Origin of the sequence: Amycolatopsis sulphurea, from assembly GCF_002564045.1 — a bacterium.
Classification (GTDB): domain Bacteria; phylum Actinomycetota; class Actinomycetes; order Mycobacteriales; family Pseudonocardiaceae; genus Amycolatopsis; species Amycolatopsis sulphurea.
On record NZ_PDJK01000002.1, the window covers coordinates 2,236,191 to 2,466,876 of the forward strand.

210 protein-coding genes, 3 tRNA genes and 7 pseudogenes (1 of these 220 running past the window's edge) are annotated in these 230,686 nt (G+C 68.4%); 105 read left to right on the top strand and 115 right to left on the bottom strand.

Features of this window, described 5'->3' with window-relative positions; all coding sequences use genetic code 11:
- Window positions 1-99 precede the first annotated feature (99 nt).
- Entirely contained in the window at window positions 100-627 is a 528-nt protein-coding gene (locus ATK36_RS16565) for a DUF2020 domain-containing protein (protein WP_098512388.1), read from the bottom strand.
- A 335-nt stretch (window positions 628-962) separates the two neighbouring features.
- Here ATK36_RS16565 and ATK36_RS16570 point away from each other — a divergent pair, with 335 nt between their 5' ends.
- Window positions 963-1,601, top strand: a complete 639-nt coding sequence (locus ATK36_RS16570) for a pyridoxine/pyridoxamine 5'-phosphate oxidase (protein WP_098512389.1) — start codon at window positions 963-965, stop codon at window positions 1,599-1,601.
- Window positions 1,602-1,607: 6 nt separating this feature from the next.
- Here ATK36_RS16570 and ATK36_RS16575 read toward each other — a convergent pair whose 3' ends face one another.
- The 3 genes and pseudogenes from ATK36_RS16575 to ATK36_RS16585 form a co-directional block, all read right to left on the bottom strand.
- Window positions 1,608-2,495 carry a hypothetical protein gene (locus ATK36_RS16575; RefSeq protein ID WP_098512390.1) on the bottom strand — a complete coding sequence of 296 codons (888 nt, stop codon included), beginning with the start codon at window positions 2,493-2,495 and terminating at the stop codon, window positions 1,608-1,610.
- Window positions 2,496-2,546: 51 nt separating this feature from the next.
- Entirely contained in the window at window positions 2,547-2,885 is a 339-nt protein-coding gene (locus tag ATK36_RS16580) for an SRPBCC domain-containing protein (RefSeq protein WP_342752020.1), read from the bottom strand.
- Window positions 2,779-3,275: pseudogene (locus ATK36_RS16585) on the bottom strand (transposase); the annotation flags it as partial. The gene ATK36_RS16580 and the pseudogene ATK36_RS16585, both read right to left, overlap by 107 nt.
- 44 nt (window positions 3,276-3,319) lie before the next feature.
- Here ATK36_RS16585 and ATK36_RS16590 point away from each other — a divergent pair.
- The 4 genes from ATK36_RS16590 to ATK36_RS16605 all read left to right on the top strand — a co-directional run bounded on the left by ATK36_RS16590 (window position 3,320) and on the right by ATK36_RS16605 (window position 6,501).
- Window positions 3,320-4,153 (top strand): class I SAM-dependent methyltransferase, encoded by an 834-nt coding sequence (locus ATK36_RS16590; protein ID WP_211291892.1) that lies wholly within the window; start codon window positions 3,320-3,322, stop codon window positions 4,151-4,153.
- A 438-nt stretch (window positions 4,154-4,591) separates the two neighbouring features.
- Complete coding sequence (locus ATK36_RS16595) at window positions 4,592-4,780, top strand: hypothetical protein (protein ID WP_098512391.1); 189 nt, start codon at window positions 4,592-4,594, stop codon at window positions 4,778-4,780.
- Window positions 4,777-5,559 carry a DUF2637 domain-containing protein gene (locus tag ATK36_RS16600; protein ID WP_098512392.1) on the top strand — a complete coding sequence of 261 codons (783 nt, stop codon included), beginning with the start codon at window positions 4,777-4,779 and terminating at the stop codon, window positions 5,557-5,559. The genes ATK36_RS16595 and ATK36_RS16600 overlap by 4 nt, the downstream gene beginning before the upstream one ends.
- A gap of 51 nt (window positions 5,560-5,610) precedes the next feature.
- On the top strand, window positions 5,611-6,501 hold the full coding sequence (locus ATK36_RS16605; RefSeq protein ID WP_098512393.1) for a 1-aminocyclopropane-1-carboxylate deaminase/D-cysteine desulfhydrase: 891 nt from the start codon (window positions 5,611-5,613) through the stop codon (window positions 6,499-6,501).
- A gap of 4 nt (window positions 6,502-6,505) precedes the next feature.
- On the opposite strand, the gene ATK36_RS16610 is transcribed toward ATK36_RS16605, so the two are convergent.
- Window positions 6,506-7,522: a hypothetical protein gene (locus ATK36_RS16610; protein ID WP_170069771.1), complete on the bottom strand. Its 1,017-nt coding sequence runs from the start codon at window positions 7,520-7,522 to the stop codon at window positions 6,506-6,508.
- A 942-nt stretch (window positions 7,523-8,464) separates the two neighbouring features.
- On the opposite strand from ATK36_RS16610, the gene ATK36_RS16615 reads away from it, so the two are divergent.
- From ATK36_RS16615 to ATK36_RS16635, 6 genes are all read left to right on the top strand, one after another.
- On the top strand, window positions 8,465-9,127 hold the full coding sequence (locus ATK36_RS16615) for a hypothetical protein (protein WP_141544465.1): 663 nt from the start codon (window positions 8,465-8,467) through the stop codon (window positions 9,125-9,127).
- Between the two features lie 25 nt (window positions 9,128-9,152).
- Entirely contained in the window at window positions 9,153-9,329 is a 177-nt protein-coding gene (locus ATK36_RS32275; protein WP_170069772.1) for a hypothetical protein, read from the top strand.
- A gap of 135 nt (window positions 9,330-9,464) precedes the next feature.
- Complete coding sequence (locus ATK36_RS16620) at window positions 9,465-10,256, top strand: Scr1 family TA system antitoxin-like transcriptional regulator (protein WP_170069773.1); 792 nt, start codon at window positions 9,465-9,467, stop codon at window positions 10,254-10,256.
- Between the two features lie 769 nt (window positions 10,257-11,025).
- Entirely contained in the window at window positions 11,026-11,334 is a 309-nt protein-coding gene (locus ATK36_RS16625; RefSeq protein ID WP_098512397.1) for a hypothetical protein, read from the top strand.
- Entirely contained in the window at window positions 11,334-13,115 is a 1,782-nt protein-coding gene (locus ATK36_RS16630) for an alpha/beta hydrolase (RefSeq protein WP_098512398.1), read from the top strand. Before ATK36_RS16625 ends, ATK36_RS16630 begins: the two co-directional genes overlap by 1 nt.
- Before the next feature lie 104 nt (window positions 13,116-13,219).
- Window positions 13,220-13,717, top strand: coding sequence for an LppA family lipoprotein (locus tag ATK36_RS16635; protein WP_170069774.1), 498 nt, complete (start codon window positions 13,220-13,222; stop codon window positions 13,715-13,717).
- A 201-nt stretch (window positions 13,718-13,918) separates the two neighbouring features.
- On the opposite strand, the gene ATK36_RS16640 is transcribed toward ATK36_RS16635, so the two are convergent.
- Window positions 13,919-14,200, bottom strand: a complete 282-nt coding sequence (locus tag ATK36_RS16640) for a DUF6221 family protein (protein WP_098512400.1) — start codon at window positions 14,198-14,200, stop codon at window positions 13,919-13,921.
- Window positions 14,201-15,215: 1,015 nt separating this feature from the next.
- On the opposite strand from ATK36_RS16640, the gene ATK36_RS16645 reads away from it, so the two are divergent.
- The 6 genes and pseudogenes from ATK36_RS16645 to ATK36_RS33595 all read left to right on the top strand — a co-directional run.
- A complete protein-coding gene (locus ATK36_RS16645) occupies window positions 15,216-16,493 on the top strand; it encodes a hypothetical protein (RefSeq protein WP_098512401.1) in 1,278 nt (425 codons plus the stop codon).
- Window positions 16,483-16,893 carry an ATP-binding protein gene (locus tag ATK36_RS16650; RefSeq protein WP_141544466.1) on the top strand — a complete coding sequence of 137 codons (411 nt, stop codon included), beginning with the start codon at window positions 16,483-16,485 and terminating at the stop codon, window positions 16,891-16,893. The genes ATK36_RS16645 and ATK36_RS16650 overlap by 11 nt, the downstream gene beginning before the upstream one ends.
- 40 nt (window positions 16,894-16,933) lie before the next feature.
- Entirely contained in the window at window positions 16,934-18,010 is a 1,077-nt protein-coding gene (locus ATK36_RS16655; RefSeq protein WP_141544467.1) for a type IV secretory system conjugative DNA transfer family protein, read from the top strand.
- Between the two features lie 37 nt (window positions 18,011-18,047).
- Window positions 18,048-18,962, top strand: a complete 915-nt coding sequence (locus ATK36_RS16660; protein WP_170069775.1) for a replication-relaxation family protein — start codon at window positions 18,048-18,050, stop codon at window positions 18,960-18,962.
- 420 nt (window positions 18,963-19,382) lie between these two features.
- Complete coding sequence (locus tag ATK36_RS16665; protein WP_098512405.1) at window positions 19,383-19,652, top strand: hypothetical protein; 270 nt, start codon at window positions 19,383-19,385, stop codon at window positions 19,650-19,652.
- Between the two features lie 202 nt (window positions 19,653-19,854).
- Window positions 19,855-20,865 (top strand): annotated as a pseudogene (locus ATK36_RS33595) (recombinase family protein); the annotation flags it as partial.
- A gap of 270 nt (window positions 20,866-21,135) precedes the next feature.
- Here the strand turns inward: ATK36_RS33595 and ATK36_RS33600 are convergent.
- The 12 genes from ATK36_RS33600 to dnaA form a co-directional block, all read right to left on the bottom strand.
- Complete coding sequence (locus ATK36_RS33600) at window positions 21,136-21,276, bottom strand: hypothetical protein (protein WP_245914807.1); 141 nt, start codon at window positions 21,274-21,276, stop codon at window positions 21,136-21,138.
- A 172-nt stretch (window positions 21,277-21,448) separates the two neighbouring features.
- Window positions 21,449-21,521 (bottom strand) — tRNA-Ala (locus ATK36_RS16675).
- A 25-nt stretch (window positions 21,522-21,546) separates the two neighbouring features.
- Complete coding sequence (locus ATK36_RS16680; protein WP_098512406.1) at window positions 21,547-21,720, bottom strand: DLW-39 family protein; 174 nt, start codon at window positions 21,718-21,720, stop codon at window positions 21,547-21,549.
- A gap of 260 nt (window positions 21,721-21,980) precedes the next feature.
- Window positions 21,981-22,054: transfer RNA gene (locus tag ATK36_RS16685), tRNA-Ile, on the bottom strand.
- A 50-nt stretch (window positions 22,055-22,104) separates the two neighbouring features.
- Window positions 22,105-22,731 carry a DUF3566 domain-containing protein gene (locus ATK36_RS16690; protein WP_098512407.1) on the bottom strand — a complete coding sequence of 209 codons (627 nt, stop codon included), beginning with the start codon at window positions 22,729-22,731 and terminating at the stop codon, window positions 22,105-22,107.
- A gap of 35 nt (window positions 22,732-22,766) precedes the next feature.
- Entirely contained in the window at window positions 22,767-25,352 is a 2,586-nt protein-coding gene (gene gyrA, locus ATK36_RS16695) for a DNA gyrase subunit A (RefSeq protein WP_098512408.1), read from the bottom strand.
- Window positions 25,353-25,480: 128 nt separating this feature from the next.
- Window positions 25,481-27,448, bottom strand: a complete 1,968-nt coding sequence (gene gyrB / locus ATK36_RS16700; protein WP_098512409.1) for a DNA topoisomerase (ATP-hydrolyzing) subunit B — start codon at window positions 27,446-27,448, stop codon at window positions 25,481-25,483.
- Window positions 27,449-27,645: 197 nt separating this feature from the next.
- Window positions 27,646-28,143 carry a DciA family protein gene (locus ATK36_RS16705; protein WP_098514940.1) on the bottom strand — a complete coding sequence of 166 codons (498 nt, stop codon included), beginning with the start codon at window positions 28,141-28,143 and terminating at the stop codon, window positions 27,646-27,648.
- A 253-nt stretch (window positions 28,144-28,396) separates the two neighbouring features.
- The gene (recF, locus tag ATK36_RS16710; RefSeq protein WP_098512410.1) at window positions 28,397-29,551 is read right to left on the bottom strand and encodes a DNA replication/repair protein RecF; all 1,155 of its coding nucleotides are present in this window, start codon (window positions 29,549-29,551) and stop codon (window positions 28,397-28,399) included.
- A gap of 21 nt (window positions 29,552-29,572) precedes the next feature.
- A complete protein-coding gene (gene gnd / locus ATK36_RS16715; protein WP_098512411.1) occupies window positions 29,573-30,463 on the bottom strand; it encodes a phosphogluconate dehydrogenase (NAD(+)-dependent, decarboxylating) in 891 nt (296 codons plus the stop codon).
- A 45-nt stretch (window positions 30,464-30,508) separates the two neighbouring features.
- On the bottom strand, window positions 30,509-31,642 hold the full coding sequence (dnaN, locus tag ATK36_RS16720) for a DNA polymerase III subunit beta (RefSeq protein ID WP_098512412.1): 1,134 nt from the start codon (window positions 31,640-31,642) through the stop codon (window positions 30,509-30,511).
- A 1,016-nt stretch (window positions 31,643-32,658) separates the two neighbouring features.
- On the bottom strand, window positions 32,659-34,332 hold the full coding sequence (dnaA, locus tag ATK36_RS16725) for a chromosomal replication initiator protein DnaA (protein WP_098512413.1): 1,674 nt from the start codon (window positions 34,330-34,332) through the stop codon (window positions 32,659-32,661).
- A 596-nt stretch (window positions 34,333-34,928) separates the two neighbouring features.
- On the opposite strand from dnaA, the gene rpmH reads away from it, so the two are divergent.
- From rpmH to ATK36_RS16765, 8 genes are all read left to right on the top strand, one after another.
- On the top strand, window positions 34,929-35,072 hold the full coding sequence (gene rpmH / locus ATK36_RS16730; RefSeq protein WP_098512414.1) for a 50S ribosomal protein L34: 144 nt from the start codon (window positions 34,929-34,931) through the stop codon (window positions 35,070-35,072).
- A 20-nt stretch (window positions 35,073-35,092) separates the two neighbouring features.
- On the top strand, window positions 35,093-35,524 hold the full coding sequence (gene rnpA / locus ATK36_RS16735) for a ribonuclease P protein component (protein ID WP_098512415.1): 432 nt from the start codon (window positions 35,093-35,095) through the stop codon (window positions 35,522-35,524).
- A gap of 6 nt (window positions 35,525-35,530) precedes the next feature.
- Window positions 35,531-35,857, top strand: a complete 327-nt coding sequence (gene yidD, locus ATK36_RS16740; RefSeq protein ID WP_098512416.1) for a membrane protein insertion efficiency factor YidD — start codon at window positions 35,531-35,533, stop codon at window positions 35,855-35,857.
- Window positions 35,858-35,861: 4 nt separating this feature from the next.
- The gene (yidC, locus tag ATK36_RS16745; protein ID WP_098512417.1) at window positions 35,862-37,052 is read left to right on the top strand and encodes a membrane protein insertase YidC; all 1,191 of its coding nucleotides are present in this window, start codon (window positions 35,862-35,864) and stop codon (window positions 37,050-37,052) included.
- Between the two features lie 30 nt (window positions 37,053-37,082).
- Window positions 37,083-37,634, top strand: coding sequence for a Jag family protein (locus ATK36_RS16750; protein WP_098512418.1), 552 nt, complete (start codon window positions 37,083-37,085; stop codon window positions 37,632-37,634).
- Between the two features lie 262 nt (window positions 37,635-37,896).
- Complete coding sequence (gene rsmG / locus ATK36_RS16755) at window positions 37,897-38,577, top strand: 16S rRNA (guanine(527)-N(7))-methyltransferase RsmG (RefSeq protein ID WP_098512419.1); 681 nt, start codon at window positions 37,897-37,899, stop codon at window positions 38,575-38,577.
- Window positions 38,578-38,663: 86 nt separating this feature from the next.
- Entirely contained in the window at window positions 38,664-39,590 is a 927-nt protein-coding gene (locus ATK36_RS16760) for a ParA family protein (protein ID WP_098512420.1), read from the top strand.
- Window positions 39,587-40,597 (top strand): ParB/RepB/Spo0J family partition protein, encoded by a 1,011-nt coding sequence (locus tag ATK36_RS16765; RefSeq protein WP_098512421.1) that lies wholly within the window; start codon window positions 39,587-39,589, stop codon window positions 40,595-40,597. Before ATK36_RS16760 ends, ATK36_RS16765 begins: the two co-directional genes overlap by 4 nt.
- A gap of 139 nt (window positions 40,598-40,736) precedes the next feature.
- Here the strand turns inward: ATK36_RS16765 and ATK36_RS16770 are convergent, their stop codons facing one another.
- Both ATK36_RS16770 and ATK36_RS16775 read right to left on the bottom strand, forming a co-directional pair.
- A complete protein-coding gene (locus ATK36_RS16770; RefSeq protein ID WP_098512422.1) occupies window positions 40,737-41,687 on the bottom strand; it encodes a D-alanine--D-alanine ligase family protein in 951 nt (316 codons plus the stop codon).
- A gap of 32 nt (window positions 41,688-41,719) precedes the next feature.
- A complete protein-coding gene (locus tag ATK36_RS16775) occupies window positions 41,720-43,039 on the bottom strand; it encodes an aminotransferase-like domain-containing protein (protein WP_098512423.1) in 1,320 nt (439 codons plus the stop codon).
- A gap of 191 nt (window positions 43,040-43,230) precedes the next feature.
- Between ATK36_RS16775 and ATK36_RS16780 the strand changes: the two genes are divergently transcribed.
- Window positions 43,231-43,875 (top strand): GNAT family N-acetyltransferase, encoded by a 645-nt coding sequence (locus ATK36_RS16780; protein ID WP_098512424.1) that lies wholly within the window; start codon window positions 43,231-43,233, stop codon window positions 43,873-43,875.
- A 1,079-nt stretch (window positions 43,876-44,954) separates the two neighbouring features.
- Here ATK36_RS16780 and ATK36_RS16785 read toward each other — a convergent pair.
- From ATK36_RS16785 to murJ, 7 genes and pseudogenes are all read right to left on the bottom strand, one after another.
- Complete coding sequence (locus ATK36_RS16785; protein WP_098512425.1) at window positions 44,955-46,103, bottom strand: N-acetylmuramoyl-L-alanine amidase; 1,149 nt, start codon at window positions 46,101-46,103, stop codon at window positions 44,955-44,957.
- 272 nt (window positions 46,104-46,375) lie between these two features.
- Window positions 46,376-46,708, bottom strand: a pseudogene (gene trxA / locus ATK36_RS16790) (thioredoxin); the annotation flags it as partial.
- Between the two features lie 39 nt (window positions 46,709-46,747).
- Window positions 46,748-47,713: a thioredoxin-disulfide reductase gene (trxB, locus tag ATK36_RS16795; RefSeq protein ID WP_098512427.1), complete on the bottom strand. Its 966-nt coding sequence runs from the start codon at window positions 47,711-47,713 to the stop codon at window positions 46,748-46,750.
- Window positions 47,714-47,796: 83 nt separating this feature from the next.
- The gene (locus ATK36_RS16800) at window positions 47,797-48,585 is read right to left on the bottom strand and encodes a hypothetical protein (RefSeq protein WP_098512428.1); all 789 of its coding nucleotides are present in this window, start codon (window positions 48,583-48,585) and stop codon (window positions 47,797-47,799) included.
- On the bottom strand, window positions 48,582-49,244 hold the full coding sequence (gene sigM, locus ATK36_RS16805; protein WP_098512429.1) for an RNA polymerase sigma factor SigM: 663 nt from the start codon (window positions 49,242-49,244) through the stop codon (window positions 48,582-48,584). The genes ATK36_RS16800 and sigM overlap by 4 nt, the downstream gene beginning before the upstream one ends.
- Before the next feature lie 31 nt (window positions 49,245-49,275).
- Complete coding sequence (locus ATK36_RS16810) at window positions 49,276-50,868, bottom strand: protein kinase family protein (RefSeq protein WP_098512430.1); 1,593 nt, start codon at window positions 50,866-50,868, stop codon at window positions 49,276-49,278.
- An 82-nt stretch (window positions 50,869-50,950) separates the two neighbouring features.
- Window positions 50,951-52,735 (bottom strand): murein biosynthesis integral membrane protein MurJ, encoded by a 1,785-nt coding sequence (murJ, locus tag ATK36_RS16815; protein WP_245914809.1) that lies wholly within the window; start codon window positions 52,733-52,735, stop codon window positions 50,951-50,953.
- Between the two features lie 280 nt (window positions 52,736-53,015).
- Between murJ and ATK36_RS32280 the strand changes: the two genes are divergently transcribed.
- Window positions 53,016-53,384 carry a hypothetical protein gene (locus ATK36_RS32280; RefSeq protein WP_170069633.1) on the top strand — a complete coding sequence of 123 codons (369 nt, stop codon included), beginning with the start codon at window positions 53,016-53,018 and terminating at the stop codon, window positions 53,382-53,384.
- A gap of 116 nt (window positions 53,385-53,500) precedes the next feature.
- Here the strand turns inward: ATK36_RS32280 and ATK36_RS16820 are convergent, their stop codons facing one another.
- Together ATK36_RS16820 and ATK36_RS16825 are read right to left on the bottom strand one after the other, a co-directional pair.
- Entirely contained in the window at window positions 53,501-55,672 is a 2,172-nt protein-coding gene (locus tag ATK36_RS16820) for a DUF6049 family protein (protein WP_098512432.1), read from the bottom strand.
- A gap of 14 nt (window positions 55,673-55,686) precedes the next feature.
- On the bottom strand, window positions 55,687-56,193 hold the full coding sequence (locus ATK36_RS16825) for an NUDIX hydrolase (RefSeq protein WP_098512433.1): 507 nt from the start codon (window positions 56,191-56,193) through the stop codon (window positions 55,687-55,689).
- 101 nt (window positions 56,194-56,294) lie between these two features.
- Between ATK36_RS16825 and ATK36_RS16830 the strand changes: the two genes are divergently transcribed.
- The 3 genes from ATK36_RS16830 to ATK36_RS16840 all read left to right on the top strand — a co-directional run bounded on the left by ATK36_RS16830 (window position 56,295) and on the right by ATK36_RS16840 (window position 60,033).
- Window positions 56,295-57,740: a CCA tRNA nucleotidyltransferase gene (locus tag ATK36_RS16830; protein WP_098512434.1), complete on the top strand. Its 1,446-nt coding sequence runs from the start codon at window positions 56,295-56,297 to the stop codon at window positions 57,738-57,740.
- Window positions 57,741-57,868: 128 nt separating this feature from the next.
- Window positions 57,869-59,194 carry a sensor histidine kinase gene (locus ATK36_RS16835; RefSeq protein ID WP_098512435.1) on the top strand — a complete coding sequence of 442 codons (1,326 nt, stop codon included), beginning with the start codon at window positions 57,869-57,871 and terminating at the stop codon, window positions 59,192-59,194.
- Complete coding sequence (locus tag ATK36_RS16840; protein WP_098512436.1) at window positions 59,179-60,033, top strand: methyltransferase domain-containing protein; 855 nt, start codon at window positions 59,179-59,181, stop codon at window positions 60,031-60,033. The genes ATK36_RS16835 and ATK36_RS16840 overlap by 16 nt, the downstream gene beginning before the upstream one ends.
- Here the strand turns inward: ATK36_RS16840 and ATK36_RS16845 are convergent.
- From ATK36_RS16845 to ATK36_RS16860, 4 genes are all read right to left on the bottom strand, one after another.
- Window positions 60,019-61,917 carry a TNT domain-containing protein gene (locus ATK36_RS16845; protein WP_098512437.1) on the bottom strand — a complete coding sequence of 633 codons (1,899 nt, stop codon included), beginning with the start codon at window positions 61,915-61,917 and terminating at the stop codon, window positions 60,019-60,021. The two genes, ATK36_RS16840 and ATK36_RS16845, sit on opposite strands and share 15 nt — an antisense overlap.
- A 108-nt stretch (window positions 61,918-62,025) precedes the next feature.
- Complete coding sequence (locus ATK36_RS16850; protein WP_098512438.1) at window positions 62,026-64,263, bottom strand: ADP-ribosylglycohydrolase family protein; 2,238 nt, start codon at window positions 64,261-64,263, stop codon at window positions 62,026-62,028.
- The gene (locus ATK36_RS16855) at window positions 64,264-65,646 is read right to left on the bottom strand and encodes a TNT domain-containing protein (protein WP_098512439.1); all 1,383 of its coding nucleotides are present in this window, start codon (window positions 65,644-65,646) and stop codon (window positions 64,264-64,266) included.
- A gap of 12 nt (window positions 65,647-65,658) precedes the next feature.
- A complete protein-coding gene (locus ATK36_RS16860; RefSeq protein WP_098512440.1) occupies window positions 65,659-65,967 on the bottom strand; it encodes a YbaB/EbfC family nucleoid-associated protein in 309 nt (102 codons plus the stop codon).
- Window positions 65,968-66,302: 335 nt separating this feature from the next.
- Between ATK36_RS16860 and ATK36_RS16865 the strand changes: the two genes are divergently transcribed.
- Entirely contained in the window at window positions 66,303-66,884 is a 582-nt protein-coding gene (locus tag ATK36_RS16865) for a YqgE/AlgH family protein (RefSeq protein ID WP_170069778.1), read from the top strand.
- A gap of 47 nt (window positions 66,885-66,931) precedes the next feature.
- Here the strand turns inward: ATK36_RS16865 and ATK36_RS16870 are convergent, their stop codons facing one another.
- The gene (locus ATK36_RS16870) at window positions 66,932-67,354 is read right to left on the bottom strand and encodes an SdpI family protein (protein ID WP_098512441.1); all 423 of its coding nucleotides are present in this window, start codon (window positions 67,352-67,354) and stop codon (window positions 66,932-66,934) included.
- A 65-nt stretch (window positions 67,355-67,419) separates the two neighbouring features.
- Here ATK36_RS16870 and ATK36_RS16875 point away from each other — a divergent pair, with 65 nt between their 5' ends.
- The 3 genes from ATK36_RS16875 to ATK36_RS16885 all read left to right on the top strand — a co-directional run bounded on the left by ATK36_RS16875 (window position 67,420) and on the right by ATK36_RS16885 (window position 72,390).
- A complete protein-coding gene (locus ATK36_RS16875) occupies window positions 67,420-68,580 on the top strand; it encodes an esterase-like activity of phytase family protein (RefSeq protein WP_098514942.1) in 1,161 nt (386 codons plus the stop codon).
- A 162-nt stretch (window positions 68,581-68,742) separates the two neighbouring features.
- On the top strand, window positions 68,743-71,625 hold the full coding sequence (gene leuS / locus ATK36_RS16880; RefSeq protein WP_245914811.1) for a leucine--tRNA ligase: 2,883 nt from the start codon (window positions 68,743-68,745) through the stop codon (window positions 71,623-71,625).
- 111 nt (window positions 71,626-71,736) lie between these two features.
- Entirely contained in the window at window positions 71,737-72,390 is a 654-nt protein-coding gene (locus tag ATK36_RS16885; RefSeq protein ID WP_245914813.1) for a hypothetical protein, read from the top strand.
- On the opposite strand, the gene ATK36_RS16890 is transcribed toward ATK36_RS16885, so the two are convergent.
- Together ATK36_RS16890 and ATK36_RS16895 are read right to left on the bottom strand one after the other, a co-directional pair.
- Entirely contained in the window at window positions 72,391-73,173 is a 783-nt protein-coding gene (locus ATK36_RS16890) for a hypothetical protein (RefSeq protein ID WP_098512443.1), read from the bottom strand.
- Window positions 73,170-74,045 carry an ABC transporter ATP-binding protein gene (locus ATK36_RS16895; RefSeq protein WP_098512444.1) on the bottom strand — a complete coding sequence of 292 codons (876 nt, stop codon included), beginning with the start codon at window positions 74,043-74,045 and terminating at the stop codon, window positions 73,170-73,172. Before ATK36_RS16895 ends, ATK36_RS16890 begins: the two co-directional genes overlap by 4 nt.
- 425 nt (window positions 74,046-74,470) lie before the next feature.
- Here ATK36_RS16895 and ATK36_RS16900 point away from each other — a divergent pair, with 425 nt between their 5' ends.
- Together ATK36_RS16900 and ptsP are read left to right on the top strand one after the other, a co-directional pair.
- Window positions 74,471-75,346: a ribokinase gene (locus ATK36_RS16900; protein ID WP_098514944.1), complete on the top strand. Its 876-nt coding sequence runs from the start codon at window positions 74,471-74,473 to the stop codon at window positions 75,344-75,346.
- Window positions 75,347-75,481: 135 nt separating this feature from the next.
- Window positions 75,482-77,188: a phosphoenolpyruvate--protein phosphotransferase gene (gene ptsP, locus ATK36_RS16905; RefSeq protein WP_098512445.1), complete on the top strand. Its 1,707-nt coding sequence runs from the start codon at window positions 75,482-75,484 to the stop codon at window positions 77,186-77,188.
- On the opposite strand, the gene ATK36_RS16910 is transcribed toward ptsP, so the two are convergent.
- The 4 genes from ATK36_RS16910 to ATK36_RS16925 form a co-directional block, all read right to left on the bottom strand.
- Entirely contained in the window at window positions 77,154-77,801 is a 648-nt protein-coding gene (locus ATK36_RS16910; RefSeq protein ID WP_098512446.1) for a DUF1707 SHOCT-like domain-containing protein, read from the bottom strand. The genes ptsP and ATK36_RS16910 overlap by 35 nt on opposite strands.
- Before the next feature lie 71 nt (window positions 77,802-77,872).
- Complete coding sequence (locus ATK36_RS16915; protein ID WP_098512447.1) at window positions 77,873-78,526, bottom strand: response regulator; 654 nt, start codon at window positions 78,524-78,526, stop codon at window positions 77,873-77,875.
- A complete protein-coding gene (macS, locus tag ATK36_RS16920) occupies window positions 78,523-79,656 on the bottom strand; it encodes a MacS family sensor histidine kinase (protein ID WP_098512448.1) in 1,134 nt (377 codons plus the stop codon). The genes ATK36_RS16915 and macS overlap by 4 nt, the downstream gene beginning before the upstream one ends.
- Window positions 79,653-80,873, bottom strand: coding sequence for an AI-2E family transporter (locus ATK36_RS16925; RefSeq protein WP_098512449.1), 1,221 nt, complete (start codon window positions 80,871-80,873; stop codon window positions 79,653-79,655). The genes macS and ATK36_RS16925 overlap by 4 nt, the downstream gene beginning before the upstream one ends.
- A 334-nt stretch (window positions 80,874-81,207) precedes the next feature.
- Here ATK36_RS16925 and ATK36_RS16930 point away from each other — a divergent pair, with 334 nt between their 5' ends.
- Window positions 81,208-82,308 (top strand): hypothetical protein, encoded by a 1,101-nt coding sequence (locus tag ATK36_RS16930; RefSeq protein ID WP_098512450.1) that lies wholly within the window; start codon window positions 81,208-81,210, stop codon window positions 82,306-82,308.
- A 172-nt stretch (window positions 82,309-82,480) separates the two neighbouring features.
- Window positions 82,481-85,564, top strand: coding sequence for a beta strand repeat-containing protein (locus ATK36_RS16935; protein ID WP_245914815.1), 3,084 nt, complete (start codon window positions 82,481-82,483; stop codon window positions 85,562-85,564).
- Window positions 85,565-85,627: 63 nt separating this feature from the next.
- Here the strand turns inward: ATK36_RS16935 and ATK36_RS16940 are convergent, their stop codons facing one another.
- The 16 genes from ATK36_RS16940 to ATK36_RS17005 all read right to left on the bottom strand — a co-directional run bounded on the left by ATK36_RS16940 (window position 85,628) and on the right by ATK36_RS17005 (window position 98,077).
- Window positions 85,628-86,407 carry a dioxygenase family protein gene (locus tag ATK36_RS16940; protein WP_098512451.1) on the bottom strand — a complete coding sequence of 260 codons (780 nt, stop codon included), beginning with the start codon at window positions 86,405-86,407 and terminating at the stop codon, window positions 85,628-85,630.
- A gap of 72 nt (window positions 86,408-86,479) precedes the next feature.
- The gene (locus ATK36_RS16945) at window positions 86,480-87,118 is read right to left on the bottom strand and encodes a hypothetical protein (protein ID WP_098512452.1); all 639 of its coding nucleotides are present in this window, start codon (window positions 87,116-87,118) and stop codon (window positions 86,480-86,482) included.
- 121 nt (window positions 87,119-87,239) lie between these two features.
- Window positions 87,240-87,443 carry a hypothetical protein gene (locus ATK36_RS31505; protein WP_141544468.1) on the bottom strand — a complete coding sequence of 68 codons (204 nt, stop codon included), beginning with the start codon at window positions 87,441-87,443 and terminating at the stop codon, window positions 87,240-87,242.
- A gap of 57 nt (window positions 87,444-87,500) precedes the next feature.
- Window positions 87,501-88,904: a replicative DNA helicase gene (gene dnaB / locus ATK36_RS16950; RefSeq protein ID WP_098514946.1), complete on the bottom strand. Its 1,404-nt coding sequence runs from the start codon at window positions 88,902-88,904 to the stop codon at window positions 87,501-87,503.
- 710 nt (window positions 88,905-89,614) lie between these two features.
- Window positions 89,615-90,412, bottom strand: coding sequence for an ESX secretion-associated protein EspG (locus tag ATK36_RS16955; RefSeq protein ID WP_245914817.1), 798 nt, complete (start codon window positions 90,410-90,412; stop codon window positions 89,615-89,617).
- Window positions 90,413-90,423: 11 nt separating this feature from the next.
- On the bottom strand, window positions 90,424-91,767 hold the full coding sequence (locus ATK36_RS32285; protein ID WP_170069779.1) for a hypothetical protein: 1,344 nt from the start codon (window positions 91,765-91,767) through the stop codon (window positions 90,424-90,426).
- Between the two features lie 43 nt (window positions 91,768-91,810).
- Complete coding sequence (locus tag ATK36_RS16965) at window positions 91,811-92,413, bottom strand: DUF3558 domain-containing protein (protein ID WP_170069780.1); 603 nt, start codon at window positions 92,411-92,413, stop codon at window positions 91,811-91,813.
- Window positions 92,414-92,420: 7 nt separating this feature from the next.
- Window positions 92,421-92,828, bottom strand: a complete 408-nt coding sequence (locus ATK36_RS16970) for a hypothetical protein (RefSeq protein ID WP_245914819.1) — start codon at window positions 92,826-92,828, stop codon at window positions 92,421-92,423.
- A 171-nt stretch (window positions 92,829-92,999) separates the two neighbouring features.
- Window positions 93,000-93,308, bottom strand: coding sequence for a hypothetical protein (locus ATK36_RS31525; RefSeq protein WP_141544471.1), 309 nt, complete (start codon window positions 93,306-93,308; stop codon window positions 93,000-93,002).
- A 114-nt stretch (window positions 93,309-93,422) separates the two neighbouring features.
- A complete protein-coding gene (rplI, locus tag ATK36_RS16975; RefSeq protein WP_098512456.1) occupies window positions 93,423-93,884 on the bottom strand; it encodes a 50S ribosomal protein L9 in 462 nt (153 codons plus the stop codon).
- Between the two features lie 14 nt (window positions 93,885-93,898).
- Window positions 93,899-94,147, bottom strand: a complete 249-nt coding sequence (gene rpsR, locus ATK36_RS16980; RefSeq protein ID WP_003098744.1) for a 30S ribosomal protein S18 — start codon at window positions 94,145-94,147, stop codon at window positions 93,899-93,901.
- Between the two features lie 33 nt (window positions 94,148-94,180).
- The gene (locus ATK36_RS16985) at window positions 94,181-94,705 is read right to left on the bottom strand and encodes a single-stranded DNA-binding protein (RefSeq protein WP_098512457.1); all 525 of its coding nucleotides are present in this window, start codon (window positions 94,703-94,705) and stop codon (window positions 94,181-94,183) included.
- Window positions 94,706-94,723: 18 nt separating this feature from the next.
- On the bottom strand, window positions 94,724-95,047 hold the full coding sequence (gene rpsF / locus ATK36_RS16990; protein WP_199730364.1) for a 30S ribosomal protein S6: 324 nt from the start codon (window positions 95,045-95,047) through the stop codon (window positions 94,724-94,726).
- A gap of 124 nt (window positions 95,048-95,171) precedes the next feature.
- The gene (locus ATK36_RS16995; RefSeq protein WP_342752025.1) at window positions 95,172-96,095 is read right to left on the bottom strand and encodes a calponin homology domain-containing protein; all 924 of its coding nucleotides are present in this window, start codon (window positions 96,093-96,095) and stop codon (window positions 95,172-95,174) included.
- 165 nt (window positions 96,096-96,260) lie between these two features.
- Window positions 96,261-97,112 (bottom strand): hypothetical protein, encoded by an 852-nt coding sequence (locus ATK36_RS17000; protein WP_245914821.1) that lies wholly within the window; start codon window positions 97,110-97,112, stop codon window positions 96,261-96,263.
- Window positions 97,113-97,234: 122 nt separating this feature from the next.
- On the bottom strand, window positions 97,235-98,077 hold the full coding sequence (locus tag ATK36_RS17005) for a hypothetical protein (protein WP_098512460.1): 843 nt from the start codon (window positions 98,075-98,077) through the stop codon (window positions 97,235-97,237).
- A 109-nt stretch (window positions 98,078-98,186) separates the two neighbouring features.
- On the opposite strand from ATK36_RS17005, the gene ATK36_RS17010 reads away from it, so the two are divergent.
- Complete coding sequence (locus ATK36_RS17010; protein WP_098512461.1) at window positions 98,187-98,954, top strand: deoxyribonuclease IV; 768 nt, start codon at window positions 98,187-98,189, stop codon at window positions 98,952-98,954.
- A 100-nt stretch (window positions 98,955-99,054) separates the two neighbouring features.
- Here ATK36_RS17010 and ATK36_RS17015 read toward each other — a convergent pair whose 3' ends face one another.
- From ATK36_RS17015 to ATK36_RS17025, 3 genes are read right to left on the bottom strand one after another with little or no spacing between them, the layout of a single operon-like run.
- Window positions 99,055-99,606 carry a protein kinase domain-containing protein gene (locus ATK36_RS17015; protein WP_245914824.1) on the bottom strand — a complete coding sequence of 184 codons (552 nt, stop codon included), beginning with the start codon at window positions 99,604-99,606 and terminating at the stop codon, window positions 99,055-99,057.
- Window positions 99,607-99,664: 58 nt separating this feature from the next.
- The gene (locus tag ATK36_RS17020; protein WP_098512462.1) at window positions 99,665-101,233 is read right to left on the bottom strand and encodes a glycosyltransferase family 87 protein; all 1,569 of its coding nucleotides are present in this window, start codon (window positions 101,231-101,233) and stop codon (window positions 99,665-99,667) included.
- Window positions 101,234-101,269: 36 nt separating this feature from the next.
- A complete protein-coding gene (locus ATK36_RS17025) occupies window positions 101,270-102,337 on the bottom strand; it encodes an ROK family transcriptional regulator (protein WP_098512463.1) in 1,068 nt (355 codons plus the stop codon).
- Window positions 102,338-102,393: 56 nt separating this feature from the next.
- On the opposite strand from ATK36_RS17025, the gene ATK36_RS17030 reads away from it, so the two are divergent.
- Window positions 102,394-103,449 carry a Gfo/Idh/MocA family oxidoreductase gene (locus ATK36_RS17030; protein ID WP_098512464.1) on the top strand — a complete coding sequence of 352 codons (1,056 nt, stop codon included), beginning with the start codon at window positions 102,394-102,396 and terminating at the stop codon, window positions 103,447-103,449.
- A gap of 171 nt (window positions 103,450-103,620) precedes the next feature.
- Here ATK36_RS17030 and ATK36_RS17035 read toward each other — a convergent pair whose 3' ends face one another.
- The 4 genes from ATK36_RS17035 to ATK36_RS31530 are packed head-to-tail and all read right to left on the bottom strand — an operon-like array spanning window position 103,621 to window position 106,468.
- Complete coding sequence (locus ATK36_RS17035; protein ID WP_098512465.1) at window positions 103,621-104,367, bottom strand: ESX secretion-associated protein EspG; 747 nt, start codon at window positions 104,365-104,367, stop codon at window positions 103,621-103,623.
- 34 nt (window positions 104,368-104,401) lie between these two features.
- A complete protein-coding gene (locus tag ATK36_RS17040; protein ID WP_098512466.1) occupies window positions 104,402-105,652 on the bottom strand; it encodes a hypothetical protein in 1,251 nt (416 codons plus the stop codon).
- The gene (locus ATK36_RS17045; protein WP_098512467.1) at window positions 105,653-106,252 is read right to left on the bottom strand and encodes a DUF3558 domain-containing protein; all 600 of its coding nucleotides are present in this window, start codon (window positions 106,250-106,252) and stop codon (window positions 105,653-105,655) included.
- A 6-nt stretch (window positions 106,253-106,258) separates the two neighbouring features.
- A complete protein-coding gene (locus tag ATK36_RS31530) occupies window positions 106,259-106,468 on the bottom strand; it encodes a PE domain-containing protein (protein WP_141544472.1) in 210 nt (69 codons plus the stop codon).
- A 209-nt stretch (window positions 106,469-106,677) separates the two neighbouring features.
- Here ATK36_RS31530 and ATK36_RS17050 point away from each other — a divergent pair, with 209 nt between their 5' ends.
- Window positions 106,678-107,502 carry an HARBI1 family protein gene (locus ATK36_RS17050; protein ID WP_098512468.1) on the top strand — a complete coding sequence of 275 codons (825 nt, stop codon included), beginning with the start codon at window positions 106,678-106,680 and terminating at the stop codon, window positions 107,500-107,502.
- Between the two features lie 422 nt (window positions 107,503-107,924).
- Here ATK36_RS17050 and ATK36_RS17055 read toward each other — a convergent pair whose 3' ends face one another.
- The 3 genes from ATK36_RS17055 to ATK36_RS17065 form a co-directional block, all read right to left on the bottom strand.
- Complete coding sequence (locus ATK36_RS17055; protein ID WP_098512469.1) at window positions 107,925-110,279, bottom strand: transglycosylase domain-containing protein; 2,355 nt, start codon at window positions 110,277-110,279, stop codon at window positions 107,925-107,927.
- Window positions 110,280-110,734: 455 nt separating this feature from the next.
- Window positions 110,735-113,626, bottom strand: a complete 2,892-nt coding sequence (locus ATK36_RS17060) for a transglycosylase domain-containing protein (RefSeq protein WP_098514948.1) — start codon at window positions 113,624-113,626, stop codon at window positions 110,735-110,737.
- A gap of 19 nt (window positions 113,627-113,645) precedes the next feature.
- Entirely contained in the window at window positions 113,646-114,047 is a 402-nt protein-coding gene (locus tag ATK36_RS17065) for a DUF5318 domain-containing protein (protein ID WP_098512470.1), read from the bottom strand.
- A gap of 260 nt (window positions 114,048-114,307) precedes the next feature.
- Between ATK36_RS17065 and ATK36_RS17070 the strand changes: the two genes are divergently transcribed.
- Together ATK36_RS17070 and ATK36_RS17075 are read left to right on the top strand one after the other, a co-directional pair.
- Complete coding sequence (locus ATK36_RS17070; protein ID WP_098514949.1) at window positions 114,308-114,862, top strand: PadR family transcriptional regulator; 555 nt, start codon at window positions 114,308-114,310, stop codon at window positions 114,860-114,862.
- A gap of 65 nt (window positions 114,863-114,927) precedes the next feature.
- On the top strand, window positions 114,928-116,016 hold the full coding sequence (locus ATK36_RS17075) for an inositol-3-phosphate synthase (protein ID WP_098512471.1): 1,089 nt from the start codon (window positions 114,928-114,930) through the stop codon (window positions 116,014-116,016).
- Window positions 116,017-116,077: 61 nt separating this feature from the next.
- On the opposite strand, the gene ATK36_RS17080 is transcribed toward ATK36_RS17075, so the two are convergent.
- Entirely contained in the window at window positions 116,078-116,935 is an 858-nt protein-coding gene (locus ATK36_RS17080; RefSeq protein ID WP_098512472.1) for an SAM-dependent methyltransferase, read from the bottom strand.
- A gap of 109 nt (window positions 116,936-117,044) precedes the next feature.
- The gene (locus tag ATK36_RS17085) at window positions 117,045-117,689 is read right to left on the bottom strand and encodes an HAD family hydrolase (RefSeq protein WP_098512473.1); all 645 of its coding nucleotides are present in this window, start codon (window positions 117,687-117,689) and stop codon (window positions 117,045-117,047) included.
- A gap of 237 nt (window positions 117,690-117,926) precedes the next feature.
- On the opposite strand from ATK36_RS17085, the gene ATK36_RS17090 reads away from it, so the two are divergent.
- From ATK36_RS17090 to ATK36_RS17105, 4 genes are all read left to right on the top strand, one after another.
- Complete coding sequence (locus tag ATK36_RS17090; protein ID WP_098512474.1) at window positions 117,927-120,002, top strand: PhoX family protein; 2,076 nt, start codon at window positions 117,927-117,929, stop codon at window positions 120,000-120,002.
- Between the two features lie 64 nt (window positions 120,003-120,066).
- A complete protein-coding gene (locus ATK36_RS17095) occupies window positions 120,067-121,476 on the top strand; it encodes a DUF7850 domain-containing protein (protein WP_245914835.1) in 1,410 nt (469 codons plus the stop codon).
- 73 nt (window positions 121,477-121,549) lie between these two features.
- Entirely contained in the window at window positions 121,550-123,229 is a 1,680-nt protein-coding gene (locus ATK36_RS17100) for an arabinofuranosyltransferase AftB family protein (protein ID WP_098512476.1), read from the top strand.
- 17 nt (window positions 123,230-123,246) lie between these two features.
- Window positions 123,247-123,924, top strand: a complete 678-nt coding sequence (locus ATK36_RS17105; protein ID WP_098512477.1) for an SDR family oxidoreductase — start codon at window positions 123,247-123,249, stop codon at window positions 123,922-123,924.
- A 94-nt stretch (window positions 123,925-124,018) separates the two neighbouring features.
- Here ATK36_RS17105 and ATK36_RS17110 read toward each other — a convergent pair whose 3' ends face one another.
- The 3 genes from ATK36_RS17110 to ATK36_RS17120 form a co-directional block, all read right to left on the bottom strand.
- Window positions 124,019-125,326: an amidohydrolase family protein gene (locus tag ATK36_RS17110; protein ID WP_098512478.1), complete on the bottom strand. Its 1,308-nt coding sequence runs from the start codon at window positions 125,324-125,326 to the stop codon at window positions 124,019-124,021.
- Between the two features lie 92 nt (window positions 125,327-125,418).
- On the bottom strand, window positions 125,419-126,069 hold the full coding sequence (locus ATK36_RS17115) for a response regulator (RefSeq protein ID WP_098512479.1): 651 nt from the start codon (window positions 126,067-126,069) through the stop codon (window positions 125,419-125,421).
- Entirely contained in the window at window positions 126,066-127,862 is a 1,797-nt protein-coding gene (locus ATK36_RS17120) for a sensor histidine kinase (protein ID WP_098512480.1), read from the bottom strand. Before ATK36_RS17120 ends, ATK36_RS17115 begins: the two co-directional genes overlap by 4 nt.
- A gap of 178 nt (window positions 127,863-128,040) precedes the next feature.
- On the opposite strand from ATK36_RS17120, the gene ATK36_RS17125 reads away from it, so the two are divergent.
- The gene (locus tag ATK36_RS17125; RefSeq protein ID WP_098512481.1) at window positions 128,041-128,736 is read left to right on the top strand and encodes an ABC transporter ATP-binding protein; all 696 of its coding nucleotides are present in this window, start codon (window positions 128,041-128,043) and stop codon (window positions 128,734-128,736) included.
- Complete coding sequence (locus ATK36_RS17130; protein ID WP_098512482.1) at window positions 128,733-131,000, top strand: FtsX-like permease family protein; 2,268 nt, start codon at window positions 128,733-128,735, stop codon at window positions 130,998-131,000. Before ATK36_RS17125 ends, ATK36_RS17130 begins: the two co-directional genes overlap by 4 nt.
- A gap of 138 nt (window positions 131,001-131,138) precedes the next feature.
- Here ATK36_RS17130 and trmB read toward each other — a convergent pair whose 3' ends face one another.
- The 8 genes from trmB to ATK36_RS17170 form a co-directional block, all read right to left on the bottom strand.
- On the bottom strand, window positions 131,139-131,846 hold the full coding sequence (trmB, locus tag ATK36_RS17135; RefSeq protein WP_098514950.1) for a tRNA (guanosine(46)-N7)-methyltransferase TrmB: 708 nt from the start codon (window positions 131,844-131,846) through the stop codon (window positions 131,139-131,141).
- 20 nt (window positions 131,847-131,866) lie between these two features.
- Window positions 131,867-132,361, bottom strand: a complete 495-nt coding sequence (locus tag ATK36_RS17140) for a hypothetical protein (RefSeq protein ID WP_245915372.1) — start codon at window positions 132,359-132,361, stop codon at window positions 131,867-131,869.
- 241 nt (window positions 132,362-132,602) lie between these two features.
- Complete coding sequence (locus ATK36_RS17145; protein WP_098512484.1) at window positions 132,603-133,346, bottom strand: hypothetical protein; 744 nt, start codon at window positions 133,344-133,346, stop codon at window positions 132,603-132,605.
- Window positions 133,343-134,251 carry an ABC transporter ATP-binding protein gene (locus ATK36_RS17150; protein ID WP_098512485.1) on the bottom strand — a complete coding sequence of 303 codons (909 nt, stop codon included), beginning with the start codon at window positions 134,249-134,251 and terminating at the stop codon, window positions 133,343-133,345. Before ATK36_RS17150 ends, ATK36_RS17145 begins: the two co-directional genes overlap by 4 nt.
- Window positions 134,252-134,404: 153 nt before the next feature.
- Window positions 134,405-135,127, bottom strand: coding sequence for an ABC transporter permease (locus ATK36_RS17155; RefSeq protein WP_098512486.1), 723 nt, complete (start codon window positions 135,125-135,127; stop codon window positions 134,405-134,407).
- 23 nt (window positions 135,128-135,150) lie between these two features.
- Entirely contained in the window at window positions 135,151-136,074 is a 924-nt protein-coding gene (locus ATK36_RS17160; protein WP_098512487.1) for an ABC transporter ATP-binding protein, read from the bottom strand.
- Window positions 136,075-136,301: 227 nt separating this feature from the next.
- The gene (locus tag ATK36_RS17165) at window positions 136,302-136,958 is read right to left on the bottom strand and encodes a response regulator (protein ID WP_098512488.1); all 657 of its coding nucleotides are present in this window, start codon (window positions 136,956-136,958) and stop codon (window positions 136,302-136,304) included.
- Window positions 136,955-138,166: a sensor histidine kinase gene (locus ATK36_RS17170; protein ID WP_423682916.1), complete on the bottom strand. Its 1,212-nt coding sequence runs from the start codon at window positions 138,164-138,166 to the stop codon at window positions 136,955-136,957. The genes ATK36_RS17165 and ATK36_RS17170 overlap by 4 nt, the downstream gene beginning before the upstream one ends.
- A 149-nt stretch (window positions 138,167-138,315) precedes the next feature.
- Between ATK36_RS17170 and ATK36_RS17175 the strand changes: the two genes are divergently transcribed.
- The 8 genes from ATK36_RS17175 (at window position 138,316) to ATK36_RS17215 (ending at window position 147,930) form a co-directional block, all read left to right on the top strand.
- The gene (locus tag ATK36_RS17175) at window positions 138,316-139,860 is read left to right on the top strand and encodes a dynamin family protein (RefSeq protein WP_098512490.1); all 1,545 of its coding nucleotides are present in this window, start codon (window positions 138,316-138,318) and stop codon (window positions 139,858-139,860) included.
- Between the two features lie 31 nt (window positions 139,861-139,891).
- Complete coding sequence (locus ATK36_RS17180; RefSeq protein WP_098512491.1) at window positions 139,892-140,485, top strand: hypothetical protein; 594 nt, start codon at window positions 139,892-139,894, stop codon at window positions 140,483-140,485.
- A gap of 157 nt (window positions 140,486-140,642) precedes the next feature.
- Window positions 140,643-140,993 carry a nucleotide exchange factor GrpE gene (grpE, locus tag ATK36_RS17185; RefSeq protein WP_098514951.1) on the top strand — a complete coding sequence of 117 codons (351 nt, stop codon included), beginning with the start codon at window positions 140,643-140,645 and terminating at the stop codon, window positions 140,991-140,993.
- Window positions 140,990-142,816: a dynamin family protein gene (locus ATK36_RS17190; protein ID WP_098512492.1), complete on the top strand. Its 1,827-nt coding sequence runs from the start codon at window positions 140,990-140,992 to the stop codon at window positions 142,814-142,816. Before grpE (ATK36_RS17185) ends, ATK36_RS17190 begins: the two co-directional genes overlap by 4 nt.
- Window positions 142,817-142,943: 127 nt before the next feature.
- Complete coding sequence (locus tag ATK36_RS17195; protein ID WP_098512493.1) at window positions 142,944-143,627, top strand: hypothetical protein; 684 nt, start codon at window positions 142,944-142,946, stop codon at window positions 143,625-143,627.
- Window positions 143,628-143,975: 348 nt separating this feature from the next.
- Entirely contained in the window at window positions 143,976-145,796 is a 1,821-nt protein-coding gene (locus tag ATK36_RS17200) for a phosphoenolpyruvate carboxykinase (GTP) (protein WP_098512494.1), read from the top strand.
- A gap of 627 nt (window positions 145,797-146,423) precedes the next feature.
- Window positions 146,424-147,194, top strand: a complete 771-nt coding sequence (locus ATK36_RS17210; protein ID WP_245915412.1) for a DUF6297 family protein — start codon at window positions 146,424-146,426, stop codon at window positions 147,192-147,194.
- A 148-nt stretch (window positions 147,195-147,342) separates the two neighbouring features.
- Window positions 147,343-147,930, top strand: a complete 588-nt coding sequence (locus tag ATK36_RS17215; RefSeq protein ID WP_098512495.1) for an EndoU domain-containing protein — start codon at window positions 147,343-147,345, stop codon at window positions 147,928-147,930.
- A 101-nt stretch (window positions 147,931-148,031) separates the two neighbouring features.
- Here the strand turns inward: ATK36_RS17215 and ATK36_RS17220 are convergent, their stop codons facing one another.
- On the bottom strand, window positions 148,032-148,295 hold the full coding sequence (locus ATK36_RS17220) for a helix-turn-helix domain-containing protein (RefSeq protein ID WP_098512496.1): 264 nt from the start codon (window positions 148,293-148,295) through the stop codon (window positions 148,032-148,034).
- 318 nt (window positions 148,296-148,613) lie between these two features.
- Between ATK36_RS17220 and ATK36_RS17225 the strand changes: the two genes are divergently transcribed.
- Complete coding sequence (locus ATK36_RS17225; RefSeq protein WP_098512497.1) at window positions 148,614-148,892, top strand: DUF3311 domain-containing protein; 279 nt, start codon at window positions 148,614-148,616, stop codon at window positions 148,890-148,892.
- Window positions 148,889-150,553: a monocarboxylate uptake permease MctP gene (gene mctP / locus ATK36_RS17230; protein ID WP_098512498.1), complete on the top strand. Its 1,665-nt coding sequence runs from the start codon at window positions 148,889-148,891 to the stop codon at window positions 150,551-150,553. The genes ATK36_RS17225 and mctP overlap by 4 nt, the downstream gene beginning before the upstream one ends.
- 33 nt (window positions 150,554-150,586) lie before the next feature.
- On the opposite strand, the gene ATK36_RS17235 is transcribed toward mctP, so the two are convergent.
- On the bottom strand, window positions 150,587-151,234 hold the full coding sequence (locus tag ATK36_RS17235; RefSeq protein WP_098512499.1) for a hypothetical protein: 648 nt from the start codon (window positions 151,232-151,234) through the stop codon (window positions 150,587-150,589).
- Window positions 151,235-151,280: 46 nt separating this feature from the next.
- Here ATK36_RS17235 and ATK36_RS17240 point away from each other — a divergent pair, with 46 nt between their 5' ends.
- The gene (locus ATK36_RS17240; RefSeq protein ID WP_098512500.1) at window positions 151,281-151,856 is read left to right on the top strand and encodes a peroxidase-related enzyme; all 576 of its coding nucleotides are present in this window, start codon (window positions 151,281-151,283) and stop codon (window positions 151,854-151,856) included.
- On the opposite strand, the gene ATK36_RS17245 is transcribed toward ATK36_RS17240, so the two are convergent.
- From ATK36_RS17245 to ATK36_RS17260, 5 genes are all read right to left on the bottom strand, one after another.
- Entirely contained in the window at window positions 151,844-152,131 is a 288-nt protein-coding gene (locus tag ATK36_RS17245) for a hypothetical protein (RefSeq protein ID WP_098512501.1), read from the bottom strand. The two genes, ATK36_RS17240 and ATK36_RS17245, sit on opposite strands and share 13 nt — an antisense overlap.
- Complete coding sequence (locus ATK36_RS17250) at window positions 152,132-153,061, bottom strand: bifunctional helix-turn-helix transcriptional regulator/GNAT family N-acetyltransferase (protein ID WP_098512502.1); 930 nt, start codon at window positions 153,059-153,061, stop codon at window positions 152,132-152,134.
- A gap of 265 nt (window positions 153,062-153,326) precedes the next feature.
- Window positions 153,327-153,476 carry a hypothetical protein gene (locus ATK36_RS32290; RefSeq protein ID WP_162836041.1) on the bottom strand — a complete coding sequence of 50 codons (150 nt, stop codon included), beginning with the start codon at window positions 153,474-153,476 and terminating at the stop codon, window positions 153,327-153,329.
- Window positions 153,477-153,732: 256 nt separating this feature from the next.
- Entirely contained in the window at window positions 153,733-154,923 is a 1,191-nt protein-coding gene (locus tag ATK36_RS17255) for an ATP-binding protein (RefSeq protein ID WP_098512503.1), read from the bottom strand.
- A 136-nt stretch (window positions 154,924-155,059) separates the two neighbouring features.
- Window positions 155,060-155,788: a MerR family transcriptional regulator gene (locus ATK36_RS17260; protein ID WP_098512504.1), complete on the bottom strand. Its 729-nt coding sequence runs from the start codon at window positions 155,786-155,788 to the stop codon at window positions 155,060-155,062.
- A gap of 196 nt (window positions 155,789-155,984) precedes the next feature.
- Here ATK36_RS17260 and ATK36_RS17265 point away from each other — a divergent pair, with 196 nt between their 5' ends.
- Window positions 155,985-156,491: a DoxX family protein gene (locus ATK36_RS17265; protein WP_098512505.1), complete on the top strand. Its 507-nt coding sequence runs from the start codon at window positions 155,985-155,987 to the stop codon at window positions 156,489-156,491.
- 554 nt (window positions 156,492-157,045) lie between these two features.
- Here the strand turns inward: ATK36_RS17265 and ATK36_RS17270 are convergent.
- Window positions 157,046-158,335, bottom strand: a complete 1,290-nt coding sequence (locus ATK36_RS17270) for an acetyl-CoA C-acetyltransferase (RefSeq protein ID WP_098514952.1) — start codon at window positions 158,333-158,335, stop codon at window positions 157,046-157,048.
- Window positions 158,336-158,430: 95 nt separating this feature from the next.
- Between ATK36_RS17270 and ATK36_RS17275 the strand changes: the two genes are divergently transcribed.
- Together ATK36_RS17275 and ATK36_RS17280 are read left to right on the top strand one after the other, a co-directional pair.
- Window positions 158,431-159,765 carry a 3-oxoacyl-ACP reductase gene (locus tag ATK36_RS17275; RefSeq protein WP_098512506.1) on the top strand — a complete coding sequence of 445 codons (1,335 nt, stop codon included), beginning with the start codon at window positions 158,431-158,433 and terminating at the stop codon, window positions 159,763-159,765.
- Window positions 159,765-160,601 (top strand): MaoC/PaaZ C-terminal domain-containing protein, encoded by an 837-nt coding sequence (locus ATK36_RS17280; RefSeq protein ID WP_098514953.1) that lies wholly within the window; start codon window positions 159,765-159,767, stop codon window positions 160,599-160,601. Before ATK36_RS17275 ends, ATK36_RS17280 begins: the two co-directional genes overlap by 1 nt.
- Here the strand turns inward: ATK36_RS17280 and ATK36_RS17285 are convergent.
- Window positions 160,590-161,249: a TetR/AcrR family transcriptional regulator gene (locus tag ATK36_RS17285; protein WP_098512507.1), complete on the bottom strand. Its 660-nt coding sequence runs from the start codon at window positions 161,247-161,249 to the stop codon at window positions 160,590-160,592. The two genes, ATK36_RS17280 and ATK36_RS17285, sit on opposite strands and share 12 nt — an antisense overlap.
- Window positions 161,250-161,369: 120 nt before the next feature.
- On the opposite strand from ATK36_RS17285, the gene ATK36_RS17290 reads away from it, so the two are divergent.
- The 3 genes and pseudogenes from ATK36_RS17290 (at window position 161,370) to ATK36_RS17300 (ending at window position 163,645) form a co-directional block, all read left to right on the top strand.
- Window positions 161,370-162,005, top strand: a complete 636-nt coding sequence (locus ATK36_RS17290; protein ID WP_098512508.1) for an SCP2 sterol-binding domain-containing protein — start codon at window positions 161,370-161,372, stop codon at window positions 162,003-162,005.
- 53 nt (window positions 162,006-162,058) lie between these two features.
- Window positions 162,059-162,608 (top strand): annotated as a pseudogene (locus tag ATK36_RS17295) (SCP2 sterol-binding domain-containing protein).
- 56 nt (window positions 162,609-162,664) lie between these two features.
- The gene (locus ATK36_RS17300; RefSeq protein ID WP_098512509.1) at window positions 162,665-163,645 is read left to right on the top strand and encodes a NaeI family type II restriction endonuclease; all 981 of its coding nucleotides are present in this window, start codon (window positions 162,665-162,667) and stop codon (window positions 163,643-163,645) included.
- Between the two features lie 36 nt (window positions 163,646-163,681).
- On the opposite strand, the gene ATK36_RS17305 is transcribed toward ATK36_RS17300, so the two are convergent.
- Window positions 163,682-164,962 (bottom strand): DNA cytosine methyltransferase, encoded by a 1,281-nt coding sequence (locus tag ATK36_RS17305; protein ID WP_211291893.1) that lies wholly within the window; start codon window positions 164,960-164,962, stop codon window positions 163,682-163,684.
- An 86-nt stretch (window positions 164,963-165,048) separates the two neighbouring features.
- Between ATK36_RS17305 and ATK36_RS17310 the strand changes: the two genes are divergently transcribed.
- The 4 genes from ATK36_RS17310 to ATK36_RS31540 all read left to right on the top strand — a co-directional run bounded on the left by ATK36_RS17310 (window position 165,049) and on the right by ATK36_RS31540 (window position 167,616).
- On the top strand, window positions 165,049-165,501 hold the full coding sequence (locus ATK36_RS17310) for a very short patch repair endonuclease (protein WP_098512510.1): 453 nt from the start codon (window positions 165,049-165,051) through the stop codon (window positions 165,499-165,501).
- Window positions 165,502-165,736: 235 nt separating this feature from the next.
- Window positions 165,737-166,732: a PIN-like domain-containing protein gene (locus ATK36_RS33610; RefSeq protein WP_245914837.1), complete on the top strand. Its 996-nt coding sequence runs from the start codon at window positions 165,737-165,739 to the stop codon at window positions 166,730-166,732.
- Window positions 166,678-167,334: a transposase gene (locus ATK36_RS17315; protein WP_245914839.1), complete on the top strand. Its 657-nt coding sequence runs from the start codon at window positions 166,678-166,680 to the stop codon at window positions 167,332-167,334. The genes ATK36_RS33610 and ATK36_RS17315 overlap by 55 nt, the downstream gene beginning before the upstream one ends.
- A 60-nt stretch (window positions 167,335-167,394) precedes the next feature.
- Complete coding sequence (locus tag ATK36_RS31540) at window positions 167,395-167,616, top strand: hypothetical protein (protein ID WP_141544474.1); 222 nt, start codon at window positions 167,395-167,397, stop codon at window positions 167,614-167,616.
- Here ATK36_RS31540 and ATK36_RS17320 read toward each other — a convergent pair.
- Window positions 167,578-168,330, bottom strand: coding sequence for a transposase (locus tag ATK36_RS17320; RefSeq protein WP_245914840.1), 753 nt, complete (start codon window positions 168,328-168,330; stop codon window positions 167,578-167,580). The genes ATK36_RS31540 and ATK36_RS17320 overlap by 39 nt on opposite strands.
- Window positions 168,331-169,006: 676 nt before the next feature.
- On the opposite strand from ATK36_RS17320, the gene ATK36_RS31545 reads away from it, so the two are divergent.
- Window positions 169,007-169,603, top strand: a complete 597-nt coding sequence (locus tag ATK36_RS31545; protein ID WP_141544475.1) for a hypothetical protein — start codon at window positions 169,007-169,009, stop codon at window positions 169,601-169,603.
- A gap of 88 nt (window positions 169,604-169,691) precedes the next feature.
- On the opposite strand, the gene ATK36_RS17325 is transcribed toward ATK36_RS31545, so the two are convergent.
- The 6 genes and pseudogenes from ATK36_RS17325 to pdhA all read right to left on the bottom strand — a co-directional run bounded on the left by ATK36_RS17325 (window position 169,692) and on the right by pdhA (window position 178,206).
- Entirely contained in the window at window positions 169,692-170,165 is a 474-nt protein-coding gene (locus ATK36_RS17325) for an FxsA family protein (RefSeq protein WP_098512512.1), read from the bottom strand.
- 325 nt (window positions 170,166-170,490) lie between these two features.
- A pseudogene (locus tag ATK36_RS17330) lies at window positions 170,491-170,577 on the bottom strand (TetR family transcriptional regulator); the annotation flags it as partial.
- An 86-nt stretch (window positions 170,578-170,663) separates the two neighbouring features.
- A complete protein-coding gene (locus ATK36_RS17335) occupies window positions 170,664-174,467 on the bottom strand; it encodes a Pls/PosA family non-ribosomal peptide synthetase (RefSeq protein ID WP_098512513.1) in 3,804 nt (1,267 codons plus the stop codon).
- A 197-nt stretch (window positions 174,468-174,664) separates the two neighbouring features.
- Window positions 174,665-175,999 (bottom strand): dihydrolipoamide acetyltransferase family protein, encoded by a 1,335-nt coding sequence (locus tag ATK36_RS17340; RefSeq protein WP_098512514.1) that lies wholly within the window; start codon window positions 175,997-175,999, stop codon window positions 174,665-174,667.
- 12 nt (window positions 176,000-176,011) lie between these two features.
- Complete coding sequence (locus ATK36_RS17345; RefSeq protein WP_098512515.1) at window positions 176,012-177,004, bottom strand: alpha-ketoacid dehydrogenase subunit beta; 993 nt, start codon at window positions 177,002-177,004, stop codon at window positions 176,012-176,014.
- Window positions 177,001-178,206 carry a pyruvate dehydrogenase (acetyl-transferring) E1 component subunit alpha gene (gene pdhA, locus ATK36_RS17350; protein WP_098512516.1) on the bottom strand — a complete coding sequence of 402 codons (1,206 nt, stop codon included), beginning with the start codon at window positions 178,204-178,206 and terminating at the stop codon, window positions 177,001-177,003. The genes ATK36_RS17345 and pdhA overlap by 4 nt, the downstream gene beginning before the upstream one ends.
- A 352-nt stretch (window positions 178,207-178,558) precedes the next feature.
- On the opposite strand from pdhA, the gene ATK36_RS17355 reads away from it, so the two are divergent.
- Window positions 178,559-179,989, top strand: a complete 1,431-nt coding sequence (locus ATK36_RS17355) for a M20/M25/M40 family metallo-hydrolase (RefSeq protein ID WP_098512517.1) — start codon at window positions 178,559-178,561, stop codon at window positions 179,987-179,989.
- 138 nt (window positions 179,990-180,127) lie between these two features.
- Here ATK36_RS17355 and ATK36_RS34700 read toward each other — a convergent pair whose 3' ends face one another.
- Window positions 180,128-180,559 carry a hypothetical protein gene (locus ATK36_RS34700; RefSeq protein ID WP_387001538.1) on the bottom strand — a complete coding sequence of 144 codons (432 nt, stop codon included), beginning with the start codon at window positions 180,557-180,559 and terminating at the stop codon, window positions 180,128-180,130.
- Window positions 180,560-180,629: 70 nt separating this feature from the next.
- Window positions 180,630-181,004 (bottom strand): annotated as a pseudogene (locus tag ATK36_RS34705) (circularly permuted type 2 ATP-grasp protein); the annotation flags it as partial.
- Window positions 181,005-181,225: 221 nt separating this feature from the next.
- On the opposite strand from ATK36_RS34705, the gene ATK36_RS17365 reads away from it, so the two are divergent.
- The 4 genes from ATK36_RS17365 to ATK36_RS17380 all read left to right on the top strand — a co-directional run bounded on the left by ATK36_RS17365 (window position 181,226) and on the right by ATK36_RS17380 (window position 186,390).
- Window positions 181,226-182,143, top strand: a complete 918-nt coding sequence (locus ATK36_RS17365; protein ID WP_098512518.1) for an ABC transporter substrate-binding protein — start codon at window positions 181,226-181,228, stop codon at window positions 182,141-182,143.
- 22 nt (window positions 182,144-182,165) lie between these two features.
- Window positions 182,166-183,125, top strand: a complete 960-nt coding sequence (locus tag ATK36_RS17370) for an amino acid ABC transporter permease (protein ID WP_098512519.1) — start codon at window positions 182,166-182,168, stop codon at window positions 183,123-183,125.
- The gene (locus ATK36_RS17375) at window positions 183,122-183,895 is read left to right on the top strand and encodes an amino acid ABC transporter ATP-binding protein (protein WP_098512520.1); all 774 of its coding nucleotides are present in this window, start codon (window positions 183,122-183,124) and stop codon (window positions 183,893-183,895) included. Before ATK36_RS17370 ends, ATK36_RS17375 begins: the two co-directional genes overlap by 4 nt.
- Window positions 183,896-184,086: 191 nt before the next feature.
- The gene (locus tag ATK36_RS17380; RefSeq protein ID WP_098512521.1) at window positions 184,087-186,390 is read left to right on the top strand and encodes an oxidoreductase; all 2,304 of its coding nucleotides are present in this window, start codon (window positions 184,087-184,089) and stop codon (window positions 186,388-186,390) included.
- A 133-nt stretch (window positions 186,391-186,523) separates the two neighbouring features.
- Here the strand turns inward: ATK36_RS17380 and ATK36_RS17385 are convergent, their stop codons facing one another.
- The 5 genes from ATK36_RS17385 to ATK36_RS17405 form a co-directional block, all read right to left on the bottom strand.
- Complete coding sequence (locus ATK36_RS17385) at window positions 186,524-187,270, bottom strand: ESX secretion-associated protein EspG (protein ID WP_098512522.1); 747 nt, start codon at window positions 187,268-187,270, stop codon at window positions 186,524-186,526.
- A 2-nt stretch (window positions 187,271-187,272) separates the two neighbouring features.
- Window positions 187,273-188,532 carry a hypothetical protein gene (locus ATK36_RS17390; protein WP_245914842.1) on the bottom strand — a complete coding sequence of 420 codons (1,260 nt, stop codon included), beginning with the start codon at window positions 188,530-188,532 and terminating at the stop codon, window positions 187,273-187,275.
- The gene (locus ATK36_RS17395; protein WP_098512524.1) at window positions 188,532-189,119 is read right to left on the bottom strand and encodes a DUF3558 domain-containing protein; all 588 of its coding nucleotides are present in this window, start codon (window positions 189,117-189,119) and stop codon (window positions 188,532-188,534) included. Before ATK36_RS17395 ends, ATK36_RS17390 begins: the two co-directional genes overlap by 1 nt.
- Before the next feature lie 4 nt (window positions 189,120-189,123).
- Window positions 189,124-189,627 carry a hypothetical protein gene (locus ATK36_RS17400; RefSeq protein ID WP_098512525.1) on the bottom strand — a complete coding sequence of 168 codons (504 nt, stop codon included), beginning with the start codon at window positions 189,625-189,627 and terminating at the stop codon, window positions 189,124-189,126.
- A gap of 630 nt (window positions 189,628-190,257) precedes the next feature.
- Window positions 190,258-190,833, bottom strand: coding sequence for a hypothetical protein (locus tag ATK36_RS17405; protein ID WP_098512526.1), 576 nt, complete (start codon window positions 190,831-190,833; stop codon window positions 190,258-190,260).
- Between the two features lie 179 nt (window positions 190,834-191,012).
- On the opposite strand from ATK36_RS17405, the gene ATK36_RS17410 reads away from it, so the two are divergent.
- The 3 genes from ATK36_RS17410 to ATK36_RS17420 are packed head-to-tail and all read left to right on the top strand — an operon-like array spanning window position 191,013 to window position 195,168.
- Window positions 191,013-192,842 (top strand): NHL domain-containing thioredoxin family protein, encoded by a 1,830-nt coding sequence (locus ATK36_RS17410; RefSeq protein WP_098514955.1) that lies wholly within the window; start codon window positions 191,013-191,015, stop codon window positions 192,840-192,842.
- A gap of 39 nt (window positions 192,843-192,881) precedes the next feature.
- Window positions 192,882-193,175 carry a GroES family chaperonin gene (locus tag ATK36_RS17415; protein ID WP_098512527.1) on the top strand — a complete coding sequence of 98 codons (294 nt, stop codon included), beginning with the start codon at window positions 192,882-192,884 and terminating at the stop codon, window positions 193,173-193,175.
- Window positions 193,176-193,200: 25 nt separating this feature from the next.
- Entirely contained in the window at window positions 193,201-195,168 is a 1,968-nt protein-coding gene (locus ATK36_RS17420) for a VanW family protein (RefSeq protein WP_245914844.1), read from the top strand.
- On the opposite strand, the gene ATK36_RS17425 is transcribed toward ATK36_RS17420, so the two are convergent.
- Window positions 195,158-195,496, bottom strand: a complete 339-nt coding sequence (locus tag ATK36_RS17425) for an MmcQ/YjbR family DNA-binding protein (RefSeq protein ID WP_387001527.1) — start codon at window positions 195,494-195,496, stop codon at window positions 195,158-195,160. The two genes, ATK36_RS17420 and ATK36_RS17425, sit on opposite strands and share 11 nt — an antisense overlap.
- Before the next feature lie 85 nt (window positions 195,497-195,581).
- A complete protein-coding gene (locus ATK36_RS17430) occupies window positions 195,582-197,267 on the bottom strand; it encodes a bifunctional metallophosphatase/5'-nucleotidase (RefSeq protein WP_098512529.1) in 1,686 nt (561 codons plus the stop codon).
- Window positions 197,268-197,539: 272 nt separating this feature from the next.
- Between ATK36_RS17430 and ATK36_RS17435 the strand changes: the two genes are divergently transcribed.
- Complete coding sequence (locus ATK36_RS17435; RefSeq protein ID WP_098512530.1) at window positions 197,540-198,205, top strand: VanZ family protein; 666 nt, start codon at window positions 197,540-197,542, stop codon at window positions 198,203-198,205.
- Here the strand turns inward: ATK36_RS17435 and ATK36_RS32295 are convergent.
- A complete protein-coding gene (locus ATK36_RS32295) occupies window positions 198,146-198,322 on the bottom strand; it encodes a hypothetical protein (protein ID WP_170069784.1) in 177 nt (58 codons plus the stop codon). The genes ATK36_RS17435 and ATK36_RS32295 overlap by 60 nt on opposite strands.
- A gap of 114 nt (window positions 198,323-198,436) precedes the next feature.
- Between ATK36_RS32295 and mug the strand changes: the two genes are divergently transcribed.
- From mug to ATK36_RS17455, 4 genes are all read left to right on the top strand, one after another.
- Window positions 198,437-198,997 carry a G/U mismatch-specific DNA glycosylase gene (gene mug / locus ATK36_RS17440; protein ID WP_098512531.1) on the top strand — a complete coding sequence of 187 codons (561 nt, stop codon included), beginning with the start codon at window positions 198,437-198,439 and terminating at the stop codon, window positions 198,995-198,997.
- Window positions 198,998-199,275: 278 nt separating this feature from the next.
- A complete protein-coding gene (locus ATK36_RS17445; RefSeq protein ID WP_098512532.1) occupies window positions 199,276-200,064 on the top strand; it encodes a response regulator transcription factor in 789 nt (262 codons plus the stop codon).
- A gap of 158 nt (window positions 200,065-200,222) precedes the next feature.
- Complete coding sequence (locus ATK36_RS17450; RefSeq protein WP_098512533.1) at window positions 200,223-202,067, top strand: acyl-CoA dehydrogenase; 1,845 nt, start codon at window positions 200,223-200,225, stop codon at window positions 202,065-202,067.
- A gap of 180 nt (window positions 202,068-202,247) precedes the next feature.
- Window positions 202,248-202,526 (top strand): GlsB/YeaQ/YmgE family stress response membrane protein, encoded by a 279-nt coding sequence (locus tag ATK36_RS17455; RefSeq protein ID WP_098512534.1) that lies wholly within the window; start codon window positions 202,248-202,250, stop codon window positions 202,524-202,526.
- Window positions 202,527-202,563: 37 nt separating this feature from the next.
- Here ATK36_RS17455 and ATK36_RS17460 read toward each other — a convergent pair whose 3' ends face one another.
- Window positions 202,564-202,956 carry a nitroreductase family deazaflavin-dependent oxidoreductase gene (locus ATK36_RS17460; RefSeq protein ID WP_098512535.1) on the bottom strand — a complete coding sequence of 131 codons (393 nt, stop codon included), beginning with the start codon at window positions 202,954-202,956 and terminating at the stop codon, window positions 202,564-202,566.
- Window positions 202,957-203,071: 115 nt separating this feature from the next.
- On the opposite strand from ATK36_RS17460, the gene ATK36_RS17465 reads away from it, so the two are divergent.
- Both ATK36_RS17465 and ATK36_RS17470 read left to right on the top strand, forming a co-directional pair.
- Window positions 203,072-203,722, top strand: a complete 651-nt coding sequence (locus ATK36_RS17465) for a hypothetical protein (RefSeq protein WP_098512536.1) — start codon at window positions 203,072-203,074, stop codon at window positions 203,720-203,722.
- A 108-nt stretch (window positions 203,723-203,830) separates the two neighbouring features.
- The gene (locus tag ATK36_RS17470) at window positions 203,831-204,739 is read left to right on the top strand and encodes a helix-turn-helix domain-containing protein (RefSeq protein WP_098512537.1); all 909 of its coding nucleotides are present in this window, start codon (window positions 203,831-203,833) and stop codon (window positions 204,737-204,739) included.
- A gap of 734 nt (window positions 204,740-205,473) precedes the next feature.
- Here the strand turns inward: ATK36_RS17470 and ATK36_RS17475 are convergent.
- Window positions 205,474-205,779 carry a hypothetical protein gene (locus ATK36_RS17475; RefSeq protein ID WP_098512538.1) on the bottom strand — a complete coding sequence of 102 codons (306 nt, stop codon included), beginning with the start codon at window positions 205,777-205,779 and terminating at the stop codon, window positions 205,474-205,476.
- 397 nt (window positions 205,780-206,176) lie between these two features.
- Between ATK36_RS17475 and ATK36_RS17480 the strand changes: the two genes are divergently transcribed.
- Together ATK36_RS17480 and ATK36_RS17485 are read left to right on the top strand one after the other, a co-directional pair.
- Window positions 206,177-207,211, top strand: coding sequence for a three-Cys-motif partner protein TcmP (locus ATK36_RS17480; RefSeq protein ID WP_098512539.1), 1,035 nt, complete (start codon window positions 206,177-206,179; stop codon window positions 207,209-207,211).
- 79 nt (window positions 207,212-207,290) lie between these two features.
- Window positions 207,291-208,055, top strand: a complete 765-nt coding sequence (locus tag ATK36_RS17485; protein WP_098512511.1) for a transposase family protein — start codon at window positions 207,291-207,293, stop codon at window positions 208,053-208,055.
- Window positions 208,056-208,144: 89 nt separating this feature from the next.
- Here the strand turns inward: ATK36_RS17485 and ATK36_RS17490 are convergent, their stop codons facing one another.
- The 3 genes from ATK36_RS17490 to ATK36_RS17500 all read right to left on the bottom strand — a co-directional run bounded on the left by ATK36_RS17490 (window position 208,145) and on the right by ATK36_RS17500 (window position 210,805).
- The gene (locus ATK36_RS17490) at window positions 208,145-208,909 is read right to left on the bottom strand and encodes a DUF5131 family protein (protein WP_098514957.1); all 765 of its coding nucleotides are present in this window, start codon (window positions 208,907-208,909) and stop codon (window positions 208,145-208,147) included.
- Between the two features lie 202 nt (window positions 208,910-209,111).
- A complete protein-coding gene (locus ATK36_RS17495) occupies window positions 209,112-209,903 on the bottom strand; it encodes an inositol monophosphatase family protein (RefSeq protein ID WP_245914846.1) in 792 nt (263 codons plus the stop codon).
- Window positions 209,900-210,805, bottom strand: coding sequence for a DUF5919 domain-containing protein (locus ATK36_RS17500; protein WP_245914848.1), 906 nt, complete (start codon window positions 210,803-210,805; stop codon window positions 209,900-209,902). The genes ATK36_RS17495 and ATK36_RS17500 overlap by 4 nt, the downstream gene beginning before the upstream one ends.
- 162 nt (window positions 210,806-210,967) lie before the next feature.
- Here ATK36_RS17500 and ATK36_RS17505 point away from each other — a divergent pair.
- The 4 genes and pseudogenes from ATK36_RS17505 (at window position 210,968) to ATK36_RS17525 (ending at window position 212,982) form a co-directional block, all read left to right on the top strand.
- Window positions 210,968-211,428: pseudogene (locus tag ATK36_RS17505) on the top strand (hypothetical protein).
- Between the two features lie 297 nt (window positions 211,429-211,725).
- Window positions 211,726-211,971: a hypothetical protein gene (locus tag ATK36_RS17510; RefSeq protein WP_098512541.1), complete on the top strand. Its 246-nt coding sequence runs from the start codon at window positions 211,726-211,728 to the stop codon at window positions 211,969-211,971.
- Between the two features lie 95 nt (window positions 211,972-212,066).
- On the top strand, window positions 212,067-212,201 hold the full coding sequence (locus tag ATK36_RS34425) for an AMED_5909 family protein (RefSeq protein ID WP_342752031.1): 135 nt from the start codon (window positions 212,067-212,069) through the stop codon (window positions 212,199-212,201).
- Window positions 212,202-212,742: 541 nt separating this feature from the next.
- On the top strand, window positions 212,743-212,982 hold the full coding sequence (locus ATK36_RS17525) for a tyrosine-type recombinase/integrase (RefSeq protein WP_245914849.1): 240 nt from the start codon (window positions 212,743-212,745) through the stop codon (window positions 212,980-212,982).
- Window positions 212,983-213,069: 87 nt separating this feature from the next.
- Here ATK36_RS17525 and ATK36_RS17530 read toward each other — a convergent pair.
- Window positions 213,070-213,140 (bottom strand) — tRNA-Gly (locus ATK36_RS17530).
- A gap of 109 nt (window positions 213,141-213,249) precedes the next feature.
- Between ATK36_RS17530 and ATK36_RS17535 the strand changes: the two genes are divergently transcribed.
- The 3 genes from ATK36_RS17535 to ATK36_RS17545 all read left to right on the top strand — a co-directional run bounded on the left by ATK36_RS17535 (window position 213,250) and on the right by ATK36_RS17545 (window position 217,336).
- Window positions 213,250-214,443: an oxygenase MpaB family protein gene (locus ATK36_RS17535; protein ID WP_098512543.1), complete on the top strand. Its 1,194-nt coding sequence runs from the start codon at window positions 213,250-213,252 to the stop codon at window positions 214,441-214,443.
- Between the two features lie 119 nt (window positions 214,444-214,562).
- Complete coding sequence (gene dcd / locus ATK36_RS17540; protein WP_098514959.1) at window positions 214,563-215,144, top strand: dCTP deaminase; 582 nt, start codon at window positions 214,563-214,565, stop codon at window positions 215,142-215,144.
- Between the two features lie 164 nt (window positions 215,145-215,308).
- Entirely contained in the window at window positions 215,309-217,336 is a 2,028-nt protein-coding gene (locus ATK36_RS17545; protein WP_098512544.1) for a DUF7507 domain-containing protein, read from the top strand.
- A gap of 302 nt (window positions 217,337-217,638) precedes the next feature.
- Here ATK36_RS17545 and ATK36_RS17550 read toward each other — a convergent pair whose 3' ends face one another.
- Both ATK36_RS17550 and ATK36_RS17555 read right to left on the bottom strand, forming a co-directional pair.
- Complete coding sequence (locus ATK36_RS17550; protein WP_098512545.1) at window positions 217,639-218,646, bottom strand: cation diffusion facilitator family transporter; 1,008 nt, start codon at window positions 218,644-218,646, stop codon at window positions 217,639-217,641.
- 93 nt (window positions 218,647-218,739) lie between these two features.
- Window positions 218,740-221,052 (bottom strand): (Fe-S)-binding protein, encoded by a 2,313-nt coding sequence (locus ATK36_RS17555; RefSeq protein ID WP_098512546.1) that lies wholly within the window; start codon window positions 221,050-221,052, stop codon window positions 218,740-218,742.
- A gap of 169 nt (window positions 221,053-221,221) precedes the next feature.
- Here ATK36_RS17555 and ATK36_RS17560 point away from each other — a divergent pair, with 169 nt between their 5' ends.
- Window positions 221,222-221,548, top strand: a complete 327-nt coding sequence (locus ATK36_RS17560) for a DMT family transporter (protein WP_098512547.1) — start codon at window positions 221,222-221,224, stop codon at window positions 221,546-221,548.
- The gene (locus ATK36_RS17565) at window positions 221,545-222,105 is read left to right on the top strand and encodes a TetR/AcrR family transcriptional regulator (protein WP_098512548.1); all 561 of its coding nucleotides are present in this window, start codon (window positions 221,545-221,547) and stop codon (window positions 222,103-222,105) included. Before ATK36_RS17560 ends, ATK36_RS17565 begins: the two co-directional genes overlap by 4 nt.
- Before the next feature lie 77 nt (window positions 222,106-222,182).
- Here the strand turns inward: ATK36_RS17565 and ATK36_RS17570 are convergent, their stop codons facing one another.
- On the bottom strand, window positions 222,183-222,722 hold the full coding sequence (locus tag ATK36_RS17570) for a YbhB/YbcL family Raf kinase inhibitor-like protein (RefSeq protein ID WP_098512549.1): 540 nt from the start codon (window positions 222,720-222,722) through the stop codon (window positions 222,183-222,185).
- Between the two features lie 161 nt (window positions 222,723-222,883).
- Here ATK36_RS17570 and ATK36_RS17575 point away from each other — a divergent pair, with 161 nt between their 5' ends.
- The 8 genes from ATK36_RS17575 to ATK36_RS17610 all read left to right on the top strand — a co-directional run.
- Window positions 222,884-223,663 carry a DUF4097 family beta strand repeat-containing protein gene (locus ATK36_RS17575; RefSeq protein ID WP_098512550.1) on the top strand — a complete coding sequence of 260 codons (780 nt, stop codon included), beginning with the start codon at window positions 222,884-222,886 and terminating at the stop codon, window positions 223,661-223,663.
- 27 nt (window positions 223,664-223,690) lie between these two features.
- Window positions 223,691-223,921: a hypothetical protein gene (locus tag ATK36_RS17580; RefSeq protein WP_098512551.1), complete on the top strand. Its 231-nt coding sequence runs from the start codon at window positions 223,691-223,693 to the stop codon at window positions 223,919-223,921.
- Window positions 223,922-224,031: 110 nt separating this feature from the next.
- Window positions 224,032-225,312 (top strand): alpha/beta hydrolase, encoded by a 1,281-nt coding sequence (locus ATK36_RS17585; RefSeq protein WP_245914851.1) that lies wholly within the window; start codon window positions 224,032-224,034, stop codon window positions 225,310-225,312.
- Window positions 225,313-225,496: 184 nt separating this feature from the next.
- On the top strand, window positions 225,497-227,359 hold the full coding sequence (dnaK, locus tag ATK36_RS17590; protein WP_098512553.1) for a molecular chaperone DnaK: 1,863 nt from the start codon (window positions 225,497-225,499) through the stop codon (window positions 227,357-227,359).
- Window positions 227,356-228,048, top strand: coding sequence for a nucleotide exchange factor GrpE (gene grpE / locus ATK36_RS17595; protein WP_098512554.1), 693 nt, complete (start codon window positions 227,356-227,358; stop codon window positions 228,046-228,048). Before dnaK ends, grpE (ATK36_RS17595) begins: the two co-directional genes overlap by 4 nt.
- Before the next feature lie 33 nt (window positions 228,049-228,081).
- A complete protein-coding gene (gene dnaJ / locus ATK36_RS17600; RefSeq protein WP_098512555.1) occupies window positions 228,082-229,272 on the top strand; it encodes a molecular chaperone DnaJ in 1,191 nt (396 codons plus the stop codon).
- A 5-nt stretch (window positions 229,273-229,277) separates the two neighbouring features.
- Entirely contained in the window at window positions 229,278-229,712 is a 435-nt protein-coding gene (locus ATK36_RS17605; RefSeq protein WP_098512556.1) for a heat shock protein transcriptional repressor HspR, read from the top strand.
- A 139-nt stretch (window positions 229,713-229,851) separates the two neighbouring features.
- Window positions 229,852-230,686 carry the 5' portion of an IS4 family transposase gene (locus ATK36_RS17610; protein WP_141544476.1) on the top strand. Its footprint extends 737 nt past the window's final position, so only the first 835 of its 1,572 coding nucleotides appear in the window; it begins with the start codon at window positions 229,852-229,854; its stop codon lies off the right edge, out of view.

Below are 230,686 nucleotides of genomic sequence, written 5' to 3' on the forward strand. Positions count from 1 at the left end.
TGCCGGATCCGGCACCCGTCGCGCGAGTGCTCGTCGCCCTGCGCGTGCCGCACAGGGTAGTACAAGATCAACTTCACTGGCCCGTGCGGAGGCCGCTACTCAGAGTTTCAGGGCAGCGATAGCCTTTTCCGCCACTGTGCGTGCCTTGATGCTCTGCTTTTGGTTACTGGTCACGATGACCGCCGAACCCGCCTTGGCCACCGCGTAGACCACACCGTCTGCCGAGGGCTGATAGCCGCCCTTCCAGCCGGCCGGCTGGTCCGCCGGATTGGAGGTGTCCACCGGCGCCGCCTTGTCCACCAGGGCTTTCGCGATCGCGCTGGTGCCGGTGTACACCCGTACGCTCAGCTGGACCGAACCGTCCGGCCGGTAGAAGAAGCACGCCGGAGTCGACTGGTCGGCCGAGAGTTTCACCGCGGTGACGTGCTGCCCGTTCGCATCCTGCGCCTCCTGCTTCGACAGGTACGGGCATTGGCCGGCTCGCGTGGGCCGGGGGTCCGGCGGCATCGCGGCAGAGCTGCTCGCCGACGCTGCCGGGGACGACGGCGGCATCGCGGCGACCGGGGCCGTCGGCGCACAGCCGGCGAGGAGGACCAGGGCAGGGGCGAGCTGGAGGATTCGTCGCATGGCGGGCACAGTCAACCACGCTCGATCCAGAATCGGGGGAGGTTCACCGTGCGACGATGGACACCGGGTACCCGCGCCGTGAGGAGGTCCCCGTGTGCACGAACGCGAAACCGGACGGAACTCCGGTGCCGCCGGGTAGCGCCACCCCGCCCCGTCCGGGTCCGGGCGGGTTCCCGGGACGGCCGATCCCGCCGGATCAGCGGCCGCCGACCGGGAAGCCACCCGGCACGGGACCGGCCGGGCCGCCGCATTACCCGTCGCCGAAGCCGCCGAGGCGATGATCCGGCTGTATCCCGCGGGTTGAGACGGATCGGTCACCGGCTTATCTTCGGGCCATGGTTTCCCTGCGTGGCTGGCCGTCGTTTCCCGAGCAGCTGCCCGGCTTCGAGCCGGACTCGGCGCCGGCGCGGCCGGAGGAGCTGTTCCTCGACTGGCTCACCGAGGCCGGTGCGCACGTGCTGGCCCCGCACGCCGTCACTTTGTCCACAGTGGACGAAGAGGGCGCGCCGGACGCGCGGGTGGTGATCCTGAAGGACGTCGGACCGGCCGGCTGGGCGGTCGCGACCAGCTCGGAAAGCCCGAAGGGGCGGCAGCTGGCGGCCAATCCCCGTGCCGCGCTCACCTTCTTCTGGCCGGGACGGGGCCGCCAGGTGCGGGCACGCGGGATCGTGGCGCCCGCGTCCGCGGCGGAGTCCGCCGCGGACTTTCTCGCGCGGCCACCGGCTTCGCGAGTCGAGGCGTATCTCGGGCGGCAGTCGGAGGTCCTGCCGGATCCAGGCAAGCTCGCCGAAGCCGCCGCGGCGGCCGAGCACTGGGTGGCCGAGCATCCGGACACCGCCCCGGAGACCTGGACCCGTTACCTGGTGCGGCCGGAGACGGTCGAGTTCTGGCAGGCCGCGCACGACCGGCGGCACATCCGCCTTCGGTACCAGCGGGACGGTGAAGGCTGGAGGCGCGAGCGCCTCTGGCCGTGAATCCGCTCAGGACAGCCGAGAGTTGGCCCGCAGCAAGGAGATCGCGCCGACCGTCGCGTAGCCACGCCATTCCGGACCGGCGGACGGGGAGTAACTGTCGAAGTCCACCTGCCAGCCGCCGTCGGGCTGCTGGCCGGCTTCCAGCCGGGTGAGGTCGGCCTCGATCACCTCCGGACGGAACAGGGCGCGCGCCGGACCCGGCAGCGGCGCGAAGTCCAGCGGCCGCAGCACCTCCCCCTCGGCGCCGCCGGCCACCGGCACGATCCCGTTGTCCGGCAGGAATCTGCCGAGGCCGGACAGCAGTTCCGCGGCTTCCGGGTAACGCCCGTGGGCGGCGTCGAGCAGCCGGATCACAAAGGACAGCTCGATCGCGTGTGGCTGTTCGGTCAGTTCCCGGATCGCCTGGAGACAGGCCGGTACCGCCCGCGCCAGCCATGGATGCCCGGCAACTGCTGGATCGTGCACGGCCACCCGCAACGCGGTGCCTGCGACGAAAGCCGTGCTCTGCAAGGAAAACCGGTCCGGATCGGCGGAGGTCCAGAAGGGCGCGCAGGCCGCCGGGCCGGCGACGGGGAAGGCGAACGGCAGGCCACCGCCGGGCAGGGCCACCGCGTCCAGCCAGTCGCACAGCTGCACTGCGAGCGGGGTTGTCACCGGTGCCACCTCGGCGAACACCTCGAACGCGTGCAGTGCCCCGCCCGGCTGGCTTTCCGGCGCACGAAGATCCGGCTCCAGTCCCCAGCCGAATCCGCCATCGGGGTTGCGATACCCGGCGACCGCGGCGAGCACGCCGGCGGGCTGCCCGGTCCCCAGCAGCAGCTCGAACCTTCGCCGGTCGAGTACTCGGGCATGTCCGGCGAGGAAGGACGCGGCGGCGGGAAGATGCACAGTCACCGCTTCACCGTGGCACGTCCGTGGCGGGCTGTCTTGCACGGATCGGTCGCGCTACCGGCCTTCCACGAGCCGGGCGAGTTGCGCGACGGTGGTGCCCCAGCCGTCGGCGAAGCCCAGGTCTTCGTGCCGCTTCCGGGCGGCGGGCTCGCCGTGCCGGACCACGACCCGGTAGTCGGTGCCCTCCGGGTGCGCGCGCAGCACGATCTCCGTGGTCATCGCGACCGGCGCCGGGCTCGCCGGGCGCCACTCGCTGTCGAGCGCGTTGGTGAAGACGATCCGCTCGTACTGTCCGCCAACAGGACTTGACCGCTGTGGATCAGGTGATGGTTGTTGTCCAGCAGTGCTGCGAGCACCTCGCGTTCCCCGATCTTGGGGTCGGCCAGGCACCACATGATCGGCATGCCGTCCCCGGTGCACACCAGGTGCAGCTTGAGACCCCAGTACCACCGCGAATGTGACGCGCAGTAGCCGTAGCTGGCGTGTCCGGCCAGGTCGGAACGTTTCACCGTCTCCTTCGACATGCCGCAGGGCACCGGGGTCGCATCGGTGAGCCACAGATCGTCGAACCAGGACGGACAGCACGCGGCCAGCGCGAGGATCGCCTTGCACAGCAGCGGATATGAGGCTCTCAAACGTTTGTTGTAGCCCGGACTGACCCGGCAGCCCGGGGAACCAGGCACGCCACTTCGCTTCGCTGTGGATATGGCGGATCCAGCGGCGCTCACCGTCGAACCGGAGAAGCACTTGAGCCACGGCCAGGCAGATCAGTTCACTGTTAGTGCGGAGGACACGGAAAGTGGCGCACGGTGTGGTACCCGTTGACCATGGCTTTCGACATCGACACCCAGCGGCAGATGGCCTTCAACGAGCGCAACTGGGACGCGCGAACCCAGATTCATGCTCGGAGCGATTTCTACGCTCTCGGCAGGCGTGACCCGCTGGACTGGATCCTGCCGTTCGAGTGGGACGCCCTTAGCGATCTCGCGGGTAAGGATGTCGTCCATCTGCAGTGCCACCTTGGTGTGGAGACGATGGCTCTGGCCAAGGCCGGCGCCCGCACCGTCGGCCTGGACTTCTCGGCACGGTCGGTCGAGCAGGCCGATATCACCGCACGCAACGAGAAGGTCGAGACCTCCTACGTCCGGGCCGACGTCTATGACGCGGTCGACGTGCTCGGCGGCGCCCGCTTCGACATCGTCTACACCGGCAAGGGCTCGCTGTGTTATCTGCCTGACCTCACCCGCTGGGCACAGGTCGTGGCAGGCCTGCTGCGGCCTGGAGGTTTCGTGTACGTCGTCGAATTTCACCCCCTGCTGAACGCGTTCGGGCCGACTGTCCGCCCGGGCGATCCGGTGGACTTGACTGTCCGCCACGATTATCTGGGAGGTCGCGGCGCCGTCGAGCGCGACAGCAGCCGTACCTACACCGATGGCCCCCCGCTTGAGGGCGACACCGTGCACTATGAGTGGCCCCACGGCCTGGGCGAGGTGGTGACCGCGCTCGCACTGGCCGGACTGAAGATCGATCACTTGATCGAGCCGGACGTTCTGCCGTTTCAGCGATGGCCGTGGATGGTCCAGACTGACTACGGGTGGTGGCGAGGAAGCGGGGATGCGCCTCGCGTGCCGACGTTGTACGCGCTCAAGGCAAACGCCTAAGAGCCTGCTGGCGAATGGTGTGGCCGGGATGTGAGCGTGGCGTGAGGGCATGAGGCGGGGCTTCTGGTAGATCGAGAAGTACCACCAACTTGATCACCAGAAGCCCGGGATGTCTGTCTACCGTGTCGAGGCCGCGCAGGCCAGCACGCCGTCCAGAGCGACTGGGAGACCACCAATGTGACCGTGCCGGAGCCACGAACCGACCCCCGGCGCCCGGCCCCGAAACGCCAAAAGGGCCGCCTCCCAAAAGGGAGGCGGCCCCGTGGCTACCAACGGTGTCCAAGTCCTACTACGTGGCGTTGTTTCGGCGCCGTGTTCTAGTAAGACCCCTAACGTGGACCTAACGTGTCAGCATAAGAACCGGGAAGTGCTGGTCGAGGGGCCTGAGATCACGATCCGCCCGGTGGGCACCCGTCGTCTGGTGGCGGGTGGTTCGCAATGAGCCGCGACACGCTGATCACTGGGCTAACGCCGGTCCAGGCCGATGGGCTGGCCTGCGCGACGTGCGGAGCGGACTACATGCGCGTCCCGGTTCCGCATGTGCCGGTGGGCCGGTCGGTGACCGGCTCGCAGGTGTTCGCCTGCGTCGGCCGCCTGGCCGGCGCGGCGGGAGGTGTGCTGCGGTGAGCGCCCCGGCAACCCCGGCTCAACGTGACCTCGCGTTGTGGGTGCAGTGCGTCTGCACGGCCCTGGTCGCGCTCGGCGCGGCGTACGCCTCTTACCGGCACGGTCGCGAGTTCGCGTTGCGGTTCGGTGCCGATGAGGCGACGGCGGCGATCTGGCCGTTGATCGTGGACGGGATCCTGACGACGGCCACGGTCGAGTTATGGAAGACGACCGACTCCGGCCGCCGTGCCGGTGGCCGGTGGGCGGCGTGGGTGTCCTTCGTGTTCGGGATCTGCCTCTCGCTCTGCGCGAACGTAGCGGCGGCCCCGGAGTTGAGCGTGTTCGCGGTGGCGGTGGCGGCGTGCCCGCCGCTGGCGCTGCTGCTTGCGGTCGAGTTGCTCAACCGAGCGCTCAAGCGGCACCGCGCCGAGACCTCGAACGGGACCGGCACCGAGACCGCCGAGACGGGCGAGACCGGCGACGAGACGGCCCCGGTGGTGCGTCTCGCGGTGGTCTCGGACGAGGCTCGCCCGGTCGAGCCGACCGCCGAACAGCGGATGTGGGTCTACTACGTGACCGAGCGGGCCAAGGGGCGCACGCCGACCGGTGCGGAGCTGGACCGGATCGCGGGCACGAACAACTACGGCCGAAAGGTACTGCGACAGTGGCGACAGGCCGGGCACCCGCCGCCCGCCACCGGCGGCTCGTGCAGCCGTGGCGAACGACCGGCGCGGCGGGAATCGGCCTACGCCTCGTCGGCGGTCATCGTTGGCGGTCAGCCCCCGCGTGTGGATGCGTAGGCCTCGGTGCCGTCGTGACACGCGCTCGTAGGCGACAACTACGCTCAGCAGGTGACCATTAGCGAGCCGGACCCGCGCAGGCTCGCCCTCGCCGTGCCCTCACCGCTGGTCGAACTGCGCGACGACCGTTTGACGCCGGACGGGATCAGGCTCTACCTCAAGCGGGACGACCTCATTCACCCCGAGATTCCTGGCAACAAGTGGCGCAAGCTCAAGTACAACTTGGCGGTGGCACGGGCTCAGGGCCACTCTCGGCTCTTGACCTTCGGTGGTGCGTACTCCAACCACATCCGGGCTGTAGCCGCCGCCGGTCATTTCTACGATTTCGAGACGATCGGCGTGGTGCGGGGTGAGGAGCACCAGCCGCTGAACGGCTCGTTGGCGTACGCCGTCAGCCGTGGCATGCGGCTGACCTACCTGGACCGCGCAACTTATCGACGCAAGGCTGAACGGGAGGTGCTGGCGAAGCTCACGGACCAGTTCGGTCCCTGTTACGTCGTCCCCGAGGGTGGCAGCAACGGGCCGGGCGTACGTGGATGTGCCGAGCTACCGGGTGAGATCGAAACGGAGTTCGACGTCATCTGCTGTGCGTGTGGTACCGGCACCACCTTGGCCGGGATCGCGGCTGGCCTGACAGGCCGCAGGCGCGCACTCGGCTTCGCCGTGCTCAAGGGTGGGCGGTTCCTCGATGATGAGGTGCGGCGGCTTCAGCGCGAAGCTTTCGGCCGCGAGACCGACAATTGGGCTATCGACTACGACTGCCATTTCGGCGGGTACGCGAAGCGGACACCGGAGCTGGACGCGTTCATTGCGGGCTTCGAGTCACGACAGGGCATCACGCTCGACTGGGTGTACGAGGCCAAGATGATGTATGGCCTGTTCGACCGCATCGTCTCCGGCGCGTTCGCGCCCGGCACCACCATCGCAGCAGTGCTGAGCTGACAGCTCAGGCCTTGTGGTAGGCCCGCTGAGTCGTTTTCGAGATGCCCGCCTCGCACCAGGTCAGGCACCACTCGCCGCTGTTGATCGTGAAGTCGCGGCCGAAGCCCAGCCACATGCCACTCATGCGGCGGCCGGCTGGGTCGACCACCATCTGCACCGTGCCGTGATAGGTCGCACCCTTGTAGTAGCCGGTAGGCGAGGTCTGTTCCCGCCAGGTACCGGTGGCCACCGACTTGTCCACGACCAACTCCAGCCGCAGCCGCGATCCGAGCCTGTGCGGCAAGCCCTGCCCGATGAGCCGCGTACCCTGCTGGCGGAGCACGACGTAGTGCTCACCGGCAAACGTCTTGCCCCGGCCGGTACTGGGAAAGACGTAACGGCTGTGCCAGATGCCGGAGAAGTCGTCGGAGGGGCGAGCGGCCAGCCTTTCGGCGTCGGTTTCGGCGTCGTCGGCGAGGGCCGGGCTGGCCGAGGCGAGCGACAGCGCCGCGCTGACCTTGAGTAGCAGCGACCGGCGGCTGGTGCCGCCTCCCCGAGCCCACGCTGTCGCCATCTGCGCCAGTTCATGCACGTCGACGTGGTCGAGCTGGGCCACGAAATCACGCATCACGTGGCCGTCCGCCGCTCCCTCCAGCACGGCCAGTTGCTGGTGCTGGCGGTGAGCAGTGTCGGACGGACGGAAGTCGGCACCGTCGCTGACAAGATCCGCCACGCGACACTCGTACAGTTCGGCCAGCTTCCCCAGGACCTCTAGGGACGGAGCGTGGCCGGTGTCGGCGGGCCACAGCTCCCAGTATGAGAAGTTCTTGAATGTCTTGGGATCGGCAGGCCAGCGGGCGTTCCATTGCTCTGCGGCCTCCCGCTGACTCCACCCCCGAGCCAGTCGTAAAGCCGTCCGCATGTTGATGTGGTAACGCTCGGCGAAGACAAAAGCGATCTCAACCCACGTCTTGGCCACGGCCCGCAGTTCGGCCGATAATTGTCGTTGTTCCTGGCGAACGCTCCGCATCGGAGTGGCCATGGCATTCCCTCCCCCGTCGCCAATGAGTCGCGCGGACGATACCCGCTCACCAGTATTCCACAATCCCTCCCCGCTGAACAGGGAACTCTTGTTCCTCAAGATCACGGTCGGGCGGGGTGGTTTGAGACGCTGACCTGCGGTTTCGTAGTCGACAGGCATCCGGCGCCGGGTAGATCTGGTTAACCCACCAACGGCAGGTCGTCCTCCTTGGCACTCCGAAGCTCGCCGCCGTCCCCGGAAGCGGGGGTGCTGCCCGTTACGACCGAATCGCCTACACAGGAAGCGAGCATTTGATGACTACTCGGTTGTACGAACGCAGGCCCGCTCGGCGCCCGGCCGGTCGGCGGCAGGGCGACAACCGACTTGCTGCGTAGCTCGGACCGAGAACACCGGCAGCCCGGCAGCGTTGCAGTTTCTCATCGCGTTCCGGGCGAGGGGAACGGAAGCCGTGATCGTGGCAGAGGGCGTCCATCTCACGTGGGTGCGGTCGGCACAGGCACCGGTGGATCACGCGGTGACCGATGACGCCATGGCGGCCGGTATGGCCGCCCAGGGCGTGTACCTGGGCTTGTGCGGTGTTCGGTTCTTCTCGGCGCCGATGACGGCGGGTCCGGGGTCGGTGTGTGTGGGGTGCCGCCGGTTCGTGGTGGCGCGGGCGTCGTTGCGGTCGGTGGAGCAGCGGATGTGTGGGCCGCGTCATCGTCGGCGTGGCTTGTCGCGCGTGTTTGCTCGCCTGCTGGCGGGCGTGCACGCGTCTGAGTCTCCGGCCGTTCCCGGGCCGCGTTCGGCAGTTGCCTCCGCCGACGCGACGCCCCCCGCCGGGGCGGCCGGACCAAGCTCACGGCGGGACCGGGCTGACGGCGGTGCCCGGTCTCGCCGTGTCCCACCCGAGTCGGCCCCGACCGGGAGTGAGGACCGGTGACGACGACGGGATGTGTCGACGTGACGAACGGAGTGAACAGGTCGGAGCGTGACCGGATGCGCGCGGCGGCGATCGAATACCCAGCCTACGGGTGGGGCGTGCTGCCGGGGTCGGTGTGGAACGGCCGCCGCTACACACTCGGGCACACCCCGACCCGAGTGGACGGGCTGGCGCCGGTGATGTTGTCGGGCCAGACGCTGCGGACCGCGCGGGAGGTGTGGTCGTGGTGGTCGGTCGCCCCGTATGCGGCGCTGGCCCGTGCGGGCGAGGACTTCGACGTGTTGACCGCCCCGGCCGAGTTGGTGACGACCGTGTCAACGGCGCTGGAGCTGCCGGGGTCGGCGGTCCGGGCGTGTCCGGTGATGCTCGCGCCGGACCGGCGCTCGGCGCAGCTGCTGATCCGGGCGGGGTCGCGGTTGCGGTGGGAACTGCGCCGCGCGAGGCGTGACGCTGCTGCCGGTCGGCGCACTGGTCGCGTTGCCGCCACCCGGCCGCCCTTGCCTTTGCTGCCGCACCGTCGTGCTCGCCTGCTCGACGTTGCCGAATGCGTACCGACGACGTCTCCCACCGCGCCGCCGGAAGCTATTCACGCGCTGCCGATTCCTCGCTATCCCGCAGGCTCCGGCCGGTCCGCACTCGATCCCCGGCCGGCGCAACAAGCCGGAACGAGGGCGAGCGGTTGAGCGCAAGCGGCGAGAGGAAGAGGCGATGAACGAGGAGGATGCGAATGCGCGACCGACTGAGGTGGACTTCGCTCAGCTGGCCCGGCCACGCGCGCCCGGCGAACCAATGACCGACAAGGACTTCGTGGCAGCGAAGCGGGTCGTGGACGCGTACTGGCCCAAGTTCCGCACGCCGCGCACACTACCGGAGAAGTGGCAATGACGGTTCTCGACGAGAGGCCAGCGGCCACTGAAGACGTTTTCTCCATGTCCCCGCTCCCCGCGCCGATCCGGGGGCGCCGATGCGGCTCAACGACCTCACAAACAAGACGACGACAAGAATAGAACGGCCCGACCCGTGACCCGACCTTCCGCCCGACCGGCGGTCATCACCATTGCACACGAACTCCGCCGACTCCGTGAGGAGCGCGGCCTGAGCCTCCGCGCCATCGCCAGGAAGACGAACATCAGCCCGGCCCAGCTGTCGGCTCTCGAAACCGGCCTCCGTCGGCAGGACGCCACCTTGGTGGGATATCTACTTGGCGTCCTCGGCGCCCCGGTGGCCACGTTGAAGCAACTCATCACGGTCGCAAGCCGTGTCGACGAACCCGACTACTTCGATCCAACCGGAGATGATGAAAGCTTGCTACGCTCCGGGTTCGAGCGGTCGTCCACGACGGTGTTCGAATGGTCGCCGACGCTGTTCCCCAAGGCGCTGCACTCAGCCGAGTACTCCCGCGCCGTTCAGGAATCGGGCCTGCCCAATCCTGACACCAGCACACGGGAACTCGTGCCGGCATCCGCCCGCGCCTGCGCCGAGAACACGTCCGAGAAGCTGTATGTGTTCCTTCTCGGCGAGGCCGCCACCCGGCCCGACGCCTGCTCCGCAAACGTACTCTGCGACCAGATCGAGGAAGTCGCCACCGTGTCGAAACTGCTGCGCATTTCCGTCGGTCTCGTTCCGGCGTCCTTCTGTCCGCCTGGCCTGGTTGAACCGTTCACCTTGTACGAGGACAAGGCTGGCCCGTTCGCAGTCGCGATACCACACAACCGTGGTGCCGCGTTCCTCACCAATCAAGCGTCCGTGACATACTACGCCACGACCGCCAAATGGCTACGAGGCGGCATCGCCGACGCTCCATGGCCCTGACCGAACCCCCAACCAAGTGACATCAACTCTTACGCGCTTTCTGCAAGAAGGAATCTGATTGCGATGATTGTCAACACTCTTTCTGTCGACCTGTGGGTACTGGCAGGCTTTTACTTCGGCCAAGAAGCGTACGGAAGTCTTCGCGAATCAATGCCGTGGCAGTGGTTTCAGGGCCGCGTCAAGACGCAGGCCGTCATCACTTCAATAATTACAGGTGCATTGTGGCCCGCAGTACTCGTTTTCGACGCTCTCTGTCGCATTCCAGGTTTCTTTAGGTGGACGGAGGTGTTCATTACGTGGCGTCGCCCTCGGCGAGGCTGAAGGGGGTTCGATTTGTCGGGAAACATGAATCTGCCTCGACAACAGAAGGGAACTGGTAGCGATGAGCACGCAGGGGACTTCGGGCGGCCCGCCGGGCAACGAGGATGCACATTCGGACCGTAGTCAACCCTGGTCGGCGCGAGCGGATCTCGGGGCGGAGTTTGCGGCGGACGCGACCGCTGTACGACGGGCTGTCGATGACGGCACACTCCCGCCCGCGTCGGGTGCACGGCTGGCGCAGATGCTCGGCGACATCGCCGCCGAACTCGATCAAGCGTCCCCGGAGCCGGAAACAGATCCGGCACCGGGCGTTGAGTAGAATTACGCGTGCGCGCTGCGCAGATTCACGCAAGTCGGCCACACGCGGCTGTGACGCGTACGCCAGGGCGTTGAACAGGCGCGATCGCCTCCCGTAGTGTGATCTTCCAGCTACGGGGAGGAGTACACAATGGGGTTCCGGACGGTGCCGGACGCACTAAGGGCGGCCGGGCGCACGGGTGGTGACGCGGTCGGTCAGCTGCACGGCGCGGACTGCGGACAGCCCACCAGCGGCGTGGCCACGGCGGTGCCGGGCGGCCGGGCTGCGGGTGCCGCCGCCAGCTTCAGCGATGGCTGGGGGCGTACGTTCAGCCAGTGGTGCGGAGACGCGGAACGCTACAGCGGCGACCTCGGCACCGCCGCCGAGAACTATCAGCGGGGTGACCAGGCCGCCGCCACCAGCGCCGAGGACGCGGGACGGCTGCGAGGCCCACGCTGATGGTCAGTCTGTCCGACGTCAAGCGGTGGAACACCGGCCAGCTCGACGAGATCGCCCACACCATGCAGCAGCGCTTGCAGATCCTCACCCACTCCGGTGACGACTTCGGCAAGGTCATGCCAGTGGAAGGCTGGGCGGGGCCGGCCGCCGACAACGCGGGATCAGCGCACCACAGCCTGATGTCGCGTATCGACAAGCTCGCCGCCGGGGCGAGCATCGTGGCTAAGGCGCTCGGCCAGGCCGCGGATGCGATCACCGGCGTGCAGCACGCCATCACCAACGCCGAAGAACTCGCCCGCAAGTACGGCTACCAGATCGCCGACAACGGCACCGTCACCGACAGCTACCCCGACGACAAGGCGCCCCCGGAGCTGAACCCGGACGACCGGGCCCGCGCCCGCACCGAAGTCGCCGACGCCGTCGCCCAGGCGCTGCGCACCGCCGACGACATCGACAACGATCTCGCCTCCGTCTTCGACCGTGCCAACCACGGCGACTTCGGTACCGGCGACGAAGCCACCGTCACCGCGGCCGCCGCCGACGGCGCCAAAGACCCCGGTCTGACGTTGCCGGAACCGCCTAAAGACGGCACACCGAGCCAGAACGCGGGCTGGTGGAACTCCCTGTCGCCGGCCGGGCAAGCGATTCTGCTGCGCGATCACCCGGACTGGCTCGGCAACCTCGACGGCCTACCGGGCGCGGTCCGCTCCCAGGCCAACATCGCCCGCATTCCCGGCGAGCGCGTCGACCTCCAGCGCCAGCTCGCAGCGGCGCAAGCCTACATCGACCAAGTCAAGGGGATACCCGACCCGACGGCCGGGCTAGTGTCCAATGCCATTGGCGAATATCAAAAGATCGAAGCGAAACTGAAGTCACTGGACGTCATCGATTCGACACTGTCCGAGGGTAACCGCCAACTATTGACGCTCGACACATCAGGTGAGCGCGTCAAGGCAGCCATCGCGGTGGGCAACGTAGACACCGCCGAGCATGTGGCTGTGTTCACGCCCGGTTTTACGTCCACCGTTGATGGAAGCCTCAAAGGCTACGACAACGATATGCAAAACCTCAGTCAGCACAGTCAGAACATCTCCAATCGTTTCGGCGACGGCGGAAGTGTGGCGACCGTTACATGGATCGGCTATGAAGCGCCGCAAACTTCCGATGTCTTGAACCCTGACCTGTCGGTCGGTAGCGACAACCTGGCGAAGATCGGCGCACACAAGCTCGACGGATTCCTCAACGGTCTCGGCGCGTCCCACGATATCCACAATCAGCCACTGCACCTGACCGCACTGGGCCACTCCTACGGCAGCCTGACCACCGGTATTGCCCTCCAGCAGCACACCCCAGTTCATGACGCGGTGGTCTTCGGGTCGCCGGGCCTCGATATGCAGACACCCAGCGACCTCAAGGTGCCGCAAGGACACATGTTCTCAGAGTGGTCAGATCAGGACCCGGTGCCCCGTCTGGACATCGCCCACAACTTCGGCACTTCGCCGTATCAGGGAATCTCTGGTGGGTCGGTCGCCAGCATCGAGCAGTTGTCGACCGGTGACGCAACCGGCCTTGGCGGACAACCGCTGCACGCCACGCACGAACACGGTCAGTACCTCGACAACAACTCCACGAGCCAGTACAACATGGCGAATGTCGTTGCAGGCCGGCCGGATCTCACAGTGCGGCATGTGCAGCCGTGGGAGGTGCCATCGCCACCTCCAGCGCCAGGCCAGCCGATCCCTGCGCCGCCTGGCCGCGACCCGCAACCGCCCCCTCGATGAAAGTCAGACGCAGCCTCATGAAGCACAACCTTGTCCTGGCCGCCGTCGTATGTGTGGCTTTGATGGCCAGTGCGTGTGGACCAGACGTACCCCCGGAGACCACGGTGAGCCAGAAGACCGAGCAGTTCAACGAGCTGATGAAGCGGCCGGATATCGACCGGGCCGCTGCTGGATACGAGGAACTGTATGCCAAGGTGCGCGAGCAAGTAACGGCAGAAGTGCCAGCGCTGAAATGGGAGGTGGCAAACCCGGAGTCTTCCGCCGCTTGCGGCAATGACTTCGCGGCGGTAAACGCCGACCTCCGAAAAAACGATGCCGAAGTGAAGGGCCTCGCCAACTGGGTTGCCAAGGGCAACCTTCCAGATTTCCAATGGAAGCACGTTGCATCAACGGTCGGACAGGTGGCAGGAACATATGGGTTCGGCGGCGGCGAAGTGGTGGTAGACCAACCAGGCAATCATGAAATCGTGTTTCGTGATCAGTACAACGCCGAGCTCAACTTTGGGACTGCCGTCAACACCACGCTTCTCTTGCGCACGGGTTGCCACTTGACCGCCGAAGCGAAGAAGCGTGGAACACCAGCTGCTCCGCCGACGTACTGAATTCCGGCGACTCCGCACATCTGCGCCCAACATGAAAGATGGGCCCGGCCACAAGGCTGGGCTACCTTACCCAGCATTCTGCGCCTACGTAGGGGGGGCGTCCCTGGCCGGCCTGCGCACCGACACCGCCCGCCGCGCCTCGGGCACCTGGACGGACGACGCCGCGCCCGTGCCCGGCATAATCCCGGTCGGGGACAGCGCTCATATGTCTTCGGGCCACCAGTTGCGTTGGTAGTCGGGGTGGGTGTTGTAGACCTCGGCGAGGTGCCGGAGGACCGCCGCGTGGGCGGTGAGTATGGCGATGGTGCCGGGGTCGTCGGGGAAGGATCGTACGAGGTCGCGGGCTTCGTAGGCGCGGTTCATGATGCGAACTTTGGCTTCGATGTCTTTGAACGCTTCGGCGCGGCGGGTGGGGTTGGCGGCTTCCTCGTCCAGTCGTGCGTCCAGGAAGGCGGCGACGGCGTCGAAGCGGGCGAGGTCCACGCGGGAACGCTAGCCGCGAGCGGTTATGCCCGCCAAGCAGGCAGCAATATTCACCCGAATGGACCATTGATCGTGGGAATAACCTCAGGCATTCTGGAGAGTCCTGGGTTGCGATGTTGATCTGCCCGCGAGTGGACCGGAAGGAGGGTAGCGCGGGTGGCGACGATGTCGCAGCGCGGGCGTCACCCGGGTTGACCGGCCGGACGACCCTCCTCGGATTGGGGGCGTCTGGAGTTGAGGTCCCGGTGGCGCGCAGCGTCCCGGCCGTGTCCAGCGCACGCGGCACCCCCGGCGGGGGTGTCTTGGTGGTAGTGAGGGTTCATGTACCGGCTATCTAGAGCCGGACCCCTTGAGCATCCGCGACAGTGCCCGAGACCGAAGGCTTCTGCGCTGCTGACCTTGTCGCCGTCCGGCGTTCCGACGATCCCTCGCGTCTGCGCCCGCTGGGTGCGCGCCTGATCGTCGTACGCCGCACCTGGCCAGCCCTCACCCCATGCGTTGCGTCTCGCCGTTGGTTGCCGTGTCGCACAGGACCTGAAGCCGGATTGCCTCGCGCGGCGGCCGATTGGGCGCCGTTCGGGTGAATTTGGCTGCTTGGTGTCTAAAAACAGCGCTATTTCCGGCCTCTTGAGGTGAAGCCGGGACCTTGTCCGTCCCGGCTCGCCGTGCGAGATGTCCGGGCAGGGAGGGAAATCGGTCTGCAAAAACCCGCCGGTAACCCCGCCTTGAGAACAGTGAAGGGAGGAACGGTCGCTGGTCTGACCGGGGCGTGCGCATCGCGGATGCCCGAGAACACCTGAAGCAGGAGATGTTTGCGGTCTCGCCTGTGTGGCGGACGGGTTTGTGCTGCCCGCCCGTGTCGTCGACGCACGTCTACTCTGGAGGTTTTCCGTTGCTACACAACAATGTTAACACGACAGGGACAATAAGTGCAGCCCCGGCCGGGCCGGGGTCGTGCACGGGGTCGCCGCTGACGCGGCTGATCTGCGACCCAGGGCAAACGGTCACCGGGTTCATGGCGTGGGTGTCGCACACGCTGTGGTCGCTGCTTCAGGCGTGGTGGCCGTTGCTGGTCGTCGCGGCCGCGCTCGCGTTGGTGGCGGGCGCGGTGCTGGTGCGGGTGGTGCGGGCCCGGCGGGCGCGGGAGATGGCCGGGGCGCGGTTTTTTGAGATTACCCCGCCGCACCGGCTGCCCGCCGAGGGTGCGGTGCCGTTGTGGCGGCTGCTCGCGGCGACACTCGCCGAACGGCCCTCGCGGACGCGGGTCGCGCTGGAGCTGTGGGCCGATGACGTCGGCGGCCGTATTCGCGCGGGCCTGTGGGTGCCGGGTGGCGCTCCGGCCCGCGCGATCGCGCGGGCGGTGACGCAAGCGTGGCCCGGGTGCGGGCTGGCCGAGACCGCGCCGCCGGAGTTGCCGCGTGGCGCGGTGGGGGCGACGGAGCTGGTGCCTCGTGAGGGGCCGTGGGCGCCGCTGGTCGATCACCAGCACCGCCCCGAACGCGGCCCCGTGGCAGTGGAGGACGAACCGTTGCGGGCGGTGCTGGAGTCGCTGGCGGACATCGCGGCCAAGAGTTTGTTCGCCTCGGTGCAGGTGGTGGTGTCCCCGGCACGCGGCACCGGTCGGCGCGGCCGTGGCGCGGCGGGCCGGCGTGGCCTGGGCGGGTGGGTCGGCCGGGGGCTGCGCGTTCTGCTGCGCGGCCTGCTCAACTCCGTGGAGGGGGCGCTCTCCTCGTCGTCTCGGTCGTCATCGGCGGGGTCGCGTGGCGCGTCGTCGCGGACAGCGGCCGAGCCGGATCCGGTGGTGGTGGCGCGGCAGCGGGCAGCCGAGGCCAAGCGGAAGGCGGGGCCGCATCTGCGGGCCACGGTGCGGCTGGTGGTCGCCGGAACCCGCAAGGCGGGCCCGGCGCGGCGGGCCACGCGCGAGCTTGCGGGGGTGCTGGCCGCGCTGGCGACCGACGAGCACGTCACGGCCCGCCTGCGGGTCCGGCGCGCTGTGGGGAAGGTCGACTGTTACGAGCACGGGCGGGGGCTCATCGCCAGCACCCGCGAACTGGCGGCGCTGTGGCACCTGCCGCACGAGCCCGGCAGCCATGGCCTGCCGCATCCGGAGGTGCCGCAACGCAAGGCCGACCGTGCGCTGCCCCGTCTCGATGACTACCGCCACCGTGACGACCGGCGCCGTGATGACCGGCGCCGTGATGACCGCCACGGTGCCCGGCCGCCGCGCCGCCCGGGCCGGCATCCGGGACACGAGCGGCGCGACGGGTCCGGGGGTGAGCGGGATGCGGCCTGACAGCCACCGCCACGGCCGGCACGGCACCGGCCAGCACGGCCCGGGCCACGACGGTGCGGGGTTGGTGATCACCCCGTTCACCGATCCGGCTCGGCAGTCTCCGAAGCTGCTTGGCGCGACCACTACTGGTCTCGCGGAGCTGGTCGGGGTGAGCGTGCCCGACGCCCGGCATCACCTGCACGTGCAAGGGGTGACCGGGGTGGGTAAGTCCACCTGGCTCGCCCATCACGTGCTCGGCGAGGCCGACGCGGGGCGCGGGGTGGTGCTGCTCGACCCGCAAGGCGACCTCGCCACCAACGTCATCGACCGGCTACCAGGAGACTGCGGGGATCGGCTGGTGATCCTCGACCCCGACGAACACGCGGGCGCCGGCCGCGTTCAACGTCCTGCACGCCCCTGACCCGGGACTGCGGGCGTTGGTGGCCGATGGGGTGGTGTCGGTGTTCCGCCGCCTCTACGCCGCCTCGTGGGGGCCGCGCATGGACGACCTCATGCGCGCCGCCTGCCTCACCCTGATCCGCCGGGACGGCTCGACACTGGCCGATATCGTCCCCCTGCTGCAACACGCCGGATTTCGGCGTGAGGTGCTGGCCGAGGTCGGCGAGCCCGAAGGGCTGGAAGGGTTCTGGGCCGCGTTCGACGAGGCCACCCCGGCGCAGCGGGGCCAGCTGGTCGCGCCGGTCACCTCCCGCCTGCGGTCGGTCCTGACGCGCCCGTTCGCCCGGACCCTGCTCGGCGCGGCGAGGTCGAGTTTCACCCTCGCCGACGTCCTGGACGGCGGCATCCTCATCGCCCGCCTCCCCAAGGGAGCCATCGGGGAAGACTTCTCGCGGCTGGTGGGGTCGTTGCTGATCGCCCGGTTGTGGCAGGAGATCACCCGCCGCGCCACCCGCCCGCCCGCGCGGCGGCCGGACGCGACGATCGTGGTGGACGAGTGTCACAACTTCCTGCACCTGCCCATCGGCGTCGACGACGCCCTCGCCGAAGCCCGCGGCTACCGGGTCTCGCTCGTGCTGGCGCATCAGCATCAGGCCCAGTTGCCGCCGGATGTGCGGGAAGGCATCGACGCCAACGCCCGGAATAAGGTGTACTTCACGGTGTCGCCGGACGACGCGCGCCGCCTGGTGCGGCACGTCGCCCCGGACATCGACGAACACGGCCTGCGCCGCCGCCCGGCGTTTCAGGTCGTCGCCCGCGCCGTCGCGGGCGGCCGGGACACGCCGGCGTGCACCCTGGACACTCTGCCGCTGCCAGCCGCGCCACCCGGCCGAGGCGCGACGTTGCGAAGCGCGGCGCGGGCACGGACCGGGCTGTCACGACAGGCGCGCGGCGAAGGTGACTCGGCGCGCAGGCTTGACACGACACCCGCCGTCGGTGCGGCCGCGCACGCGTTGCGGCAGCACTGGAACGCCAACCCCGGCACCGTTTTCGGTAACGGCAATTCGGTGGACAACTCGGTGGGCAACTCGTGGGCAGCCTATGAGTTGCCTACCGAGTTGCCGCCCGAGGCCGCCTGAACCCCCTGGATAGGTCCACTGTGGAGGAGCTATGCCCGTGCCCCAACTTCCTAGGAATACCTACCCCCAACCCCCGCGGGTGCAACTACAACCCGCCAGCACCGGCGAGGCGCTGGCCCGCTCACGCGGCCTGACCGAGCGGGACATGTCGTTGCTGTCCTACCTGGACCGGCACCGCGTACTCACCGCAGTTCAGGTCACGCGGCTGCTGTTCGGCTCGCCGCATCACGCCCGCCACCGGCTCACCGCCCTGTATCAGCGTGGGGTGCTGGCGCGGTTCCGGCGCGAGGTCTGGCCCGGCTCCCAACCGTGGCGCTACACCCTCGGCCACGTCGGCGCGACCGTGCACGCCGCCGCCACCGAAACCCCACTACCGAAACCCTCGACCGTCACCGAGAAAGTCTTGCGGCTGGCGCACTCGCCGCACACCGAGCACCTGCTTGGCGTGAACGAGTTCTTCACCCGCCTCGCCGGGGCGGCGCGAGCACGCGAGGGGTACGCGCTCGCGCAGTGGTGGCCGGAAACCATCACCGCCGACGCCTGCGCCGGGATCGTCCGCCCGGACGGCTACGGCGAATACAGCGACCCGCACGGCACCCTCGGGTTCTTCTACGAACACGACACCGGCACCGAGACCCTCGACACCCTCACCGACAAAATCACCAAATACGCCGAACTGGCCCGCGCCGGCATCGGCAAACCCGTCCTCTTCCGGTTGCCCAGCGCCGTGCGGGAACGGAACCTGCACGAGGCCATCACGCGCCGATGGCCTGGCAGGGTGCCCGTCCCGGTCGCCACCACCGCTGCCGATCACCCGGCGCCGAACGAGCCCGCCACGGACGCGATATGGCTGCCCGCCGGGCAGACCCGGCGCCGCGCCCTCACCCAGCTCGCGGCACGGCGCGGCGCACCCGCACACCAATACTCGGTGCCGCGACAGGCAGCGGCGTGAACCAGGCCCGCCCCATCCGCCGCCCCATCCGCGCGGGTGCCGGCTGTCGGCGGCGCGGCCGGCCGCGATGGCCCGTCGCGCTCTGCATCGGTCACCGTGCCGGGCAGCGCGCCGTGTTCGACCTCGCCGCCGGACGATCCGTCCCGTCCCGGGCACACGAGGACCGGCGAGACGGGGCGGGACACCCGGTCTCGCCCGCTGATTCGGAACGAGACTCCGAGTCTCGGCCCGTCCCGCTGGTCTCGGAGCCGGTCCCGCATCTGTCTCGCCCACTGATTCGGAGGTGACCACCGGGGCGAGCTGTAATCCGGGATTACAGGCGAGGCCTTCCCGCTACCTGTGTCGACCGCTGATTCGGAGGTGACCCGCCCCGCCACACCCATGCCCTGCCCGCCGACGCCCGTCAAGGAGACACCCGCCGTGCCAGCCGCCACGCCACGCCCACCCCGCAACACCCACGCCCACACCGAAGCCGCCACCGACACCGACGACGCTGGCAACGATCCCGGCGGCGTGGTGCTGCCGTTCCGCCGACCGTCCACACGAGACCAGGTGTGGACGGTGGAGGCCGTCGACACCGAACCCATGACCGCCCAGCAGTACGACCACGCGGTGACCGCGCTCGCCGCACTCATCGGAGCGTGGAAAGACCGCCGCGATACCAGCGGCAGCACCGAAAAAGCCGCCTAAAACGGGCTGAGAAAACCCGTTGGGGCGCTTCACTTTCCCGTTCGCTTTTGGGACAATGGAAGCAACGGGGATCATGGCCGCCACCAGCGGTTTTAAGTGAATGTTAGTAGCGTGCCGGGGACTTGGCCGGAAACCTTGCACAAGCCCGGTTTCACAGGTAAGTCCCCGGCACGACCGCACCACACAGGGGAGTCGGCACACCATGACGCGATCGGCGACGAAACGGCGCGGTCTCAAGACCATCCGCACCCTCGATGACCTCGACACGGTACGGGTCGGGATCTACGTCCGGCGTTCCACCAACGACGAACACCAGCCCTACTCCATCGAAGCCCAAGACACCCGCCTCGGTGCCTATGTCGAGTCGCAACCGGACTGGCGGCTGTCCCAGCGGTTCCACGATGACGCCTCCGGCGCGAGCACCGACCGTCCCGGGCTGCAACGCGCGCTCGCCGCCGCGCGCGCCGGGTTGATTGACGTGCTGCTGGTCTACCGGGTGGACCGATTCTCCCGGAACCTGTCGGACATGGTGACGCTGCTCGACGAGCTGGACGAGTGCGGGGTGGTGTTCCGGTCGGCTACCGAGCCGTTCGACACCGCGACCGCGATGGGGCGGATGCTGGTGCAGATGCTCGGCATGTTCGCCCAGTTCGAACGCGACACCATTATCGACCGCGTCATCAACGGCATGGAACGCAAGCACGCCAACGGCAAGTGGAAGGGCGGGAAACGGCCCTTCGGCTACCAGGTCGACAAGACCACCGACACCCTGACCCCCGACGAGTCCGAAGCCGTGATCGTCCGCCTGATCTTCGACCTCTACACCCGCGACCGGCTCGGCACCCGCTCGATCGCGAAGGTGCTCAACGACCGGGGCCACCGGACCACCACCGGGGGGCGCTGGTCCGGGCACCAGGTAATCCGCGCCCTGAACAACCGCGTCTATCTCGGCGAACTGTCGTTCCGGGAGGCCACCAAGACCGGCACCCACCCCGCCATCATCACGACCGACGTATGGGACAAGGCGCAAGTCATCCTCGACGCGCGCGGCGAGTCCCACGCCCACCGTGCCGCGTCCGGCTCCGACTACGTACTCACCGGCCGCCTGCGCTGCCCCAAGTGCGGTAAACCCATGATCGGCACCCGGGCGACCGGGCGGAACAAGACCTACCGCTACTACACGTGCTGGAACCTGGCCCGCTACGACGCCAGCAAGTGTGACGCGAAACGCCTCAACGCCGACGCGGTGGACGCCGCGATCCTCGACGCCTTGGCCGAGTTCTACCGCACCCGGTACGACCTCATCACCGACGCGATCACCGCCGAGCAGGCCCACCACCGGGCCGCGCACGCCGACCGGCGCGCCGAACTCGCTACCGTCCGGACCCAGCTCACCACTACCGATCAGGCCATCGACCGCTACCTGACCGCGTTCGAGAACGGCAAGATGAAGGAAGACCTTGTTGCCGACCGTGTCGACGGTCTACGGGCGCGGCTCAAGGAACTCCAGGCCCGCCGCGACGACCTCACCGCCGACCTCGACGACGGCCCCACCGCACCCGACCCCGCTACGCTCGCCGAGGTCGCCGACCACATCGGCGACGTGGCCGCTGAGGGCAGCCACAACCAGACCAAGGCCCTGATCGAAGCCCTCATCGTCAAGGTCACCATCACCGGACCCACCACGCTCAAGCCCGTGTTCCGCATCCCCCAACCCCGCAACGCAAACGAGGCCGCAACCGCTCTACCAGCGGAAACGGCCCCGAAAGGAGTGGTTCGCACAATGACTACATCGGTGGACCTGAGGGGAATCGAACCCCTGACCCCCGCCTTGCAAAGGCGGTGCTCTACCAATTGAGCTACAGGCCCGATGCGGACGAAGTCCGCGAGTAGGTCAGTTGCGCGAGGCGTCCGCAGCCTTGGCCGGAGTACTGCCGTTGGCCGAGATCGGCCCGTTCGGGGCAGTAGCTTCCCGCCACAAGTCAGCCTCAGCCTTGGCAGCCTTGTTGCGCTTGACGACAAACAGCACGCCGCCCACGATGACCGCGAGTGCCAGCAGCTTCTTCACGTGGAGCCCCCTTCGACATCTTTACCCTGAGCCACCCCCGATGCTACTGCACGCCCCCCACCCCTCCTCCCCCACCCGGTTCCACGTGGAACCACCACCCACGCCCACCCCACACCCCCACCCACCAAAAAACCCGGCTCGCACACACGCGAACCGGGCCACACGCCTTACCTGGGGGTCCGGGGGTCACCCCCCGGGAATAATCACCACCCGATCCCCGCGAAGTTGCGCCAGCAACAAGCAAGGATCGGCCAATCGGGTGGGCCCACCAGGACTTGAACCTGGGACCTCTTCGTTATCAGCGAAGCGCTCTAACCGCCTGAGCTATGGGCCCGTTGAACGGAATGAACTCTACCGGACGCCTGTTCGGCGCCCGCAACCGGGTTACTCCCGCTCGGACAAGGTGACTTCCAGGCCACCCGCCAGATCCGCCGACACGTTGTAGATGAACGCACTCACTGTGGCCAGTGCGGAAATCAGCACGATGTTGATCGCGCCGAGGATCGCCGCGATGCCGAACACCCGGCCCGCACTGATCAGCGGGTCCGCCGGGGCACTGGCGCCCTCGCCGCCGACCAGCGAAGAGTACGTGCCGTTCAGCTTGTCCCAGACGCCCATGCCGTCGAGCACCGTGTACAGCACACCGACTGCGACCAGCCATACGAAGAACAGCGCGACACCCAGCACCAGCGCCAGTTTCAGCACCGACCACGGGTCGAACCGCTTGATCTGCAGGCTGGCCCGCCGCGGGCCGCGGCCGGGGCGGCGCAGCGCGCTCGGGGTGGGGCGGGTGCGCCCGGCCGGCGGCACGTCGCCGCCGGCCGGGGGGTCACCGAAAAGCGGAGCCGCCGCATGGCCGGCGGCCGAGTGTTCCGGCTCCTGCTCCGCATAGGTCGCATCCGAGGTGGCGACCCCGGTCGAGACCGTGGCCTCGGAGTCGCCGCCGTCCTTGGCGGTGCGTTGCCAGGGCGGAGTGGCCGACTTGCCGTCGGACTTGTCGGATGGTGCCACGTTGAGTCAGTCCTTACCCGTGCGTGGGGCGCCGCTCACTGCTCCGGCGCCGTCCCGTCTTCTACTGTGGTCGGCTCGTTCTCGGTCGAAGGTTCCCCGGTCGCGACGGCGGCTTCACCGCCGGGTTCCGCGGCACCTTCTTCACCATCAGTGGCGACGTCCGAGCCCTCGTCGGCGTTGCGTGCCACCGCGAGAAGAGTGGTGCCCTCCCCGAGATTCATCAGCCGCACGCCCTTGGTCTGCCGACCGGCCTTGCGCACGTCACGCGCCGGCGTGCGGATGACTCCGCCGCTGGAGGTGATGGCGAACAGCTCGTCGTCCTCGTCGACGATGAGCGCCCCCACCAGCCTGCCACGTTTGCTGTCGTGCTGAATGGTGAGCACACCCTTGCCGCCCCGGCCCTGCACCGGGTAGTCCTCGATCGAGGTGCGCTTGCCGTACGCGCCCTCAGTCGCGACCAGCAGGTACTTGTCCTCCTTGACCACGCCGATCGCGAGCAGCTCGTCACCGTCGTTGAACCGCATGCCCAGCACACCGGAGGTCGGCCTGCCCATAGGGCGCAGCGCCTCGTCGGTGGCGTGGAAGCGGATCGACTGGCCGCCCGCGGACACCAGCAGCAGGTCGTCCTCGGCCGCGGCGAGCACCGCGCCCATCAGCTCGTCGCCCTCGCGCAGGTTGATCGCGATCAGGCCGCCGGCGCGGTTGGAGTCGAAGTCGGTGAGTTTGGTCTTCTTCACCAGCCCGCGCTGCGTGGCGAGCACCAGGTACGGCGCCACCTCGTAGTTCGGGATCTCTATGACCTGGGCGATCTGCTCGTCCGGCTGGAAGGCCAGCAGGTTCGCCACATGCTGGCCACGCGCGTTGCGGTTGGCCTCGGGCAGGTCGTAGGCCTTCGCGCGATATACCCGGCCCTTGTTCGTGAAGAACAGGATCCAGTCGTGAGTGGAGCACACGAAGAAGTGCTGGACGATGTCGTCCTGCCGCAGCGCGGTGCCCTGCACGCCCTTGCCGCCCCGCTTCTGCGAGCGGTACAGATCGGTCTTGGTGCGCTTCGCATACCCCGTGCGGGTGATCGTGACGACGACGTCTTCCTGCGCGATCAGGTCCTCGACCGACACGTCGCCGTCGAACGGGATGATCTGGGTACGCCGGTCGTCGCCGTACTTGTCGACGATCCCCGTCAGCTCGTCGCGGACGATGGTGCGCTGCCGCTCCGGCCTCGCCAGGATGTCCTTGAGGTCGGCGATCTCCAGCTCGATCTCGGCCAGGGTGTCGATGATCTTCTGCCGTTCGAGCGCGGCCAGCCGGCGCAGCTGCATGTCCAGGATCGCGGTGGCCTGGATCTCGTCGACCGCCAGCAGTTCCATCAGGGCGGGCCGGGCCTCGTCGGCCGAGGGCGAACGCCGGATAAGCGCGATGACCTCGTCGAGCATGTCCAGCGCCTTGACCAGGCCACGCAGGATGTGGGCGCGTTCCTCGGCCTTGCGTAGCCGGAACCGGGTCCGCCGCACGATCACGTCGATCTGGTGATTGACGTAATGCCGGATGACCTGGTCCAGCCGCAGCGTGCGCGGCACCTGATCGACCAGGGCCAGCATGTTCACGCCGAAGTTCTGCTGCAGCTGGGTGTGCTTGTAGAGGTTGTTCAGCACCACCTTGGCCACCGCGTCGCGGCGCAGCGTGATCACGATCCGCATACCGGACCGGCTGTTGGACTCGTCCGCGATGTCCGAAATGCCGACGACTTTGCCGTCGCGCACCAGGTGCGCGATGTTCTCCACCAGGTTGTCCGGGTTCACCTGGTACGGCAGCTCGGACACGACGAGCGTGGTGCGCCCCTTCGCGTCCTCCTCGACCTCGACCACCGCGCGCATCCGGATGGAGCCGCGACCGGTGCGGTAGGCGTCTTCGATGCCGGAGGTACCGAGGATCATCGCCTTGGTCGGGAAGTCCGGGCCCTTGATCCGCACGAGCAGCGCGGCCAGCAGCTCGTCGTCGGTGGCTTCGGGATTCTCCAGCGCCCACACCACGCCGTCGGCGACCTCGCGCAGGTTGTGCGGCGGGATGTTGGTCGCCATCCCGACCGCGATCCCGGAACTGCCGTTGACCAGCAGGTTCGGGAACCGCGACGGCAGCACGTCCGGTTCCTGGGTGCGGCCGTCGTAGTTGTCGCGGAAGTCGACGGTGTCCTCTTCGATATCGGCCAGCATCTGCATGGCCAACGGCGCGAGGCGCGACTCGGTGTACCGCATGGCGGCAGCCGGATCGTTGCCCGGCGAGCCGAAGTTGCCCTGCCCGTCGATCAGCGGGTACCGCATCGACCAGCGCTGGGCCAGCCGCACGAGGGCGTCGTAGATCGCCGAGTCGCCGTGCGGGTGGTAGTTGCCCATGACGTCGCCGACGACGCGGGAGCACTTGTTGTACCCGCGGTCCGGGCGGAACCCGGAGTCGAACATGGAGTAGAGCACCCGGCGGTGCACCGGCTTGAGACCGTCGCGCACGTCCGGCAGCGCCCGGGACACGATCACGCTCATCGCGTAGTCGATGTAGGAGCGCTGCATCTCCTGCTGGATGTCGATCGGCTCGATCCGATCGCGCTCCGGCGGCAAGGTTTCGGTCACTACGGGCTCTTCTCTTCACGCGGCGGCCGGGTGGAACCGGTCCCACCGCATCGCGGACAAGTATTTCCTCGAACCCGGCCGGTCCCGAAACACACCGGGCAGTCTTCAAGCCTGGTCACCGAGGTCTCCTACACGTCGAGGAAACGCACGTCCTTGGCGTTGCGCGTGATGAACGAACGCCGAGACTCGACGTCTTCCCCCATCAGGACCGAGAACAGGTCATCGGCCTGCGCGGCATCGTCGAGAGTGACCTTGAGCAGCAGCCGGTTGGCCGGGTCCATCGTGGTTTCCCACAGCTCCTCGGCATTCATCTCGCCGAGCCCCTTGTAGCGCTGGATCGCGTCGTCCTTGGGCAGCTTCCGCCCGGCCTCGGCACCGGCCCGGATCATGCCGTCGCGTTCTTTGTCCGAGTACGCGTACTCCGGCTCCGACCGCGGCCACTTGATCTTGTACAACGGCGGCTGCGCGAGATAAACGTGGCCGTGTTCCACCAGCTGCGGCATGAACCGGAACAGCAGGGTGAGCAGCAGCGTCCGGATGTGCTGGCCGTCCACATCGGCGTCGGCCATCAGCACGATCTTGTGGTAGCGCAGCTTCGAGAGGTCGAAATCGTCGTGGATGCCGGTGCCCAGTGCGGTGATCAGCGACTGGACCTCGGTGTTCTTCAGCACCCGGTCGATCCGGGCCTTCTCCACGTTGATGATCTTGCCGCGGATCGGCAGGATCGCCTGGTACATCGAGTCGCGGCCCTCCTTGGCCGAACCACCGGCCGAGTCGCCCTCCACGATGTACAGCTCGCATTCGCCCGGATCGTTCGAGCGGCAGTCCTTGAGCTTGCCGGGCAGGCCGCCGATCTCCAGCGCGCCCTTGCGGCGGACCAGATCCCGGGCCTTGCGCGCGGCGAGCCGGGCCTGTGCCGAGGAGATCGACTTGTTGATGATCGTCTTGGCCTCGGCCGGGTTGCGCTCGAACCAGTCCGCGAGCCATTCGTTGGACTGCTGCTGCACGAACGTCTTGGCCTCGCTGTTGCCCAGCTTGGTCTTGGTCTGACCCTCGAACTGCGGTTCGGCCAGCTTGATCGAGACGATCGCGGCGAGCCCCTCGCGTACGTCGTCGCCGGTCAGGTTGGCGTCCTTCTCGCGAAGGAGCTTCTTGTCGCGCGCGTACGCGTTGACCACGCGGGTGAGCGCGGCGCGGAAACCCTCTTCGTGGGTGCCGCCCTCGTGCGTGTTGATCGTGTTCGCGAAGGTGTACACCGACGGCGTAAACCCGGTGTTCCACTGCATCGCGACCTCGACCTCAAGACCGGTGCCCTTGGCCTCGAAGGAGATCACGCTCGCGTGGATCGGGTCCTTGCTGCCATTGATGTGCTTGACGAAGTCCTCAAGCCCGCCCGGGTAGCAGTAGACCTTTTCCTTGACCCGGGCCTGCTTGCCCTCGGCGTCGGCCTCGGTCTCCTCATCCGACACCCGCTCGTCGCGCAGCGACAGGGTGAGGCCCTTGTTGAGGAACGCCATTTCCTGCAGCCGCCGGGAGATGGTCTCGAAGTTGTACGTGGTGGTCTCGAAAATATTCGAGTCTGCCCAGAAAGTGATCGTGGTGCCGGTTTCGGTGGCCGGACCGAGGTCCTCCAGCGGGCCGGGCACCTGGTCGGTGTACAGCTGGCGCCAGCTGCGGCCGCCCACCTGGATCTCCGCCAGCAGCTTCGTGGACAGCGCGTTCACCACGGAGACGCCGACGCCGTGCAGGCCACCGGACACCGCGTAGGAGTCGCTGTCGAACTTGCCGCCCGCGTGCAGGATGGTGAGCACCACTTCGAGGGTCGGCTTCTGCTCCTTGGGGTGCAGATCGACCGGGATGCCGCGGCCGTCGTCCACGACGCGTACCCCGCCGTCGGCGAGCAGGGTAACCTCGACCTTGGTGGCGAAGCCCGCCATCGCCTCGTCCACGGAGTTGTCCACCACCTCCTGGACAAGGTGGTGCAGGCCGCGTTCACCGGTGGAACCGATGTACATGCCGGGACGCTTGCGGACCGCTTCGAGGCCTTCGAGCACGGTGATGGACGACGCGTTGTACTCGCTCTTGTTCTCTGTCACCGGCGCTGTTTCTCCTCGTCTCGCCCAGCGGACGTTCGATACTTCACCAGTGTACTTGGCCGCCCTCGCTCACATGCGGCAAGGACACCCCTCAGCGGGTCACAGCGGCGCGAAATCACCCTTGGCCTAGTCCGCTCGTATCCGGAGCGTCGTCACGCGGTTCTCGGGGAACTCATCCGGCCGTGGCGCAACCCCGGTCAGCCGTACGTGTCACGCGGGCCCCGGCCGGGCACGTGACGCGGGCCTTTCCGCCAGCTCGGCGCGGTCGGGCCCTGGATCCGCATCCGCTTGACCACCCCGTGCCCGACCCCCGCGGCGATCTTCGCGAGCAGCTTTCCCTGGAGCAATCGCAGCTGCGTGGCCCACGCGGTGGAACTCGCGCGCACGGTCAGCTCGCCGTCCTTGAGCGTCACCGGCTGGGCGTGCTCGGCGACGTCCTCGCCGACCAGCCGTGCCCACTGCCCGAAGACCCGGGCGTTGGTCATCGTGTCCTGCCAGCCGCTGTCGCTGATCAGCCGGGAGACCAGCCTGCCGAGCGGCTGTGGATCGCGAGCATCGGCGCCCGGCCCGGACCAGCGGCGACGGCGCGGGTGCTGCCCGGTGCCCCCACCACCGATCCGGCCACGACGCAGGTTCGGGGGCGCACCGCGTTCGCGTGCCTTCGCCTTCGCCGCTTCGAGTGCGGCGTGCGCCAGGTCGCGGCCGGTGCGAGGTTGCTCCCCAGGCGCGCTCCCGTTCGGCCCAGCGGGGCCCTCACCATCAGTGACCGGGCCGACGGAGTCACCTGGACTTTTCCCGGCGGCGGCGCTGTCAAGACCACCATCCGGCCGGTTCGTCACGCGCCGCGATAACCCGGGCACCGGTTTATCCACACTGTCCACAGGTTTATCCCCAGATCGATGGACACCTGATGTGACACCAGTCACTCGACGTGGTCGTGCTGCTCGATCAGCCACGCGTCACCTCACCGTCTGCCACCGTGAACCGGGTACCGGCCAGCTCCGCCGGGACGTCCTCGTCGACCGCCGCGGTGATGAGCACCTGTTCAGCGCCCGCGGCGACCTCCGCGAGCCGGGCCCGGCGCTTGCGGTCGAGCTCGGCGAACACATCGTCCAGCAAAAGCACCGGCTCACCCGCTTCGGCACGCAGAAGCTCGTAACTACCGAGCCGCAACGCCAGTGCGAACGACCACGACTCACCGTGGCTCGCGTACCCCTTCGCCGGTGCTTCGCCGAGAATCAGTTCCAGCTCGTCCCGATGCGGCCCGACGAGACTGATCCCACGCTCCAGCTCGTTACGCCGTACGTCGGCCATCGCCGTCAGCAGCAACCCACGCAACGCCTCAGGCTCCGCGCGCTCGCCACCGGGCGTGCCGTAGGACGGCGGCAGCGCTTCGCCCAGCGAAGAGCGGTACGCGATCTTCACCGGCTGCGAGTCCGGCGCGACACCCATGTACGCGTCGGCAGTGTACGGCGCGAGGTCTGCGACGAGGTTCAGCCGCGCCGCAAGAAGTTGCGCGCCTGCGACCGACAGATGGTCGTCCCACACATCGAGCGTCGACAGCGCGTACGGATCTTCACGACCTGTACGGCGCTTGCCCGCGGTCTTGAGCAATGCGTTGCGCTGCTTCAACACCTTCTCGTAGTCGGCGCGCACACCCGCGTACCGAGGCGCGCGAAGCACGAGAAGCTCATCCATGAACCGACGGCGTTCGCTCGGATCTCCACGCACCAACGCGAGATCCTCCGGAGCGAACAGCACTGTGCGCAGAATGCCGAGCACGTCACGTGGTTTGCCCACGGCGCCGCGGTTCACCCGTGCCCGGTTGGCGCGACCGGCGGTGATCTCGAGCTCGACCGTCAGCTCACGACCCTCGTTGACCACCGCGACCCGCACGAGCGCGCGCTCGCACCCATGACGAATCAGCGGAGCGTCCGTCGCGACCCGGTGCGAGCCGAGCGTCGCGACGTAACCGACCGCTTCGAGCAGGTTCGTCTTCCCCCGGCCGTTCTGGCCGACCAGCACGACCGGCCCCGGCTCCAGGGCGAGATCGGCCTGCGGCCAGGACCGGAAGTCGGTGACCTGGAGATGTCGCAGATACACGGAAGGGGACCGCGCGGGAGGCTAGCTCCCGGCCTTCTTCACCGCGTGGCCGCCGAACTGGTTGCGCAGCGCGGCCACCGCACGCATGGCGGAGGAGTCCTTCTGCCGCGAGGAGAACCGGGCGAACAGTGCCGCCGACAGCACCGGCGCCGGCACCGCGTGGTTGACCGCTTCCTCCAGCGTCCACCGGCCCTCGCCGGAGTCCTCGACGTACCCTTCGAGGTCGTCCAGGTCCGGGTCCTCGTCGAGCGCGCGGACCAGCAGATCGAGCAGCCAGGAGCGGACCACGGTGCCGCGCTGCCAGCCTTTGATCACGGCCGGCACGTCTTCGACGACCTTCGACGCTTCGAGCAGCTCGAAACCCTCGGCGTAGGCCTGCATGATGCCGTACTCGATGCCGTTGTGGATCATCTTCGCGTAGTGCCCGGCGCCGACCGAACCGGCGTGCGAGAAGCCCTCTTCCCGCGGGCCTTCCGGACGCAGCGTGTTGAAGATCGGCATCGCACGGGCCACATCGGATGCCGCGCCACCGACCATCAGGCCGTAGCCGTTGTCCTTGCCCCAGACCCCGCCGGACACCCCGCAGTCGAGGTAGCCGACGCCCTTGGCGGCGAGCAGGTCGGCGTTCAGCTTGTCATCGGTGAACTTCGAGTTCCCGCCGTCGATCACCAGGTCGCCCTCGGCCATCAGCTGCCCGAGTTCGATGACGGTCTGCCGGGTCGGCTCGCCGGCGGGCACCATGATCCAGACGATTCGCGGACCGGTCAGCTTGGCCACCAGATCGGCTAGCGAGGCGGCATCGCTCACCTCGGGGTTGCGGTCGTAGCCGACCACCTCGTGCCCGGCGGCGCGCAGCCGCTCGCGCATGTTGAAACCCATCTTGCCCAGGCCGACCAGACCCAGCTGAACCATGAGAGCTCCTTGGTTGGTAAGGAAAATCCGCGGGGCGAGGGCCGGTCAGCCGGGCAGCCGGACCGGCATGAGCAGGTAGAGGTACCCGGGGACGACGTTGCCCTCGGCGTCCGCGGGCTTGATCAGCGCCGGACGGTTCGGGGTCGTGAAGGTCAGCTCGGCCCGATCGCTGTGCAGCGCGCCGAGCCCGTCGACGAGGTAACCAGGGTTGAACGCGATGGTCACCGGTTCGCCCTCGTAGTCGACCTGCAGCTCTTCCTCGGCGCTGCCCTCGTCGTCGCCACCGGCGGACAGCCGCAGCGTGCCCTCGCCGAATTCGAGCCGCACCTGGGTGCCGCGCTCGGCGACCAGCGAGACGCGCTTGATCGACTCGGCGAGCGCACTGACCTCGATGACCGCACGCGATGTGTGGTTCGCCGGCAGCAGCTGGCGGTACGGCGGGAACTCGGCGTCGAGCAGCCGGGTCGTCGTGTAGCGACCGGCACCGGACAGGCCGAGCAGGCCGTCACCACTGGCGAGCGCGAGCTTCACGGTGGTACCGGCGCCGCCGAGCGTTTTCGCGGCCTCGGCGAGGGTGCGCGCCGGGACGAGCACCGCCGCGTCCGACAGGCCCTCGGCCGGCTTCCAGGTGAACTCGCGCATGGCGAGCCGGAACCGGTCGGTGGCGACCAGAGTCAGCGACTCACCGGAGATCTCCAGCCGCATGCCGGTGAGCATGGGCAGGGTGTCGTCCTTGCCCGCGGCGGTGGCGACCTGGGTCACCGCCTGGCCGAAGACGTCGCCGGGCAGCTCACCGGCGTGCGCGGGCTGGGACGGCAGCTGCGGGTAGTCCTCCACCGGCATGGTGGGCAGGCTGAACCGCGCGCTGCCACAGGTGATGGTGGCGCGGGCGCCGTCGACGGAGATCTCCACCGGCTGGGCGGGCAGCGCCTTGGTGATGTCCGCGAGGAGCCTGCCGGAGACGAGCAGCCGTCCGCCGTCGGCGATGGTCGCGGGGACGCCGACGGTGGCGGACACCTCGTAGTCGAAGCCGGAGACGGTGAGCACGTCGGATTCGCCATCCGCACCCGCGTCGAGCAGGACTCCGCCCAGCACCGGCACCGGAGGCCGGGACGGGAGGCTTCTGGCCACCCACGCGACGGCGTCGGCGAGCCCGTCGCGCTCGACGCGGATCTTCATGCGCGCATCCTTTCGGCAACCGAGCCCCGCGGCTCGTGAAGGGTCGGCGGGTCAGCGGCCGGGAGCACCCGCGGAAGGCGTGCTCGACCGGGTCCCCTCCGGTCCGGCCTGCCCCCACGCGTGGGACGGGCCGGCTGCAGGCATCCACGTTAGGCCGTCCCCAGGCCCCGCGTCACCTCGGCCTCCCCTTGACTTTGTCGACAAGACGACAGCCTCGCCGACTTGTCCCCAACTTCGTCCATCGCCTGTTTTTGTTCTGTTCTCTCTTTCACAAGATCTAAGAGCAGTAGCAGTAGTAGGGGCTGTGGATTGTGTGGACAGAGCTCGTTCGCGCAGGTCGCCAGGCGCGTCGGGTTGTGGAGTTCCCTGGTGATGGATCGGTGGATGAATCGGCCGACCGGTGGATGGTTTCGGACCTCCCCCGATTCATCCACAGCCTGGCCGACTTGTCCCCATGGTTGTCCCCAGGTATGTGCCGAGTTGTACCCAGGCTCTGTGGGTGTCCACCGCGGTCCGGATCGCCCTGGTGAGTGACAGGCCACAACTGGGGACAAAATGTGGACAACCTGGGGATTCCCAGTGGATAGAGCTGGGGACAACCTGTGGATTCAGTGTGGGTGCAATGTGGACGGATTTCGATCCGTGCTGGTGGCGGATTCGTTGAAGCTGTGGGCAATCTACCCACACCCTGGGGAAAACCCCTTGTGTATCAATGGGTTTCGGCCGGTTGTTTAGTGCTGCGTACGCGCGCGTACGCAGCTTCGTGTACGTACGCAGCACGAAGCTGTTGTGAGCAAAGGAAAAGTGCCTTCGCGGCGCGTCGAGTTGCAACAGGTTCAGGTGCGCGTGTGGCAGCCGGATATGACACGGCGCTCGCTGGGGATGGTTGAGATCGAACCGGCCACGAGCGTCACCACAGCCACCGCCGGCCGGGTTACGGAGCTACTGACTCATGGACAAAAAAGAGCTGCTGGAGCGGTATACGACGGCTCCAGCAGCGAGTAGTGACCAGCGAGCTACTGCCGAGCCCGCTGCTTGATCCGGGAAGTCAGCTCCTGCACCTGGTCGTAAATCCGCCGACGCTCGGCCATCTCCTTGCGGATCTTCTTGTCCGCGTGCATGACCGTGGTGTGGTCCCGGCCGCCGAAGGTCTGCCCGATCTTCGGCAGGGACATATCGGTCAGCTCGCGGCACAGGTACATCGCGATCTGCCGGGCGGTGGCCAGCGCCTTCGTCTTGCCCGGCCCGCACAGGTCCTCGAGCGTGACGTCGAAGAACTCGGCGGTGACTCCCATGATCGTCGGCGAGGTGATCTCCGGCGCGTGCGAATCGGGGATCAGCTCACGCAGCACGATCTCGGAGAGACCGACGTCCACCGGCTGCTGATTCAGCGAGGCGAACGCGGTGACGCGGATGAGCGCGCCCTCCAGCTCCCGGATGTTCGCCTCGACCCGGGAGGCGATGAACTCCAGCACGTCGCCCGGCACCGCGAGCCGGTCCTGCGCCGCCTTCTTCCGCAGGATCGCGATCCGCGTCTCCAGGTCGGGCGGCTGGATGTCGGTGATCAAGCCCCACTCGAACCGGGTGCGCAGCCGGTCCTCCAGCGTCTCCAGCCGCTTCGGCGGCCGGTCGGAGGAGACCACGATCTGCTTGTTCGCGTTGTGCAGGGTGTTGAACGTGTGGAAGAACTCCTCCTGCGTGCCTTCCTTGCCCTCCAGAAACTGGATGTCGTCGACGAGCAGGATGTCGATGTCCCGGTAGCGCCGCTGGAAGGCGACCTTGCGGTCGTCCCGCAGTGAGTTGATGAAGTCGTTGGTGAACTCCTCGGTGGACACGTACCGCACCCGCATCCCGGGGAACAGCCGCTGCGCGTAGTGCCCGACCGCGTGCAGCAGGTGCGTTTTGCCCAGCCCGGACTCGCCCCAGATGAACAGCGGGTTGTACGCGCGGGCCGGCGCTTCCGCCACAGCCACCGCGGCGGCGTGCGCGAACCGGTTCGATGCTCCGATGACGAACGTGTCGAGGGTGTACTTCTCGTTCAGCTTCGTCTTCGACGTCTGCGGCTGCGCGGGCGCGGTGTAGGGCTGCCCGGCGATCGGTTGCCCGGAGAACGTAGGCCAGATCTCGTGCACCGCGGCGAGGGCTTCGCCCTCTTCGTCCACTTCTTCGTCGGTGTCCTCGGCGTCCTCCGGGGACGGCTTCGGTGGCTCGTGCCGCGACGGCGGCAGGCCGTTCCCGTCAACCGGCGCGCGCGGCGGCACGACCGACGGCGCGGGGCTCTCCGGGCGTACGGCGCCGACGCGCCCGTTGTCCGGACGCACGCTGTCGAGGCGCACCTGATCGGGGCGAGGACCGTCGAAGTGGCCATTGGTCTCGTTTTCCACCCTCGCGGGTGACGGTACATAGCGGGGCGCGGGTGCGACGGTCTCGGTGCTGTCCACCTTCACCGCGAGCGACACGGGGCGCCCGAGCCGCCGCGACAGCGCGTCGGTGATCGACGTGCGCAGCGCGCGCTCGATGGCTTCCTTCGCGAAATCACTGGGCGCGGCGAGCAGCGCGGTGCCGTCGAGCAGGCCGATCGGCCGGGTCACCCGCATCCAGGCCCGCTGTTGCGGGGAGAGGGTGCCGTCGGACAGCTCCCGCACCACCTGCTCCCAGATGACACCTAGATTGTGCTGGTGCTCGGACACCGGTCTGACTCCCCTCCCCTCGTCGGCGTTACGCCCGGTCCGGCCCCAGCACGCCCTCGAGCGTCATCCTGGCCCGGTCCGCACGACGGCACAGCGATATCCACATAGTTGTCCACAGCTGTGCACTAATGTACGGCTGCCCGCAGCCACGCCACTTACGGGCTCGACGTTCACGCCGGGTGCCTCCACACCCATGGCGCCGAGCGTCGGTGACGACCTGGCGTTCACCCCGTCCGGCTGCCTGAAAGAGGCACGCTAACAAGCCCCGGTCGTTGCCACAAGGCGTGGTGCCGCGCAAGCATTTCATGGTGTACGGCGTGTTGCCATTCGGTACCGCGGCGTGCCGGGGCCCTGGCGCGATGCGCTGGTCGCAATGCGTGGCGGAGGGGGTGGCTGTATGACTCTCGAAGGGGGTGCGTACCCTCGTAAGGTCTCCCGTAAGCGACGGGTGCGTTTCGCGTGCCCACGTATGTCGTCGCTCGTCGTGACGAGGCCACACGTTGGTAGGAGACACCAGAGACTGCCGTGCGACCCGCACGACATGCCGGGCGCCGGGGAAATGACCGTCGCCCGACGGCCGAGACACAGGAGACGCAGTGAGCAAGGGCAAGCGCACCTTCCAGCCGAACAACCGTCGTCGCGCGCGGACCCACGGTTTCCGCCTGCGCATGCGCACTCGTGCGGGCCGGGCCATCCTGGCGGCTCGCCGTCGCAAGGGCCGCGCCGCGCTGTCCGCCTGATCCGGCCGCCAAGACGCGCCGTGCTGCCCGCTGCCGCACGTCTGCGGCGGAGTGCGGACTTCCGGGTCGTCCTCCGCCGGGGGTCCCGGGCAGGCAAACGCCGCCTCGTCGTCCATGCGTTGACCACGGACCCGCCCGTGGCCACACCTGCTGTGGCCAGGGCGGGTTTTGTGGTGAGCAAGGCCGTCGGCAACTCGGTGGTCCGCCACCGCGTCACCCGCCGGCTGCGACATCTCGTTTCGGCCCGGCTCGGAACCCTGCCCGAGGGCAGCACGTTGGTCGTACGGGCATTACCTCCGGCGGCGTCCGCTTCGAGTGCGGAACTCGGCGCCGATCTCGATGCGGCGCTGCGCCGGCTCGGCCTCGGGCCGTCCGGCGGCCCGTCCCGGGATGGTGCTCCCCGGCAGCCGCGTCAGCAGGGCGCGGGCCCCGAACACGGATCAGCGGTGTAACCGGCCATGCACGCCACCCCCGAGCACGACGCCACCGGAGGTACCGGGGAGGCCCGCCCTCCCCGACCCGGACCGGTCGCCTGGGTGCTTCTCCTGCCCGTCCGGTTCTATCGCAAGGCGATTTCGCCCTATCTCCCACCGGCTTGCCGGTTCTACCCGAGCTGCAGCGCGTACGCAGTCGAAGCCCTGACCCGCCATGGCGCGGCCCGCGGCTCCTACCTCGCGCTGCGCCGGTTGTTGCGCTGCGGCCCGTGGACCCCGCCCGGCCGCGACCCGGTGCCCGAGGAGTTCTCGTGGCGACACCGCAAGCCTGAAACACCGATCGAGGAGTAGCTCAGTGCTCGATTTCATCTACTACCCTGTGTCCTTCATCTTGTGGTGTTGGCACAAGGTCTTCGGGTTTGCCTTCGGGGAGTCGTCGGCGATCGCCTGGATCCTCGGCATCATCTTCCTCACGTTCACCATCCGCGGCATTATGTTCAAGCCGTTCGTGAACCAGGTCCGGTCGATGAAGAAGATGCAGGACTTCGCGCCGGAGATGAAGAAGATCCAGAAGAAGTACGCGAACGACCGGCAGCGCCAAGCGCAGGAGATGCAGAAGCTCCAGCGCGAACACGGCGTGAACCCGCTCGGCAGCTGTCTTCCGATGGTCCTGCAGATCCCCGCGTTCATCGGCCTGAACCACGTGCTGAAGGCGTTCACCCTGCCCCCGCCCGGTGGCGGGCCGAAGACCGAGAACTACTTCTTCAGCCAGCACGACGTCAACTCGTACGTGAGCGCCAAGCTCTTCGGCGTCAACCTCGGTGAAGCGGTCAACAACGGCGTCGGCGCGATCTCCGGCGGTGTGGTCAACGGCGGCTGGCACTGGAACGTGCTCCCGGTCGCCCTGCCGCTGATGATCATCGCCTCGATCGCCACGCACCTCACCGCCCGGCACTCGGCCGCCCGGCAGAGCGCCGCGGCCACCGGTACCGCGCAGACGGCGATCATGAACAAGCTGACGATGTACGTCTTCCCGCTCGGTGTGCTCGTCTTCGGTGCCTTCTTCCCGCTCGGCCTGCTCTTCTACTGGCTGGCGAACAACGGCTGGACGCTCATGCAGCAGCGCTTGGTCTACACCCGGATCGACAAGGAAGAGGCGACCCGCAAGGCGGAGGCAGCGGAGAAGCGTGCGTCGCTCGGCCCGAAGCCGGGACAGAAGCCGACCGCACCGAAGGTCGGGCAGAAGCCGGTGCAGCAGAAGAAGAACCAGCAGTCGGGTCAGCAGCAGCGCAAGGTGACCAAAGCCGGATCGGCGCACGGTTTCGCGCAGACCGCGCCGTCCGGCGACAAGCCCGGCGGCGGTTCGAACACCAAGCCCGCGGAGAAGGCGACCGGCGACGCTCCCGAGGAGAAGACGTCGGAGCCGAAGGTCAGCGCGAAGCCGGCGGACCAGACCTCGGCGAACCAGACCAACGGAGCCAACGGGAACGGTGCACCCGGGCTCATCAAGAACTCGACGAAGAAGTCGGGCCGGAAGCGTCGCTGACGCCGAACCGGTTCGGAGAGGAGACGAAAGATGTCGGAGACGGTCGACACGATCGACGCCGAACAGGAGGACGGAGCCGAGGCGGCGGAAGCGGCCGAAGCCAAGCCGGGCGGTGATGACGACTCTCTCGTGCGGGAGGGAGACATCGCCGGGGACTATCTGGAGCGCCTGCTGGACCTGCTCGACTACGACGGCGACATCGACCTCGATGTGGAAGCCGGACGTGCGGTGGTGAGCATCGACGGCGGTGAGGATCTGGAGAAGCTCGTCGGCCCGCGCGGCACCGTGCTCGAGTCGCTGCAGGAGTTGACCCGGCTGGCGGTGCAGCAGGAGACCGGTTCGCGCAGCCGGCTCATGTTGGATATCGCGAACTGGCGAGCCGACCGCCGGGAGGAGCTGAAGGAACTCGGCCGGTCCACCGCGGAGTCGGTGAAGGCGAACGGCGAGCGGGTTCGCTTGCAGCCGATGAGCCCGTTCGAGCGGAAGGTCGTGCACGACGCGGTCGCCACGGTCGACGGCGTGACGAGTGAGAGCGAGGGCGAGGACCCGAAGCGCCGGGTGGTGATCTTCCCCGAGGACTGATCGCCAGCACGAAGCGCTGAGCCGAAGCGGCCCACCGGTTGAATCCGGTGGGCCGCTTTGTGTTCGGGGTCGGAGACTGAGGGCTGGTGGCGGCTGGGGCGAATTACACGCATGGTGTTTCACGTGAAACGGGTGTGGACAGCTCTGCTCGCCGAGTGGACTTGTCCACAGATGCGGTCTGTCGGCTCGATTTGCCCCCGGCATCAGGGACAATCAACGGGGCGAGTTTCACGTGAAACGCGCAGAGCGAGGAGTGAACGTAGTGAGCTTGGACGGCGCCACCGGGACGGTCCGGACCGCGGCGGTGGAGGTGTTCGGAGAGCGCGTCGGCCAAGCCGCCCGGTACGTCGATCTACTGGCGACCCACGGAGTGGAGCGTGGTCTGATCGGGCCGCGTGAGGTCGAGCGACTGTGGGATCGGCACGTGCTGAACTCGGCTGTGATCGGTGAGCACATCCCGGATGGCGCCCGGGTGGTCGATGTCGGTTCGGGTGCGGGGCTTCCGGGCGTGCCGCTGGCGATTGCCCGACCGGACCTCGCTATCGTTCTCCTGGAACCCATGGCTCGCCGGGTTGACTGGTTGGCCGAGGTCGCCGAGAAGCTGGAACTCCCGATCACCATCGTCCGTGGACGCGCGGAGGAACGATCCGTGCGCGAGCAGCTGGACGGCGCCGACGTCGTCACCGCTCGCGCGGTCGCTCCCCTGGCTCGGCTTGCGGGCTGGTGTCTACCCCTGGTTCGACCCGAAGGCAGGCTGGTTGCCCTCAAAGGTGCCAGCGCTGCCGAAGAGATCGAACGGGACCGCGACGCAGTACGTAAGGCCGGCGGTGCCGAGCCAGTGCTCGCCGAATGCGGAAAAGCAGTACTTGAGGTGCCCAGCACGGTGGTGCTCATCCGCCGCCTACCGCCGAAGCCGACTCGGCCACGTGGCAGGCGGCGCTAGCGAACGAGGACAGCCGCGAAGTTCCACGTGAAACAACGCGGTTCGAACGCCCACGAATCGTCTATCAGGAGGAGGTGTCGAGAACGGTGAATCCCCCGCCGTCCGACCCCGCGGAGACCGGCCACGAGTTGGGCTGGACCCCGATTGCCGAGGAAGCCGTCCGAGCCGCGAGCGTGCTGCACCCGAAGGAGGGTGCGCTCCCCCGACCCACACGTCGCCGGGTGCTCACGGTCGCCAACCAGAAAGGCGGCGTCGGCAAGACGACGAGCACCGTCAATCTCGCCGCCGCGCTGGCCGTGCACGGGTTGAAGACACTCGTGATCGACCTCGACCCGCAGGGCAATGCCAGCACCGCGCTCGACATCGACCACCGGTCCGGGACGCCGTCGATCTACGAGGTGCTGATCGGTGAGGTGTCGCTCGCGGAGGCGGCCGCGAACAGTGCGCAGTCGCCGAACCTCTTCTGCGTCCCCGCGACGATCGATCTGGCCGGCGCCGAGATCGAGCTGGTCTCCATGGCGAACCGGGAGACCCGGCTGAAGGAGGCGCTGTCCGCGGAGGTGCTCGACCAGATCGGCGTCGACTACGTCCTCATCGACTGCCCGCCGTCCCTTGGCCTGCTCACCGTCAATGCCATGGTGGCCGCGCAAGAGGTGCTGATTCCGATCCAGTGCGAGTACTACGCACTGGAAGGTCTGGGCCAGCTGCTGAGCAACATCGAACTCGTGCAGCAGCACCTCAACCGCGAGCTCAGCGTCTCCACGATCCTGCTCACCATGTACGACGGCCGCACGAAGCTGGCCGACCAGGTGACGAACGAGGTCCGGAACCACTTCGGGGAGACGGTGCTGAAGACCGTCATCCCGCGCAGCGTGAAGGTGTCCGAGGCACCTGGCTACGGCCAGACCGTGCTCTCGTACGACCCGGGCTCGCGGGGGGCGATGAGCTACCTCGATGCGGCGAAGGAACTCGCGGAGCGTGGCGCGAACGAGAAGAGGAGCACCAGCGCATGACTGAGCGCAGAGGAGGGCTCGGGCGTGGCCTCGCGGCCCTGATCCCGACCGGGCCGCCTACCCCGGCCCCCTCCCCCGGTGACAAGGTCGTGGCAGCCGAACCGGCGGCCCGTGAGGACAAGGGCTGGTTCGCGGCGAACGGCGCGGCGAATTCGCACGGCGGCGAGGTCGCCGGTGCGGTCTACCGCGAGATCCCGGTCAGCTCGGTCAAACCGAATCCGAAGCAGCCCCGCCAGGTCTTCGACGAGGAAGCGCTCGCCGAGCTCGAACACTCCATCCGGGAGTTCGGGCTCATGCAGCCGATCGTCGTGCGCGAGCTCAGCGACGGCGAGTACGAGCTTGTCATGGGCGAGCGGCGGCTGCGTGCGTCGCAGCAGGCGGAGCTGGAGGCGATCCCCGCGATCGTCCGGCAGACCGCCGACGAGTCGATGCTGCGCGACGCGTTGCTGGAGAACATCCACCGGGTCCAGCTGAACCCACTCGAAGAGGCGGCGGCGTACCAGCAGCTGCTCGACGAGTTCGCGGTGACGCACGAGGAGCTGGCCGGCCGGATCGGGCGAAGCCGTCCAGTCATCACGAACACCATCCGGTTGCTCAAGCTCCCCTTGCCCGTGCAGCGGCGGGTGGCCGCCGGGGTGCTGTCGGCCGGGCATGCTCGGGCTTTGCTGTCGCTGGATGATCCGGAAAGCCAGGAAGAACTGGCTGCCCGGATCGTCGCGGAAGGCATGTCGGTGCGCGCCACCGAAGAAGCCGTCACGCTGAAGAAGAGCGAGAAGCCGGTCAAACCGAAGGCCGCTCCCCGCAAGCCGATTCAAGCTCCCGGATTGCAGGAACTCGCGAACCGGCTCTCGGATCGCTTCGACACTCGGGTCAAGGTCGACCTCGGCCGGCGGAAGGGCCGGATCGTGCTCGAGTTCGGCTCGGTCGATGATCTCGAACGCATCGTCGGGCTCATCGATGCGAACTCGGGGGAAAAACCGACAAAAAGGGAAGAGAAAACCGACTAGGGATCACCCGTGGTCGTTTCGTCACGGTGATGATTGCGCAGCGACGCAACCGGCGGCACGCTGCGTGGTCACTCCGGTGGCTCCGAAATTCGGCACCGGAGTGGAGGGACGGCGGGCTAGCTCCGTCGTCCCGTGAGGGTCAGTGGCTCCGCGCGACTGCGCGCGCGACGAGGTCCGCGAACACCGAGCCGAGCGATTTGCCCGCCGCCTCGACCGCCATCGGGACCGTGGACGTCTCGGTGAGCCCCGGTGACAGGTTCACCTCAAGAAAGTGCACGGTGCCGTCCGAAGTGATCACGGCGTCCGTGCGGGAGATGTCGCGCAGCCCGAGCCACCGGTGTGCGGCGACGGCGAGTTCACTGACCGCCTTTGCCGTTTCGTCGGAGATCCTGGCCGGTGTGAAGAAATCGGTGAGGCCGGCGGTGTAGCGCGCGGTGTAGTCGTAGATGCCGCTCTCCGGCACGATTTCGACCGCCGGCAGCGCCTCGGCTCCGTCCTCGCCCTCGATGACCGTGACCGCCACCTCGACGCCGTCGACGAACCGCTCGGCAAGCACAGTGTCGCCGTAGGCGAAGCAGCCCACCATCGCGGCCGGCAGCTCCGAGGCCTCCCGCACCACCTGCGTGCCCAGTGCCGAACCACCCTGGTCCGGCTTCAGGATCAGCGGCAACCCGAGCCGGTCCACCATCGCGTCGAGCACCGACTGTGCACCCAGCTCCCGGAAAGTGCTGTGTGGCAAAACAATCCACTCCGGTGTGGCGAACCCGGCCTGCTGGACGAACGCCTTCGCAGTCGGCTTGTCCCAGGCCCGGCGGCAGCCCTGCGAGCTGGTGCCGACGAACGGCACGTCGAGCATCTCGAGCACGGTCTGCACCGAACCGTTCTCGCCTTCCCCGCCGTGCAGCGCGACGACCACGGCGTCCGGCCGCTGGGTGCGCAGCCGCTCCAGCAACCCGGCGTCGGTGTCCCACTCGTCCACCGTGAGCCCTTCGGCACGCAACGCGGCCGACAGCCGCCGTCCGGAACGGAGCGAGACGTCCCGCTCGTGGGAAAGCCCACCGGCGAGCACGGCAACGGTACGGTCGACCACCGTGGGAACTCCTTAGGTTGTTGCAGGGCCGGTCAGACCGTGTCCGGAGACGGGGTCTCGGGGCCCGGGATGGTGCGTGCCCTCACGCTACCGAAAGTGCGGCCAAGGTCCATTTCGGACTCCAGCACCGCGGCCAGGCGCCGCACTCCCTCCCGGATCCGCTCCGGCGTCGGATAGCAATAGGACAGGCGCATCTGACGCGAGCCGAACCCGTCGGCGTAGAAGCCGGTGCCCGACGCATACGCCACGCGGGCGGTGACAGCCCGCGGCAGCATTGCTTTGGTGTCAACACCTTCCGGCACGGTGACCCAAACGTAGAAGCCACCTTCAGGTTGCGTCCAGGAGCAGCCCGCGGGCAGGTATTGCTGCAGCGCGGACAGCATCGCGTCGCGGCGCTCGCGGTAGTTTTCCCGGAACTTCTTGATCTGGCCCTTCCAATCGTGCGACGCGAGGTAGCGAGACACGATCATCTGATTGAAGGTCGGCGGGCACAGCGTGGCCGATTCCGCTGCCAGCACGAGCTTTTCGCGCACCGCGTGCGGAGCGAGTACCCAGCCGACCCGCAGCCCCGAGGCGAACGTCTTGGAGAACGAACCGAGGTACACCACGTTGTCCGGGTCGAGCGAACGCAGCGCGGGGTAGATCTGCCCGTCGAAGCCGAGCAGCCCGTACGGGTTGTCCTCGACGACCAGCACACCGTGCTCGCGGCAGATCTCCACAATCTCCGCCCGCCGCTCGACCGCCAGCGTGACGCCCGCCGGATTGTGGAAATTCGGGATGGTGTAAAGGAATTTGACCCGCTGGCCGGCCTTTTCCGCCTGCCGCAACGCTTCCCTCAACCCCTCGGGCACGAGCCCATGATCGTCCATCGCGACGTGCACGACCTTGGCCTGGTACGCGGAGAACGAACCGAGCGCGCCGACGTACGACGGGCCCTCGGCGATCACTACGTCGCCCGGATCGCAGAACAGCCGGGTCACCATGTCCAGGCCCATCTGGGAACCGACCGTGATCACAACGTCGTCCGGGTGCGCCTTGACGCCCTCGAGCGCCATGATTTCGCAGATCTGGTCACGCAGCGCAGGCACACCGTGCGCGGACCCGTACTGCAGGGCGACGAGCCCCTCCTCCGCGATGATCTCGCCGACCTGCGCAGACAGCGTGTCGAGCGGAAGCGCGGCCAGGTTCGGCATGCCACCAGCGAGCGAGACGACCTCCGGCCGGCTGGCCACTGCGAAGAGCGCGCGGATCTCGGATGCGGTCATACCGGCGGTCCGTGCTGCGTACCGCTCGAGGTGCGGGTCGAGATTGTGACGGCCGGTCTGCGGCTTGGCGGGGCGGTTCTCGGTCATCGGACACCTGAGGGCTCGGCGGTACCTGCTGGTAGATCCATCGAGTGTAACGGTGACCTCTTCCGGATCCCCGGTCTTCCGGCTCTTGTCACATCGGCCTATCCTCGTGGTGGTTCTTCCGGTGCCGCCTGCGCTCTCGCTGGCGTCGAGACCGGAGTCGTGCTGCGAGCAGGGGTCAAGGGAGGTTTCGGGTGTCGCGTCGCGTGGTGGGCGTCACGCTGGACAACCTTGAGCACCTGCCCAAGAGCTGCCGGCAGTGCGTTTACTGGGAAGTCGCGCCGCACCTGAAGGAACAGGCCGAGGAGTACGGCGCCACCGAGGTGGAGAAAGAGGCCTGGGTGTCCAGCGTGCTGCTGGAGTGGGGCTCCTGCGGCCGGATCGTCTACAGTGACACGCTCCCGGTCGGCTTCGTGCTCTACGCGCCGCCGAACGCGGTCCCCCGCGCGCTGGCTTTCCCGACGTCACCCCCCAGCGCCGACGCTGTCCTGCTCACCGCATTCCAGGTCCTCCCCGAATTCCGTGGCGGCGGGCTGGGCCGGATGCTGGTCCAGGCCGTGGCGAAGGACCTGACCAAACGAGGCGTGCGCGCCATCGAGGCCTTCGGCGACGCCCAGCCCGACGACCCGGACCCCCTGGGCGGCCACGCCTGCGTCCTCCCCGCCGGTTTCCTGCAGAGCGTCGGCTTCAAAACCGTGCGCCCGCACCCGCGGTACCCCCGTCTCCGCCTGGAACTCCGCTCGGCGATCACCTGGAAGGAAGACGTCGAAGCCGCCCTCGAACGCCTCCTGGGCCAGGTAACCATCACCACCGCCGAACCCAGCCTCGGCCGCGCCTGACTCCCGTTCCCCCCCCCTCCCGGTCACTCTCCGTGCGCACCATCCCGCTGCCCCTGTGCCCACAAACCCTCCCCGCCTCGCCCTGCTTCCCCTCTCTTCCTCGTGCTGCCCACCCGCATCGCTCGAGGTCAACCCGCCCCCACCCATGCGACACCCAACCTGCCCGCTACCTCACTCGCGCAGGTCCCCCTCCACCCCGAAATACCCACAATCCCGCACCTGTGCACAGCTGTGGATGAACCCCGAAGTTATCCACAGATCGCTGATAGACGCCGTGGAAAACCTGTGGACGACTAGACTGGGTTCGGGGACGCCCCCCGTGGTGGGTGGGGGCTGCCCCCAGGTGTGGTGGGTGTCGGAGTGGTGGGGCGCAAGCGGTTGTGGCTGGGTGGTGAGGGTGGGTAAGTGGTGGAGGGACTCCGGTTGGTTGGGGCCGGGGTGGGGGTGTGGATGCTGGGGTGGAGGTCGGGGTTCTTGGGCGGGTTGTGTGGGGCGCGAGATGGCGGATTGTTGCTCTGGGTAATCAAGGTGCGGGGGTGGCCGGTGTGGGAGGAGGTCGGGTTGTAGGTGCGGAGTGGCCGGAGGTGGGGCCGGGGTGGAGCGGAGGCGGGGTGGCGGCGACCGTCGGAAAGGTCTGGAAACGTCAGCGAAGCTTGAAGGCGCCCGCGAAATTGAACGCAGTCGAGAGCTGGGCGCAGAGCGGAATCAGGAGCGAAGGCACGGCAGAACGGGGGCAGCTCCGGCGGAAAGTGCGAGAGAGGCGGTGGTCAACTCCCTGAGCCCACCCGCCGGCGGTGCAAAGCCATCGGGTGTCGAGCAGAAGTTGTCCACTACTTGCGGCCGGGCTGAGGGGCGCCGAGCCATGCGGGCCGGAGCTAGCCGTACGAGATGTAGCTGCGAAAAGTAGCTCTGAGCCGGGCAGGCCGAAAGCCACTGGGCCGGACCGCAGCCACTCGATCACCCATCCGCAGGGCCACCCCAAGCCCGAACCGCCCTGAGACCAGCAGCTCCCCCGCGAAAGCAGACCCAAGCCGAAACGGGCCTACCGGAAGCCCAGAACAAACGTCCGAGACCGTCGGCTATTCAGCCCGGGCCAGCTCGTGGGCCAGGACGTCGGCGAAGGTGAAGGTGCCGGTCGGCTGGTCGCCTTCGCCGAGGAGGTAGAGGCGTTTGACGGCGATCAGGATGCCTTCGGCCACGACGTCGCGGAAGGCGGGAGAAGCCAGCCTTCCGGAGTCGTCCGGGTTGGTCAGGTAGCCGATCTCCACGCGGACTGCGGGGCAGCGGGTGCGGGTGAAGATCTCCCACGTCTTGTAGTGCGTGCGGCAGTCTCGGAGGCCGGTCCGGGCGACTACCTCGCGCTGGATGAAGCCGGCCAGCAGTTCGCCCACCGTCGACGTGGTGCCGTTGCCGGTGCCGAAGTGGAAACTGGCGATGCCCTGGGCCCGCGGAGAAGGGTTCGCGTCGTTGTGCAGGGACAGAAACAGGTCGGCACCGGCGTCGTTGGCGAAGCGGGCGCGTTCGAAATCGCTCGGGCTGTGGTTCGGGCCGCGGGAGATCAGGGCTTCCATGCCGGTGGCCTGCATCCGGCCTTCCAGGCGGCGGGCCAGGTCCCAGGCGATATCGGCCTCGCGCAGGCCGCCGGCGACCACGCCGAGGTCCTCGCCGCCATGACCGGGGTCGATGACGATGCGCTTGCCGCGCAGGCGCGGGCCGGCGCGGCGCACCTGCTCCTGCTCGCGCAGGAACACCGGGCGGCCGCCGCGGGCGCGCGGAGAGGACAGGCGGTGCAGCTCACGAATGGTCGCCGGACCGCAGATGCCGTCGGGGGTCAGCCGCATATCGCGCTGGAAGGTACGCAGCGCGCGCTCGGTCTGCGGGCCGAAGTAGCCGTCCGGCCGCCCGGCGTCGAAACCCAGCTCGGTGAGCCGCTCCTGCAACGCGAACACGTCGTCCCCGTTGACCGGGGACGAAAGCAGGTACTGCAGCGGACGGCTCCCCAGGTGATAGCTCGCGCCCTTCATCGCCTGGAAGGTCGCCGCGCCCACCACCCCATCGGTGATGAGCCCGCGCCGCTGCTGAAAGGCCCGCACGGCCTGCTCCACGGCACCGTCGAAGGTCGCGTAACGGTCGGTCCCCGCCACCGGCGGCAGCAGGTCCATCCCGGCGAGAATCGACCTGATCTCGGCGACTTCCGAACCGGTGTCACCGCGGCGGAGTACCCGCATGCACTCCTCGCTCTTCCTCGGGCACCGAAACAACTCGATGCGAAAACAAAAAATCTGTGGCTGGGGGTAAGCCCAGGCACCCATTGTGCCTTGCGAACTCTGGGTGAGGACGTAGGCCCGGCCGGTATGCCGCTCTCGTGGGGGAGCCCCCGTGGGGGAGAGACCCTTGGCACGTCTACGTGATCATCACCATGTGGGGGCTGCTCGAACGGATGAGAACCCGGGTCTGCGGGCTGATTCCCGCAGGCCCGGGTTCCCACCGGATGGTCGATTCAGAGGACGTCGGACAGATCCGACAATAGTGCGGCCTTCGCCTTCGCGCCCACGATCTCCTTGACCGGCTTGCCGCCCTGGAAGAGGATCAGCGTGGGGATCGACATCACCTTGTAGTCACGCGCTGTGTTCGGGTTCTCGTCGATGTCGAGCTTCGCGACGGTCAGCTTGTCGCCGTTCTCCGCGGCGATTTCCTCCAGCACCGGCGCGACCATCTTGCACGGCCCGCACCAGGTCGCCCAGAAATCGACCAGGACCGGCTTTTCGCTGGTCAGCACGTCGTCCACGAACGACTTGTCGGTCACCTTGACGGTATTGCCCATGGGTTGTCTCCTTCGCCTGCGGTCGGAAGTCGGAAAACTTGCGAAAGGTCAGTGCTCGCCGCTGCCGACCAGCTCGGGCACCTCTGCGTGCTCGGCCAGCCACCGCTCCGCGTCGATCGCGGCGCTGCAGCCCGAACCCGCGGCCGTGATGGCCTGCCGGTAGGTGCGGTCCACCAGGTCGCCGGCCGCGAACACGCCAGGCAAGTTCGTGTAGGTCGTGCGGCCCTGGGTCCGCACGTACCCGTCCTCGTCCACCTCGACCTGCCCGCGCACCAGCTCGCTGCGCGGATCATGGCCGATGGCCAGGAAGAAACCGGTGACCTCCAGGGTCTTCTTCTCCCCGGTCTTGGTGTCTTCCACCTGCAGGCCACGCACGGTGCCCTCGCCCTCGACGCCGGTCACCTGCGTGTTCAGCTGCCACTTGATCTTCTCGTTCGCCCGCGCGCGCTCAAGCATGATCTTCGACGCCCGGAACTCGTCCCGCCGGTGCACGATCGTCACCGACTTGGCGAACTTTGTGAGGAAGGTCGCCTCCTCCATCGCCGAGTCGCCGCCGCCGGCGACCGCGATGTCGTGGTCACGGAAGAAGAAGCCGTCACAGGTCGCGCACGCGGACACGCCGTGGCCGAGCAGATCCTGCTCGCCCGGCACGTTCAGGTACCGCGCGGCCGCGCCCATCGCCAGGATCACCGCCCGCGCCGCGTAGCGCTTGCCGTTCGCTACGACGTACTTCACGTCGCCGGTCAGCTCCAGCGCCTCGACGTCCTCCGCACGCAGCTCGGCGCCGAAGCGCTCGGCCTGCTTGCGCATCTCCTCCATCAGATCCGGGCCCTGGATGCCGTCGCGGAAGCCAGGGAAGTTCTCGACCTCTGTGGTGGTCATCAGCGCACCACCGAACTGGGTGCCCTCGAACACCAATGGAGCCAGCTCGGCCCGCGCCGCATACACCGCGGCGGTATATCCGGCCGGACCCGAACCCACGATGATCAGGTCCCTGATTTCCTCGCCCGCCACCCGTCAACCTCCGCTCGTAGCGACCAGTGCTTCTGGCTCAACACGATGGTAGGGGCCGGTGTTCCCGGCGGTGACGCCCGCTACTACCGGCCGCCGACGATCCGGTCGAACAGCTTGTCCGGACGCGCCGGCCCGCAATCCGCGCCGAACGCGACCAGCCGGAACTGGGCGAGCTTGCCGGTGGTGTAGATGACCAGCACCCCCGCCTTGCCTGCCACGTTCACCGGGCGGACGCCCTCGGGCCGTACCTTCGGGTCCAGCCCGGCTGCCGCGACACACGTGTCGAGCCGCTGCTCGTCGCGCAACGGGCCGAAATCGCGGACCCCGACGCCACCGCCGAGCAAAGCCTCGGCCCCACCGCCGTCGCCGGACACGGACGGGCCGCTCGCCGCCGGTGCGGCCACGTTCGGCGTGCCGCTCTCGGAGCCCGGCACGGCGACCACCACCGCGACCACTGCGGCGGCGGCCGCGGTCAGGACCCCGCCCGCCCAGCCGAGCCGCCGGTTGCGCCGCCGGGCCGCCGACAGGTCCACCACCGGGGCAACCGCCGCCGGCTCCGGAAACGTGGCTCCCGCCGGGATTTCGCCACTCGAGTGCCGGTGCGCGGCGGATTCCGCGGCCAGCGCGGCGTCCAGACGGGCCACGTACTCCGCAGGCATCGGCGGCACGGGCTCGGTGGCCAGTGCGGACAGGTCCGCGGTGGTCGCTTCGAGTGCCTCGATGATCGCGCGCGCCTCGGGGTCGGCATCGACGCGCGGCCACAGCAGGGCCGCCTCGTCCTCGGTCAGGACCCCGGCGTGGAGGTCGGCGAGCAGGTCCACGGACCAGGGCGGCCCGACGATCCCCCCTGCTCCCCGGCTCTCGTCGGTCATCGTCCCTCCCCGTTCCCCGGCGAGCCCTTGACCCGCCCGGCACTCCGGGACCCCTCCGAAGTGGCGTGGTTGCGTTTGCTTTCGTTAGTTGAGACGCCTGCTGCGGCATCCGGGTTCCGCAAGTGCCCGAGAACCTTCGCGAGTTTGCCCCTTCCGCGCGCGCACCGGCTCTTCACCGTGCCCTCGGCGATCCCGAGCAGTTTCGCCGTCTCGGCCACCGAATAGCCCTCGACGTCGACCAGCACGATCGGGGCGCGCTGATCCTCGGGGAGCTGGTCGAGCGCCTGCCGTACGAGCAGGCTGGTCTCCCGTTGCGCCATCGAATCGCCGGGCGCGGCCGGTTCGTTGAAGCCGGCTTCGGGCAGCGGCACGGTCGGCCGGGCCTGCCGGCGCCGGATCCGGTCGAGACAGGCGTTCACCACGATCCGGTGCAGCCAGGTGGTGACCTGCGATTCGGCGCGGAACTTGCCGGCCGCGCGGAAGGCCGAGATGAACGCCTCCTGCAGGGCGTCCGCGGCCTCCTCCGGATCACGCAGGGTGCGTAGCGCGACCGCCCACATACGGTCCCGGTGCCGTCGGACCAGTTCACTGAACGCCTGCGGATCACCGGCGGCATGCGCCGCTATCAGGTCCGCATCCGTGGGAGCTGCAGCCGTCACCCGCGAGAGCCTACTGAGTCCGGTCGCAGGCTCACTGTGCAGGCAGGAAGCTCACATTCCCGAGTTCGCTGACGAAGCCCTTGCCGTCGTTCTGCCCCAGCTGGGTGATCCAGACGACGAAGAACTTGCCCTCCGCGGGCTGCTGCAGGTCGATCGTCGTTTCGGTGCCCTTCAGCTCGCCGCTGCCGACCACCTTCGTGTCGGCGAGTTTCGCGGTCTTGCTGTCCGCGCTGCGGATCTCCACCTTCGTGCCCGGACTGTCCGCGGTGATCTTCACCTGCGCGAGCTTCACCGAGTCGCCGAACGACGCCACGATGCCCACGCCGGGCTTCAGCGTCGGGAACTGCTTCTGGTACACGTCGGTGCGCCAGACCGTGCCCGGGTCGCCGTCGATGGCGTTCTTCGCCCGGGCCGGGCTGTCCCCCTGGCCCTCCGGGTTGTAGACGCTCGCCGAATCCGGCTTCACCGGATCGCCCACCTTCGGCGCGGCGGGCGAGGAGGGCGGCGGCGCCGGCTGGTTCGGCGCCGGGGCGCTGGTGGTGGGCGTGGCCGCGACGTTCAGGGTAGGCCCGGCGGACTTGTTGTCCCCCTGGAACAGGTTGATCAGCATCAACCCGCCCCAGGCCAGGATCACCACGGTCGCCACGACCAGCACGGTGACGCCGAAGGCGAGCTTCCGCCGCCGCGCGACGTCCTTCACCGGCTTCTTCGTGGTCCAGATCGTGCCGTCCGACTCGGCCTCGGGCTGGCCGACGGCCTGGATCAGCTGGGTGCGTTCCTCGTTCTCGGCGACCTGGTCGAGCACCCGCAGGATGGCCGAGCTGGTACGGATACCGCCGCTGCCGCCGTCCTCGATCGTGCGCACCGCCAGCGACGAGAGCTCCGCCGGCACCGCGGGCACCAGCGACCGCGGCGGGACCACGTGGCCCTGCGGGGTCAGCGGTGCGGCTGGGATGGCGGGCGGCCCGCCCGGCAGCGCCCACCGGCCGGTGAGCAGCAGATACAACACCGCGCCGAGGGCCTTGACGTCGTCGCGCAGGGTGGCTTCGGGCAACGGTCCGGGAAACGCCAGCTTCAGCGCGCCACCCGGGGTGAGCCGCAGCCGCTGCGGATGGTCCAGCCCGAGCACGAGACCGTTCTGGTGGGCATGGTCGACCGCCTCGGCGAGCGCCTGCACCATGCGTGCGGCCGCACCCGGTGCGACCGGCCGCTGCGCGACCAGATCGACCAGATCACTGCCCTTGGTCCACTCGGCGACCACGACGCCGAGCAGCCCCTCGCCGGAGGTGACCCCGCTGCCGAGGCTGAGCACGTCCAGCACCCGGGCGACCCCGCCGTGGCCGAACTTCGACGCGTGCGCGGCCCGCTCCAGCGTGCGCCGGGCCTGCCGGGCCGCCTCCGGATCCGCCGGATCGCCGACCAGCAGGGTCAGCGCCACATCCCGTTTCAGCTGCCCGTCGCGGGCCCGCCACAGATGCGCGGCGGCCCGTTCGTCCACCCCGAATTGGGCGAGCAGGCGATACCGGCCGTCTCCCACGACCCGCCCAGGGGCCAGCGACCCGCCCCGGGCACGGATGCCCGCGCGGTCCGCCTCCCCCGCCTGAACGTTTCGTCTCGTGTCCACGCTTCTCTCCTGCGTCGCGATCCCGGAACCGAGGGTACCCGGATCAGGCCCGCGGGAAGGGTCGTGAGTCGTGCATCAATCGTTACCCGCGTTTGATCAACCGCTGCAACCGCGAGGTGGCGGGCTTGAGCTCCTCGACCTTCAGCGCGATCAGTACCCCGAACGAGACCACGATCCCCACGATGCTCTGCAGGATCAGCTTCACCCAGGCGCTCAGGGTCGGGCCGAGCGAGTCGGGCACGACCTGCCCGGCCAGCCACGCCGCGCCGATGCCGAGCAGACTGGCCACGACGGTGAACAGGATCACCCCGATCACCCGCTTGCTGCGCAGGTTGCCGAGGGTGAACCAAAGCCAGACCTGGCCGAGCATCGCGCCGATCACATAGGTCAGCGCGTTGACCATCATCACGCCGAGCACCACGCTGTCCCCATTGAGCACCACCGGGCACAGGAACAGCAGCGGCACCTTGACCACGGTCATCACGATCATGATCAACGTCGGTGTGCGGGCGTCCTTCATCGCGTAGAAGACCCGCATCTGGAGCATCACCAGCGCGTACGGCAGCAGCGCGAAGGCCGAGATGGCAAGCGCCTGCCCGAGCCGCTCGGCGTTCTCCAGCGAGCCCTTGCCGAGGGTGAACATCGCGACCCCGATCGAGGAGCCGACGATGGTCATCACCGCGGAAATCGGCATGAGCGTCACAGTGGAGATGCGGGAGGCGTAGGACAGGTCGCCGATCAGCTTCTTCGTGTCCCCGTCCGCGGCCGCCCGGCTCAGCCGCGGCATGATCGCGGTCAGCAGGGAGACCCCGAGCACGCCGTAGGGCAGCTGGAACAGCAGCCAGGCGTAGTTGTAGGCGGTGACACCGCCCGCGGTGCCCTTGGTGAGCACCCGGGTGGTGATGGTGAGGCCGACCTGGCTCACCGCGACGTACCCGACGACCCACAGCGCGAGGCCGCCGAACTCCTTCATCCGCTTGTCCAGGCCCCAGCGCCAGCGCGGGCGGAAGCCGGAGCGCAACAGCGGCGGGACCAGGATGAGCGCCTGCGCGGCGATCCCGGCGGTCACGCCGATACCCAGCGTGAGCACCTTCGGATCGGTGATCGACGGGTGCGCCTCGTCGATCGAACCCGGCATCACCCACAGCACCAGGATGGTGAAGATGACCACCATGTTGTTGATCACCGGCGCCCAGGCGGTCGGGCCGAACACGTGCTTGGCGTTCAGCATCGCCGAGACCAGGGCGAACACGCCGTAGAAGAAGATCTCCGGCAGCAGCAGGTAGGCCAGCGCGGTGGTCAGGCCGGGACTGGCCTGACCGGACGAGTCGATGTACAGCGAGGTGAACGCGGGCGCCGCCACCACCGCGATGATCGTGCCGCCCAGCAGCACGGTCACCCCGACGGTCAGCAGCCGCTGCGCATAGGCCTGCCCCTGGTCCGGATCGTCCTGCGAGCGCACCAGCAGCGGTACCACCACACTGGTCAGCACGCCGCCGAGCAGCAGTTCGAAGATGATGTTCGGCATCGTGTTGGCGACGTTGAACGAGTCGTTCACCACGCCGGTGCCGATCACTACCGCGAGCAGCACCTTCCAGAAGAAGCCGGTGATGCGGCTGATCAGCGACGCGATCGCCATCCGGCCACTGGCCTTGGCCACCGACGGCGCCTTCGCCGGAGCCGGCTGCTCGGCCTCGCCCGGTTCGGCCGGACGGGCCGGTGGCAGGTCCTTGATCCGCGGCATGACCTGGGTGGCCAGCGCGTCGTATGGACGCATCACGTCGGGGTCGGCGGTCGGCCAGCGCGAGGCGGGCATCGGCACCCCGGCGGTGCGCGGGATGAACCGCGTGGCCTCCGGGTCCCGCATCGCTTCTTCCTGCCACGGCCGGATCGGCGCGCCAGGGCGCGGTCCGCGGCCACGGTGCACCGGCGGGATCTGCTGCGGGCCGGAGGCCGGGGCGGACGCCGGTGGCGGCGTGCCCGGCTGCGGCAACGGTGAACGGCCCGACGGCGGCGGAGCGTGCTGCCCACCGGGTACGCCCGGTGGCGGAGTGTGCGGGCCCCCGGGCGGCGGTGTGTGTGGTCCACCTGGCGGAGGCATGCGCTGCCCACCTGGTGGCGGGGTATGCGGTCCGCCGGGTGGTGGCGTGTGTGGCCCGGTCGGTGGGGCACCCGGCGACGGCATCGGCTGCTGCGTCGTCGGCGAAGGCCTGCGGCGTGCGGGCGCCGCGGCCGGCGGCACCCCGTTGCGGGTGGACTGCGGCCGTCCGTTCGGCGGCGGCTGGCGGCGCTGCGGACGGTCGGCGGGCATCGGCCGTTCGCCGGAGGGCTGGCCGGGCACCGGCATCCGCCGTGTGCCGTTGGCCGGGGGCTGGCGGAGTTCACCGGAGGCCGGACCGTCCGGCGGGGGCTGGCGCCGCGCATCGCGGACCGCGCGGCGTGGCTGGCCGCCGCGCTCCTCGCGCCGGGGCGGCGCACCGTCACGCCGAGGACGGCCCGCACGCTCGGGTGGTTGACCCGGCTCTTTGTCCAACGCGCGCCCAATCCTCGACTATCCCTGGTCCGCTGTCATTGTGGCAGCGTCAGCTCAGGGTAGGCGGGAACGGCCGGATGCACCCGGCCCGGCCGGTACTCAGCCCGAACGGCCGCGTGCCGCCCGGCTCTCCTTGACCCGCCGGTAAATGCGCCGGGAGGACAGCAGCAGCAGTGCGCAACCAGCCACGACGGTGCCGATGATGGTGATCGAGCCGTACTCGGTGGAGGTCATCTCGAAACGCGCGGTCGAGCCGAGCACGGCACCCGCCGGGGTGGTCAAGGACACATCGACGCTGAGTTTGCCCGCTCGCAGTGCCTCGATCTGCAGATATTCGTTTTTCCCGCCCTTTGCCGGAAAGGACCGATTCTGCAGTTGAGCGGGATCGGCGCGGACCCCGATGCTGTCGGTCAGCGAGATCCGCGCGGTGATGCCGACCGGCAGTTCATTGCTCACGTACACCGGCAGCGGCGCGGCACCGGAGGCGAGCGCAATCGTTTGCCTCGGCTGTTCCACGGTGACCTGATCGCTGATCGCGGCGAGTTCGGAGGTGGCGTTCGCCGCGGCGGAGGCCGGCGGCGAACCGTCGAACACCGTCGAGCTGCCGCGGACCAGAGCGTCGCGGACCGGTGCGATGATCGACTTCGGTTCGACGCGGTGGGTGGTGTCCATCCGCATCGCCGACATCATCCGGGTGGCTTTCGTGCTCAGGCCGGACAGCTGCTCGGCGATCGCGGCCCCGCCGTCCCCGGGCGCGTGCCGTTCGGCGGCGAAGGACGCGGACCCGGTCGGCGTGACGTGCAGCAGCTGGTTCAGTGGCGAGCTGCTGGTGACCTGGTGGCCGTTCAGCTCGCCGAGCCCGGTGAGGAAGGTGTTCAGCTCTTCGGCCGGCACATCCCACCGGCGGGGCGGGGCGACCAGGAGGCTGACGCCGTTCGCCGCTTCGGTACGGCCGAGCCCGGCCTCGAAAGCGATCGCGGCGAGCCCGTTCTGCGTGGCGACGGCACGCTGCGTCGCACCGCTGACCGTGGTCGGCGCTTGCGGGCCGGGGGTGAACCCGGCGAGCGCGTTCGCGATGATCCCGTCCGTCGGCTGCGCCCGGACGTTGCCGGGCAGCGTCACCGCGCCGCCGATGGTCCCCGCGTCGCGGCTCGCCTTCAGCAGGGACCCGTCGGTGAGCACCGTGCGATAGCCCGCCGCGGATGCTGCCGACAGCGCCTGATCGTCCAGCGATCCGCCCGGCCACAGCACGTCGGCCTGGGGTTCGACGCCGAGCAGGTTCTTGATCGCCGACGCGCCGCCGAGCGCGGTGGTCATCAGCCCGGCATCGGGATTGCCGCCCGCGTCGCGGACCTTGCCGAGCGTGGTCAGGTCGGCGTCGCCGAACGGCATCGGCACTACGCAGCGGTCCTTGACCAGCGCACGCAGCGAGCTGAGCCAGTCACGGGCGACGGTCGCGCCGGTGCCTTGCGAACCAGCGGCGAGGTAGCCACTGCTCATCCTGTCGACGGTGCGCAGCAGGTCCGGGTCGATGGCGAAGCACAGCGAGCCGCCGACCTGGCTCGACTGCGCCGCGCGTGCCGCGGAGACCAGCGCGTCCAGCCGTCCGTTCGGAGCGAGCTCCTTGGCCAGGGAATCGTTGGTGAGGTTCAGCTGCCTGCCGTACGCGGCCGAGGCGACGTGCACCGTGCTGTCGGCGATCGGCCACAGCACGGTGACCTTCGCGTTCCTCGGGGTCGCGCTGCCGCCGCGGCCGGGGCCGGACAGCACCGGCATCAGCAGGCTGACCGCGGCGAGCCGGGCGGCGCCACCGAACTCCGGGGTGCCGTTCACGTTCACCAGCAGCGGGTAGACGCCGGGCCGGGAGAACACCCCGGCTCGCTGCCCGGTGAGCGGGACTTGCAGGTCGAGCCGGGTGCTCTGGCCGGGTTCCAGCGCCGGCGCGAGGAGGGTGAAGTCGGTCAGCGGAATGTCCTGGACCGGCTCCCCGTTCAGCACCCCGGACATCGCCCGGGTGCCGTTGACCCGGTCGCCGACCTGCAGACGGACCTGCGGGCGGTCGATCCGGCGGTCACCGATGTTGGTCACGGTGCCCGACACCTGCAGTTGCGTGCTGCTGCCGGTGAGCACGCGCGGGGCGAGGTGGTCCAGGTCGACCCGCAGCCGCGGCGGTTCCGGGGACGGCTCCTGCTGCGCCTGCGCCGGTGCGCCGAACAGCGCGGCGGCGGCGAGGACCAGCAAGGACAGCAAGAACGCGGCGGGCCGCTTCACTCGGGTGCTCCGTCTCAGGCGAGCTTCTCGGGGGCGATCAGGTCAGCCGCCTTGCGGACCAGCTTGCGCTCGTCCGCGTAGGCGAGGGTGGTCTCCAGCTCGGCCACCGGGACCCAGGCCACCTCGGTGACCTCGACGTCCTCGTCGGAAAGTTCGCCACCGGTGGCCTCGAGCAGGAAATGGTGCACGGTCTTGTGCACCCTTCGCTGCTGGGCCACGAACCAGTAGTCGATGGTGCCCAGCGGGCGCAGCACCCGTGCCGAGATACCGGTCTCCTCCTTCACCTCGCGCACCGCGGTCTGCTCCACTGTCTCACCGTCCTCGATGTGCCCCTTCGGCAAGGACCACAGCAGTCTGCCGTGCCGGTCGAGCCGGCCGATCAGCACCGCGTGTTCCCGCTCGTGGTCGAGCACCAGCCCACCGGCCGAGGTCTCGTCGACCGTGGTCAGCCGCCTGCCGCGCGGGCGCCGGCGCCGCTTGCGCGGATTCGGCGCTCCGGCCCGGCCGGCGGATCCAGACATGCTGCGATGCTAGAGCAAACGGTTGCCCGGGTACTCTGGCTCTCCGTGTCCGTGTCCGGTGGTGCCCGTAGTAGTGGTACCCGTTTCGTGGTGGGATTCAAGTGAGCAACCTGGTCGCCCAGCAGAACGCGGTGACGGAACTGATGCGAGTGTCCCCTCTTGCCGATGAGCTGGCGGAACGTTTCGCGCGCGCCGGCCACAGCCTGTACCTGGTCGGTGGCAGCGTGCGCGACGCGCTGCTCGGCAGGCTGTCGGCCGATCTCGACTTCACCACCGACGCCCGGCCGGACCGGGTGCTGGCGATCGTCAACGACTGGGGCGACGCGGTGTGGGACGTGGGCATCGCGTTCGGCACGGTCGGCGTCACCAAGAAGGGCATGACGCTCGAGATCACCACTTTCCGCGCGGACAGCTACGACCGCGTCGGCCGCAACCCCGAGGTCACCTTCGGCGACACCATCGAGGGCGATCTGCTGCGCCGCGACTTCACCGTCAACGCGATGGCCATCGACCTGGTCACCAAAACCTTCATCGATCCGCACGACGGGATGGACGCGCTGCGGCTCCAGGTGCTCGACACCCCGGCGACCCCGCAGGAGTCCTTCGCCGACGATCCGCTGCGGATGCTGCGGGCCGCCCGCTTCGCCGCACAGCTCGGTTTCACCGCGGCCCCGCGGGTGGTCGACGCGATGACCTCGATGGCCGCGCAGATCGAGCGGATCACCGCCGAGCGGGTGCAGGCCGAGCTGTCCAAGCTGCTGCTCGCCGCCGATCCGCGGCCGGGGCTGGAGCTGCTGGTGGACACCGGGCTGGCCGAGCACGTGCTGCCCGAGCTGCCCGGGATGCGGCTGGCCATCGACGAGCACCACCAGCACAAGGACGTCTACCAGCATTCGCTCACCGTGCTGGCCCAGGCGATCGACCTGGAACAGCGGCACGAGCCTGCTTCCGGGCCGGATCTGGTGCTGCGGCTGGCCGCGCTGCTGCACGACGTGGGCAAGCCGGCCACCCGTGAGTTCCAGCCCGGTGGCGGGGTCAGCTTCCACCACCACGAGGTGGTCGGTGCGCGGATGGCCCGCAAACGTTTGCGGGCGCTGAAATACCCGAAGGAAACGATCGAGGCCGTCGCCCAGCTCGTGTTCCTGCACCTGCGGTTTCACGGTTACGGCGGGGGTGAGTGGACCGATTCGGCGGTGCGGCGCTACGTGACGGACGCGGGCGAGCTGCTGCCCCGGCTGCACAAGCTCGTGCGTGCCGACTGCACCACGCGCAACCGGCGTAAGGCGGCCGCCCTGCAGGCCACCTACGACGAGCTTGAGGCGCGGATCGCCCGGCTCAAGGAGCAGGAGGACCTCAACCGGGTCCGTCCGGATCTCGACGGCAACGAGATCATGCGGCTGCTCGGGCTCTCCCCCGGTCCGCAGGTCGGGCAGGCCTGGAAGTTCCTCAAGGAGCTGCGGCTGGACCGCGGTCCGCTGGAGCACGACGAGGCGGTGGCCGAGCTGAAGAAGTGGGCGCGGGACCAGGGCATCACCCCGCCCGGCTGACTCCCGGCCGTGGATGAACGGCCGGTCGCCGAGGGCGCACGATCCCCGTTCGGCCCTGGCCGCTGCCTCGCGCACCGGCGATACTTGCTCGTCCGGCGGGCCGGGGTGCCCGGCGATCGGGGGAATCGATGACGGTGCAGGAGCGCGAGCGGCCCGACGGCGGCCCGAGTTTCCTGGTCACCCTGCTGCGCCGGGGCACGCCCGCGCTGGCCGCGGCGACCACCGGGCTGTCCGACGAGGTCGCCGATCCGACCCCGGTGCGGGCGCTGCGGCGGATCTCCCGGATGGCCGGTCCGGTCGATCCGGGTTTCCAGGACAACCTGCTGCTGCGCGCGGCCCGTTACGTGGCGCTGGTCCCGCCGGCCTACCGGCTGATCGCGGTACCCGGGCAGTTCTTCGGTTACCTCGCCGCGCACGGCTCGGCCGGGCTGGCGCCGGTCGCGCTGGTTGCCGCCGGCTCGGTCGCGCTGAGCCTGTCCGGCGTCTTCTGGATGCTGCGCGGAGCGCCGTTCCGCAGCGACCGTACCGCCTGGCTGCTGGCCGGGGATTTGGTCGCCACGCTGGTGTTCGAGCTGGTCATCGGCGCGACCGTGCCGAACGGGGCGTTCCACGACGCGCTCGCCGTCGCGGACAAGCACTTGCTCGGCAACATCGCGTTGCTGACGCTCGCCGTCGGGATTCCGGCCGGGCTGGGGCCGGCTGCGCTGAGCTTCCCGGTGCGGCTGCTGGCGGGCGTGATCAACAGTGGGCAGGCCGATCTCGAGCAGGCCGGATCGCTGTACCCGCCGATGTTCGGGGTGCTGTTCACCGCGGTCGGCGCGCTGATCATGCTCGGTCTCGGTACCCGGCTCGCGCTGGCCTACGGCATCCGCAACGGGCGGCTCGCCGAACGCGCGCGGCAGCATCGGATGCTGCACGACACCGTGCTGCAGACCTTGGAGGCGATCTCGCTCGGTCCGGCCGACGCGCCGGGCCGGTTGGCAGAGGTGCAGCGGCTGGCTCGCGCGCAGGCCATGCAACTGCGGCAGACCATCGAGGCGGCCGCCGCGCACGAGACCGAGGAGCGTTCGCGGCCGCTGGGCGCGAAGCTCACCGCGCTGGCCGCGGAGATGGCGCGCGACGGGTTGCGGGCGCAGCTGGTGGTCTCGGAACTGGACGAGGACACCTTGTCCGAGGTCCGGCAGATCGCGATCCGCGACGCGGTCCGGGAGGCCATGCGCAACACGATGAAGCACTCCGGCACCGACCAGGTGGTGGTCCGGGTCGAGGAACGCGACGGCGGGATCGCGGTGATCATCCGGGACCACGGCACCGGGTTCAGCGCGCAGGACCGCCCCGCCGGCTTCGGCATCAGCGAGTCGATCACCGCCCGGCTGGCCGAGGTGGGCGGCACCGCGTGGGTGGAATCGAGTCCGGGCAGCGGAACGAGGGTGACGTTATGGGTGCCGAACTGAACGGGGTGGCCGGTGCGCTGGCCGCCTATCGCGACGGGGATCCGACGGCGGCCGCGCGGCTCGCCGGCCGGTCCGGCACCCGGCTCGGGGCCGAGCTGGCGCACTACCTCGGCCGCGCCGGCGCCGGTTCGGTCTACGACCAGCCCGCGGCGTTCACCGCGTTCATCCGCGGCGGCGGCAATGTGCGGTTGTACGAGCGGCTGAGCGAGGAACTGGCCACGACGTACGACGAGCTGCGGCCGGCCGCGATGCTGGATCTCGGCTGCGGGGACGGGCTCGCGGTCGCGCCCGCGTTGTCCCGCGCGCGGTTCCGGCCGACGCGGATCGACCTCGTCGAGCCCTCGGCGACGCTGCTGTCCGCGGTCGAAGTGCCTGGTGCGCAACGGTTCGCGCGGACCGCGCAGGAGTTCCTCGCCGCGAAAGGTTCCACGTGGAACCTTGCGCAATCGACCTTCGCCCTGCAGTCGATCCCGCCGGCCGACCGGGCGGAAGTGCTGCGGACCCTGTGCCCGCGAACCGGCCGGCTGCTGCTCGCCGAGTTCGACGTCCCGGCGGAACCGGCGGACCAGACGGGGCACCTGCGTTCCCTGGCCGAGCGGTACGAACGGGGTCTCGCCGAGTACGCCGAGCAGGCTTCCCTTGTCGCGCAAGGGTTTCTGCTGCCCGTACTGCTCGGCGTGGTGACCGGGGAGAGCCGCACGAACTGGGAGCACCCGGCCACGGACTGGGCCGGACAGCTGACTGCCGCCGGGTTCACCGAGGTGACCATCACCCCGCTCGCGGACTACTGGTGGTCGCCCGCGGTGCTGCTCACCGCCCGCGGTTCACAGCCGGGATAGCGCCCCGGCCTCCACGTGCTGTGCGATCGGCCGCGGCAGCAGGTACGCGATGGCGCCACCGGGCTGCGGTCCCCACGGCGCCGTGACTCCGGTGAGTACCCGGACGGTGCGCTGCACGCGGTATTCGTGCCGTTCGCGCTCCCGGTCCGCGGTCAGCGAGGTCTCCACGAACCGCGTGCCCGCCGCGTGCACCAGGTTGCCGTGGTCATTGCCGAACCGGACGACCTTCGTACCCGCGGGCAGCGCGACCAGCCGTTTGGCTCGGTAGAACGAAAGTGGCGGCTCCCCACGCAGCGGCAGAATCGGCCAGTCGGCGGGCTGGTCGGATTCGTCGGTGCCCGGCACCGGGAGCAGCAGCAGCGTGCCGAGCAGGTACCGTGCCGCGTCCGCGAGCGTGCCGAACGGCACCGGCTCCACCGACGGCGGACGGGAAACCTCCCAGCGGTTGTCCGCTCGCCGCAGGGTCCACACCCCTTCGGCAGGCACCTCGCTCGCGCCGATCCGGTACGCCGACGCGGGCACCCCGTACTCGGCGAGCCGCTGTTCCAGCAGAACCAGGGTTTCGGCCGCACGCAGTGGCCGCGCCGGGTCGCCTTCCCGCAGGGCCTTGGCGAGCCGGCTGTCGTCCGGCAGGTCGGCCGTCGAACGCGGTGGCCGCGGCCTGCCGAGCACATCCGCCTCGGCGGTGGCCCGCACCAGTTCCCGCACCAGCGGCGGGCGGAACCCGGCGGCGCGGATGTGCTCGACCAGCTCCGGCTCCGGCGGCACGCCGTATTTGCGCAGGTAGTGCGGCACCGCGGCGGGCCAGATCCAGGTGCCGTCGGTGTGGAATGCCTGCGGTACGTCCGGCGGGGCGCCGGGCGGGGCGAACAGGTCCGCCTGCGGGGCCGGCCGGTGCAGCACGACCGGCGCGCGGAACAGATAGTCGAGCACTCCGCGCAGCTGATCCGGCGGCACCGGCGGCCGGTTGATCACCGGCCGCTCCCCCTCGTTGTGCCCGTCCACCACGCGGGCCTGGCGGAAGGTGTGCTCCAGCGGGAGCCCGGCCTTGGTGGCCAGCCAGTCCGGCAGATGATTGGGCGTGCGGGGGAACCGGGTCAGCTCGGCCTGATAGGCCTGCAGCGCGGGCCGGTCACCGTCGATCGGCGGCAGCCGCCAGTCGGGTTCGCGGTCGGCGTCGAAGTCGAAATCGAACTGCGATTCGGCGTCGAGGGTGAAGGTGCCCTGGAACCAGGTTCCGCTCTCCGGCTGGTACATCGCCGCGCGCAACTGCGCGAACAGCGAGCTGAGCCGCGGTGACGCGGACAGCGCCACCGACACCGGGCCGTTCTCGTCGCCTACCGCGCGCACCTCCAGCTCGGCGTACGGGCCGATCTGCCGGAACTGCGCGGCCACCTTGGTCCATCCGCCCGGCACCCCGCGCAGCGTGCGGCCGATCGCGCGCAGCAGTTTCGTGTGGTCGCCGCCCCCGGTCGCCGGGTGCGGCTCCGCGTAGTCGTGCCGGGTCTGCCACAGGCCGGTCAGCCGCTTCGCGGGCACGGTCACCGAGAACTCGGTGAGCCCGAGCTGCGCGGCGCGCGCCGAATCGTGCCGCGTCCACCGCAGAGTCAGCTCGGTCTGGTCGCCCGGCGCGATCTCGAACAGCTCGTCCTCGTACTCGCCGTGGCTGCGCAGATCGAAGGTCGCGGGCACCTCGTTCGCGAGCACCAGCCGGGCCGGACGTCCCTCGTGGTCGCGGTCGAAGTCCTCGGGTACTTCCTCGTCCGGCAGCACGGTCAGCAGCAGCGTCCCGTCGGTGGTCGACCGCTGGGCCGCAAAAGTGCGATCTTCCAGCTGGACGTACAGACCGTCAGGGCGTTCGCTCGCCTCTACCCGGTAGCGCACTCTGCTTCCTCCCCGAAACCCCAGTGTGAGCGGCATCGAACTTAGCCGAGTCCGCCACCGCACGCCGACGAGGTGGTCGAATCGGGCGGTTGTCGCCGGTGCGCGGGGTCAGTGCCTCGGGTAGCGCTGCGACCAGGTGGTGCCGAGCTGCTGCAAGGCCGATCGGCGGTCGAAATGCCACAGCGCGTCCGTGGCCAGCTGCTCGATCAGGTGATGCAGCTCCAGCTGCTCGATCCACTTGGCGGGCAGGCCGGGGATGCCGACCCGGGCGCCCAGCAGCGCCCCGGTGAGTGCCCCGGTCAGCGCACTGCGCCCGGAGTGGTTCACCCCGCGCAGCAACGCCTGTTCGGGGTAGTTCTCGAAGCCCGACAGCGCGGCGAACGCGCGCCCGAGCACCGGCAGCGTGCCCAGCCCGTCGCCGATCAGCTCCGGCATCCGCAGGTCCGGCAGGCCGTGTTCGCCGAAGAACGGCACCGATTCGGCCACCATCGCCTGCACGGCCGCCCAGCCGGGACCGGACTGCGGGTGATCCGTGAGCACCTCCCGGGCCAGGTTCCACACCGGGTAGCTGAACGAGTCTTTGGTCAGCGCCAGCTCGAACAGCCAGGCCAGGAAGGTGGCCGCGGCCACGTCCTCCTCCTGCCGGTGGGTCACCGTCACCAGGTCGTACACGACCTGCGCGACACCGCCGCTGAAGCCGGTGCCGGGTCCGGCTGCGGTGAGCACCGCGGGCAGCGCGCCGATCAGCGCCGCGGGACCGATCATCGGAGCTGCCTGCGGTGCTTGGGTGACCAGTGCGTGGTACGCGTTGAGCTCGGCGTCGTCGGCGCCGCGGCGGACGTGCAGATCGGGCACCTTCACGAGCCAGCCGTCGGTGTGCTCCAGCGGCGCGCCCTGGGTGTGGAGCCAGCGCAGCAGCGAACCGCGCACGACGCAGGGGAAGAGCTGCTCGATGTTGCGCGATTCCGGCTGTTCCCGGTGTGGGCTGCGGATCACCGCCTCGGTGTAGAACAGCAGCCGCTGGGTCAGCGAGCCGATCCGGCCGGGCTGGTCGAACGCGATCGGCAGGTCCGTGACGCCGTCCGGACCGAAGCGGGCGACCAGCTCGTCGAGCCGCATCCGGTCCACCGCGGTGCCCAGCGCCTCGCCGAGCGCGAACCCGGCATACGCGCCGACGACGCGCTGCCAGCCGTAGCGGAAGTTCTCCAGCTCCGGCAGCGGGTACTTGCCGAAGGTGTCCAGCCGAGGCACGACTCGGCCCTCGTTGTCCCAGGACGGGGCGAGTCCGTCTGCGCCGAGTTCGTTCGGCATGCCGGGCACCGGCTCGGGTTGTTCGAGCCGCCGCAGCCAAGACTGGCCGAGGACCGTCCGGCGGCATTCCTCGGTGGTCAGCTCGAAACCGTGCCGGCGGGCACGTTCCGCGGCGGTGGTGGGCGGCTCGACCGGCGTGGCCAGCCCCATCTGCTCCGCGGTGTCCGCGGCCAGCTGGGCCAGGTCCTCCTCCGCTTCCGGGCAGCGGCCGTGCCGGTCCACCCGCGGTTCGCCGCGTGGGAAACGCCGGGCCGCGTCCGCTAGCTCCGGCCCGGTGACGTCCTCGAAAGTGGCCGGGCCGCCGTTGATCACCAGGTTCGGCGGGTGCTCGAACTCGGCGAGGGTGGCAAGATCAACGTGCCACCAGGCGTGTTCCCGGGAGGGCAGGTGCCGGGTCGAGCTGAACACGCGCAGCTCGTTGCGTTCCTCGGAGAAGTAGAACCGGTCTGTGGACCCGGTTTCGACGTCCAGCGGGACGTACACGGTGCAGCGCAACAGGCCGATCAGCAGCTGCTCACGGGAGAGCCAGCCGACGCCGGCGAAGGCCAGCAGGGTCTCCAGGTTGTTCTCCGGCTTGGGGTAACCGCGGCGGATCGGCCCGGCGCGGTAGGCCGGGTTCTCCCGTTCCTGCCCGGTCTGCTGGCCGTCGTTGTCCACCTTCACCCAGCCGGCCACCGCGGGCAGCGGCACGCCCAGCTCACCGAACCCGGCCTTCACGTATTCCGGGTCGACCACCTCACGCCAGCTCTCCTGGCCGGGATATGCCACCGGGGTGCTGAGCCCGCCCGGCGACGGATGCGCCTGGCGCAGCTCGCCGTCCGGCTCGCGCACGACCACCGACGGCGCTGGGAAGAGCTCCTTGTCCGGACGGCCGTCGTCGAGAAAGGCGACCGTGTTGTAGGGGATGGACCAGCCTTCCGGGACCCGCAGCACGCGGTCGTGGTCGACGCGCAGGCCACCGGGACCGGCGACCGTGGGGCCGTGCACGGCACGCAGCCAGTCGCCGACCTTCTCCATCGCTTCCGCCGCTTCCACCTACTCGATCCTTTCCAGGCTCCCGTCGGACTCGTGCTCCGCGATCGGCTTCGGCAGGACATACGCCACCGCGCCACCCGGCAGGTTCGCCCAGGGCACCGTGACTCCGATAATCACGTAAAGTGATCGTCGGAGCCGAAAAGTGGTGGTCACTCGCTCTCGTTCGAGTGGCAGTGACGTTGTGGCGAACCGTACCTCCTGCTGATGGACCAGGTTGCCGGGCTCTTCCCCGAATCGCAGGACGACGGTACCTGTCCCCAATCGGGTGAGTCTCTTGTTTCTCAGCAGCGTGAGGGGAGGGTCACCCGGGGTGGGCTGGATGGGCCAGTCGCAGACTTCTTTCGCCGTCTCCAGCGGGGTCTCGCGCCCCCCGGTCGCACGGGCCGGATACAGCAGCAGCGCGCCGAGCAGCTGCTGCGCGGCCGAGGCGAGGTCCGGAAACTGGTGCGCGGCACCGTCCGGCGCGGTCACCAGCCAGCCGGAGCCGCCCCGGTACAGACTCCAGGCGCCGGGCTCGGGCGCCCTGATCCGGTAGGCCTGCGGCCACACGCCGAGCGCGTCGAGCCGGTTTTCGAGCTGGGCCAGCAGCTGTTCGTCGGTCAGCTCGGGCTCGGGGTCCGTTTCCAGCTCGGCGGCCAGATCGGCGGCGGTCGGCGCCACCTCGGCCGGCTCCGGCCGGGGCCGCGGACGGCCGGTGAGATCCGCTTTCGCGGTGCGGCGCAGCAAAGGCGCCACATGCGGGGGCTGGAAGCCCTGCTCCCGCATGTGTGTCAGGAACGCCGGTTCCGGCGGGATGCCGTGCCGGCGAAGCTGGCCGGCCACTTCGGCCGGCCAGATCCAGGTGCCGTCGGTCCGGTGTCCCGCGCCGACCTCGGCCTCGCGTTCCAGGTACTGCAGCACGAGCGGGCGTTCCTCGGGCGCGAGCGCCGGGCGCTGCGTAGCGCCCGAGGCGGGACGGGCGTGCCGGAATTCGAAGGCGAGTGGCAAGCCCACCCGCAGCCGCCACCAGTCCGGGATGTACGCGTCCTCGCGCGGAAACGTGGCCAGCTCGTCGCGGTAGACCGACGCCGGGGGCGGGGTGATCCACGACGGGTCGACGTCGGAATAGAAGTCGAAACCGAACGAGCCGTCCGGGGACAGCACGTACCGGGCCTGCAGCCAGGTACCGCGGCCGTGCCGGTACATCCCGGCCCGCAGAATGGCGAATCGCTCGATGATCCCGGTGCTCGCCTCGGTGTTGCCCGGCCGCACCTCCAGGTAGTCGCCGAGCTGGGCGAACCCGATGCCGGCCGGGGTGGACGGCGCGGACTGCCGGGCGCGTACGAGCCGCCCGATCTCGGCGAGCAAGGTGTGCTGCTCGCTCTCGGTGAGTGTCGATTCCACGTGAATCAGGGTTCAGGAACCGCGCCGGCGATTCTGCGGCACGGCCCCCCGCGGGCGTACCCGGCGGGGCGTCGGCCGTGGCGCGGGCATCGGGTGCCCACCGCTCTCCGGCCGGTCCGGGATTCCGGTCAGCTGCTGCACCAGCGTCTGCACGGTGGCCGCGAGCTGCGCCGGCGTGGTGCGTTCGAAGGCGTCCGGCGCGAACTCGAGCCTGCCGAGCGTGCCCACCCCGCTCACGGTCGCCCGGACCAACCCGTCCGGTGAGGTCAGCACGTGCGATGTGACCTCAAGGCGCCCATGGTCGTCGCCCGCAGTCGTCACGGCGTCCCCTCGGGTTTGGTCAACTGGGCCGATTGTCACTCTTTCGAGTAACGCGGTCAGCGTAAGGCCTGGCACCGGGTCATGACCCGGGCTCCGGTCCAACGGTTTGCGGCAGCGAATCCTGTCCACCGCCGCCGCCCGGAGAAGGCGAACCGACGCACTCGATCGCCTCTCGGCGGCTTTGCACAGTGTGGCTCCAGCCGGACGGTATTCCACAAAGGCGGTTCTTCAGTGAGCCCGGGGGACACGAAGTGCGCCGGTCCACTGTGCCCAACGAGGCCGATGTGGCTGGTGTTCCCGTGCCGGGAGGATTTCCCGGCACCGGGAGTGGGATCATGGCAGGCGTGCCAGCGGACGCCGAAGTCGAACCGGGAACGCTCCTGGTCGCCGCCCCCACGATGTTCGACCCGAACTTCAAGCGGACCGTGGTGTTCGTGATCGATCATCGTGCCGAGGGCACGCTCGGGGTGGTGCTGAACCGCCCGAGTGACGTCCCGGTGCACGACGTGCTGCCCGGCTGGGGTGGGCACGTCGCCCAGCCGCAGTCGGTGTTCGTCGGCGGGCCGGTGGAGAAGAAGACCGCGCTGTGCCTGGCCGCGCTGCGGACCGGCGAGACCGCGGCGAGCGTGCCCGGGGTGATCGCGGTCCGCGGCCCGGTGGCGCTGGTGGACTTGGACACCGACCCGGACGTGCTGGTGCCGAAGGTGCGTGGCGTGCGGGTGTTCGCCGGCTACGCGGGCTGGGACTCGGGCCAGCTGGCGAGCGAGATCGAACGGGAGGACTGGGTGATCGTGCCCGCCCTGCCCAGCGACATCCTCGCCTCGCCGGACCACGATCTGTGGGGACAGGTGCTGCGCCGGCAGGGCGTCCCGCTGGCGCTGCTGGCCACCCACCCCGGCGACCTCCAGCGCAACTGACCTCGTCACAAGGCTGTGAAGGGCCCCTTCACGGAACTTCGAGGAACTCAGGATCCGTCGGTTTTCGACAGGACGCCGCAGCCGCCGGCACCGCAGGCGCAGCCGCTGCATCCGGCCGGAGCGGCCGGCGCGGGGGCGGGCACGCTCAGGGCGGCGCGGGCGCCGAGCCGGGCACCGGCGACGACCATCGCCAGCAGGCCGAGCAGGCCGACGACGGCGGCCGCGATGAGCCCGGCGGTGGTGGGCATGGCCAGCCCGGCCAGCCCGGCGACGATCGCGACCGCGCCGCCGGCCAGCGTCGGGATGCCGGCCACGCGGTTCGCCAGCTTGAACGCGGCCTCGCTGCGCAGCGAAGCCGCCGTGCGGACCCCGGTCCCGCCGGCGCGGGTCAGCCGTTCGCGGACGCCGAGGAAGCCACCCCAGCCGACGACGGCACCGAGCACGATCGGGACGAGCGCGATTGCGAACACCCGCAAAGGATAAGCGTGACCTCCTGGCAACGTGGTGGATACCCTCGTCGGCTGTGCTGCAGACCATGTCCTCCTCCACGCGTCGCCGGGCGCTGGTCACCGCCGGGTTGCTGGCCGGTGCCCTGCTGACGGCTCCGGCGGCGAGCGCCGCCGAACGTCCGATCCGGTTGCTCGGTGAGCAGACCGTGCCGCACAACCTCCAGTTCCAGGGCACCACCGTCGGTGGGCTGTCCTCGATCGACTACGACCCGCGGACCGGCGAGTACGCGTTCATCTGCGACGACCGTTCCGCGATCAACCCCGCCCGCTTCTACACCGCGAAGTTCTCCGTCGACCGCCACGGCCTCGGCCCGGTGACCTTCACCGGCACCAAGCCGCTGCTGCGCCCGGACGGCACGCCCTACCCGCCGTTGGCGCAGAACGATCCGTCCGCGCCGCAGAACGAGCAGACGATCGACCCCGAAGAGCTGCGCGTGGACCCGTGGACCGGGCACTACGTGTGGTCGCAGGAGGGCGACCGGCTGACCGATCCCCCGAACCTGATCCAGCCGTCCATCCGGGAAGCCACCCGCGACGGCCGTTACCTGCGGGATCTGCCGCTGCCCGCGAACGAGCGGATGACCCCGGACGCCGGCCCGCGCCGAAACTACGTGCTCGAAGGGCTCGCCTACACCGGCTTCGGCACGTTGCTGGCCAGCGAGATCGAGGCCCCGCTGCTGCAGGACGGCCCGCCGCCCACGCCGACGTCGGGTGCGCTTTCGCGGATGACGCTGCAGACCCGCGGCGGCCAGGTGCTCGCGCAATACGCCTATCCGCAGGAAAAGCTGTTCGCCACTCCGGTGCCCGCCAACGGGTTCGCTGACACGGGGGTGTCCTCGATGCTCGCGGTGGACCAGGCCGACCCGACGAAGTTCCTGATGATGGAGCGTTCCTTCGTGACCGGTGTCGGCAACAAGGTGCGGGTCTTCGAAGTGGACACGAAGGGCGCCACGAACGTGGTGCACACGCCTTCGCTGGCCACGGCGAAGATCAAGCCGGTCAAGAAGAAGCTGCTGCTCGACTTGTCCGACTTGCCGGTGTCGAAGGTGGACAACGTGGAGGGGCTGACCTGGGGGCCGCGGCTGCCCGGCGGCGAACGCAGCCTGATCTTCGTGAGCGACAACAACTTCTCCGCGTCGCAGGTGACTCAGCTCATCGCCGTGGCGGTCCCGTCCGAACGGCTTTGACCTGGCCGTTAGACTGCACCCATGAACATGGCTCGGCTGCTCCTTGGCCGGCCGCGCTGAGCTGGTCGAAATGACCCGGCCGGTGCGGCGGACCCCTCATGCCCTCGAGGCCTGGGGGGTCGAGTTGTTTCTGGGAGTGGCTCGACACGGAGGAAGACGGCGATGACAGGGTCCAGTGAGACCGGCACGGCCCAGAGCCGGGCGGGCGAGGAGCACACCCCGCCGTTCCGCTACACCGCGGAACTGGCCGGGCAGATCGAGCAGCGCTGGCAGGACCACTGGTCCGACCACGGCACCTATCACGCGCCGAACCCGGTCGGGCCGCTCGCCGAGGACGGCGAACCGGCGGGCTCGGACAAGCTGTTCGTGCAGGACATGTTCCCCTACCCGTCCGGTTCCGGCCTGCACGTCGGGCATCCGCTCGGCTACATCGGCACCGACGTGTACGCGCGCTACCACCGGATGATCGGCCGGAACGTGCTGCACACGCTGGGCTACGACGCGTTCGGCCTGCCCGCCGAGCAGTACGCGGTGCAGACCGGCACGCATCCGCGCGTCACCACCGAGCAGAACATCGCCACCATGCGCCGTCAGCTGCGGCGGCTGGGGCTCGGCCACGACGAGCGTCGCTCGATCGAGACCATCGACCCGGACTACTACCGCTGGACGCAGTGGATCTTCCTGCAGATCTTCAACTCCTACTACGACGAGGACGCGCGCAAGGCCCGCCCGATCGGGGAGCTGGAGAAGGCCTACGCGAACGGCGCGCGGGCGACTCCGGACGGCCGGGCGTGGGGCGAGCTGAGCCAGGTCGAGCAGCGCAAGATCATCGACGGCCATCGGCTGGTCTACATCTCCGAGGCGCCGGTGAACTGGGCGCCCGGGCTGGGCACCGTGGTGGCCAACGAGGAGGTGACCTCCGACGGCCGCAGTGATCGCGGGAACTTCCCGGTGTTCCGCAAGAACCTGCGCCAGTGGATGATGCGGATCACCGCCTACGCCGACCGCCTGGTCGACGACCTGGACCTGCTGGACTGGCCGGAGAAGGTCAAGTCCATGCAGCGCAACTGGGTCGGCCGCTCGCAGGGCGCGCGGGTGTCCTTCCCCGCCGGGGGCGAGAAGATCGAGGTCTTCACGACCCGGCCGGACACCCTGTTCGGCGCCACCTACATGGTGATCGCGCCGGAGCACCCGCTGGTGGCGAAGCTGACCGCGGCGCAGTGGCCGGGCGAGCACCCGCAGAGCTGGACCGGCGGCGCGGCGACTCCCGCCGAGGCGATCGCCGCCTACCGCTCCGCCGCGGCCCGCAAGTCCGATCTGGACCGCCAGGAGAACAAGGAGAAGACCGGCGTCTTCACCGGCACCTACGCGGTGAACCCCGTCAACGGCACCGAGATCCCGGTCTTCGTCGGCGACTACGTGCTGATGGGCTACGGCACCGGCGCGATCATGGCGGTGCCCGCGCAGGACCAGCGGGACTACGACTTCGCCAAGAAGTTCGAGCTGGACATCATCCGCACCGTCGACCCCGGCCCGGACTTCGACGGCGAGGCGTTCACCGGCGAGGGCCTGGCGATCAACTCGGCCAACGATTCGGTGAGCCTCGACGGCATGGGCGTCGCCGACGCGAAGAAGACGATCATCGCCTGGCTGGAGGACCGCGGCGCGGGCGAGGGCACCGTGCAGTACAAGCTGCGCGACTGGCTGTTCGCCCGGCAGCGTTACTGGGGCGAGCCGTTCCCGATCGTCTACGACGAGAACGGGCTGCCGATCGCGCTGCCCGAGGACCAGCTGCCGGTGGTGCTGCCCGAGGTCGAGGACTACTCGCCGAAGACCTTCGACCCCGACGACGCCGATTCCGAGCCCTCCCCACCGCTGTCGCGGGCCACCGACTGGGTCGAGGTCACCCTGGACCTCGGCGACGGGCCGAAGAAGTACCGCCGCGACACCAACGTGATGCCGCAGTGGGCCGGCTCGTGCTGGTACCAGCTGCGCTATGTCGACCCGACGAATCCCGACGTGTTCTGCGCGCCGGAGAACGAGGCCTACTGGATGGGCCCGCGTCCGGCCGAGCACGGGGTGGACGACCCGGGTGGTGTCGACCTGTACGTCGGCGGCGTCGAGCATGCCGTGCTGCACCTGCTGTACTCCCGGTTCTGGCACAAGGTGCTGTACGACCTGGGGCACGTGTCGTCGAGGGAGCCGTACCGGCGGCTGTACAACCAGGGTTACATCGAGGCGTTCGCCTACACCGATGAGCGCGGCGTGTACGTGGCGGCGGACGAGGTTGTCGAGCGCGACGGCAAGTTCTTCCTGGGTGACCAGCCGGTCCGCCAGGAATACGGGAAAATGGGCAAGAGCCTGAAGAACGTCGTCACGCCGGACGAGATGTCGCAGGCGTACGGCGCGGACACCTTCCGGCTGTACGAGATGTCCATGGGCCCGTTGGACATGTCCCGTCCGTGGGCGACCAAGGACGTGGTCGGTGCGCACCGGTTCCTGCAGCGGTTGTGGCGGCTGCTCGTCGACGAGCAGTCCGGTGAGCTGCGGGTCAGCGCCGACGAGGCGACCGAGGCGGACCGGAAGCTGTTGCACCGCACCATCGCCGGGGTTCGTGAGGACTACGCGGAGATGCGGTTCAACACCGCGGGCGCGAAGCTGATCGAGCTGAACAACCACCTGACCAAGGCCTACGGCGCGGCCGCGGCGACCCCGCGGGAGCTGGCCGAACCGCTGGTCCTGCTGCTGGCTCCGCTGGCCCCGCACGTCGCCGAGGAGCTGTGGCACCGGCTGGGGCACGTGGACTCGCTGGTGCACGGCCCGTTCCCGGTGGTCGACGAGAAGTACCTGGCCGACGACGCGGTCGAGTACCCGGTCCAGGTCAACGGCAAGGTCCGTGCCCGCATCACGGTGCCCGCGGACGCGGCGGGCGAGGCGGTACAGGCCGCCGCGCTGGCCGAGGAGAAGATCGCGGCGCTGGTCGGGGACAAGACTCCGCGCAAGGTGATCGTGGTGCCGGGCCGGCTGGTCAACATCGTGCTGTAGCAGCGGCGGACCGGGATCCCACGCGGGTCCCGGTCCGTCCATTGTGGACAGTCGCGGTGAGCTGGTGCATTCCGCCCCCGGCCACCGTCGCGGGTCGGTAATGTGCCGTCCGTGCGTAACCGATGGACCACCACGGCCGCCCTCGCCGCGGCGGCCCTGGCCTTGCTTTCCGGCTGTGCGGTGGCGCCGGCCCCGGCACCGGGGAAACCGGCACCGCGGCTGCCCGCCGATTCGGTGGCGTACGACGAGCTTCCGGTCATCACCACGCGGCCGAAGCTCTTTCCCGGCGACTGTTCCCAGTTCGACCGGGACCCGCAGCTGACCCAGCGGCTGCAGGGCCGGTCACCGCGCTTCAACTCGTTCGTCAAGGCCTGCGTGCTGCTCCGCTCGGCAGGCACCCAGGTCGAGATCGGCAGCACCGATCCGGACCGGCGCCTGCCGCAACCGTGGATCGGCTACTGGAAGGCCTATTCCTACGGCCTCTACCATTTCCGGCGCATCCTCGTGCTGGACCGCTACTACGCGGTCTCCCAGCTCGATCAGAACGGCTGCCTGGTCGCGGTGAACATCGGCGCCGCGCAGGTCGTCACGGTCCGGGTCGGTGCGCAGCCACCGGTCACCGGGGGCTACGAGAACATGCCCCGGCCCGGCGACAGCGTCGAGCAGGACCGCCGGATGGCGAACGCCTTCTGCCCGGACGCGGTGCGGGCCGCCGAGACCTACCTGAACGAGGTCGATCCCGGCGGCGGCTCGCTGGCGAGCTGATCAGGCGGCTTCCCGCGTGCCCGCTCGCCAGATGCCCGCCCCGGCCAGTCCCAGCCACAGCAGCAGCGAGGTGACCAGCGCGAGCGGGCCGTGCTTGGCGATGCCGCTCAGCTGCCGGGCCGGTTCGATCGGGTCGACCCAGCCCGCGTAGTCCTTGCCGGTCTGCAGGAATCCGAACAGCAGCGACACCAGCACATAGGCGGTGATCGCCCCGGCGGTGTTCGGGATCAGCCAGCCGATGGTGACCGCGAGCAGAGTCATCGCGAACGTGCCGATGGCGACGGCGGCGAGGATCGCGCCGGTCCGGTAGCCGAGCAGGAACTCGATGTCGTGTGCTTCGAGCTGGTTGCGGTAGTAAGCGAAGACCAGCAGCACCTGCAGGCCGAAGATCACCAGCCAGCTGCCCATCGCGATGGTGGCCTGCGCGAGGACGTAGCGCAGCCGCGAAGGCTGGGCCAGCAGCGTTGGCTGCGCGCTGCGGTAGTGCCATTCCGCGGCGATCAGCTTGACCAGCACGACGTTCATCAGCACCGCGGCCATCCGGATGGTGACGAACACCGGGGTGAGCTGGTGCTCGGTGGTGAGGGAGCGCCCCGAACCGCTGAGGAACAGCAGCGCGGCCGGCGCCAGTACGAGCGGGCCCGCGATCACCAGGATCTTGTCCGCGACGGTGGCGGTCATCTTGCGCAGCTCGACCGCCAGCAGCGTGCCGAACGACGCGCGCCGCTGCGCGGCCAGCTGCCAGGACGGCTGCTGCGCGACGGGTGCCTGCACCGGGATCATCGGCCACCTCCGGTGAGCCGGAAGAAGAGTTCTTCCAGATTCTGTTGTTCCTCGCGCAGTTCCAGTACCTGCACGCGGGCGCCGAACGCGAGGTCGGAGACCTGCCGCAGTGGTGCGGCCACGGACATTCCGTCCGGGCCGTCCGGGCGTGCCTCCAGCCGGGCCTGGTGCAGCGCGCTGCCCAGCCGGGCGGGGTCGGTGGTGCGGATCAGCGTGCGGGCCGGGCCGGCGAAGCTCTCCAGCGGGCCGTCCGCGACCACCCGGCCGTGCCCGATCATCACCACCCGGTCCGCGGTTTGGTCCACTTCGGACAGCACGTGGCTGGACAGCAGCACGGTCCCGCCGCGGGCCGCGTAACCGCGCAGCAGCTGCCGGGTGGCGCGGATCCCGTCCGGGTCGAGCCCGTTGATCGGCTCGTCGAGGATGAGCATCGGCGGGGCGGTCAGCAGTGCCTGCGCGATGCCGAGCCGCTGCCGCATGCCGAGGCTGTACTTGCCGATCCGCCGGTTCGCCGCGTCGGTGAGGCCGACCTCCGCGAGCACCTGGTCGACCCTGGCCACGGGCAGCCGCATCAGCTTCGCGGCGTTGCGCAGGTGGTGCCTTCCGGTGCGGCCGGGATGTACCGCCGACGCGTCGAGCAGGACTCCGGCCACGTGCGCCGGATTGGACCACTGCCCGTACCGGCGCCCGGCGATCGTGGCGCTGCCCGAGGTCGGGGCGGTGAGCCCGCAGATCATCCGCAGCGTGGTGGACTTGCCGGCGCCGTTCGGGCCGAGGAACGCGGTGACCGTGCCCGGCTGCAACGCGAACGACACGGTGTCGACCACGCGACGGCCGCCGTAGACCTTCACCAGCTCCTGGACGTGCAGCACTCAGGTTCCCTCCCCGATCCCGTCCGGATCTTGGCACATCCGGGTCTCGGGGCCGGGGCGAACCGGTGGATTACCGGCCCGGCTGGAGAAAGTTCGCGGCCGGTGGCGCGTTGACCGGGGCGCCGCCGGCGCCGATCACTCGGGGGGCTACGTGATCGGCGCCGGCGACCCGGTGCCCTTCCCGGTGCGCTTCCGGTCCAGGCAACGTCACCGTCTTGAGATCAGTGACGCTTGTCGAGAGTGACGCCCGTTGTCGAAGTGACGCCTGGGGGATCAGGATCCCCCGATCGAGTGACGGGCGGGCACTGCTCGCCTGATTGTCGCATCGGACGGCGAGAAAGTTACAAAACTCTTCACTTTTAGACAGCAAAGAGTGGCGGACCGGACACTCTGGGCTCGTATCGGCTCATGGCAGAGTGGCGGTCATGAGCGCTGTGCTGGTGGTCGGTTCCGCGAACGCCGATCTGGTGGTACCGGTCGACCGCCGGCCCGCGGGCGGCGAGACGGTGCTGGGCGGCGACACCGTGGTGTCCCCTGGTGGCAAGGGTGCGAACACCGCCGTCGCGGCCGCGCGGCTCGGCGCGGACGTCGCCCTCCTCGGTGCGGTCGGGGATGACGACCACGGCCGGTTGCTGCGTGCGTCGCTGGCCGATGCCGGGGTCAGCGCACGGTATTTACGGACCGTTGACCGGCCGACCGGTGTCGCCTACATCACAGTCACTCCGGACGGCGAGAACTCGATTCTCGTCTCCCCCGGCGCCAATTCGGCGCTGGCGCCCGGTGACCTGACCGAGGACGTGTTCGACGGTGCCCTCGTCGTGGTCCTGTCGCTGGAAGTGCCGCTGCCCACAGTCGAAAGTGCGGTCGCCCGTGCCGCTGAGAAGGGCGTGCAGGTCCTGGTGAATCTCTCGCCGGCCGCGCGGCTATCCGCCGAAACGCTGGCCGCGCTGGACGTGCTGCTGGTCAACGAGCACGAAGCCGGTTACCTGCTCGGCGCGGACGACGCCGATCCGCGCAAGCTCCTCGAACTCGGCACGCGTGCCGCTGTGGTCACGCGTGGTGCCGCCGGAGCCGTCGTGATCGATAGCGATATGTCGACAGTGGTGGAGTCTCCTCGGGTGACTGCGGTGGACACGACCGGCGCCGGCGATGCGTTCGCCGGCGCGCTGGCCGCCGCGCTCGCCGAGGGGGTCGATCTGGTCGAAGCCGCCCGGCGTGCGGTGCGCGTGGCCGCGATCAGCGTGACCCGGCACGGTGCGCAGCCCTCCTATCCGACGGCCGCCGAGCTGGGCGTGGGATAGCTTCCCGGCGAGACGAGACCGGTTCCGGCAGACTTCGGCCGTGGAGGTGGGCCCCGATGGCAGCAGAACAGGCCGGGCGAAGGATTCCGGCGGCATCCGGTGAGATCGGCGCCAAGGTGAGCTATGGTCTAGACCATGTCTGAGACTGCTGCCGAGCCGACGCCACCGAGTTCGCCGCTGACCGGGGTCGCGGTCAGCCCGGGCCGGGCGAGCGGGCCGGTGGTGCGGGTCGCCGAAGGACTCGGGGAGCCCGCGAGCACCCCCGAACCCGCCGATCCCGAGGCCGAGGCGGCCCGGATCGAACCCGCCGCGCAGGCCGTGGCCGCGCGGCTGGAGGCGCAGGCGGAGGCCGCCACCGGTGAGGCCGCGACGATCCTCGTCACGACCGCCGCGATGGCCGCCGACCCGGCACTGGTCACGCAGGCTCACCAGCTGGTGACGGCACGGAAAATTCCCGCGGCCCGCGCCGTCTACCAGGCTGCCGAAGGATTCGCCGAAGCACTGGCGGCCGCCGGCGGGTACCTGGCCGAGCGCGTTCGCGACGTCCGGGACGTGCGTGACCGGATCGTCGCCGAGTTGCTCGGCGTCGCCCCGCCAGGGGTGCCCGAGCTGACTTCGCCGAGCGTGCTCGTCGCGCGCGATCTGGCCCCCGCGGACACGGCCGGGCTCGACCCCGCCAAGGTGCTCGCCCTGGTCACCGAGGAGGGCGGCCCGACCAGTCACACCGCGATTCTCGCCCGTGCGCTGGGAATTCCGGCGGTGGTCGCGGTCCGCGGTCTCCTCGCGCTGGATGCCGCGGCGCTCGCGGTGGACGGTGATGGCGGGGTGGTCGAGGTCGCAGACCCGGCCGCGCCGGTCGTCACCGCCGTTGCCGCCGGCCCGGCCGAGTGGAACGGCGTCGGCGCGACTTCCGACGGGCATCCGGTGAAGGTCTACGGCAACGTCGGCTCCGCCGCCGACGCGCAGGCCGCCGCGGACGCGGGTGCGGAGGGCGTCGGCCTGTTCCGCACCGAGTTCTGTTACTTGGACGCGGCAGCCGAGCCGTCCGTCGAGGAACAGCAAAAGGCTTACACCGCAGTGCTTTCGCCGTTCCGCGGCAAGCCGGTGATCGTGCGCACGCTCGATGCCGGTGCGGACAAGCCGCTCGCCTTCCTGTCGCCGGAGGCCGAACCCAACCCGGCGCTCGGGGTGCGCGGCCTGCGGGTGGCCTTCGACCGGCCGGAGGTGCTCGACCGGCAGCTCGCGGCGATCGCCGGGGCCGCGGAGGAATCCGGCGCGCAGGTCTCGGTGATGGCGCCGATGGTGGCCACGGCCGAGGAGGCCGCCTGGTTCGCCGAACGCGTCCGCGCGGCGGGGATCGCCCGCGCCGGAGTGATGATCGAGATCCCGGCCGCGGCGTTGTCCGCGCGGGAGATCCTGTCGGTGGTCGATTTCGTCTCCGTCGGCACGAACGACCTCGCCCAGTACACCTTCGCCGCGGACCGTCAGCTCGGCGCGGTGGCGAAGCTGAACGACCCGTGGCAGCCCGGGTTGCTGCGGCTGCTGAAGCCGATCGGCGACGCGGCGGCCGCGACCGGCAAGCCGGCCGGCGTGTGCGGCGAAGCCGCCGCCGACCCGCGGCTCGCGCTGGTGCTGGCCGGGCTCGGGCTCACCAGCCTGTCGATGAACGCGCCCGCCGTCCGCGCCGTCGGTGCCGCTTTGGCGACCGTGTCGCTGGCCGAGGCCCGCGACCTCGCCACCGCCGCCCTCGCTGCTCCCGACCCCGCCGCCGCCCGCCAAGCCGTCGCCAACGCGCTGGCCTCGGGAATCAGCCGAAGAGCCCCCGCCGCGGGTGCCGGATGACCAGCGAGCCACCGATGATCCGGCCGGTGACGACGTACCGCGGGGTGCCGGGGCCGCCGTTGGTGCCGGTCTTGTCGTCGAGCGAGCCGAACTTGATCTCGGTGATCGCGTTGTAGTCGATCGCCGCCTCCCGCGGGATGATCAGCTCGACCGAACCCCACTTCGAGTCGAGTTCGATCTGCACCGCCGGGGTGGACACCCTGGCCTGCGTGAAATCGAGCTTGGTGCTGCCGTACTTGTTGTGCACCACGAGCAAGGGCGGCACCACCCACGGACCGCTGCGCTCCAGCGAGGAGTACTTCGCGTTCAGCTCCAGCCGCTGACCGGGCGCGTAGTCGGGCAGCGCGCCGTAGGACTGCTGGGGCACCGGCGCCGCGGCCGGGTGCACCAGGCCGGGCAGATCGGCGAGCACGGTGTTCAGCTCGCCGCGGGTGCGCGAGGCCAGCGCCACGTCGGTGCGCTCGGTGAACTCGTCGAGGGTGAGCATGCCCTGCCCGATCGCCTTCTGCAGGACCCCGACCACGTGCTCGCGCTCGTCATCGGACACCCGGATGTCGCGTGCGGTCACCGTCCTGGTCTCGGGTGCCGCGGCGGTCGTCTCTTCCTCGCTCATGTCCACCGATGGTAGGACCCGGATCCCGCTGCCAGATCGGGGAAAAACCCTGAACGCTCCCCTGCCGGCCGCTACTGGTCGAGACCGTGCTCGATCGCGTACCGGGCGAGTTCCACGCGGTTGTGCAGCTGGAGCTTCCGCAGCGTGGACTGCACGTGGTTCTCCACCGTGCGGTGCGAGAGCACCAGCCGCTCGGCGATCTGCCGGGCGGTCAGCCCCTTCGCGACCAGGCGCAGCACGTCGGTCTCGCGTTCGGTGAGCCGGGGCGGTTCCGGCACACCCGCCGGGGCCTCGGCCATCCGCCGGTACTCGCCGAGCACGAGCCCGGCCAGCCCGGCGGTGAACACCGGAACTCCTTCGGCGGTCCGGCGCACCGCGTCCACCAGCTCCGCGGCGGACGCCGATTTCACCAGGTAGCCCGACGCGCCCGCCTTCACCGCCTCCAGCACGTCGCTTTGCGCGCCGCTGGCCGAGAGCACCAGCACCCGGGTCTCCGGCACCGCGGAGGTGATCTCCCCGGTCGCCACCACCCCGGACGTCTCGCCGAGATTGAGGTCCATCAGCACCACATCCGGGCGCACGGTACGGGCGATGCGCACGGCCGACGGCGCGTCCGGGGCGGTGGCCCGCACCTCGAATCCGTGCTCGGCCAGGTCGCGGGCCACGCCGTCGCGCCAGATCGGATGGTCGTCCACGACCATCACCGAGATCGTCCGCTCCGTCATCGCCCGCCGTCCTTGCGCACCCGTACTTCCCACTCGGTCCCCCGGCCGGGCGCGCTGTCCAGCAGCGCGGTCCCGCCGAGGTCGGCCATCCGGCGGCGAATCGACTTCGCCACCCCGAGCCTGCCCTCGGCCGCGGCCCGCGCCAGCCGGTCGGGCTCGATTCCCGATCCGTCGTCCCGGATGCTCACCACCACCTCGTCGCCGAGGTCCTCCAGCAGGACCCAGGCCCGTGCCGCCGGACCGGCATGTTTCTCCACATTGGACAGTGCTTCCCTGGTGACCGCGACGAGTTCCGCGCTCAGGTGCGCCGGCAGGTCGACCGCGCCGGCCGGCGCGGACACCTGCACCGACGTGGTGGCGAGCAATTGCAACGCCGAGCGAAGATCGGCCGTGCCACCGTCTCCGGCACGGCCCGGCTCGCTGCTCACCAACGCACGTAGCGCAATTTCCTGCTCCCCTGCCAGCTTCGCGAGTTCCGCCGCTTCGCCGCCTGCTTCAAGCCCACGGCGGCGTACGTGGGCGAGAACCTGCAGCACGCTGTCATGGATGGAACGCGCGAGCCGTTCTCGCTCCGCAGTGGCCGCTTCGGTGCGTAGAGCGCGAGCGAGCGCTTCCGCGGAGCTTCGGGCGAGCGTGGCCGCCATGCCGACGAGCAAACTACTCGCGCACAACAGCAGGCCGTCGCGGAAGACATCGAGGTCGAAGTTCTCTCGTGCCAAGCCGGTGCCGACTGCGACCACCAGGCCGGCCACGACGCCGCCTCGCGCACCGAAGCGGGTGGCTGCGGCGAGCGGGCCGACTGCCGCCCACACAGTGGTGATCAACGGCGCTGTATGGGCGTACTGCGCTTCGGAAAGAACCCACGGCGAAGTGAGCATCAAGACCGTGGTGAGCGCGACGTCGAGTACGACCAGCCGCCGGCTTCGGCCGTTCTCCCGCACGTACGCGAGGCTCGACAGGACAGTCCAGGCACCCATCGCGCTGATGACCGTCCAAGCCAGCCACAGCCGGTTGAAGTCCGCGCGGTGCACGATCACCACACCGGCTGCGAACGCCCAGGTCATCACCCGGAGAACGACCACCCCGCGCCACAACGGCGTGGCCGGGTCTCGGACGAGAGGCGCGCTCACTTCCCCTCTTCGGCGGGCTTCGCATCCTCCTCGGGCTTTTCGGGCTTCTCCGGTTCCTCCGGGGAGTCCTTGGGGGCGTCCGGAACCCTGCCGCGCAGGGCGTCGACGTCCGCCGGATCGACCCCGGATTCGTGCAGCAGCGAGCGGATACCGGCGTTCAGCACGGCCAGCAGTGGCACCGAGAGCAGTGCGCCGGCGATCCCGGCCGCGACCAGCCCGGTGGCGATCGCCAGCACCACGGCGAGCGGGTGCAGCTTGACCGCGCGGCCGAGCAGCAGCGGCTGCAGGATGTGGCTTTCCAGCTGCATCACGGCGATCACGATGGCCAGCACGATCACCGCGCCGATCACGCCGTTGGTGACCAGTGCGATCAGCACCGCCACGCCACCCGCGATCACCGCGCCGATGATCGGGATGAACGCACCGAGGAACACCAGCGTGGCGAGTGGGATCACCAGCGGCACGCCGACCGCCCACAGCCCGATGCCGATGCCCACCGCGTCGACCACGGCCACCGCGGTCGTCGCGCGGATGTAGCTGACCAGCGAGGCGAACCCACGTCGTCCGGCCACGTTCACCCGCGAGCGCACCTGCCGCGGCGCGCCGCGGACCAGGAAGTTCCAGATGCCGTCGCCGCCGGCCAGGAAGAAGATCGTGACGAACAGGGTGAGCACGAACCCGGTCAGGATCTCGCCGACCGTGCTGGCCGTGGTGAGCGCGGTGCTGGTGATCCACGACTGGTTCAGCTGCAGGAACCCGATGGCCTGGTCGAGGAAGTGCTGGATCTGCTCCTGGCGGACGTGGAAGGTGTTGATCACCCAGTCCCGGATCTGGTTCAGGCTGGAGGTCAGCTGCACCTGCAGCTGCGGCAGCCCGCTGGAGAACTGGGTGATGACGAAGGTGAGCAGCCCGCCGAGCACCACGATCGCGAGAATCAGCATGATCGCGGTGGCCAGCCCGCGCGGTACCCGCCACTTCACCAGCCGGGCCACCCCGGGGGCCAGCAGCGCGGACAGCAGCAGCGCGATGGAGACCGGCACCACCACCGAGGCCAGATAGCCGAGCAGCCACAGGATCCCCCAGAGTGCCGCGACCACCACGACGACCCGCCAGGACAGCGCGGCGGACACCCGGAGACCCTTGGGGACCACGCTGGTGACGTCGGTCGATTCGGAGAGGAACGGGGGCTCGCGCCGTTCACGCCCAGTCTGGCTCACCAGGTCACCGTATCGGGTCCGCGCCGGTCTGGATCGGGCCAGTCGTGGCAAACCGGACGTAACAAGGAGTGTTCTGACGACTATTGGCGTGGCTCGAGTCCGTTCGGTGATCCGTTAACCGACTCCGCGGTATCCGCCGCCTTTCCTCCGGGAATGACGCAGGGTAAGGCATGGGCACACCCTGTGTCGTTCACACGATGGTGGCATCAAGCCGTGTCAAGGATGCGCGCTGGGCGGTCGGCCTGGTTTTCTCGGCGTCGAGACAACGGGCGGAATCGGCTTTTGCCGTTCCTCGAAAGATTTCACATCTCTTTCTGCCAAGGAGAAATATCCAGTGACGAACGCTGCTGCGCACGAGAGGCGAGGCGCCACCCGCGCCGGTCGTCTCGCGTCGCGCGCGCTGTTCGTCCTCGGTGGTGCGGTCGCCGCGACCGCCGCCGCCTGGGCTGTCTCCTCGGCCTCGGCCTCCGCCTCCGCCACCCCGGCCGTGGACGTCCCGGCCGCGGACGGCGCCTCGGACACCTCCGTGCCGTCGGACGGGCCCGCCGGGAACACGCTGAACACCAGCATCACCCCGATCACCGACGCGACCGTGGCCGATCTCGGCGACATGACCCGCGAGACCTCCCGGCTCTCCGGTGCGGTCGCCGGTGCCGCCATCGGCGCCGCCAACCAGCTCGCCTCCTGCGCGCAGAGCGCCACCAGCTGGTCCGCGCCGGGCGCCACCCGGCCGGACTGCGAGCCGGAGCAGGGTTCGCGCGATGCCGAGCGCAGCGTCACGAGCCGCGAGGTGGCCGACCGGGTCAGCGCGGCGGTGGCCGAGTTCGGCGACCGTGCGGTGCTCCGGCCGGTGCAGCGTGGCCTCGGCTCGCTTGAGCACATCGTGCGCAAGCCCGAGGACACCAAGCAGGTGCTCACCGAGGCGACCAAGCCCTCGCCGGAGGCGCAGGAGTTCGGCCGTACCCTCATCGCCCTGCTGGACCCCGGGCACGCGAGCAAGCTCGTCGAGCTGCCCGCGCTCCCGGTGCTTCCGTCGGCCCATCCGGTCGAGACGCTTCCCGCCGCGGCCCCCGCCGCCGCGGACGAGACCCCCGGTGCCGCTGCAATGTCCATTTCGGACGTCTTGCAGCCGGCCTTCGCTTCGGCCGACGCACCACGCAAGGACATTCGCACCGGTGTGCGGTCCTCGAACCAGCACCACAGCGATCTGCCCAGTGTCCCATTCGGCCCGGTGCAGCTGCCGATCGCGCCGCTCTCGGTGCCGACCATGCCGGGCGGCAGCACCGCGCCCGGTGGTCACCTCGACGGACTCAACCTGGGCGTGCCCCAGTGGGTCACCGCTGCCGCCGACAGCGCCGTGGCGGGGATGTCCCGCGTCGGCGTGCGGCACGTGTCGATCACTCCGGGCGAGCAGCCCGGCGTCACTCCTGACTGATTCACTTCACCCGCGGGGTCGTTGACCCGCCGCGAGCACTTCTGCTCGTACCGGCGGCACAACCATTCCGCGGGTTTTTCGCGCGATGCGCATTTCTGCGCTCGCACCCCCCAGTGCGCACGGCGCACTCCGAAAACCCGCAAGGGAACCCCGAATAAAGGAGAAAAATCCCATGCAGACCTGGGCAAAGCGCGGACTCCAGACCGCGTTGGTCACGGGTGGGTTGCTGATGCTGGGCACCGGCATCGCTTCGGCAGACGAGAACGTCAACCCGGACACCCCGGCCTCCCCGCTCGACCTGAACGTCACCGTGCCGATCGACACCGGCAACAACGCCATCGGCACCCCGCTGGGTCAGATCAACGTCCCCGGATACAAGGGCGAGATCAGCACGAAGCCGGTCACCTCCGCGGTCAAGAAGGCGCTGTCCTCGGCGAAGGCGCCCGCCGGTGCGGCCGGCGCGCTGACCGGCGAGCTGCCCAAGACCGAGCAGACGCAAGCCTTCACGCCGTCCCACGACGTGCTCAAGGGCAACAAGATCGCCGGTGACCTGGTCGTCCCGGTGCAGATCGTGGACAACGCGGTCGGCGTGCTCGGCGACGCGCACGTCGAGGGCACCTCGCACGAGCAGAACTACAGCCACAACCAGGACATCGCCACCTCCGGCAAGAACTCCGCGCTGGCCGGCAACGTGGTCGCGCTGGACTGGGCGCTGCCGGTGCAGATCGCGGGCAACGGCGTCGGCCTGGCCGGCGGCAGCGGTGCGGTGCACGGCGGCTCGGCCAGCCAGAGCACCGCCGAGACCGGCAACATCGACACCACCGGCAAGGGCTCCGGCCTCTCCGGCAACGTGATCGCCGGCCAGTTCGCCACCCCGGTCCAGGTGACCGGCAACGCCGCGTCCTGGATCCTCGGCAACGCCTACAGCGAGTACACCGCCGACACCTCGGCCACCTCCGGCGGCTCCGCCAAGACCAACGGCAAGGGCTCCTCGGTCAGCGGCAACGTGGTCGGCGCCCCGATCGCGCTGCCGATCAAGTTCAACGGCAACGCCGGCGGCGTGTGGGGCTCGGATGCCGACGCCAACTCCAGCTCGACGGCCGACGCCAAGGCCGGTGACAAGCGTCCGGGCAGCCTGCACGGCACGCCGACCTACCTGGAGACCGAGGGTGACGGCTCGTTCCTCGGCGGCAACGCGGTCGCCCCGCAGCTGAGCCCGGTCGCCAACGTGGCCTCGGTCGCCGGCTCGTGGATCGGCAACGCCACCACCGGCCAGGCACTCGACCGGCAGGGCTCCAGCCACTCCAGCACCGTGGACTCCGGCGGCTTCATCAAGACCAGCGGCCAGGACGCGGCCGGCGCGGGCAACGTCGTCGACCCGGCTGTCGCGCTGCCCGTCGAGGCCTGCGGCGTCGGTGGCACTTACATCGGCAACGCGCACGCCGCGTGCGACAACACCACCCTCGTGAACGCCGGCAACGGCAGCTACACCCGCGGCAACGGCTCGGTGCTTTCGGGCAACATCGCCAACAGCCAGGTGGCGGGTGCCCCCGAGTTGCACGGCATCGCGGGCAGCCACATCGGGAACGCCTCCGCGACCTCCACCGAGGACAAGGTCGCCACCGCCGGCGGTTACGACGGCAGCCAGGGCAACGACTCGTCCGGCTCGGGCAACATCGTGCAGGTGCCGGTCGCCCTCCCGGCCGAGATCTTCGGTGTGGGCGGCTCGTTCATCGGGCAGGCCGAGGCCGAGGCCGCCGAGACCAAGGTCGTGCAGGCCGGCGGCGGTGGCAACACCGCGGACGACAACGGCTTCCTGAGCTCGAACCTCGGCACCGTCCCGGTGTCCACCCCGGTGCAGCTGTTCGGCATCGGCGGCGCGCTCATCGGCCAGGGCCACGGCGAGGCCACCAACGACACCACCTCCACCGCGGGCTGGGACATCCACGGCAGCGGTCCCTCCGGTGCGGGCGCGGGCAACCTCATCGAGGTCCCGGTCTCGCTGCCGGTGCAGGGCCACGGCGTCGGTGGCGCGCTCGGCGGCATCGGCACCGGCTGGGCCGACAACCTGACCGACTCCACCGCCGGTGGCAACGCCTCCACCGACGGCACCGCGGGCGCGATCGCCGGCAACATCGTGAAGGCGCCGGTCGCCGGTGCGGCCACGCTCTTCGCGGACGGGATCGCGGGCGCCGCGCTCGGCCACGGCGGCGGCACCAACGACGTCACCTCGACCTCGGGCGGCGACGCCGTGACCAACGGTGACGCGGGTGCGATCGCGGGCAACATCATCGGCGTGGACCCGCTCGCGGTCGCGCAGGTGTTCGGCGACGCGGTGTCGGTCGTGGGCGTCTCCTCCGGCGACGGCGCGAACAACACCGTCGTGACCAACGCCGGGGACGACACCACCTCGGGTGTGGAGGGTGCGCTCTCCGGCGACATCCTGGACCTCCCGGTCACCGCGGTGGCGCAGGTGTTCGGCGACGCGGTCGCCGTGGCCGGTGTCGCGGACGCGGTGGGCGACAACGAGCTGACCGCGTCCAACGGTGGCACTCCCACCACCGACGGTCCCGGCGACGCCCTGTCCGGCTACAACTTCTACCACCCGCTCGGCGCGGTGGTACAGGTCTTCGGCCTGCCGCTGGAGCTGGTCGGGCGGGCCACCGCGGCGGCGACCAACGCCACCGAGATCGTGGACGAGCCGCAGATCAACGTGCCGATCGGGGGCGAGATGGCGGCCGACGAGCTGCCCGCGCTGCCGACCGCGGCCGCGCTGTCGAGCCTGACCGCGCTGCCTGCCGACGGTGGCCTGCGGTCGCTGCCCATCGGCGGCGACCTGCCGGAGCTGCCCGCACTGCCGACCACGGCCGGACTGCCGGGCCTGCCCGCGCTGCCCGGTGCTGAGCAGCGTGCCGACCTGCCGTTGCAGGGGCTGTCCGCGCTCGGCCAGCTGGACCAGCTCAAGCGAGTGGCCCAGGTGAACAGCATCTCGCTGCCGACGGTCTCCGGCCTGAAGGACGGCGTCACGCTGCCTTCGGTCCCGGGCCTGCCGAAGCTGAAGGCCGGCGACGAGCGTGCCGACGTGCCGTCGCTGCCGGTCCAGCTGCCGCTGCAGACGGACCTGCCGACCCTGGCGCAGCTGCCGTCCGTGACCGCGGTGCCGACCACGCTGCCCACCACCATGCCGGCCAAGGCCGGTCCGCTGGGTGCGGTGCAGAGCGTCGTCGCGAAGGTGACCTCGTTCTTCAAGAAGTGAGTCGGGACTGACCCGGACGGGCCCGGAAGCCACTCGGCTTCCGGGCCCGTTTTTCTTGTCCGGTCAGGCGAATTCGAGGGAGCGCTTGGCCAGGCCGTACCAGAATCCGTCGATCACCGTGCGGCCCTTGCCTTCGGCCGAACTCGCGCCGAGCGACACGAACAGCGGCGCGAAGTGCTCGATCTTCGGATGCGCGAGGGCCGCGGCCGGGGCTTTGTGCCGGAAGTCCAGCAGCGCGTCGAGGTCGCCGGAACCGAGTGCCTCGGCGCCCCAGTGGTCGAATTCCGCGGACCACTGCGGTGGCACGCCGTCGCTCCCGTCGACCTGGCGGAGCGCGCTGAGGTTGTGGGTGAAGAAACCGCTGCCGACGATCAACACTCCCTCGTCCCGCAACGGCGCCAGCTTCCGGCCGAGGTCGTAGAGCACCTGCGGATCGAGCGAGGGCAGCGAAATCTGCAGCACGGGTACGTCCGCACCGGGGTACATCTCCACGAGCGGTACGTACGCGCCGTGGTCGAGCCCGCGCTCCGGCGCGTCCTGCACCGGTGTGGCGGTCGAGTGCAGCAGCTTGCGTACCCGAGCAGCCAGCTCCGGTGCCCCGGGTGCGGCGTACTGCGCGCGGTAGTAGTGATCCGGAAAGCCCCAGAAGTCGTAGACCAGCGGCACCGTCGTGGTCGCGCCGAGCGTGAGCGGCGCCTCTTCCCAATGCGCCGACACGACGAGAATCGCCTGGGGCCGGGGCAATTCGGCGGACCAGGAGGCGAGCTGCCTGGTCCAGGTGACGTCGTCCGCGAGCGGTGGCGCCCCGTGGCTGAGGTAGAGGACCGGGGTCCGGGTCGCCATGACGGCCTCCAGTTGTTTGAAACTTCAACTACTAGCGTAGCCGACGTTCGCGGCTGGGGCGACATTCCCGGCTTACCCGCTGGTGGAACCGGACTCCCGCAGCTCACTCTCGATCATCGCCGCGAGCCGGACCCGGGACCCGTCGAGTCCGCCCCGCAAGGTGCCGTTGGCACCGGCCGCCGCGATGGCCGCGCGGATTTCCTCCTGCTGCGCGGCCGAGGTGCCGCGCCGGACGAGTTCGAGGCAGACCCGCAGAGCGTGCCACTGCTCGAAACTCGACCGCGACCGGCGGATCACCTCGGTCAGCAGGGGGAGCTTCGCGAGCTCGGGTTTCGCCCGCATGAGCCCGATCGCGGTGATCCGGTTGCCGTCCTGACCGGAACGGAAGAGCTGCTCGATCGCGTCCGCGCTGACGAAGTCGAACTCGGCCATCTTCCGGGCCTGCGCGACCAGCTCCTCCATGGCCTGGGTCCGAGCCTGGCCGTATGGGTTGTGCTCGCGTACCGCTTCGTACTCGCTGGCAATCGACTCCGTCGCGGCGAACAGCAACTGTGCTTCCCGGCGCAGCCGCTCGGCCCCGGCCTGGTCACCGGATGCCTCGGCCTCCTCGGCTTCCCGCAGCTTCGCGGTCACCGCGCCGAGCTGGAGCTTGAACCCACCGCCCTCGACGCTTTCCAGCTGGTTGGCGAACAACGCGAGCGCGAGCAGCACGGTGCCGGCCGCCAGGGTGTCGGCAGAGTCGGTGTGGAGGGCCCTGCGCAGCTGCGGAGGGCTGTGAAGGGCCCCTTCACGGACCCGAAACCGGTCGGGCAGCCACGGCTCTGTCTGCTGATCACGGGCCCTCGACCAACTTTGCCGGGGCCCTGGTGCCCGCCGCGACCAGCGTGGCCGCCCCGGCGGAATTGCTCGTCACGAACACCGCGACCGCACCCGCCACCAGCAAGGCGGCCCCGGCCAGAGCCACCACGACGCGAGCCCACCCCGGCGCCGCACCGGCCGTTACCAACCGCCCCAGCGGCCGGGAAGACCTGGCCATTTTTTCCCCCGATCGACGCGCATCTCCCGCGGAGAGCGCCCTGCGCCTGGACCCGGTTTATTCGTGGGCCAGATCGGCGAACCGACTGTAGTGCAGCTGGTGGGCGACCACGATGGTGCTGGTCGGCCCGGCACGGTGCTTGGCCAGGATGAGGTCGGCCTCGCCGGCGCGGGGGTCGTCGCGTTCCCAGGCGTCCGGGCGGTTGATCAGGATGACGATGTCCGCGTCCTGCTCCAGCGAGCCGGACTCACGCAGGTCCGACAGCATCGGCTTCTTGTCGGTGCGCTGTTCCGGCCCACGGTTGAGCTGGGAGATCGCGATCACCGGTACCTCGATCTCCTTGGCCAGCAGCTTGAGCTGCCGGGAGAACTCCGACACCTCCTGCTGCCGGGATTCGACGCGCTTACCGGAGGTCATCAGCTGCAGGTAGTCCACGACCACCAGCTTGAGATCGTGCCGCTGCTTGAGCCGGCGGGCCTTGGCGCGGATCTCCATCATCGTCATGTTCGGCGAATCGTCGACGAACAGCGGCGCCTCGGAGACCTCGCTCATCCGGCGGGCCAGCCGGGTCCAGTCCTCGTCGGACATCTTGCCGCCGCGCATGTCGGCGAGGCGGATCTTGGCCTCGGCCGAGAGCATCCGCATGACGATCTCGGTGCGGCTCATTTCCAGCGAGAACATCACCCCGGTCAGCCCGTGCTGGATGCACGCGGACCGGAGGAAGTCCAGCCCCAGCGTCGACTTGCCGACACCGGGGCGGGCCGCGACGATGATCATCTGCCCGGGGTGCAGGCCGTTGGTCAGCTCGTCGAAATCGGCGAACCCGGTCGGGATGCCCTGCGACTGCCCGCCGCGCGAGGCGATCGCGTCGATCTCGTCCATGGTCGGCTGGAGCAGGTCCTCCAGCGCCACGTAGTCCTCACTGGTGCGCCGCTCGGTCACGTCGTAGATCGCGGCCTGCGCGCGGTCCACGACTTCGTCGATGTTGGCGCCGTCGGCCGCGGCCGCGCCGTAGCCGTACTGCACGATCCGGGTGCCCGCCTCGACGAGCCGGCGCAGCACCGCCTTCTCGGCCACGATCTCGGCGTAGTACCCCGCGTTGGCCGCGGTGGGCACGGTCGCGATCAGGGTGTGCAGGTAGGGGGCGCCGCCGACCCGGCCCAGCTCGCCGCGGCGCTCCAGCTCGGCGGACACGGTGATCGGGTCGGCGGGCTCGCCGCGCCCGTAGAGATCGAGCACGCAGTCGTACACCGCCTGGTGCGCGGGCCGGTAGAAATCGCCCGGACCGAGTGCCTCGATGACATCCGCGATCGCGTCCTTGGACAGCAGCATGCCGCCCAGCACGGACTGCTCCGCCGCGAGATCCTGCGGCGGCTGCCGGTCGAATCCACCGGGCCCGTCCTCACCCGGTCCCGGATCGGACTCCGCGTACACCGGACCGCGGTCGTCGGTCACCGCCACCGCCCCGGACACCTCCTCGCCCGGCCGGAGAACCGGCCGGCCCTGTTCGTCGTGTGCTCGTCCTCGGCTTCGAACCGCGTCCGGTGCCGGTCCGCGCAGCGGAGCCGACGAGGCGAACACCTGTTCGAGTATGCCGGAATTCCACCGGCTTTCCCAGTCCTGCGCACGGCCCCTCCCCGATGATGGACCGGCCCCTGTGGTGCGCCGGACTGCCACGCCGGAGGCCACCGTGCGTACTGGCCGAGCCAGCACGCTAGATCCCCCGGAAGGACGAGCGCAATTCCGGCTGTTGATCGTGCTGTGGATAGCCTGTGGATGACTGGGGGCAATCAATCACAGGTGTCGGCCAGCCTGTGGACAGAGTGGGGACAGTCTTCGGACGCCTCAGAAGAACCGCAGGTCAAACCCTGTGTAGAGACTGTGGAGAACTTCCTGGAAACTCGTCCGGCGTGTCGCGCGGGACGGGTCCTTCGGCGTGTCGCGTCCGGGTGGTGACGGGGGCCTGTGGATAGGTGCTACGGAGGGTAGAGCGGATCCACGATGGGCTGAACGAAGGATGCGGCGGCCATTCGGCGCCGGTTTCGCTGCGTTCCGTGATCGGCGGGGAAAAGCGCAGGTAGCCGTCCCGGAATGAAAAATCCTGGTGGAGTTCACCGGACGGCCACCGGCGCGCGGCCGCGGGAGGAACTCCACCCGGAGTGTTCGTGTGGTCAGCCCAACGCGCTCTGCGCCGATCGCAGCCGCGCCGAGATCGCCTGCCGCGACCCGGGGGTGTAGACGAGCAGCGACTCCCGGCCCGGCCGTTCTTCCATCAGCCACCGGCCGTCGTCGGTGTCGATGAAGTTGACCGGTTTGGGGATCCGGCGCCGGGTGCCGTTGGGCGAGCGGACCGCGACGTAGAGCGCCCCGGACCCGGTGCGCGGCGCCTGCATGATCCGCTGGATCTCCTTCAGCGGCGACACCGGCTGGTCCCGGCGGTGGCCGGACTGCATGATCGAGCCGCGCGGCTCGTCGGCCGTGGCCGGCTTGCCGCTTTCGAACTCGGCCCGGCTGGTGACCAGCGTCTGCCCCGGCGGGGTCCGCGCGTCCGGGACGATGTCGAGGAAGGTCTCGAGCAGCCGGTCCGGCCGCTGCCGGGTGACCGCGATGGTCGGCATGCCGCTGACCCGGACGAGCCCGAAGCCGCCGCCGTTGCCGCTGCCCACCAACGCGGAGAAGGTGGCCGGGCTGCCGTCGGAGAACTCGCCGTCGAACCAGCCGTAGTACTCGATGTGCGGATGGGACAGGGAATCGATCAGCGCGAGCAGGTCGCGGTCCATGCCGCGAGGGCCCATCAGCCCGGCCTGCCGAAGCCCCGCGTTGACCTGCTCGTCGAGCTTGCGCTCGTCCTCCGGTACGTAGAACGCCGCGGTCTCACCGATGACCTGGTGCGGTTCCGCGCCTCGCCGCCGGATCAGGTTGCACAGGGTGTACGCCGTGAAGGTCACCGGCCCGTCGAGAGTGATCACGTTGCCGGGCCTCATTCACCGATCACCGGCGGGACGGTGAGCTCGTCGGAGCCGAAGAGTTCGTTGTTGTCCTCTTCCAGCAGGTACTTCGTCTGGTGTTCCTGGTCGTCCTCGCCCTTCTTGCCGCCGCCGTGGGCACCCATGCCGCCCATTCCCGACGCGCCGGAACGACCGGCCGCTCCGCCGGCACCCATGCCGGCACCACGCGCGCCGCTGCCCGCACCGCCGCCGGCCGCGCCTTCGGCCGCCGCGCCCGACCCCATCCCGCCGGCGCCGAACGCGCCGGGCCCGAAGGCCGCCGAGCCGACTCCCCCGGCCCCGGAACCGGAGCCCGAACCGCCACCACTGCCGCCCGGCCCGAACCCGGCGCCGCCGAAGCCGCCGGAACCGAAACCGCCACTGCCGCCAGGACCGAACGAACTCGAATCCGGATTCGGCGGCACGTAGCTCGACGCCGAGGTGGTGTCGTTGGACGGATCGAACCTCGGGATGTCGGTCTTGGGCGGGGTGAACGCCGGCGGACGCGTCTTCGACGGATCGAAGCTGGGGGTGTCGAGTTTCGGCGTGTTCGTCTTGGGTGGGGTGAAACTTCCGCCGCCACCGAACTTGCCGCCACTGCCGACGCCACCGGTCCCGACTCCGCCGACGCTGCCGGTACCACCGGTGCCGATGTGCGGAGTGGTTCCGCCGTCGGAGATGTTGTTGCCCTGCCAGACGTTGTACTGCGGCATCCCACCGGCGTTCTGGTTACTGGAGCCGTAATACGCGGTGTAGGCCTGGACGTTGGTCTGGCTGTCCTGGTTGTACTTGTTGATCTCGTCGTCTTTGTCGCTCCAGGGAGCGTGGTCCATGAGGCTCATCTCGGGCGGGTCATCCGGCAGCTTCTGGACCTTGCCCTTGACGTTGTGGAACGCATCCAGCTGGTTGGTGATGAAGGTCCCGCTCGTGCCCAGATTTCTGGCCGAGTCCTCATGCCATATCTTGAGCGCGCCGGCACCGCCCTGCGCCGCGGCCGCACTGTCGCCTTTCCAGGCACCAGTCAATTTGTTGTTCAGCGCCTCGATGGCGCCGGCTCGATCGGTCTGCTTGCCCTTGAGCTGATCAGCCCCAGTTTTGCCGTTCTCGAGCGATGCGGTGTTGCCCTTGCTGATCTGCTGGTAGATGTCGTACGCAGAGATCGATCCGCCGCCCACGTTGGCCTGCAGATTCTCGGCGGACGGCCCGCCGCTGAACATGCTGACCAGCCCGCCGACCGCACCACCGACAACGGCACCGACCGGTCCGCCCACAGCGCCGCCGACCACCGCCCCCGTCGCCACGTTTTTCAACGTGCTGCCGTTGTCCCCATTCCCCATGATGAGTTTCTTCCTTCCGGGCCCGGCTGCCGCCAGGTGGTAATCACTGCGCTGACTTGAGATGGTTGACCATTGCCGTGCTGACCTTGTTTAGTGCGCCGCATGGATCGCTATGGTTTTTCCCTGCCGTGACCACTGTGACGACTGAAACGCTGAGTTGGTCGGTGACGCCGACAGTGAGGCTGCAGACGCCATTCGAGCGGTCGTCGGCCAGCGGTGAGCCGAATACCCCGGGATAGCCTGCGATTGTGGTCGGCTCGAAGTATTTGTAGGTGGCCTTGTTCGAGTAAAGGTCGCCAAGGCCATTCTTGTTCGGGGTGAGCGGCGATATCGTGATGCCGTTCCCGGGAAACCTGGTGGAGTGCCAGTTGCAGCCGGCTAGTGATTGTCCGTTGGGTTTTCCGGGTGTTTTCAAGCCGAGGCTTGCGGCGTCGCTGTCTCCGAGGGCGGTGCAGGGGTCGGCGATCAGCTTCTGGGTCGGGAGCGGGGACGGTACCTTCGGGGCGCCGGAGTTCGTGGCCGATGAGCTGCTGGAACTGGCGGAAGCAGGCGGCTCGGCGGTTCCGCCGGTCTTGCTACTGCATGCGGTGAGCAGACCGAGAACAGCGACGGTTCCGGCGGCGAATCGGGTGATGTGTTGAGACATATCTTGTTCAGTACCCGCCATTGTTCTGCTGATCCAACTGGTCGCGGTGTTCTTGTTCGGCGACGGTGATCTTGTTCTTGGCTGCGGTGAGTGCGGTGATGAAGTTCTGGGTGTACTTGACCATCTTGTAGTGCTCGTCGAGCAGGCTCTGCCCGGATGTGTTGGCGCCGTTGTTGATGAAGGTGTGGCTGGCGACCTCATCGGCCGGTGCTTGCACGTTGGCCACGGCTTCGGCGTATTGACGGTCGTCAGAGAGGTCAGCGAGCAGGTCCTGCCACTGTTTGATGACGCCGTCGACCTCGTCCGCACTGAACTCGTAGCCGCCGGCCTTGCCGTAGCCGCCGACCATGATCGGCGGGACGTCGGGGACCACGGTGTCCTTCAGTGGGTCCGGTGCGGGTTTCGGATCGGCCATCTCAGTGGACCCCCTTGTAACCACGGCTCGCGCCTCAACGTCGAAATCGGCAGCTTGGATGGTAACGCACGCCCGTTGGTTCCCGCTCCGTGTTCGGAACTTTGCCAACAGACTTCGGTGACGACCGGCGGCGCCGTCGTTCTGGGAGGTTACCGCAGGTCAAGCGGGTGATTATAAGGTTGGCTGAGGGGTGGGAGTCCGAGTCTGGGCCGAAGCGGTGCCGGGCCGGTTGACCAGTCCGGCTGATGCGACGTCGTCCGGCTGGGCCGATCGACCTGTCGTGCCGAAATGCTGAGCTGGGCCGGTGACGCCGACCGTAAGGTTGCACAAGCCTTCGGAGCGGCTGTCGCCCAGCGGTGAGCCGAATACCCCGGGATAGCCTTCACTTGTGGCCGGCTCGAAGTACTTGTAGCCGGCCTTGTTCGAGTAAAGGTCCTCCAGGCCGTTCTTGTTCGGGGTGGGCGGAGAAATCGTGACCAATTTTTTCTTCGTAGCAGGTCGAGTGCCAGCGATATGACGCAGGTGACGAACGAAAAGCCGGCACCTGCCCCGCGAACGGGGGCAGGTGCCGGCTTGGTGATGGAGTGCGGGGGCTCAGGCCGAGACGGCCTTGACCTCCAGGCGCACGTCCACCTTCACGTCTGGGTGCAGACGGGCGTGCACCGTGTGCTTGCCGGTCGTCTTGATGTGGTCGCGCAGGTCGAGGACGCGCTTGTCCAGCAGCGGGCCGCCCTGCGCCTTGATCGCGTCGACGATCTCGGCGGCGGTGACGGAGCCGAACAGCTTCTTCGAACCCGCGGCGGCCTTGCCGGTCAGCTGGATCGCGCCGAGGCCCTCGAGGGTCGCCTTGATCTCGCGGGCGTGGTCGAGGTCGCGGATGCGGCGGGACTCCTGCGCACGCTGGATGGTGCGCACGTTCTTTTCCGCGCCCTTGCTGGACGGGATCGCGTAACCGCGCGGCAGCAGGTAGTTGCGCGCGTAGCCGTCCTTGACCTCGACGATGTCGCCGGGGCCGCCGAGGTTCGCCACGTCGGTGGTGAGAATGATCTTCGCCATGACTCGGGCCTCCCTCAGCGCGCGGTGGACGTGTAGGGCAGCAGCGCCATCTCGCGCGAGTTCTTCACCGCGATGGCGATGTCGCGCTGGTGCTGGCTGCAGTTGCCGGTGACGCGACGGGCCCGGATCTTGCCGCGGTCGGAGATGTACTTCCGCAGCAGGTTGGTGTCCTTGTAGTCGATCAGTTCCGGACGGCCCTTCTTCTCGGCCTTGCAGAACACGCAGACCTTCTTCTTGGGCTTACGAATGGGTGGCTTGGCCACAGCAATACTCCTGGAATGCTAGAAAAACTGAGATCAGAACGGGGGCTCGTCGGAGAAACCGCCGCCGCCACCGCCCGCGGGCGGGGCCGAGCCCCACGGGTCGTCGGCCGGGGCGCCGCCACCGCTGCCGCGGTTGCCGCCGCCACCACCGAAACCGCCGCCTCCGCCGCCGAAGTCACCGCCGCCGCCACCGCGGCTGACCTTGTTGACCTTGGCCGTCGCGTAGCGCAGTGAGGGGCCGATCTCGTCGACCTCGAGCTCGACGACGGTGCGCTTCTCGCCTTCCTTGGTCTCGAACGACCGCTGCTTCAGCCGGCCCTGCACCACCACGCGGGCACCCCGCGTGAGCGATTCGGCGACGTTCTCGGCCGCCTGCCGCCAGATGTTGCAGCGCAGGAACAGTGCCTCGCCGTCCTTCCACTCGCCGCTCTGGCGGTCGAGGGTGCGCGGGGTGGACGCGACGGTGAAGTTCGCGACCGCCGCACCGGAGGGGGTGAAGCGCAGTTCCGGGTCGGACGTCAGGTTCCCGACCACGGTGATGACGGTGTCTCCAGCCACGGATGGCGTCCTTTCGGATCAGGCCTTGGCGGGCGCGGGCTTGGCCGCGGCCTTGACCTCACGGCGCATGACCTTGGTGCGCAGGACGGTTTCCTGCAGCGAGAGCTGCCGGTCGAGCTCCTTGACGGCATCGGCCGTGGAGTTCAGGTCCAGCAGCGCGTAAATGCCCTCGGCGTGCTTCTTGATCTCGTACGAGAGGCGACGACGGCCCCAGACGTCGACCTTCTCCACGCTGCCGCCGGAAGTGCGGATCACGTTGAGGAAGGTGTCCAGGGTGGGGGCGACCGTACGCTCGTCGAGCGTGGGGTCCAGGATGACCATTACCTCGTAATGGCGTGACACAACCACTCACCTCCTGTGGGCTCTGCGGCCACGGCGGATCCGTGGCAGGAGGGTTTGTCCTGGGTAGCGTACCCGGCCGCCCCGGCACCGCGGTCCGGCGGGGTCCGGGTAGGACGGGGCCGGGTCAGGACGCCCGGCGCAGCACCCAGGTCCGGACCAGCGCCGCGGTCACCCCGGCGAGCAGGATCACCGCGAGCAGCATCGGCAGCTGCACCTGGGTGCTGCCGCCGCGGGTGGCCAGCGCCTCCGCGTTGCCCGCGTTGCGGACGTCCGGGCTCTGCTGCCCCTGCGGGGTCTGCCCGGCCGCGGGCTGCGTCACCGTGCCCGCGCCGGGCAGCGCGCCGCCGGTCGGGTAGCGGGCGCCCGGGGCGAGTGGGACACCGGGCAGGCCGGGGGCACCCGGGCTGCCGGGAGCGATGGACGGGATGTTCCCGTAGTCCCGCGGCGGTGCGGTGCCGGTGGCGCCGGGCTGGTGGCCGGCCAGCGGCCTGCCGTCCGGCGCCGTGGTGCTGTCGCTGCGGGCCGGGGAGCTGCTGGAGGCGGGCGAACTCGACGAGGGTGCCTGGTAGTTCGTGGCCACGGTGGTCAGCCCGCAGGCCGAGGCGACCTTGCTGCGGATCGCGCTGAGCACCTGGTTCTGGGTGGCCGCCGTCGCGCCGAGACCGGTCGCGCCGCGGAGGTTGTTCGCGACCGTCGCGCCGATCGCGTCGCCGCCGATACTCCCGCCCGCGGAGCTGGGGATCTGGCCGACCGCCAGGTTGCCCTTGCCGGCGATCGCGGTGGCCAGCCCGTCCGGCCAGACGGTGAGGAAGTTGAGCAGGGTCACCTGCTCACGGGTCGCCTGCCGGACGATCTCCTGCATCGAGGAACCGGGCAGCGCCACGGTGTCGCCCATGCTGCCGCTGACCGAACCCCGGCAATCGCCGGCCAGCGTGGTGGCCGCGGAGGCGGTGCCCGAACCGAGGAAGGTGCCTCCGGTGACGAGGGCGGCCAGCGCGGTGGCAGTGAGCGCTCGGCGAGTTCTCTGCCAGGTGGGGATCTTCCGCACGGGCACTATCCTCCGCTGGTTTCGGACACGGGGCATGGCAAGGGGGACAACGAGCCGGTACCGCCGAAGATACTGCTGAGTTGGCCTAACCCGCAGCGGCCATCCGGCGGAGTACCCAGGTGCGGACCAGCCCGGCACTGACTCCGGAGAGTGCCAGAACGGCGATCAGAATGGGCCAGTCCAACCCGTTCGTGTGGTTGTTCCCGGAGTTCGGTTCGGTAACGCCTGCGCCTGCCCGGCGTTCTGCACGGTCCGGTCGCCACCCGATGGGGTTCCGAATTCGGGGAGGCCGTACTGCGGGGAGTAGCCCGGGATCTGGCTGCCGTAGCGGAGTGCGGGCGACGGCGTGAACAGCCCGGCCATCGCCATCGGGATGGCGCTGTAGTCCCGCATCGGCGCGTATCCCGTCGAAGCGCCGAACGGGAGGCTGCCGAAGCTCGGCATCAGCGACGACAGTGGTCCGCTGCCATCGCCTGCGGGCAGCAACGGGCTGTTGGCGCCGGGAAACGGGGTCTGCCCGGCGGGCGCGCCACCTTGCGGGGCACCGCCCTGGGGAGCGCCGGCGGACGGCGGCTGCCGCGGGTTGGGGCCCGGGTTCTGTGCCGCAGGCGCACCGCCGAGCGCTGTGCCTGCGGCGGAAAGCCCTTGCTGCGCGGCATTCGTGGTGCCGGAGACCACGCCGTCGACCGCGCTCGCGGCCGGCGCACCGACCACCGGGACGGGCGCGACGACGGCGTCGACCACCTGCACCGTGACCTTGCAGACGGTGCCGAGTACCGCGTTGATGGTCCCAGTCAGTACACCGGAGACCTGGCCGACGACGCCGAGGTCCAGCGGCAGGCCGAGCAGCGGCGCGGTGGCTTTGACGTGGTCCCCCGGTTTGGCCGTGATGGTGGCACCGCACGGCGCGGTCAGGGTGTCCGCGGACGCGGTGGCGGGGGTCGCGAGGGCGACCGAACCGGCGAGGGCGAAGGCGGCGGCACCCAGCGTGATCGCTCTCCTTGACCGATCGTGCATGGGTCGACCCCTTCGCCGCGTTCGACTCCCTGCCGGGGACAACGAGGGTAACGAACCCGGGTGACGCCTACTCGGCTTGGCGGTTCAGTCAATCGGGTGAATTCAATTGATACGCAGAGTGATCAGGTGCGGCTGCCACGCAGCCAGGCCCGCACCAGCGCGGCGGCCACGACGGCCAGCGCGAGCACGGCGAGCAGCAGCGGCAGCCGTTCTGGCAGGTTCGCGGCGGGTAGCGCCTGCGCGGAGCCGGACTTCTTCTCATCGACGGTCGGCGGCACCGAGCCGGACGGGAGCTGACCGGGCACGATCCGGGTGACCATCGGTGCCTGCGCCAGGTTCGCGGGCAGCATCGCGGCGCCGGTGAAGACGCCGGAAATCGAAGCGAGATCGTCCGGACCGCCGATCGGCACGGGGTTCAGCCTGCCGCCCGGGGCGGGCACGGCAGCACCGGGCTGACCGGGCTGACCGGGCTGACCGGGATTCGTGCCCGGGCCGGGCGGATCCGGCTGCGGCCGGGGTTGCGGCTGCGGCTGCGGCTGCCCGCCCGGCGGGGTGCGCTTCGCGGCGCCGAGCAGCGACTGGGTGGTGTTGCCGAGGTCGTTCGCCGCGGCCTGCGCCGCCGGGCAGGCATTCGCGACGAGTCGGTCGGCCACCGGGACATCGTCGACGCCGAGCCCGCGGGCGAGATCGCCGACCGGCACGGTGAGCAGCGGGCGTTTTCCGTCCGCCTGCTTGGCTTTCGAGTCGAGCCCGACGGTCAACCGGTTGGGGGCGTTGAGCGGGGCGCCCGCGTCGAGGGAGAGTCCGTTGCCGCCCTTGCCGTTCTGGAGCGTGGCGTCGCAGGTGCCGTTGAGCGTGGCGCTCGGGCCGGCCTGCGCCGTGCCGGGGAAGGCGAGCACGGCCGACAGCACCGGAATCGCGAGTGCGATCCCCAGCGACGTCGCCCGCCCAGCGTGCTTCCCCATACGCCCCTCCGACAGCCCGATCCTGATCACGGAACGCGCTCACGGTACTGCACGAGCGTCACCGGCTGGGGCCGAAGGCGGCGAATCGCCCGGGGGTAGCGTTCGGACCATGCAGATTGGCGCCCATGTCCGTGACGACGATCCGCTCGCCGCCGTCGCCGAGCGAGAAGCCGACGTCGTCCAGTTCTTCCTTTCCGACCCGCAGGGCTGGAAGGCCCCGAAGCCGCATCCGCACGGCGAGGCGATCAAGGAATCGCCCGTGGAGGTGTTCATCCACGCGCCGTACCTGATCAACGTCGCGTCGCTGAACAACCGGATCCGCATCCCGTCCCGCAAGAACGTGACCCAGCACGCCGACGGCGCGGCGGCGATCGGGGCGAAAGGCCTGATCGTGCACGGCGGGCACGTCGGCGCCGGTGCCGAGATCGAGAAGGGCCTCGAGAACTGGCGGAAGCTCTTCGAACGCGAGGCGGACAAGGGCGGCTTCGCGGTGCCGATCCTGATCGAGAACACCGCGGGCGGCGATCATGCGATGACCCGCGAACTCGACGTGATCGCCCGGTTGTGGGAGCAGGTCGGCGAGTTCGGCGCGGGCTTCTGCCTGGACACCTGCCACGCCTACGCCGCGGGCTGGGATCTCGCCACCGCCGTGGATCGGGTCAAGGCGATCACCGGCCGGATCGATCTGGTGCACTGCAACAACTCCCGCGACGAGTTCGGCTCCAACCGCGACCGGCACGCGAACGTGGTCGAGGGCACCATCGACCCGGAGCTGCTCGCCGAGGTGGTCCGCCAGGCGGGCGCCCCGGTGGTGGTGGAGACCCCGGGCGACGGTCAGGCCGCGGACATCGCCTACCTGCGCGAACAGCTCGGCTGAGCGCTCACCTCAGGGACGGCGGTGGCGGGCCGTTCGAGCCACTCCAGGTCCATCGGCACCAGTGTCGTCGACAGCACCAGCTCCCGCAGCAGGTTGACGGTCAGCGTGGCTCGCCCACTTCCTCGGGGCGCAGGCCGTCTACCCCGGCGTCGGAAAGTCGTTGCCGGACACGGAAACGAGGTGTTCGACGCGTTTGGCGGTCCAGGTCTCGTGCGGTCGCCGTTCGGCGGCCGCGCGGCGGATCTGCGCGAACGGACCGTCCTCTTCGGAGCCCCACGGCGAGTGGCCTTCGATCGCGGCGTACAGGTGGCGCCGAGGGAGAAGACGTCCGAAGCGGGACCGGCTTCGCCGCCGTCGGCGACTTCCGGTGCGACGTACCCGAGCGTGCCGGTGAGCTGGGCGCCGCCGCGCGGGTGACCTCGGTCCAGCGCGCGATGCCGAGATCGGTCAGCTTGGCGACGTCGTCCGAGGCCACCAGCACGTTGCCCGGCTTGACGTCGCGGTGCACGATGCCGCGGGCGTGCCTGTCCGCCAACGACGCACCGGTCCGCCGCACGCGCGCCTCGGTCAGCGGGCCGTCCTCGCCGAGCGAGCGCTTGAGCGTGACCGGCCTGCCGAGTTCGAGATCGAGGGCCCGCCAGACGACCCCCATGCCACCGCGTCCAGCCGGTACCGGCCGGCCACTACGCGCCCCTGGTCACCGGCAGAGTCTACGAAACCGGACGGGTCCTGCCTAGGTCGTGGCGCCGGAATCCTCGCATTCGCAGCTGGTCACGGGCCCCGGCCAGCACGCCGCCCGCCGGATCGTCGTCGCCGGAGAGCCGGATCAGATCGGTGCGCGGGCGGTAGATCTCGCGCACCACCAGCACGCACAGGCCGGCCACGGCCAGATCGCGCAGCACCACCGTGCCCAGGAACCAGCCCTCCGGTAGTCCTTTGTGGTCGATGCCGAGGTAGTAGAACATCCGCGGGACCCAGACCAGCGCGTCGAGCGCCATCCAGCCGAGCAGCAGGCGCCAGCGCGGGATCGCCAGCACCGCCAGCGGGATCAGCCACAGCGAGTACTGCGGGCTCCACACCTTGTTCGTGAGCAGGAATGCGGCCACCGCGAGGAAGGCCAGCTGCCCGAGGCGTGGACGGCGGGGCGCGGTCAGCGCGACGTACCCGATGCCCGCGACGCAGACCAGGAACAGCACGGCCACCACGGTGTTCAGCACCGCCGGGTTCTGTCCTTTTTGGAGCACTCCGTCGAAGCCAGCCCAGCCGGTGACGTAGGAGATCGCGTTGTACAGCGAATCCGGGTCCATGGGGCGCAGCGTGTTGAGGCGGAAGAATTCCCACCAGCCGCGGGTCGCGATGAAGATGAACGGCAGGTTCACCACCAGCCAGGTGAGCACCGTGAACAACGCGGTCCGGCGCCACGCTCGCAGCTTCCCGGCCCGTAGGCACAGCACGAACAACACGCCCACCATCAGCAACGGGTACAGCTTCGCGGCCACCCCGATCCCGAACAGCACCCCGGCGATCTTCGGGCGTCTGCGCGACCAGGCGAGGATCCCGGCCGCGGTGCACGCGGTGGCGATCGCGTCGAAGTTGGTGAACGCGTGCACCAGCACCAGCGGCGAGATCGCCACCAGTACCGCGTCCCACGGCCGGCGTTTCATCGTGCGCCCGGTCGCCCACACCGTGACCAGCCACGCCAGCGCGAGCCAGAACGCGGTGATGTTGAAGTACACCGCGACCGGCAGGGCACCGGGCAGCCAGCCGGAACCGGCCACCGACAGCCAGCCCGCGGCCAGTTTCGCGTTCACCCATTGGAACAACCCGGTCACTACCGGGTACTCCATGTACCGGGTGCCGTCCGGCGAGGTCTGCGAGTCCTCCTGCCACGACGAGACGTACGGGAAGGTGTGCGGATCGTCCAGCTTCTCCGCGCTGTAGAGCGGCACGACGTCCGAATAGCACATTGCCACGAACGGCCGCCCCGACCGCCAGTCGAGCTGGCCGGCCCCGCTGGAGTCGGTGTACTGCTGGATGCACGAGGCCTTCCCGAACCAGCACACCACCAGCGCGAGCAGGGCGAGCCCGAGGCCCACGCGCTGCGGGGACCAGAACCAGTGCCTGCCCACCGCGGCGTGCTCCCCCAGCGGCCCGCCGACCGGTCTCGTCGCCGCGGCCACCAGCGGATCGTGTCTGCTGGGCGCGATCCGCTCCGCGGGCGTCAGCGTGCGCGGTGCCGCGTCCGGATCGGCGGCGGCGGGGTTGGGCTCGTCGGGCACGCCGCGGATGCTATCTGCCCGCGCGTGCGATGGCCGTCATTGAGGATCGGCGTAGAACCCGGCAAGCACCTCGAATGCGGCGCCGAGGGCCACCGCCTCCTCGTCCAGATCGCTCACCGTCACGTCGATCCGCTGCCAGTACGGCACCGGCAGCAGCTCCCGCAACTGTGCGGCGACCGTTTCGCGGTAGACCTCCGGCGTCGCCCGGATGGTCCGTCCGAACAGGACGATTCGCTCCAGATCGAGCACCTGCACCAGGTCGGCGAGGCCGATCCCGAGCAGGCGGGCCGCGTCCCGCGGGGTGGCCGCGGTCTGGTGCAGCACTTCGACGCAGCCGCGCCTGCCGCACACGCAGCGCGGACCGGCGTAGGCGATCGTGGTGTGCCCGAACTCGCCGGCGTTCGTGCGCGGTCCACGGTAGACCCGCCCGTCGATCAGCAGGCCGACACCGATACCGGTGCCCACGAGCACCACGGCGGTGGCCGCGGGCGATTCCTGTGGCCACGAGTGCGCGAAGGCCGCCGCGTTCGTGTTCTTGTCCACGGTGACCGGCAGGCCGGTGCGCTCGGCGAGCAGATCGCGCAGCGGCACGTCGTGCCAGCCGGGCATGTTGGTGGCGTCGCGGACCCGGCCGGCGTGGTGGTCGAGCGGCCCGACCGCACCGACGCCGAGGCCGAGCACCCGGGCCGGGTCGACGTCGGCGAGCAGGGCGCGCACCGCGCGGGCGATCGCGCTTACTGCCTGTTCCGGGGCGAACCCGACCGGTAACGCGCCTTCGGTGAGGTCTTCCACCTCTCCGGTGAGCCCGGTGCGCAGCACCAGGAACCCGTCCCGATCGAGCTGAGCGCCGAGCGCGCACCGGGCTTCCGGGCGCAGCCGCAGCAGTGACCGGGGTTTGCCGACGCCCGCCGCGGCCTGCCGTTCGACGTCCAGCAGGCGCTGCGGGAGCAGATCCGCCACGATCTTCGACACGGCCTGCTGCGTCAGCGCGGTCCGCTCGGCCAGCTCGACCCGGCTGAGCCCGCCTTCGCGCAGGATGTGCCCGAGCAGCAGCGCGCGGTTGTGGCGCCGCAGCCCGCGCAGGTTGACACCGGTCTCCGCCATCCGATGATTTTCCCGGCACCTGGCCAGTTACGCAACAGTGTTGTTTAATGGTGCCCATGGTTGATGAGGCACGCGTCGGCATCCTCGGGTACGGGATCGGTGGCCGGGTTTTCCACGCGCCGCTGGTGGCCGCGACCCCGGGACTGGTCCCAGCGGTGCTGGCGACCGGAAACCCGGAGCGGGCGGCCCAGGCCCGTGCGGAGTACCCCGGCGCGGAAGTGGTCCCGGACGCCGACGCGCTGTTCGCCCGTGCGGGAGAACTCGACCTGATCGTGGTGAGCACACCGAACCGCACGCACGTGCCGCTCGCGCTGCGGGCGATCGAGCTGGGCCTGCCGGTGGTCGTGGACAAGCCGTTCGCGCCGACCGCGGCCGAGGGTGAGCGGGTGGTCGCGGCCGCGAAGGAAGCGGGCGTGGGGCTCACTGTGTTCCAGAACCGGCGCTGGGACTCGGATTTCCTGACTGTGCGCAAGGTGCTCGAATCCGGCCGGCTCGGCGAGGTGTTCCGCTTCGAATCCCGGTTCGATCGCTGGGTACCCAAGATCAAGGACAGCTGGCGCGAACTCGGCGATCCGGCCGAGGCGGGCGGGCTGCTCTACGACCTCGGGGCGCACATCGTGGACCAGGCCCTGCAGTTGTTCGGTCCGGTCACCCAGGTCTACGCCGAGGTCGACCGCCGCCGCGCCGGGGTCGCGGTGGACGACGACGTGTTCATCGCGCTGCGCCACGCGAACGGCGTTCGCTCGCAGCTGTGGGCTTCGGCGCTCGCGGGTATCCGAAACCCGCGCTTCCGTGTGCTCGGCGATCGGGCCACGTTCACCAAATACGGTCTCGATGTGCAGGAGCCGCAGATCAAAGAGGGCCTTCGCCCCGGCGACCCCGGCTGGGGCGTGGAACCGGCCGCGAACGCCGGACTGCTTGGTGTGCAAGGCGAAACCGGGATCGTGCCGACCGAGGCCGGCCGCTACGAGACCTTCTACGCCCGGGTCGCCGACGCACTGCGGGAGGACACGCGGTTTCCGGTCGACCCGGCGGGCGCGGTCGCCGCGCTGCGCGTGATCGAGGCCGCGCACCGCTCGGGCGCCGAGGGCCGGGTCGTCCCGCTCGGCTGACGCCCCTCCGGACCGGTCGTGGTCGCGGCGCTTCTCCCCAGTGCCGCGGCAACGCGAAGCAGGTGACCGACGGTTCCGGCGAGAATCACACTGCTCGCTCGACCGAAACCGTCGGCGCCTCGCCAGCGATCCACAACGCGTTGAAACGCTGCTCAGCTGACAATGAACCCGTCACCGTCCGTCGTGTAGCTCTTGCGTCAACTTCTGCACCTTGTTCGCGATGTCCTGTGGTCCTACTCCGGACAAGCTGACCCGGCCTGACTCGTCTACTCCGAACAGAATGCGCCCCTGATCGGTGTCCGCCCAGCCCGGCGGGTTTTCGTTGCGACGGCGCATCCCCCGGCCGTCTCGGATCGCGACATACAGCCGACCGGAGTAGGTGTGCGGCGCGTTGAGCCAGCGCAGCACCTGCTTGGCATCGCGGATACTCGGGCTGGTCGCACCCGGGATCCGGCCACGCTTGATCATGTCCAAGTCAGTGTTCGAGCAGTTCAACGAAGCCAATCGAGCCGCAGGCGCATTCGGGAGCAGCGTTGCGAATTCCCGTGCCAGCGCGTCCGCCGAACATGGGGTGAGGTACAGCATGTCACCCGCTGCTACGACCGTGAACCCGGCCTTGCCGAATGCCGCCGCCCGAACGGTGCGTTCACCCTGGCCCGATTTCACCCAGGAGTAATAGTCCACCCCCGGACGCTGCAGGACGTGCAGCGCTTCGAGAAAGTCGTCGTCGAGGCGCCCGCCTCGCAGGAGCCCACGATCGGCCAATTCACGATCTGTGCCGGCCGCCAGGTTCCGGCGCTCATCCTCCGAATACCACATCGCACCGCGCATGAGCGTCGGGTGAATATCGCCGAGATTGAGCCGTTCCCACAGCACCTCGAACGTCTGAGTGCTCAGCTCCACGGGTCTGTGCAGCACCGTTTCTTCCCTCCCCCTTTCATGGCGTCCGGTCCTACGCGCCGATCACCGGCGGTGTGGGGCGGTCACCGTCGTAACCGCCGAACAGCGAGTCTGGATCCTGTTCCGGCAGCAGGATCTTGCGCTGATGCTCCTCGTCCTCGCTGCCTTTGCCCTTCCCGGCGCCGCCTGCCCCCATGCCACCCATTCCGGCCTGCCCTTTGGCGCCGGTGGCCCCTGCCGTGCCCATACCCGGCCGTCCCGCACCCTCACCCAGCGCGCCGGAACCCGTCCCGGCTCCCGCACCGAGACCGCGACCGGTGGTCGCACCCGAGCCTCCAGAACCGAAACCCCCACCGGCACCGCGGCCACCAGCACTGCCGCCGGATGCGCCGCCGAACCCGCCGGACAGCCCGACGCTTCCGACTCCTGCTCCGCCTCCCAGGCCGGAACCGCTCCCGCCACCCAGGCCGCTGGAACTGCCAGGCCCGCTCTGCCATGAGGGCGCGCCGCCCGGATTCTGGCCGCTGGCGGGGCCGCTCCACGAGGAGCTTGTCTGAGTACCGTCGTTCGGAGCGTGCGCAGGCGGTGGAACCGCGCCGTGGGAGCTACTGGGCGGGGGTGGCGCCGGAATGTGCTCCGCCCCCGGCGGTACGGCATGTGTGCTGGGTCCACCGCCGGAATAGCTGTGCGACCCACCGGACGAGTGCGACGACGAGTGGCCACCCGACCCGGACACATGCGGACCACTCGGCAAGCCCGGCCCCGGCACCTGCGGATCAGGGGTGAACCCACCCGCAGACACCGACGGATCATGCGCCGCCGGATAGTCCATCGGCATCGTCTGCGTACGCGGCGCGCTGTTCTGATCGTAATCCTGATAGACCGCAACGTTCTTCTTCGTTTTGTCGTCGAACTCGGCAGCCGCCTTCTCGTCATCACTCGCGCCGATGGAAATGTAGTCCGTCAGCTTCTGGTCATCCGGACGCGAAGCAGCAACCTCTACCACATTGTTTTTCGCATAATTAAACGCTACCGACTGCTGGCTTAGATGCTGTTGCATCATCGCCATGTTCTGGGCCGCGGTACGCGAAGTCGTGACCATCGGCCCCAGGCCCGCACTGCCGGCGTCAGCAGCCTGGCCCTTCCAGAACGAATTCAGAGCGGCCTGACCATCGGTCAGTTTATCGGCTACGTTATTGTGAATGGTACTGAGCTTGCCGCAGCTGTCGCCTGCATGATCAATACTACTCGAATCTCCCGGCGATCGGAGCAAGCGGTAGATATCAAACCCTGAATAAGCCACCTATTTGCCCTTCATGTGCTCAATAGCGGTTGTGGCAATTTTTTCGGCTATTCCGCACGGGTTGGATTCCGCAGGGCCGCTGCGCAGAAGAATTATTACAACATAAGCAAGGTCATCACGAATGCCGACCGCTAAGTTGCAGTTACCCGTTGCTTCGCCCCCTCGGGCGTAAAAAACTACCGGATATCCGTCAATCGGTGCATGCGGCTGAAAGCTCGTCAAGTAACCTTTCTGGTGGTCCAAGTACAGTCCGTTGATTCCGGAATTTTGCGTCGGTGGAATACCGGCGCTCGCGCTGCCGTGCAGGTCCGTGAAGGTCCACACGCAGAGCTTTCCGTTTTCCGTATCGTTGACGCCGGTTTTCTTTAGTGGTCCACCGAGTTTTTCGACATCACTCGCGGATACTGCTGAGCACGGATCGCTCTCATACGACTTTGTATCTATTATGGGACTGGCTACCCGCGGAGCGAGAAACGGGTCACCGGCGGGCGAGCTTGACGGCGCGGGGGTCGCTTGACCGCTGCTTCCAGAGCTGCATCCGGAGATCGAAACCCCAACGATAGTGGAACAAATAATCGCCGTCAGGTATCGTGCGCGCATGGTCTATCAGTCAGCCTTTCCTTTGCCGCGGAGGGCATCGATTGCGGCATCATCCTGCTTTGTGTATGCAGTTTTAACCTGCTTCAGCACCTCGACATAGGACATGAGGAAATCGACTGCACCTTGCAGGAATCCATTGTAATGGTTTGCAGACTGAATTGCGGCGTTGGCGAAGTCTTTGCTGATATTTTCGCCACCTGGAGGCTTGATCTGCATGAGAAACTGCGCTTCTTGCTATGCGGCAGTCAGGTCGTCGTCCAGTGAGGCTTTCCGGGTAAGCATCTGTGACGCTGGGTGACGGCCTGGGTGTGGTCGTTGCTGGCGGTGGTGACACGCCGAAGTTGTTGTGGTGCAACGTAAAGACGCGGAACATCGGTATGAATTTGGTCCTACCACAGATCAACTTCATAGAGGTTCCGCGCCTGATGAGTGTGTCATACACCGCGACCTTGCCGGTACGCGACCAGACCGTGCTGTACCTGTCGAGCCTGTTGCACGCCGAACGGGTGCGGCGCGGTACCCGCAAAGATCGCCGGGTTCTGACGACGTTCAAGCAGGCGGTCTTGGTGCTGCGCTGGTTTCTCGACGGCACTCGCGTCAAGCAGCTCGCCGTCGACAACGCGATCGGCAAGTCCACCGTGTACACCTATCTCGAGGAGGGGTTCACGGTGCTCGCCGCCCAGGCACCCGCGCTCGAGTCAGCGTTACTGGCGGCGAAAATGGCCGGGCACAGCCACATTTCCATCGACGGCACCCTGATCGAGACCGACCGGGTCCGCACCCCCGGACCCACCGACGGGGTGGACCTGTGGTGGTCGGGCAAACACTCCAATCATGGCGGCAACATCCAGGTCATCACCGCCCCCGACGGCTGGCCCCTGTGGACCTCCGACGTGCGGCCGGGCCGCGAGCACGACACCACCGCACTGCGCGAACACCCCGAGATCCTGCCCGCCCTGGCCACCTGGATCGCCGAGAACACGCCCGCCCTGGGCGACCTGGGCTACGAAGGTGAAGCCGACACCATCACCGTCGCGTTCAAAAAACCGAAAGGCGGCGAACTCACCAAGGAACAGAAGACCCACAACAAAGCCCACAACGGGAAACGAGCGATCGGCGAACGCGGAAACTCCTTGCTGAAGACCACGTTCAAGGCGCTGCGCAACATCAGCCTCTGTCCATGGAAGATCGGCACCATCGTCGCAGCCGCCCTCGTCATCCTCCACATCGAGCACGACCGCACAACATGATCACCCACAGCGACCAACCGTTACCCGGAAAAGCTCAGTAACCCTTCTAGCTTTTGAATTACCTTGTCCATGGCGTCGGGATCGAATTCCCATCCGCCGCTGTTGGCCGCCGCTGCGAAGTCGGATTTGGCCTGGCGGTGCCGAGTGCTTTGTAGTCCGGTGGCTGCCCGGTTGTGGTGACCGGGCCACCGCTCGACAGCGGCAGCGGTGGTGAACCCGGTGGTGGTGGCGGCGCGACGTTCTGCTGATAGACACCGCTAAGGCCGCCTGCCTGCCTGCCCGCCCGACATGATCTCCCCCTCTTCGCAGCCACCCGTTCCGTCCAGGCGGCTTACCTCTGCTCATGCTTGGTTCAGTGCGTGACGATAACAGGGGCCCGACCGGGACGAACCCGGTTCCGTGAAGGGAAACCCCCCGTTCTGCTAGGGGGTGTTCGGTTGCTCGGGCGGGGCGGGATCGCCGGTTGGCGTGTTCTTCGGCGGTTTCGGTGTGTGTGAGGGCTGCGTCGGCTCGGGCTGCCCGTCGACCGGTCGGCCCGGATCCTGCTGGTGGCCGCCACCGGGCTGGTTCCCGGGCCCGTTGCCGGTGCCCGGACCGGTGTCGGTGCCGGTCCCGGGGTTCTGGCCGGTCTGATCGGTACCCGGGGTGTTCGCGTCGGCAGGGTTGCCCTGGTCCGGGTTGTCGCCCTGGTTCGTGTCGGATGCGATGGAGCCGCCGCCGATCAGCGACACCTGGTCGAACCGCTCCCCCGGCTTGCCGCTGAGGTACTGCTTCATGAACTTCTCCCACAGCGGACCCGCGATGGTGGACCCGAAGATCGGCGAGTTTCCCTTGCCGTGCAAGGCCTGGTCGCCGTCGGCGCCGACCCACGCGGCGACCGAGACGGATGGGGTGTAGCCGACCATCCAGGTCTGCGCGTTCGCGTTCGCCGCGGAGGCCGGCTCACCCGGCCGCTTGGTGTGCTGCTGGGTACCGGTCTTGCCCGCGCATTCGTGGCCGGACGGGCAGTTCAGCTTCGAGAAGCTGATCACCGGCTTCAGCGCGGCGGTCACGTTGCCCGCGATCTGCTTGCTCTGGTCGGCGTTGGCATCGGAGAACGCCGGCTTGCCCGCGGCGTCCGGTGCCTGGTAGGCGACCTCGTGCTGGGCGTTGGTCACCTTGGCCACGAAGTGCCGGTCGCGCTGCACCCCGTCCCCGGCGAACGTGGCGTACGCCGCTGCCATGTCCGCCGGGGTGATCCGGGTGTCCCCGCCGCCCAGGGAGATGTTGTTGTCCTTTGTGGAGATCTCCGACTGGCCGCCGTTCTCCTTGGTGCGCACGCCGGCGTCCTGTGCGGCCTGCTTGACCGGGCCCTGCTTGGTGACGTTGAGGACCATGTCGTAGAACACGGTGTTCGCGGAGATCTGCATCGCGTGGGCCACCGTGCACGGGCCCGTGCAGCTGGAGCTGTCCCCGGCGTTGCGCACCACCCGGCCGTCGAACGTCCGGTTGTTACTGCCGTCGAACGTCGAGTTGATGCCCTTGCCCATCTTGAGGAACGCGGTGAGATCGAACGGTTTCATCGAGGAACCCGGGTTCTGCGGGGTGTTCGCCCAGTCCCGTCCGGCCTGCTTCTGGCCGTTCACGTCGAGAATCGCCTGCCCGCCGTAGTAGGCAAGCACCCCGCCGGTCTTCGGGTCCACCGCGACCAGCGCGTCGAGCAGCCGGTCGTCCGTCTGGCCCTTCAGCGCGTCGGTGGCCGCCTGGGTGGCCACCTCCTGCGCCTTCTTGTCGATGGTGGTCTGGATGGTGAGCCCGCTGGAGTAGTACTTGTCCTCACCGAGCCCGTGCTGCTCCAGCTCCGCCTTCACCTGGTTGGCGATGAACCGGTACGGCTCGGTCGAATCGTCCTTGGACTCCGACAGCGGGATCGGCGTCGGGAACTGCGCCGAGTGCCGCTGCTCCGGTGTGATGAAGTGGTTCTCCAGCATCCGGTCCAGCGCGGTATTCCAGCGGCCCTGCGCCACCTTCTGGTTCTCCGACCGGCCCGGCTGCTGGATCAGCCCGGCCAGCAACGCGGCCTCGGAGTAGTTCAGCTGCCCGACGTCCTTGTGGAAGAACGCCTGCGAAGCCGCGCCGATGCCGTAGGCACCGCGGCCGAAATAGATGATGTTCAGGTACGCGGTGATGATCTGCGCTTTGGAGTAGGTCTGGTTCATCTTGAACGACTTGGCCAGCTCGGTCCACTTGCGGGTGAGCGTGGGCGCGTCGTTGTCGGTGGCTTTTTTGATGTACTGCTGGGAAATCGTGGACCCGCCGCCGCTGCCGCCGGTCAGCTGGCTGAACGCGGCGCGCACCAGGCCGGTGATATCGAACCCGGAGTTGGTCTCGAAGGTCGCGTCCTCGGTGGCGATCACCGCGCGCTTGACCACTTCGGGGATCTGGTTCTCGGTGAGGATCTGCCGGTTGCCGCCGGGCGGGACGTCCTTGCCCATCGGGCTGCCGTCGGCGTACAGGTAGGTGACCGCCTGGTTCTGCGACTGCGCCACGCTCTGCGGGGAGGGCACGTCCACCAGGAAATAGGTGATCACGAAGGCGATCGCCGGGAGCACGATGAAGAGGCCGACGAACGCGTAGGCGCAGCGCCGGATGATCTTCCATTTCCGCTTCTTGCGCTCTTCCGGGGTGCGGCCCTTCTTGTCCAGGTCTTCTCTGCCAGGCGGCGCCTGGGTGGGTTCGAGCCCGCCTGCCTCGGCGAACTCCTGGTCGGCCCGGCCGTCGTGGATGCGGTGCGTCATCAGCTCGGGTTCCGGCTGCGGCCCGGGCGGCGGAAACGGACGCCGTGGCCGGGGACGGCCCGGTCCGGGGGGCGGCGGCCGGTACCCCGGTGCCGGTCCGGCACCTGGCGGGGGCTGCGGGGAGCCGGGCGGCGGCGAGCCCGGTCCGGGAGGCGGGGATCCGGGGCGCTGCGGTCCGCGGGCCCACGGCGATGGTCCGGGAGGACCCGGAGGTGGTTGACGCCGCGGATCGGGATCCCGGTCTGGCCAGGAGCGGTTGCGGTCGTCGTTCACGTGCGGATCCTCTTCTCGGACTCGGGCGTGCTGCAGGCGCAGAACCCTCTCCGGGAGAGGACGCCCGAGCACGGGCCGAGGTTCACTCCACCGGGCGTATTCGTCCGAGAATCAGCGAAGGCCCTCCCCGGAACGGGAAGGGCCTTCGCCTGCTCAGCCTGTTTTTCCGGGTGGCTCTCCGGTCACCCGCCGCCACCACCGCCGGGGGGACCGAACCCGTTACCGGGCGGCTCACCACCGAGGACCGGCGGCTTGTTCGAGGTGGTCAGCGTCTTGCTGGAGCTGGGTGGGGTGCTCGGCGTGCTGGGTGCCTCGGTGCTGGGCGGCGGGGCCGTGGTCGTGGTCTCCGTGGTCTGGTTCTGGGTCTTGGGGGGCCGCGAGGCGGTCGTGGTCGGAGTGTCGACCGCCTGCTTGCCGATCGGGGCCACCTGGTCGAACTTCTCCGCCGGCTTGTCCTTCAGATAGGCGTCCATGAAGTCCTGCCAGGTCGGTCCGGCGATGGTGGACCCGAAGATCGGCTTGTTGTTCTTGTCGTGCAGCGGCTTGTTGCCGTCGCCGCCGATCCACGCGGCGACCGAGACGGACGGGGTGTAGCCCACCATCCAGGTCTGCGCGTTGCGGTCGTCGTAGGTGCTCGGATCGCCGTCCTGCGGGGAGTACTGCTGGGTACCGGTCTTGCCCGCGCACTGATGGCCGGTGGGGCACTTCAGTTTCGAGTGCGCGATCACCGGGATCAGCGCCTCGGTCACGTTGCCCGCGATCTGCTTGCTCTTGTCGTTGTTCGGATCGAACGCCGGTTTGCCCTGGTTGGTGGTCAGGTCGAAGATCGTCTCGTCCTGGGCGTTCGTCAGCTTCGCGACGAAGTGCTGGTCACGCCGCACCCCGCCGGAGGCGAACGACGAGTAGCCCGCCGCCATGTCCTCCGGCGTGACGGTCGTGGCACCACCACCGAGCGAGATGTTCGCGTCCGCGGTGCCCAGCTTGCCCTTGCCCTGCGGGCCGGGCCGCACACCCGCTTCCTTGGCCGCGTCGGCGACTCGCGCTGGCTTCACGTCGTTGAGGACCATGTCGTAGAACACGGTGTTCACCGAAAGCTCCATGGCGGTCTTGACGGTGCACTGCTTGCTGCAGCTGGAACTGTCCCCCGCGTTGCGGACCTTTCGTCCGCCCAGCATGCGGTTGTTGCTGCCGTCGAAGGTTTCGCCGAGTCCCTTGCCCATCTTGAGGAAGGCGGTCAGGTCGTAGGCCTTCATGGACGAACCCGGGTTCTGCGGGGTGTTCGCCCAGTCCGTGGCGAGCTGGTCCTTGCCCTTGTCGTTCTTCACCGTGTTGGGGCCCCCGTAGTAGGCGAGGACCCCGCCCGTTCTCGGGTCGACCGCGACCAGCGCTCCCTTGATGTTCTGGTCGGTCTGGTCCTTCAGGTTGTCCTGGACGGCCCGCGCCGCTTCCTGCTGTGCCTTCGGATCGATCGTGGTGTGGATCTTCGCGCCGATGTTGTACAGCTTGTCCTGGTCGTAGCCCTTGGCTTCCAGCTCGTCGATGATGCGCTGCTGGATGAAGTAGTCGACGTTCCCGTTGTCCTTCTTCTGGGAACCCTTCGGGATCAGCGTGGGGAACACCGCGGCCTTGCGGTCGGCGGCGGAAAGCCAGTGGTTGGCCACCATCTGGTCCATCACGTAGGTCCAGCGCTTCATCGTGTACGTCTGGTCCTCGGAACGGCTGGGGCCCTGGATCAGCCCGGCCAGCAGCGCCGCCTCCGAGGGCGTGACCTGTGAAATGTCCTTGCCGTAGTACGCCTTCGCGGCCGCCGCCACGCCGTTCGCGCCGCGTCCGAAGTAGACGATGTTGACGTAACTGGTGAAGATGTCCGCCTTGGGCGTCTCGTTGTTCAGCTTGAACGACTTCACCAGCTCGGTCCACTTACGGGTCAGCGTGGGTGCGTCGTTCTTGGTGGCCTGCTTGATGTATTGCTGCGAAATCGTCGAACCACCGCCGGTACCGCCGGTGACCTGGTTGAACACCGAACGCGCGATGGCCATCACGTCGAAGCCGGAGTTGGTCTCGAAGGTGGCGTCCTCGGCCGCGTAGATCGCGTGCTTGATCACGTCGGGCACCTGGTTCGGCTGCAGCAGTTCGCGATCGCCGTCCGCGGGTACCGAGCGGCCCATCTGCTGATTGTTGCCGAAGTAGAAGGTGATCGGCTGGCTCTGCGTCGCCCGGATGTCCTGCGGTGTGGGCACCGAGACGGTGAAATAGGTGATCACGAACGCGATCGCGGGCACCACCACGAACAGCCCGACGCACGCGTAGAGCACCCGCCGGATGATTTTCCAGCGGCGCTTCTTGCGCTGCTTGGGCGTCAGGTCGGCTTTGCTCTTTTTCTTCTTGCCCTGCCCGTCTTCTTCGCCGTCCTCCGGTTCCGGTTCGGCCTCGGCGGCGAACTGCGCGTACTGGGTCTCGTCGTCGTGATCGTCGTACCGGTCGTCGTACGGGTCGTAGCCGAACGTGGTGCCGTTGTGCTCGGCGTGCGTGATCAGGTCCGGCTCGCGGTCCGGATACTCCGGGGGCGGTATCGGCACGGGTACCGGTCGGCCATGCGGCGGGCGCCGGACGGGTCCGGACCGGCTGCCTGGCGGCGGGGGCTGGCGGAAGCCTTGCGGCGGACCGCCGTTCGGCCCCGGACGTCCGGCACCGGGTGGCGGCGGCTGACGGCGCGGCGGCGGGCCGTCCAGGATCCGGGACGGCTGGTTCTGCCGCGGGCGCTGCGGGCGGCGGGGCGGCTCGTCCCCGGACGGCCACTGCGGTCCGGGATCGTCTCCGCCGGGCCACGCGGGGCCGCCCGCCTGCGGGGCACGCGGCGGACGGGGGCCGCCCGCGGGGGGACGGCGGGGCGGGGCCGGGCGCCGGGGGGCCTCGCCGGCGGGCCAGCCGGGACCGGGGTCCTGCTCCGGCCAGTGGGCACGGCGAGGTGCATCAGGCTCCTGACCGGGCCAGGGGCGGTGGCGATCGTCGTTCACTGATGGGCCTCCCAGGCCGGCGCCGGGGTTCGGGACGGGCGCGGCGCCCGGTCCCATGCGGCGGTCGTGGTACTCGTCACTGGTCGGCGGTCCTCCGCGGCCGCCTGGGTTGCGGCTCACCCGTGCCGAGCACGTAGGAGAGGACCAGGTGGTTCCAGTGGCACGTCCGGCACACCTCTACGTCGTAGACGGTGAACTCGGCGAAAAGCGCGGCCATCCGGGTCAGTTCCGCGGGCGTGCGGGCCGATCCCGAGACGTGCTTGAGTTCGTCGCCGTAGACCCAGGAGACCAGGGTCAACGGCGCGCGGCGGCACATCGGGCAGGCGCGGTCCCCGGCTCTGCCGTGAAACTTCGCCGCCCGGAGCAGGTACGGGCTCGCGTCGCAGACCTCATGGTCGCCAACGCGTCCGGAGCGGACGGCGGCCAGCAGCGCACGGCGCTGCAAGGCGTAGTCCACGACCTGCCGCTGGTTTCGCACGGAAGACAGACTACGGGCTCTTCCTGTGCTTGCAGCGCCCCCGGTCGACCGGTACCACGAGCAGCCATCCGGACACGCCGGAGATTCGATAACTCTCTGATGACGTTCCCTGCCTGCGCGGGGAACCCAGGGTTACGTCCGCCACTTCGATGTATCGGAGCGATATAGTGGCCGAGTAGGTTGAGTGAGCCGGTTCCGCAGGGCCGTTCCAGATGGTCAACGGCACCGGCCGCGGTCTGTTCCCGAATGTGGGGTGCGGTGTGCTCGAACTCGCGATCCTCGGATTGCTGCACGAGGCGCCCATGCACGGGTACGTCCTGCGCAAACGTTTGCACGAGACGCTCGGCATGTTCCGGACGTTCTCGTACGGCTCGCTGTACCCGACGCTGCGCCGGTTGCTGCGGGCCGGTTACCTCGTCGAGGAGCTGGACGAGGCGGACGACCGGGCCTGGTCCCGGCGCGGCCGCCGGGTCTATCAGCTCACCGCCGAGGGCAAGGAGCGCTTCGCCGAGCTGCTCGGCGAAGCGGGCCCGGAGACCTGGGACGACGAGGGCTTCGGCGTCCACCTCGCGTTCTTCTCGCGGACACCGGCCGACGTCAGGATGCGAATCCTGGAAGGACGGCGCCGCCGCGTGGAGGAACGGCGGGAGGGCTTGCGCGTAGCGCTGGCTCGGGCCGAGGAGAAGATCGACCGCTATACCCGCGAACTGCACCGGCTCGGGCTGGAGTCGAGTGAGCGGGAGGTGCGCTGGCTCAACGAGCTGATCGCGCACGAACAGGCCGAGCAGCGCGGCCCGGAGCATCCGGGGCGCTGAGCGGCGCCGCAGCGTGGCGGCAGCACAAGCAGATGGACAGAGAACGGATTGAAGGAGAAACCGGCATGGGCGAGAACCGCCGCGTTCGGGTGGCCATCGTGGGCGTCGGCAACTGCGCCTCGTCGCTGGTCCAGGGTGTGCAGTACTACCGTGACGCGGATCCGGCCACCCGCGTGCCCGGCCTGATGCACGTCCAGTTCGGCGAGTACCACGTCCGGGACGTCGAGTTCGCCGCGGCGTTCGACGTGGATGCGAAGAAGGTCGGCCGGGATCTCTCGGAAGCGATCTCCGCCAGCGAGAACAACACCATCAAGATCGCCGACGTGCCGCCGCTCGGGGTGACCGTGCAGCGCGGGCACACCTACGACGGGCTCGGCCGCTTCTACCGCGAGACCATCGACGAGTCCGACGAGACCCCGGTGGACGTGGTCGCCGCGCTCAAGGCCGCCGACGTCGACGTGCTCGTCTCCTACCTGCCGGTGGGTTCGGAGGAGGCGGACAAGTTCTACGCGCAGGCCGCGATCGACGCCGGCGTGGCGTTCGTGAACGCGCTGCCGGTGTTCATCGCCTCCGACCCGGTGTGGGCGAAGAAGTTCACCGACGCCGGCGTGCCGATCGTGGGCGACGACATCAAGTCGCAGGTCGGCGCCACCATCACGCACCGGGTGCTGGCCAAGCTGTTCGAGGACCGCGGGGTGCAGCTCGACCGCACCATGCAGCTCAACGTGGGCGGGAACATGGATTTCCTGAACATGAAGGAGCTGGAGCGGCTCGAATCGAAGAAAATCTCCAAGACCCAGTCGGTCACCTCGCAGGTGGACCGCGACCTGGGCAAGGGCAACGTGCACATCGGGCCGTCGGACTACGTGCAGTGGCTCGACGACCGCAAGTGGGCCTACGTGCGGCTGGAGGGCCGCGCGTTCGGCGACGTGCCGCTGAACCTGGAGTACAAGCTCGAAGTGTGGGACTCGCCGAACTCGGCGGGCATCATCATCGACGCGGTGCGGGCCGCGAAGATCGCACTGGACCGCGGGATCGGCGGCCCGATCCTGTCCGCGTCGTCCTACTTCATGAAGTCGCCGCCGGAGCAGTACGACGACACGACCGCGCGCGACGCGGTGGACAAGTTCATCCAGGGCGAGCTGGAGCGCTGAGCTCCCACTGCCGAGGTCCCGCTGCGGGGAGTCTGCCGACGGCGGGCTCCCCGCAGGCGGGTCACGGCAGGTCGGCGCAGATGAACTGGCTGTTCCCGGTGGTCTTCAGGACCATTTCGGACAGTTCCCGGCCGTGCCGGGCGGCGTACTCCGGCGGGGTGGAGACGGTGACCTGCCAGCCTTGTCCGGTCAGCCAGTCCACCGGATTCCGGCGTGCCTCCTGGGAGAACAGCTCGGTCAGCTGGACGCCGAGCCGCTCCGAGGTGCCCATATGCTGCATGTGGTCGCTCGCGCCGGCGAGGTTCTCGCCGGCGAGCCGTTCCACGCCGATCCGGCTGCCCGGGGCGGAGCAGGCGGCGATCAGGTCGAACAGCTGCTCCTCGACCGGCCCGGGCAGGTACATCAGCAGGCCTTCCGCGAGCCACACGGTGGGCCGGGTCCGGTCGAAACCGGTCTGTTCCAGTGCGGCGGGCCAGTTCTTGCGCAAGTCCGCGGCGACCGCGTGCCGCGTGCAGCGGGGTTTCGCGGCCAGGTCGTCGAACACGTCCTGCTTGAATTCGAGCACGCGGGGCTGGTCCACCTCGTAGAGGTCGCGACCGGTCAGGTCCAGCCGGTAGGCGCGCGCGTCGAGCCCGGCCGCCAGGATCACCACCTGCGGGGCGGGCGAACCGGTGATCAGCTCGTCGAAGTACCGCGATCGCAACCCCATGTAGGGACTCATCGAGGCCCAGACCGGGTCGTCGGTCGCCCGGGTCGGCAGCGGCCGCGGCGGCCGCGCGGCCCGGATGAACTCCGCGGCGAAGGGATCCTCGATCAGCCGGTCCGGCCGGGCGGTCTCGACCGCGCGGCAGGCCGCGATCCCCAGGGCGGTCAGCCCGATGCTGCTGACGATGTCCCATTCCCGATCCGGCGTGCCCACGTCCTGCCCTTCGCTGCCGAGCTTGCGATGCCGGGCAAGGATGGCATTCCGCGTCCGCCCGGCAGCGTGGCGAACCCGGGATGCCGCCGGTTGTCGTAGGTGAGCTGTGTCACCGACCGGCTTTCAACGCCGCGGGCAGTGCGGTCAGGTTCGTCAGCACCGTGGCTCCCGCGAGCGCTTCGGGCTCCGGCGGGAAGTGTGTGTTCGGCGCGGCGTACACGGTCATGCCCGCGGCCTGTGCGGCGCGGAGGCCGTTGGTGGAGTCCTCCACCGCGGCGCATCGCTCGGGCGGGATTTCCAGCAGCATCGCGGCACGCAGGTATACGTCGGGGGCCGGTTTGCCGGCGGCGACCTCCTCACTCGACACCGCGACCGGCACCAGCGAGGTGAGGTCGCACGCGGTGAGAAAGGCGTGGATCAGCACCGGCGGCGACGAGCTGGCGATCGCGACCGGCCACCGGCGGGCGATCTCGCGCACCACCTCCGGGGCGCCGTCGATCACCGGCGGGCCCGCGGTGTAGCGGCTGGCCATCTCGTCGATCACGGTGTTCGCGATCTCGTCCGGCGTCAGCTGGGCGCCGAGGGTGTCCACCAGGTACCGGGCCCACTCCGGCGTGCTCATCCCCTGTTGCGCGCGGGTCGCCTCCGGCCGCCAGGTGCCTCCGTGTGCGGCGACCACGGCGCGGCGCACCGCGTCCCAGGTCAACTCGGAATCCACCAATACCCCATCGAGGTCGAAAATCACCGCGTCCATGGCCTACAGCCTATCGGGTTCGCGAAGTTATTTAGGTTAGCTAAGTGATCTTCGGAAGGGTGATGCGGGATTTCGGGCACCCTCGGCGAGCACTTCTGGACTGTCCGTTTGACTGCGTTCGCCCATTCAGTCCTGATTGCGACGAATACACTCGCTGTTCACCTCTTGGTCCGATCGGGTCGGGTTTCGGCACATACGGTCGCTTCGTTCCCCTACTGAAGTGACCCTGGAGGACCTGTGTCCCTGGAGCCCGGGCGACTGCTGCCCCTGATCTCCGCCCATCCCGGCGGCCGTTCCCCGATCACCTGTGAATACCGGTGCGGTAACGCGTGTGCTCACGAGGCGCCGAACCCGTCGGGCAACGAGTACTTCGGCGACATCGCCAAGGGAGTCTCGCGCCGCGGGGCGTTCAAGGCGGGCGCCGTGATGGCCGCCGCGGCCGGTGGGTTCGCCGCGTTGTCCGGTACCGCCGCGGCCGCCGTGGCCGAGATCCCGCCGGGCCACGGCGCGAAGCCGGTACCCGGCACCGACTTCGACCCCGTGCCGCCGAACCGCCTGGACAAGGTGAGCATCCCCGAGGGTTACGACCAGCAGGTGGTGATCCGCTGGGGCGACGCGGTGGTGCCCGGCGCGCCGAAGTTCGACTTCCGGCGGCAGACCGCGGCGGCGCAGGCGAAGCAGTTCGGCTACAACAACGACTTCGTCGGCCTGATCCCGCAGGACCCGCTCGGCGTGCGGAACCTGCTGGTGGTCAACCACGAGTACACCACCGAGGTACACCTGTTCCCGGCCGATCAGTACGACCCGGCGAACCCGACCGAGGAACAGGTCCGGATCGCCTGGGCCGCGCACGGGCTGTCGGTGCTGCAGACCTTCCGCGATCCGATCGGCGGTGCCCTGCGCACCGTGCCCAGCCCGCTGAACCGGCGGATCACCCTGGACACCGAGTTCGAGGTGCGGGGCCCGGCGGCGGGCTCGAAGTACCTGCGCACCTCGGCCGACCCGACCGGCAAGCGGGTGCGGGGCACGCAGAACAACTGCTCCGGTGGGGTCACGCCGTGGGGCACCGTGCTCTCCGGCGAGGAGAATTTCCACCAGTACTTCGCCAACGCGGACAAGGTCACCGATCCGGAGCAGGCCGCGCGGCTCAAGCGCTACCTGGTCGGCACCGGGGAGAGCACCCGCAAGTGGGAGCGTTTCGACCGGCGCTGGGACGTCGCGCAGGAGCCCAACGAGCCCAACCGGTTCGGCTGGGTGGTGGAGATCGACCCGCACGACCCGCACTCCACGCCGGTCAAGCACACCGCGCTCGGCCGATTCAAGCACGAGGCGGCGACGGTGAAGATCACCGCGGACGGTCGGGTCGCGGTCTACTCCGGGGACGACGAGCGGTTCGAGTACATCTACAAGTTCGTCTCGAAGGGCAAGTACAAGAAGGGCACCTCCGCGCACGCCCGGCGGCACAACTCCGCGCTGCTGGACGAGGGCACGCTCTACGTCGCGAAGTTCACCGGCGACAGCCCGGGCGAGATCGACGGTTCCGGCAAGCTGCCCGCGGACGGCGAGTTCGACGGCACCGGCGAGTGGATTCCGCTCGCCGCCGGTGACAAGTCCTTTGTGGGCGGTTTCACCGCGGAGGAGGTGTACGTGTTCACCCGCCAGGCCGCGGACAAGGCCGGGGCGACCAAAATGGACCGTCCGGAGGACATCGAGCCGAACCCGGTCAACGGCCGGATCTACGCGGCGCTGACCAACAACACCGACCGCGGCGCGGCGGGCAAGGCGGGCGTGGACGAGGTGAATCCCCGCAACCGCAACAAGAACGGGCACGTGCTGGAGTGGGAGGAGGACCGCGGCGACGCCGCGGCCACCCGGCTGCGCTGGCGGCTGCTGCTGGTCTGTGGCGATCCGGCCGCCGCGGACACCTACTTCGGCGGGTTCCCGAAGGACCGGGTCAGCCCGATCTCCTGCCCGGACAACGTCGCCTTCGACGCGCACGGCAACCTGTGGATCTCCACCGACGGCAACACCCTCGGCGCCAACGACGGGTTGTTCTCGGTCCCGGTCAGTGGTCCCGAGCGTGGGCACGTCAAGCAGTTCCTCTCCGTGCCGGTGGGGGCCGAGACCTGCGGTCCGGTGGTCACCGACCAGCTGGTGCTGGTCGCCGTGCAGCATCCGGGCGAGGACGCGAAGAACTCGGCGGAGCCGACTTCGCACTGGCCCGACGGGGGCAGCTCGCAGCCGCGCCCGGCCATCGTGTCGGTGTGGCGGAAGGGCCGCTTCGGGCTGGTCGGCCGGATCGGGCAGCGGTAACTCTTTGGGGTGGCTCCTCCTGCGTACTCCCGCCGGAGGGTAATAGCTTCACCGGGTGAGGCGGGTGAAGAGGGTCGCGATCGGACGGTCGACGGGCGTGCTGGCCGGCACAGTGGTGCTGGCCAGCGCGCTCGTCGTCGTTCTTCCGGGTTCGGCACCCGCGGCAGGCGGTCCGGCCTGCGGCGGGATCGCTGCGAACGCCGGCGTGGAGGACACCGCGTCCGGCGGAATGCCGAGCGGTTACGTGTTCACCCCGGCCGCGCCGGTGCCGCGCAGCACCCCGCCGGACCGGATGCCCAAGCTCGTCACCAGCACCGCGTACCCGGTCGAGGGCAAGGTGAACGCGCAGATCCAGACGCCGGACGGCCGGGTCAGCTGGGCGAGCCAGGAGCTGCGTGCGGTGCCCGGCGGCCGCTACGCACTGTCGGTCTGGACCGGTACGAACGCGTCGAACCTGGGTTCCCGGGCGGTCACCAAGGTGGGCTTGCGCTTCGCCGACACCGCGGGCCGGACGCTGCTGGACCACGCCGTCGACGTGGGGCACGACGTTGCCACGGACGGCAAGCTCGCGAAGCAGGACCTGCCCGCGGTGGCCGCGCCGGACCGGACCTCGGCGGCCCTGTTCTACGCCACCACCAACCACAACTGGGTCAGGTGGGACTGCGTGCACGCGGATCTGGCGGCCTACACGGTCAAGCAGGAAGTGCGGAACCCGGCGAACGGCGAATGGTCCGCGTCTGCCGCGATCCCGGCCGGTGAGACCGCGCACTACCGGATCACCGTGGCCAACACCGGGTCCGAACCGCTCACCGGCCTGCTGGTGAAGGACCCGTGGTGCACCGGGCTGCCTGGCGCGTTCGACCTCGCCCCGGGCGCGAACCGGGCGCTGACCTGCGATCATCCGAACCTGACCGAGGACGACGACGGGCACGTCAGCACCGCGACCGTCAGCGGCGCGAACTCACCCGCCGGACCTCTCGCGGACCAGAAGGCGACCGCGACGATCGCCGTCACTCCGCAGCCGGCGGTCGGCAAGATCGGCGACCGGGTGTGGAAGGACCTGAATCGCAACGGCCTGCAGGACGACGGTGAGCCCGGGTACCCCGAGCTGCCCGTGACGTTGAAGGACGGCGCCGGTGGCACCGTCGCGTCCACGCGTACCGCGGCGGATGGCAGCTACCTGTTCGACAAGCGGCCGGACGGTACGTATCAGGTCTGCTTCGACGTGCACGCGCTGCCGGGCGGCCTCGCGGTGACCCGCCGCGGCGCCGGGGACCCGGCCCGCGATTCCGACGCCGACCCGGACAGCGGCTGTACCGCGCCGTTCACCCTCGGGGGGAAGGCCCGCGAACGGACCGATCTGGACCTCGGTCTCGCCCCGCAGCTGCCGCCCACTCCGGCGCCGCCGACCTCGTCCGCGGGACCACCACCCCCACCGGTCACTCGCCCGAGCGGCGCACCAGCAGTTTCCTGACCACTCTGCGTAACCCGCGCCGAGATGTGAGACTGTCCCCGCAGCTCATTTCTCGGGGAGGTCGGGAACACTCATGACCGCGGCAGTGACCGTCGGCGAGCCGATCGTGCAGCCACCCCCGTGGTACCGCCGTCCGGTGGCCTGGACCTGGATCGCCACCGCGGCCACGCTCGTGCTCTACGCGGTATTGGCCTGGCAGCGGCGCTGGATGAGCGACGACGGGCTGATCGTGCTCCGCACCGTCCGGCAGATCCTCGCCGGGAACGGGCCGGTGTTCAACATCGGGGAGCGGGTCGAGGCGAACACCAGCCCGCTGTGGACCTGGCTGCTCGCCGGGCTCGGCACCTTCCCCGTTCCCTCGCTGGAATGGGTGGCCGTGCTCACCGGGCTGCTCTGCGCCGTCGGCGGGCTCTTCTTCGGCCTCGACGGTGCCCGGCGGCTCTACGGCGGCGCGGTCGTGCCGGCCGGCGCTCTGGTCGTGGTCGTGCTGCCGCCGTTCCGGGACTTCGCGACGTCCGGCCTGGAAACCGGGCTGGCCATGCTGTGGCTCGGATTGTGCTGGTGGCTGCTGGTCCGGGGAAAGGGTGCCCTCGGCACGGCGGTGGTGCTGGGTCTCGGTCCGCTGGTGCGGCCCGATCTGGCGTTGTTCACCCTCGTCGGATTCGTCGCGCTCGTGCTCTTGCACCGGCCGAAGGTGCGCGCCGGGCTCGGCTGGCTGGCCGCCGGGGTGGCGCTGCCGGTCGGCTACCAGGTTTTCCGGATGGGCTACTACGGCCTGCTCGTGCCGAACACCGCGCTGGCGAAGGAAGCCGGGGACGAGGACTGGTCGCGCGGGTTCGATTACCTGCTCGACCTGGTCGACCCGTACCTGCTGTGGTTGCCGCTGATCCTGCTGGCGGCGGTCGTCGTACTCGCCCGCCGTTCGCGGATCCTGATGCTCGCGCCGATCGTCGCCGGGGTGCTGATGGCGGCGTACGTGGTGCGGGTCGGCGGGGATTTCATGCACGGCCGGATGCTGCTGCCCGCGTTGTTCGCGCTGTTGCTGCCGGTGCTGGCGATCCCGCTGACCCGGCGGACGGCCGCGTTCGCCACGCTCGTCGCGGTCTGGTCGGTGGTGGCCGGCGGCTGGCTGCGCGTGCCGTACGAGAAGACCGAGCTGGCGAACGGGATCGCCGACGAGCGGTCGTTCTGGGTCGTGGTCACCGGCACGCCGAACCCGGTGGCGGCCGAAGACTTCCTCCACCATGGGGAGTTCCGTCGCGCAGTCGAAGCGGTGGACGCCACCGGCCGGCCCGCGGTGCTCGCCTACAGCTACGGCGATGTCAAGCAATGGTTCCGCTTCCCCACCAGCCGTCCGTACGTGACGATGGCCGCGGACAGCATTGGTGCGATCGGCAACCTGGTCTCCCTCGATGTCCGCGTGCATGATGGCTACGGGCTCTCCAGCGACCTCGCAGCACACTCCTCGCCAATTCCCGACGGCCGGGCCGGGCATGCGAAGTGGCTGATCCCGGCGTGGGAGATCGCCGAGGCGGGCAATTCCGATGTCGCCGACGACGGCCAGATCCGGATCTTCCAGCCCGGCACGATCGACGCCGCCCGCGCGGCCCTGCGCTGTCCCGGCGAACAGGAGGTGCTCGCTTCGACCCGGGGCGAGATGTCGTGGAATCGCTTCCTCGACAATTTCACCGGTTCTTGGCAGCGCACGGCCATCCGTTACCCGCGAGACCCCGTCGAAGCCGCCCGCTGCTGAGGCCTACCGTGGCCGGTATGACCGATCTTCCGCTCGCCCTGGTCACCGGCGCCTCCCGCGGCATCGGCGCGGCCATCGCCCACCAGCTCGCCCCGACCCACCGGCTGCTGCTGGGCGGCCGCGACGCGGACGCGCTCGCGAAGGTCGCTGCGGAGCTGCCGGGCGCGCAGCCGTGGCCGGTGGATCTCACCGATCCCGCCGCGGTCGAAGCCGCCGCGAGTGGGATCGGGCGGCTCGAAGTCCTCGTGCACTCCGCCGGGATCGGGCGGATCGGCGCGATCGCCGAGGCCCCGGCGTCGGCCTGGCGGGCCAACTTCGAGATCAACGTGCTCGCGGTGGCCGAGCTGACCCGGCATCTCCTGCCCGCGCTGCGGGCCGCCCGCGGTCACGTGGTGGTGCTCAACTCCGGAGCCGGACAGACCGCCCGGCCCGGCTGGGCTCCTTACGCAGCAAGCAAATTCGCCGCCCGCGCGTTCGCCGACGCACTCCGCGCCGAGGAGCCGGAGCTACGCGTGACCTCGGTCTACCCCGGCCGCACCGACACCGACTTGCAGCGCAACGTGATCGCCCAGGAAGGCGGCACCTACGACGCGACGAAGTACCTTCGTCCGGACTCCGTGGCCACCGCAGTGCTCACCGCCGTCACCGCGACTCCGGACGCGCACCTCACCGAGATCACCGTCCGCCCCCGCTGACCGGACCCAAGGCTGTGAAGGGACCCTTCACGGACGCACGGGCTGTGAAGGGTCCCTTCACAGCCCGCGAAAGCGAGCGCGCAGCCCGCGAAAGTTAGGCGCGCAGCCGGGCTGCGGTGTCGGTGACCGACGCCTGCACCTCGGCCCGGTCCACGCGGGTCGATTCGCCCGCGGCGATCACCGGCTCGCCGCCCACCCACACGTCGCGGACACGGCGCGAACCCGCCGCCCACACGAGGTTCGACAGCAGCTGCTCGTCCGGAACGTCCAGGCCCGCGGCGAACGCCGGATCGTCGAGATCCACGTGCACCAGGTCGGCCCAGCGGCCCGGCTCCAGCGCGCCGAGATCGGGGCGGCCGAGCGCTTCCGCGCCACCGCGGGTGGCCAGCAGGAAGGCGTCCGCCGCGGTCAGCGCCGTGGAGTCGTTCGTGGCCAGCCGGGCCAGCATCGCGCTGAGCTGCACCTCTTCCCACAGGTCGAGGTCGTCGTTGGAGGCCGGGCCGTCGGTGCCGAGGCCGACCGCGACGCCGGCCGCCCGCAGTTCCTTGACCCGCGCGATCCCGGAGGCGAGCTTCGCGTTCGAGCCGGGGCAGTGCGCCATGCCGACACCCCGCGCGGCGAACAGCGCGATGTCCTCGTCCGACAGGTGAATGGCGTGCGCGGCGAGGGTACGCCCGGCGAGAATGCCCACCTCGTCGAGCAGCTTCGGCACCGAACCGTGCTGCTCCCGCTGCACCAGATCCTCGTTCGCGGCCTCGGCGACGTGGATCTGTACGAGCGCACCACGCGCGGCAGCGGATTCCGCGACGGCACGCAGACCGTCCGGGTTCAGCATGTACGCCGAGTGCGGGCCGTAGCCCAGCTCGATCCGTTCCGCCGGGCCGAAACGCAGGCCGTCGGCGTCGATCCAGCGCTCGATGGCCTCCAGCGAGGTGCGCCAGTTCATCCCCGGCAGCTCCATCACCGGCGGAGCCACCAGCGTGCGGCCACCGGTGGTCAGCACCGCGTCCACCAGCTGCTCGCCCTCGAAGTACATCTCCGCGCTGGTGGTCACGCCGTGCCGGAGCATCTCGACCGAACCCAGCAGCATGCCGGTGCGCACGTCCGCGGGCTTGAGCTTGGCCTCGGCCGGCCAGATGATCTCGTGCAGCCAGCGCAGCAGCGGCAGGTCGCCGCCCATCCCGCGCAGCAACGTCATCGGGCTGTGCGCGTGCGTGTTGACCAGCCCTGGCAACAGGATCCCGCCGAGCCGGGTCACCTCGCCGGCGAACTCCGGGGCGTCCGCTTCCGGCCCGGCGAAACCGATCCGCCCGTCGTCGGTCACGTCCACCACCGCGGAGCGCAGCACGGAACAGGCGGGATCGGCGGGCAGGACGACGGGGGCGTGGAAGCGACGAGACATCCCGTGATCGTACGACCGGAATGTCAACAGCAGCTGAGGGGCAGCCCACCCAGCGTTTTACTCCCGATTACCGGTGTCCGGCCCGCCGGCGGTCAGTCGACCACGCCGCTGCGCCAGGCCCAGGCCGCGATCTCCACGCGGTTGCGGGCACCGATCTTGGACTGCACGGCCGCCAGGTGCGTCTTCACGGTGGACAGCGAAAGGTACAGCTCGGCGCCGATCTCGGTGTTCGTCAGCCCCCGCGCGGCCGCTTTCACCACGTCCAGCTCGCGCGCGGTGAGCGGTTCGGCGGGCTTCGGGGACTGGGGTTTCGAGGCGTTTCCGTTGAAGTGCTTCAGCAGCCGCACGGTGATCTGCGGGGACACCAACGCGTCGCCGCGGTCCGCCGCGCGCACGGCCTCGATCAGCAGGGCGGGCCCGGCGTCCTTGAGCAGGAAGCCGCTCGCCCCGTTGCGCAGCGCGGTGTGCACGTACTCGTCGAGATCGAACGTGGTGACCACGACGACCTTCAGCGGATCGGTCGTGTCCGGCCCGGCGAGCTGCCGGGTCACCTCGAGCCCGTCCAGCCCCGGCATGCGGATGTCCAGCAGGCACACGTCCGGGCGCAGCTCACGGGCCTTGGCCACGGCCGACACCCCGTCCGGCACGTCCGCGACCACTTCGATGTCGTCCTGCGCGTCCAGGATCATGCGGAAGCCCATCCGCACCATCTCCTGGTCGTCCGCGATCAGTACCCGGATCACCCGTTTGTCTCCCCGTTCGGTTCGAGCGGCAGCCACGCCTCGACCCGCCAGCCGCCGTCCGGCCCGCGACCGGCCGAGAGGCGGCCGTGCAGCAGCGCGACGCGTTCGCGCATGCCGACCAGACCGTAGCCGCCCGACCCACCGGCCGGACGGCGAGCCGGTTCCCGGCCGTCGTCCATCACCCGCAGGTGCAGTTCGTCCGCCGCCACCTCGGCGTGCACCAGCGCTTCGGTCGCGTCCGCGGCGTGCTTGCCGATGTTGGTCAGCGACTCCTGCACCAGCCGCAGCGCGGAACGGCCCACCTCCTGGGGCAGATGCGGTGGCAGATCCAGATGCAGGCTGGTGGGCAACCTGTGGTTGCCCGATTCGACCAGCCTGCGCAGGTCCGCGGCGAGGTCGGTGGTGGCCTGCTCGTTGAACTCGCCCGAACCGGCCGGCGCGTCCCCGCGCATGCTGCGCACCAGCCGGCGCATCGCGGCCAGCGCCTCCACCCCGGCGTCCTCGATCCGGGCCATCGCCTCGTAGGCCAGCTGCGGGTTCTTCTCCCCCGTCATCCGCGCGGCCTGCGCCTGTACCACGATGCCGGTCACGTGGTGGGCGACCACGTCGTGCAGTTCGCGGGCCAGCGCCATCCGCTCGGCGGTCTGCGCGTCGCTGACCGCGGCCTTGACCACCTGCTGGTGTTCGGAATCCCGGGAACGCAGGAAGAGCCCGATCGCGATGGCGATACCCAGCAGCAGGGAGCCGAGTACCGCGCCCAGCCCGATCGTCTGCGGATCGGTGAGCAGCCGGAAGCCGGGGCGCTCGAAGTTCAGCAAGGTGGACACCGCGACCGCCACCGACAGCGCCGCGATCCGCGGCCAGGCCTTCGGCAGCACGGTCACGCGGACCAGGTTCACCACCACGCCGAAACCGGCCACCACCTGCGCCGGCGGAATTCCGGTGCCAGGTTCGTACCCGTAACCGAGGCGCAGGAACGGCATCACCACCCCCGCCAGCAGGATCAGCCCGGCCACCACGAGGCTCGCCCTCGCGGGCTCGCGGCGGGAGTAGATCGCCGCCACCGCGGCCAGCATCGAGCAGAAGAGGATGGGGAACGACCGCAGTCCCACGTTGTAGGCCTGGGCGAACTCGAGAAACAGGCCGAGGCCGAGCGCGACCAGCAGCGGCCACTGGCCCATCGCCAGATCGTTGATCCGGTGCAGCCTCCGCACGCGCTCTTCGCGTTGCGGATCGGTGGCGTGCTGTGGCCTGCCGATCAGCCCGGTCAGCACCGCCGCGACAAGCAGCAGGAAGCCGAAGACCAGCGACTGGGTGATCCCGGCGCTGGAGTAGATGTAGCGGGGGAACCGGCCGAACACCGCCGCCATCGTGGCCACCACCAGCGTGGCGATCACGCAGAACGCCACGCGGGGGCGCACCCGGCGGGCCGTGAAGTAGACCATCTCCACCCCGGCCACCACCTCGGTGATGGACAGGTTCGCCAGCACACTCGAATAGGCGGGCACGCGGTAGTAGTGGATGACCATGGTGAACGCCACCAGCGCCAGTGCGCCGGTCATGCTCGCGACGGCCGCCCGCTTACGGGCCCACAGCGCGCATCCGGCCATCGCGAAGATGCCGGGGAACACGCCGAAATCCAAGAAGCGGCCGCCGACGTCATCGAGTGCCGCGCTCGTCACGTAGACCAGGTCGAAGGCCAGCGCCGCGAACAGCAGCACCACGGACGCGCCGACTCGGTTCACGAAATCGGTCGCGCGCGCGGAGAACGAGGTCGGTGATGGCTCGGACACACCGAAACGGTAGATGATCCCGCGTCGCGCGCACGTTGGCCAGGTGGTCGCACCCTCATCGGCCGATCGGCCGATGAGACCACCGATGGATCAGCCGTCTGCCCGAAGTGGACAACCCGGGTGGTTCCGCAATACTTCTGCCGAAGCAGTCGGAGATCGAAACAGGAGAGACCCTCGGATGAGCAATCCACAATGGAGCGCCGAACCGGTGCTCACCGGGCGTGGGCTGGTGAAGCGCTACGGCGAGCAGTACGCGCTGGCGGGTGTCGACATCGACGTCCGGGCGGGTGAGGTGATTGCCATCGTGGGTCCCTCCGGCTCCGGCAAGACCTCGCTGCTGCACCTGCTGGCCGGCATTCTGCGCGCCGACGGCGGGGAGATCCGCTTGCAGGGAGAGCGGATCGACCAGCTCGGGGAGACGAAGCGCAGCGAACTGCGGCGTACCGAGTTCGGTTTCGTGTTCCAGTCCGGGAGGCTCGTGCAGGAGCTGACTGTGGAGGAGAACGTCGCGCTGCCCTCGCTGCTCGCCGGGCGCGCCAGGCAGGAATCCATTGCCGCGGGCCGGGAATGGCTCGGCCGGCTCGGGCTGGCCGGAATGGAAAGCCGCCGTCCGGGCGAGCTTTCCGGCGGCCAGGCGCAGCGCGTCGCGATCGCTCGCGCGCTCACCCACCGGCCGAAGGTGATCTTCGCCGACGAGCCGACCGGTGCGCTGGACACCCGCACCGGCCACGAGACGATGAACGCGTTGCTCACCGCAGCGCGGGACTCGGGGGCCGCGGTCCTGATCGTCACCCACGACCGGGAGCTGGCCGGAGCGCTGCCCCGCGTGGTCGCCATTCGCGACGGCCGGATCGCCACGAGGCAGCCGGCATGAACCCGTTCCAGCTCGCCCTGCGCGTGCTCCGCGTCGACCGGCGTACCCGCACTTCGGCGATCCTCACCGCGGTCGGGGTCGCGGTCGCGACCGGGCTGGTGTTGCTGCTGGCCACCCTGCCGTTCGCCACTCAGGCCCGCGAGCAGCGGGCCCAGTGGCAGGAGCCGTACCGGTACGCCAAGGACGGCAAGCCGGCCCTGCTGGTCAACTCGTCCAAGGACTACTTCGACGGCAAGGAGATCATGCGGGTCGACCTCGCCGTCACCGACTCCGGCGCCGTCCACCTGCCCCCGGGCATCGACAAGCTGCCCGTACCCGGCCAGGCGATAGTCTCGCCGGAGCTGGGCAAACTGCTCAACCGCACGCCGGCGAACCAGCTCGGTGACCGCTTCGGCAAGCCGGTCGCCGCGCTCGGCGAGCAGGCGCTGCGCTATCCGGAACAGCTCGTGGTGCTGGTCGGGCACAGCCCGCAGGAGCTGCAGGGGGCCGGCGGGGAAGCGCAGCCCGGCGTCGGCGGCCGGCCGGTGGCCGATTTCCCCCATACCGAAGCTGAGCCGGACGGGATGCTCACGCTGCTCACCGGGGTCGGCGTCGTCGTGCTGCTGGTGCCCAGCCTGGTACTGGTCGCCTCCTCGGCGCGGTTGACCGCGGCCCGGCGGGAGCAGCGGATGGCCGCGCTCCGGCTGGCCGGTGCGACACCCGGGCAGGTGACTTCGATAGTGGCCGCGGAGACCGGGCTGTCCGCCGGGGTCGGTGCGCTGGCCGGGCTGCTGCTCAGCCCGGCGCTGTATGGGTTGGCCACGTTCGTCCCGTGGGCAGGCGGGACCTGGCTCTCCTCCGACTTCAGCCTGCCGGTAGGCCTGATCGTGGCGATCGTGGTGGCCATCCCGGCACTGGTGGTGCTGGCCGGGGTGCTCGGCCTGCGCCGGGTGATGAACACACCGCTGTTCGCCGACGGCGGGCATCAGGTGAAACCGTTGCACTGGTGGCGATTGCTGTCGTTGCCCGTGGCGGGGTTGTTTTTCCTCTACGCGATCTTGACCGGCCGGGATTCGAGCGGTGGCCAGGAACTCGTTCTCGTCGGGCTGTTCCTGGTGGTGGGTTCGGCGATGCTGGTCGGCCCCTGGGTCACGTCGGCGGTCGGGGGCACCTTCGTACGGATCTGGCGCCGCCCGTCGACCCTGCTGGCCGGACGGCGGCTGCGGGAAGATCCGCGGGGCGCCTACCGCGCGTCGGCCGGAATCGTGCTCGCGGTGTTCGCCGGGTCGATGGGGCTCACCCTGCTGCCGTCCTTCGAATCGCTCGCGGGCGACAGCAGCAAGTTCGTCGACTCCGCGTTGTACGTGGATGTCAGCCCGGAGAAAGCCGATGCGATGGTCGAACAGGCCAACAGCAAGCTTGCCGAGAGCGGCGTGCAGGACCGCGCGGTCGCGGTGCCCAACGTGGTCGTTTCAGAGGCGGCGGACAAAAGGGATGAGTCGTCCCATCTGGCGTACGTGATGGCGTGTGCGGATGCGGCGAAGCTGACCAAGGTCGGCATCACCGAGAAGGACTGCAAGCCCGACGCCGGCCTGTACGCGCCTTACGAGTTCGACACCAGCAAGTACATGGTGACGAGCAGTTCCGAGCCCGATGTGCCCACCAAGCCGCTCGGCTCGATCCAGGTGGGCCGTTACTCGACGAGTGAAGGGACGAACTCCGCTTACTTCATCGAGCCGGCGGCGATGCCCGCCGGGCTGCGGCCGAATGAAACGACCCTCGTGGTGCGGACCACCGATGCCGACCGGGAGCAGGTCCGCACGGCGCTGGCTTCGGTGGCGGGCAGCTCCGGAATCAAGAGCCCCCGCCAGCACGTCTACGACCAGCGGCAGGAGCTTGACGACGTGCGCCGGGTGACCGTGATCGGACTGACCGCGGCCGCGATCCTGGCCGGCTGCAGTGCGGCGATCGCCACGGCCGGCGGGGTGATGGACCGGCGCCGCACCTTCGGTGCGCTGATCGCGGCGGGTACGCCGGTTCGGGTGCTCTCCCGGGCACTGCGGATGGAGGCCGCGCTGCCGTCGCTGGTGGCCACGATCGGGGCCGGGGTGACCGGGATTCTCGTCGGGCTCGGATTGTTCAGTCTGGCCAGCAAGAACCCGATCACGCTGACTCCGTGGCTGATCGCGCCGGTGGTACTCGGCGTCGGGGTGGCTCTGCTCGGAGCCTCGGTCTGCACTCCCGCGCTCAAGCGGGTGGCGGCCGAACCACTCAACGACGAATAGACGCGCACCGGGGGTGCGGTAAGGGGGAAGGGCCGTTGCCGGGAATGGGAACCCGGCAACGGCCCTTCGTCGTGTCCGTGAAGGGGCCCTTCACGGACTCTGAGTCTGTGAAGGGGCCCTTCACAGACTGCTGTCCCGTCAGATCCGTTCGAAGATCAGGTCGTGCGAGACGCGGCCTTCGACGTCGGCGCGCTGCTCGAACTTCGTGACCGGCCGCCACGGCGGGCGTGGTGCCCAGCCGCCCGGCTCGCCGGCGTAACGGTTGCGCAGGGCCGGTTCCGCGGAGCACACCGCGAGCATCTGCTCCGCGTAGTGCTCCCAGTCGGTGGCGAGGTGGAAGGTCCCGCCGGGGGCCAGCCGCGAAGCCACCAGCGCGACGAACTCCGGTTGCACGATCCGTCGCTTGTGGTGCTTCTTCTTCGGCCACGGATCGGGGAAGAACAGCCGCACGCCGGCGAGCGCGCCGGGTGCGACGTGCTCGGTCAGCAGGACCACCGCGTCCCCGTGCATCAGCCGCAGGTTCGTGACGCCGAGCTTCTCCGCCCGCAGCATCAGCTGGCCGAGACCGGGGTCGTAGACCTCGGCGGCCAGGTAGTTCAGCTCCGGCGCGGCGGCGGCCAGCTGCGAGGTGGTCTCCCCCATCCCGGAGCCGATCTCCAGCAGCACCGGTGCTTCGCGGCCGAACCACGCGGGGAAGTCGACCGGTCCGGCGGGCAGGTCGGCGACCGTGCGGCCCAGCCGTGGCCAGTGCTCCTCCCATGCCCGCTGCTGCCCGACGGTCATCCGCCCGCCGCGTTTGACGTAACTGACCACGCTGCGCAGCCGTGGCTGGTGCTCGTTCTCCACCCGGACAAGATACGGGCGGGTCACCGCACCGCTTCGAACTCCCCGAGCCGGGCCCGCAGACCGGCCACCCCGGCCACCGCGATCGGCGGCGGGGTACCCGCGGAATGCGCGGGCAGCACGTCGATCCAGCCGTCGTGCCGATCGGTGTTGAGTACCGTGGTCGGGATCGAATGGCCGGACCGGCCGCGTTCGGAGGGCATGAACTCCCAGTAGCCCGATTCGCCGTCCGCGGCCCACGGCACGAACTCCCAGCCCGGCCTGCGGCTGAGCAACTGGGCGACGCGATCTTCGATGCGGAAGCCGAGCGCGCGGGATTCCAGCCGCCCGCTCGCCACCGCGCGCAGCCACCACGGGGCGGGCAGCTGCTCGTCGGACCGGGCGGCCCGGTGGTACAGCGTGAGCACGGCGTCTTCGGCGGCGCGGTGCACCCACGCCTGGCGCAGGTCACCCGGGCGCGTGGCCGGCAACGCGAACCGGGGCAATTCGATTGCCTGGGACCATTCGAGGTCCAGCATCGGTTCGAGCCGGGGCCGGGGCGCCGCCGCACCGCGGGCCGCCGGAATGGCGCTGACGAGATCTTGACCAGCGTCCACCGTCAAGGTTCACCTCCGGTGAGCTGTGTACATCGAGTGCGCTCTGCCTTCGAATAAACAGGCCACCTGAGCAGTATGTCCGCTCGCTGTGAGGGAAGCCACACCCGCTTAACGTGGTCTTAATCCGTTTGCCTGATGTACAAGCGCGTCCGCACGTGCAGATTCACGCGTCGCGCCGGTTCGCGGTGTACACCCCGGCCGAGAACAGCGCCGCGCAGATCGCCGCGAAATACGCGAGATAGGCCCACGGTCCGAGAGGGGCCGACAGTTTCAGGGTGGTTCTGGTGAAATCCCCACCGGCGAACTGCGCTGCCGCGTAGAACGGCATCCACTGGTAGACATCCTCGCCGATCCGGGGAATCAGCAGCACCAGTCCTTCCACCAGCTGGGTCCACACCAGCACCAGTGCCAGGGAGAACGCGGTGCTGCGCAACAACAATCCCACGCCGACGCCGAATATTCCGGTAAGTGCGAAGGTGATCGCCTGCCCGAACACCAGCCGCCAGTCGGCCGCGGTGTGCAGGGCGAGATCGGCGTCCGGCCGGACCAGCTGCGCCAGCCCCCACGACCCGGTGCCGGCGGCGAGCCCGAGCACGGCGCACAGCGAACCCACCACGGTGCCCTTCGCCAGCAGCGCGGGCACTCGCGCCGGCACTGCGAGGAAGGTGAGTTTCAGCGTGCCCCAGTTCGCATCGGAGGTCGCGGCGAGCACCGCGAGTACCAGTGCGACAGTCCGGCCGGCGCTCGCGGCAAGCTGGGTGTTCGCGACGTTGGCGGTCACCTCGGCACCGGAGAGCCCGAAGAACAGCGCGGTGAACCCGATCGGCGCGAGCACCGAAAGCGCCGCACACCACCACGGCGCGCGGGTACTGAAGAGCTTGATCCGTTCCGCCCGCAGGACGTTCACCGGGCACCTCCGCTCGGATACTCGGTGGCCTGCCCGGTCAGTTCCAGGTACGCCTGTTCCAGCGAACCGGTCACCGGGGCCAGCTCGTGCAGGGTGACCCCCGCGGTGAACGCCAGCTCGCCGACCGCTGAACTGTCCATTTCGGACACATGAAACCCGCCGGGCTCCTCGGTGAACACCGCACCCCGCTCGGTCAGCGCGGTGCGCAGGGCCGCCTCGTCCGGCGTGCGCACGCGGACCCCGCGCGGTCCGGCCTTGGCCAGGAACTCGGCCATCGTGCCTTCGTGGATCAACCGGCCGCGGCCGATCACCACCAGATCCTGCGCGGTCTGTTCCATCTCCGGCAGCAGATGGCTGGACACGAACACGGTCCGGCCTTGCTCGGCCAGCGTCCGCAGCAGCCCGCGTACCCAGTGCACGCCCTCCGGGTCGAGCCCGTTCACCGGCTCGTCGAACAGCAGCACGCGCGGGTCGCCCAGCAGCGCCGTGGCGATGCCCAGCCGCTGCAGCATGCCGAGGGAGAACTGCCCGGCGCGCTTGCCCGCCACCGAAGACAGCCCGACCAGCGCCAGTACCTCCTCGGCCCGGCGGCCGGGCAGCCCGTTGGCCGCGGCCAGCCAGCGCAGGTGTGCCCGCGCGGTCCGGCCCGGATGCCGCCAGGCCGGGTCCAGCAGCGCACCGACCGTCCGGAGTGGATCATCCAGCTGCCGGTACGGCCTGCCCTCGATGAGCGCGGTGCCGGTGTCCGGGGTGTCCAGGCCGAGCAGCAGCCGCATGGTGGTGGACTTGCCCGCGCCGTTCGGGCCGAGGAATCCGGTGACCCGCCCGGGACACGCGGTGAACGTCAGATCGCGCACCGCGACGGTGCCGCCGTAGGACTTGCCGAGTCCGGTCGCTTCGAGCACGTTCGCCCCCTCTCGCCGGGCGAACTCTACCGGGACGAAAAATCCGGGCCGCCCCCGAAAGGCGACCCGGATTGTTCTTTCTTCCCCTTTTTCCCCATTGGTCTCGCCGAGTCCGGTCCCACTCGGCCCCGGCGAAACCTTCCCTGTGGGTCGTTACGCGTCGCGTTTGTTCACGACGACGATCGAGATCATCAGCATCAGTACCGCGAACCCGGCGAAGTAGGCCAGCGATCCGCCCTGCGAGAGGGAGACTCCGCTGTCCGGGCGGGGCGTCAGGAAGTTTTCCATGACGTGGAACGGCAGCCAGCGGTAGATTCCGTCGCTGACCAAGCTGATCAGACGCTCGCCCATCAGCGCCCAGAGCAGCACCAGCGAAAGCGCGCCGGCACTGTGCCGGATCAACGCGCCGACGCTGAGCGCGATCACCGCGGCCAGTCCGAAGAACACTCCGCCACCGGTGACGTTGATCCAGTCCGCCGAGGTGGTCAGCGCCATCTTGCCGGTGGGCTCCAGGAGGTAACTGACCCCCCAGGCGGCGAAGCCGCTGATCTCGCCGAGCACCAGCCCCAGCAGCCCGACCACGCCGGCCTTGGCCAGCAGCACCGAGGTCCGGTTGGGCACGGCCTGGAAGGCGGTGCGGATGGTGCCGAAGCGGTATTCCGTGGTGATCGACAGCGCGGCCACCACCATGGCCACCGCGGCGCCGAACTCGTACCCGCGCGTGCTGCTGGTGACGGAGAGGTAATCAGTGTGGCCCGCGTTGCTGGCGACGTACATGATGCCGAAGCCGCTGGTGACCAGGATGGTGAGGAGGCCGCCCCACAACGGCGCGCGGGTGGTGAAGAGCTTGATGCGTTCGACCGCAAGCAGATTCATGATTCTCTTCCGATCCGTGGTGGTCAGTGCGCGGGGGCGGGCTCGGCCGGCCCGGTGTGGTACTCGACGGAGTCGCCGGTGATCTGCATGAAGGCCTGCTCCAGCGATCCGGTCTGTGGGCTCAGCTCGTGCAGCACGAGCCCCGCGGCGCCGGCGAGCTCGCCGATCCTGGCACTGTCCAATCCGGACACGATGAGCGCGTCGCCCGCGTCGGTGACCTGCGCGCCGGCCTGGGCCAGGTGCTGCGCCAGGGTGGGCAGCTGCGGCGAGCGCACCTTCACCGTGTTGTCCGAGGCGCGCGCCACGAATTCCTCTGTGGACGATTGGGAGATGAGCTCTCCCTTGCCGATCACCACAAGCTGGGTGGCGGTGAGCGCCATCTCGGAGAGCAGGTGGCTGGAGACGAACACGGTGCGTCCCTCGCCGGCCAGCCGGTGCATGAACTGCCGGATCCAGAGGATGCCCTCCGGGTCGAGGCCGTTCACCGGCTCGTCGAACAGCAGCACTTCCGGGTCGCCGAGCAGGGCCGCGGCGATGCCCAGCCGCTGGGACATGCCGAGCGAGAACCCGCCCGCGCGCTTGTCCGCGACCGAGGTGAGCCCGACCAGATCGAGTGCCTCGTCCACCCGGCGCCTGGGGATCCCGTTGGACTGGGCCATCCACCGCAGGTGCCCGCGGGCGGAGCGGTTGGGGTGCACCCACTTCGCGTCGAGCAGTGCGCCGATGGTGCGCAGCGGGTGCTTGAGCTCGTGGTAGAGCTTGCCGCCGATGCGGACTTCACCCGCGGTGGGGCTGTCCAGCCCCAGCATCATCCGCATGGTGGTGGACTTGCCCGCCCCGTTCGGCCCGAGGAAGCCGGTGACCTCTCCGGATGGCACGGTGAACGAAAGGCTGTTCACCGCCAGGGCGTTCCCATAACGCTTGGTGAGACCCGTTGCCTCGATCATCCTTGCTCCCTTGGTGCGGTCACTGACCTGTCACATGGTGACGGAGCAAACCGGCGCGCGCGTCATCCTGCGGTTCGAATCCGCGGCACGACCTGAGTAGTACACAAACGGGTTACTCGGCGGGGGTCACCTCAGGGAAAACCCTGAGGTGACCCCGAGTTCACCGCGAGTGATCGCGACAGTCCGAAGTGGAACGACGAGAGTACGAAGTGGACTCTTCGGCCGGGTCAGTCCAGGCCGGGGCGGGCGAGCCCGGTCTCGTAGGCGAGCACCACCGCCTGTACCCGGTCCCGCAGATCCAGCTTCGCCAGGATCCGGCCGACGTGGGTCTTCACCGTGGCCTCGGACAGGAACAACGACTCCGCGATCTCCAGATTCGACATGCCCTTCGCGATCAGCACGAGCACTTCGCGCTCACGCTCGGTCAGCACGTCGAGTTCGCCCGCGTCGCGGGCCGGGGCGCCACCGGAGCCGACGAAGCGGTCCAGCAGCCGCCGGGTGACCGACGGGGACACCACGGCGTCCCCCGCAGCGACCGAACGCAGCGCGGACACCAGATGGTCGGGCTGGGTGTCCTTGAGCAGAAAGCCGGACGCACCGCCTTGCAGCGCCGCGTACACGTATTCGTCCAGATCGAAGGTGGTCATCACCAGCACGCGTGCGGTGCCCGCGGCGGTGATCTGCTTGGTCGCCTCGACCCCGTCGAGCACCGGCATGCGTACGTCCATCAGCACCACGTCCGGCCGCAGGTCGGCGGCCATCCGCACGGCCTGCGCGCCGTCGCCTGCTTCGCCGACCACGTCGAGATCGGCCTGCGCGCCGAGCACCATCCGGAACCCGACCCGCATCAATTCCTGATCGTCGACGATCACTACCCGGATCATGAGTCCAACCTAGCCGGAAACACTGCGTGAACCTGCCAGCCGCCCCCCGGGGCCGGCCCGGCTTCCAGAGTTCCGCCGTACACGTTCGCCCTCTCCCTCATCCCGATCAGCCCGTTGCCGCCGGGTACCTGCAACCTCGGCGCGCCACTCTTCGCCGCGGTGGTCGCGGTGGTGACCTCCACCAGCTGGCGAGCCTGGCCCGCGCCGTCGTCCCGGACCAGCACCTCGACGCGGTCGCGGTCGCGGTGCACCCGCACGGTGGCCCGCGCGCCGACCCCGGCGTGCTTGAGCGTGTTGGTGAGCGATTCCTGCACGATCCGGTAAATCCCCAGTGACACCCCGGCGGGCAGGGCGCCGAGGTCCTCGTCGAGTTCGAGGCTGGTCGGCACGCCGGCCGTGCGGATCCGCGCGACCAGTTCGGACACCGCGTTCGCGTCCGGCTGCGGCACCCGGGGCTCGCCCTCGCCCTGATCACCGCGCAGCACGTCGAGCAGCCGCCGCAGTTCGCCGAGCGCGCCGCGGCCGGTCTCGGAGATCGTCTGCAGCGCCCGCCCGGCCAGCTCCGGATTGCCCGCCAGCGAGAGCTTCGCGCCGTCCGCCTGCACCACCATCACGCTCACCGAATGCGCGACCACGTCGTGCAGTTCCCGGGCGATCCGGCCGCGTTCCTCGGCCACCGCGATCCGGGCGGCCTGGTCGCGTTCGGTCTCCAGCAGATGCAACCGGACCTCGACCTCCCGGTGATAGGCGCGGCGGGCGCCCATGAACTCGCCGAGGGTCCAGAACAGCGCGAGGCCGAAGAAGATGAACATGATGTTCGGCAGAGCCCGCTCCGCGGGGTCGGCCAGTGCGGTCACCGCGTTCATCAGTACGAGCGCGCCCACGTAGAGCAACCCCTGCTTGCGCCCGACGTAGACCAGGATCGAGTAGAGGCTCAGCCCGAGCGCCACGACGCCGGAGATACCGAGTCCCAGCGTGCTGTGCGCCACGGAAACGGCGTAGACGAGGTAGGCCGCGAGAATCGGACGCTTGCGGCGGAAGGCCAGCGGCGCGACGACCGCGATGTCGATCGGCACTGTGACGTACCAGGGCGGCATCGGCGTGGTGTCGACGTCCGGGAAAGCGGCGTTGCCGAGGAAGAGCACCAGGTCGACGAAGCCGAGGAGCACCGCGATCAGCGTGTCCCCGGCCATCGGGTGGGCACGCATCCACAGACTCAGCCGTCGCACCTTTCAACAGTAGGTCGTGTACGGCCGGGTTGCGTCGCTCCCGGGTAGCACCTTCGATGCGACCGGAGGATGACCGGCATGGCACGATTCGTCCGCGGGCAGGAACACGAGCCGGAAGGACACGGACGGTGACGGCAGCGGCGGGGCAGGGTCGGCTCGCGGGACCGCTGTCGGATTCGGTGGCCGCGCTGTGCCGCCGGTTGCAGTCGCAGGTCTCACCCCGGACCGCGGCCGGCTTCGGCGAGGTGCTGCGCAGGCTCGGCGCGCCCTTGCAGGTGGCCGTCGCCGGGCGGATCAAATCGGGTAAATCAACGCTGGTCAACGCGCTGATCGGGCGCCGGGTCGCGCCCACCGACGTCGGGGAGTGCACGCGGCTGGTCACCCGGTTCCAGTACGGCACCGTCGACCGGGTCGAGGTGGTGTTCGCCGACGGCCGCAAGCAGGTGCTCCCGTTTGCCGCGGACGGTTCGATCCCGGCCGAACTCGGCGTGGACATCGCCGAGGTCTCGCACCTGGAGGCGTACCTGACCAACGCGGTGCTCCAGGACATGACGGTGATCGACACCCCGGGCCTCGGCTCGCTCGACGCGGCCTCGGTCTCGCGCACCGAGCAGCTGCTCGGCGCCGCGGACCTCGACGATGGTTCCGACGATCTCGACGACACCTCGCGCAACGCGGTGGCCGGCGCCGAGGCCGTGCTGTACGTGGTGACCCAGGGCGTGCGCGCGGACGACCAGCAGGCGCTCGCCGCCTTCACCGCCGCGACGGCAAGCCGGGAGGCAGGCCCGGTGAACGCGATCGCGGTGCTGAACAAGGCGGACACGATCGTCGCGGAGACCGTCGCCGGGGCCGGTGGGGACGTGTGGAAGGCCGCGCAGCTGCTCGCGCAGAAGCAGGCGAGCACGCTCAAGCCGCGGGTCGCGGACGTGCTGCCGGTGATCGGCCTGATCGCCGAGTCCGTCGAGTCCGGCGGGTTCACCTCGGTCGACGCGGAGGCGTTGCGGCAGCTGGCCGGGCTCGACGAGGACGTGCTGGAGACCATGCTGGTGGCCGCGGACCTGTTCACCGGCTGGGAATGCGAGGTACCCGCCGGGGTCCGGCTCCGGTTGCTGGAGAAGCTGGACCTGTTCGGTATCCGCAGTGCGGTGGCCCAGATCCGGGCCGATCCGGAGCTGACCGCGGGCGCCTTGCGGCGCCGGCTGCTCGACTTCTCCGGCCTCGACGCGGTGCGCCACCGGCTGGCGGTGGTGTTCGCCGCGCGTGCCGACGGCATCAAGGCCGCGGCCGCGCTCGCCTCGGTGACCGCCCTCGCGCACGCCTCCGGCGACCCGGCCGAACGCCAGCGCGTGCACGACGCGATCGAAGTGCTGCTGGCTCGTCCCGAGGCACACCAGCTGCGCCTGCTGGAGGCGTTGACGCTGGTCGCCTCCGGTGCCGTGGAGATGCCCGAGGACCTGGCCGAAGAGGTGCTCCGGGTCGGCAGCAACGCCGAACTCGGCGACCAGCTCGGCCTGCCCGGGGCGAGCCGCCCGGAGCTGGCCGCGCACGCACTGGAGCGCGCGGGCTGGTGGCGGTCGTTCGCCTCGTTCGGGGCCACCCCCGCGCAGAGCCGGGTGGCACACGTCGTGCACCGGGCCTATTTCCTGATCTGGCAGCAAATCCGCGAGCAGTGAGGATCCCCGCCGGACGCGTAGGCTGGGTTTCGTGCGGCTGGGGGACACCACTTCGTGGCGGGTGTACTGGGGCAGCGATCAAGGCATCGACCTGGCGCTGTACCTGCGGGACGTGCTCGCGCTCCCGGTCGCCGAAGGGCAGTTGCTGCCGCCGGTGGAGCCGGCGGTCCCCGTGCATGTGCCACCCGCGCTCGACCGGGCGTCGGTGCAGGCGGGCTGGCCCGGCTGGTGGAACGGCCTGCTGGAAGCCCTCCGCTGCCGCGGGGAGAGCCGGGTCCCGCGCCGCCGCGGCATCCCGTCCCCCGGTGACGGTTCCGCGATCGACCTTGCCGCGCAGCACTTCGCCCAGGCCGCGGCCCGGCATTTCGCCGACGCCCGCCGTCCGGCCGCCTTCCACCGCCGTCAGATCGTCGCCGGTGACCGGCTTGGCCAGCTGGTCCGCGAAACCGAGCTGGAACTCGGCCGCCGGGCGCGGCCGTTCCGGTTGTCGGTACTGGAAATCCCGGTGGCCGGCCGGGTCTGGCTGCGCACCGCGGAGGAACAGCTGCTGGTGTCGTCCCGGCTCGCCGAGGACGTGCCCGCGCTGGAACAGGCCATGCGCACGCTGATCCGGAGCCTCGCCTGAGGCGGGTGGCGGAGCGGCCCCGGCGGCTGGTGGAATCTCCGGTGACGAACGGGGGCGAGCCGTGACGGGACTCGGCGAGAGCGAAGCACCGACCGGCGAGATCGCGGCCGCGGACCTTGCGCGGATCATCGCGGAGGCCGAAGGAACCGGGCACGCGATGGTCGCGTCGGAGCCCGGTGTGGATCTCTTAGCTACTGCCGGTGAGCTGGATCGTGCGCTGGCCGACCGGCAGGCCCTCATCCAGCTGTGTCTCTATGCGCTCGATCGCGCCCGCAGCAACGGGGTGGCGCAGCGGCTCGAAGACGGGCTGGCCGCGATCGGGGTGCGGGCACTCCGGCCGGACGGTGAACGGTTCGACCCAGCCCGTCACGAGGCGGGCGGTGCGGTGGCCACCGACGACCCGGCCCTCGAAGGCGTCGTCGCGGAGACCGAGGTGACCGGGTTCGCCGACCAGGAGCGGCTGCTGCGCGCGCCGGTCGTCACGGTCTACGCGAAGCGGGCGCTGTGACAGCACCGGCGCTGCCTGCGCAGGTCCAGGCCGCGCGCGAGCAGCTGCTGGAGGTGGTCCGCGAGGCCGATCCGGCGCTCGCGCAGTGGGTCGCCGACGTGCGCCGGACCCGGTCGGTCAAGCCGTCGGTGGTGGTCGTCGGCGAGACCAACCGAGGCAAGAGTTCGCTGGTCAACGCCCTGCTGGCGAGTCCGGGGCTGTCCCCGGTGGACGCGGACGTGGCGACCGCGACGTACCTGGTCTTCGAGCATGCGGCGCAGTGGGGTGCGCGGGCCTGCTACCCCGGGCAGCATCCGTCCGTGCCGTTCGACCTCGGGCAGCTGGTGGACTGGGTGTCCGCGGCGCACGAGCTGCCGCCCGGTCAGCTTCCGCCGCGCTACGTCGAGGTGTCCGGTCCGATCCCGCTGCTGGAGCGGCTGACGCTGGTGGACACCCCAGGCGTCGGCGGTCTCGATTCGCGGCACGGCACGCTGGCGCGTGAAGCCGCCGCGGAGGCGACCGCGCTGGTGTTCGTGGTCGACGCATCGGCACCGTTCACGAGCACCGAGCTGCAGTTCCTGCGCGACGTCGCGGATCGTGTGGAGACCGTCGTCTTCGTGCTGGCGAAGACCGACGCGTTCCGTGGCTGGCGGGAGATCCTCGAAGCGGACCGCCGTCTGCTGGCCGAGCACGCGCCGCGGTTCGCCGGCGCGGTGTTCCATCCGGTTTCGGTGCGCGTGTTCGAGACCGCGGCGAAGGCGCCGAACGAGCAGGTCGCCGCGATGCTGCGGGAGCAGTCCGGGATCGCCGCGCTGCAGGTGGCCCTGCAGGAGCTGCTGGTCGGCCGGTCGATGATGCTCACCGAGGCCAACACGCTGCGGGCGCTCTCCAGCGTGCTGGCGGAGCTGAAAGCCGGGCTACAGGCGGAAAGCCGGGCGCTGTCCGCGGGCGAGGCCGAGGCCGGACAGCTGCGTGCACGCCGGGACCGGCTGCAGTCCGACCGGCGCACGTCCACCCGGGGCTGGCAGCTGCGGCTGCGTGGGGAGATCCAGCGCACCCGCGTCGAGATCGGGCACGAAAGCAGCCGGGAGATGCGCGAGGCCCAGGCACACTTCAGGCAGCGCATCGACGCCGCGAAGCGCGAAGATCTGGCCGCGGTGCCGCAAGACGTGGACATCGCGCTGCAGACCACGTCGCAACGCGTTTCGATGCTGCTTTCCCAACGGCTGAACCAAGTCACGAACGTCGCGCTCGCGGAGCTGTTCTCCGCCGGGGAACTGGACGTGATCCGCGGTCAGTTCGCCAGGGCGGGCGGCCCGCCGGTGGTCCTGCGCCCGCCGGACAAGAAGCCGCCGACGGCCGAGGACAAACTGCTGGTGTTCATGGGCATTTCCGGCGGCGTCGGCGCGGGCAAGCTGGCCGCACTGCCGCTGGCCGGGGTCGCCCTGCTGAACCCGGTGGTGCTGCCCGCGACGATCGTGATCGGCCTCGGCGCCGGCTGGTGGATGGCCCGCACCCGAAAGCAGGCCGCGGACAAGCAGCATCTGAAGCAGTGGCTGGTCGAGGCCATCGCGGACGCCCGCGCCACGCTCGATCAACTGGTCGCCGAGCAGCTCATCGAGGCCGAACAGCAGCTGTCCCTGGCCTTGGACGACGCGATGGGCCGCCGGATCGGGGCCATCGAGGCGGAGCTGAAGCAGGTCGATCAGACGATCAAGATGGGCGCGCAGGAACGGGCGAAGAAGATCGCGATCGTGGCCAAACGCCTCCGGGAGATCACCGAAGGTCACGCCAGGGCCGAGGCGCTGCTCACCCGCATCCGCGCGCTCCGGGACCGAGCATGATCGGCTGAGACGGGACCGGACCGGCCTGGGCACTGATCGGCTTGTGGACGGGAACCGAACCGGCCTACGGTGAGTCTCACCGATCGATACAGCGCAGACCCGGCCGTACCAAAAGGGGGCACCACCCATGTGGGTCGACGAGAGCGGCGGCAGCGACGCCAACGGGCCCGAAGCCATGACCGTGCACGTCGAAGGACAGGAGTACCAGGCCGAGGTCAACTACGACGCGGACCACGACGGTGTGGCCGACACCGCCGTCGTGGAGCACGGCGACGGGACGGCACAGGCCTTCCTGGACACCGATCACGACGGGGTCGCCGACCGGTACGAGGTGCTCGGCGCGAGCGGCCAGGTACAGGACCAGGCGGTCTACGACGAGGCCAGCGGTTCGTGGGTGGAATCCGGTGGCCACTCCGGCGGCACCGATGCACCGGCGCAGAACACCTCGGCCGGCGGGCACATCCACGCCGATCTGCCCGGCGGCGGGGTCGATGCCGGCGCCGCGTCCATCGACACCGACCACGACGGGCATAACGACACCGTGGTCGTGGAAACGAAGTCCGGCGGCACCATCGCGTTCACCGACACCGATGGCGACGGTGCGGCGGACGTCGCGGTCGAGATCGGCTCGGACGGCTCCACCAGCACCTACGAGCACACCGGCCCCGGCCAGTGGAGCGAGACCTCCGGCCCGCCGGACCGGGCGTTCGACCCGGCGGCCGACGCGGCCTGGGGCGGCGAGGGCACCCAGCTGCTCAACGGCGTCGCGCGGATCGACTCCGGCACCGGTCAGTGGATCAGTCCCAACTGAGCCGTCGTAAGTAACCTGCGTCACAGTCGAAGGGCCCGGCACTCGCCGGGCCCTTCGTCGTATCGGCGGACGGGCGGTGCGCCCGAATGCGGCGCCCCGTCAGGAGGATTTCCGGCGCTGGACCGTTCCGGTGAAACTGAATCGATTCCCTTATCGTTCTTGTGAGAGAACCGACAGGTCAGCTCTCGGTTACCTGCCGGTCATCCGGCTACAGTCGGGGAATCCCAAAACTCGTACACCGGTTCGCCGCCGGTGTGCGAAGCCATTCGGTCGCCGGCAACGAAGCCCGCACCAAGAACCCCGTCGTTCGTGGTGTGGGCTCTTTTGTCGTCGGAGTCAGGAGTAGAGATGACCGCAGTCGCCATTCCCGGGCTGGACAACGCGCCGACGACGCACACCGGCGTGCTGTCCTGGGTCCGGGAGGTCGCCGAGCTGACCACCCCGGACCGCGTGGTGTGGGTCGACGGGTCCGACGAAGAGGCCGCCCGGATCAACGAAGGCCTGGTCGAGGCCGGCACCTTCGTGCGGCTGAAGGCCAAGCCGAACTCCTACTGGGCCACGTCCGACCCCGGCGACGTCGCGCGCGTCGAGGACCGCACCTTCATCTGCTCGAAGCGGGAGGAGGAAGCCGGCCCGACGAACAACTGGATGGCCCCGGCCGAGATGAAGGCCACCATGACCGAGCTGTACCGCGGGTGCATGCGTGGTCGCACGATGTACGTGATCCCGTTCTGCATGGGGCCGCTCGGCGACGAGAATCCCAAGCTGGGCTTGGAGATCACCGATTTCGCGTACGTGGTGGCCTCGATGCGGGTGATGACCCGCGCGGGCAAGGCGGCGCTGGACAAGTTCATCGCGCCGGACGGCAGCGAGCGCGAGTTCGTGCCCGCGCTGCACTCCGTCGGCGCGCCGCTGCAGCCGGGCGAGCAGGACGTCGCCTGGCCGTGCAGTGAGACCAAGTACATCTCGCACTTCCCGGAGGAGCGCGCGATCTGGAGCTACGGCTCCGGCTACGGCGGAAACTCCTTGCTGGGCAAGAAGTGTTACTCGTTGCGGATCGCCTCGGTGATGGCCAGGGACGAGGGCTGGCTGGCCGAGCACATGCTGATCCTCAAGCTGATCTCGCCGGAGGAGAAGGTCCACTACGTCGCGGCGGCGTTCCCGAGCGCCTGCGGCAAGACCAACCTCGCCATGCTGCAGCCGACCATTCCGGGCTGGCGCGCGGAAACCCTCGGCGACGACATCGCCTGGATGCGGTTCGGCGAGGACGGCCGGCTCTACGCGGTGAACCCGGAGTTCGGTTTCTTCGGCGTCGCGCCGGGTACCGACTACCACACCAACCCGAACGCCATGCGCACCATCGAGCAGGGCAACACGGTCTTCACCAACGTCGCTCTCACCGACGACGGGGACATCTGGTGGGAGGGCATGGAGAACAAGCCCGCGCACCTCACTTCGTGGAAGCACCAGGACTGGACGCCGGAGTCCGAAGAGAAGGCCGCGCACCCGAACTCGCGCTACTGCACGCCGATGTCGCAGTGCCCGATCCTCGCCCCGGAGTGGGACGACCCGCAGGGCGTGCCGATCTCGGCGATCCTGTTCGGCGGACGGCGCAAGACCACCGTGCCGCTGGTGAACGAGGCCCGCGACTGGCAGCACGGCGTGTTCATGGGCGCCACCATGTCCTCGGAGACCACCGCCGCGGCGGCCGGCGCGGTCGGCAACGTGCGCCGCGACCCGATGGCGATGCTGCCGTTCCTCGGCTACCACGCCGGTGACTACTTCAAGCACTGGCTGGACCTGGGCAAGAACGCCGACGCGAACAAGCTGCCGAAGATCTTCTACGTCAACTGGTTCCGCCGCGGCGACGACGGCCGGTTCCTGTGGCCGGGCTTCGGCGAGAACTCGCGCGTGCTCAAGTGGGTGCTCGATCGCGTGGAGGGCAAGGGCAACGCCACCGAGACGCCGATCGGCTACGTGCCCGCCGCGGCCGACCTGGACACCGATGGCCTGTCCGAGCCGGTCGCGGATATCGAGGCCGCGCTGGCCGTGAACCCCGAGGAGTGGCGGGCCGAGCTGCCGCTGATCGAGGAGTGGTTCGCGAAGATCGGCCAGGTGCCTGCCTCGCTGCGCGACGAGCTGGACGCGCTGGCCCATCGGCTGGGCTGAGTCCCGGAGTGTCCGAAAGGGACGTTCGTACCACGGCGGTGCGAACGTCCCTTTCGCTTTCCCGGAACGTCGGAAATCCGCCGCACTACGTATGACGATTTCGCGTTCGCGGGCTTTCCGGTTCGGCGTCACCATGACGCTGCCCGGGACGCGTGCGGACTGGGTGGCCAAGTGCCGCCGCGCTGAGGAGCTGGGCTACGACGTACTGGGGGTGGCCGATCACCTCGGCAAGTCCCCGCCATTGCCGGCCCGCGTTCTTCCGCACCGACGCCTGGCATGGAGTCCTTTTAGGACAGTCCGCTGTGGACTTCCCGGCGGTGCGAGGGCTGATCCTGCTGTGCTGCGCGGTGGGCTGGCGGAGCCTGCTGCGGCGCGGGTTCGTCTGGGCCGAACCGGCCGAGCTGACCTGGCTGGACTTCACCCGGGCGGACCGGCGGCGGGTGGTGGCGTCCCGGCTGGCCGGCGGGTTGTGCGGATTCTTCCTGGTGATCGGCTACCCGGCCGCGCTGATGCTCGCGTTCGGCGGACTGGTGGCGGGCCGCCGCGGCACTCGTCGCGGGCAGCTTCGTCCTGGCCTTCGCGACCGCGCGGCGCACCGCGTTCCAGGTCGAAGCCGCGGGTCCGCTGGTGCCGGCCGCGGCGGGAGTGGTGATTTCCGCAGCGCAGTTGGACGCGGTGTTCGTGCAGTACGTCGGCGCCGCGCTCGCGTTGGGCGGGACGGCGTTCGCATTCGGCGTTGAGGCAGTGACGCGGGCCGGGCGGGAGGTGCTGCTCGAAGGCTGGAACGCACGGCTGCTTCGGTCGGTCGCGGTGACGTTCCTGGATCCGATGATGCTGCTGCCGGAGGCCGCGCCCTCGGGCAAGTGGTCACTGCGCCCGCCCACGCCGTTGCGGCTGGCTTGGGTCGGCCCGCTCGGCCGTTCGCGGTACGCGGGGGCGGTGCTGCTGGTCGCGGTGGCCGTCGGGCACGTTGCCGTGCCGACGCTTCCCGGTGAAGTACTTGTCGGATTGGGCGGGTACATCGCGTTGATTCCGTTCGGTGCCGGTTTGGGCGTGCTCTGGCGAAATCCTGGGCGACGGAGGTGGCTGGGTTCGACGTCGTGGGAGCTGGTGATCGCACACGGAGCGGTCCTCGTGGCGGTCGCTCTTGCGTGGCCGGTGCTACTGGGGGTGGCACTACTGGCCTTGGGCACGTCGGTCTCGCAGCGCGCGTGGGTGACGGTGATCCTTGCGGTGCTTTCGGTACTGCGCACCGTGACGCGCGCGCCGGTGGACTACAGCAGCGCCGGTTTCGTGGACACCCCGGCCGGCCCGATGCCCGCGAACCTGGCGCGGCAGCTGTTCCGCGGCCCGGACCTGCTGGTGCTCGGCATCCTGCTGCTGACGCTGACCGGCTGAACTTGCGCGGCGGAGTTACTAATCCGACCATTGGTAGATCGACCCCCACTCGGCACGTAACCGTTGCTACGAAGCCATTAGGCCGTGACTGTGGTCGGATTGGTAATGATCGGCACAGTAGGCTCCGTGCCGACGAGAGGAGCCCCGAATGGGTGGTGGACACGGATCCGGCGCCGGTCATCGGGCGACCACGGAGTTCCCTTCGGACTGGAGTGCCGAGCAGATCATCGCGGTGCTCAAGGACGTGGCCAACGACCCCGACGGACCCCGCCGCCAGCAGTACAACGGCCGCTGGCGCTGCGCGGGCGAGCGGTACGGCGTGCACGTCGCGGTCCTGGTGAACGGCAACGGCCACGTGCACACCGGCTACCCGTTGTCCGGCCCCGGCGTGCTCCGCAATCCCGACACCGCCCGTGACCCGGCGAACCCCGCCGTGACGGACCGCTCGGGCAACCGCATCAGCTACTTCCTCGGCAGCCTCCTGCAGCAGCTGACCGACCGCCTGGCCAAGCGGGATCTGGCCTACTACCTCGAACTCCAGTGGTCGGGCGAATGGGAGGAACTGGCCGACACCCTGGCCGCGCACTTCACGCACACCGGCTTCCGGCTGACCGCGGACGAGTTCGCCGATTTCGAGAAACTGCTGAACTCGTTCGACCTGCCCGCCCGCGACTGCGTCTTCCTCAACGACCGCACCCGCATCCTCGCCGAACTCGGCCCCGTTCAAGGGCCGTGAACCTCCCTGCGCAGACCGCGGAGGTCCGTGAAGGGGCCCTTCACAGACTCAGAGTCCGTGAAGGGCCCCTTCACAGCCTGCGAATCGGGGTGCGGGGAAGGCTAGCTGGCTGGGGAGAGGCGGGTGGGGTCGCAGGCGAGGCGCAGCCGGTCGAGGGGTAGCTGCACGGCGTCCGCGATCGCCGCGACGGTGAAGAACGCCGGGGTCGGGATCCGGCCGGTTTCGATCTTGCGCAGGGTCTCCACCGAGATCCCCGCCTCCGCGGCCACCTCGGTCATGCTCCGGCCGGCCCGGGCGGCGCGCAGCACCACGCCCAGCCGCTCGCCGCGGGAGCGTTCTTCGTCGGTGAGAGGCACGCGCACCATGCCGCCCAGTCTAGCCACAGAGTTGTCCACTGCCTGTGGACAACTCTGTGCACAAGGGAGCCGGGGCCGTGGACAACCGAACCGGGACACAATTTCTGGGGGCATCCGGCGGTTCGCGACCCCGCACAATGGGGTTTTCCGCGTTGCGCCGATCGGCGGTACAGGCCCGTTCCCGGCGGGTTCTCCACGGAGGTGTCCACAGCATCCGGGTTGGAAAACCACTCTGTTCACATCGATACCGGGCAGCTGTGCCGCTCGCCACGCCGAGGTTCTAGGGTCAGGCCGTCGCTGTGTTGCGCAAGTGTTAGGTGAGGTCCCATGTCCACTGCCAAACCGGACCGGCGGGTGCGCGGATTCCAGTTCAGCGCCTGGAACCTGCTGTTGCTCATCCCGCTGCTGATCCTGGTCACGCCGCTGTTCAACTCAGCTGAGCCACGCCTGTTCGGCATGCCCTTCTTCTACTGGTTCCAGCTGGTCTTCGTGGTCGCCGGCGTGCTGTGCACCGGCATCGTCTACTGGGCGACCCGGAACAAACCGGCCAACCCGACCCGCGACGAGCGGGACGTGGACGACCTGGACGAGGGGAACGCCCGATGAACCACATCCAATGGGTCGAGCTGAGCATCTTCATCGTCCTGTTCGCGCTGGTCACCGTGCTCGGCTTCGTCGCGTCACGGTGGAAGGCGGGCGGATCGCTGGACCACCTCGACGAATGGGGCCTCGGCGGCCGGAAGTTCGGTTCCTGGATCACCTGGTTCCTGCTCGGCGGTGACCTCTACACCGCCTACACCTTCGTCGCGGTGCCCGCGCTCGTGTTCAGCGCCGGCGCGCTCGGCATGTACGCGCTGCCCTACACGATCGTCGTCTATCCGATCGTGCTGCTGCCCGCGTTGCGGATGTGGTCGGTCAGCCGGTCCAAGGGGTACGTGACCCCGGCCGACTTCGTCCGCGGCCGCTTCGGCTCGCCGACGCTGGCGCTGCTGATCGCGATCACCGGCATCGTCGCGACCATGCCCTACATCGCACTGCAGCTGGTCGGCCTCGAAGCCGTGCTGCGCACCATGGGCATCAACGGTTCCGGCATCGTCGGGCACCTGCCGTTGCTGGTCGCCTTCCTGATCCTGGCGCTCTACACCTACCAGTCGGGCCTGCGCGCGCCCGCGCTGATCGCGTTCGTCAAGGACATCCTGATCTACCTCGTGATCATCGTGGCGATCATCTACCTGCCGTCCAAGCTCGGCGGTTGGAGCCACATCTTCGACACGGCCAAGGAAACGCTGGCGAAGCCGAGCCCGGCGACCGGCAAACCGGCCGGTTCGCTCCTGCTGAACTCCAACAACCAGCTGCAGTACGCGACGCTGGCGCTCGGCTCTGCGCTCGCGCTGTTCCTGTACCCGCATTCGCTGACCAGCGTGCTTGCCTCCCGCGGGCGCAACGTTATCAAGCGCAACATGGTCGCGCTGCCCGCCTACTCGTTCGTGCTCGGCCTGCTCGCGCTGCTCGGCTACGTCGCGATCACGGCCGGAGTGAAGCCGCTGACCAACGCGGCCACCGGCAAGCCGGACGGCAACACCATCGTCCCGCTGCTGTTCGATTCGCAGTTCTCGAACTGGTTCGCCGGAATCGCGTTCGCCGCGATCGGGATCGGCGCGCTGGTACCCGCGGCGATCATGTCGATCGCCGCGGCGAACCTGTGGACCCGCAACATCTACAAGGAGTACCTCCGCAAGGACGCGACGCCGAGGCAGGAGGCCAAGCAGGCCAAGCTCGCTTCGCTGGTGGTGAAGCTGGGCGCGGTGCTGGTGATCATCCTGATCGATCCGCAGTTCTCCATCGACCTGCAGCTCATCGGCGGGGTGCTGATCCTGCAGACGCTGCCCGCGGTGGCGATCGCGCTCTACACCCGCTGGTTCCACAAGGCGGGGCTGATCGCCGGCTGGGCCGTGGGCATGGGCTGGGGCCTGATCATGCTGTACGGCATTCCCAACCCGGCCAACGGCAAACAGCACTTCGGCGGGTCCGCGCTGGCGATGGGCAACCTGTCGATCTTCGGCTGGCACCCGTTCGGCGGCACCGGGCTGGTCGCGGTGCAGATCTATCCCGGTTTCGTGGCGCTGATCGCGAACATCCTGGTCGCGGCGGTGGTCTCGGTGCTCGCCCGTGCGCTGAAGTGGAACCCGGGCCGGGACGACACCGGCCCCGAGGACTACCACGCGGACGAACACGACAAGGACCTGCGCCCGATCGGCGCGCACTGAGTCCTGTCGTACTGAGTCCTGTCGTACTGAGTCCTAATCGGACGAAACGGCCCGCTCATCTTCCGGTGAGCGGGCCGTTTTCGCGATCATGGCGTTCGAGACCACGTACAGCACCACCGCGTTGAGCAGGTGCCACAGGAAGTGCGTGCCGGTCGGGAAGACATCGCACACGACCTCGTCGACCTGGCGAAAGGCCAGTGACAGCGCGAAAATCGCCCCGGCTACCGCGAAGTGCGCCCAGTACGGATCGCGCGCGGCCGCGAGTGCCACCGTGAACGCGGCAAGCCCGATCAATGCCGGCAGGTAGAGCCCGCCACCGGACGCCGCCGTCGCTGCGGTCAGCCCGGCGAACGCGGGCGCGGCGAGCCAGGACCACCGCATCGGCACGCCGAAGAACATCCGCGGGAACATCGCCGCGTAATACAGCAGGAACACCGCGATCGCCGACGAGTCCGCGACCGCTCCCCACCGCGTCGCGACCAGGTGGAACACGCTGCCGGCCACGAACACCAGCCCGATCAGCCCGGCGAGCACCAGCCCGTGCCGCTGTGCGTTCGCTCCCCACCAGACCAGCCCGGCAGCCACAAGGAAGGCCAGGTTGGTCACGTCGTTGAAGGGCTCGCCCCACAGCCCGGGGGCGAGCCGTTCGCAGTAGCCGTCCACATACGCGGTCCAGTCCACGCCCGTAAGGAAACTCCTCCCGGGTTGACAGAGATACCTTGGGGGCATGAGCGACGCGGTGAGCCGGTTCCCGGTGACGGAACTCGAAGACCTGCCCGACGACCTGCGTACCCGGATCGGGGCCATCGCGGAGAAGTCCGGATTCACGCCGAACATCTTCCGCGCGCTCGGCCACCGGCCGGCCGAGCTGCGGGCCTTCCTCGACTACCACGACGCGCTGATGGAGCGCGAGGGCGGACTCAGCAAGGCCGAACGCGAGCTGGTCGTGGTCGCGACGTCCGGGGCGAACCACTGCACTTACTGCGTGGTCGCGCACGGGGCGATCCTGCGGATCCGGGCCAAGGACCCGGAGCTGTCCGACCGGGTGGCCGCGAACCCGTGGCAGGTGGAACTCGACGAACGTGGCCGCGCGATCGTGGATCTCGCGCTGGCACTGGCCCACGAGTCGGCGCTGTTCGGCGAAGGTGATCTCGAAGCGGCCCGCGAAGCCGGGCTCACCGAGGACGAGATCTGGGACATCGGCGCCATCACCGCGCTGTTCGCGATGTCCAACCGATTGGCGCACCTGACCGCGTTGCGGCCCAACTCGGAGTTCTATCTGATGGGCCGTCAGAAGCGGTAGAACGGTCCGGGCAGGTCCCTGCTCAGCTGGAACCGGATGCGCAGCCAGCTGCGCATCCGGTTCAGCGGTTCGGTCCAGATCCGCGGTGCCGGGCCGAAGTAGCGCGGGTCCCGGTGCGGGGTGAACGCGTCGCCGGTGAGGATGACCACCTCGTGCCCGCGCGGGCAGCGACCGGAGACCGAGAGCACCCCGCGGGTGAGGTTCTCGACCCAGTCGATCTCGTCGACGCCCAGCAGCGTCCGGCGGTCGCAGACAGCGCAGTAGGCGACGAACATCTAGAACTCCAGCCGCCAGATTTCTTCGGTCAGCAGCGGCCCGAACTCGTCGGTGGGGTACTGATCGGCGAGTTCGAACCCGGCCGCGCGGTAGATCCCGCGGGCGGCGCTGAGCACCGACAGCGTGGACAGCTCCATCCGGGCGTACCCGTGCGAACGGGCGAACTCGACGCACTCCCGCACGAGCCGCTTGCCGACGCCGTGCCCGCGCGCGGCCGGCTCCAGCAGGAGCATCCGCAGCTTCGCGAGGTCCGGGTCGGCGCCGGGCATGCAGAAGATGCTGCCGACACGCGCGCCGTCCAGCTCGGCGATCCAGCCGGTCTGGCGGGGATCGGGGTGCTCGGCGTAGTCCGCGACGATCCTGGTCACGAGTGCCTCGAACCGTTCGTTGAGCCCGTACTCCTCGGCGTACTGCTCACCATGCCGCTGCGTCACCCAGCCGAGGTCACCCGGACGTGGGGCGCGCAGCGTCACCATGGGTACCGGGCGCGGGGGCTGACCGACGAGTGCGGTGATGGTCCCCATCGCGCCGAGCAGCCGGCGCTGGTCGCGGTCGGGGAACCGTTCCAGCAGCCCGCCGATCTGCCGGGTCGAGCGGCCGTTCAGATCGGCGAACGCCGCCCGGCCCGCCGCGGTCAGCGCGACCACCTGCTTGCGCGCGTCGCTCGTGCTGCGCTCGCGCACGAGCAGGCCGCGGGTTTCGAGCCTGCTCAGCAGCCTGCTGGCGTACCCGCCGTCGAGGGAAAGCCGCTTGCGCAGCTCGGTGACCTGCACCTGCTCCTGCTGGGCGAGTTCGAACAGCACCCGGGCCTCGCTCAGCGAGTACTCGGCGTCGGCCGGGCCCTCGTCGAGCACGCCGATCACGCCGGTGTAGAGCCGGTTGAACGCGCGCACCGCGGCGACGCGTTCGGCCAGACTGGAGCCGGTCATCCTGGAGTACCTCACCCTCAGATCGTTGCCTGAGTCAAGGATTACCGGCGGGGCCGGGCGAGGCAAGGGGTTTCTCCCCTGCTGGGACGGCGGCGGGCGACCAGGCCCGGAAATATGGAAACCCCGTGATGCTGCCAGGTCGGGGGTCCGCCAGCATCACGGGGTCGTAGGGGGTATCGAAGCCATGTAGCGCGGCGTTACACCCTTGCTCTCATGTGGTCTGGATCACTCACGTACGTGTGGTGACCACCGTCGTTGACGCAGGTCAGCGCATGAACGGCTGACGTGCCTGCGCCAGCGCGATGAGCTCCTGCCGGACCGTGGAGGTGGCCGCGGTGTCGATCGCGCGGTTCAGCGCCCGGCGAGTGCGAGCCTCGGCGCGACGGGCACGGAGCTTGGCGGCGATGTTGCTCATTGGTGTCTGCATCCCCTTTGCAAGATCTTCGTTGGCTGTGTCTCTAGTATGCACCTTTTTTCACAAGGAATCCAACGATTCAACGGTGATGTGCCGCACTGGCCGAAGAATCATCGGCCAAGATCCAGATTTGGCCGGACAGATTTCGTGTTGGCAGTCACAAGCAGGTAACGCACCCAGTTTTTCTACGGCTATCTAGCTTCTCCGCTAGAAAGCGATAGGCAGCTGCATAGACGCCGACGAGGGGCGCCGTGGGTCAGTCGCGGCCGAGCAGGTAATGCCCGAAATGCGGCACGGTGAAGGCGATCTGCCCGCGTTCGGCGGAGTAGACCAGCCCCTTCTTCATCAGGTTGTCCCGGGCCGGCGACAGCGAGGAAGGCTTGCGGCCCAGGTAAACGGCCACGTCCGCGGTGCTGGCGGCCTCGTCCTTGCCCTGGGTCAGCTCGGCCATCGCGAGCAGGTACTCGCGCTCGGCCGGGGTCGCGCGCTCGTAGCGGGACCCGAAGAACCCGACGGCCAGCTCCGCCTCCGCCTCGGGTGCGGCGACCTGTACGTCCTTGACCGTGATCGGGTCGTCCGGTGCGGCGTCCCAGGCGGCCTTGCTGTAGGCCTGGATGAAGTACGGGTACCCGCCGGAAGCGTCGAAGAGCGCGTCCAGCGCCTCCGGCTCGATGCCCGCTTCCTCGCGCTCGATCGGGGCGAGGACGGCGAGGTCGGCGTCCGGCCGGTCCAGCCGGTCGATGCGGGCGTACCGGAAGAGCCGCTCCGAGTAGGACTTCGATGCGGACAGCACCGCGGGCACGTGCGGCAGCCCGGCGCCCACGACCACGAGCGGTGCGCCTGACTGCGACAGCTCGTGGCAGGCCGCGCACAGCGCCGAAACGTCGTCCGGCAGCAGATCCTGGATCTCGTCGATCAACAGGGCGACGCCCGTGCCGACGTCCGCGGCCAGCTCCGCGACGTCGGTGAACAGCTCCACCAGGTCGATCTCGATGTCGCCGGAATCGGCCCGGCCCTGCGCCGCGGGCGAGTCGATCCCGGGCTGCCAGCGGTCGCGTAGCTTCGCGTCCGGCTTGCTCGCCTTCAGCGCGAACGCTTTGAGCACGCCGAGCACGGTTTCCACCCGGTCCGGCGCGCGGTGGCGCACCGCGAGGTCGCGGATCGCCCGATGCAGTGCGGCGGACAGCGGACGGCGCAGCTCGGCGTCCGGTCGCGCCTCGATCTTGCCCGCACCCCAGCCGTGCCGGATCGCCATCGAACGCAGCTCGCCTAGCAGCACGGTCTTGCCGACGCCGCGCAGCCCGGTGAGCACGAGGCTGCGCTCCGGACGGCCCCGCGCCACGCGTTCGAGCACCACCTCGAACGCCTTCAGCTCGCGTTCCCGCCCCGCCAGCTCCGGCGGGCGCTGCCCGGCACCGGGCGCGAACGGATTGCGGATGGGGTCCACTCCGGCACCGTATCCGGTTGTCTAGCTCCCACCCGATATTCCGCCATACCGCGCTAGCCGTGTCGGCTCGGTGCCGAGGGATGGCCGGGTCTGCAGCCCCGTCCATCCCTACCCCCAGCATCACTCCGACGTCGGGTCAGCCCGGCAGGTTCCGCGCCGAGTAGATCTTCATCGAGTCGAGGATGTACTCGGCAGTGCCGGCGCCGTCGTACGCGTCGTCCACGTACAGCTGGCCGAGGCCTGCGAAGCAGCTCCTCGACACCGACCGCACTGCTGGGCGTAGCCACTCGTGCAGCTGTCGGGTCACGGCCTGCGCTTCGTCGGAACCGGCGCCGTACCCAGCTTCGCGAGCAGCTGCGAACGCTGTCGCAATGTCCTGTTGCTCCTGCTGGTGCGCCTGCTTCTCTGCGGGCGACAGCGAGCGCCACCACTCGCCGCCGCTTCGGTAGGCCTCAGCGCCCCAGCGTCGCGTGATCTCCTCCTCGTACCGCGTGTGGTGGAATCCGCCGAAGACCTCGTTCGCCATGAGGCGTTGACCTCCTTTCAGCTTCCGCAGCGTGGTCCGGACGGAGTCGATCTGCCTGCTGATCCGCTGCCGCTCCTGTTCGAGCAGCGCGAGATGCGTTTTCAGGGCCACCGCGCTGTCGCGCTGGCCGTCGAGCACTTCGGCGATCGCGGGCAGCCCCAGCCCCAGCTCGCGCAGCAGCAGGATCCGCTGCAGCCGGACGAGTGCCTGTTCGTCGTAGTAGCGATACCCGTTGCCGCCGATCCGTGTCGGCGCCAGCAGCCCCACCGCGTCGTAATGGCGCGGCGTCCGGCTCGTCGTACCTGCGGATTTGGCGATTTCCTGGATCGACCACTCCATTCCCGACCTCCTGATCGCTTCGACGGTAGAGGTTGACGCAGTGTCAAGGTCAAGCGTTCGGTAGCGGCGTATTCCGTTGTCTAGGGTTTTCCCGATATTCGGCTATCGAGCACTATTCGGGTTCGGCGACGAGCCGTGAGGCCCTTGGTGGCGGTAGATTTTCGGCAAGGGACCACAGACCCAGAGAGGCGGAACCGTGATTCTGCGCCGGGCGGCACGCCCACTGCTCGCGTCGATCTTCATCTTCGGCGGGATCGGCGCCCTCCGCGATGTGCAAGGCCACGCGAAGGCTGCCGAACCCCTGATCACCGGCGCCTTCGACAAGGCCGACGGTCTGGTGCCGGAGCGGGTACCGCGCGACCCGGCGACGCTGGTGCGCATCGACGCCGCGGTCAAGATCGGCGCCGGCTTCGCGCTGGCCACCGGCCGGGCCCCGCGCCTGGCGGCGGTCGCGCTGCTCGGCTCGCTGGTGCCGACCACCCTGGCCAGCCACCGGTTCTGGGCGGAGACCGACCCGGTGGCCAAAGCGGGCCAGCAGGTGCACTTCCTGAAGAACGCCGGTCTGGCCGGTGGCCTGCTCCTGGCGGTGGGCGACACCGCGGGCAAGCCGTCGCTGGGCTGGCGGGCCCGCCGCGCCGCGAAGAAGGCGGGCAAGCGGGCGGAACGGCTGGGCAAGAAGGCGGAGCGGTCCCGGACGGACTGACGGTGGTCTTGCGGGCCGGGCCGGGCCGGATTGGGCGGGGCCGGATCGGGCGGGGCCGGATCGGGCGGGGCCGGATTGGGCGGGGCCGGATTGGGCCGACGTGACTCGACCCGGATCGGTCCGGCTCGATTCGGATTGACCTGACGTGACCTGACCTGACGTGGCTCGGCTCGGATCGACCCGACCGGACGCGACCCCGACTGGCCCGACGCTGCTCGATGCGCCTCGGATTTTGACCCGATCCGGCCCGGATTGACCGGCCCGGCCCGGATTGACCCGATCCGGATCGGCCCGGCCCGGCCCAGATCGGATCGGATCGGCCCAGATCGGCCCGGCCCGGATCGGCCTGACCTGGCCCGATCCGGCCTGGCCGGATGGGCCCGATCGACTCGACCCGGCCTGGCCCGGATCGACCCGACCCGGCCTGGCCCGGATCGGCCTGGCCCGGATCGGCCTGACCTGGCCCGATCCGGCCCGGCACCCATTCGGCTGCGAAAACCGCCGGGCCACACCGGCATTCCACCGGCGCGTCCCGATGACCTCTCCAAGCTCGCCTACTTCTCCAAGATCGCCGTCACGCCCTGCCCGCCTGCCGCGCAAATCGAGATCAGGCCGCGGCCCGAGCCCTTCTCGTGCAGCAGTTTCGCCAGCGTGGCCACGATCCGCCCACCGGTCGCGGCGAACGGGTGCCCGGCGGCCAGCGAGGAACCATTCACGTTGAGCTTGGCCCGGTCGATCGGGCCGAGCGGCGCGTCCAGCCCCAGCTTCTCCTTGGCGAACGCCGGGTCGTCCCACGCCTTGAGCGTGGCGAGCACCTGCGACGCGAACGCTTCGTGGATCTCGTAGAAGTCGAAGTCCTGCAGGGAAAGTCCCGCTCGCTCCAGCATCCGTGGCACAGCGTAAGCAGGCGCCATCAGCAGACCCTCGCCGCCGTGCACGTAATCGACCGCCGCGGTCTGGCTGAACGTCAAGTAGGCCAGCACCGGCAGGTTGTGCGCCTTGGCCCACGCGTCGGTCGCGAGCAGCACGGTGGACGCGCCGTCGGTGAGGGGCGTCGAGTTGCCTGCGGTCATCGTCCCGTCCGCGCCGCCGTACACCGGCTTGAGCCGGGCCAGCTTCTCCACCGACGAGTCCGGCCGCAGATTCTGGTCGCGGGTCAGCTTGAGGAACGGGGTGAGCAGATCGTCGAAGAACCCGCGGTCGTAGGCGGCGGCGAGGTTGCGGTGGCTGGCCGCGGCGAGTTCGTCCTGCGCATCGCGGGTTATGTCCCAGACCTTCGCGGTGAGCGCGGCGTGCTCCCCCATCGACAACCCGGTGCGCGGCTCGGAGTTGCGCGGGATCTCCGGCACCAGGTGACCGGGCCGGATCTTCGCGGCGAGCTTGAGCCGGTCCGGCAGCGTCTTGGCGGCGTTGAGCCGTACGAGGATCTTCCGCAGTTCCGGGTGCACCGCGAGCGGGGCGTCACTCGTGGTGTCGACCCCGCCGGCAATCGCCGAATCGATTTCCCCGAGTGCGATCTTGTGGGCGATGTTGATCACCGCCTGCAATCCGGTGCCGCAGGCCATCTGCACGTCGGAGGCCGGGGTCACGGGCGAGAGCCTGCTGCCCAGCACACTTTCCCTGGCCAGGTTGAAGTCCTTCGAGTGCTTCAGCACCGCACCCGCGGCCACCTCGCCGATCACCTCGTCCTGCAAGGAAAACCGGCTGACCAGGCCGTCCAGCGCGGCGGTGAACATGTCCTGGTTGGCCGCCCGGGCGTAGGGCCCGTTCGATCGCGCGAACGGGATCCGGTTCCCGCCGACGATCGCGACCTTGCGCACCGCAGGGGTCTTCCTGGTCGCCATGACGTCCACCTCTCTGAAATCGTCCAGCGTCCACTGTAACCTACTTGCGAGTAAGTTAGACTGCGGCAGGACGCAGACGGCACGGGAGGCGCGTGATGGCGGACAGGTACCAGCAGTTCACGAAAACCCCGCTGGGGCGGTTCGTGGTGCCGAAGCTCGGCCTGCCCAGCCCCGCGACGCTGCGCCGGTACCGCCCCGGTCAGCCCGCGCTCGAAGGTCCCGCGCTTTTCGGTGCGGCGCCCGGCGGCCGGCTGGAGAAGTCCGTTCAGGCGCAGCTCGCCGGCGCCGGGATCGAGGTGCTCAGCACGCCTGCCGAGCGGCACGCGGCCCTGGTCTTCGACGCCACCGGCGTCCGGGACCCGGGCGAGCTGCGCGAAGTTTATCGGTTCTTCCACCCGGTGATCCGCAAGGTCGGCTCGTCCGGCCGGGTGGTCGTCCTCGGCACGCCGCCGGAGTTCGTCGAGGGGCGTGAGCGGATCGCGCAGCGGGCGCTGGAAGGCTTCGTCCGCTCGGTCGGCAAGGAGCTGAAGCGCGGGGCGACGGCGCAACTCGTGTACGTGGCCGAAGGCGCTGAAGAAGCCACCGAGTCCACGCTTCGGTTCCTCTTGTCTGCGAAGTCGGCCTTCGTGGACGCACAGGTGATCCGCGTCGGTACGCACGCCAAGACCGCGCCTACGCCGGCGAGCTGGGACAAGCCGTTGGACGGCAAGACCGCGCTGGTCACCGGTGCCTCGCGCGGGATCGGCGCGGCGATCGCCGAGACGCTGGCCCGCGACGGCGCGCACGTGGTCGCGTTGGACATCCCGGCGCAGGGCGCGGATCTGTCCACAGTGGCCAATCGGATCGGTGGTTCCGCACTGCAGCTGGACGTCACCGCCGCCGACGCGCCGGAGAGGCTCGCCGAATACCTGACGACCCGGCGTGGCGGCATCGATGTCGTCGTGCACAACGCAGGGATCACCCGGGACAAGACACTCGGCAACCTGACCGAAGCGGGCTGGGACGCGGTACTCGCCGTGAACCTGGCCGCGCAGCTGGCGGTGAACGACAAGCTGCTCGGTGACAGGGTGCTCAACGAAAACGGCCGTATCGTCGGTGTCTCCTCGATTGCGGGAATCGCCGGCAACGTAGGCCAGACCAACTACGCCACGTCGAAGGCGGGCGTGATCGGCATGGTGAACGTCGGTGCCCCGCAGCTCGCCGAGTACGGCGGCACGATCAACGCGGTCGCCCCCGGGCTCATCGAGACGCGGATGACCGCCGCCGTCCCGCTGTTCATTCGCGAGGCCGGGCGGCGGCTGTCCAGTCTCGGGCAGGGCGGATTGCCGGTGGACGTCGCGGAAACCATTGCGTGGTACGCGAATCCGGCGTCCGCGGCGGTCAACGGCAACGTGGTCCGCGTGTGTGGCCAAGCGCTGCTGGGGGCGTGATGACGGTCCGTGAGCTGAGCAGTGCGCCGAATCTGGCTTCGCTGTACGCGAAAGCGCTGCTGAGCCGTGGCGGCGGGACGACGCTGCCGGACATCGAGTTGGTGCGCCCCGAGGTCGTCGTGGACCCCGCGCACGTCGCGGCCTACGCCGACGTCTGCGGATTCCGCTACTCCGACGAGCTACCCGCGACGTATCCGCACATGCTCGTCTTCGGCATGCAGATGTCGTTGATGACCGAACCGGGTTTCCCGTTCCCGCTGCTCGGCTTGGTGCACGTGGAAAACCGGATCACCCAGCGTCGTCCGCTGCGCCTCGGCGAGACGTTCAGTGCCCGGGTGCGCGCGGCGAACCTGCGGCCGCACGAGAAGGGCCGGCAGCTCGACCTCGTGAGCGAGCTGCGCGTCGGTGAGGAAACCGTGTGGTCAGCGGTGTCGACTTATCTACGTCGCGGCGAGGGCTCCTCGCCGGCCGGTCCTCGCGCGGCCCTGACACCTCCGTCGCCCACCGGACTGTGGCATATCCCGGGCGACATCGGCCGCCGCTACGCCGAGGTTTCGGGCGACCGCAACCCGATCCACCTGCACCCGCTGACCGCCCGCATGTTCGGCTTCCCGAAGGCGATCGCGCACGGCATGTGGACGAAGGCCCATGCGCTGGCCTCGTTCGAAGGCCGGCTGCCGCCCGCGTTCAGCGTCGAGGTGCGGTTCAAACAACCGGTGCTGCTCCCCGCGAAGGCCGCGTTCACCAGCTGGCACACCGACGACGGCTGGGCCTTCGAACTGTGGCACGCCCGCAAGCCGAAGCCGCATCTCGACGGCGTGATCTCAGGCGTCTGACGGCTTCCAGACCTGTCCTTCGACGAGGTCGTTGAACCCGAGCCAGACGAGATTCATCAGCCACGAAGCGAGCACGCCGTCGGAGATCTCCGGGTGGTCCAGCGCCCAGTCGGCCAGCGATTCCGCCGCGCCCACCAGCGCCGCGGACAGGCCGGTCCCGGAGAACTCCGCCTGCTCGCCGAGCCCTTTCCGCGTGCCCGCAGCCACGACCAGCGCGGCGACCAGCTCGATCGCACGCATGCGCATGTCGGTGATCTCGGCGGCGAACGTGCCGCCGACGGTGAGGGCCTGGCGGTGCAACACCGTCCAGGATTCGCGGTACTCGCCGACGAAGCGGTAGAAGGAACGCAGGCCGTGCCACAGCTGCATGTCCGGCGGCAGTTCGGGTTGCACGCCGGCCTGGACGGCCTCCAGCAGGCGGTTCGCCTCGCGCTGGACGCACTTGCCGAACAGGTCCTCCTTGGCGCCCAAATAGGTGTAGATCATCGGCTTGGAGACCCCTGCGACCTCGGAGATCTCGTCCATCGAGGCCGCGTGGTAGCCGTGGCGGGCGAACACCTGCACCGCGGCGTCCAGGATCTGCCGCTCGCGGACCGCGCGGGGCAGCCGGCGGGCGCGCTCGGGTGGGGGCGGGGCTTCGTCGGACACTGTGGTTCTGACCTCCTCTTGCTGGCAAGAGACGGTACCGGTCGGCGTGGCCGGAGCTGGCTTGCCTGCTTACCTACTCGTCGGTAGCCTTGCGCTCGCGGTGCGCGGGAAGGGAGTCCGATGGCCGACGATGCCGAGCCGACCGGCCCCAGCCTGCGCGGGCCGGCGCTGCTCGACGCCCTGGATCAGGCGGATATCGCCGACCCCGGCGTGACCGACGTGAATGCGGTCGCCGACGCGATCGATCCCCGTGAGCTGGGCCGGGAAGACCTCCGCAGACTGCTCGCCACGCTGCTGAGACTCGCCGAGCGGGCACCGGCTTTCGCGTTGGCGAAGGTCGACCCGGAGCGGCTGGCCACCCTGGTCGCGCGCGCGTCGCGGGCGCAACTGGAAGCGGTGGTCGCCGACCGTGGCCTGCGCCTGAAGGTGCTGGACGAGATCTTTGCCCGGATGGGCGCGCACATCCGAGTCGATCGGGCAAGATCGCTACACGCCGTCGTCCACTGGCGCCTTTCCGGCGAAGACGGCTATGACCGCTACGAAACCACGATCTCGCAAGGCGCCTGCACCGTGTCCCGGCAGATGCGCAAAGAGCCGCGGGTGACGATCACCGTCTCGCCAGTGGACTTCTTCCGGCTCATCACTCACCAGGCGACGCCGGCGGTGTTGTTCGTGACCGGAAAGCTCAAGGTAAAAGGCGATCTGGCCTTCGCCGCCGGTCTGATCGGCTACTTCGACCTGCCCCGCCCGGCGTAGCCACCGTGCCCCGCAACCTCCCGCGCGCCACGCCGCCGACGGACGACCATGCCGTGAACGGTTTCGCCCGTGCCCTGGTCGTCGAAAAGCTGACGCCGCAACAGTTCGTGCAGGTCCTGGCGACCCTGCACATGCTGGGCTCAGCCGGCGCCGGAATCGAACTCAGCGCGCTGACCACCCAGTCGTTGGTGGACGTCGTCGCAGCAGCAACCCGCGACCAGCTGAAGGCCCTGGCCGACCACCCGGACCTACGCGCCGTGTTCTTGGACGAGATCTTCCGCCGAATGTCCGAACACCTCCACCCCGATCGCGCCCGCCACGTCGACTTGGTCGTCGCCTGGCGCTTCCCCCGCGACGGCGGCTACGACCGCTACCAGACAGTGATCGAGGATGGCCTGTGTCTTGAGCACCGAGCTGACCCGCTCGCCGGACACCACGATCACCGTGCAGGCAGAAGACTTCATCCGCATGGCGACCGGCAACGCCACGGCCGCCGCGATGTTCGTGACTGGTCGTGTCCGGGTGAAGGGGGAGTATGCACCGGCGGTGCGGTTGCCGGGGTACTTCGACATCCCTCGGCCGAGTGGGACTCTGAGCGGATGAAGGGGCAGCAAATATTCTCTGTCCGCTGACTTGATTTGGCGGTAGTCTCCTTCGCTGTGACAGAGACTACTTCGAGCGGCCAGCAAGGTCTATGGCAGGAGGGCTCAGCTCCCAGCGCGGATGCGCAACTCGACGAGGTCGCTGCTGAGATCTTTAAACTGGACCCCGATGGCCATCGTTTCGCAAAGGCTATCCGCACCAGTATTGATTTGCTTCTCGATGGTCAGCACACCGGCCGTTATCGCTGGGAGGACCTGCATAAGACAGAAAAGACACACGCTGGAACTTTGATTGAAATAAATATCCAGCGAGAATTCAATTTTTCAGACGGTGTGAAAATGGATTATTCCATTAATGGTGTCGATGTCGACTGCAAGTTTTCGCAGTCCATGAATGGATGGATGATCCCGCCCGAGGCCGAGGGGCACCTGCTGCTGGTTGTGTGGGCGAGTGATCGGGAGTCGAAGTGGTGTGCCGGGCTGGTTCGTGCCGAAGCGGGGTGCCTGAACATGAAAGGCAAAGGAAACCGTGACGGAAAGCGATCGCTGAATATTTTTGGCCGACGGCAGATCCGCTGGCTCTTCCGGGACGCTCAGCTCAAAGAGAACCTCCTGGTGAACCTGCCGCAGGACGACCTTAGTGCGATTTTCTCGTTCACAAAGTCCGGTCAAGCGCGAGTAAACGAACTATTTCGCCGTTCCTTGGGGCGGGTGGTCACCCGGAATGTTGTAGCTACCGTTGCCATGCAGGATGACTATATGAAGCGAGTGCGAGGAAACGGCGGCGCCCGCACTAGTCTTAAAAAAGAAGGAATCCTCATCCTGGGGGACTATGCCCGGCATGTTTCCGTAGCCAGGAAGCTGCACATTGCCGAGCCAGGTCCGGGCGAGTTCGTTAGTGTAAAGGTTCGCCCCTTGCGTGCTGATGATGACCGGGCTCCCCGCGTTATACTTGACGGGCAAACCTGGGTCGTTGCGTCACCAGATGAACTGGCGTCTGTTCCGGCTCCAGTTCTGCCGAGTGTAAAGTCACAATAGCAGGGAAGTTTGGGTTAGTTAAGTGCGTAAGAGCTGCTAGCTCACTTTTGACCTGTTCTTCTGGAAGAACTCGTGGCGCCCATGATCGCCTTGGCCAACGAATGCCTTGAAGGCGACAAGCTTGTACTTAAGTGTACTCCCTTGTTTCTCTGTGATGATGTGAAAGTCCCGGCGAAGCATGTCAATTCGTTTCTTGAGCTCAGGTATGCTGATCTCCAGGCCAGCTTCTTTGATGAGTGCCTTGGACGAGACGAAGCCGTTTGCTTCGCGCAAGACTCGGTAAACAGGATCGTGCTCCTGGCTGACCTTCCGGTCGCTTGCGGAACCCTCCTTCATGAGCGCGCGCATAATGGCATCACCAATTCCGCGAGCCATGGGTGGCGGGAACGCGTTTCCAATTTGCCGGTAGTTCGATGTCTTTCGCCCAGTAAAGACCCAGTTCTCGAACTCTCCGGACCATCCTTGAATTCGGGCGACCATTTCATTGGTCAGCTTTGGACCGGGCTTTCCTTCGAATACATCGTCGCGCTGGGGCGCGTCGTTGGCGAGGCCCATGGCGTCTACGCCCAGTTCGGCCCAGGCCCGCTTTGCGCGAGTTGGGCCGAGGTCGGCGCCGCCGTGCTTCTTGGACCCTCCCACGATGGTTGGAGCGATCTTAGCTGCTTTTTTCTTCCATTCTTCAAGTCCTTTCCAGCCATGCTTCCCCAGCAAGTCGCCGATGGCATCGGCGACCGTGACCTCGTCTTCTGATTCTTCCGGCCAGGTGAAGTAGTCCGCGTATTCTTGCTGGAGTGCAACCAGAACGAATCGCGGCCGCAACTGCGGGACTCCAAAGCCTGCCGCGTGGAGCAGCCGCCATTCAGCCACGTAGCCGAATTCGGTGAGCTGGTCGAGCACGTGCTGCCGGTATCCGGCGAATCGTGGCATGCTCAAGCCCCGGACATTCTCCAGCATTACGGCACGAGGCCGGATCACATCGACTTGCTGGACCGCCCAGGCGAACAGATCGCGTTCATCGGTCGCGCCAAGCTGCTTCCCGGCGATGGTGAACGGAGGGCATGGGACACCACCCGCGAGTAGCGCCAGTTCACGGTGGCCAAACTCGCCGTCTGGGCCGTGGTCGGCTGGACGCCATACATCTGGGTCGGCGACGTCTCCCTCGATGACTACTTCGCTGGGCAGGTTCGCCCGCAAGGTTGCGCACGCATTGTGATCAAGCTCGATGGCTAGCCTGTGCTTAAATCCAGCTTTCTCCAGGCCGAGCGCTTGTCCTCCAGCTCCAGCGCAGATCTCGATGACCTCGAAGGTCTCACTCACAGTAACTCCTTCCAGGCGAGGCGGGGACGCGCACGTAAGGCGGTATCTTTCCCTACGGCTTGGTACCCCCGGCGGGAGGGATCGCTATGGCTGGAGACAGTGCGCGCGAGCGGGCGCACGCGCGCGGGCTCTACCCAGCGCCGGCGAGCGAGGGACGGTCGCGCAACATGCGCGCGAACCGCCGCGCAGATACCAAGCCTGAAGTTGCGCTGCGCCGTGAGCTGCATCGCCTGGGCTACCGGTACCGGAAGGATTTGCCTCTCGTCCTGGACAGCGGGGTACGGGTCCGGCCGGACATCGTCTTCACCGCCCGGCGGATTGCGGTGTTCGTGGATGGCTGCTTCTGGCACGTTTGCCCTGACCACGGAAGACAGCCGACGAGCAACGAGTGGTACTGGACGCCGAAGCTCAAGCGAAACATAGCTCGCGATCAGCTTGTTACCACTGCACTGGCGGATGCTGGATGGCACGTTGTGCGCATCTGGGAGCATGTTCCGCTGCCGGATGCCATAGCGGCGGTTACCAGCGCGATGGACTAGGTGGAACATGTGTTCGACCCTAGCGGCATACCCCGGCAGAAAACCGGCGCGCGCCTATTCGACACGCCGACCTGTTCTCAGCAAAGGTACGGTGTCCTGCGGCTGCGAGCGGGTAAGGCTGTGACTACTGATCGTAGCATCCAGGTGCATCGCGGCCCCGTCGGTTGCTTGCCTTGGCGCGGCTGATCGGCAAGATGGTAGATGTGGACGTCTCGCGCCGGACGTGGAAATTGAGATGAACGACCCCGTACTGTTCGAGCGGTTCGAAGCATGGCTTGAGCCCTCGCCCTCAGTTGAGGATGTGGACCGTGCGGAGTTCTTCTCTAACGGGACTATTATCTTAGATACGAACGTGCTGCTTAGCTTGTATGAGTACACGGAGTCCTCGCGGGTGGAGGTCCTGTCGGCGCTGGAGCTGGCTAAGGGCCGGCTATGGATGCCGTACCAGGTTGGCCTCGAATTTGTCCGAGGCCGTCGACGTACGCTGAAGGATAGGAAGCGCGCGCTTTCGAATGCGAGTTCTGAACTCAATAAAAAGATGATGGCGGCCCGTCAGGCAATTTTTGAAGCACGGAAAATTGTGTCTGATCAGGTCGAAAAGTACTCCAGGGCCCCGCGCGAAGTAGCTGTGCTCAGGGAGCTGGCCTCAGAGGCGGCTGTCGACGAATCTTTGGCACCTTACCGGGATGAGTTCAAGCGTTGTCTCAACACGCTCAAGAAAGAGCATGGCCTTGCCTTGGACTCTGCGGATGCAGATGCACAGGACCCAATTCTTGTCCAGGTCGCGCAGCTCTACGGTGCGGCGGTCGGAATGCAGCCAGACGACGATACGCTGCGAAAGCGCGTTGACTACGCGACCGAATTTCGGTTCCCAAACAAAATACCTCCCGGGTTTGGTGATCTAGGAAAAGGAACTCCGATAAGCGACGCTGGTGACTTCCTGCTGTGGGAAGAAATGATTCACTATGAGCGTTATTCTGGCGACTTGATCACCCTCAAAATAGGGCAACGGCCCCAGTCGAGTAAGATCGTTTTCCTACCAGAGAACACGACTTACAGGCGGGGCCGTTGCGTTATCAGTCTACTACAGGGCTTGCTACCGACCAGATCGAGGAGCTTGTCGCACGGATCAGGCAGATCGTTCAATGTCATGAGAAGCAAGCGTGGCCTCCGATCGTGGGACTGTATCGCGCTGTCGCGCTCACTTTGGTGTACGTCCGGCAAAATCTGAATCAGGCTGCGGTGGGCGATCTATTCGACGTCAGCCAGTCGACCGTATCGAGAGTGCATCGAGCCATGCTTCCCCTGATCGGACAGGCTCTGTGTTTGCACATTCCAGACCTCAAAGAAGCCATTCGCGGGCGGCTTGCCCTGGTAGATGGCACTGACGTCCCAACCGGCAACCGCGCTGGTCACGAGGACAACTACTCGGGCAAACGCCGCCGATCCGGGCTGAATATCCAGATTGCCGCCGACACGGACGGTCACCTCTTGGGAATATCCGCACCCCTGCCAGGATCCATGCACGATCGCAGGGCGTTCACCGAGTCCGACTGGGAAGACCTTCTTGCGGATACCCCTGTTATCGCCGACCCCGCCTATCAGGGAACTCACGCCATCACACCGCGCAAGAAGCCAAAAGGTGGGGAACTGTCAACCAGCGACAAAGCCAACAACAAGACCATCTCCTCGATACGATCAGCCGTCGAACGATGCATCGCCCACCTGAAGAATTGGAAGATGCTCGCCACCGGGTACCGAGGCCGACTCGCCGAGCTTCCCAACATCATCCGTATCATCACGGCGCTCGAATTCTACCGACTCGGCTGGTAACTATCGTGAATAACGCTCTATGCGCGAGACCTGCCAAGTTCCGGTCGCAGGATACTATTTGTGTCCAACGACACAAAAGAAGACTGGTACGAAGAAGCGTCGTATCTTCGCGACTCCCGGCCGTGGCCAAGCCTAATTGACGAAATGAAGCGGCGCGCTGGTGGACGAATAAGAATTGAAACACCACCAGAATTCTATAGTGGAGTAAAAGATTTCCTGAATGCCGAGTTTGATGAGGGTTATTCAGGCAGCCGCATAGAAGTGCAGAGCGATTACCGTTGAGATGGTTTCCGCGAAGGTCTCAATGGGCCGTCGGTAGTCGGCGTGCAGGATCCTCCAGGTTTTGACGTTGGCGATGGTCTGCTCGATGACGTAGCGAATCTTGTTGATCTGGGTGTTGAATTCCTTCTCCCAGTCCAAGAGCTTGCGGTGCTTCGGCTTCTTGATCGGGGTGAGCATATAATTTCCCACGTATCCTTTGTCGCCCATCCAGTTATCCGGATTCAGAGTCAGAAGCGCCCCGGATTCCTTCAGGCAGTACGTGTCGTGCCGGCGTCCTTCGATGGGATCGGAGATCCACGCGAGTCGTCCGTCAAGGGTGCAAGCGATCTGTACGTTCATGCCGGTCGTCTTGTGCTTGCCGGAGTACAGCTCCGGGCGATCGGCCCATGACCAGCACGGCAGCAGGGTTCCGTCCACGATGTACTGCGTCTGGTCGTCCAATTCGTCCGCCGTCGGCACGAACTTCCTGAGAACACGTTCTATCAGCGGCGTCATTCCGGTGATCGCACGACTGATTGTCGGTTGAGATACCTCGTACGCTTCCGCCAGTTCGGCCTGAACCCGATTGCATCGCATGTATGTCAGCGTGATCACCGCCGAGTTGAACAGGCCCAGAATCGGTGGCCACCTACGCTGCTCAGCTGTGGTATCCATGTCGACCAACCCGCACAGGTCGGTGATCTGCTCGATGGTAAGTCCAGTGGTATGATACATGTTAGGCGGTCCGTTTTTGTGAGTACTGAGTGTGGAAACCCAATTCTCTCAATAAACGGGCCGCCGTTCATGTTGACACGCCGGAAACGGCAATCTCAGGTGCCGTGAATAAGCCTCGATGAAGATACATATGCGGAAATCGAGCGTGTATCAGACGATCTTGATTCAGGTCCGACAGGTCCCTGGCCGGTTATAAATGAAGGCACGGCTTCGCACTTTGAACCGCCGGAAGGGCTGCCTATCGCGGCACTGCATGCCGCCGGACTTCGTTCGCCCGCAGTCCGCGACGCTGTAGTGTCTAGCGCGCCTTCTGGCTGGATTTTTCAGTGGTGGCTTATCGGGGTAACCGCTCAGCTTGGTCGGCGGCGACCTCTGGAGAGTGGTGAACCGGTGGTCACAATTGCTGCCGCGACAAGGGTGGAAAATCCGCCCTCGGCGGAGTGGTATCGCGGGATCGAGCTTCCGGTGGGCGAATGGCCTTACCGAGAATCGTCATGGATCTCGCCTTGGTTTATGGCCCTTCTTGCAAGAACTACGCGGGGAGATCGGGAATTGCTTTGCGGACTTGCCGCTCAGCAGGCGGACCTTGATCGGCGACCGAGAGGGGAAAACTAGCAGCATAGTCTGCAGTCCAGGGGTGGTAGTGAACTGCTAGCTTGAAGGGGAGCGAGATACTGTGCCGGAAGAAAATGTCGAGACATTCGAGGAATGGAGAAGATTAAAGCCCTCCACTGCGTTTGCGGTTGATGCATTGAGATCTTCCTTGGCAGGGCAGGATACGTCACCTGCTTCAATTATCGATGCGTACTTGTTTGCGAAGCGCACCCTTGCCCGCTCTATGCAGGAACTGCTCCGGGCGCAATTGCCAGATTCTTCACGGGCGGCGTTCCGCCGCCTACGAAAAAATGTTGAGACTGAGCTGAAATCGCGGTTTTCGGATAGGGTGCCAGATCAGTATCTTAATCCTTTGTATGGGACGAAGGCCAATGAAGAGCTGTTTGCGGTCCTGCACGCCGAAATTGGTTGCCATATTGACATTGCACGGCTTCGCACAGTTAACGGTGATGACGTCCATACCGAACGTCGGATCCGGGAGCTTCGAGAACTCGGCTTGAAAATTACCGCAACCAGTGTAAACGGGAATCAGCATTACATGTTGCATTCGCTCGATCTGGACAGCTCTAAATTTGGCAACCTCGTGGAGAAGTCCATAAATAGGTCAACCTCCTTATCAAAGGAAAAGAAGGAGGAACTTATCAAGAGAATTTTGTAGAACGCATATGGCCGGGTGTCGGGGTAGCTGGCTTTGAGTCCTGGGCTTCCTCACCCAGGGCAGCTACTACACCGAAGCCGTCGGTGCCTTAACCCTCGACGATCCGCCCCTCGATCACCGGATGCGCCGCCTCCCGGGCCGGCCGGGGCTGCTCCGACACGACCTCGCTGTCCACGACCATCACCGGTCCGCGGTGCTGGTTGGCGTAGCGGATCGCGCGCTTTTCGGCGCGGCGGAGCCAGAGGCGGCGGGCCACGGCGCGGGTCGGGGGCAGCAGGAAGAACAGGCCGAGCACGTCCGAGACGAAGCCCGGGATCATGATCAGGACGCCGCCGACGGCGACAAGCATGCCGTCTGTCAGTTCCTTTTCCGGGTTGCGGCCGGACTGCGCGGTGGCGGTGAAGGCGCGCATGGCCTTGCCGCCTTCCCGGCGGGCGAGCCAGGAGCCCACGACGGCGCCTGCGATGAGCAGGCCGATCGTGCCGAGCACGCCGACGACTGAGCCGACCGCCCAGATCGCGGCGAACTCGGCGATGACGTAGAGCAGGAACACGACAGCCATACCTATCTAACGCACGGGCAGTCCGATTTGCTCCCGTCGCGCTATCAGTGCAGGTCAGCGAGGTGCGGGCGGACGTCTCGCGGGGCGCTCAGCAGGATCTGGCGGGGCGGCGGGTGCGTCCGCGGCGGTGCGGTTGAGCATGCGGGTCCGGCGGGGTGGCCGGTGCCAGATCCAGGTGACCAGTTCGCGGTCGACCTTGGAGATGCAGCCGGGTGCCTGCGTGTCCCGGCCGCGTTTCCGGAGTTGCCGCACCAGCACCCGGCGCAGGCTGACCGGGCGGGGGCACCTCCAAGAACAGCACGATGTCGGCGAACGGCAGGCGGAGGAAGATGGTGCCCTCGCCGATCCCGGCGGCGCGGGCGATCTGCGCGGTGGTGACCTCACGGCCGTGTTCGACGACCAGCGGGAGCACCGTGCCGGCGCCGGTCGTCGGGCGCCATCGCCGGTGCGCGTTTTCTCGTCTTGGGCGGCATGCCGCCCAAAGCACGGAGTGAGTGCTCACTCTGTCAACGGTACGGATCGCGGCGCGATCGGGTTGCCCCCGAACCGGCGCTGTGCAGGCACCGTTTCCCCGCGCATGACCAGCGAGTTCGCCTCGATCGAGCTGTGCGGGCCGAGGTGGGTGTCGAACAGCGTGACGGTGTGCGGGCCGAGCGTCGAACCGGCGTCCAGCCGGATCGGGCCGAGCCGTAGCACCCGGTCCTGGAACAGGTGGGTCTGCACGACGCAGCCGCGGTTGATCACCGCGCCGTCGCCGAGCCGGATGAGGTCCGGTTCCGGCAGCCACTTCGTCTCACACAGCACGCCCCGGCCGATCCGGGCGCCGTGCAGCCGAAGCACCGCGTTGAACAGCGGTGAGCCGACGATCAGCGCGCCGAACCAGCGCATCACCAGCTCCTCGTGGTAAACCGCGACCAGCTCGTTGCGCCAGACGAAGCCGCTCCACAGTGGATGCTCGCCGGTGCGGACCCGGCCGTTCAGCAGCCATTTCGCCGCGACCGAAACGACGGTGGCGGTCAGCCCGGCGCCGAGCAGCACTGCCCCGGACGCCAGGAACGCGGCGGCTATCCCGAGTTTCTGGGATACCAGCACCAGCGCGGCGAACACCGCGAAACCGAGGGCTGCGGAGATCGCGAGCGGGACCATGCGAGTCAGCTCGACAAGGGTCCGGCGCAGCACTAGCCCGCGTGACGGCGCATAGGTGCGTCCGGCCTCGGCTTTCGTGGCCTGGCGCGGGATCGCCAGCGCCGGGCGGCCGACCCAGGAAGTGCCTTCCCCGGCCTCGCTCGGAGCCTGGGAAAGCACCCCGATCAATGCCCCGGCCGGCACCGAACGCCCGGATGCCACCTCGGCCGAATTGCCGACGAACGCGCGGTCGGCGACGCTCGCCGTGCCAAGCAACACCCGGCCATTGCGCAACCGGTACGTCGCAAGGTGGGAATCGTCCGCGAGGAAAGCACCCGAGCCGACCGACATCAGCTGCGGCAGACCGACCACAGTGGACGCCTCGGTACGGCGGCCGACCCGTGCGCCGAGCAGCCGGAGCCAGCTGCCGGTGAACAGGCTCGCGTAGATCGGGAACGCACTGTCACGGACGCTGTTCATCGATCGCTCGACGAACCACGCCGCCCAGCCTTCCCGGCTGTACACCGGATGCACGCCCGGTCGCAGCCGCCGTCCGGCCAGTCGTATCAGCAGCGCGGTCAACCCGATGGTGAGTAGCAAGGCGACCAGCCTGAGCAGCGGGATCACCCAGAGCAGCCCGGTGAGCGAGGAGAGGTCGAGCCAGGTGTAGGCCACGGCGGAGGGCAGGAAGACGAGTAACGCGAGCAGCCCGCTGAGCACCGGCGTGATCGCGTAGGCGATACGCCAGCGGGCCGGGCGTGCGGCCGGTTCCGGGGTGTCTGTGGTTCCGGCGACCGTCCCGGACACGCTCCGTCCGGGTGCGACTTCGCCGCCGGGTTCGACCACGGCGCCGGGCAACAGGGTCGCCCGGCCACCCACCGACGCGTTCGCGCCGACCTCGACTGATCCGATGTGGACAGTGTCCCCGTCCACCCACCAGCCGGACAGGTCAGCACCCGGCTCAACCGCGCAACCGTCGCCGAAACTGCCGAATCCGGTGACCGGCGGCAGCGAGTGCAGGTCCACGTCGCGGCCGACGGAGTTGCCGAGCAGCCGAGCGTAGCGAAGGTTCCACCCGGTGCCAGGCAACCCGCTGACGCCGATCGACGCGACCAGCCGCTCCGCTGTCCACAGTCGCAAATGGACGGAACCGCCCTTGCGATGCGCGCCGGGCCGTACCTTGGCGAGCAGGACGCGCGCGCTGAGGCCGGCCAGCAGGACCCGGCCGGGGCTCGCGGTCGTCACCAGTACACCACCGGCCAGCGCCGCCCAGGACCACCAGGGCAGGTGCACCTCGCCGGTCACCGTGTCGAACACCGCGGTCCCGCACAGCATCCCGATGGTCCAGCGGATCCCGGGAATCCAGAGCAGCGCCAGTGAAATCAGGCTCTGCCGGAAAGCGGCGCTACGGGGTAGCGGGTGACCCGGCGGGGTCTCGGCGGCCATTGTGGACTCACCGCCGGTGAGATGCTCGGCCATGGCCAGCGGGGTCGGATGGTGGTACACGTCGGTGATCGATGCGGTGGGAAACCGGTTCCGTAGCAGGGAAACCAGCTGAGCCGCGGCGAGGCTGGTGCCGCCTTCGGCGAAGAAGTCCGTGGTCGGCGCCGGAGTGCGGCCGAACAGCTCCCTCCAGCGCTCGCCGATCCAGTCGACGTCCGCGCGCAATGCTGGGGCGACGTCGGCGGCGGGCTCATCCGCAGCTGCCGGTGGCGGCCAGGGAAGTGCCTTGCGGTCCACCTTTCCCGCCGGCGTCAGCGGAAAGTCCGGCAGTACGACCAAAGTGGGCACGAGCCCGTGCGGCAGCAGCCGGGTGAGCCGGGCACGGGCGTCGTCGTGGTCTAGCGGGCCGTCCACGAGCAGGTAGCCGGCCAGTACCAGACCGTTGTGCACCACCGCGGCGGCCGCGGACACGCCGGGCAGGGTGAGCAGCGCGGACTCGACCTCGCCGAGTTCGATCCGCCGTCCGCCGATCTTCACCTGATGGTCGGCGCGGCCGACGAACACCAGCCCGTCCGGCTCGGCGCGGACCAGGTCCCCGCTTCGGTACCCGCGGATCCAGCCGAGGCCGGGCATCGGCGGGTACGCCCCGGCGTCCTTCTCCCGGTCGAGATAGCGGGCGAGCCCGACGCCGCCGATCACCAGCTCGCCGGTCTCGCCCAGCGGGACCGGATTACCTGCGGTGTCCACAACGGACACTTGCCAGCCGGGCAGCGGCGTGCCGATCCGCACCGGTTCCCCGGCTCGCAGCCGGGTCGCCGTGGACACCACGGTCGCCTCCGTCGGGCCGTAGGTGTTCCAGACCTCGCGGCAGCCGTCGTCGACCCGGGCGACCAGCTCGGCCGGGCAGGCCTCGCCGCCGAAGATCAGCAGCCGGACACCGGCGAGTGCCTCGGGTGACCACAGCGCGGCCAGCGACGGGACGGTGGAGACCACCGTGACGCCGTGCTGTTCGAGCCACGGCCCCAGGTCCGGTCCGGAACGAACGATCGCGCGCGGGGCGGCGACCAGGCAGCCGCCGTGCCGCCAGGCCAGCCACATCTCCTCGCACGAGGCGTCGAAACCGACGGAAAGCCCGGCCAGTACCCGGTCGCCGGGGCCGATCGGACGGTCACCGCCGAGGAAAAGCCCGGCTTCGGCGTCGACGAAGGCGGCGGCCGAGCGGTGGGTCACCGCGACGCCCTTCGGCGTGCCGGTCGAACCGGAGGTGAAGATCACCCACGCGTCGTCGCCGGGGGTCACCGGACGCCGGATGTGGTGCGGTTCGGCGAGATCCGGGCGCAGCTGCAAGGCCTGCCCGAACACCGCGCAGACCCCGGCCTCGCGGAAGACCAGCTCGGCCCGCTCCGCCGGCTCGTCGAAATCCGCGGGCACGTAGGCCGCGCCCGCCGCGAGCACGGACAGGATCGCCAGATACAGCTCGACCTGCCCGGACGGCAGCGAGATCCCGACCCGGTCCCCCGGCCCGATTCCGTGCGAACGTAGCCCGCGCGCTTCGTGTTCGACCCGGTCGGCCAGCGCCCGGTAGGTCAGTGTGGCAGTGCCGTCGTCGAGCGCGAGTGCATTCGGATGCCGGGAAACGGTGGTGGAGAGAACGTCGACGAGGGTGCGTGCCGGTGGGGGTGGCGCCAGTCCGGGCGGGCTGCTTACGGCGTGGGTGAACACAGGACTGGCCATATCGGAAACTCCCCCGAACGATCGGTGATGATCTCGCGGTGTCAGACCGTAAGATCGTTTCCTTTCATGGAACTGGCAGGCCGCTGTGGCGGAGCTGTGTGCCGAAGCCGGAATGTGACTATTTCCTTACCGGGGGCACACAGCACAGTGCCGGAGCGGGCGAATTGCCCACTCCGGCACCGTTTTGTTCGAATTGTCTAGTAGCTGATCGCAACCGCCGGATCGGCGAGCAGCGCACCGACGTCGGCGAGGAATTCCGAGCCCTGCTGACCGTCGATCACGCGGTGGTCGAAGCTCAGCGAGAGCTGCATCACCTTCCGGACCCGCACCTGTCCGTCCACCACCCAGGGGGTGTCCCGGATCGCGCCGACCGCGAGGATCGCCGATTCGCCCGGATTGATGATCGGCGTGCCGGTGTCGACTCCGAATACACCCACATTGGTGATGGTGAACGTTCCGTTCAGCATTGCCGCGGGGGTGGTCTTGCCCTCGCGCGCGGTGTTGGTGAGTTCGGTCAGCGCGCTGGCCAGCTCCTTGAGCGATTTCGCGTCCGCGTCCCGGATTTTCGGCACCACGAGACCGCGCGGGGTGGCCGCGGCGATTCCGAGGTGCACGTATTCCTTGTAGACGATTTCCTGCGCCGCCTCGTCCCAGACCGCATTGATGTCCGGAGTGCGCCGTGCCGCGAGGCAAACGGCTTTTGCTGCGAAGGCGAGCGGAGTCAGTTTCGTCCCGGCGAATTCGCGAGATTTCTTCAGTTTTTCCCGGAGCTCCATCATCGGTGTGACGTCGATGGTGAGGAACTCGGTCACGTGCGGTGCGGTGTAGGCGCTTTGCACCATGGCCGCCGCGGTGGCCTTGCGGACCCCCTTGATCGGCACCCGCCGTTCCCGGGTGGCCGGATCGTATCCGGCGTCCGGAGTGGCCGCGACGGGCACGGCCGGCGCGGAGCCGTTGGCCGCGCGTTCGACGTCCGCCCGGCTGATCACCCCGCCGTCCGCGGTGCCGGTGAGCGAGTGCAGGTCGACGCCGAGGTCCTTGGCCAGCTTGCGAACCGGCGGCTTGGCCAGCGGAACGTACCCACCGCGAGGCGGGGCGACCGGAGCCGCAGCGGCAGCCGGGGCCGGAGTGACAACCGGAGCGGCGACCGGGGCCGGAGTGGCCACCGCGGAACCCTTACGGGCCCGCCGTTTGGTCGCCACCGCCTTGGATCCGTAGCCGACCAGCGGCTTCATCTCCTCCTCGGCCGCCTCCGCCGGAGCGGCAGCGGGAGCAGCCGTCCCACCCGGATCCACGTCCATGGTCAGGATCGCGGTGCCGACCTCCACCGTCTGCCCCGGTTCCACGTGCAGCTCGGTGATCACCCCGGCCCACGGGATCGGCAGCTCGACGGCGGCCTTCGCGGTTTCGATCTCGACCACGATCTGGTTGACCGTGACGGTGTCCCCGACCTGGACGCGCCAGGCCAGGATGTCGGCCTCGGTCAGCCCCTCCGCCGTGTCCGACAAGGGGAATTGCTTGTACTCGGGCATTACGGAACCCCCTTACCAGGACAGTGAACGGTCGACAGCGTGCAGTACCCGGTCGAGATCGGGGAGGTAGTGCTCCTCGAGCTTCGCGGGCGGGTACGGCGTGTCGAAACCGGTCACGCGCAGGACGGGGGCCTCCAGGGAGTAGAAGCATTCCTGCTGTACCCGGGCGGCGATTTCCGAGGTCAGCGACGATTCCGACGGTGCCTCGCTGACCGCGATCAGCCGTCCGGTCTTGCGCACCGACTCGAACACCGGACCGAGGTCCAGCGGCGAGAGCGTGCGCAGATCGATGACCTCCAGCGACTTGCCCTCTTCCTCGGCGGCCGCGGCGGCGTCGAGCGCGACCTTCACCGACGGGCCGTACGCGACGACCGTGGCGGTGGTGCCCTCCCGCACGAGTTGCGAGGCTGCGACCCGGCTGGGCGTGGCCTCGGTGTCGATCTCCATCTTCAGCGCGCCCGAGTGGTACAGCTTCTTCGGCTCGAAGAACAGCACCGGGTCGTCCGAGCGGATCGCCTCCTGGATGCCCCAGTACGCGTCCGCCGCGTTCGAAATGGCCATCACCTTGAGCCCGGCGATGTGCGCGAAGAGCGACTCCGGCGACTCCGAGTGGTGCTCGACCGCGCCGATCCCGCCGCCGAAGGGCACCCGGATCACCACCGGCATCTTGATCTTTCCCTGGGTGCGGTAGTGCAGTTTGGCCAGCTGCGAGGAGATCTGGTCGAAACCGGGGAAGATGAACCCCTCGAACTGGATCTCGCACACCGGCCGGAACCCGCGCACGGCGAGCCCGACCGCGGTGCCGATGATGCCCGATTCGGCCAGCGGCGTGTCCAGCACGCGCTGTTCGCCGAAGTCCTTCTGCAGCCCGTCGGTGATCCGGAAGACGCCGCCGAGCTTGCCGATGTCCTCCCCCATGATCAGGACCTTCGGGTCCTCTTCCATGGCCCGCCGGAGGCCGAGGTTGATCGCCTTGCCGATGGTGAGTTTCTGCAGCTCCATCAGTGCTCACCCGCCGTCGCGAAACCGTCGAGATAGGACAGGTACTCCGCGCGCTGCTGCTCCAGCAGCGGCGAGGATTCCGCATACACGTTGCTGAAGATCCGTTCCGGCGGTGGCTCGGGCATAGTGAACGTATGCTCGCGCAGCTGCGCGGCGAACTCGTCCGCCTCGGCCTGTACCTGGTCGAAGAACTCCGGCTCCGCCCCGCCGCCGCGGACGAGGTGTGCCCGCACGCGCTCGATCGGGTCCTTGAGCTTCCACTCCTCCAGCTCGTCGGAGAGCCGGTAACGGGTTGGGTCGTCGGTCGTGGTGTGCGCGTCCATCCGGTAGGTGAACGCCTCGATCAGCACCGGGCCGTTGCCGTGCCGGCACTGCTCGAGTGCCCAGCGGGTCACCGCGAGGCAGGCGAGCACGTCGTTGCCGTCCACCCGGATGCCGGGGAAGCCGTAGCCGCGGGCGCGCTGGTACAGCGGCAGCCGCGACTGGCGTTCGGTCGGCTCGGAGATGGCCCACTGGTTGTTCTGGCAGAAGAACACCAACGGTGCGTCGTATACCGCGCCCCACACGAAGCCCTCGTGCACGTCACCCTGCGAGGTCGCGCCGTCACCGAAGTAGCAAATCGTGGCTTCGCCGTCGTCGTCCCCGACTTTGCCCTCGAACTTCTGCCCCATCGCGTACCCGGTCGCGTTCAGCACCTGGTTGCCGATGACGATCGTGTACGGGTGGAACCCGTGTGCCTTGTAGTCCCATCCACTGTGGTCGGTGCAGCGGAAGATGCCGATCAGGTCGCGCAGGTCGACGCCGCGGGTGTAGGCGACGCCGTGCTCGCGGTAGCTCGGGAAGGCCATGTCTCGGGGCTGCAGCGCGCGGCCGGAGCCGACCTGCGCGGCCTCCTGGCCGAGCAGCGGAACCCAGATGCCCAGCTGGCCCTGGCGCTGCATCGCGTTGGCCTCGCGGTCCGCGCGGCGCACCAGCACCATGTCGCGGTAGAGGTTCCGGAGCGTCTCGTCGTCCACGTCCGCGACGTAGGGGTCGAACTGCGTCGACGGAACCCGCTGGCCTTCGGGGGTGAGCAGCTGGGTCAGCTCGGCGCCGCCCTCGCTCGTTGCGCGCAATCCGGCGATGACCTGCTCGGGAGAGGGCTGGGCCGCGATCGCGGCCGGGCCGTCGCCAGGCTCCGGGTGCGTCCATTGTTCGGACGGCATGCGTTGTTCTCCTCGGTGTCGGCACCGCTGGCGGCGGCTTGTGGCGGCCACAGCGACTGCACCGCCGGCGACCGGGGTGCCCTGGTTCGGGGCGCCGGAACGCCGTCGGCGTTGACGGTTCGTGGCCACATCCTGGCACGAGAACCGGGCGGATGGTGAGTCGCGGATGCTGATTTGTTGCTGAAAAAGCCCGTCTGATCAGGGAAAACGCATGGAAGTCCGAGTGTGGGAGCCAAGACGGTCGGGCGGCCATCCCGCGGTTCACCAGCCTTTGGCGCCTCGCGCGGGCTCGGGATCGGACTGTCCGAACCGGAGCTCCGATCGCGGCGGTGACCTCTGTCACCGTGGCAGGATGGCTGGTGTGGAACAGAAATCCGTACGTGAATCCGTGGTTTCGACGTGGACCGACGACATCACACCGAGCCTGTCCGGGCTGATCGCTATCCCGGCGCTGTCCCCGGCGTTCGACGCGGACTGGGCCGCGAGCGGCCACCTCGCCGCCGCTGTCGAGCACGTGAAGACCTATCTGGAGGGCCGGAACCTGCCCGGCGCGCAGATCGAGGTCGTCCAGCTCGAAGGCCGTACGCCGCTGTTGTTCGTCGACGTACCGGCCACCCCGGGCGCGCAGGACAAGGGCACCGTGCTGATGTACGGCCACCTCGACAAGCAGCCACCGGTCGGCGGTTGGTCCGAGGGGCTGGACCCGTGGACGCCGGTGCTTCGCGATGGCCGTCTCTACGGCCGTGGCTCGGTCGACGACGGTTACTCCGGGTACGCGGCCGCTGCTGCGCTGGAAGCGGTGCACGCTGCCGGTGGTGAGCACTCGCGAATCGCGCTGCTGCTGGAAACCGGTGAGGAGTCCGGCAGCCCGGACCTGCCCGCGTACCTCGATCACCTCGGTGCGCGGCTCGGCGAGGTCAGCCTGGTCGTCTGCCTCGACGCGGGCGGGATGGACTACGAACGGCTATGGCTCACCACGAGCCTGCGCGGCATGGTGCACCTCACCGTCACCGTGCAGCTGCTGGCCACCCCGCAGCACTCCGGGCTGGCCAGCGGGGTGGTCGCCAGCTCGTTCCGGGTGCTGCGGCAGCTGCTGGACCGGATCGAGGATTCGGCGACCGGCGAGATCAAGCTGGCCGAGCTGAACGTCGAGGTCCCGGCGAGCAGGCTGGCCGAGGTCGAGGCCGTGGCCGAGGTCGCGCCGGAGGCATTGCACCGGGTGTTTCCGCTGGTCAGTGGCGGTAAGACGGTGTCGGAAGACGCACTGGAGCTGCTGCTGAACAACTACTGGCGGCCCACGCTGTCGATCATCGGCGGAGACGGCCTGCCGCTGCCCGCCGACGCCGGCAACGTGCTCCGGCAGAGCACCACGCTCACGTTGAGTTTCCGCCTCCCGCCGACCGCGCAGGCGGACGCCGCGCTCGCCGCGATCAAGCTGGCGCTGACCACGGACGTGCCCTACGGCGCGTCGGTGACCATCGGCGCGGACCAGCAGGCGGAGGACGGCTGGAACGCCCCGGCGGAAGCGCCGTGGCTGACCACCGCGCTGCGCCGGGTGAACGACGAGGTGTTCGGGCGTCCGCACCGCGCGGCCGGGATGGGCGGGTCGATCCCGTTCATGGGGCTGCTCGGCGAGAAATACCCGGACGCCCAGTTCCTGGTGACCGGTGCGTGCAGCGCGGACTCGAACATCCACGTGCCCGACGAGTGGCTGAACCTGGACTACGCGCAGCAGGTCACCGAGGCCGTCGCGCACCTGCTCGACGCGCACGCCCGCCGCTGATGTGGTCCGTGAAGGGGCCCTTCACGGACTCTGAGTCCGTGAAGGGCCCCTTCACAGCCTTCCCTCAGCTCTGTTGTTGCTGCGACGTGGACAGCTCCGGACCCGTGCTCCACGGCCACCCCGTCCACAACGGACACTTCACTGAGTGCGGGCCGGTCCAGATCGCGCTCCACAGTGGACGTACGCGAGGCGAGCACCCGGGTGTCCTTCGAGCCGCCGCCCTGCGAGGAGTTCACCACGAGACTGCCCTCCGGCAGCGCCACCCTGGTCAGCCCTCCGGACAGCACGAAGATCTCCTTGCCGTCGTTGACCGCGAACGGCCGCAGGTCGCGCGAGCCGTTCGTCCACCTTGGACGGAACGGCGGACAGCTGCACCACCGGCTGTGCGATCCAGCCGCGCCGGTTGGCCTGTATCTTGCGCCGCACACGTCCAGCTCCTTGCGGCTCGTCCATCTGCGCCAGCACGTGGTCGAACTCGTCGGGCGGCCGGCACCGGAAGTGTCCACATTGGGCAGAATGGGGTTTGTTCAGGTAGTAGCGCACCATCTCCGGCACATAGGTGTAGACCATCTTGTCGTCCCCCGACGCCGTTGCCCACCGCGTTCGCGATCACCACGTTGCCCGCGCGGGCGGCGTTGAGGATGCCCGCCAACCCGAGCACCGAGTCCGGTCGATGGTGCACCGGATCGAGGAACTCGTCGTCGATCCGCCGGTAGACCACGTCCACCTGCTGCTCGCCCTCGGTGGTGCGCCGGTAGACCACGTCGTCCCGGCAGAACATGTCGCGACCTTCGACCAGTTCGACGCCCATCAGCCGGGCCAGCAGCGAATGCTCGAAGTAGGCGGAGTTGTACACGCCAGGGGTCAGCACGACCACCATTGGATCGGCCACGTTCGGCGCGGCCGCGGCGTGCAACGCCTGCAGCACATGTGACGCTTAGTCGCCAATCGGGTGCACTCGGTGCTGGGCGAACAGGTCCGGAAAAGCCCGCGCCATGGTCCGCCGGTTCTCCATCACACAGGCGACGCCGGGCAGCCTGGCGGCCGGGGATGCTGTTCATGGTGGCCATCCTCACCCACCGTGCAAGGTCGTCGCGACCGGCGTGACACAGCCTGTCCGGTGTGAAACTCCCCCGTAACACAGGAGACCTGTGCATCCCCGCTTACGAGTGGCAATATGCGTGTTCTCGACTTGTGAGAACTACGAGGAGTGACGAAGTGGCCCGAGGACACCAGATGAAGGCGCTCGCCCTTCTCCCGGCTTTCGCGCTGGCAGGCCTGACCATGGCCTGCGGCGCAGGTGGTAACGGCGCGGGTGGGACGGACACCTCGGCCGCCGCGGGCCCGGGCGGTGCGGAGAGCGTGCCTGTCGCGCAGAAGGATGCCGCGCTGGCCGGGCTGGTGCCGGCGGAGGTGAAGGCGGACGGAAAGCTCGTGGTCGGACAGGACCAGACCTATCCGCCGAACGAGTTCCTGGACAACGGGAAGGCGGCCGGTTTCGACGTCGATCTCGGCACCGCCGTCGGCCAGGTGCTCGGGCTGACCACGGAGTTCCAGAGCGCCTCGTTCGACGGCATCATCCCCGGTATCTCGGCGAAGAAGTACGAGATGGGCATCTCGTCGTTCACCATCAACGCCGAGCGCATGCAGACCGTCGACATGGTCTCCTACTATCGCGCGGGTACCTCGCTGGCGGTACTCAAGGGCAATCCGGAGGGCCTTTCGGTCGACAATCTGTGCGGCAAGAACGTGGCCGTGCAGAAGGGCACCACCCAGGTCGACGACCTCGGCAAGCGGACCGAGGAGTGCGCGAAGGCGGGCAAGCCGGCCATCAACATCACCCAGTTCCAGGCGCAGACCGACGTGAACCTCGCGCTCACCGCGAAGCGCGTGGCGGCCGAGCTGGCCGACTCGCCGGTGATCGACTACGCGGTGAAGCAGACCTCCGGGCAGCTCGAAGCCGTCGGCGCGCCCTATGACACCGCGCCTTACGGCGTCGTGCTGCCGAAGAACAGCGGCGACTACGGCAAGGCGGTGTCCGGCGCGATCCAGAAGCTGATCGGCGACGGTACCTACAAGAAGATCCTCGACAAGTGGGGTCTGTCCGGGTCCGGTGCGATCACCACCTCGGAGATCAACCCGGCCGCCTCCTGAACGAGCTGAGGATCTAGTACTCGTGTCCAGTTCCCCCGGCCCTGCCGAAACCCGGCAAGAGGTCGACACCACACCCATCAAGGCCATCCCGGTCCGGCATTACGGCCGCTGGGTGGCCGGCGTGATCATCCTGTTCCTCGCGTTCATCGTGATCCGCAGCGTGGTCACCAACAGCGCCCTGCAGTGGTCGGTCGTCGGGCAGTTCCTGTTCGACGACCGGATCCTCAACGGGGTCCGCAACACCTTGCTGCTCACGGTGATCTCGATGGTCATCGGCATCGTCGGCGGCGTGCTGATCGCGGTCATGCGGCTCTCGCCCAATCCACTGATGTCCGGCGCCGCGGCGATCTACGTCTGGCTGCTGCGCGGTACGCCGCTGATCACCCAGCTGATCATCTGGAACTTCCTCGCCCTGGCCTACTCCCGGATCGGCCTCGGCATCCCGTTCGGGCCGACTTTCATCAGCTGGGACACCAATACGCTGATCACCCAGTTCACCGCCTCGCTGCTCGGGCTCGGGCTGAACGAGGCGGCGTACATGGCCGAGATCGTGCGTGGCGGTATCCAGTCGGTGGATTCCGGGCAGCTGGAGGCCTCCTCCGCCCTCGGCATGAGCCGCGCGAAGACGCTCCGCCGGATCGTGCTGCCGCAGGCGATGCGGGTGATCATCCCGCCGACCGGCAACGAGACCATCTCCATGCTGAAGACCACGTCACTGGTCGTGGCGATCGGGTATTTCGAGCTGATGGTGTCGGCGCAGACGATTTACGCGCAGAACTACAAGACGGTGCCGATCCTGATCGTCGCCGCCGCATGGTATCTGGTCATGACGTCCGTGCTCACGGTGGCGCAGTACTACATCGAGAAGTATTTCGCTCGCGGTACTTCACGTCCACCGGCGCAACAGCGGAAATGGGGCACGAGAATGCTCGGCTTCCGCTTCGGCTCCGGTTCCGCACAGGGCGGAGGTGGCGTGGCGTGACCCCGGTCGTTTCCGCGCAGAAGGTGTGCAAGAGTTTCGGCTCCCTCGACGTGCTCAAGGGTATCGACCTCGAAGTGCACGAGCGCGAGGTGCTGTGCCTGATCGGCCCGTCCGGTTCCGGCAAGTCCACTTTGCTGCGTTGCATCAACCACCTGGAGAAGATCGACGCCGGCCGGCTGTACGTGGACGGCGTGCTGGTCGGGTACCAGCAGCGTGGTGACAAGCTGTATGAGCTGCGGGACAAGGAGATCGCCGCGCAGCGCAAGGACATCGGCATGGTGTTCCAGCGGTTCAACCTGTTCCCGCACATGACCGCGCTCGAAAACGTGATGGAGGCGCCGGTCCAGGTCCGCCGCGAGCCCAAGGCGCAGGTGCGGACGCGGGCGTTGGAGCTGCTGGAGCGCGTCGGCCTCGGCGACAAGGCGGCCGCCTATCCGGGCCAGCTCTCCGGCGGGCAGCAGCAGCGCGTCGCCATCGCGCGGGCGCTGGCCATGCAGCCCAAGCTGATGCTCTTCGACGAGCCGACGTCCGCATTGGACCCGGAGCTGGTCGGCGACGTCCTCGGCGTCATGCGTCAGCTGGCGAAGGACGGCATGACGATGGTCGTGGTGACCCACGAAATGCAGTTCGCCCGTGAAGTGGCCGACAAGGTCCTCTTCATGGACGGCGGTGTGGTCGTCGAAGCGGGTCCGCCGGAACAGGTGATCGGCGATCCGCGGCACGAACGTACGAAGGTGTTCCTTTCCCGGGTGCTGAATCCGAACGCTTGACCCCAGGACCCGGGCGGGCCGTATCACGGTGCGGTTCGCCCGGGTTCGCTCGTTTGTGCGGCGGTCGCGCACAACGCGTCGCCGGATGCGCACTTTCCGCCACCGTCCGGGCCGGCTACTCCAATGGACCCTTGCCACCGCGCCTTTTATCCGATTCCCTGTTAGGCGAACACAGGGGGGAGAAGGCGCACGTGCCGACTGACACGACTTTGCCGCCACTCGATCCGTTTGCCGGGATACCGGACAAGCGCTATGAGGTGAAGGCGGCGGACCTGCTCAAACCGGGTACCGGCGGGCTGCTCCGCTGGCGGCGGCAGGCCACCAACGCGCCCATTGTCGAGGTCCAGGACGCTTACATCACCGGCACCTTCGATTTGCGCGCGGCCGATCTCAACTTCCTGTTCCGGTTCGAACGCTGCCGCTTCGAGCATCCGCCGGACGTGCGCGAGGCGACACTGCTGGGGCTGGTCTTCCGCAAGTGCTGGCTGCCCGGGCTCAAGGCACGCAACCTGCGCAGCCGCAACGACGTGCGGTTGATCCGCAGTATCGTCGAGGTCGCGCTGGACGATCACGAGGCCGAGGAGACCACGACGATCCAGCGCGGGGACGATCGCGAGCGGGGCATGCCCAACGCCGCGATCAACCTCACCGACGCGGTCGTCGACGGTTCGGTGGTGCTCACCCGCACCACGATCCGGCACCCGAGCGGCAAGGCGATCCAGGGCGACCGGTTGGTCATCACCGGCGCGCTGCTCGCATACCGGATGGTCGCGAAGGGGGAGGTGCGGCTGCCCGGTATGCGTACCGGCGGCAATGTGAACTTCTCCGGGGCCACTTTGGACAATCCGGATGGCTTCGCGTTGAACGGCAACGGCCTGCACATCGGTGGCAGCCTGCTCTGCGAAGTGGACAACTACGGCCGGGCGAGCGGGCGGAAGCGGTTCACCGCCAAGGGGATCCTCTATCTGCCAAGTGCCACTGTGGACAGTGACATCGTGCTGCGCGAGGCGCGGCTGATGGTCGACCACAATGGACCGGTGGTGATGGAAGCCTGGAAATCCGGCGATCCCTACCTCGATCCGCGCCCGGCGCTGGTCGCCGACCGGCTGAAGGTCGACGGCAACCTCGAACTCTCCGACGGCCTCCGCGCCTTCGGCACACTCCGGATGGTCAACGCACGCATCGGCGGTTCCCTGCGGCTCGCCGGCGCCGAAATCACTGTGGTGCGCGGTACTGCGGCGCCGTTCTATGACCGCGCCCTGCATTTGGACGGCTCGAATATCGGTGGTGACATAGAGGCGACGAACCTGCGGGTCCCGGTCGGGCAATTGCGGCTGGCCGACGTGACCGTGGGCGGCAATGTGCTCGCGTGGAATTCGAAGTTCCTGCATCCGGAGCGGGATGCGTTCTCCGCGCGGCGGGCGAAGATCTCCGGTAACCTCCATCTCACCGATGCCACGGTGAAGGGCACGTTGCGGCTGCAGGGCGTGCAGGTCGGCGGGAGCGTGAACCTGTTCGGCACGGTGCTGACCGAGCCCAGTGTGCGGAATTCGAGCAGTTTTTCCCTGGATATCCGCACCGCCCGTATTGGCCGGGATTTAGTGCTCACCGAGAACAAGGACCGCCCGTTCCGCGCCGAAGGCGGAGTGAATCTCGACGGCGCGCAAATTGCTCGCCGAGTGGATTTAAAGGGTGCCCAACTCGCTTCCATCGAACAACACGGAATCGCGCTGGACGCCAGCGACGTGACGGCTGATGAATTCATTCTCTCCCCTGCTGAACCGCCGGTCGGTTCGGTCCGGCTGCGCCGCGCGCACTGCGGAACACTGGCCGACAACGAAACGATCTGGGCCGCGTCCGATGGTGTGGAACTCGACGATTTCCGTTACGATGCCTTGAAGAACGACATCGCACTGGATGACGATCGTGCCCTGAACCGCCGGATCTCCTTGCTGCGCAAGGCTATGCGGGGCTACCGTCCGGGCCCCTACGACCAGCTCGCCGCGACCTTGCGCGCCGCCGGGAACGAGGAGCACGCCTCCACTGTCGCGTTGCGCAAGCAGCAGTTCCGCTACGAGGCGCTGGCGAAGGGGTTCAAGATCTTCGGCCCCGGTGTGCGAGCGTGGAGCTGGCTGCAACGGTCGATGGTCGGCTATGGCTTCCGCCCCGTGCGCGCGCTGGGCTGGCTGTTCACCCTGCTGGTGCTCGGCAGCCTGTGGTTCGGCCTCGGCTCCGACGACTGCGTACGCGACCCCGGCCGCTACGCGGTGAGCGGCCCGCGGTGCCTGGTCAACCAGCAGGACACCGGACTGCAATGGAACCCGGTGATCTACACAGCGGACCTGCTGGTGCCGATCGTCGACTTCGGCAACAAGTCACGGTGGTACATGCACGGCGCCGACAACTGGGTGGCGACCGGCTTCACCGCCTCCGGCTGGATCCTGGCCACAACCGTCGCCGCCGGCGTAAGCCGCATGCTGCGGCGGGAGAGCTGAACTCGCCGGTAGGTGACCGGTCGGAGCCTTTGGCTGGGCAACGCGTTCGCTCCGCGAGAGGTGGCGTGACCGGCCCGTTCACTCCAGCCTGGTGTTGCGAACGGACCTCTCACGCCACTGCGCCGGAAATGGGTCAGTGGAGGTTGTGCAGTAGCGCGTGTAGCTGCGTGATCATTGTTTCGGGGCGGGCTGGTGTGACGTTGATGTAGCGGTCGTGGCCTGGTTCTTTGCTGAAGGAGAACAGGTAACGGCCGTGTTGGGTGTCGTAGTAGGTGCAGGTGTTGTCGCTGCTGGTCCGGTGGCGACCGAGTCGGTCGCGGGTGGTTGCGGTGATCTGGCCGGCGCCGGTGCGGGGTAGCGTGGCTACGTCCAGCACTCGCCGTACGTCGCGTCGTGCGGGGGCTCCCTGGGAGGCTTGCCGCAGGTCGGATTCCGGCACTGACATGGCTGGGCCGGTCGCGGGGGGCAGGGTCGGTAGCTCGCTGATCAGTTCTTCGGCGAGTGCGTCGGGCCGGGCCGGGCGTAGCAGGACCTGCCCTGATGCGGGTACGTGGCAGGCGAGGACTGCGTCGGTCCCGGCTGCGGCGACCACTAGCCGGTAGCGGCGGGCGGGCTGGGACTCGATGGTGGCCGAGAGTTCGCTGGCGCCGCGGCACAGGACGGTCATGGTCTGCAGGAAGTCTTCGCGTGGCCTGCCGTGGCTCCAGGCGCCGTGCTCGGCAAGGCTTTGTATCGCGGTGTCGTGGTACTGCCTGGTTTCTTCTGGGTCTCGCCACAGCGGGTCGGGTGACAGTGCCGCTGGGAGTGAAACTCCGGCCAGTTCCGCGGCGAGTGGTAGGCAGTCGGCGGGCAGGACGAGTGCACGATCGAGTACGAGCATTGTCAGAGCCCGATCACCGGTGGGGCGGCCTTGGGCAGTGTGCCGATCAGCGCGTCGTCGGGGTCGGTCTCGAGCAGGTAGTCGGCGCGTTTGTGTTCGTTGTCCTCGTCGCCCTTGCCCCCGCGGCCGATCCCGCCGCCGCCCATTCCGGGCGAACCGGCACGGCCGTTGGTGCCGGCGGCGCCTGCCGCGCGTCCGCTGGCGGGCTCGGTGTTCCCGGGCGTTCCGGCGCCGGTGCCGGCCCCGCGCCCGAGACCGCTGCCGTTGCTGCCGGAGCCGCGTCCGCCGCTGCTGCCGGAGCCGCTGCCGCTTCCGCCGCTGTACCCGCCGGTGCCACCGGGCCCGAACCCGCCAGGGCCGAACCCGCCCGGTCCGAAGCTGTTACCGCCGACGTTGCCGTTGCTGCTGGTTCCGTTGCCTGGATAGCCGCCGGCCGGGGTCCAGGCGCCGGGGTCCGGCGTGGTGCCTGGTGGGGTGTAGCCGGATGTGGTGGTGGTCTCCGGCACCTTTCCGTGGAACTGCGGAGCCCCCGGCTCGAGCCAGCCCTGCTGCGGGACGGGCCCGTTGCCGTTCGAGGACCCGCCGACGTGCGAGCCCGCACCGGGGCCGGGAACGGTGCCGGTGCTGTAGCCGCCCGCGTGGCTCCCGCCGGTACTCCCGGTACCGCCGGTCCCACCCGGCGTGGAGGCCGACGGCAGGTGCCCGGTCGCGGTCCCTCCGGGCTGGGTGACCGAGAAGTCCCCACCGGCCGAGGGCATGGCCAGATCGCCGTACTGGGACGGATCGGCCCAACGACCTGAATTGTCGGTGGACTGACCGTGATAAAGGCTGTAACCCTCGGTGACGGCTCGGGCTTTCTTGTCCCATTCTTCGATGTCGTGGGAACGATTCGAGAGGAATGACAGCGGTGTGTTGCTGACCCAGTCGTCAGCGGGCCGGTCGCCGATAGTGCCCACGGATTTGATCTTGCCGTCGAGGACTGTGAACGAGTTTCCCTGGCCGGTGTAGAGCTGATTGGCCTGTTCAAGGTGCTGACCGCTGACCTGGGAAGCCTGCACCATCGGACCCGCACCCGCATAGGCCTGACCAGCCGAGTCGCCTTCCCAGTACTGGCTCATCTTGCCCTGGAGCTGCAACATCCGATCCGCGATAGCGTCGTGCCGCTGGGACAAACCGGTCGCCACAGTGGCGCCGTCGTACATGCCGGCCGCCCCTTTGCCGCGGTTGACCAAGTCCACGATCTGCTGCGGAGTCAACGCCATCATGCACCAGCCTTGATCGTTGCCACTGCGGCTTCGGCAGCTCTGGTCACCAATGAACATGGGTCACCGTAAGATGGGGAGGCTTTGTCGAGGATCGCGGAAAAGGTGAAGATCTCGTCGTTCTTGACGCCGACGCCGATTTGGCACCCGCCGCTCTTGCGATCATCGAGGACTGCGGAATACACCGCGGGGTAGCCGGAGACATCGGGTGCTGCTTCGAAGTAGCCGCCGGCGCCGGCGCCGTTCTTGTAGCTGGTCGACAGCCCTCCCTGCCCCGGTAGGAAGCTGATACTGATGCTGTTGTCCTTGCTGTCGTACCACGTGCACCGAGGAGCGAAATTCCCGCTGGACGTCCGGTTGCGTAGGGCTTGGAATACCTCTGTGGCCTGCGCCTTGGAGAGGACGGCGCAGGGGTCCTGCTCGTACTTGCCGACATCCAGCGGGCTGGTCACCTGCGGCACGTTGGGTGCACTGTCAATGGGCGCGCTCGAGCTTGCCGGGCTTGGTGTGCCGGGTGCTGAGGAGCAGGCAGTCGCGGCGAGAAGCAAGAGGCCGCCGACTGCACCGCGGGCGATGATTTTTGTCACCGGGTCATCCTCGCTTGTCAAGACCGTGGGTATTCGCCTGGTCCTGCTGCTCGTATTTGGCGATCGCCTGCCGCAACTGGTCCGCGTAACCCTTGGCGTACGCCTGCTGTTGCCGGAGGCTTGCAAGGTAGGCGGCTGCATGGCGATCAGCGGCCTGCTTTTGCATGGTGCTGCCCGGGTCTTCGGCAGGCTGCGGGACGTTCTGCATGGCCTGCCCGTCATTGATCATGTCGCCCAGTTCGTCCGCGATGTCCTGCCAGTCCGGGAGGAGCGACTTCATCGCGTCGACGTCCATCACGAAACGGCCGCCGGCCGCTGCAGCGTTGACCTTGGCATCCTCGGCGGCGCGCTGCTGGTAGATGCGCGCGCCGGTCGAGTTCATCGCCTCGTTGTACTGCTCGTCCTGGCGATCGCGGGTGGCCTGCTCCTCCGGGCTGATGTACCCGGCGCGGCCCTGCGGCTGGTCCCCTGACGACTGGCTCGTGCTGGACGACTGATCGTTGCCCACGGCGACGCTCCCCCTCGTTTTCTTCTTCCGGCATTGTTTGCGGCTGCCGACACTTCGACGGGAGCATAGTCGGTCAAGGTTCCCTTGATCGGAGAAATCCTCAGTTGGGCAGGCCGTGACACCCGGCTGCCTGATCTCGCTGGCATCGTGCTCAGCGGGGCATGCGGCCGCACCGGCCAGTCGTTCCCTTACCCATCGCACGCGAGGGGTTCATGTCGCGGAACCCGGCAGCGATACCTGCGCCAGCGTCGATCCAGGATGATCACTTTGCATGCCGGGCCTGCGGATTGGGCTTGCTCCGCAACGATTTCGGCGTAGGTTGGCCAGCCCGTCCGACGGCGGAGGCTCCGACGATCTGGGATTTCAGACCAAGCCGGTTTCAGCTTGCCCCCTCCGCGCGCGCAGAAGCCGGTGTTGCCCGCCCGTGCTGCTCAACCATCGGCTGACGAGCGACCAAAGCAGCGACCTCGTCATACGACGGACGCCCATTTCCGACCCGTCCAAGATCAACCCCCGCAACCGACGTGACCAGTTACAACTATCGAACAATCGCCAAGACCCCAGCCCGCTCCCCAAAACCGGTCCCTCACCCCGCGAATCCCCAAACCCCCAAACCCCGGGAACCCATCCTCATTCCACGAACCGCGACCAGAACTCCACCCGCCGCACCCCGCCCGCCGGCTCCGGGCCCAGCGGTTCCCCGCCGAACTCGTGCCGTAGGTAACTCCGCAGGTCCCAGCCGTAATACACGACATCCGTCTGATACACCGACAGCACCGGCAGCCCCGGCTCCCCGCGCAGGCCCGGCAGATACCGATGCCCGCACACGGGGACCAGTTGCGGGACCGTCGCCAGCTGCCGCCGGGCCGCGGCCAGTGCGTTCGACAGGACCCGCGGCCGGGTGCCCCACTCCGGCAGCCACAGATCGTTGTGTTCCACGTCGTACAGCACGCCGTCGACCGGCCAGTCGAGGCGTTTGCGCAGCTGGTCGGGGTTGCCGTGCAGCCAGTCCGGCCAGCGCTGGCCGACCGGCACCCCGGCGGTCAGGAACACCCGGTGGTCCGCGCTGAAAGTGAAGCCGAACTGCTCCTCGACGTCGTCGAGCTCCGCCGCGGTGAGGCCCGGGCGCAGGGGTTCGCCGAGGTCATGCTGGAGGAGGCGGGCCTCCTCCACGGTGAGCGCATCGGCCGGCTGAACTGTCGACATACCGAGAAGCGTACGGAGCGGCCACCGCCCGCCGCGCGTTCTTTTCCCGCGGAATCGCCGGCTCCCTCGGCGGGGTGAGGTTCTTCTCTCAGGCCGTGGATATCGGAACACAGCGTGAGCAGATGTAGTTGACTCATCTCGTGACTTCCTCACCGCCGGCACCGCGGCCGCAGGCCCGTGTGCGCGCACCCGAACTCGTCGGCGACGTCTGGCTCAACACCGGTGGCCACCGGCTCACCCTCGCTGAGCTGCGCGGACGCATCGTGCTGCTGGATTTCTGGACCAGCGGCTGCGTCAACTGCCTGCACGTGCTGGACGAACTGCGCCCGCTCGAAACCGAGTTCGCGGATGCGCTGGTCACGGTGGGTGTTCATGCGCCGAAGTTCCAGCACGAGGGAAAGCGCGCGTCGATCGAAGCGGCGGTACGTCGTTACGAGGTGCACCACCCGGTCGTCAACGACCCGAAGATGGAGCTGTGGTCGCAGTACGCCGTACGCGCGTGGCCGACGCTCGTCGTCGTGGACCCGGAGGGCTACGTCGTACACGTCGCAGCCGGCGAAGGGCACGGTGAGGCGTTGCGACGCGTCATTGCCGGCCTGATCGCGAAGCACGACGCGAAGGGCACGCTTCGCCGCGGTGGCAGCGCGTACGTGCCTGTCGAGGAGCAGCATGCCGAGCTGCGGTTTCCGAGCAAGGCGGCGGTCACGGCGGGCGGGCGTGTGCTGGTGGCCGACACCGGGCACCATTCGATCGTCGAGTTCGCTTCGGACGGCGAGACGGTGATCCGCAGGTTCGGCAGCGGTGAACGCGGCGCGAAGGACGGACCGTTCGACCTCGCGAGCTTCACCGAACCGTCCGGTATCGCCTTGCTGCCCAACGAAGTCGCCCAGCGCGCGGGCTACCACGCAGTCGTCGCGGACACCGCCGGGCACCGGCTGCGCGGCCTGGACCTCAACACCGGCGAAGTGAAGACCGTCGCCGGTACCGGTCGGCAGTGGCGCGACGGCACGGATACCGGCAAGGCGCTCGACATCGACCTGACCAGCCCGTGGGACGTCGCGTGGTGGGGCCCGGCCGGGGGCGTCGTGGTCGCGATGGCGGGCAACCACACGCTGAGCGTGTTCGACCCGGTCGAAGGCGGCATCCGGCGGTTCGCGGGCACCACGGTCGAAGGACTGCGAGACGGCGACGTGCACGAAGCGTTCTTCGCGCAGACCTCCGGCCTCGCGCCGGACGGGAACCGCCTGTGGCTCGTCGACGCTGAAACGTCCGCCCTGCGCTGGATCGAGCCCGAGGGCGAGTCTTTCACCGTGCAAACCGCGGTCGGCGTGGACCTGTTCTCCTTCGGCCACGCGGACGGCCCGGCCGACCAGGCGCTCCTGCAGCACCCGCTGGGGCTGACCGTGCTGTCGGACGGGCGCATCGCGATCGCCGACACCTACAACGGCGCCATCCGCCGCTACGACGCCTTCACCCGCGAAGTCGCGACGCTCGCGACCGGCTTCGCGGAGCCACAGGGACTCATCCTGCACGACGGTGAACTCCTCGTGGTCGAGTCGGCAGGCAACCGGGTGACGCCGGTGGGCGGGAACGGCCGCGCAACCACGGTGACGGGTACCCGTACCGCTTTGAGCCGTCCGCAAACCGTGCTGGCGCCGGGGAACGTCGAGTTCTCCGTGGTCTTCACCCCGCCGCCGGGCGAGAAGCTGGACGACCGCTACGGCCCGTCGACGCGGCTGGAGATCACCGCGTCGCCGCCGGAGCTGCTCGCCGACGGCGCTGGTGTCGGGACCGATCTGGTCCGCCGCATCCGATTCGCCGAAGGGGTGTCCGAAGGTGTGCTGCAAGTGGTGGCGCAGGCGGCCAGCTGCGACGACGGCGGTGAGCACCCGGCCTGCCGGATCACCCGGCACGACTGGGGCGTCCCGGTCCGATTCGCCGAATCGGGCGGGCGGAGTCTGGAGCTGGTGATGGCGGGCGAGCCCGCCGAGGCGGCCGCAGGCCAGTAAGATGGCCTGGTGTCTCCAACCCCCCAGCTTGAGATTCAGATGCTGCAGGACCGCGTGCTGGTCCGGCTGTCCCCGGAGGAGGGCGAGCGCCGCAGCAGCGGCGGCATCGTGATTCCGGCGACGGCGCAGGTGGCGCGCAGGCTGGCCTGGGGTGATGTACTGGGAGTCGGCAACAGCGTGCGGAACGTGAAGCAGGGCGACCGAGTGCTCTTCAACCCCGAGGACCAGTTCGAGGTCGAGATACAGGGCGAAGGGCACCTGGTCATGCGGGAGCGCGACATCCACGCGGTGGCCACCGAGCGGACCGAACACGGCACGGGGCTCTACCTGTAGCACCCGCACCCGGGGGAGGCAGGCATTGCGCGAGGAAGAACCGGCCTTCCCGGCCGACGGCCTGCTCGGCGAACCCGGATCCGGCGCAGAGCCCCGGCAGGAATCCACCCGGTGGCCGGAAACGCGATCCCGGCCCGCACCGCAAACCGGACCCCTATCTGAATCCCCGCCGTGGTCTGGACCGCAACCCGATCCCCGCACCCAACGTCCGTTCGAGCCGGACTCCGGCCAGGGCCTCGACCTCGCCACCGAAATCTTCGCCGTGGCCGGGGAAGGCCCGCCACCGCCGGACACCCCGCTGCGGCGATTCCGCAGGCGGCTCGGCCGCACCTTCATGATCGTCGGCTGCCTGCTCGGCCTGTTCGTCGTGTGTTACGCGATCGACCTGATCAGCAGCGCCGGCGACGTGCCCCGCGGCGTGCAGGTGGCCGGGATCGACGTCGGCGGTCTTTCCTACGCCGAGGCGGAAGCCAAGCTGCACAACGAACTCCAGCCACGGCTGACCCGGCCGGTGGTGGTGCACGCGGGGGACGTCACGTCCTCGCTGGTGCCCGCGCAGTCCGGCCTCGGGCTGGACTGGCCGGGCACGCTCAAACAGGCCGGGCACCAGCCGTGGAGCCCGATCACGCGGATGCTGTCGTTCTTCACCACGCGGGAAGTCGGCGTGGTGACGCGTAGCGACCAGCTCCAGGTCGAACAGTCCGTCCGGCAGCTCGCGCAGGACAAGCTTGACCACGCGATGACCGAGGGCAGCATCGGTTTCGTGCCGAATGCGTCGGACGGCGTCACCCCGTACCCGGTCGAGCCGCGGCAGGGACAGCAGCTGGCCGACGTGCCCGCAGCCGTGCAGGCCGTGGTCGCCGATTGGCTTTCACCACGCGGGGTTTCGCTCACAATGGCGGTCACCCCGACGAAAGTCACCTCCGCCGGGGTCCATTCGCTGCTCGACAGCGTCGTCGTGCCCGCGGTGTCCAGCCCCGTCGTCCTGCACGGTCAGGGCAAGGACGCCACGCTGAAACCGGCGGCGATCGCGTCGTCGTTCCAGTTCGTGCCGCACGACGGCGGTGCTCTCGAACTGCGCGTCGATCAGGCGAAGCTGCGCCGGGCGGTGCAGAAGGACCTCGCTTCGACCGAGACCGAAGCGAAGGACGCGCAGCTCACCTTCGACACCGGGGTCCCGGCCGTCACCCCGTCCACGGACGCGCGAAAGATCAACTGGGGCAACACTTTCAAGCCGCTCACCGACATACTGGCGAAGCCGGCCGCGCGTGAGCTGACGGTGGCTTACGACGCGAAGAAGCCGGATCTCACCACTGACAAGGCCAACGCGCTCGGCGTCAAGGAAGTCATCGGCGAGTTCACGACAGGTGGGCTGAGCGGACCGGCCGTGGCGAACGTGAGCACGCTCGCCGACCGGATTTCCGGCGTGGTGGTGAAACCGGGCGAGACGTTCAGCCTGAATGCGCATCGCGGTGGCGGTTACGCGGCGGCGCCCGCGCAAGAGGACGGCAGCGGGCCGTCAGTGCCCGGCGGCGGGCTCTCCCAACTTGCGTCCACTTTGTACAACGCGGCCTATCTCGCCGGGCTCGATGACGCCGGACACGTTGCCCAGGAATACTTTCTCGGCCGCTACCCAGCCGGTCGCGACGCCGTAGCGGTGGACGCCTTGGGCAACGCGGTGGACCTGAAGATCGCCGACAACGACCAGACCGGCTTCGCGATCCAGGCGAGCGCGAGCGGTGGCTCGGTGACCGTGAAGATCTGGGGTACCCGGCACTACCGCGTCGAAGGCCGCAGCGGCGGCGAGACGAACGAAGTGCCGCCGACCGTTCAGCTCGGTCCCGGCGCAGATGGCGCTTGCCAGGCGTCGACGGGCTCGTCCGGATTCAGCGTGACCGACACCCGGGTGTTCTACGACCTGGCCGGCGGCGCCGAAATCCGCGAGGAAAGCCGCACTACGACGTACGCACCCCGGCCGATCGTCATGTGCTGAGCCGGGCCGGTGCCTTCTGCCGCCAGGCTTCGGTGAGCAGTTCGCGCAGCTCCTGCGGGTCGATCTGCTCGAGATGCACCAGAATCGAGCCGTAGCCGTCGTAGTGCGGGGTGGTGAAGTAGGCCGGATCGCCGGACGCGAGCAGCGCGGCCTTCTCGTCGAGCCCGCAGACCAGCATCAGCCCGCCCTCGGCCTCGGTACGCAGCCGGGCGAACGTCTTGCCCGCCACCTTGAGCGCCGGGGTGCGATACGACGTGGACACCTCGGTCTCCGGCAGCTCCGCGGCGAACGCGGCCACTTCGTCCCAGTTCATCGTCATAGCGCCCATCGTGCCCCCTGCAACTGCCCCGGAAAAGCTGTGAAGGGTCCCTTCACGGACTCAGCGTCCGTGAAGGGACCCTTCACAGACCTGCTTACTTGACCGTGATCCGATCCGCCAGCGGCGGGGCGATGCCGGGGTGCGCAGCCATGTACGTCAGGAACGCGTCGAGGTCGACCGGTCCACCCGCGAGGCCGGTGCCCTTGGTGAACTCGGTGAACCCGTCCCCGCCCGCGGCGAGGAAGTTGTTCACCGACACCCGGTACGACGCCGCCGGGTCGACCGGCTTGCCCTCGACCGTGAGGTCGGAGACGCGGGAGCCGACCGCCGCCGACGTCGAGTACGAGTAGTGCAGCGAGCTGGACACCTGCAGGATCTTCGTGCCACCCGACTGGCCCCACTGCTGTTCCAGCACGTTCTTCAGGTTCGCGCCGGTCAGCGTGATCGTCTGCATGATGTTCGCGAACGGCTGCACGGTGAACGCCTCGCCGTAGGTCACCACGCCGTCGCCCTCACCGGCCGGCGAGGACTTGTAGGTCAGGTCGGCGCGGATACCGCCCGGGTTGGTGATCGCGACGACCGCGTTGTTCGACTTCGTCGCCTCCAGTTGCGCGTCCGCGAGCACGTCGCCCAGCGGCGATTCCCCGGACGGCCCGCCCGCCGCGGGCAGATCCGCGGTGATCGTGCCGACCTGCTTGTTCGCGATCGGCGCGGACTTCGCCTTCGCCTCGTCGACGAGCTTCTGCGCGGCCGGGTCCGCGGGCACGTCCCGGGTGACGATCTCGTTGTGCGCCTTGGTCTGCGACCGGACCACGTCGCGGGTGCGGCGGTCGATCTTGAGGTCCACCACGGAAAGCAGCCGGCCGAACGAGGCACCCTGCAGCACCGGCCGCGGCCGGCCGGCCGGATCGTTGATCACGCAGTTGTACTGCTGGTGGCTGTGTGCGGTGAAGATCGCGTCGACTTTCGGGCTGACTTGCTTGGCGATGGTCGAGGCCGCGCCGTCCGGCTTGACCTTGCAGTCGTCTGGGCCTGCCCCGGACTGGCCCTCGTCGCCCTGGTGCAGCAGCACCACCTGGGCCTTGACGCCGAGCCGGTCGAGCAGGTCCGCAGTGCGGTTGATGGCGGGCACCTCGTCGCCGAACTTCAGGCCCTTGATCGCCTCGGGCGTGACCACCGAGGGCAGGTCCTTCAGCGTGGCGCCGATGATGCCGACCGGTACCCCGCCGGACTTCTGCACGCTGAACGGCAGCAGCGCGGGCAGCCCGTTGTCGAAGGTCACGTTGGCCCCGAGGATCGGGAACCGCGCGCCGCGGTACTTCTTGTCGAACTGGCAGCCGTCGGTCGGGTGGCAGCCGCCGAGCTGCATCCGCAGCAGCTCTTGGTAGCCCTCGTCGAACTCGTGGTTGCCTACGGCGGAGGCTTTGACCCCCAACTGGTTCATGAAGTCGACGGTCGGCTCGTCGTGGAACAGCGCGGAGACCACCGGCGACGCGCCGACGTTGTCCCCCGAGGAGAGCACGATCGAGTTGCGCACCTGCGATTCGAGCTGCTTCACGTGCGTGGCGAGGTAAGCGGCGCCCCCGGCTGCCACGCTGCCACCGCCCGGCAGCGCGACCTTGCCGCCAGACCCGGACGGCGGTTCGAGATTGCCGTGCAGATCGTTGAACGTGATGAGCCGGACGTCGATCGACTGGGCCGCGGAAGCGGGCGCGCCCGCAAGGGCCACTGCGGCCGCCGCGACGGCACCGGCCGCCGCGAGCCGGGTGAAGAGCTTCATGTTTCCTCCGGTTTCGCACCCGTTGTCCCCTGGTACGGGTGCCCGGCGGTGCAGTCTGCCCAATTCGTTCAGTCCTCACCAGGGGAATGCGGACGGAAATGGGGAATCGTCACCAGTCGTTCCACTTCCGGACCCGGGGCGGTCCGGAAGTGGCCGCGGGGAGGGGCGGCCATCCGGTCAGCTCCGGGTCGGCCGGATGGCCGATCCGGCTCCGCGGGCGTCCGGCTCATCGACCGAAGTGAGGGCCGAGAAAGCTCCATAGCGTTCTTGTCATGACGAACGCACAGGTCACCGCGCTGCAGTACGGGCTCATCGGGTTCCTCGCCCTCTGGGCGATCGTCCTGGTCCCGCAGCTGGTCCTGCAGTTCGCCAGATACGGGCGGCTCCGGCTGCGCGGCATCGTGACCACCGCGGCCGTCCTGCTCTACGCCACCTTCGGCCTCGCGGTCACCTTCCTGCCGCTGCCCGGCCCGAACACCCGGCCGCTGGAGCAGACCGTGCAGCTGCACCCGTTCCAGTGGATCGCCGACATCCACACCGAACTGCTCAAGCACGGCCTTTCCGCAGCGCACTGGTTCACCACGCAGACCTTCCAGCAGGCCGCGATGAACGTGCTGCTGTTCGTGCCGCTCGGCCTGTTCGCCCGGCTGTTGTGGCGCCGCGGGGTGGCGGGTGCGCTGCTGATCGGCGGCGCGGTGTCACTGGCCATCGAGATCACCCAGCTCACCGCGAACTTCGGCACCGCCCCGTTCGCCTACCGGATCTTCGACGTCGACGACCTCATGACCAACACCTTCGGCGCCGGTCTCGGCTGGCTGTTCGCCGCGCTGCTGCTCGCCCGGCTGCCGGTTCGCCCGGTGTCCCAGCGCCCGGTCCCTTCAACCGTCCGCCTGGAGCCCGCCCGGCGCGAGCGGGTCGGTCTCACCCAGGCGCGCTAACCGGGCCTGCCGCGCCCGCGCGGCCCGCCGGGCGATCCGCCGGTCTTCGGCCACGACGATGACGGTGGCGATCGCGATGATCAGCGCCACCAGTCCCAGAATCAGCCAAAGCTGCAAGCGGAAACCTCTCCTACGACGTTGTGCGAGAGATCACACAGGCTACCCATTCCGGTGGCCGCTTGGCCACCCCGTGTGGCGCCCGGATCGGCCTGCCGGACGAGACTGGCCGCCATGTCCGTCAAACCGACCAAGGACCAGCTGGCCGCCGCACCCGGCAGCCGGATCCCGGACGTCCTCGAACCCGACCTGGACGTGCTGTTCTGCGGGATCAACCCGGGGTTGTGGTCGGGCGCGCTCGGCTGGCACTTCGCCCGGCCCGGTAACCGGTTCTGGCCCGCGCTGCACGCCGGCGGCTTCACCCCGTGGGTGTTCGATCCCAGCGAGCAGCAGGCCCTGCTCGGCCTCGGGCTCGGCATCACGAACGTCGTCGAACGGGCCACCGCGCGAGCCGGCGAACTGAGCGACGACGAACTCCGGGACGGCGGCCGCGCACTGGTGGAGAAGGTGCGCGAATACCGCCCGCGCTGGCTGGCGGTCGTCGGGATCACCGCCTACCGGGTCGCCTTCGGCGAACCGAAAGCCCAGGTCGGGCGCCAGGAGCGGCGGCTGGGCGGCACCGGTGTCTGGGCACTGCCGAACCCGAGCGGGCTCAACGCGCACTGGAGCGCCGCCCGGCTCGGCGAGGCGTTCGGCGAACTGCGGCAGGCAGTGATCGAGAGCTGCGAAGCGTAGTTGAGAGCCACCGAACGGAGTACACCCTCAGTAGTGAATGGGGCCATTCGGCACCGTTGGATGGGCCGAATTCCTGCAGTTCGCGAGGGGTTTTCTACGGAGAGTTTGCTGCAACCGTTCGATACGGCCATGAGGGGGAAACCGCGTCACAAGTCTCGTCCGGTGGAGTCGAATGAGGGACAAGGTGTTGTTTCCGTTCGATCCCGGCAGGGGGGATCGAAGGCATGCCGAGGGGGTGTGCCGGTCGCCGGGAACGACCTCGAGGACGGAGGCCTCAGATGCGTGGCATCGAGCCCCATCGAACGCCCATCGCGCCGGGACAACAGGCCGGCGGTCGCAGTCTGGGGGTGGCCGTGGTCGACCCCATCCCGCTGTTCCGGGAGGGGGTCGCGTCGATGGTGCACCGGACGCTCGGCCTGCACTGGTCCGGGCAGGCGGCCAGTCACCACGCGGCGATGCAGCTGTGCGAACAGGTGCGGCCGGATGTGCTGATCGTGGATTCCGCGCTGGATCCGAACTGCCATCTGGTCAAGATGCTCAACGCCGGTGATCCGGCGCTCGTGCTGGTGGTGCTGGTGCGCGACACCAGCCGCACCCAGCAGTACCTGGCCACCGCGATCGCCGCGGGTGCGCACGCGATTGTGCCGCGGGCGGTCGACGCCCGCCGGATGGCCGAGGCGATCCGGCGCGCGCACACCGACCGGCGCTACATCGACCCGGCGCTGTCCGCGCTCACCGCGAGGCCGAAACGGCAGTCGGCGGCCGGGGTCGTCCCCGGCGACGGTTCGCTCGGCCGGTCGAAGGCCGTCATGCCGCTGTCCCGGCGGGAATACCAGGTGCTGCAGCTGGTCGCGGAAGGGCTGGAGAACTCGGCGATCGCGAAACTGCTGTTCCTGTCCGTGGAGACGGTGCGGACGCACGTCAAGAGCATCCTGCGCAAGCTGTCCGCACGCGATCGGACACATGCGGTGACCATCGCGTTCCGCGGCGGCATCCTGGTCCCCCAGCTCGACGATCACCATGCCGTGCTGCCCGCGCAGAACTCCGTGGCGCGTAGCACCCGGTGACCTTGATCGCCTGGTCGTCGCCGGGCTCGGGGGAAACCGAACCCCTTCGGGGAGCGCCGTCGCTTGCCCTGGTTACTGGTAGGTAATATCCTGATATTACCGGCGAGTAGGGGAAGCTGTGCCCGGCCGGAAAGCCGAACCCGACACGGAGTGACGACATGGGCCACTACAAGAGCAACGTTCGCGACCTGGAGTTCAACCTCTTCGAGGTACTCGGCGTGCAGGAGCGCCTCGGCAAGGGCGTGCTCGCCGATTCGGACGAGGAGACCGCTCGGGGTGTGCTGTCCGAGCTGAACCACCTCGCCACCGGCCCGCTCGCCGAGTCCTACGCCGACGCGGACCGCAACCCGCCGGTCTACGACCCGAAGACCTTCAGCGTGCAGCTCCCCGAGTCGTTCAAGAAGAGCTACCGGCAGCTGCTGGACGGCGAGTGGTGGCGGCTGGGCCTCACCAACGAACTCGGCGGCCTCGGCATGCCCCCGACCGTGCAGTGGGCCGCGGCCGAGCTGATCCTCGGTGCCAACGCCCCGCTGTTCATGTACCTCGCGGGCCCGGACATGGCGATGATCGTGCACAAGAACGGCACCGAAGAGCAGCGGAAGTGGGCGCAGCTAATGCTCGACCGCCGCTGGGGCGCGACGATGGTGCTCACCGAGCCGGACGCGGGCTCCGACGTCGGGGCCGGCCGCACCAAGGCGGTCAAGCAGGAGGACGGCAGCTGGCACCTCGACGGCGTGAAGCGGTTCATCACCTCGGCCGAGCACGACCTGACCGAGAACATCATGCATCTGGTGCTGGCCCGTCCCGAGGGGCCCGGCATCGAGACCAAGCCCGGCACCAAGGGCCTTTCGCTGTTCCTGGTGCCGAAGTTCCACTTCGACGGCGAGACCGGTGAGCTGGGCGAGCGCAACGGCGCCTTCGTGACCAACGTCGAGCACAAGATGGGCATCAAGGTGTCCACCACCTGCGAGCTGACCTTCGGCCAGCACGGCACCCCGGCCAAGGGCTGGCTGCTCGGCGAGGTGCACGACGGTATCGCGCAGATGTTCCAGGTCATCGAGTACGCACGGATGATGGTCGGCACCAAGGCCATCGCGACGCTGTCCACCGGCTACCTGAACGCGCTGGAGTACGCCAAGGAGCGCGTGCAGGGCACGGACCTGCCGAACATGCTCGACAAGGCCGCCCCGCGCGTCACCATCACGCACCACCCGGACGTCCGCCGTTCGCTGATGCTGCAGAAGGCCTACGCCGAGGGCCTGCGCGCGATTTACCTGTACACGGCGTCGTTCCAGGACCAGCTGTGGACCGGCGAAGGCGACGAGGCCGCGCAGAAGCTCGCGCACAGCGTGAACGACCTGCTGCTGCCAGTCGTGAAGGGCGTCGGCTCCGAGCGTGCGACCGAGCAGCTGGTGCAGTCGCTGCAGACGCTCGGCGGTTCGGGCTTCCTGCAGGACTACCCCATCGAGCAGTACCTCCGCGACGCGAAGATCGACTCGCTGTACGAGGGCACCACCGCGATTCAGTCGCTGGACTTCTTCTTCCGCAAGATCGTGCGGGACAAGGGGAAGGCGCTCACCTTCCTGGCCGGCGAGATCACCGCGTTCATCGAGTCGGAGACCGGCAACGGGCGCCTCAAGAACGAGCGTGCGCTGCTCAAGCAGGCGCTGGAGGACACCCAGGGCATGCTGGGCTCGATGATCGGCTACCTGACGTCCTCGCAGCAGGACCCGCAGAACGTCAACAAGGTCGGTCAGCACACGGTCCGGCTGCTGCTGTCGGTCGGTGACCTGCTGGTCGGGTGGCAGCTGCTCAAGCAGGCGGGGATCGCCGTCGTGAAGCTGGACAACGGCGCTTCGGCCAAGGACAAGCCGTTCTACGAGGGCAAGCTGGCCGTGGCTTCCTTCTTCGCCAAGACCGTGCTGCCCGAGCTGACCGCCCGGCGCGCCATCGTCGAGGCCGCGGACAACGCCCTGATGGAGGTCGACGAAGCGGCCTTCTGACCGGTCGGCTCGCCAGCGGCGGATTCGGCCAGGACTTTCCCGGCCGGGTCCGCCGCCAGCGTTGTCCCTCCTGGGTGACTTCCTGGCCCTGGACTGGTCTTATCCGCCGGTCGCGCGGATTCTGAATGAACCGGGCATTGCGGGGTATCCGGTGCGCATCGACCCGGAGGAGGAATTCCGATGACTGTATCCGGCATCATCAGCGCCGTCGTGATCGGCTTGATCCTGGGTGTGCTGGGCAGGCTGTTCGCACCCGGCAAGCAGTCCATTCCGATCTGGCTCACCATCGTGGTGGGGATCGTCGCGGCCTTCGCCGGGACCGCGATCGCCCGGGGCATCGGGTACGCCGACACCAAGGGGATCGACTGGCTGGAGATCATCACCCAGGTGGCGCTCGCGGTGATCGGGGTCGGCCTCGCCGCCGGAATCTACGGCAGGCGCCGGGTGGGGCGGCCGTGACTTTGGCCGTCCACTCCGGACAGTCTGGAGTGGACGGTCAATCCTGCTTGCCCGCGCGCGTTTTCAGCGCCAGGTAATCCGTCACGCCGACGAGCCCGAGGATCTGCCGAACCCCGGCCGGCATCCGGCGGCCGGCCTCTTCGTGCAGGAGCTCCGGCTCGGTGAGGCGGTAGGTCCGGCCGCGCGTTCGCAGTTCCGCGCCGCCGGCGGCGAACACGTTGCGCACCCAGTCTGCGTCCGGCCCGTAGGTCAGGGCGAAGAGGAACCCGTCGCCGGTGCGTACCAAGTTCAGCGGGGTGCGGAACTCCCGCCCGGATCGACGACCGCGGTGCACGAGTAAGCCGAAGCCCGGCAGGACCCCGGCGAACCGCTTCGTGATCCGGTTGGTCACTTTGCGGTTGAACCGGGCGACCTTCCTTGACAGCACCATGGTGACCAGCCTAATTCACCCCGGTTGGCTTGACTGTCCGGTGGCGTGTGCCGTCTCGTTCCCCCGATCTGGTGAGATAGGAACACACACCGAACCCGACGCGGGGAGTTTGAGCATGTCCGACGAGTGGCCGCTGCGGCAGGACCCGGAGTCGCCGGTGATCATCGCGCACGCACTGGTCGAGGACCCGGCCCGGCTGGCCTTCGCGGTACTCGACGATGACGACGACTGGTTCGTCAGCGACGGCGCCGAGTTCGACGAGGATATGGACGTGAACCGCCAGCTCTTCGGTGCCCTCAGCCTGCGCGAAGCCGTCGAGCTGCTGCCCCAGCTCACGGTGCTGGCCCCGTTGCCGCCCGGCATGGCCGCGGACTGGGACCCCGACCGTTCGACCTGGCTGCTCAGCTCGGTCGCCGACTCCGATGACGTCGCGGAAGACCGCGAGATCCGCGACGCCCGCATCGCCGCCTGGCCGCATCCCGGCTCGCCGGTGGACGAGGTCCAGCTCAGCACCGCCCTCACCGAGATCCCCACGACGAGGGATGCGCCGGCCCGCGCCGTCCGCCAGGTCGTCCGCGAACCCGACGGCACCTGGCTGTTCGTCGGCTTCGAGGTCCCGGAGGAGGAGGACTTCGAGGTAGAAGGTTTGGAGCTGGAGCACGTCACCCGGCTGTATCCGGATGTCGTCGGCGTGCTGCAGGCCGCTCCCGGGCAGGTGTTCGACCGCTCGGCCCCGGGTTCTCCCTGGGAATTGGTCGAGGGCTGACTCTGCTCCGTGGGGGTCGTCTGCGGTTGCTGACGCGGGTAAACCGGCGTATATGCGTGTAGCGATGTGCAGACAGGCACGATCCGCGGGGTGGAGGTGACGGGCTTTATGCGAGGCATGGGGATGCCGACGCCACGGGCACGGGGGTTGGGCGCGGCGTTGCGCGATGCCCGGGTCGAGAAGCGGTTCGGGGTACCCGAGCTGGGGCGCCGGATCGGGGTGAATCCGGCGCTGCTGTCGGAGTGGGAGGTGGGCCGGCAGGTCCCGACGCCGGAAGAGGTGGCGGGCGTGCTGGGTGCGCTCGGCGTGACCGGCGAGCGGAAGGCCTGGATCATGTCGCTGGCCCGGGGTCTGGCCGGGCCGAGCTGGTTCACCCCCGGAACGCAGGCGGACCCGACCCACTACACGACTTTGGTGGCGCACGAGCGGGTCGCGGTGTCGATGACAGTGTGGGCTCCCCTGCTGATTCCCGATTTGGTACAGATCCCGGATTACGCCAGACTGGCTCTGGGTCCGGACCTGCGGGACGGCGATGAGCTGGAACAGGTCGTGCAGAATCGCCTGGACCGCAACCGAATCCTGTTCGGCGCGGGCGCGATCGAGGCAGACATGTTCGTGGGGACGGAAACCCTGGCAAACCACTTCGGCGACGCCGAGGTGATGGCGCGGCAGGTGCGGTACCTCATGGACCTGATCGGAGTCTCGCAGACGCTGCGGATCCGGGTCGTACCGAGCCAGGCCGTGGCCGAAGGCGCGTTCAGCCACTACCAATTACGGGACGGCACGGAGGCCGTCTACTGCCCGCACCACGGGGTCGGCGTCTTTTTGATCGACGAGCAGGCAGCTCCGTATGCTGACATCTCGGCACGTTTGGCCAAGGCAGCCTGGTCCCCGGCGAAGTCTTTGGAGCGGCTGTCGGCCGTGGCCGCCGGGTTCGACGGCGAGGTCGCGCAGCGGCGGAGAATGACCGATGAGCGCCTTGCCGAACTCTTGTCGGGGGAGGATTCCGGCGGGTAGCCGTTCGGTGCCTGGCTTTTGGGACTTCAGACTGCCGGTCGACAGCTGTGCACGGCGAAGGTGTCCTGCGCGAGGCACACGATTCCGCGATGAACTGACGTCCGGCACCCGACGCGAGCACGTCGGCGTGCCGGGCGTTTCACGGGCGAATGCGCGAATGTACCGCGCCGTGGCCGACGCGGACCGGTAGCACCAACCATGAGGCGACTTACTGGGCCAACCGCGAGGAAAGCGAGGTTGAGCGACTGGCCTCCCCTTGTACGGGAGGAGACGCCAGCGAGGAATGAAGCCGCCGAGTGAGTTTGCGGCAATATTGTTGGAACAGTCTGCAAAAGGTCAAATGGAGTGCTTCCCAAAAGCCGGAAGCACTCCATTTGACCTACACAAAATTCAAGAGATCTGATGACGGGAATCAAACCCGCGTATTCAGCCTGGGAACCAGCCGTCAGGGCCTGAAACCTGAAAAGTGCCCCTGACCTGGGGTTGACCATGCGCGCTACGTGCCCTCGTTGACCCCTGTTGACCGGTGCATATTGCTGGGATGTTGCTGGCGAGAGGGTGGCCTTGGCCCCAACCCGCTCCTGTCCCTTCATCCCGATACGAAGCCAGCACGCGGCCGGTGTCGCCCGGGTCAAGGCACGCTTTCCCGCCTTGACGCGGTGTCGCCGGCCGTTGTCACGATCCGGCTTCGGGGCGGAGGGGCCTGGCGACCTTCGTACGCAAAGTCTGCGGCTCTACCGCTCACCGAGCTTGCGGCCGAGGGCGTCCATAGAGTTGGCAAGGTCCGCGGCACCCCTGAGCGTGATGGAGTCTTCTTGCATGTACTTGAGCTGGTGGAAGACGGCCAGCAGCGCCTCAGCGGTCGCTAGGCCGATCGGGTCGGCGATGCTCCTGCCCTGTTCGAGGGCTTCGCGTGCGGCTGCGGCGTGGGCTTCTGCGATGGCGCGGTCGGACTTTGGCATGAGGTCGACCTTGCCAGTGGTCCGGTCCGGCGTAACTAGGCCAATGAGCCGATCGTCGTCGGCGGTGGCGCGCTGCACGGTGGCGAGTCGTCGGCGGACCGCCCGGCGACCGGCGGCCGAAGCGGAGCGGCAGGCCGTCCGTGTCGCAGTCGGGCGAGCCCGCCGTACGCGTGGTGACCCTGCGCGCCGCCGCTGGCGGCGCCTTGATCCCATAGAGCCAAGTTCGGCAGTCGTGAATCTGGCACGGTCGATCAACCGCATTCTGCAGGTGAGCAGCTACCCTCTCGGCGGTTGGCAGCACGTGCTACAGAAGCAAGAGCCTCGTGAACACAGAGGAGTCAGGCAAGCCTGACAACATCGCCGATACGCCATTCGTGGGAAGTAGCCGAGACCTATTGATCTTCGCCGAATTTGTTAACAACTATGGGAACTTCCACGACTCTAGATTACGGCAACCTGGAACGCGGAGGTAGAGATGGCCGATAAGCTCGACACGGTTTGGCAACTAGAACCCCACACGAAGGCAAAGCATGACATCCTCAGGCGCTACCTCCATGGATGGTTTCCCGTGCTTAGCCGTTACAACGGTCGTATTATTTTTCTCGACGGTTTTGCTGGCCCGGGAGTATACAAGGAAGGTGAACCTGGTTCTCCGAAGGTTGCACTAGAAGCGCTTCTTCAGCATCGTTACGACTTAGCCAAGAACAATTGTGAGTTTTTGCTGGTGTTTAATGAGCAGGATCCTGACCGATACGCAGTATTGAATGATGTTATCGAAGAACTCAAGCAGGGCGAGTGGCCACCCCATGTTAAGGTCAGCAAGCTGAACGAGAACTTCCAGGATCTAGCTGAAGATATCGTAGAGTACTTGGATGAGCAGCGGGCTAATCTTGCGCCCACGCTGGCCTTCCTTGATCCCTTCGGGTATCAAGATACGCCGATAGAAAAGATTAAGAGGCTGCTGTCGTTCAATAAGTGCGAGTTGCTCATATATTTCGACTACAATAGCGCAAATCGCTTTGGCACGGCTGGAAATGTTGACGAGCACTTCGAAGCCCTGTTTGGCACTGATGAGTTTAAAGATGCGCCACCGGCGGGAGATCCCGAGCGTGGTAAGTTTTTTGTGGATCTTTACGAACGCCAGCTAAAGGCAGTTTGTGAATTCGATTATGTGCAGCGATTTCAAATGATAAACCGAGATGGGCGGACGCCGTACTATCTTTTTTACTGCACCCGAAGTCTTAAGGGTGTGGAAATCATGAAGGATGCGATGTGGTCGGTCGCACCTGATGGCGGCTACCGATTCTCTGACCGCCTCGCCGGCCAAGACGTTCTTTTTCAAGATCAAGCTGATACGCAGCCTCTGCGGAAGGCTCTGTTGGCAGAGTTCTCAGGAAAGACGGTGAGCATCGCCGAGCTTGAGCGTTTCGTTTTGGTTAATACGCCGTACAAGAAAACGCATCTAAAGCAGAAGACGTTGGCACCTATGAGCGTTATTCTGGCGACTTGATCACCCTCAAAATAGGGCAACGGCCCCAGTCGAGTAAGATCGTTTTCCTACCAGAGAACACGACTTACAGGCGGGGCCGTTGCGTTATCAGTCTACTACAGGGCTTGCTACCGACCAGATCGAGGAGCTTGTCGCACGGATCAGGCAGATCGTTCAATGTCATGAGAAGCAAGCGTGGCCTCCGATCGTGGGACTGTATCGCGCTGTCGCGCTCACTTTGGTGTACGTCCGGCAAAATCTGAATCAGGCTGCGGTGGGCGATCTATTCGACGTCAGCCAGTCGACCGTATCGAGAGTGCATCGAGCCATGCTTCCCCTGATCGGACAGGCTCTGTGTTTGCACATTCCAGACCTCAAAGAAGCCATTCGCGGGCGGCTTGCCCTGGTAGATGGCACTGACGTCCCAACCGGCAACCGCGCTGGTCACGAGGACAACTACTCGGGCAAACGCCGCCGATCCGGGCTGAATATCCAGATTGCCGCCGACACGGACGGTCACCTCTTGGGAATATCCGCACCCCTGCCAGGATCCATGCACGATCGCAGGGCGTTCACCGAGTCCGACTGGGAAGACCTTCTTGCGGATACCCCTGTTATCGCCGACCCCGCCTATCAGGGAACTCACGCCATCACACCGCGCAAGAAGCCAAAAGGTGGGGAACTGTCAACCAGCGACAAAGCCAACAACAAGACCATCTCCTCGATACGATCAGCCGTCGAACGATGCATCGCCCACCTGAAGAATTGGAAGATGCTCGCCACCGGGTACCGAGGCCGACTCGCCGAGCTTCCCAACATCATCCGTATCATCACGGCGCTCGAATTCTACCGACTCGGCTGGTAACTATCGTGAATAACGCTCTATGCAGCGGGAGGGCCTCATTGAATCGCCGAATCAAAGGCGAAAGTCTCAGTTTCCCGACGGAACGATAATTACGTTTCCGTAGTGAGAGGTGCGGATTCGCGATCTGGAAACTCGTCCCATGTTCTCCCGTCAAGAGACCGGCCGTTAGCCTTAGGGGTCCGCCCGCCCCATTGCTTGAAGAAGAACGCCGTCTCAGATTGGTAACATTGGTCTCTAATGTCGCGTACCCAATCGATGGGCATATTCCTAGATTGACTACCGGACTCGCCGCCAACGATCACCCAATCGATTCCGTTGAGATCCAAGTTGGGTAGCGGTCCAACAAGTGGCTCACAGGAAAGGAAGCGTACAGCGGCGGGGATTTTCCGCAATTCATCAATCCGGCCTATATGATCTTCGTTCTCAACCGAAACCCCCATCCAGATGTTTTCTAGCCAATCAAATTTATTTGCGATACGTACAGCGCGCTTCGGTCGCTTGGTGAGTAACTGATAGCGATGCTGCGGAGTATCGGCCATTACCCGAAATACATCACTGATAAATTCCGATGGGACCCGAGCGTGGAACAGGTCGCTCATGCTGTTCACGAAAACTTTTTTCGGCGCACGCCAACGGTAAGGTTGATTCAGGGTTTCAGGATGGACGGAAACGTCAAATCCGGGACCAGACGTCACGGGGTTGCCATCGTTTTGGTACTTGGTAGCGCCCATTGCCTTCAATCGCTTCGCGAGCGTCAGCGCGTAGCAGTTGTCGCAACCTGTCGAGATTCGATCGCAGCCGGTGACAGGGTTCCAGGTCACCTCAGTCCACTCGATCTTGCTGCTCGCTGCCACGGCGACTCCCATCCTTCGACACGCGTTGCCACATCCTGTCATTCGAACATATGTTCGTATCTGGGTCAAGAGTGTGTAGGCTTCCAGGCAAGAATCCCTAGGGTCATGGCAGCCGATGTCGACTGCACCTGAGTGATCAGTTCTTGGGCAGTTTCGGCAACGTTGCTTGATGTGACGGCTCGACTGGCGCTGACACTAACCGTCAGCTGATAACTGTTGTCAGAGCGCGGTGAATCGCTAGCGAGGCTCCAACGGTCTCAGCAGAGACGGTGGTGTGCTGCGTGCCTGAGGCGTCGGTGACGCGTGCACCGGCTTCGCGTGCAACGAGGACACCGGCTGCGGTGTCCCAGGGCTTATTGGAGAGGATGACGCATGCGTCTGTGCGTCCTTCGGCGACGAACGTGAGGTCGAGCGCCGCCGACCCGAACATACGAACCCGTTCTACGTTCTCGGCTAAGGCTTGGGTGACGGTGAACCGGCGGCGGTTTTTCTCTGTTGCGTCTGTGCCGGTGGCGTAGTCGCCGAGTGAGACGATGGCGCGAGCGAGGCTGGCGTTGGTGCTGGCCTGGATTGGCTTGCCGTTGCAGTACGCGCCTGCTCCCTCGACTGCGGAATAGTTGAGGTCGAGGAACGGGGCGACGACGACACCGACCACGGGTTTGCTTTGGTGGACAAGGGCTAGCTGGGTCGCGCAGAGCGGTATGCCGTGTGCGAAGTTGGACGTGCCGTCGATGGGGTCAAGCGCCCAGACCTGGGGCGTGCTCGGGTTGATTGTGCCGCAGCCTTCTTCTTCGCCAAGGAATCCGATTTCCGGTGTGGCGCGTTCCAAGAAGGCTTGAACCTCACGTTGGATGCGGAGATCGAGGTCAGTGACAAGGTCGCGGTCCCCCTTGGCGCGAATCTCTCCCGGGCCCTGCGTTGTCATGAGCTTGCGCCCGATCTCTACGGCTTCTTGCGCCACGGCGAGCATCGCGTCCAGGTCATCGTTCTTCACGCGGTGACCTCCGTCGAACGCGCCCACATGGACTCAAAGACCTGGGCGAACGTGTCGAAGAGGCCGGCGGGCTTGCCTGTCTGCCGTTCCATGACCAGCGTCGGTGACTCGACACCTCGCGCGTCCGGTAGGTAGGGCTGGACTACGCATGTGTCGTTGTCGATGACGGTGATGTTGAACCGCACGGGCTCGTCGTACGTACGGATCTGCAAGTTTTCCCGCGCGGAAGGGCTGAGCTTGGAATGGAGACGCTGCAAGGTCTGCATGTTGAGCGTCGTCAACGTGGTGAGCACATCCGGCGGAAGCCCTTCTTCTCGTTCGCGCGCCTTGATGTACTCCCCGGCCGGATCGAGGAACAGCGCGCGGACCGTGGTGCCGTTCTCCAGCAGGTCCATGAGCGAGCGGTCGGAGTACTGCTGGCACAGCGCGTTGAGCGACAGTCCCACAATGCTGATTGAGTCCGCGTCGTCGAACAGCCGGTGCGGCGGCATCTCGTGGCTGAACTCGGGCCGCGTGGTGAACACGGCGGTCACGTCGGCCATGCCCTCGGTACGGGCGACCGGAGGTGCGGCTGGCGCGGCGGGCTTGGTCGACGGCGGTTCGGGGACGAAGCCGATTCCGCCGGTGTGCTCCTGGAACAGTTGCTCGGCGGTCCACTCGGGGAACATGCTCTCCAAGATTCGGCAGTGGTCGGCGTAGGGCAGGCCTCGGACGTCCCCGGAAAGCCACCGGTAGAACTGCGCCTTGCTGGGATAGCCACCTTTCAACGTATCGTCGATCTTGAGAGCGTGCTTGTCGTATTCACGGCAGAACGCGCGATGACCCTGTAGATGCCGCTGCTTCAGCAGCACTTTGAGCACGTTCGCCTTCTCGGCCATTGGTCCTGCGTCGTGATCGGCCATGAGACCACCGTAGCAGGCGGATGAGACAAAGACGAGACTCAATGATGGTCAGATGTTCGAGACGAGACCTCCGTGCCGTCTCGATGAAACCCCTGCTCAGCCGACTGTGTACCTAGCCGCCGGTAAGGCGGGCCACGTAACGGCAAAGCAGGTGAATCCAACATGGCGATCAGCAAGGGCTTTCGGTTCCCGGTCGAGTTCGATGAGGCGTTCCCGCAGGGGTTGGTGATGGTTGGCGAGGTGTCGCCGGACAACGAGTACCAGTCGCGAGAGGACCGGGCGGCGGGTCGGCCTGCTCGGCAGCGGGTCGATGAGTCGACGGGCAAGCGGAGGTGGAAGGTGACGGTCACTGACCCGAGCGAGCCGAACGCGAAGCGCGCGTCGTATGAGGTGACGTTTCTGGCTGACGTGCAGCCGGTGCCGGCGACCAGTGAGGTTCTCTGCCGGGGATGCGGCCGATCGAGATGGAGGGCCTGACGGCAGAGCCGCGCGTCGCGGGCAACGGTGAGTTCAAATACCAGTCCTATGTCTATCGCGCGACGGGCTTCAAAGCGGTCGCGAGCGGTGGCGGGTCGAAGTCGCCGCGTGCGGCGCAGGAGGAGCAGACGGCCAAGGCTGCGTGACGGCGCTGACGGCGACCTGACTGGGAGTCGAAATGGTGACCAAGAAATCGGTGAAGGCGTGGGAGGACGCGTACCGCAAGTACGGTGCCGCATCGGAGTTCGCGGCTCGTGCGGGCCGGGGCGACAACGGGTCGGCGACCGTCCTGGCGCACGCCTCGTGGGCCGTCGCCTCGGCCTGGCGGTCCATAGCAGCGGAGCGGAAAGACCTCGCTTGGTGGATGTTGGCCGCGATCGAGTCAGCGGCTGAGGCGTTCGAAGACCAGGCGCGCCATTGGCAACAGAAGAAAGGGCAAAACGGTGGCGTTCAACGCGACCTGGACGCCTGGCCCGGAAGCGGTGGCGGGGATGCACCTCAGTGGCCAGTCAACCGTGCCGGGTTTGGTGCTCTACCTCGACAAGGACAGCCTGGCGATCATTCCGCCGACGGATCCGGGGCAGTGGCCGGTGTTCGCGGCGTTCCTTCGTCAAGTCCGCGACGGCGCGGACCAGTTGGCGACGGTTCTCGACGTACAGGGAGGGCAGGCGCATGAAAGCCAAAGCTGAACCGGCAACGCTGGAAGCCGCCCACGCCTCGGCGAGGTCGGCGCCCTGCGTCCGACGCGGCCCGCTCGGAATGGGTGGCGTTCCATCGAGCGAACGTGAGGATGTATCGGACCGCTGCGGACTTCGACCGCTGGCATCACCACGAGGCCCTGTACTGGGTCGGCTACGAAGAGCGCCAAGTGGCCCGGTTCTCTGCTCCGGCAGAAGAGGCGAAACCTGGGCAGAAGTAGTCCACATTAGACGAGCAAAACTCAACAACTGTAATAAAAACGCACGCTGGGACGTGTGGCGATGAAACACGTCCCCGTGCGAAATCTTTGAATCGTAAGGCGCAGAAGCGGAATCCGGCTACCAACCTCGCCGCTCCTGCGCTGTCCACAACCAGCGGAAGTGAACAATGACAACGCTAAACTATGGCAGGCGTTGCGTGTCAACGGGGGTCACCCGGACGCGCTGCGGTTCCTGTAAGCGATTCGCGAAGTTGCAGCCTGGCGAGACCAAGTGCGCGGCGTGTTTGGGTGTGCTGCTGCTCGGCCTCGCCCCGGTGCGGGGTGGTCGGTGATGCACATGTCGACCGGGTTTAATTGCGGCCCTTGAACTATTGGGCCTGGGCGTGTAGGTGCTGCATAAGATCGGTCGTGCGCTGGCGTCCGTGCTGGAGGTCTTGGCGGCTGCTGCGGTGGTGTTTGTTGCCCTGTCGTGGTTGTGCAAGGCCGTCGTCTGGGGCTGCGTCGGCCGAACTTCGCGCAACTGTCGAAGTGGACGGAAGTCGTGGCGGACCTTGGATTGAAGGGCCTGCACTTTCACGACCTTCGGCACACGGGCAACGTGTGGGCGTCCAAGGCCGGGATGTCGACCAAGGACCTGATGGCGAGGATGGGTCACGACGACATGCGGGCCGCCCTGATCTACCAGCGGGCGACGGACGAGGCGGGCGAGCGGATCGCCGAGACGCTCATCGAAGAGCACCGGAGGGAGAAGAAAGAGCGCGGAAATGGAGCCGCCGACTGATGTTGTTGGAACAGCCCGTAGAAAGCCAGAAGGGGCGCCTCCCAATCTCGGGAAGCGCCCCTTCTGAGCTGCTAAAACAGCCATCTGAGCGGATGACGGGAATCGAACCCGCGTATTCAGCTTGGGAAGCTGATGTTCTACCATTGAACTACATCCGCAGTGCCTTGCCAGCATACACAACCCCGCCGTCCGGCTGTCCAGTGGGCGTGGGTTGACGGTGCTGGGGCCGGTGACAACACTTGTTGTCGGTCAGGAGGTGGGCTGACGGTGGACGGGCAGGTGCTGTTCCGGCAGGGCGCGTTCGGGCTGGTGGCGCGGGCGCGTGGGGGCAGCGCGCGAAAGGTGGACGAGGCGCAGATCGTGCGGCTCAGGGAGTTCGCGCAGCGGCAGGATCGGCTCGCGGATGACGTCGTCGAGTGGTTGCCGCGGGATCGGCGTGGGCGGGAGCTGGTGAACCGCGCGCTGGCTGAGGGGATCGGGCGGGTTGAGCAGGCTCCGGACGAGTTGCGGGCCTTCTTCACCCACGTCGAGGGCACGCCGTATTGGGTGGACGCGGAGCGGCTCGACCGTGGTGCGCGGGCGATCACCCGGGCGGGGCTGCTCGGGCTCTTTCCGCTTGGCGACCTGTCGCTGATGGGTGGCTACTTCGCCTCGCGGGCGACGAAATCCCTGGTCGGGACGGGGGAGATCGAGCATCGCACGGTTCACCGGCTGTTCGAGACGGCGGCGTGGTGGATCGACGTGACCACGCCGGGAGCGTTGGTCCGGCATGGCGAGGGTTACCAGGCCGCGCTGCGGATCCGGCTGGTGCACGCGCAGGTCCGGCGGGCGATGAACCGTCGCGCCGACTGGGATTACGAAAGCTGGGACCGGCCGGTCAACGAGGTCCAGTCGGCGGGCACGTTACTGCTCTTCTCCCTGGTCTACCTGGCCGGAGCGGAGCTGCTCGGGGTGCGGTATTCGGCGCAGGAGAGGGCCGACGTCCTGCACCTCTGGCGCTACGTCGGCTGGCTGGTGGGCGTGCCGGGCGAGCTGCTGCCGGCGGACGAGGACGACGCCTGGCGCCTGCTCTGGCTGCTGGCCGCGACCGAGTTCATCCCGGACGACGACACGAAACGCCTGGCCAAAGCCCTGGTGGCCAGCCACACCGCGATCGGCAACGGCCGTGGTGCGGCGGGCTGGGTGCTCGCGCAGGTGAACGTCCGGGTGCACGCCTCGATCAGCCGTCTGGTGCTGGGCCGGGCCAACGCGGACTACCTCGGGCTGCCGGACGACCCGATTGCGCAGACCGCCGTAGTGCTCGGGGCGGGTGCGAATTTCGTTGCCGAAACGGTCCGGCCGTTCGTGCCCGGTGCGACAGCTTTGCAGGAACGGCTTGGTGACCTTGGCCGTCGCCGCTATCGGCAGCGGCTGAACGAGCTGATGGGGCGGGATCGCGCACGTTCTGATCGTGCCGCTTGAGGTCACGTTCTGTGACGGACTGGCCCATGATCAGCTGGGTGGCGGCCGGAAGTCGCTGGGTACGGCGCCAGAGGAGGGACACCCGCGGGTTCCGGCCGGCCGCCCGATACGCTCTGTCCGTGCTGCTCAGTGACCGTGACCTCCGCAAAGAGCTCGACGCCGGCCGGCTCGGCATCGACCCGTTCGATTCCGGCATGGTCCAGCCTTCCAGCATCGACGTCCGGCTCGACCGGTACTTCCGGGTGTTCGACAACAGCAAGTACACCCACATCGACCCGCAGCTGCAGCAGGACGAGCTGACCTCGCTGGTCGAGAAGGAGGGTGACGAGCCGTTCGTGCTGCACCCCGGCGAGTTCGTGCTCGGCGCCACGTTCGAGCAGGTCAGCCTGGCCGACGACCTCGCGGGCCGGCTGGAGGGCAAGTCCTCGCTCGGCCGGCTCGGGCTGCTCACGCACTCCACCGCGGGCTTCATCGACCCGGGTTTCTCCGGGCACATCACGCTCGAACTGTCGAACGTCGCGAACCTGCCGATCACGCTGTGGCCGGGGATGAAGATCGGCCAGCTGTGCATCTTCCGGCTGTCCAGCTCGGCGGAATTCCCGTACGGGTCGACCGAGGCGGGCTCCCGGTATCAGGGCCAGCGCGGGCCGACGCCGAGCCGCGCGTACCAGAACTTCCATCGCGTGGACACCTGGCGCTAGGTCCGCTCGGGCGATTTCGGACCGTGACCGGGCGGTCCGATCGGGCTGTGATCGTCACCCACGAGTAAACCAAGCGTTGCCCCGGTCGCTCTGCGGAGTGACTTCGTCGCACGGCAGGGTAGGAAAGGATCTCCCCGTCACCGGTTCGTGTCAGGCTCGCGGGCATGGTTTCGGCCGGGAAACGTCTGCTGGTGGTGCTCGGCCTGCTGGCCGGTCTGCTGGAGAAGGCCGTGCACGGTGGTCCCTTTCGCGCCGGTGATCCGGTCACGTTCACACTTACCGTCACCAATACCGGTGATTCGCCACTCAGCGCCGTCAAGGTGATCGATCAGGGAACTTGCGTGAAGACCTTCGACACCCTGGCCGCCGGTGCCAAGCAGGCTTACGACTGCACGGTGCCCGCGCCGGCGGACGACACGGTCAGCACCGCGAGCGCGAAAGGCACTCCACTGACCGGACCACAACTCTCGGTCACTGCCACCGCGAAGATCGACGTGATTCATCCGTCGATCACGGTCCGTCCGACGGTGAGCCCGGCAATCGCTCGGGCGGGCGACGACCTTACGGTGACGCTCGTTGTCACCAACACCGGTGATGTGCCGTTGACGTCGGTGACCGTAAAAGATTCCGGCTGCGACAAGACTTTCGACCAGCTCGCCGCACAGGCCGTGCAGACTTACCAGTGCACCGTGAAGGCCGGTCCCGACGATTTCACCAACCCCGCGGCGGTCACCGCGAACGACCCGACGAACCGGGCCGTCACCGCGTCCGCCGGTGCGCCCGTGGACGTGATCCATCCGGAGATCGCGCTCATGAAGGACGCTCAGCCGTACCAAGTGAATTCGGGTGACAAAGTCACTTTCTCCTTACTGGTGAAGAACGTTGGCGATGTACCGATCACCGATGTGTCCGTTGTGGACGATCGGACGCCGTCCTGTGCGCACCGGGTGACGCAACTGGCGCCGGACGCCGAGGAGACGTATCAGTGCACCACGGTCGCCGGATCGGCGGGCTTCACCAACATCGCGAAGGTGAGCGGGACCGATCCGACGAAACGCCTGGTCAACGCCTCCGCGCAGGCGTCGTTCGTGGTGCTGAAGCCGAGCGTCTCGGTGGTCGAGCGGGCGTCCGGCGGGCCGTTCCGCGCGGGTGAGTCGCTGCCGTTCGAGGTGATCGTCACCAACACCGGTGACCAGGAATTGCACGATGTCACCGTTTCTGCGGATCATGCGCCAGACTGCGCACGTCGGTTTGAGACCTTGCCCGTCAACGGAATCCAGCGCTACCCCTGCGTGACCACTGCTGGATCCGGTGATCCGTCGGCCACCGTGACTGCGACTCCCCCGTCGGGTGCGCCGGTCACCGCCACGGCCAAGGCCGACTTCAGCGTGCTCCGTCCCGCGGTGGAGTTGCGTCGAGAACATCTGGACCAGCCGATCCGCCCAGGCGACCCGGTCACCTACGTGACCACTGTGCGCAATACCGGCGACTCGCCGCTGCACGAGGTGACCTTTCGCGACGCTGATGAGGCTTGCTCGTTCACGCTTCGCGCACTCGATCCTGGCGCGCACGCAACTCGTGCTTGCACCCAGACGGCGCGGGCCGACCTGAGCGGCCGCGACACCGTCACGGCAACCGACGACACCGGGCGCACCGTCGCGAACGGCACCACCACCACTACCACCGACGTAACCGGTCCCGGCCTGACCGTCACCACCACACCTCCACCACGCCCGGTGCTCCCCGGCCACCCGAGCCCGGTCACGGCCGTCGCGAAGAACACCGGTGATGTGCCGTTGGCCGACGTCCGGGTGACCGGTCCCGGCTGCGTAAGCGAACCAGCCGAACTTGCCCCAGGAGCCACCACGGCCGCACTGACCTGTGAAGTGACCACTCCGGGCACCGTAACAGCGACAGGCCGAAACGCTGCTGCGCAAGCCACTCCGCGCGCTGACGCCCAGGCCGCAACCCGAGACGCCGCGTACCCAGCCGACGCCCGCGTCGCAGGCACCGGCGCGCAGGTATCAACCCAAACCCCAGTACGCCCCTACGTCGCCAACCCGACCCTTCGGCTGACTGAGCGCGGCGAGTCGACTGCAGCGGCAGGGGGCACCGTCACGTTCTTGGTCGCTGCTGAGAACGTGGGCACCTCAGTGCTGACCGTCGACGGGCATCGGCTGCTGCCGGGGTAACGCACTACTGGACTCGGAGCGCCACAGCCCCGGCACACGGACGATTCGCCGACTCAGTCCCGGTACAAGTAGTGCCCGAAGTGGACGGAGCGAACCCGTTCATCGTCAAGGCGACTGCCGCAGGGCAAGTGGATATGGCGGTAGCCCGGCCGGTCGACGGGAACGATCTTGACCTTCGGGACGGCGTACTGGTCATTCTCGCGCTGCTAGGGGCTGGCGCATTGCTCGTGCGGATTACCTGGCGGGCGCGGAAAAGCGTGCGTACGCGACGTCGCAACAGCCGGAAGAGCTGATCCCCCGGACTACTGCGTGTCTTCGATTGGCCGCTGCTGTAGGTCGCCGTAGCGCTCCAGGACGGTCGCGCGCAGCGTCGGATCGTTGCGTGGCACCGGCTCGATGAACACTTCGCGTACGTCGTTGAACTGCTCGCTCAGTTCGCCGGCCAGACGTACGCACGCGCGTTCCACGTCGGCCGCACCCAGTGCGTCGTCGAAGTCCACGCGGGCGCAGACCAGTACGTGATCGGTGCCCATCAGCATGGTCTGCAGGTCCACCAGCGCTTCGATTTCGGGCGCGGCCGCCAGGTGGTCGCGTACCTCGCCTACCAGCCGCGGGTCCGCTTGCCTGCCGATGAGCAGACCGCGGTTGGTGCGGCCGAGCAGATAGGCCACGCACACGAGCAGCACGCCGATCAGGATCGAGGCCAGCCCGTCCCACACCGACGAGCCGGTGAGCTGGTGCAGGCCGAGGCCGGCGAACGCGAGCAACAGGCCGACGAGCGCGGCCGAGTCCTCGAACAGTACCGTCTTCGGCGCGGGGTCGTCGATCATCTTCAAGTAGCCGAAGAACGACCGGCCTTCGGTGCGGGAGTCCCGGCGCACCTGGCGTACCGCCTGCAACCAGGAAATCCCTTCGAGGCAGAACGCGGCGGCCAGCACGACGTACCCGACGATCGGGTCGGTCTGTTCCTCGGGGTGCCCGAAGACCGTGGTGAATCCTTCGTACAGCGCGAAAACCGCACCCGAAGCGAAGATCGACACCGCGGCGAGCAGGGACCAGAAGTACCGCTCCTTGCCGTATCCGAACGGGTGCATGCGATCTGCCGGTCGCTCGGACCGCTTGAGCGCGGTGAGCAACAGGACTTCGGTGATGGTGTCGGCGACCGAATGCGCTGCCTCCGACAACATCGCACCCGATCCGGTGATGATGCCCGCGGCGAGCTTCATCGCCGCGATGGCCAGATTCACCCCGCCTGCCAGCACGACGGTGAGGGTGCTTTCGCCGCCGGCGGATTCGTCCTGCTCGCTCACGCGCAGCAGACTAGCCGTTGTACCGTGCGCTCACCGGCCACGAACGAAGACGGCCCCTCCCGATGCGGAGAGGAGCCGTCCAAGGCAAAGCTGTCAGTCCCGCTTCTCCTCCGGCCCAGTCTCCGGCTCGTCTTCCAGCTCGGGGTCCGGGCCGTCGAGTGACGGCGCGCCCGCCGGGATGAGCGTCGGCTCCGGCTTGCGCTTCACGGCGGTGAGCAGCAGCTGTGCGACGTCGACGACCTCGAGCTTCTCGCTCGCCACACCGTCACTCTGGCGCGACGTCACGCCGTCGGTGAGCATGACGCGGCAGAACGGGCAGCCGGTGGCGATCTTCGACGGCGCGGTGCCGAGCGCTTCGTCCACGCGCTCGACGTTGATCCGCTTGCCGATCTTCTCCTCCATCCACATCCGCGCGCCGCCGGCACCACAGCACATCGAGCGGTCGCCGTGCCGCGGCATTTCGCGCAGCGTCGCGCCCGAAGCGCCGACCAGCTCGCGCGGTGCGTCGTAGACCTTGTTGTGGCGGCCCAGGTAGCACGGGTCGTGGTAGGTGACGTCCTCGGCGACCGGCGCGACCGGGGTCAGGTACTTCTCCCGCACCAGGCGGTTGAGCAGCTGCGTGTGGTGCACGACGTCGAACTGGCCGCCCAGCTCCGGGTACTCGTTGGCGAGCGTGTTGAAGCAGTGCGCACAGGTCACGACGACCTTGCGCGCCTTGCGTTCCCGTCCTTCGAACACCGAGTTCAGCACCTCGACGTTCTGCTGGGCGAGCATCTGGAAGAGGAATTCGTTGCCCGCACGGCGTGCCGGGTCACCGGTACAGGTCTCTTCCGAGCCCAGCACGGTGTACTGCACACCCGCGATGTGCAGCAGTTCCGCCACCGCGCGGGTGGTCTTCTTCGCGCGGTCCTCGAACGCGCCCGCGCAGCCGACCCAGAACAGGTACTCCGCGTCGCCGAGATCGCCGTCGAAGACCGGCACCTCGAAGTCCAGCTCCTCCGTCCACTGCAGACGGTCCTTGGCGTTCTGGCCCCACGGGTTGCCCTTGTTCTCAAGGTTCTTGAACATGCCGTTCAGCTCGGTGGGGAACGAGGATTCGATCATCACCTGGTAACGCCGCATGTCCACGATGTGGTCCACGTGCTCGATGTCCACCGGGCACTGCTCCACGCACGCACCACAGGACGTACACGACCACAGCACGTCCGGGTCGATTACACCGCCGTCGTCGCCGACGAGCGCCTTCTGCGACTCCGCGATCGCGAGCACGTCTATACCCGCGTACATCCCGGACCCCGCCTCACCGCCACCCTCAACGGAGGCGCCCGCTGTGTCTTTCCTGCCAGACAAGCCGACTTCGTCGCCCGCCATGTCACGCTTGCCGCCCGCCAGCAGGTACGGCGCCTTCGCGTATGCGTGGTCGCGAAGCTGCGTAATGAGCAGCTTCGGCGACAGCGGCTTCCCGGTGTTCCACGCGGGACACTGCGACTGGCAACGGCCGCACTCGGTGCAGGTGGAGAAGTCCAGCCAGCCTTTCCAGCTGAAGTCCTCGATCGCGCCCACACCGAAGGTGTCCTCATCCGGGTCGGCTTCTTCGAGATCGAGGACCTTGCCCTTGCTCATCATCGGCTTCAGCCGGCCGAGCGCGACGCCACCGTCCGCTTCGCGCTTGAAGTAGATGTTGAAGAACGCGCTGAACCGGTGCCAGGCCACACCCATGGTCATGGTGCGCGCGACGACGATCAGCCACACCGTGGCGCTCATCAGCTTGATGAAGGCGAACACCGACACCAGGGCCGCGGACGAAGGTAGCGCCCAGCTAAGCGGGTTGGACACGAAGGCAGCCCACGGGGGCGTCTCGTGGGCGTGCATAGCGACCTTCGCGGCGCGTACGCCGATGATGCCGATGCCCTCCACGATGACAACAGCCTCGACGAAGTACGCCCACTTGAAGTTCGAGCCGGCGAAGCGCGACTGACGGTCCGCGCGGCGCGGGTGGTTCAGCTGGCGGATGACCGCCAGCGCGATCCCGCCCACCACGGTGCCGACGCCGAGCAGCTCCATCAGCAGGCTCCACGGCGCCCAGTCCTCCAGCACCGGCCAGCCCCAGGTCGGCACGAACACCTCGCCGTAGGCCTCGAACAGGGCGAGCGAGCCGATCAGGAAGCCCCACATCACCATCCAGTGCCACGGCGCCACCTGACGGAACTTGGCCATCCGGGTGTGTACCGCGAACTCCTTGACCATGGTGCCCAGCCGGGCGGTGAACGGCCCGTTGCGGGTCGTGTCGGGCTGGCCGAGCCGGATCACCCGCACGAAGCGGGCCACGGTCGCGATGAACATTCCCCAGGCGATGATGCCCAGGAGGACGGAGATCCCCCCGAGCGTCAGCTGTACCGCGCCCATCGTCGGGTGCCTTTCGTCCGGTGTGGTGGTGGCCGGTGCGCGAGGCGCCGGTTGCGGAGCAGGGTAACGCTTCTTACTGATGGGTAATCGGTAGGACGGTCCCAAGTCCCACTGATGTGGTGCACGCCTCGCTAGCTATTGGGACGATCGTTCAGGTAGTTTCTCTCCCATGGGTGCCTACTTGTACCTCGCGCTGGCGATCGGCGCAGAAGTCACGGCCACCGTGTCGCTGAGGTTTTCCGAAGGGTTCTCCCGGCTCGGGCCTTCGATCCTGGTGATCGCCGGGTACGGCTTCGCGTTCTTCGCGCTTTCGCAAGTGCTGAAGGCGGGGCTACCGATCGGTGTCGTCTACGCGGTCTGGGCGGCGGCTGGAGTTGCCTTGGTGGCGCTGGTGGGTGTCTTGTTCCTCAAAGAGCCGATCAACCTGGCGATGATCGCCGGAATCCTGATGGTGATCGGCGGTGTGGTGCTGATCGAGTTGGGGAGCAAGGCGTGAAGATCCAGGCCGACGGTCGCAAGGTACGCGGCGAGAAGAGGCGTACCGAGATCATCGAGGCCACGCTGCGGGTGATCGAACGCGACGGCGTCGCCGGAGTCACCCACCGCACTGTCGCCGCCGAAGCGGGCGTACCCACGACGTCCACCACGTACCACTTCTCGTCGCTGGACGACCTGCTCGTCGCCACGCTCATCTCGTGCGCACGGGACATGGCGACGGAGGTGTACTGGATGATCGACCGCGCTCGTTCGCGGGGCAGCCGTGGTGCCGAAGAGGTGGCGGGGCTGCTCGCCGAGGCGCTCGGGCCGCGACGCGGCCGCACCATGGCCGAGTACGAGCTGTACCTGCTGGCGGCGCGCAAACCCGAGTTGCGCCCGGCCGCGCGTCGCTGGCTCGACGTGCTGACCTCGATGGTCCGTCACAACGACGAGGTGGCCTTCCGGGTTTTCCTCGCCGGTATCGACGGGCTCCTCATCCAGGGCCTGATCGACGACGAGCCGCCGTCCGCGGAGGAGCTTCGCCCGGTCGTGGACTACCTGCTGAAGCCGCGCTGAAGGCTGTGAAGGGCCCCTTCACGGACTCAGAGTCTGTGAAGGGGCCCTTCACAGCCGGAGGCCGCGGCGAGCTGCGCTCAGCCCTTGTTCTCGTAGACGGCGGTGAGGGTCGCGCGGGCCAGCGTGTGGCCGAACATGGTGAAGCCGAGCGCCGCCGGCGTCGTGTCTTTGTCCGCGTCGAGGGTGTCGACGTCGAGGGCGTGTACCACGAAGAAGTAGCGGTGTGGGCCGTGGCCGGGAGGCGGGGCAGCGCCGAGGAACTGACGTACGCCACCGTCGCCCTTCAGGGTGACGGCGCCTTCGGGGATGCCTGAGCCGGAGGCGTCGCCTGCCCCGGAGCGCAGCTCGGTGACGGTGGCCGGGATGTTGAACACGGCCCAGTGCCAGAAGCCGCTCGCGGTAGGCGCGTCGGGGTCGTACGCGGTAACGGCGAAGCTGCGGGTGTCTGCCGGGAAGCCGCTCCAGGACAGCTGAGGCGAACGGTCCTCGCCGCCGGCGCCGAAGATGCCGGACAAGTGGGGCGTGGCGAGCGTTTCGCCTTCGGCGATGTCGGTGCTGTGCAAGGTGAACGAGGGCACCGATGGCAGGAAGTCGTAGGGGTTGGACGGCTGGGGCATCGATCCTCCTGAGCGCGGGAAGTCCGTTCGCTCGTCAGGTTAGGACCCCGGCCCTGAGGGTGCCGCCTCAGGGATGTTTCGGGGGGTTTACCGGATGTCGCCGGGGTGCCGGTGCCCTTAACGTCGTCCGGGACCGCAAGGACGCACCAGGGGGAGGAACCATGGCACGCCCGATTCTCGCGCTGGCCGGCATCGTCGTGATCGGCGCGGGACTGGCGATCGGCTTCGGCTGGGGCGTTGCGTCCTCGGTGACCCGCGAAGCCACCATCAGCGAGCAGATCCACGGGGTCAAGCTGACGGCCGCCGCGGGTGACGTACGCGTCCGTACGGGCAGCGGGCCGGTACGGGTGCAGGAGAAACTGCAGTACCACTTTAGCTCGGATCCGGGCGACGCTTACCGGGTCGAGGGCGGTCAGCTCGTACTAGGCGACTGCGGCAGCAACTGCAGTGCCGACTTCGAGATCGTGGTTCCGGCTGGCATCCCCGTCACGGGCGATATCGACTCGGGCGCGCTGGACGTCGCGGGGGTTAGCAGCGTCGACGTCACTTCGCACTCGGGGCAAGCGCAGGTTGCCGACGTCGCCGGCCCGGTGAGCCTGAATCTCAGCAGCGGTTCGACCGACGTACGCAACGTCGGCGACCTGAAGGTGCACAGCAGTTCCGGCCGTGTGAAGGCGGAAGGCGTACGCGGGAATGTCGACGTCTCCGTCGACAGCGGGCGTGTGGAGCTTGGGCTCGACCAGCCGGCCAACGTGACCGTGAAGGCCGACTCCGGCAGCGTCGACGTACGGGTACCGGCCGGGTCGTACCGCGTCACCGGCGACTCCGGCAGCGGACGCCGCTCGGTCGAGATCCCGCAATACCTGCAGAACGCCAGTCCTGAATCCAAGACGCTCGACCTGAACACCGGCAGTGGCCGCCTGACGGTCAAGGCCGCCTGAAACTTCCCACAGGGGGGAACACGCACCATGCGCAAGATCGAAACGCGGTTGCTCGCGGCCGTGCTGGCCGGCGCTGTCGGCGCGTTCGCGGTGACCGCCGCGTTCAGCCACGAGCCGGCGCCTGCGCCTGCCGCGCCGGTGGCGGTCGTACGGGTCGATGTGCCGCCAGGCGCCGTCCAGGTTGCTGACGTAGTGGGGGTACGCAGCGAACTGGACCACCGCGCTGCCCGCCCGGCCGCTGCGGCGCGGCCGGCATGAACCTCGCTGTCGCTGTTCTCACGCTGCTCCCACTGATCACTGCACCAACGCATTCCCTCGTATGGACGGCGTGCCCGACCAAGCAAGAGCCGACCGCGCAGTGCACGCGGGTGACAGTCCCGATCGACCGTGAACATCCTGAAGCGGGTACGGCACAGATCGCTGTCGCGCGGCTGCCTGCGAAGGACCCGGCACACCGGATCGGCTCGCTGTTGGTCAATCCGGGTGGGCCAGGCGGGAGCGGGGCGGGCTTCGCGCGGGTGGGCGGGCTCGACCAACCCGGTACGGAGTCGCTATACGAACGCTTCGACGTCGTCGGCTTCGACCCGCGCGGTGTTCCGGAGAGCACGCCGCGAATCACCTGTTCGCCGGAGAAGCTGTACGACACCGGCTTGAATCGCTTCCCGTCAACCCGTGCCGAGTATGCGGCTTTCGTCGAGCACAACCGTGCTGCAGGCGAAGACTGTCTGGCCAAGACCGGGCCGATGCTCGGGCACGTCGACACGAAGAGCGCGGCCGAGGACGTCGACGCGATTCGTAGCGCGTTGGGGGAACAGCGGATTTCCTGGTTCGGTCTGTCTTACGGCACTGAACTTGGTGCGGTGTACGCATCTTCGCACCCTGGCCGCGTGGACCGGATGGTGCTCGACGGCGCCGTGGACCACGCGCGCCCTATTCGGCAAGCAATGATCGAGGAAGCGGCGGCGACGGAAGACGCGCTGCTTCGCTTCTCCTCGTGGTGCCACGGTTCGTCGGAGTGCGCGCTGCACGGACAGGACGTACTCGCCCGTTACGACGATTTAGCCAGCCACGGTGCGTACGCGAAAGCGTTGGGCCGTAAGGCAACCGGCGACGAACTGGCATCCGGTGCGTACGGCTTTCTCTACCTTCGCAGCAACTGGCCCGAACTCGGCCGTGCGTTGGCCGCGAAGGACGCGTCAGAGCTGGCACAGAACTCGCAGTACGCCACGCCGACGTACGGTGCGTACCGTTCGATCGGCTGCCAGGACTTCCCGGCGCCTTTCACCGGCGTCGCGGACATGCGGACCACGGCTGCCCTCGTACGCACCGTCGCGCCACACAGCTGGCGGTACACGGAGTACTGGGACCTTTCGGCGGGCTGTACTGGATGGCCGTTGCCGGCGAGGAACCCGCCGCAGGCGCATCCGGTGCACGGTGCTCCGCCGATCCTCGTAGTCGGTGGCGCGCACGACCCGGCGACACCGCTGCCGTGGGCGCGAGGTCTCGCTGCGAGCATCGACGGGTCGAGCTTGCTCACCCGCCTCGATGACGGGCACACCGGCCTGTACAACTCCCCGTGCGCGGTCGCCGCCGAGGTGGATTACCTGGTGAGCGGTGTCACACCCGGTCGAGGGGCGGTCTGCCGGTGATTCCGGGAACAAGGACCCGGGCCTGCCCGTTATCCTGACATGAAGGTTGAGCGGAGTCGGCTCAAGTCTGGTTGACGAGCCGAGCGCGCAACCGGTACAACTTGCTAGGGGCAGGCTCAAGGTCGGCCCGAAAACGCAGGTCACGAACCATAGCAGTAGAGCTGCCAACACGAGAGGAAGCACCATGGCGCGAGCGGTCGGCATCGACCTCGGCACGACCAACTCGGTCGTCGCCGTCCTTGAGGGCGGCGAGCCGACGGTCATCGCCAACTCGGAAGGCTCCCGTACCACCCCCTCGATCGTCGCCTTCGCCAAGAACGGTGAAGTGCTGACCGGTCAGTCGGCGAAGAACCAGGCCGTGACGAACGTCGACCGGACCATCCGGTCGGTCAAGCGGCACATCGGTACCGACTGGAAGACCGAGATCGACGGCAAGAACTACACGCCGCAGGAGATCAGCGCACGCGTGCTGATGAAGCTCAAGCGCGACGCCGAGTCCTATCTCGGCGAGGAGATCACCGACGCGGTCATCACCGTCCCGGCCTACTTCGAGGACGCGCAGCGGCAGGCCACCAAGGAGGCCGGCCAGATCGCCGGCCTGAACGTGCTCCGGATCGTCAACGAGCCGACCGCGGCCGCGCTGGCCTACGGCCTGGACAAGGGCGAGAAGGAACAGACCATCCTGGTCTTCGATCTCGGTGGCGGGACGTTCGACGTGTCGCTGCTGGAGATCGGCGAGGGCGTGGTCGAGGTCCGGGCGACCTCCGGGGACAACCATCTCGGCGGGGACGACTGGGACGAGCGCATCGTCGGGTGGCTGGTCGACAAGTTCAAGGCGTCCAACGGCATCGACCTCACCAAGGACAAGATGGCGCTGCAGCGCATCCGCGAGGCCGCGGAGAAGGCGAAGATCGAGCTGTCCAGCTCCAACTCCGCCGGCATCAACCTGCCCTACATCACCGTGGACGCGGACAAGAACCCGATGTTCCTGGACGAGACGCTCTCCCGCGCCGAGTTCCAGAAGATCACCTCGGATCTGCTCGACCGCACCAAGGCGCCGTTCAACAACGTGATCCGCGACGCGGGCATCTCGGTCGGCGACATCGACCACGTGGTGCTCGTGGGTGGTTCCACCCGGATGCCCGCGGTGGCCGAGCTGGTCAAGGAGCTGACCGGCGGGCGCGAGCCGAACAAGGGCGTGAACCCGGACGAGGTCGTCGCCGTGGGTGCCGCGCTGCAGGCCGGCGTGCTCAAGGGCGAGGTCAAGGACGTTCTGCTGCTCGACGTGACCCCGCTGTCGCTGGGCATCGAGACCAAGGGCGGGGTGTTCACCAAGCTCATCGAGCGCAACACCACGATCCCGACCAAGCGCTCGGAGATCTTCTCCACCGCGGACGACAACCAGCCCTCGGTGCAGATCCAGGTGTTCCAGGGTGAGCGCGAGATCGCCGCGGCGAACAAGAAGCTCGGCATGTTCGAGCTGACCGGCCTGCCGCCCGCCCCGCGCGGGGTGCCGCAGATCGAGGTCACATTCGACATCGACGCCAACGGCATCGTGCACGTGACCGCGAAGGACCTCGGCACCAACAAGGAACAGTCGATGACCATCACCGGCGGCTCCGCGCTGCCGAAGGAGGACATCGACCGGATGGTCAAGGACGCCGAGGCGCACGCGGAAGAGGACAAGACCCGCCGCGACGAGGCCGAGACCCGCAACCAGGCGGAGACGCTGGTCTACCAGACCGAGAAGTTCGTCAAGGACAACGAGGACAAGCTGCCCGAGGAACTCAAGGGCAAGGTGAACTCCGCGATCGAAGAGGCGAACGAGGCGCTCAAGGGCACCGACTCGGCCAAGATCCGCGAGTCCATCGAGAAGCTGAACACGGCTTCGCAGGAGCTGGGCAGCGCGCTGTACGCGAACGCCGGTACGGCCGGTCCCGAGGGCGCCGCGGGTGCCGACGCCGGCGCCGCGGGTGGCGCCAAGCAGAAGGCCAAGGCCGACGACGTGGTCGACGCCGAGATCGTGGAAGAGGACGAGAAGAAGTGACCCCACGCCACTCCGAGCCCGAGGGCCCCGGCCCTGAGGAACCGGTGGTCGTGCGGGACCGGCGCCGGGTCGACCCGGAGACCGGGGAGATCCGGGAGCCGGTCGCGGAACCCACCGAAGCCGTCGTCGAGGAGCCTTCTGGCTCCTCGCTCGGCGACTCGGCCGACGACGCGGTCACCGTGGTGTCCGACGTCGAGAAGCAGCTGGCCGAGCGCACCGCCGACCTGCAGCGGCTGCAGGCGGAATACGCCAACTACCGCAAGCGCGTCGACCGTGACCGGGAGGCCGTGGTCCAGGGTGCCAAGGCGGCCGTGGTGGGCGAGCTGCTTCCGCTGCTCGACGACCTCGAGCGCGCCGAGCAGCACGGCGACCTCACCGGTGCGTTCAAGGCGGTCGGCGACAAGCTGGTCAGCGGTCTGCAGCGGGCCGGCCTGGAGTCGTTCGGCGCCGAGGGCGAGGTCTTCGACCCGAACGTGCACGAGGCCGTTCAGCACAACACCTCGCCGGACGTGTCCGGCCCGACGGTCACCGTGGTGATGCGCCGCGGCTACCGGTTCGGGGACCGGGTGCTGCGGGAGGCGCTGGTCGGGGTCACCGACCACGAGCCCGCCGCGGCCGCGCCGGTCGACGGGTCGGTCGGCGGCGAGCTGCCGCTCGACGGGTCGATCGATGAGTCCGGCCCGCAGTAACCGTCGTTTCGCAGGGAAAGGAGGAGACACCCGATGAGTGCTCGGGAGTGGATCGGCAAGGACTTCTACCAAGAGCTGGGTGTCTCCTCCGATGCGACCGCGGACGAGATCAAGAAGGCCTACCGCAAGCTGGCCAAGGAGAACCACCCGGACGCCAATGCGAGCAACACCACCGCGGAGAACAAGTTCAAGGCGGTGTCCGAGGCCTACGGGGTGCTGTCCGATCCGGCCAAGCGCAAGGAATACGACGAGGCGCGCAGCATGTTCGGGGCCGGCGGCCCGGGTGGCTTCGGCGGATTCGGCGGCGGCCCCGGTGGTGCGGGCGGATTCGACGTGGGCGACCTGTTCGGCCAGGCCGGTGCCGGTGCGCAGCAGGGCGGTTTCGGCGGCCTCGGCGACATCCTCGGTGGCATCTTCGGCCGGGGCCGGGGAGCCGGCGGTCCGGCGGGCACGGCCAACCGGCCGCAGCGCGGCGCGGACGTGGAGACCGACGTGCGGATCGACTTCCTTGAGTCGGTCAAGGGCGCCACGCTGCCGTTGCGGCTGTCCAGCCCGGCCACCTGCAGCACCTGCGGGGGCAACGGCGCGAAGCCGGGTACCTCGCCGCGGGCCTGCCCGACCTGTAACGGGTCCGGGCTGGTCAGCCGGAGTCAGGGGGCGTTCGCGTTCTCCGAGCCGTGTCAGGACTGCCGGGGCCGCGGCAAGATCATCGACGAGCCGTGCCCGGAATGCGGTGGCGAGGGCGTGAGCACCCGCACCCGCACGCTGACCGTGCGTATCCCGCCGGGAGTGAAGGACGACCAGCGCATCCGGCTGGCCGGGCAAGGCGAGCCGGGGCGCGGCGGCGCGCAGGCGGGCGATCTGTACGTGCGGGTGCACGTGGCGCCGCACGCGTTGTTCGGGCGCAAGGAACTCGACCTCACGCTCACCGTGCCGGTGGACTTCACCGAGCTGGCGCTGGGTACCACGATCACGGTGCCCACGTTGGAAGGGAAAGTCTCGCTCAAGGTGCCAGCCGGTACGGCAAGTGGCCGAGTGTTGCGGGTCCGCGGAAAGGGCATCCAGAAGCGGGACGGCGCACAGGGCGATCTGCTGGTCACCCTGGTCGCGGCGGTCCCGGCGAAGCTCGACGACAAGGCTCGCACGGCGCTGGAGGGCTACGCCGAGGCGATGAAGGGCCACGACCCGCGGCCTGAGCTCACCGAGTTGCTCGAAGGCAGGTGACGGCGATGTTCGGCGGTACTCCGGGACTCCCGAACGGTGCGGACGAGGACACCCCGGTGTTCGTGATCTCGGTGGCAGCGCAGCTGTCCGGGCTGCACGCCCAGACGCTGCGCTCCTACGACCGCCACGGCCTGGTGTCCCCCGGCCGCACCTCCGGGGGCGGCCGGCGGTACTCCGTGCGGGATATCGCCCTGCTGCGTGAGGTCCAGCGCCTTTCGCAGGAGGCCGGGGTGAACCTGGCCGGCATCAAGCGGATCATCGAGCTGGAGAACCAGGTCGACGCCCTGCGCTCGCGGGTGCACGAGCTGACCGAGGAGCTGGCCGCGGCGTACGCGGCCGCCGAACAGGCTGCCGCCGCGGTGCACGCGTCCTACCGCAAGGATCTGGTGCCGCTGCGGCAGCAGACCTCGCTGGTGGTCTGGAAACCCAAGAAGCGCTGAGGGCGAGGGCTGTGAAGGGGCCCTTCACGGACTCAGAGTCCAATGCCAGGAACTTAAGGTCTGGTGGGTGGTGTTGATCACGGTTTGGGTGTGATCGGCGTGGTGGTGTGGATAGGCAACGAGGCTCCGGCTAGAGCTGGTGATTGTCGAGATCATCAGCAAGCCAGGAGCCTCGTTGTCCGTTCATGGTGTCATGCCCTCGGGCTGGTCCTCGCCGGTGGGTCGGTTGTTGTCACAGGCCGGGCTGGGGTTGCTGTCGTGGGTCGTCCCGCCCGCGCTGGTTGATGAGGCGCTGGCCGTCGCCGGCCGGGACGAACGGCGGTTCCGGGCACTGCCGTCGCGGTTGGGCGTGTACTTCGTGCTCGCGTTGTGCCTGCTGCGCACCAAGTCCGGCAACGCGACGATCAGGGCGATGTTCTCGCAGGAGAGTCTGCCCCGGTTGTCCGTGCTGGGCTGGTGGCCGCCGGCCAGCACGGCGCTGACCAAGCTGCGGGACCGGATCGGCGTGGTGCCCTTCCAGTTGTTGTTCGGCGCGCTGGCGCGGGCGGCGCCTACCCGGAACAGGCCGTGGTCGCACGCGTTCGGGCTGGAGGTGTGTGCCTGGGACGGCACCGAGGTCGAGCCGGCCGACACCGCGGCCAACCGTGAACACTTCCCGCCCCATCACCGCACAGGCGTGGCCCGCGGGCCGTCCAAGATCCGGGTGCTGGTGCTGCTGTCGTGTGGCAGCCGCCGTCTGCTCGGCGCGGTCACCGGCCCGCTGAGCCAGGGCGAGCCCACCCTGGCCTATCAGCTGCTGCCCCGGCTGCACGACCGGATGCTGCTGCTGGCCGACCGCTGCTTCCTCGGCTATCCACTGTGGACCGCGGCGCGGGAACGGGGCGCGCATCTGCTGTGGCGGGCCAAGCAGAACACCCCGAAGCTGCCCGTGCAGCACGCGTTGCCGGACGGGTCCTGGCTGTCCACCCTCCACG

Coding starts and splice junctions, on each gene's coding strand:
- ATK36_RS31530 (WP_141544472.1), bottom strand. CDS start 106,468: ATGCAGATCAAGCCTCCAGGTGGCGAAAATATCAGCAAAGACTTCGCC.
- ATK36_RS17015 (WP_245914824.1), bottom strand. CDS start 99,606: ATGGGGGTCGTCTGGCGGGCCCTCGATCTCGAACTCGGCAGGCCGGTC.
- pdhA (WP_098512516.1), bottom strand. CDS start 178,206: ATGCCGTCCGAACAATGGACGCACCCGGAGCCTGGCGACGGCCCGGCC.
- ATK36_RS17195 (WP_098512493.1), top strand. CDS start 142,944: ATGTGGGTCGACGAGAGCGGCGGCAGCGACGCCAACGGGCCCGAAGCC.
- dnaJ (WP_098512555.1), top strand. CDS start 228,082: ATGAGTGCTCGGGAGTGGATCGGCAAGGACTTCTACCAAGAGCTGGGT.
- ATK36_RS17160 (WP_098512487.1), bottom strand. CDS start 136,074: ATGATCGAGGCAACGGGTCTCACCAAGCGTTATGGGAACGCCCTGGCG.
- ATK36_RS17415 (WP_098512527.1), top strand. CDS start 192,882: ATGCTGCAGGACCGCGTGCTGGTCCGGCTGTCCCCGGAGGAGGGCGAG.
- dnaN (WP_098512412.1), bottom strand. CDS start 31,642: ATGAAGATCCGCGTCGAGCGCGACGGGCTCGCCGACGCCGTCGCGTGG.
- ATK36_RS17055 (WP_098512469.1), bottom strand. CDS start 110,279: ATGACGCACCGCATCCACGACGGCCGGGCCGACCAGGAGTTCGCCGAG.
- ATK36_RS17365 (WP_098512518.1), top strand. CDS start 181,226: ATGAAGGCGCTCGCCCTTCTCCCGGCTTTCGCGCTGGCAGGCCTGACC.
- ATK36_RS16590 (WP_211291892.1), top strand. CDS start 3,320: ATGGCTTTCGACATCGACACCCAGCGGCAGATGGCCTTCAACGAGCGC.
- ATK36_RS17025 (WP_098512463.1), bottom strand. CDS start 102,337: ATGGCGGAGACCGGTGTCAACCTGCGCGGGCTGCGGCGCCACAACCGC.
- ATK36_RS17060 (WP_098514948.1), bottom strand. CDS start 113,626: ATGGGACCGGGCGCCGCGCCCGTCCCGAACCCCGGCGCCGGCCTGGGA.
- ATK36_RS16910 (WP_098512446.1), bottom strand. CDS start 77,801: ATGAGCGAGGAAGAGACGACCGCCGCGGCACCCGAGACCAGGACGGTG.
- ATK36_RS17570 (WP_098512549.1), bottom strand. CDS start 222,722: ATGCCCCAGCCGTCCAACCCCTACGACTTCCTGCCATCGGTGCCCTCG.
- ATK36_RS16650 (WP_141544466.1), top strand. CDS start 16,483: ATGCGGCCTGACAGCCACCGCCACGGCCGGCACGGCACCGGCCAGCAC.
- ATK36_RS17200 (WP_098512494.1), top strand. CDS start 143,976: ATGACCGCAGTCGCCATTCCCGGGCTGGACAACGCGCCGACGACGCAC.
- ATK36_RS16630 (WP_098512398.1), top strand. CDS start 11,334: ATGGTCAGTCTGTCCGACGTCAAGCGGTGGAACACCGGCCAGCTCGAC.
- ATK36_RS17560 (WP_098512547.1), top strand. CDS start 221,222: ATGGGTGCCTACTTGTACCTCGCGCTGGCGATCGGCGCAGAAGTCACG.
- ATK36_RS17290 (WP_098512508.1), top strand. CDS start 161,370: ATGGCCGACGATGCCGAGCCGACCGGCCCCAGCCTGCGCGGGCCGGCG.
- rplI (WP_098512456.1), bottom strand. CDS start 93,884: ATGGCGAAGATCATTCTCACCACCGACGTGGCGAACCTCGGCGGCCCC.
- ATK36_RS16775 (WP_098512423.1), bottom strand. CDS start 43,039: ATGACCGAGAACCGCCCCGCCAAGCCGCAGACCGGCCGTCACAATCTC.
- ATK36_RS17125 (WP_098512481.1), top strand. CDS start 128,041: ATGAGCAATCCACAATGGAGCGCCGAACCGGTGCTCACCGGGCGTGGG.
- ATK36_RS17465 (WP_098512536.1), top strand. CDS start 203,072: ATGTCCGACGAGTGGCCGCTGCGGCAGGACCCGGAGTCGCCGGTGATC.
- ATK36_RS17310 (WP_098512510.1), top strand. CDS start 165,049: ATGGCTGGAGACAGTGCGCGCGAGCGGGCGCACGCGCGCGGGCTCTAC.
- ATK36_RS17045 (WP_098512467.1), bottom strand. CDS start 106,252: ATGCGCGCACGATACCTGACGGCGATTATTTGTTCCACTATCGTTGGG.
- ATK36_RS16825 (WP_098512433.1), bottom strand. CDS start 56,193: ATGTCTGGATCCGCCGGCCGGGCCGGAGCGCCGAATCCGCGCAAGCGG.
- ATK36_RS16800 (WP_098512428.1), bottom strand. CDS start 48,585: ATGACCGACGAGAGCCGGGGAGCAGGGGGGATCGTCGGGCCGCCCTGG.
- ATK36_RS17605 (WP_098512556.1), top strand. CDS start 229,278: ATGTTCGGCGGTACTCCGGGACTCCCGAACGGTGCGGACGAGGACACC.
- ATK36_RS17110 (WP_098512478.1), bottom strand. CDS start 125,326: ATGTCTCGTCGCTTCCACGCCCCCGTCGTCCTGCCCGCCGATCCCGCC.
- ATK36_RS17245 (WP_098512501.1), bottom strand. CDS start 152,131: ATGTTCGTCGCCTACTGCGCTGTCTGCGACCGCCGGACGCTGCTGGGC.
- ATK36_RS17280 (WP_098514953.1), top strand. CDS start 159,765: ATGACGGTCCGTGAGCTGAGCAGTGCGCCGAATCTGGCTTCGCTGTAC.
- gnd (WP_098512411.1), bottom strand. CDS start 30,463: ATGGTTCAGCTGGGTCTGGTCGGCCTGGGCAAGATGGGTTTCAACATG.
- ATK36_RS17470 (WP_098512537.1), top strand. CDS start 203,831: ATGCGAGGCATGGGGATGCCGACGCCACGGGCACGGGGGTTGGGCGCG.
- ATK36_RS16840 (WP_098512436.1), top strand. CDS start 59,179: ATGGGTGCCGAACTGAACGGGGTGGCCGGTGCGCTGGCCGCCTATCGC.
- ATK36_RS17480 (WP_098512539.1), top strand. CDS start 206,177: ATGGCCGATAAGCTCGACACGGTTTGGCAACTAGAACCCCACACGAAG.
- ATK36_RS17005 (WP_098512460.1), bottom strand. CDS start 98,077: ATGGGGAAGCACGCTGGGCGGGCGACGTCGCTGGGGATCGCACTCGCG.
- ATK36_RS17405 (WP_098512526.1), bottom strand. CDS start 190,833: ATGTCGACAGTTCAGCCGGCCGATGCGCTCACCGTGGAGGAGGCCCGC.
- ATK36_RS17010 (WP_098512461.1), top strand. CDS start 98,187: ATGCAGATTGGCGCCCATGTCCGTGACGACGATCCGCTCGCCGCCGTC.
- ATK36_RS17460 (WP_098512535.1), bottom strand. CDS start 202,956: ATGGTGCTGTCAAGGAAGGTCGCCCGGTTCAACCGCAAAGTGACCAAC.
- ATK36_RS16915 (WP_098512447.1), bottom strand. CDS start 78,526: ATGACGGAGCGGACGATCTCGGTGATGGTCGTGGACGACCATCCGATC.
- ATK36_RS16765 (WP_098512421.1), top strand. CDS start 39,587: ATGACTGAGCGCAGAGGAGGGCTCGGGCGTGGCCTCGCGGCCCTGATC.
- mug (WP_098512531.1), top strand. CDS start 198,437: ATGTCCGTCAAACCGACCAAGGACCAGCTGGCCGCCGCACCCGGCAGC.
- ATK36_RS17220 (WP_098512496.1), bottom strand. CDS start 148,295: ATGGTGCGCGTGCCTCTCACCGACGAAGAACGCTCCCGCGGCGAGCGG.
- ATK36_RS17275 (WP_098512506.1), top strand. CDS start 158,431: ATGGCGGACAGGTACCAGCAGTTCACGAAAACCCCGCTGGGGCGGTTC.
- ATK36_RS32290 (WP_162836041.1), bottom strand. CDS start 153,476: ATGAGCAACATCGCCGCCAAGCTCCGTGCCCGTCGCGCCGAGGCTCGC.
- ATK36_RS17270 (WP_098514952.1), bottom strand. CDS start 158,335: ATGGCGACCAGGAAGACCCCTGCGGTGCGCAAGGTCGCGATCGTCGGC.
- ATK36_RS17425 (WP_387001527.1), bottom strand. CDS start 195,496: ATGGGCGCTATGACGATGAACTGGGACGAAGTGGCCGCGTTCGCCGCG.
- ptsP (WP_098512445.1), top strand. CDS start 75,482: ATGTCTGAGACTGCTGCCGAGCCGACGCCACCGAGTTCGCCGCTGACC.
- ATK36_RS16785 (WP_098512425.1), bottom strand. CDS start 46,103: ATGCGGGTACTCCGCCGCGGTGACACCGGTTCGGAAGTCGCCGAGATC.
- ATK36_RS17430 (WP_098512529.1), bottom strand. CDS start 197,267: ATGAAGCTCTTCACCCGGCTCGCGGCGGCCGGTGCCGTCGCGGCGGCC.
- ATK36_RS17575 (WP_098512550.1), top strand. CDS start 222,884: ATGGCACGCCCGATTCTCGCGCTGGCCGGCATCGTCGTGATCGGCGCG.
- ATK36_RS34700 (WP_387001538.1), bottom strand. CDS start 180,559: ATGGTCTACACCTATGTGCCGGAGATGGTGCGCTACTACCTGAACAAA.
- ATK36_RS16570 (WP_098512389.1), top strand. CDS start 963: ATGGTTTCCCTGCGTGGCTGGCCGTCGTTTCCCGAGCAGCTGCCCGGC.
- ATK36_RS16835 (WP_098512435.1), top strand. CDS start 57,869: ATGACGGTGCAGGAGCGCGAGCGGCCCGACGGCGGCCCGAGTTTCCTG.
- ATK36_RS17455 (WP_098512534.1), top strand. CDS start 202,248: ATGACTGTATCCGGCATCATCAGCGCCGTCGTGATCGGCTTGATCCTG.
- ATK36_RS17385 (WP_098512522.1), bottom strand. CDS start 187,270: ATGCTCGTACTCGATCGTGCACTCGTCCTGCCCGCCGACTGCCTACCA.
- ATK36_RS16875 (WP_098514942.1), top strand. CDS start 67,420: ATGTCCTCCTCCACGCGTCGCCGGGCGCTGGTCACCGCCGGGTTGCTG.
- mctP (WP_098512498.1), top strand. CDS start 148,889: ATGAACCACATCCAATGGGTCGAGCTGAGCATCTTCATCGTCCTGTTC.
- ATK36_RS17325 (WP_098512512.1), bottom strand. CDS start 170,165: ATGGCTGTCGTGTTCCTGCTCTACGTCATCGCCGAGTTCGCCGCGATC.
- ATK36_RS17225 (WP_098512497.1), top strand. CDS start 148,614: ATGTCCACTGCCAAACCGGACCGGCGGGTGCGCGGATTCCAGTTCAGC.
- ATK36_RS16970 (WP_245914819.1), bottom strand. CDS start 92,828: ATGGCCGATCCGAAACCCGCACCGGACCCACTGAAGGACACCGTGGTC.
- ATK36_RS16625 (WP_098512397.1), top strand. CDS start 11,026: ATGGGGTTCCGGACGGTGCCGGACGCACTAAGGGCGGCCGGGCGCACG.
- ATK36_RS17260 (WP_098512504.1), bottom strand. CDS start 155,788: ATGGAGTGGTCGATCCAGGAAATCGCCAAATCCGCAGGTACGACGAGC.
- ATK36_RS17580 (WP_098512551.1), top strand. CDS start 223,691: ATGCGCAAGATCGAAACGCGGTTGCTCGCGGCCGTGCTGGCCGGCGCT.
- ATK36_RS17335 (WP_098512513.1), bottom strand. CDS start 174,467: ATGGCCAGTCCTGTGTTCACCCACGCCGTAAGCAGCCCGCCCGGACTG.
- ATK36_RS17555 (WP_098512546.1), bottom strand. CDS start 221,052: ATGGGCGCGGTACAGCTGACGCTCGGGGGGATCTCCGTCCTCCTGGGC.
- ATK36_RS17320 (WP_245914840.1), bottom strand. CDS start 168,330: ATGTATCATACCACTGGACTTACCATCGAGCAGATCACCGACCTGTGC.
- ATK36_RS17165 (WP_098512488.1), bottom strand. CDS start 136,958: ATGATCCGGGTAGTGATCGTCGACGATCAGGAATTGATGCGGGTCGGG.
- ATK36_RS17050 (WP_098512468.1), top strand. CDS start 106,678: ATGAGTGTGTCATACACCGCGACCTTGCCGGTACGCGACCAGACCGTG.
- ATK36_RS16595 (WP_098512391.1), top strand. CDS start 4,592: ATGAGCCGCGACACGCTGATCACTGGGCTAACGCCGGTCCAGGCCGAT.
- ATK36_RS17500 (WP_245914848.1), bottom strand. CDS start 210,805: ATGGCCGATCACGACGCAGGACCAATGGCCGAGAAGGCGAACGTGCTC.
- ATK36_RS17075 (WP_098512471.1), top strand. CDS start 114,928: ATGGGCGAGAACCGCCGCGTTCGGGTGGCCATCGTGGGCGTCGGCAAC.
- ATK36_RS31505 (WP_141544468.1), bottom strand. CDS start 87,443: ATGGCCAGGTCTTCCCGGCCGCTGGGGCGGTTGGTAACGGCCGGTGCG.
- ATK36_RS17435 (WP_098512530.1), top strand. CDS start 197,540: ATGACGAACGCACAGGTCACCGCGCTGCAGTACGGGCTCATCGGGTTC.
- ATK36_RS17450 (WP_098512533.1), top strand. CDS start 200,223: ATGGGCCACTACAAGAGCAACGTTCGCGACCTGGAGTTCAACCTCTTC.
- ATK36_RS16935 (WP_245914815.1), top strand. CDS start 82,481: ATGCAGACCTGGGCAAAGCGCGGACTCCAGACCGCGTTGGTCACGGGT.
- ATK36_RS17100 (WP_098512476.1), top strand. CDS start 121,550: ATGACCGCGGCAGTGACCGTCGGCGAGCCGATCGTGCAGCCACCCCCG.
- leuS (WP_245914811.1), top strand. CDS start 68,743: ATGACAGGGTCCAGTGAGACCGGCACGGCCCAGAGCCGGGCGGGCGAG.
- ATK36_RS16645 (WP_098512401.1), top strand. CDS start 15,216: ATGGCGTGGGTGTCGCACACGCTGTGGTCGCTGCTTCAGGCGTGGTGG.
- ATK36_RS17140 (WP_245915372.1), bottom strand. CDS start 132,361: ATGCTGGACCTCGAATGGTCCCAGGCAATCGAATTGCCCCGGTTCGCG.
- ATK36_RS16900 (WP_098514944.1), top strand. CDS start 74,471: ATGAGCGCTGTGCTGGTGGTCGGTTCCGCGAACGCCGATCTGGTGGTA.
- ATK36_RS17085 (WP_098512473.1), bottom strand. CDS start 117,689: ATGGACGCGGTGATTTTCGACCTCGATGGGGTATTGGTGGATTCCGAG.
- yidD (WP_098512416.1), top strand. CDS start 35,531: ATGCACGCCACCCCCGAGCACGACGCCACCGGAGGTACCGGGGAGGCC.
- ATK36_RS17240 (WP_098512500.1), top strand. CDS start 151,281: ATGAGCGACGCGGTGAGCCGGTTCCCGGTGACGGAACTCGAAGACCTG.
- ATK36_RS17030 (WP_098512464.1), top strand. CDS start 102,394: ATGGTTGATGAGGCACGCGTCGGCATCCTCGGGTACGGGATCGGTGGC.
- ATK36_RS16940 (WP_098512451.1), bottom strand. CDS start 86,407: ATGGCGACCCGGACCCCGGTCCTCTACCTCAGCCACGGGGCGCCACCG.
- ATK36_RS17000 (WP_245914821.1), bottom strand. CDS start 97,112: ATGCACGATCGGTCAAGGAGAGCGATCACGCTGGGTGCCGCCGCCTTC.
- ATK36_RS32285 (WP_170069779.1), bottom strand. CDS start 91,767: ATGGGGAATGGGGACAACGGCAGCACGTTGAAAAACGTGGCGACGGGG.
- ATK36_RS17355 (WP_098512517.1), top strand. CDS start 178,559: ATGGCTGGTGTGGAACAGAAATCCGTACGTGAATCCGTGGTTTCGACG.
- ATK36_RS16865 (WP_170069778.1), top strand. CDS start 66,303: ATGGCAGGCGTGCCAGCGGACGCCGAAGTCGAACCGGGAACGCTCCTG.
- murJ (WP_245914809.1), bottom strand. CDS start 52,735: ATGCGGGACCCGGAGGCCACGCGGTTCATCCCGCGCACCGCCGGGGTG.
- grpE (WP_098514951.1), top strand. CDS start 140,643: ATGGTCGCGTCGGAGCCCGGTGTGGATCTCTTAGCTACTGCCGGTGAG.
- ATK36_RS16565 (WP_098512388.1), bottom strand. CDS start 627: ATGCGACGAATCCTCCAGCTCGCCCCTGCCCTGGTCCTCCTCGCCGGC.
- dnaK (WP_098512553.1), top strand. CDS start 225,497: ATGGCGCGAGCGGTCGGCATCGACCTCGGCACGACCAACTCGGTCGTC.
- ATK36_RS32275 (WP_170069772.1), top strand. CDS start 9,153: ATGAACGAGGAGGATGCGAATGCGCGACCGACTGAGGTGGACTTCGCT.
- ATK36_RS16890 (WP_098512443.1), bottom strand. CDS start 73,173: ATGATCCCGGTGCAGGCACCCGTCGCGCAGCAGCCGTCCTGGCAGCTG.
- ATK36_RS17155 (WP_098512486.1), bottom strand. CDS start 135,127: ATGAATCTGCTTGCGGTCGAACGCATCAAGCTCTTCACCACCCGCGCG.
- ATK36_RS17390 (WP_245914842.1), bottom strand. CDS start 188,532: ATGGCGTTGACTCCGCAGCAGATCGTGGACTTGGTCAACCGCGGCAAA.
- ATK36_RS17445 (WP_098512532.1), top strand. CDS start 199,276: ATGCGTGGCATCGAGCCCCATCGAACGCCCATCGCGCCGGGACAACAG.
- ATK36_RS16750 (WP_098512418.1), top strand. CDS start 37,083: ATGTCGGAGACGGTCGACACGATCGACGCCGAACAGGAGGACGGAGCC.
- ATK36_RS16610 (WP_170069771.1), bottom strand. CDS start 7,522: ATGGCCACTCCGATGCGGAGCGTTCGCCAGGAACAACGACAATTATCG.
- ATK36_RS17250 (WP_098512502.1), bottom strand. CDS start 153,061: ATGACCGGCTCCAGTCTGGCCGAACGCGTCGCCGCGGTGCGCGCGTTC.
- ATK36_RS17215 (WP_098512495.1), top strand. CDS start 147,343: ATGGGTGGTGGACACGGATCCGGCGCCGGTCATCGGGCGACCACGGAG.
- ATK36_RS16965 (WP_170069780.1), bottom strand. CDS start 92,413: ATGTCTCAACACATCACCCGATTCGCCGCCGGAACCGTCGCTGTTCTC.
- ATK36_RS33610 (WP_245914837.1), top strand. CDS start 165,737: ATGAACGACCCCGTACTGTTCGAGCGGTTCGAAGCATGGCTTGAGCCC.
- ATK36_RS17130 (WP_098512482.1), top strand. CDS start 128,733: ATGAACCCGTTCCAGCTCGCCCTGCGCGTGCTCCGCGTCGACCGGCGT.
- ATK36_RS17545 (WP_098512544.1), top strand. CDS start 215,309: ATGGTTTCGGCCGGGAAACGTCTGCTGGTGGTGCTCGGCCTGCTGGCC.
- ATK36_RS17170 (WP_423682916.1), bottom strand. CDS start 138,166: ATGCGTGCCCACCCGATGGCCGGGGACACGCTGATCGCGGTGCTCCTC.
- ATK36_RS17105 (WP_098512477.1), top strand. CDS start 123,247: ATGACCGATCTTCCGCTCGCCCTGGTCACCGGCGCCTCCCGCGGCATC.
- ATK36_RS17340 (WP_098512514.1), bottom strand. CDS start 175,999: ATGCCCGAGTACAAGCAATTCCCCTTGTCGGACACGGCGGAGGGGCTG.